Origin of the sequence: Kribbella sp. CA-245084 (assembly GCF_050942355.1) — a bacterium.
Lineage (GTDB): Bacteria > Actinomycetota > Actinomycetes > Propionibacteriales > Kribbellaceae > Kribbella.
Map to the genome: position 1 here is coordinate 1744247 of NZ_CP192053.1, position 230686 is coordinate 1974932.

Annotated in this window: 202 protein-coding genes and 3 pseudogenes (2 of these 205 cut by a window edge); 118 read left to right on the top strand and 87 right to left on the bottom strand. The window is 68.1% G+C overall.

Annotated elements, in window-relative coordinates; genetic code table 11:
• On the bottom strand, positions 1 to 155 hold the 5' end (the start) of the coding sequence (locus ACQPYH_RS08590; protein WP_432888804.1) for a coenzyme F420-0:L-glutamate ligase. Its footprint begins 820 nt before the window's first position; the window shows 155 of its 975 coding nt (coding positions 1–155); its start codon is at positions 153 to 155; the stop codon falls past the left edge of the window.
• Positions 152 to 1129: a 2-phospho-L-lactate transferase gene (cofD, locus tag ACQPYH_RS08595; RefSeq protein ID WP_432888806.1), complete on the bottom strand. Its 978-nt coding sequence runs from the start codon at positions 1127 to 1129 to the stop codon at positions 152 to 154. Before cofD ends, ACQPYH_RS08590 begins: the two co-directional genes overlap by 4 nt.
• 115 nt (positions 1130 to 1244) lie before the next feature.
• On the opposite strand from cofD, the gene ACQPYH_RS08600 reads away from it, so the two are divergent.
• The 4 genes from ACQPYH_RS08600 (at position 1245) to ACQPYH_RS08615 (ending at position 7629) form a co-directional block, all read left to right on the top strand.
• The gene (locus ACQPYH_RS08600; protein WP_432888808.1) at positions 1245 to 2483 is read left to right on the top strand and encodes a hypothetical protein; all 1239 of its coding nucleotides are present in this window, start codon (positions 1245 to 1247) and stop codon (positions 2481 to 2483) included.
• A 327-nt stretch (positions 2484 to 2810) separates the two neighbouring features.
• Positions 2811 to 3062, top strand: coding sequence for a WhiB family transcriptional regulator (locus ACQPYH_RS08605; protein ID WP_012919241.1), 252 nt, complete (start codon positions 2811 to 2813; stop codon positions 3060 to 3062).
• A gap of 170 nt (positions 3063 to 3232) precedes the next feature.
• Positions 3233 to 6148, top strand: a complete 2916-nt coding sequence (locus tag ACQPYH_RS08610) for a glycosyltransferase family 2 protein (protein ID WP_432888810.1) — start codon at positions 3233 to 3235, stop codon at positions 6146 to 6148.
• On the top strand, positions 6145 to 7629 hold the full coding sequence (locus ACQPYH_RS08615; protein WP_432888812.1) for a DUF5719 family protein: 1485 nt from the start codon (positions 6145 to 6147) through the stop codon (positions 7627 to 7629). The genes ACQPYH_RS08610 and ACQPYH_RS08615 overlap by 4 nt, the downstream gene beginning before the upstream one ends.
• Positions 7630 to 7632: 3 nt before the next feature.
• Here the strand turns inward: ACQPYH_RS08615 and ACQPYH_RS08620 are convergent, their stop codons facing one another.
• Positions 7633 to 8016: a DUF3499 domain-containing protein gene (locus ACQPYH_RS08620; RefSeq protein WP_130444453.1), complete on the bottom strand. Its 384-nt coding sequence runs from the start codon at positions 8014 to 8016 to the stop codon at positions 7633 to 7635.
• 31 nt (positions 8017 to 8047) lie between these two features.
• On the opposite strand from ACQPYH_RS08620, the gene ACQPYH_RS08625 reads away from it, so the two are divergent.
• From ACQPYH_RS08625 to ACQPYH_RS08660, 8 genes are all read left to right on the top strand, one after another.
• A complete protein-coding gene (locus ACQPYH_RS08625; protein ID WP_432888814.1) occupies positions 8048 to 8494 on the top strand; it encodes a metallopeptidase family protein in 447 nt (148 codons plus the stop codon).
• Between the two features lie 100 nt (positions 8495 to 8594).
• The gene (locus ACQPYH_RS08630) at positions 8595 to 9683 is read left to right on the top strand and encodes a Gfo/Idh/MocA family protein (protein ID WP_432888816.1); all 1089 of its coding nucleotides are present in this window, start codon (positions 8595 to 8597) and stop codon (positions 9681 to 9683) included.
• Positions 9676 to 10419, top strand: coding sequence for a ThuA domain-containing protein (locus ACQPYH_RS08635; RefSeq protein ID WP_432888818.1), 744 nt, complete (start codon positions 9676 to 9678; stop codon positions 10417 to 10419). Before ACQPYH_RS08630 ends, ACQPYH_RS08635 begins: the two co-directional genes overlap by 8 nt.
• Positions 10420 to 10456: 37 nt before the next feature.
• Entirely contained in the window at positions 10457 to 11842 is a 1386-nt protein-coding gene (locus ACQPYH_RS08640; RefSeq protein ID WP_432888820.1) for a phosphomannomutase/phosphoglucomutase, read from the top strand.
• Complete coding sequence (locus ACQPYH_RS08645; RefSeq protein ID WP_130444460.1) at positions 11843 to 12046, top strand: Trm112 family protein; 204 nt, start codon at positions 11843 to 11845, stop codon at positions 12044 to 12046. It begins immediately after the preceding gene.
• Between the two features lie 10 nt (positions 12047 to 12056).
• Positions 12057 to 13133 (top strand): SIS domain-containing protein, encoded by a 1077-nt coding sequence (locus ACQPYH_RS08650; RefSeq protein WP_432888822.1) that lies wholly within the window; start codon positions 12057 to 12059, stop codon positions 13131 to 13133.
• Positions 13127 to 14281, top strand: coding sequence for a mannose-6-phosphate isomerase, class I (gene manA, locus ACQPYH_RS08655; protein ID WP_432888824.1), 1155 nt, complete (start codon positions 13127 to 13129; stop codon positions 14279 to 14281). Before ACQPYH_RS08650 ends, manA begins: the two co-directional genes overlap by 7 nt.
• Positions 14282 to 14303: 22 nt before the next feature.
• Entirely contained in the window at positions 14304 to 15263 is a 960-nt protein-coding gene (locus ACQPYH_RS08660) for a cation diffusion facilitator family transporter (RefSeq protein WP_432888826.1), read from the top strand.
• Here the strand turns inward: ACQPYH_RS08660 and ACQPYH_RS08665 are convergent.
• Positions 15260 to 15619: a MerR family transcriptional regulator gene (locus ACQPYH_RS08665; RefSeq protein ID WP_350848619.1), complete on the bottom strand. Its 360-nt coding sequence runs from the start codon at positions 15617 to 15619 to the stop codon at positions 15260 to 15262. The two genes, ACQPYH_RS08660 and ACQPYH_RS08665, sit on opposite strands and share 4 nt — an antisense overlap.
• A 109-nt stretch (positions 15620 to 15728) precedes the next feature.
• Here ACQPYH_RS08665 and ahcY point away from each other — a divergent pair, with 109 nt between their 5' ends.
• The gene (ahcY, locus tag ACQPYH_RS08670; protein ID WP_432888828.1) at positions 15729 to 17165 is read left to right on the top strand and encodes an adenosylhomocysteinase; all 1437 of its coding nucleotides are present in this window, start codon (positions 15729 to 15731) and stop codon (positions 17163 to 17165) included.
• A gap of 53 nt (positions 17166 to 17218) precedes the next feature.
• Here ahcY and ACQPYH_RS08675 read toward each other — a convergent pair whose 3' ends face one another.
• Positions 17219 to 18181, bottom strand: coding sequence for an RDD family protein (locus tag ACQPYH_RS08675; protein ID WP_432888830.1), 963 nt, complete (start codon positions 18179 to 18181; stop codon positions 17219 to 17221).
• Positions 18182 to 18254: 73 nt separating this feature from the next.
• Here ACQPYH_RS08675 and ACQPYH_RS08680 point away from each other — a divergent pair, with 73 nt between their 5' ends.
• Positions 18255 to 19250, top strand: a complete 996-nt coding sequence (locus ACQPYH_RS08680) for a stage II sporulation protein M (RefSeq protein ID WP_432888832.1) — start codon at positions 18255 to 18257, stop codon at positions 19248 to 19250.
• A gap of 47 nt (positions 19251 to 19297) precedes the next feature.
• Positions 19298 to 20047, top strand: coding sequence for a DUF1206 domain-containing protein (locus ACQPYH_RS08685; RefSeq protein WP_432888834.1), 750 nt, complete (start codon positions 19298 to 19300; stop codon positions 20045 to 20047).
• On the opposite strand, the gene ACQPYH_RS08690 is transcribed toward ACQPYH_RS08685, so the two are convergent.
• From ACQPYH_RS08690 to ACQPYH_RS08710, 5 genes are all read right to left on the bottom strand, one after another.
• Entirely contained in the window at positions 20037 to 20792 is a 756-nt protein-coding gene (locus ACQPYH_RS08690; RefSeq protein WP_432888836.1) for a DUF899 family protein, read from the bottom strand. The two genes, ACQPYH_RS08685 and ACQPYH_RS08690, sit on opposite strands and share 11 nt — an antisense overlap.
• A 39-nt stretch (positions 20793 to 20831) precedes the next feature.
• A complete protein-coding gene (locus ACQPYH_RS08695) occupies positions 20832 to 22418 on the bottom strand; it encodes an ABC transporter permease (RefSeq protein WP_432888838.1) in 1587 nt (528 codons plus the stop codon).
• On the bottom strand, positions 22415 to 23311 hold the full coding sequence (locus ACQPYH_RS08700) for an ABC transporter ATP-binding protein (protein ID WP_432888840.1): 897 nt from the start codon (positions 23309 to 23311) through the stop codon (positions 22415 to 22417). The genes ACQPYH_RS08695 and ACQPYH_RS08700 overlap by 4 nt, the downstream gene beginning before the upstream one ends.
• Before the next feature lie 2 nt (positions 23312 to 23313).
• On the bottom strand, positions 23314 to 23916 hold the full coding sequence (locus ACQPYH_RS08705; RefSeq protein WP_432888842.1) for a TetR/AcrR family transcriptional regulator: 603 nt from the start codon (positions 23914 to 23916) through the stop codon (positions 23314 to 23316).
• Between the two features lie 1196 nt (positions 23917 to 25112).
• Positions 25113 to 26564 carry an amidase gene (locus ACQPYH_RS08710; RefSeq protein ID WP_432888844.1) on the bottom strand — a complete coding sequence of 484 codons (1452 nt, stop codon included), beginning with the start codon at positions 26562 to 26564 and terminating at the stop codon, positions 25113 to 25115.
• 767 nt (positions 26565 to 27331) lie between these two features.
• Here ACQPYH_RS08710 and ACQPYH_RS08715 point away from each other — a divergent pair.
• The 9 genes from ACQPYH_RS08715 (at position 27332) to ACQPYH_RS08755 (ending at position 35233) form a co-directional block, all read left to right on the top strand.
• Positions 27332 to 29134, top strand: a complete 1803-nt coding sequence (locus ACQPYH_RS08715; protein WP_432888846.1) for an ABC transporter substrate-binding protein — start codon at positions 27332 to 27334, stop codon at positions 29132 to 29134.
• Positions 29131 to 30153, top strand: coding sequence for an ABC transporter permease (locus tag ACQPYH_RS08720; RefSeq protein WP_432888848.1), 1023 nt, complete (start codon positions 29131 to 29133; stop codon positions 30151 to 30153). Before ACQPYH_RS08715 ends, ACQPYH_RS08720 begins: the two co-directional genes overlap by 4 nt.
• A complete protein-coding gene (locus ACQPYH_RS08725; protein WP_432888850.1) occupies positions 30150 to 31034 on the top strand; it encodes an ABC transporter permease in 885 nt (294 codons plus the stop codon). The genes ACQPYH_RS08720 and ACQPYH_RS08725 overlap by 4 nt, the downstream gene beginning before the upstream one ends.
• Positions 31034 to 31984 carry an ABC transporter ATP-binding protein gene (locus ACQPYH_RS08730; RefSeq protein ID WP_432888852.1) on the top strand — a complete coding sequence of 317 codons (951 nt, stop codon included), beginning with the start codon at positions 31034 to 31036 and terminating at the stop codon, positions 31982 to 31984. The genes ACQPYH_RS08725 and ACQPYH_RS08730 overlap by 1 nt, the downstream gene beginning before the upstream one ends.
• Entirely contained in the window at positions 31978 to 32913 is a 936-nt protein-coding gene (locus tag ACQPYH_RS08735; protein ID WP_432888854.1) for an ABC transporter ATP-binding protein, read from the top strand. Before ACQPYH_RS08730 ends, ACQPYH_RS08735 begins: the two co-directional genes overlap by 7 nt.
• Before the next feature lie 67 nt (positions 32914 to 32980).
• Entirely contained in the window at positions 32981 to 33313 is a 333-nt protein-coding gene (locus tag ACQPYH_RS08740) for an ArsR/SmtB family transcription factor (protein ID WP_432888856.1), read from the top strand.
• A complete protein-coding gene (locus ACQPYH_RS08745; protein ID WP_432888858.1) occupies positions 33313 to 34110 on the top strand; it encodes a VOC family protein in 798 nt (265 codons plus the stop codon). The genes ACQPYH_RS08740 and ACQPYH_RS08745 overlap by 1 nt, the downstream gene beginning before the upstream one ends.
• On the top strand, positions 34107 to 34535 hold the full coding sequence (locus ACQPYH_RS08750; RefSeq protein ID WP_432888860.1) for a hypothetical protein: 429 nt from the start codon (positions 34107 to 34109) through the stop codon (positions 34533 to 34535). The genes ACQPYH_RS08745 and ACQPYH_RS08750 overlap by 4 nt, the downstream gene beginning before the upstream one ends.
• Positions 34532 to 35233, top strand: a complete 702-nt coding sequence (locus ACQPYH_RS08755) for a phosphotransferase (RefSeq protein WP_432888862.1) — start codon at positions 34532 to 34534, stop codon at positions 35231 to 35233. The genes ACQPYH_RS08750 and ACQPYH_RS08755 overlap by 4 nt, the downstream gene beginning before the upstream one ends.
• On the opposite strand, the gene ACQPYH_RS08760 is transcribed toward ACQPYH_RS08755, so the two are convergent.
• The 5 genes from ACQPYH_RS08760 to ACQPYH_RS08780 are packed head-to-tail and all read right to left on the bottom strand — an operon-like array spanning position 35211 to position 40249.
• Entirely contained in the window at positions 35211 to 36503 is a 1293-nt protein-coding gene (locus ACQPYH_RS08760) for a DUF58 domain-containing protein (protein WP_432888864.1), read from the bottom strand. The genes ACQPYH_RS08755 and ACQPYH_RS08760 overlap by 23 nt on opposite strands.
• Positions 36503 to 37474, bottom strand: coding sequence for an AAA family ATPase (locus tag ACQPYH_RS08765; RefSeq protein ID WP_432888866.1), 972 nt, complete (start codon positions 37472 to 37474; stop codon positions 36503 to 36505). Before ACQPYH_RS08765 ends, ACQPYH_RS08760 begins: the two co-directional genes overlap by 1 nt.
• On the bottom strand, positions 37471 to 38613 hold the full coding sequence (locus ACQPYH_RS08770) for a DUF4350 domain-containing protein (RefSeq protein ID WP_432888868.1): 1143 nt from the start codon (positions 38611 to 38613) through the stop codon (positions 37471 to 37473). The genes ACQPYH_RS08765 and ACQPYH_RS08770 overlap by 4 nt, the downstream gene beginning before the upstream one ends.
• Complete coding sequence (locus ACQPYH_RS08775) at positions 38610 to 39242, bottom strand: DUF4129 domain-containing protein (protein ID WP_432888870.1); 633 nt, start codon at positions 39240 to 39242, stop codon at positions 38610 to 38612. The genes ACQPYH_RS08770 and ACQPYH_RS08775 overlap by 4 nt, the downstream gene beginning before the upstream one ends.
• A complete protein-coding gene (locus ACQPYH_RS08780) occupies positions 39239 to 40249 on the bottom strand; it encodes a hypothetical protein (protein ID WP_432888872.1) in 1011 nt (336 codons plus the stop codon). Before ACQPYH_RS08780 ends, ACQPYH_RS08775 begins: the two co-directional genes overlap by 4 nt.
• Positions 40250 to 40513: 264 nt before the next feature.
• On the opposite strand from ACQPYH_RS08780, the gene mtrA reads away from it, so the two are divergent.
• The 5 genes from mtrA (at position 40514) to hpf (ending at position 46396) form a co-directional block, all read left to right on the top strand.
• Positions 40514 to 41191 (top strand): MtrAB system response regulator MtrA, encoded by a 678-nt coding sequence (mtrA, locus tag ACQPYH_RS08785; protein WP_130445425.1) that lies wholly within the window; start codon positions 40514 to 40516, stop codon positions 41189 to 41191.
• Positions 41192 to 41340: 149 nt separating this feature from the next.
• On the top strand, positions 41341 to 43008 hold the full coding sequence (gene mtrB / locus ACQPYH_RS08790) for an MtrAB system histidine kinase MtrB (protein WP_432888874.1): 1668 nt from the start codon (positions 41341 to 41343) through the stop codon (positions 43006 to 43008).
• Positions 43005 to 44777 carry an LpqB family beta-propeller domain-containing protein gene (locus ACQPYH_RS08795; RefSeq protein WP_432888876.1) on the top strand — a complete coding sequence of 591 codons (1773 nt, stop codon included), beginning with the start codon at positions 43005 to 43007 and terminating at the stop codon, positions 44775 to 44777. Before mtrB ends, ACQPYH_RS08795 begins: the two co-directional genes overlap by 4 nt.
• Before the next feature lie 64 nt (positions 44778 to 44841).
• Positions 44842 to 45531 carry a ComF family protein gene (locus ACQPYH_RS08800; protein WP_432888878.1) on the top strand — a complete coding sequence of 230 codons (690 nt, stop codon included), beginning with the start codon at positions 44842 to 44844 and terminating at the stop codon, positions 45529 to 45531.
• Positions 45532 to 45769: 238 nt separating this feature from the next.
• Positions 45770 to 46396 carry a ribosome hibernation-promoting factor, HPF/YfiA family gene (hpf, locus tag ACQPYH_RS08805; RefSeq protein WP_198681653.1) on the top strand — a complete coding sequence of 209 codons (627 nt, stop codon included), beginning with the start codon at positions 45770 to 45772 and terminating at the stop codon, positions 46394 to 46396.
• 66 nt (positions 46397 to 46462) lie between these two features.
• Here the strand turns inward: hpf and ACQPYH_RS08810 are convergent, their stop codons facing one another.
• Positions 46463 to 47278 carry a S1 family peptidase gene (locus ACQPYH_RS08810; protein ID WP_432888880.1) on the bottom strand — a complete coding sequence of 272 codons (816 nt, stop codon included), beginning with the start codon at positions 47276 to 47278 and terminating at the stop codon, positions 46463 to 46465.
• A gap of 159 nt (positions 47279 to 47437) precedes the next feature.
• Between ACQPYH_RS08810 and ACQPYH_RS08815 the strand changes: the two genes are divergently transcribed.
• Positions 47438 to 48652, top strand: coding sequence for a winged helix-turn-helix domain-containing protein (locus ACQPYH_RS08815; RefSeq protein WP_432888882.1), 1215 nt, complete (start codon positions 47438 to 47440; stop codon positions 48650 to 48652).
• Between the two features lie 196 nt (positions 48653 to 48848).
• The gene (gene secA / locus ACQPYH_RS08820) at positions 48849 to 51839 is read left to right on the top strand and encodes a preprotein translocase subunit SecA (protein ID WP_432888884.1); all 2991 of its coding nucleotides are present in this window, start codon (positions 48849 to 48851) and stop codon (positions 51837 to 51839) included.
• 51 nt (positions 51840 to 51890) lie between these two features.
• Here the strand turns inward: secA and ACQPYH_RS08825 are convergent, their stop codons facing one another.
• Complete coding sequence (locus tag ACQPYH_RS08825) at positions 51891 to 53144, bottom strand: SGNH/GDSL hydrolase family protein (RefSeq protein WP_432888886.1); 1254 nt, start codon at positions 53142 to 53144, stop codon at positions 51891 to 51893.
• 70 nt (positions 53145 to 53214) lie between these two features.
• Here ACQPYH_RS08825 and ACQPYH_RS08830 point away from each other — a divergent pair, with 70 nt between their 5' ends.
• Entirely contained in the window at positions 53215 to 54171 is a 957-nt protein-coding gene (locus ACQPYH_RS08830; RefSeq protein WP_432888888.1) for an NAD(P)H-dependent flavin oxidoreductase, read from the top strand.
• Here ACQPYH_RS08830 and melA read toward each other — a convergent pair.
• Genes melA through ACQPYH_RS08860 form a run of 6 tightly spaced genes read right to left on the bottom strand, consistent with a single transcriptional unit; the run spans position 54135 to position 60201 of the window.
• A complete protein-coding gene (melA, locus tag ACQPYH_RS08835; protein WP_432888890.1) occupies positions 54135 to 55424 on the bottom strand; it encodes an alpha-galactosidase in 1290 nt (429 codons plus the stop codon). The genes ACQPYH_RS08830 and melA overlap by 37 nt on opposite strands.
• Positions 55421 to 56335, bottom strand: a complete 915-nt coding sequence (locus ACQPYH_RS08840) for a carbohydrate kinase family protein (RefSeq protein ID WP_432888892.1) — start codon at positions 56333 to 56335, stop codon at positions 55421 to 55423. The genes melA and ACQPYH_RS08840 overlap by 4 nt, the downstream gene beginning before the upstream one ends.
• A gap of 1 nt (position 56336) precedes the next feature.
• Entirely contained in the window at positions 56337 to 57155 is an 819-nt protein-coding gene (locus tag ACQPYH_RS08845) for a carbohydrate ABC transporter permease (protein ID WP_432888894.1), read from the bottom strand.
• A complete protein-coding gene (locus tag ACQPYH_RS08850; RefSeq protein ID WP_432888896.1) occupies positions 57152 to 58075 on the bottom strand; it encodes a carbohydrate ABC transporter permease in 924 nt (307 codons plus the stop codon). Before ACQPYH_RS08850 ends, ACQPYH_RS08845 begins: the two co-directional genes overlap by 4 nt.
• Positions 58075 to 59367, bottom strand: coding sequence for an ABC transporter substrate-binding protein (locus ACQPYH_RS08855; RefSeq protein WP_432888898.1), 1293 nt, complete (start codon positions 59365 to 59367; stop codon positions 58075 to 58077). Before ACQPYH_RS08855 ends, ACQPYH_RS08850 begins: the two co-directional genes overlap by 1 nt.
• A gap of 30 nt (positions 59368 to 59397) precedes the next feature.
• A complete protein-coding gene (locus tag ACQPYH_RS08860; protein ID WP_432888900.1) occupies positions 59398 to 60201 on the bottom strand; it encodes an endo alpha-1,4 polygalactosaminidase in 804 nt (267 codons plus the stop codon).
• Positions 60202 to 60483: 282 nt separating this feature from the next.
• Between ACQPYH_RS08860 and ACQPYH_RS08865 the strand changes: the two genes are divergently transcribed.
• The 10 genes from ACQPYH_RS08865 (at position 60484) to ACQPYH_RS08910 (ending at position 73580) form a co-directional block, all read left to right on the top strand.
• On the top strand, positions 60484 to 61056 hold the full coding sequence (locus ACQPYH_RS08865; protein ID WP_432888902.1) for an OsmC family protein: 573 nt from the start codon (positions 60484 to 60486) through the stop codon (positions 61054 to 61056).
• 31 nt (positions 61057 to 61087) lie between these two features.
• Positions 61088 to 62290 carry an NAD(P)-binding domain-containing protein gene (locus ACQPYH_RS08870; RefSeq protein WP_432888904.1) on the top strand — a complete coding sequence of 401 codons (1203 nt, stop codon included), beginning with the start codon at positions 61088 to 61090 and terminating at the stop codon, positions 62288 to 62290.
• The gene (locus tag ACQPYH_RS08875) at positions 62287 to 63396 is read left to right on the top strand and encodes an NAD(P)/FAD-dependent oxidoreductase (RefSeq protein WP_432888905.1); all 1110 of its coding nucleotides are present in this window, start codon (positions 62287 to 62289) and stop codon (positions 63394 to 63396) included. The genes ACQPYH_RS08870 and ACQPYH_RS08875 overlap by 4 nt, the downstream gene beginning before the upstream one ends.
• A gap of 33 nt (positions 63397 to 63429) precedes the next feature.
• The gene (locus ACQPYH_RS08880; RefSeq protein WP_432888907.1) at positions 63430 to 66465 is read left to right on the top strand and encodes an ATP-binding protein; all 3036 of its coding nucleotides are present in this window, start codon (positions 63430 to 63432) and stop codon (positions 66463 to 66465) included.
• Between the two features lie 69 nt (positions 66466 to 66534).
• On the top strand, positions 66535 to 67554 hold the full coding sequence (locus tag ACQPYH_RS08885; RefSeq protein WP_432888909.1) for a LacI family DNA-binding transcriptional regulator: 1020 nt from the start codon (positions 66535 to 66537) through the stop codon (positions 67552 to 67554).
• Positions 67555 to 67593: 39 nt separating this feature from the next.
• Complete coding sequence (locus ACQPYH_RS08890) at positions 67594 to 68877, top strand: extracellular solute-binding protein (protein WP_432888911.1); 1284 nt, start codon at positions 67594 to 67596, stop codon at positions 68875 to 68877.
• Positions 68874 to 69770, top strand: coding sequence for a carbohydrate ABC transporter permease (locus tag ACQPYH_RS08895; RefSeq protein ID WP_432888913.1), 897 nt, complete (start codon positions 68874 to 68876; stop codon positions 69768 to 69770). The genes ACQPYH_RS08890 and ACQPYH_RS08895 overlap by 4 nt, the downstream gene beginning before the upstream one ends.
• Positions 69770 to 70588, top strand: a complete 819-nt coding sequence (locus ACQPYH_RS08900) for a carbohydrate ABC transporter permease (protein WP_432888915.1) — start codon at positions 69770 to 69772, stop codon at positions 70586 to 70588. The genes ACQPYH_RS08895 and ACQPYH_RS08900 overlap by 1 nt, the downstream gene beginning before the upstream one ends.
• Before the next feature lie 17 nt (positions 70589 to 70605).
• Positions 70606 to 71664 (top strand): glycoside hydrolase family 130 protein, encoded by a 1059-nt coding sequence (locus tag ACQPYH_RS08905; RefSeq protein ID WP_432888917.1) that lies wholly within the window; start codon positions 70606 to 70608, stop codon positions 71662 to 71664.
• Positions 71661 to 73580 carry a hypothetical protein gene (locus ACQPYH_RS08910; RefSeq protein WP_432888919.1) on the top strand — a complete coding sequence of 640 codons (1920 nt, stop codon included), beginning with the start codon at positions 71661 to 71663 and terminating at the stop codon, positions 73578 to 73580. Before ACQPYH_RS08905 ends, ACQPYH_RS08910 begins: the two co-directional genes overlap by 4 nt.
• Here the strand turns inward: ACQPYH_RS08910 and ACQPYH_RS08915 are convergent.
• From ACQPYH_RS08915 to ACQPYH_RS08935, 5 genes are all read right to left on the bottom strand, one after another.
• Positions 73561 to 74613, bottom strand: coding sequence for an aminoglycoside phosphotransferase (locus tag ACQPYH_RS08915; protein ID WP_432888920.1), 1053 nt, complete (start codon positions 74611 to 74613; stop codon positions 73561 to 73563). The two genes, ACQPYH_RS08910 and ACQPYH_RS08915, sit on opposite strands and share 20 nt — an antisense overlap.
• A gap of 11 nt (positions 74614 to 74624) precedes the next feature.
• Positions 74625 to 75332, bottom strand: a complete 708-nt coding sequence (locus ACQPYH_RS08920; RefSeq protein ID WP_432888922.1) for a helix-turn-helix domain-containing protein — start codon at positions 75330 to 75332, stop codon at positions 74625 to 74627.
• A 37-nt stretch (positions 75333 to 75369) separates the two neighbouring features.
• Positions 75370 to 76326, bottom strand: a complete 957-nt coding sequence (locus ACQPYH_RS08925) for a VanW family protein (RefSeq protein WP_432888924.1) — start codon at positions 76324 to 76326, stop codon at positions 75370 to 75372.
• Between the two features lie 137 nt (positions 76327 to 76463).
• A complete protein-coding gene (locus tag ACQPYH_RS08930) occupies positions 76464 to 77447 on the bottom strand; it encodes an Rv3235 family protein (RefSeq protein WP_432888926.1) in 984 nt (327 codons plus the stop codon).
• Between the two features lies 1 nt (position 77448).
• Positions 77449 to 79206: a LysM peptidoglycan-binding domain-containing protein gene (locus tag ACQPYH_RS08935; RefSeq protein WP_432888928.1), complete on the bottom strand. Its 1758-nt coding sequence runs from the start codon at positions 79204 to 79206 to the stop codon at positions 77449 to 77451.
• Between the two features lie 169 nt (positions 79207 to 79375).
• Between ACQPYH_RS08935 and ACQPYH_RS08940 the strand changes: the two genes are divergently transcribed.
• Positions 79376 to 79921, top strand: a complete 546-nt coding sequence (locus tag ACQPYH_RS08940) for a hypothetical protein (RefSeq protein WP_432888929.1) — start codon at positions 79376 to 79378, stop codon at positions 79919 to 79921.
• A gap of 122 nt (positions 79922 to 80043) precedes the next feature.
• On the opposite strand, the gene ACQPYH_RS08945 is transcribed toward ACQPYH_RS08940, so the two are convergent.
• Positions 80044 to 80292, bottom strand: a complete 249-nt coding sequence (locus tag ACQPYH_RS08945; RefSeq protein WP_432888931.1) for a helix-turn-helix domain-containing protein — start codon at positions 80290 to 80292, stop codon at positions 80044 to 80046.
• 168 nt (positions 80293 to 80460) lie between these two features.
• Between ACQPYH_RS08945 and ACQPYH_RS08950 the strand changes: the two genes are divergently transcribed.
• From ACQPYH_RS08950 to ACQPYH_RS08970, 5 genes are all read left to right on the top strand, one after another.
• Positions 80461 to 81120 carry an SAF domain-containing protein gene (locus tag ACQPYH_RS08950; RefSeq protein ID WP_432888933.1) on the top strand — a complete coding sequence of 220 codons (660 nt, stop codon included), beginning with the start codon at positions 80461 to 80463 and terminating at the stop codon, positions 81118 to 81120.
• Positions 81120 to 82391, top strand: a complete 1272-nt coding sequence (locus ACQPYH_RS08955) for an AAA family ATPase (RefSeq protein ID WP_432888935.1) — start codon at positions 81120 to 81122, stop codon at positions 82389 to 82391. The genes ACQPYH_RS08950 and ACQPYH_RS08955 overlap by 1 nt, the downstream gene beginning before the upstream one ends.
• Positions 82392 to 82668: 277 nt before the next feature.
• Positions 82669 to 83463, top strand: a complete 795-nt coding sequence (locus tag ACQPYH_RS08960) for a DUF4097 family beta strand repeat-containing protein (protein ID WP_432888937.1) — start codon at positions 82669 to 82671, stop codon at positions 83461 to 83463.
• A 65-nt stretch (positions 83464 to 83528) separates the two neighbouring features.
• A complete protein-coding gene (locus tag ACQPYH_RS08965) occupies positions 83529 to 84200 on the top strand; it encodes an HAD family hydrolase (protein WP_432888939.1) in 672 nt (223 codons plus the stop codon).
• Positions 84197 to 85426: a glycosyltransferase 87 family protein gene (locus ACQPYH_RS08970; protein ID WP_432888941.1), complete on the top strand. Its 1230-nt coding sequence runs from the start codon at positions 84197 to 84199 to the stop codon at positions 85424 to 85426. The genes ACQPYH_RS08965 and ACQPYH_RS08970 overlap by 4 nt, the downstream gene beginning before the upstream one ends.
• On the opposite strand, the gene ACQPYH_RS08975 is transcribed toward ACQPYH_RS08970, so the two are convergent.
• Genes ACQPYH_RS08975 through ACQPYH_RS08985 form a run of 3 tightly spaced genes read right to left on the bottom strand, consistent with a single transcriptional unit; the run spans position 85389 to position 87927 of the window.
• Positions 85389 to 86123, bottom strand: coding sequence for a nucleotidyltransferase domain-containing protein (locus ACQPYH_RS08975; RefSeq protein WP_432888943.1), 735 nt, complete (start codon positions 86121 to 86123; stop codon positions 85389 to 85391). The genes ACQPYH_RS08970 and ACQPYH_RS08975 overlap by 38 nt on opposite strands.
• Positions 86123 to 87439, bottom strand: coding sequence for a hypothetical protein (locus ACQPYH_RS08980; RefSeq protein WP_432888944.1), 1317 nt, complete (start codon positions 87437 to 87439; stop codon positions 86123 to 86125). The genes ACQPYH_RS08975 and ACQPYH_RS08980 overlap by 1 nt, the downstream gene beginning before the upstream one ends.
• Positions 87439 to 87927, bottom strand: a complete 489-nt coding sequence (locus tag ACQPYH_RS08985; RefSeq protein WP_432888946.1) for a cupredoxin domain-containing protein — start codon at positions 87925 to 87927, stop codon at positions 87439 to 87441. Before ACQPYH_RS08985 ends, ACQPYH_RS08980 begins: the two co-directional genes overlap by 1 nt.
• A gap of 167 nt (positions 87928 to 88094) precedes the next feature.
• Here ACQPYH_RS08985 and ACQPYH_RS08990 point away from each other — a divergent pair, with 167 nt between their 5' ends.
• From ACQPYH_RS08990 to ACQPYH_RS09005, 4 genes are read left to right on the top strand one after another with little or no spacing between them, the layout of a single operon-like run.
• Positions 88095 to 89579, top strand: coding sequence for a WS/DGAT/MGAT family O-acyltransferase (locus ACQPYH_RS08990; RefSeq protein ID WP_432888948.1), 1485 nt, complete (start codon positions 88095 to 88097; stop codon positions 89577 to 89579).
• Entirely contained in the window at positions 89576 to 90112 is a 537-nt protein-coding gene (locus tag ACQPYH_RS08995) for a DUF6912 family protein (RefSeq protein WP_432888950.1), read from the top strand. Before ACQPYH_RS08990 ends, ACQPYH_RS08995 begins: the two co-directional genes overlap by 4 nt.
• Positions 90113 to 90127: 15 nt before the next feature.
• Positions 90128 to 91054 carry a Ku protein gene (locus ACQPYH_RS09000; protein ID WP_432888952.1) on the top strand — a complete coding sequence of 309 codons (927 nt, stop codon included), beginning with the start codon at positions 90128 to 90130 and terminating at the stop codon, positions 91052 to 91054.
• Positions 91051 to 91503, top strand: a complete 453-nt coding sequence (locus ACQPYH_RS09005) for a VOC family protein (protein WP_432888954.1) — start codon at positions 91051 to 91053, stop codon at positions 91501 to 91503. Before ACQPYH_RS09000 ends, ACQPYH_RS09005 begins: the two co-directional genes overlap by 4 nt.
• A gap of 5 nt (positions 91504 to 91508) precedes the next feature.
• Here the strand turns inward: ACQPYH_RS09005 and ACQPYH_RS09010 are convergent, their stop codons facing one another.
• Entirely contained in the window at positions 91509 to 91898 is a 390-nt protein-coding gene (locus ACQPYH_RS09010; RefSeq protein ID WP_432888956.1) for a nuclear transport factor 2 family protein, read from the bottom strand.
• A gap of 49 nt (positions 91899 to 91947) precedes the next feature.
• Between ACQPYH_RS09010 and ACQPYH_RS09015 the strand changes: the two genes are divergently transcribed.
• Positions 91948 to 92469: a TetR/AcrR family transcriptional regulator gene (locus ACQPYH_RS09015; protein WP_432888958.1), complete on the top strand. Its 522-nt coding sequence runs from the start codon at positions 91948 to 91950 to the stop codon at positions 92467 to 92469.
• Positions 92470 to 92604: 135 nt separating this feature from the next.
• Positions 92605 to 94233, top strand: coding sequence for an L-glutamate gamma-semialdehyde dehydrogenase (gene pruA / locus ACQPYH_RS09020; RefSeq protein ID WP_432888959.1), 1629 nt, complete (start codon positions 92605 to 92607; stop codon positions 94231 to 94233).
• A gap of 43 nt (positions 94234 to 94276) precedes the next feature.
• On the opposite strand, the gene ACQPYH_RS09025 is transcribed toward pruA, so the two are convergent.
• The gene (locus tag ACQPYH_RS09025; RefSeq protein ID WP_432888961.1) at positions 94277 to 94909 is read right to left on the bottom strand and encodes a TetR/AcrR family transcriptional regulator; all 633 of its coding nucleotides are present in this window, start codon (positions 94907 to 94909) and stop codon (positions 94277 to 94279) included.
• 141 nt (positions 94910 to 95050) lie between these two features.
• Between ACQPYH_RS09025 and ACQPYH_RS09030 the strand changes: the two genes are divergently transcribed.
• Positions 95051 to 95917 carry an esterase/lipase family protein gene (locus ACQPYH_RS09030; RefSeq protein ID WP_432888963.1) on the top strand — a complete coding sequence of 289 codons (867 nt, stop codon included), beginning with the start codon at positions 95051 to 95053 and terminating at the stop codon, positions 95915 to 95917.
• 1 nt (position 95918) lies between these two features.
• Here ACQPYH_RS09030 and ACQPYH_RS09035 read toward each other — a convergent pair whose 3' ends face one another.
• The 9 genes from ACQPYH_RS09035 to ACQPYH_RS09075 form a co-directional block, all read right to left on the bottom strand.
• Positions 95919 to 96119 carry a hypothetical protein gene (locus ACQPYH_RS09035; protein WP_432888965.1) on the bottom strand — a complete coding sequence of 67 codons (201 nt, stop codon included), beginning with the start codon at positions 96117 to 96119 and terminating at the stop codon, positions 95919 to 95921.
• Between the two features lie 74 nt (positions 96120 to 96193).
• Positions 96194 to 96685 (bottom strand): DUF2505 domain-containing protein, encoded by a 492-nt coding sequence (locus tag ACQPYH_RS09040; RefSeq protein ID WP_432888966.1) that lies wholly within the window; start codon positions 96683 to 96685, stop codon positions 96194 to 96196.
• Between the two features lie 15 nt (positions 96686 to 96700).
• Positions 96701 to 97696: a hypothetical protein gene (locus ACQPYH_RS09045; protein ID WP_432888968.1), complete on the bottom strand. Its 996-nt coding sequence runs from the start codon at positions 97694 to 97696 to the stop codon at positions 96701 to 96703.
• A complete protein-coding gene (locus ACQPYH_RS09050; protein WP_432888970.1) occupies positions 97693 to 98259 on the bottom strand; it encodes a hypothetical protein in 567 nt (188 codons plus the stop codon). The genes ACQPYH_RS09045 and ACQPYH_RS09050 overlap by 4 nt, the downstream gene beginning before the upstream one ends.
• Entirely contained in the window at positions 98252 to 100168 is a 1917-nt protein-coding gene (locus ACQPYH_RS09055; protein WP_432888972.1) for an Hsp70 family protein, read from the bottom strand. The genes ACQPYH_RS09050 and ACQPYH_RS09055 overlap by 8 nt, the downstream gene beginning before the upstream one ends.
• A complete protein-coding gene (locus tag ACQPYH_RS09060; protein WP_432888974.1) occupies positions 100161 to 100664 on the bottom strand; it encodes a hypothetical protein in 504 nt (167 codons plus the stop codon). The genes ACQPYH_RS09055 and ACQPYH_RS09060 overlap by 8 nt, the downstream gene beginning before the upstream one ends.
• Positions 100661 to 102763 carry a septum formation family protein gene (locus ACQPYH_RS09065; protein WP_432888976.1) on the bottom strand — a complete coding sequence of 701 codons (2103 nt, stop codon included), beginning with the start codon at positions 102761 to 102763 and terminating at the stop codon, positions 100661 to 100663. The genes ACQPYH_RS09060 and ACQPYH_RS09065 overlap by 4 nt, the downstream gene beginning before the upstream one ends.
• A 153-nt stretch (positions 102764 to 102916) precedes the next feature.
• Positions 102917 to 104374 (bottom strand): glycoside hydrolase family 76 protein, encoded by a 1458-nt coding sequence (locus ACQPYH_RS09070; protein ID WP_432888977.1) that lies wholly within the window; start codon positions 104372 to 104374, stop codon positions 102917 to 102919.
• A 166-nt stretch (positions 104375 to 104540) separates the two neighbouring features.
• On the bottom strand, positions 104541 to 105050 hold the full coding sequence (locus ACQPYH_RS09075; protein ID WP_432888979.1) for a hypothetical protein: 510 nt from the start codon (positions 105048 to 105050) through the stop codon (positions 104541 to 104543).
• A gap of 81 nt (positions 105051 to 105131) precedes the next feature.
• Here ACQPYH_RS09075 and ACQPYH_RS09080 point away from each other — a divergent pair, with 81 nt between their 5' ends.
• From ACQPYH_RS09080 to ACQPYH_RS09095, 4 genes are all read left to right on the top strand, one after another.
• Entirely contained in the window at positions 105132 to 105953 is an 822-nt protein-coding gene (locus tag ACQPYH_RS09080; RefSeq protein WP_432888981.1) for a tryptophan 2,3-dioxygenase, read from the top strand.
• A 124-nt stretch (positions 105954 to 106077) separates the two neighbouring features.
• The gene (locus ACQPYH_RS09085) at positions 106078 to 106683 is read left to right on the top strand and encodes a hypothetical protein (RefSeq protein ID WP_130444598.1); all 606 of its coding nucleotides are present in this window, start codon (positions 106078 to 106080) and stop codon (positions 106681 to 106683) included.
• Between the two features lie 138 nt (positions 106684 to 106821).
• Entirely contained in the window at positions 106822 to 107505 is a 684-nt protein-coding gene (locus ACQPYH_RS09090) for a response regulator transcription factor (protein WP_130444600.1), read from the top strand.
• A gap of 2 nt (positions 107506 to 107507) precedes the next feature.
• The gene (locus tag ACQPYH_RS09095) at positions 107508 to 108812 is read left to right on the top strand and encodes a sensor histidine kinase (RefSeq protein ID WP_432888983.1); all 1305 of its coding nucleotides are present in this window, start codon (positions 107508 to 107510) and stop codon (positions 108810 to 108812) included.
• Positions 108813 to 108854: 42 nt separating this feature from the next.
• Here the strand turns inward: ACQPYH_RS09095 and catC are convergent, their stop codons facing one another.
• Genes catC through ACQPYH_RS09120 form a run of 5 tightly spaced genes read right to left on the bottom strand, consistent with a single transcriptional unit; the run spans position 108855 to position 113230 of the window.
• On the bottom strand, positions 108855 to 109121 hold the full coding sequence (catC, locus tag ACQPYH_RS09100; RefSeq protein ID WP_432888985.1) for a muconolactone Delta-isomerase: 267 nt from the start codon (positions 109119 to 109121) through the stop codon (positions 108855 to 108857).
• Positions 109121 to 110254 carry a muconate/chloromuconate family cycloisomerase gene (locus tag ACQPYH_RS09105; protein WP_432888987.1) on the bottom strand — a complete coding sequence of 378 codons (1134 nt, stop codon included), beginning with the start codon at positions 110252 to 110254 and terminating at the stop codon, positions 109121 to 109123. Before ACQPYH_RS09105 ends, catC begins: the two co-directional genes overlap by 1 nt.
• On the bottom strand, positions 110254 to 111099 hold the full coding sequence (gene catA, locus ACQPYH_RS09110; RefSeq protein WP_432888989.1) for a catechol 1,2-dioxygenase: 846 nt from the start codon (positions 111097 to 111099) through the stop codon (positions 110254 to 110256). The genes ACQPYH_RS09105 and catA overlap by 1 nt, the downstream gene beginning before the upstream one ends.
• An 11-nt stretch (positions 111100 to 111110) precedes the next feature.
• Entirely contained in the window at positions 111111 to 112664 is a 1554-nt protein-coding gene (locus tag ACQPYH_RS09115; RefSeq protein ID WP_432888991.1) for a 4-hydroxyphenylacetate 3-hydroxylase family protein, read from the bottom strand.
• 11 nt (positions 112665 to 112675) lie between these two features.
• Positions 112676 to 113230, bottom strand: a complete 555-nt coding sequence (locus ACQPYH_RS09120) for a flavin reductase family protein (RefSeq protein WP_432888993.1) — start codon at positions 113228 to 113230, stop codon at positions 112676 to 112678.
• Between the two features lie 124 nt (positions 113231 to 113354).
• Here ACQPYH_RS09120 and ACQPYH_RS09125 point away from each other — a divergent pair, with 124 nt between their 5' ends.
• Positions 113355 to 114170 (top strand): IclR family transcriptional regulator domain-containing protein, encoded by an 816-nt coding sequence (locus tag ACQPYH_RS09125; protein WP_432888995.1) that lies wholly within the window; start codon positions 113355 to 113357, stop codon positions 114168 to 114170.
• Here ACQPYH_RS09125 and ACQPYH_RS09130 read toward each other — a convergent pair.
• Complete coding sequence (locus ACQPYH_RS09130; protein WP_432888997.1) at positions 114164 to 115045, bottom strand: LysR family transcriptional regulator; 882 nt, start codon at positions 115043 to 115045, stop codon at positions 114164 to 114166. The two genes, ACQPYH_RS09125 and ACQPYH_RS09130, sit on opposite strands and share 7 nt — an antisense overlap.
• A gap of 78 nt (positions 115046 to 115123) precedes the next feature.
• Here ACQPYH_RS09130 and ACQPYH_RS09135 point away from each other — a divergent pair, with 78 nt between their 5' ends.
• Genes ACQPYH_RS09135 through ACQPYH_RS09150 form a run of 4 tightly spaced genes read left to right on the top strand, consistent with a single transcriptional unit; the run spans position 115124 to position 118494 of the window.
• A complete protein-coding gene (locus ACQPYH_RS09135) occupies positions 115124 to 116332 on the top strand; it encodes an acetyl-CoA C-acetyltransferase (RefSeq protein WP_432888998.1) in 1209 nt (402 codons plus the stop codon).
• The gene (pcaD, locus tag ACQPYH_RS09140) at positions 116329 to 117096 is read left to right on the top strand and encodes a 3-oxoadipate enol-lactonase (protein WP_432889000.1); all 768 of its coding nucleotides are present in this window, start codon (positions 116329 to 116331) and stop codon (positions 117094 to 117096) included. Before ACQPYH_RS09135 ends, pcaD begins: the two co-directional genes overlap by 4 nt.
• Positions 117093 to 117866 carry a CoA transferase subunit A gene (locus ACQPYH_RS09145; protein ID WP_432889002.1) on the top strand — a complete coding sequence of 258 codons (774 nt, stop codon included), beginning with the start codon at positions 117093 to 117095 and terminating at the stop codon, positions 117864 to 117866. Before pcaD ends, ACQPYH_RS09145 begins: the two co-directional genes overlap by 4 nt.
• A gap of 1 nt (position 117867) precedes the next feature.
• Entirely contained in the window at positions 117868 to 118494 is a 627-nt protein-coding gene (locus ACQPYH_RS09150; protein WP_432889004.1) for a 3-oxoacid CoA-transferase subunit B, read from the top strand.
• A gap of 311 nt (positions 118495 to 118805) precedes the next feature.
• Here the strand turns inward: ACQPYH_RS09150 and ACQPYH_RS09155 are convergent, their stop codons facing one another.
• A complete protein-coding gene (locus ACQPYH_RS09155) occupies positions 118806 to 119000 on the bottom strand; it encodes a hypothetical protein (RefSeq protein ID WP_432894701.1) in 195 nt (64 codons plus the stop codon).
• On the opposite strand from ACQPYH_RS09155, the gene ACQPYH_RS09160 reads away from it, so the two are divergent.
• Both ACQPYH_RS09160 and ACQPYH_RS09165 read left to right on the top strand, forming a co-directional pair.
• Positions 118939 to 119175 (top strand): hypothetical protein, encoded by a 237-nt coding sequence (locus tag ACQPYH_RS09160; RefSeq protein WP_432894362.1) that lies wholly within the window; start codon positions 118939 to 118941, stop codon positions 119173 to 119175. The genes ACQPYH_RS09155 and ACQPYH_RS09160 overlap by 62 nt on opposite strands.
• A gap of 145 nt (positions 119176 to 119320) precedes the next feature.
• A complete protein-coding gene (locus ACQPYH_RS09165) occupies positions 119321 to 120274 on the top strand; it encodes a hypothetical protein (protein WP_432889006.1) in 954 nt (317 codons plus the stop codon).
• A gap of 8 nt (positions 120275 to 120282) precedes the next feature.
• On the opposite strand, the gene ACQPYH_RS09170 is transcribed toward ACQPYH_RS09165, so the two are convergent.
• From ACQPYH_RS09170 to ACQPYH_RS09185, 4 genes are read right to left on the bottom strand one after another with little or no spacing between them, the layout of a single operon-like run.
• A complete protein-coding gene (locus tag ACQPYH_RS09170; RefSeq protein WP_432889008.1) occupies positions 120283 to 121596 on the bottom strand; it encodes a glycoside hydrolase family 32 protein in 1314 nt (437 codons plus the stop codon).
• Positions 121593 to 122432 (bottom strand): carbohydrate ABC transporter permease, encoded by an 840-nt coding sequence (locus ACQPYH_RS09175; protein ID WP_432889010.1) that lies wholly within the window; start codon positions 122430 to 122432, stop codon positions 121593 to 121595. Before ACQPYH_RS09175 ends, ACQPYH_RS09170 begins: the two co-directional genes overlap by 4 nt.
• Positions 122429 to 123361, bottom strand: coding sequence for a carbohydrate ABC transporter permease (locus ACQPYH_RS09180; RefSeq protein ID WP_432889012.1), 933 nt, complete (start codon positions 123359 to 123361; stop codon positions 122429 to 122431). The genes ACQPYH_RS09175 and ACQPYH_RS09180 overlap by 4 nt, the downstream gene beginning before the upstream one ends.
• On the bottom strand, positions 123361 to 124770 hold the full coding sequence (locus ACQPYH_RS09185; protein WP_432889014.1) for an ABC transporter substrate-binding protein: 1410 nt from the start codon (positions 124768 to 124770) through the stop codon (positions 123361 to 123363). The genes ACQPYH_RS09180 and ACQPYH_RS09185 overlap by 1 nt, the downstream gene beginning before the upstream one ends.
• Positions 124771 to 124929: 159 nt before the next feature.
• On the opposite strand from ACQPYH_RS09185, the gene ACQPYH_RS09190 reads away from it, so the two are divergent.
• Together ACQPYH_RS09190 and ACQPYH_RS09195 are read left to right on the top strand one after the other, a co-directional pair.
• Positions 124930 to 125973 carry a LacI family DNA-binding transcriptional regulator gene (locus tag ACQPYH_RS09190; protein ID WP_432889016.1) on the top strand — a complete coding sequence of 348 codons (1044 nt, stop codon included), beginning with the start codon at positions 124930 to 124932 and terminating at the stop codon, positions 125971 to 125973.
• A complete protein-coding gene (locus ACQPYH_RS09195) occupies positions 125970 to 127361 on the top strand; it encodes a glycoside hydrolase (RefSeq protein ID WP_432889018.1) in 1392 nt (463 codons plus the stop codon). The genes ACQPYH_RS09190 and ACQPYH_RS09195 overlap by 4 nt, the downstream gene beginning before the upstream one ends.
• A gap of 230 nt (positions 127362 to 127591) precedes the next feature.
• Here the strand turns inward: ACQPYH_RS09195 and ACQPYH_RS09200 are convergent, their stop codons facing one another.
• Positions 127592 to 128899 (bottom strand): S8 family peptidase, encoded by a 1308-nt coding sequence (locus tag ACQPYH_RS09200; RefSeq protein WP_432889020.1) that lies wholly within the window; start codon positions 128897 to 128899, stop codon positions 127592 to 127594.
• Between the two features lie 85 nt (positions 128900 to 128984).
• On the opposite strand from ACQPYH_RS09200, the gene ACQPYH_RS09205 reads away from it, so the two are divergent.
• Positions 128985 to 131549, top strand: a complete 2565-nt coding sequence (locus ACQPYH_RS09205) for a CHAT domain-containing protein (protein ID WP_432889022.1) — start codon at positions 128985 to 128987, stop codon at positions 131547 to 131549.
• Between the two features lie 7 nt (positions 131550 to 131556).
• On the opposite strand, the gene ACQPYH_RS09210 is transcribed toward ACQPYH_RS09205, so the two are convergent.
• The 3 genes from ACQPYH_RS09210 to ACQPYH_RS09220 form a co-directional block, all read right to left on the bottom strand.
• The gene (locus tag ACQPYH_RS09210; protein WP_432889024.1) at positions 131557 to 132015 is read right to left on the bottom strand and encodes a hypothetical protein; all 459 of its coding nucleotides are present in this window, start codon (positions 132013 to 132015) and stop codon (positions 131557 to 131559) included.
• Positions 131993 to 132604 carry an RNA polymerase sigma factor gene (locus tag ACQPYH_RS09215; protein WP_432889026.1) on the bottom strand — a complete coding sequence of 204 codons (612 nt, stop codon included), beginning with the start codon at positions 132602 to 132604 and terminating at the stop codon, positions 131993 to 131995. Before ACQPYH_RS09215 ends, ACQPYH_RS09210 begins: the two co-directional genes overlap by 23 nt.
• 101 nt (positions 132605 to 132705) lie before the next feature.
• Positions 132706 to 133137 (bottom strand): hypothetical protein, encoded by a 432-nt coding sequence (locus ACQPYH_RS09220; RefSeq protein ID WP_432889028.1) that lies wholly within the window; start codon positions 133135 to 133137, stop codon positions 132706 to 132708.
• Between the two features lie 209 nt (positions 133138 to 133346).
• Between ACQPYH_RS09220 and ACQPYH_RS09225 the strand changes: the two genes are divergently transcribed.
• A complete protein-coding gene (locus ACQPYH_RS09225) occupies positions 133347 to 136850 on the top strand; it encodes a choice-of-anchor D domain-containing protein (RefSeq protein WP_432889030.1) in 3504 nt (1167 codons plus the stop codon).
• A 9-nt stretch (positions 136851 to 136859) separates the two neighbouring features.
• Here ACQPYH_RS09225 and ACQPYH_RS09230 read toward each other — a convergent pair whose 3' ends face one another.
• A complete protein-coding gene (locus ACQPYH_RS09230) occupies positions 136860 to 137603 on the bottom strand; it encodes a hypothetical protein (protein WP_432889032.1) in 744 nt (247 codons plus the stop codon).
• 492 nt (positions 137604 to 138095) lie between these two features.
• Here ACQPYH_RS09230 and ACQPYH_RS09235 point away from each other — a divergent pair, with 492 nt between their 5' ends.
• Complete coding sequence (locus ACQPYH_RS09235) at positions 138096 to 139328, top strand: IS30 family transposase (RefSeq protein ID WP_432886595.1); 1233 nt, start codon at positions 138096 to 138098, stop codon at positions 139326 to 139328.
• A gap of 592 nt (positions 139329 to 139920) precedes the next feature.
• On the opposite strand, the gene ACQPYH_RS09240 is transcribed toward ACQPYH_RS09235, so the two are convergent.
• Genes ACQPYH_RS09240 through ACQPYH_RS09250 form a run of 3 tightly spaced genes read right to left on the bottom strand, consistent with a single transcriptional unit; the run spans position 139921 to position 143221 of the window.
• Positions 139921 to 141801, bottom strand: coding sequence for a ricin-type beta-trefoil lectin domain protein (locus tag ACQPYH_RS09240; protein WP_432889034.1), 1881 nt, complete (start codon positions 141799 to 141801; stop codon positions 139921 to 139923).
• Positions 141798 to 143009: a NosD domain-containing protein gene (locus ACQPYH_RS09245; protein WP_432889036.1), complete on the bottom strand. Its 1212-nt coding sequence runs from the start codon at positions 143007 to 143009 to the stop codon at positions 141798 to 141800. The genes ACQPYH_RS09240 and ACQPYH_RS09245 overlap by 4 nt, the downstream gene beginning before the upstream one ends.
• Positions 143010 to 143047: 38 nt before the next feature.
• Entirely contained in the window at positions 143048 to 143221 is a 174-nt protein-coding gene (locus ACQPYH_RS09250) for a hypothetical protein (protein WP_432889038.1), read from the bottom strand.
• A gap of 219 nt (positions 143222 to 143440) precedes the next feature.
• On the opposite strand from ACQPYH_RS09250, the gene ACQPYH_RS09255 reads away from it, so the two are divergent.
• From ACQPYH_RS09255 to ACQPYH_RS09290, 8 genes and pseudogenes are all read left to right on the top strand, one after another.
• The gene (locus ACQPYH_RS09255; RefSeq protein ID WP_432889040.1) at positions 143441 to 144751 is read left to right on the top strand and encodes an ABC transporter substrate-binding protein; all 1311 of its coding nucleotides are present in this window, start codon (positions 143441 to 143443) and stop codon (positions 144749 to 144751) included.
• A gap of 33 nt (positions 144752 to 144784) precedes the next feature.
• Positions 144785 to 145675 carry a carbohydrate ABC transporter permease gene (locus ACQPYH_RS09260; RefSeq protein ID WP_432889042.1) on the top strand — a complete coding sequence of 297 codons (891 nt, stop codon included), beginning with the start codon at positions 144785 to 144787 and terminating at the stop codon, positions 145673 to 145675.
• Positions 145672 to 146511, top strand: coding sequence for a carbohydrate ABC transporter permease (locus ACQPYH_RS09265; RefSeq protein ID WP_432889044.1), 840 nt, complete (start codon positions 145672 to 145674; stop codon positions 146509 to 146511). Before ACQPYH_RS09260 ends, ACQPYH_RS09265 begins: the two co-directional genes overlap by 4 nt.
• A gap of 35 nt (positions 146512 to 146546) precedes the next feature.
• On the top strand, positions 146547 to 147668 hold the full coding sequence (locus tag ACQPYH_RS09270; protein ID WP_432889046.1) for a glycoside hydrolase family 172 protein: 1122 nt from the start codon (positions 146547 to 146549) through the stop codon (positions 147666 to 147668).
• Positions 147668 to 148726: a LacI family DNA-binding transcriptional regulator gene (locus ACQPYH_RS09275; protein WP_432889047.1), complete on the top strand. Its 1059-nt coding sequence runs from the start codon at positions 147668 to 147670 to the stop codon at positions 148724 to 148726. Before ACQPYH_RS09270 ends, ACQPYH_RS09275 begins: the two co-directional genes overlap by 1 nt.
• A gap of 63 nt (positions 148727 to 148789) precedes the next feature.
• A complete protein-coding gene (locus tag ACQPYH_RS09280; protein ID WP_432889049.1) occupies positions 148790 to 149359 on the top strand; it encodes a carboxymuconolactone decarboxylase family protein in 570 nt (189 codons plus the stop codon).
• Positions 149352 to 149486 (top strand): annotated as a pseudogene (locus tag ACQPYH_RS09285) (helix-turn-helix domain-containing protein); the annotation flags it as partial. The gene ACQPYH_RS09280 and the pseudogene ACQPYH_RS09285, both read left to right, overlap by 8 nt.
• Positions 149487 to 149489: 3 nt before the next feature.
• Positions 149490 to 150167: a hypothetical protein gene (locus ACQPYH_RS09290; RefSeq protein WP_432894364.1), complete on the top strand. Its 678-nt coding sequence runs from the start codon at positions 149490 to 149492 to the stop codon at positions 150165 to 150167.
• Here the strand turns inward: ACQPYH_RS09290 and nadB are convergent.
• The 3 genes from nadB to nadC are packed head-to-tail and all read right to left on the bottom strand — an operon-like array spanning position 150149 to position 153536.
• Positions 150149 to 151657 carry an L-aspartate oxidase gene (nadB, locus tag ACQPYH_RS09295; RefSeq protein ID WP_432889051.1) on the bottom strand — a complete coding sequence of 503 codons (1509 nt, stop codon included), beginning with the start codon at positions 151655 to 151657 and terminating at the stop codon, positions 150149 to 150151. The two genes, ACQPYH_RS09290 and nadB, sit on opposite strands and share 19 nt — an antisense overlap.
• On the bottom strand, positions 151654 to 152628 hold the full coding sequence (nadA, locus tag ACQPYH_RS09300; RefSeq protein ID WP_432889053.1) for a quinolinate synthase NadA: 975 nt from the start codon (positions 152626 to 152628) through the stop codon (positions 151654 to 151656). The genes nadB and nadA overlap by 4 nt, the downstream gene beginning before the upstream one ends.
• Before the next feature lie 53 nt (positions 152629 to 152681).
• On the bottom strand, positions 152682 to 153536 hold the full coding sequence (nadC, locus tag ACQPYH_RS09305) for a carboxylating nicotinate-nucleotide diphosphorylase (protein ID WP_432889055.1): 855 nt from the start codon (positions 153534 to 153536) through the stop codon (positions 152682 to 152684).
• A gap of 71 nt (positions 153537 to 153607) precedes the next feature.
• On the opposite strand from nadC, the gene ACQPYH_RS09310 reads away from it, so the two are divergent.
• The 3 genes from ACQPYH_RS09310 to ACQPYH_RS09320 are packed head-to-tail and all read left to right on the top strand — an operon-like array spanning position 153608 to position 156217.
• Positions 153608 to 154312, top strand: coding sequence for an NUDIX hydrolase (locus tag ACQPYH_RS09310; RefSeq protein WP_432889057.1), 705 nt, complete (start codon positions 153608 to 153610; stop codon positions 154310 to 154312).
• A gap of 59 nt (positions 154313 to 154371) precedes the next feature.
• Positions 154372 to 155388, top strand: coding sequence for an aldo/keto reductase (locus ACQPYH_RS09315; RefSeq protein WP_432889059.1), 1017 nt, complete (start codon positions 154372 to 154374; stop codon positions 155386 to 155388).
• Between the two features lie 13 nt (positions 155389 to 155401).
• Positions 155402 to 156217, top strand: a complete 816-nt coding sequence (locus ACQPYH_RS09320) for an NADPH-dependent oxidoreductase (RefSeq protein ID WP_432889061.1) — start codon at positions 155402 to 155404, stop codon at positions 156215 to 156217.
• Positions 156218 to 156250: 33 nt separating this feature from the next.
• Here ACQPYH_RS09320 and ACQPYH_RS09325 read toward each other — a convergent pair whose 3' ends face one another.
• From ACQPYH_RS09325 to ACQPYH_RS09340, 4 genes are all read right to left on the bottom strand, one after another.
• Positions 156251 to 157573: a hypothetical protein gene (locus ACQPYH_RS09325; RefSeq protein WP_432889063.1), complete on the bottom strand. Its 1323-nt coding sequence runs from the start codon at positions 157571 to 157573 to the stop codon at positions 156251 to 156253.
• 17 nt (positions 157574 to 157590) lie between these two features.
• The gene (locus ACQPYH_RS09330; protein ID WP_432889065.1) at positions 157591 to 159792 is read right to left on the bottom strand and encodes a discoidin domain-containing protein; all 2202 of its coding nucleotides are present in this window, start codon (positions 159790 to 159792) and stop codon (positions 157591 to 157593) included.
• Positions 159793 to 159969: 177 nt separating this feature from the next.
• Entirely contained in the window at positions 159970 to 161154 is a 1185-nt protein-coding gene (locus ACQPYH_RS09335) for an ROK family protein (protein ID WP_432889067.1), read from the bottom strand.
• 43 nt (positions 161155 to 161197) lie between these two features.
• Complete coding sequence (locus tag ACQPYH_RS09340) at positions 161198 to 162157, bottom strand: helix-turn-helix domain-containing protein (RefSeq protein ID WP_432889069.1); 960 nt, start codon at positions 162155 to 162157, stop codon at positions 161198 to 161200.
• Positions 162158 to 162280: 123 nt separating this feature from the next.
• Between ACQPYH_RS09340 and ACQPYH_RS09345 the strand changes: the two genes are divergently transcribed.
• The 3 genes and pseudogenes from ACQPYH_RS09345 to ACQPYH_RS09355 form a co-directional block, all read left to right on the top strand.
• Positions 162281 to 163090: an alpha/beta hydrolase gene (locus ACQPYH_RS09345; RefSeq protein WP_432889071.1), complete on the top strand. Its 810-nt coding sequence runs from the start codon at positions 162281 to 162283 to the stop codon at positions 163088 to 163090.
• A 524-nt stretch (positions 163091 to 163614) separates the two neighbouring features.
• Positions 163615 to 165291 (top strand): hypothetical protein, encoded by a 1677-nt coding sequence (locus ACQPYH_RS09350; protein WP_432889073.1) that lies wholly within the window; start codon positions 163615 to 163617, stop codon positions 165289 to 165291.
• Positions 165279 to 165377: pseudogene (locus ACQPYH_RS09355) on the top strand (DUF2613 family protein); the annotation flags it as partial. The gene ACQPYH_RS09350 and the pseudogene ACQPYH_RS09355, both read left to right, overlap by 13 nt.
• On the opposite strand, the gene ACQPYH_RS09360 reads toward ACQPYH_RS09355, so the two are convergent.
• Positions 165331 to 166515, bottom strand: a complete 1185-nt coding sequence (locus ACQPYH_RS09360; protein WP_432889075.1) for a glycosyltransferase family 4 protein — start codon at positions 166513 to 166515, stop codon at positions 165331 to 165333. The pseudogene ACQPYH_RS09355 and the gene ACQPYH_RS09360 sit on opposite strands and share 47 nt — an antisense overlap.
• Before the next feature lie 114 nt (positions 166516 to 166629).
• Here ACQPYH_RS09360 and ACQPYH_RS09365 point away from each other — a divergent pair, with 114 nt between their 5' ends.
• Positions 166630 to 167376 (top strand): class I SAM-dependent methyltransferase, encoded by a 747-nt coding sequence (locus tag ACQPYH_RS09365; RefSeq protein WP_432889077.1) that lies wholly within the window; start codon positions 166630 to 166632, stop codon positions 167374 to 167376.
• A pseudogene (locus ACQPYH_RS09370) lies at positions 167373 to 170435 on the top strand (alpha-(1->3)-arabinofuranosyltransferase); the annotation flags it as partial. The gene ACQPYH_RS09365 and the pseudogene ACQPYH_RS09370, both read left to right, overlap by 4 nt.
• Positions 170436 to 171283: 848 nt before the next feature.
• Here ACQPYH_RS09370 and ACQPYH_RS09375 read toward each other — a convergent pair.
• Positions 171284 to 172495 carry an acyltransferase family protein gene (locus ACQPYH_RS09375; protein ID WP_432889079.1) on the bottom strand — a complete coding sequence of 404 codons (1212 nt, stop codon included), beginning with the start codon at positions 172493 to 172495 and terminating at the stop codon, positions 171284 to 171286.
• The gene (locus tag ACQPYH_RS09380) at positions 172492 to 174252 is read right to left on the bottom strand and encodes a hypothetical protein (protein WP_432889081.1); all 1761 of its coding nucleotides are present in this window, start codon (positions 174250 to 174252) and stop codon (positions 172492 to 172494) included. Before ACQPYH_RS09380 ends, ACQPYH_RS09375 begins: the two co-directional genes overlap by 4 nt.
• 110 nt (positions 174253 to 174362) lie before the next feature.
• Here ACQPYH_RS09380 and ACQPYH_RS09385 point away from each other — a divergent pair, with 110 nt between their 5' ends.
• Entirely contained in the window at positions 174363 to 175436 is a 1074-nt protein-coding gene (locus ACQPYH_RS09385) for a DUF3068 domain-containing protein (RefSeq protein ID WP_432889083.1), read from the top strand.
• Positions 175437 to 175714: 278 nt separating this feature from the next.
• Here the strand turns inward: ACQPYH_RS09385 and ACQPYH_RS09390 are convergent, their stop codons facing one another.
• From ACQPYH_RS09390 to ACQPYH_RS09415, 6 genes are all read right to left on the bottom strand, one after another.
• Positions 175715 to 176380: a response regulator gene (locus tag ACQPYH_RS09390; RefSeq protein WP_432889085.1), complete on the bottom strand. Its 666-nt coding sequence runs from the start codon at positions 176378 to 176380 to the stop codon at positions 175715 to 175717.
• Entirely contained in the window at positions 176377 to 177687 is a 1311-nt protein-coding gene (locus ACQPYH_RS09395) for a sensor histidine kinase (RefSeq protein ID WP_432889087.1), read from the bottom strand. The genes ACQPYH_RS09390 and ACQPYH_RS09395 overlap by 4 nt, the downstream gene beginning before the upstream one ends.
• 31 nt (positions 177688 to 177718) lie before the next feature.
• Positions 177719 to 178567: a hypothetical protein gene (locus ACQPYH_RS09400; RefSeq protein ID WP_432889088.1), complete on the bottom strand. Its 849-nt coding sequence runs from the start codon at positions 178565 to 178567 to the stop codon at positions 177719 to 177721.
• A complete protein-coding gene (locus tag ACQPYH_RS09405) occupies positions 178564 to 179493 on the bottom strand; it encodes an ABC transporter ATP-binding protein (RefSeq protein WP_432889090.1) in 930 nt (309 codons plus the stop codon). The genes ACQPYH_RS09400 and ACQPYH_RS09405 overlap by 4 nt, the downstream gene beginning before the upstream one ends.
• Positions 179494 to 179677: 184 nt before the next feature.
• Positions 179678 to 181762 (bottom strand): MDR family MFS transporter, encoded by a 2085-nt coding sequence (locus ACQPYH_RS09410; protein WP_432889092.1) that lies wholly within the window; start codon positions 181760 to 181762, stop codon positions 179678 to 179680.
• Positions 181763 to 181916: 154 nt separating this feature from the next.
• A complete protein-coding gene (locus tag ACQPYH_RS09415; RefSeq protein WP_432889094.1) occupies positions 181917 to 182888 on the bottom strand; it encodes an NmrA/HSCARG family protein in 972 nt (323 codons plus the stop codon).
• A gap of 93 nt (positions 182889 to 182981) precedes the next feature.
• Here ACQPYH_RS09415 and ACQPYH_RS09420 point away from each other — a divergent pair, with 93 nt between their 5' ends.
• Positions 182982 to 183467, top strand: coding sequence for a MarR family winged helix-turn-helix transcriptional regulator (locus ACQPYH_RS09420; RefSeq protein WP_130444725.1), 486 nt, complete (start codon positions 182982 to 182984; stop codon positions 183465 to 183467).
• Positions 183468 to 183476: 9 nt separating this feature from the next.
• On the opposite strand, the gene ACQPYH_RS09425 is transcribed toward ACQPYH_RS09420, so the two are convergent.
• Positions 183477 to 183857 (bottom strand): hypothetical protein, encoded by a 381-nt coding sequence (locus ACQPYH_RS09425; protein WP_432889097.1) that lies wholly within the window; start codon positions 183855 to 183857, stop codon positions 183477 to 183479.
• A 6-nt stretch (positions 183858 to 183863) separates the two neighbouring features.
• On the opposite strand from ACQPYH_RS09425, the gene ACQPYH_RS09430 reads away from it, so the two are divergent.
• The 7 genes from ACQPYH_RS09430 (at position 183864) to ACQPYH_RS09460 (ending at position 198860) form a co-directional block, all read left to right on the top strand.
• Positions 183864 to 184772, top strand: a complete 909-nt coding sequence (locus tag ACQPYH_RS09430; RefSeq protein ID WP_432889099.1) for an FAD:protein FMN transferase — start codon at positions 183864 to 183866, stop codon at positions 184770 to 184772.
• The gene (locus ACQPYH_RS09435; protein ID WP_432889101.1) at positions 184772 to 185323 is read left to right on the top strand and encodes a hypothetical protein; all 552 of its coding nucleotides are present in this window, start codon (positions 184772 to 184774) and stop codon (positions 185321 to 185323) included. Before ACQPYH_RS09430 ends, ACQPYH_RS09435 begins: the two co-directional genes overlap by 1 nt.
• A complete protein-coding gene (locus tag ACQPYH_RS09440) occupies positions 185320 to 186519 on the top strand; it encodes an NADH-ubiquinone oxidoreductase-F iron-sulfur binding region domain-containing protein (protein WP_432889103.1) in 1200 nt (399 codons plus the stop codon). Before ACQPYH_RS09435 ends, ACQPYH_RS09440 begins: the two co-directional genes overlap by 4 nt.
• Positions 186516 to 186713 (top strand): ferredoxin, encoded by a 198-nt coding sequence (locus ACQPYH_RS09445; protein ID WP_130444735.1) that lies wholly within the window; start codon positions 186516 to 186518, stop codon positions 186711 to 186713. The genes ACQPYH_RS09440 and ACQPYH_RS09445 overlap by 4 nt, the downstream gene beginning before the upstream one ends.
• 116 nt (positions 186714 to 186829) lie before the next feature.
• Positions 186830 to 191692, top strand: coding sequence for an NAD-glutamate dehydrogenase (locus tag ACQPYH_RS09450; protein WP_432889105.1), 4863 nt, complete (start codon positions 186830 to 186832; stop codon positions 191690 to 191692).
• A gap of 97 nt (positions 191693 to 191789) precedes the next feature.
• On the top strand, positions 191790 to 198107 hold the full coding sequence (locus ACQPYH_RS09455; RefSeq protein WP_432889107.1) for an RHS repeat-associated core domain-containing protein: 6318 nt from the start codon (positions 191790 to 191792) through the stop codon (positions 198105 to 198107).
• Positions 198108 to 198119: 12 nt separating this feature from the next.
• A complete protein-coding gene (locus ACQPYH_RS09460; RefSeq protein ID WP_432889109.1) occupies positions 198120 to 198860 on the top strand; it encodes a hypothetical protein in 741 nt (246 codons plus the stop codon).
• On the opposite strand, the gene ACQPYH_RS09465 is transcribed toward ACQPYH_RS09460, so the two are convergent.
• Positions 198857 to 199594, bottom strand: coding sequence for a GntR family transcriptional regulator (locus tag ACQPYH_RS09465; protein ID WP_432889111.1), 738 nt, complete (start codon positions 199592 to 199594; stop codon positions 198857 to 198859). The genes ACQPYH_RS09460 and ACQPYH_RS09465 overlap by 4 nt on opposite strands.
• A 185-nt stretch (positions 199595 to 199779) precedes the next feature.
• Between ACQPYH_RS09465 and ACQPYH_RS09470 the strand changes: the two genes are divergently transcribed.
• The 14 genes from ACQPYH_RS09470 (at position 199780) to ACQPYH_RS09535 (ending at position 215214) form a co-directional block, all read left to right on the top strand.
• Entirely contained in the window at positions 199780 to 200766 is a 987-nt protein-coding gene (locus ACQPYH_RS09470) for a Gfo/Idh/MocA family protein (RefSeq protein ID WP_432889113.1), read from the top strand.
• A 14-nt stretch (positions 200767 to 200780) separates the two neighbouring features.
• The gene (locus tag ACQPYH_RS09475) at positions 200781 to 201665 is read left to right on the top strand and encodes a sugar phosphate isomerase/epimerase family protein (protein ID WP_432889115.1); all 885 of its coding nucleotides are present in this window, start codon (positions 200781 to 200783) and stop codon (positions 201663 to 201665) included.
• 37 nt (positions 201666 to 201702) lie between these two features.
• Complete coding sequence (gene iolC, locus ACQPYH_RS09480; protein ID WP_130444743.1) at positions 201703 to 202641, top strand: 5-dehydro-2-deoxygluconokinase; 939 nt, start codon at positions 201703 to 201705, stop codon at positions 202639 to 202641.
• 455 nt (positions 202642 to 203096) lie between these two features.
• A complete protein-coding gene (locus tag ACQPYH_RS09485; protein ID WP_432894366.1) occupies positions 203097 to 203975 on the top strand; it encodes a Cgl0159 family (beta/alpha)8-fold protein in 879 nt (292 codons plus the stop codon).
• Positions 203972 to 204871 (top strand): 5-deoxy-glucuronate isomerase, encoded by a 900-nt coding sequence (gene iolB / locus ACQPYH_RS09490; RefSeq protein WP_432889117.1) that lies wholly within the window; start codon positions 203972 to 203974, stop codon positions 204869 to 204871. Before ACQPYH_RS09485 ends, iolB begins: the two co-directional genes overlap by 4 nt.
• The gene (gene iolD, locus ACQPYH_RS09495) at positions 204868 to 206793 is read left to right on the top strand and encodes a 3D-(3,5/4)-trihydroxycyclohexane-1,2-dione acylhydrolase (decyclizing) (RefSeq protein WP_432889119.1); all 1926 of its coding nucleotides are present in this window, start codon (positions 204868 to 204870) and stop codon (positions 206791 to 206793) included. Before iolB ends, iolD begins: the two co-directional genes overlap by 4 nt.
• 93 nt (positions 206794 to 206886) lie before the next feature.
• Entirely contained in the window at positions 206887 to 207897 is a 1011-nt protein-coding gene (locus tag ACQPYH_RS09500) for a sugar ABC transporter substrate-binding protein (RefSeq protein WP_432889121.1), read from the top strand.
• Positions 207898 to 207963: 66 nt separating this feature from the next.
• Positions 207964 to 209022 (top strand): ABC transporter permease, encoded by a 1059-nt coding sequence (locus tag ACQPYH_RS09505; protein WP_432889123.1) that lies wholly within the window; start codon positions 207964 to 207966, stop codon positions 209020 to 209022.
• A complete protein-coding gene (locus tag ACQPYH_RS09510; protein ID WP_432889125.1) occupies positions 209019 to 209927 on the top strand; it encodes an ATP-binding cassette domain-containing protein in 909 nt (302 codons plus the stop codon). Before ACQPYH_RS09505 ends, ACQPYH_RS09510 begins: the two co-directional genes overlap by 4 nt.
• Positions 209924 to 210844 (top strand): sugar phosphate isomerase/epimerase family protein, encoded by a 921-nt coding sequence (locus ACQPYH_RS09515; RefSeq protein WP_432889127.1) that lies wholly within the window; start codon positions 209924 to 209926, stop codon positions 210842 to 210844. Before ACQPYH_RS09510 ends, ACQPYH_RS09515 begins: the two co-directional genes overlap by 4 nt.
• A complete protein-coding gene (locus ACQPYH_RS09520; RefSeq protein WP_432889129.1) occupies positions 210841 to 211857 on the top strand; it encodes a Gfo/Idh/MocA family oxidoreductase in 1017 nt (338 codons plus the stop codon). Before ACQPYH_RS09515 ends, ACQPYH_RS09520 begins: the two co-directional genes overlap by 4 nt.
• A 3-nt stretch (positions 211858 to 211860) precedes the next feature.
• Positions 211861 to 212727 (top strand): sugar phosphate isomerase/epimerase family protein, encoded by an 867-nt coding sequence (locus tag ACQPYH_RS09525; RefSeq protein WP_432889131.1) that lies wholly within the window; start codon positions 211861 to 211863, stop codon positions 212725 to 212727.
• Positions 212724 to 214220: a CoA-acylating methylmalonate-semialdehyde dehydrogenase gene (locus ACQPYH_RS09530; RefSeq protein ID WP_432889133.1), complete on the top strand. Its 1497-nt coding sequence runs from the start codon at positions 212724 to 212726 to the stop codon at positions 214218 to 214220. Before ACQPYH_RS09525 ends, ACQPYH_RS09530 begins: the two co-directional genes overlap by 4 nt.
• A 4-nt stretch (positions 214221 to 214224) precedes the next feature.
• Complete coding sequence (locus ACQPYH_RS09535; protein ID WP_432889134.1) at positions 214225 to 215214, top strand: Gfo/Idh/MocA family protein; 990 nt, start codon at positions 214225 to 214227, stop codon at positions 215212 to 215214.
• A 114-nt stretch (positions 215215 to 215328) separates the two neighbouring features.
• Here the strand turns inward: ACQPYH_RS09535 and ACQPYH_RS09540 are convergent, their stop codons facing one another.
• Positions 215329 to 216324: a LacI family DNA-binding transcriptional regulator gene (locus tag ACQPYH_RS09540; protein ID WP_432889136.1), complete on the bottom strand. Its 996-nt coding sequence runs from the start codon at positions 216322 to 216324 to the stop codon at positions 215329 to 215331.
• A gap of 103 nt (positions 216325 to 216427) precedes the next feature.
• On the opposite strand from ACQPYH_RS09540, the gene ACQPYH_RS09545 reads away from it, so the two are divergent.
• The 3 genes from ACQPYH_RS09545 to ACQPYH_RS09555 all read left to right on the top strand — a co-directional run bounded on the left by ACQPYH_RS09545 (position 216428) and on the right by ACQPYH_RS09555 (position 220201).
• Positions 216428 to 217606 carry a Gfo/Idh/MocA family protein gene (locus ACQPYH_RS09545; protein WP_432889138.1) on the top strand — a complete coding sequence of 393 codons (1179 nt, stop codon included), beginning with the start codon at positions 216428 to 216430 and terminating at the stop codon, positions 217604 to 217606.
• Between the two features lie 14 nt (positions 217607 to 217620).
• Complete coding sequence (locus tag ACQPYH_RS09550; protein WP_432889140.1) at positions 217621 to 218616, top strand: sugar phosphate isomerase/epimerase family protein; 996 nt, start codon at positions 217621 to 217623, stop codon at positions 218614 to 218616.
• 436 nt (positions 218617 to 219052) lie between these two features.
• Entirely contained in the window at positions 219053 to 220201 is a 1149-nt protein-coding gene (locus tag ACQPYH_RS09555) for a hypothetical protein (protein ID WP_432889142.1), read from the top strand.
• Here ACQPYH_RS09555 and ACQPYH_RS09560 read toward each other — a convergent pair.
• A complete protein-coding gene (locus ACQPYH_RS09560) occupies positions 220181 to 221062 on the bottom strand; it encodes a LysR family transcriptional regulator (protein ID WP_432889144.1) in 882 nt (293 codons plus the stop codon). The genes ACQPYH_RS09555 and ACQPYH_RS09560 overlap by 21 nt on opposite strands.
• Before the next feature lie 76 nt (positions 221063 to 221138).
• Here ACQPYH_RS09560 and ACQPYH_RS09565 point away from each other — a divergent pair, with 76 nt between their 5' ends.
• Complete coding sequence (locus ACQPYH_RS09565) at positions 221139 to 221870, top strand: CTP synthase C-terminal region-related (seleno)protein (protein WP_432889146.1); 732 nt, start codon at positions 221139 to 221141, stop codon at positions 221868 to 221870.
• Here ACQPYH_RS09565 and ACQPYH_RS09570 read toward each other — a convergent pair.
• From ACQPYH_RS09570 to ACQPYH_RS09580, 3 genes are all read right to left on the bottom strand, one after another.
• Positions 221825 to 222826 carry a Gfo/Idh/MocA family protein gene (locus tag ACQPYH_RS09570; protein ID WP_432889148.1) on the bottom strand — a complete coding sequence of 334 codons (1002 nt, stop codon included), beginning with the start codon at positions 222824 to 222826 and terminating at the stop codon, positions 221825 to 221827. The genes ACQPYH_RS09565 and ACQPYH_RS09570 overlap by 46 nt on opposite strands.
• Positions 222827 to 222999: 173 nt before the next feature.
• Positions 223000 to 224145: a phytanoyl-CoA dioxygenase family protein gene (locus ACQPYH_RS09575; protein WP_432889150.1), complete on the bottom strand. Its 1146-nt coding sequence runs from the start codon at positions 224143 to 224145 to the stop codon at positions 223000 to 223002.
• A gap of 2 nt (positions 224146 to 224147) precedes the next feature.
• The gene (locus tag ACQPYH_RS09580; protein ID WP_432889152.1) at positions 224148 to 225605 is read right to left on the bottom strand and encodes an FAD-dependent oxidoreductase; all 1458 of its coding nucleotides are present in this window, start codon (positions 225603 to 225605) and stop codon (positions 224148 to 224150) included.
• A 123-nt stretch (positions 225606 to 225728) separates the two neighbouring features.
• Here ACQPYH_RS09580 and ACQPYH_RS09585 point away from each other — a divergent pair, with 123 nt between their 5' ends.
• The 3 genes from ACQPYH_RS09585 to ACQPYH_RS09595 are packed head-to-tail and all read left to right on the top strand — an operon-like array spanning position 225729 to position 228275.
• Positions 225729 to 226436: a helix-turn-helix domain-containing protein gene (locus ACQPYH_RS09585; RefSeq protein WP_432889154.1), complete on the top strand. Its 708-nt coding sequence runs from the start codon at positions 225729 to 225731 to the stop codon at positions 226434 to 226436.
• Positions 226437 to 226455: 19 nt separating this feature from the next.
• Positions 226456 to 227478, top strand: coding sequence for a Gfo/Idh/MocA family oxidoreductase (locus tag ACQPYH_RS09590; RefSeq protein WP_432889156.1), 1023 nt, complete (start codon positions 226456 to 226458; stop codon positions 227476 to 227478).
• Positions 227479 to 227531: 53 nt separating this feature from the next.
• A complete protein-coding gene (locus ACQPYH_RS09595; RefSeq protein ID WP_432889158.1) occupies positions 227532 to 228275 on the top strand; it encodes a GntR family transcriptional regulator in 744 nt (247 codons plus the stop codon).
• Here ACQPYH_RS09595 and ACQPYH_RS09600 read toward each other — a convergent pair.
• A complete protein-coding gene (locus ACQPYH_RS09600) occupies positions 228272 to 228973 on the bottom strand; it encodes a hypothetical protein (RefSeq protein ID WP_432889160.1) in 702 nt (233 codons plus the stop codon). The two genes, ACQPYH_RS09595 and ACQPYH_RS09600, sit on opposite strands and share 4 nt — an antisense overlap.
• A gap of 12 nt (positions 228974 to 228985) precedes the next feature.
• The gene (locus tag ACQPYH_RS09605; protein ID WP_432889162.1) at positions 228986 to 229486 is read right to left on the bottom strand and encodes a SigE family RNA polymerase sigma factor; all 501 of its coding nucleotides are present in this window, start codon (positions 229484 to 229486) and stop codon (positions 228986 to 228988) included.
• Positions 229487 to 229732: 246 nt separating this feature from the next.
• Between ACQPYH_RS09605 and ACQPYH_RS09610 the strand changes: the two genes are divergently transcribed.
• Positions 229733 to 230686: the 5' portion of a CpaF family protein gene (locus ACQPYH_RS09610; RefSeq protein WP_432889164.1), read on the top strand. The gene runs 324 nt beyond the window's last position; the window shows 954 of its 1278 coding nt (coding positions 1–954); it begins with the start codon at positions 229733 to 229735; the stop codon falls past the right edge of the window.

Consider the following 230686-nt stretch of genomic DNA (forward strand, 5'->3'; position numbering starts at 1 on the left):
AGCCGGCCCTCCGCCTTGCTGACGATCTTCGACGTGACCGCGACGACGTCTCCGTCGCGCAGGTCGGTCCCGTCCGCTATCAGTGCGGCCAGGTCTGCTCCGGCCGCCACCTCGGGCAGACCGGTCACCGGGAAGATCTCCAGGTGCTTCCTCATTGCCGCACGGCCTCCGCGAGGTTCAGCGCCGCGTCAGCCATCGCGGCGGTCTTGGTCTCGTCCGTCATCCACAACGGGACGGCCTGGACGTGAATTCCGGCGCCGGCGATCGAGTCCGCCTGCATCGCGTCCGACGTGTCGATCAGCCACCCGTCGAGTACGCCGCCGGTCGCACGCGAACCGTAGTACCGCGCGACTGCCGACGCAGTGGACGCTACACCGACCGTGGCGAGCACCTTGTCGGCCATTCCGCGGACCGGACTGCTGCCGATGATCGGCGACAGCCCGATGACCGGAGCCTTGGTCTCCCGGACCGCATCGCGGATGCCCGGGACGCCGAGGATCGTGCCGACCGAGACCACCGGGTTGGACGGCGGGATGATCAGCACGTCGCAGTCCGCGATCGCTTCGAGTACGCCGGGAGCCGGCTTGGCCTTGTCCTGGCCGACGGCGACGATCTGGTGCGCGGTGATCTCGGCGTGCCAGCGGACCCAGTACTCCTGGAAGTGGATCGCCTTGCGCCGTCCCGGCTGGTCCGGGTCCTCCACCACGACGTGCGTCTCGACCCGGTCGTCACTCATCGGCAGTAGCCGCACCGGGAGCTTCCAGCGCGTGCTCAGCGCCTCGGTGACCGCACTGAGGGTGTAGCCGGCGTCCAGCATCTGCGTGCGCACCAGGTGCGTCGCAACGTCGCGGTCGCCGAGCCCGAACCAGGTGGGCTCGACGCCGTACGCCGCGAGCTCCTCCTTGATCACCCAGGTCTCGTCCTCGCGGCCCCACTTGCGTTCCTCCGAGATGCCGCCGCCGAGCGTGTACATCACGGTGTCGAGGTCGGGGCAGACCCGCAGCCCGAACAGGGTGATGTCGTCGGCGGTGTTCCCCACGACGGTGATCTCGGCGTCCGGCCGGGCCTGGAGCAGCCCGCGCAGGAAGGTGGAACCGCCGATGCCACCGGCCAGCACTGTCAATCGCATGGGAAGAGTCTGCACGAGTCGTCAATCGGTCGAACCACCGCGGGACTATGCTGCGGTGGGTCCGAACCATCCGCACAGCTCAGTTGTACGGCCCCCCAACATCCGAGGAGCCCTCGTGGTCACCGACGCAACCAAGAAGCTCAGAGAGCCGGTCGCGTACATCCTGCTCGCATTCGCCGGCCTGCTCGCGCTGGCCTCGCTGATCCGGCTGTTCGTCGGCGGAGCCGGCTTCACGGCCGCCGCAGGCACAGTGCAAGGCGTAGTCACCCCACCCTCGATCTCCGGGCTGGTGATTCTCCTCGTCCTGGTCGGTGCCGTGTGGCTGGTCAACGAAGATGAGCGGACCCCGAACGCGCGCACCGTCGCCCTGGCGGCACTCGTCATCATCGGCGTCACCGGGCTGATCGGCCTGATCACCGCTTTCGCCGGTTTCAACGAGACCAGCACCGCCGGCATGAAGATCGTCGGCTTCATCTACGCGCTCGGCGGCCTCGCGCTGTACGGCGCTGCCGGTCTCTACATCCTGAAGACCTTCCAGTCGCTGCCCGCGCCGGTGCGTGCGCCGAAGGCAGGTCAGTTCCAGCAGCAGCAGGGCCAGCAGTACGGCCAGACCGCTCCGTACGGTCAGCAGGGCTACCCGCAGCAGGGACAGCAGGGCTACGCGCCGCAGGGCCAGCAGGGCCAGCAGTACGGCGGCCAGTACGACCAGGGTCAGGGCCAGTACGGCGGATACGCGGCGGCCGGTGCTGCCGGCGGGTACGCCGCGGGCCAGGGCGAGCAGCAGCAGTGGCCGCAGGAGCAGAGCTGGGGCCAGGGCGAGCAGCAGGCCTGGTCGGCCGGTGAGGCCGAGGCCCAGCACTCCGCTCAGCACTCTGCCGGTCAGCCGCAGGGCGACCAGGCCTGGACCGCCGAGGGTCAGGGCGCCGAGCCGACGCAGCCGTGGAGCTCCGAAGGCCAGCAGCAGTGGGGCCAGGACGCCGCCCAGCAGGGCCAGCAGTGGCCGCAGGAGCAGCAGTGGGGCGGCGCAGAGGCCGGCCAGCAGCAGTGGGCCGGTCAGGAGTACGGACAGGCCCAGCCGGCTCAGCCTGGTCAGCAGGAGTGGGCCCAGCAGGAGCACCCGGTGACGGAGGAGGGCTCGCACGAGCAGTCCGACGCCGAGCCGCAGGCGTGGCAGCAGGAGCAGGCCTGGCAGGCCGACGAGACCCCGGCCGCCGAGTCGCAGCCGAGCGCCTCGGAGCCCGCGCAGACCGAGCCCGCCGACGAGACCCGGGTCGACCCGCGCGTCGAGCCGGACAAGAACGACCCGAACCAGCAGGGTCAGGGACAGCAGGGCTGGTGGTCCCAGCCTTCCTGACAGGGAAGGAATCGGGCGGCAAGCCCTTGCCCGAGCTAGCAGGAAAATCCCGGCCGGATGAGGTTTGAGCCGGGGCACACAGCGCGAGAGGCCTGTATCTGCAGGCCTCTCGTTCTTTTGCGGCCATGTTGCGGATGATCCCAATAGCAGAGCACGGCTTGACTTTCGTGGATTGCAGGAATGTAATTTCAACCGTGTCGTTCGTTGGACACTCGGTATCGGGGACCGTTGCAGAGCGCAGGACGGACGAGGTCAGGCATGTGGACCGCAAACCCACATGTACAGGGGAACGAACAGGGTCGAGGAGGTCGTACCGTGACAGAGCTGATGGCGATTGTCGACGGTGAGGCGATCGAGGAGGAGCCGAACTGGCAGGAAAGGGCGCTGTGCGCCCAGACCGATCCAGAGGCTTTCTTCCCGGAGAAGGGCGGTTCCACCCGCGAGGCCAAGAAAGTGTGCCTGGGCTGCGACGTCCGCGGCGAGTGCCTCGAGTACGCGCTGCAGAACGACGAGCGCTTCGGGATCTGGGGCGGCCTGTCGGAGCGGGAGCGCCGCAAGCTGAAGAAGAGAGCCGTCTGACCGTCGGTAACCAAAGCACAACAACATCAGGACTTCCGCGAGGCCCCGGGCGAACGTCGCCCGGGGCCCGCGGCTTTCTTGAGACTCGGTAGGCGGCTGTATGGTGAGTCCTCGCTGGGACCTGCGGGTCTCGGTGACCGTCCGCAAGCATCGAGGTGTCACAGCTCCGCATGGAACAAGAAGCTCCGGCCGGCTGGGAATTCTTCGACTCCGTCGACTTCCCGACCGATCACATCGACGACCCGATGGGTCGCCCGCGGGTCCGGCATGTCGTCACCGCGGTGGTGGTGGGTCACGAGGGTGCGGCCTGGCTGCCACGACTGTCCGAGGCACTGTGGGCGCTGAACCCGCGACCGGACCGTCTGATCGCGGTCGACACCGGATCCACCGACGAGACCGCTGAGCTGCTCGCCGCGATGCCCGGCGTCGAGCCCGTCGTCAGCGTCTCGGCCCGGACCGGTTTCGGTGTGGCGGTCGCCCGCGGCCTCGAGGCACACGGCTTCGCGCCGATCCCGAGCGCCGTCGGTCCGTACGGCGATGACGGGCACATGCCCGTGGTCGAGTGGCTGTGGCTGCTGCACGACGACTGCGCGCCGGCGCCGAAGGCGCTGGAGAAATTGTTGCTTCAGGCCACAATGTCGCCGGCCACCGGCGTCTGGGGCCCGAAGCTGCGACTCTGGCCGCGCGACCGCGAGCTGCTCGAGGTCGGCGTCACCACGTCGCTCGGCGGCCGCCGCGACACCGGGATCGAGATCGGCGAGCTCGACCAGGGCCAGCACGACCAGCCGCGGAACGTACTGGCGGTCAGCTCGGCCGGCATGCTCGTCCGTCGCGACGTCTGGGAGGCGCTGCACGGTTTCGACCCGCGGCTGCCGATGTTCCGCGACGACATCGACTTCGGCTGGCGCGCCAGCCGCGCGGGGTACCAGGTCGGCGTCGCGCCCGACGCGGTCATCTACCACGCACAGGCCGCTGCGACCGGCGAGCGTGCGCTGGCCGGCACCAGGCGGCACGCGTACCAGCTGGACCGCGCGCATGCCTACTACACGGTTCTCGCGAACGCTCCCGGCAAGCTGCTCCCGCTGCTGATCCTGCGGTTCCTGTTCGGCGCGTTACTTCGCTCGATCTGGTTCCTGATCGGCAAGACGCCGTCAGGTGCTGTCGACGAGTGGACTGCGTTGCTGGGCACGCTGCTGGCCGGTGGCTGGACGCAGGCCCGCAAGAGCAGACGAAATCTCGACCAGGTCCCGTACGACCACATCAAGGGCCTGTTCTCCAGGTCGGTGCACGCACTGCGGCACAACCTGGAGGAGACGACCAGCACGATCTCCGAGCGGATCCGTGAAGCCTGGGCGGACGAGCCGGAAGAGCAGGTCGTCACCACTGCACGGCGCGCCAAGTCAACGGCCCGCGTGGCGGTCGACCAGCCGCGGTGGCGCCGTCAGCTGATCCGCCGGCCGTTCCTCGGCGCGTGGGTCGTGCTGGCGATCGGTGCGCTGATCGCTGCGCGCGATCTGATCGGCGGCGGGTTCCTCCGGTCCAACCTGCTTCTCCCGGCCCACGACAACCTCGCAGCTCTCTGGCACGCGGCAGCGTCCGCTCCTCCGGGAGTGACTCCGCCGGCCTGGCTGGCACAGCTGTCCGCCTTCTCGACAGTCATGTTCGGTCCGGACGGTGCGACGAACATCCTTCTGCTGGGCGCGGTTCCGCTGGCCGGTCTGGCTGCGTGGGTGATGCTGCGTTCGTTCGTCGTCGACCGCGTCGCGCGTGCGTGGGGCGCATCGGCGTACGGGCTGGCGGTGTTCACGAACGGCGCTATTTCGCAGGGGCGGCTCGGGACGTGCGTGGCAGCGATCGTGCTGCCGCTGCTCGGTGCCGCCGTACACACTGTTGCTCGGCGTCGGCGCGTGTACGTGCAGGGCAGCTGGCGGGCCGCGTGGTTCGCCGGGATCTGTCTGGCCGTGCTGTTCGCGTTCACGCCGGCGCTTGGTCTGCTGATCGCGGTCATTCTCGTGCTGGGCGCGGTGTTCGGGCTCGGCTGGCGTCGGCAGGGCAGGCAGTTGGTGTTCTCCGTCGTACTGGGGCTGCTGCTCGTTCTGCCGTGGACGATCGACCTGATCCAGCACCCGTCGAAGCTGGGCCAGGAGGCGGGCGGTCCGCCGACCGCTGCGGTCGGTCCGGGCGACAGCTTGCAACATCTGCTGACCGGTACGCCGGTTGGTGCGCCGGCGCCGTGGTGGTTCGCAGTACCGCTGATTCTGGTCGCGTTGGTCAGTCTGCTGCGTGAGTCTCGCCAGCGGTACGAACTGCTCGGCTGGTTCGCCGCACTGGCCGGTCTGGCCGCGACGCTGGTTGCCAGCCGTCTGGGTGGTGGCAGTGGGCCGTTGATGTTCCTGATGACTGCCGGCTGGATCATCGCCGTCACGGTTGCGTGGGACTCGGTCGGCAAGTCCACCGAGATCATCGTGCAGGGCGTGCTCGGCATCGTGTTGCTGACGACCGTCGTGACGGCGGGCTTCTGGCTGGTGCGGGGGACCGACGGTCCGTTGTGGAGCGGGCCTGCTCAGGACCTCCCGGCGTACCTGGTGTCTTCGCAGGATCCGCCGGAGAACCAGTCGATCCTGGTCGTGCGGAAGGCACCGGCCGGCCAGATGCGGTTCGCGCTGGTGAAGGACGGCGGACCGCGGATGGGTGCGCTGGAGGCGGCGCCGACCCCGGCGCAGAGCAAGCCGATCACCGATGTGCTCGCGACCCTGGGTGGTGGCGGTAGCGGTGAGGAAGGCCGGCAGTTGGCCGGTCTCGCGATCGACTACGTGTACCTGCCCGGTCCGGTGGACCCGACCCTTGCGTCAACGCTCGATTCGCTGCCCGGCCTGACCAGGGCCAGCGCGAACGACGGCGATGCCTCGTGGCTGGTGGACCGGTCGAAGATCGAAGGCAAGACGCCGTTGAACGACCAGACGCACACCATGTGGCGCATCCTCGGCCTGATCGGCTGGATCATCGCGCTGGTGTTCTGCCTGCCGACAGTTCGCCGGACGGTCGCCGTACCGCATGGCACCCACGCGAGGAGGGACCCGCGGTGAGCCGGTTGCTGTCCGACCCGCGCCTCCGGCTCGGGGCCGTCATCGCTGCCATGGCCGTCCTGGCCGGGATCGGCGTCGTCACGCATCCCAAGAAGCCCGACACGAGCCCTGCGGCCGCTGCGACCGAGCCGGCTCGCACAGTGGTGAACCGTACGGCGCTGTCGTGCCCTGTGCTCGCGGCCGGCGGCAAGATGTCCAGCGTGGTGAACGGTGTGTCGCCGACGCTGCCCGAAGGTACGCCGACTGCGTCGGGCAGTGCCCAACCGCTGACGATCGCTCCGCTGGCGGCCACGTCCAACCCGGTCGGTTCGATCTTGAAGCGCGGCTTCATCGGTTCGAGCGCTGTGGTCGTCAAGCCGGAGCCGCTGTCCATCCAAGGCACCGGTCCGCTCGCTGCCGGCACAGTCGGCACGAGCACGACGACCTCCGAGGACGGGGTGAACTCCGGTATGGCGAGCGTGCCGTGCCAGCAGCCCGGATCGGATTTCTGGTTCGTCGGCGCATCGGGGGCGAGTGATCGGCGCGACGTACTGATTCTCACGAACCTGGACAGCATCAACGCCGAGGTCAACGTCACCGTGTACGCGCGGAACGGTCAGCAGGACCTGCCCGCCGCACGCGGCATCGTCGTACCCGCCCATGGCACGTCCTTGCTGTTCCTCAAGCAGATCGCTCCGAACCTGCGGGACATCGCCATGCACGTGGAGTCGACCGGTGGTCGTGTGGCGGCCGCCGTACGTTCCAACGCGTCCACCGGGAACAGCGTGCCTGCTGGAGTGGACTGGCTGAACACCTCGGCGGCGCCTGCGACCAAGGTCTTCGTGCCCGCGGTCGCGCCAGGTGGCGGACTGCGGATCCTGTCGATCGCCAACCCGTCGGACCTCCAGGCGACTGCCAGCCTCAGCATCAACGGGCCGAACGGGTCGTTCAAGCCGGCCGGTCTCGAGACTGTGCAGGTTGCGGCCGGCTCGGTGAAGACGATCATGCTCGACCCGGTGCTGCACGGTGACCCCAGTGCGATCACTGTGACGTCGGATCAGCCGGTCACCGCCTCGATGCGGATGACGGACGCGGCCCGGACCGAGTTCGCGTCGATCGGATCGGCGGATGCGCTGACCGGTCCGGCGTACCTCGTGCTACCGGCGCACAAGCAGCCGGTCGTGCTGCAGGTGACCGCGCCGGGGAAGACCGGGAGCGTGAAGTTCGAGCTGCGCGACGCGGCCGGGCGGGCGATGATCACCCGCGCGCTCGACGTGGTCGGCGGTGCGACGTCGCAGGTCTCGTTCCCGGCGCAGCCGCGACCGACGTACCTGATGGTGCAGCAGACGCGAGGGACCGTGGTCGCCGGCGTCACGCTGATGCCGGCGGCGAAGCCGGCCAAGGACGACGTGGCGCAGGTGGCGGCGTGGCCGTTGACGACGTCGCTGGTGTTCCGTGCCCAGCTGGGTGCCCAGCCGGACGTGAGCGCCGCTCTGCGGTAGTTCTCAGCCTTCGGAGGTGTTCGCGCCGGGGTCCTGGAGCATCCGCAGGTGGCGGCGGCGGGCTATCTCGACTGGTGCTCCCGGCGTACCCGCTCCGGGCTCGCGGCGCGGCAAGGGGCGTGCGGCCTCGCGGACTGCGTTGGCCAGGGCTTCGAGGTCGTCGGAGGACGGACCGGCGGCGGCGGGGTCCGGAGCGAGCCGGATGACTTCCCAGCCGTTCGGAGCGGTCAGTCGGTCGGCGTGGTCCGCGCACAGGTCGTAGCAATGCGGCTCGGCGTACGTCGCGAGTGGACCGATGACACAGGTCGAGTCGGCGTAGACGTAGGTGAGCGTCGATACGGCAGGTTTCTGACACCCGGCGCGCGAACAGATCCTGGCGATGCTCACGCACAGACGTTACCCCCACTAGGCTGAGCGCGTGACCGAGGCTCGCCGTCATCGCAGGCACATCGACCGCCATGGCCGCGGCATGCTCGGCCCGATCAGCCGGCCGAGCAAGTTCGCGCCGCGCGGTCTGCCGCTGCAGCGGTCGGCCGCGGCCCAGTTCGACGAGGTTGTCGCGATCGAGGTGACCCGGCTGGAGAAGCGCCTGCCGCAGGTGGTCGCGCGGGTCGAGTTCGCGATCGAGGACGTGCCGAACCTCGATCTGGACGCCACCGAGATCCCGCTCACCCACGCCACCGGCGGCACCTCCCACGAGCCGTACCGGATCGTCGTCTTCCGCCGCCCGATCGAGCTCCGCGCCGAACGGTCCGGCTCCGGCCTGTCCTGGCTGGTCCGCAGCGCGCTCGTCCTGGAGTTGGCCGACGTCCTCGCCCTCTCTCCGGAGCAGATCGACCCCGACTTCGACGCCGACGACGACTGACACAGCCCCATGACACCCCTCTCCCGGCGGTGTTCGAACGTGTTCCGTAGTGTGGGAAGGGGTTTGTGTCCGTCGTTGTCATCGGGAGAGGATCGTATTTGTGAACGATCAAAGACTGCGGGTCGGAGTTGTCGGGCTGGGCTTTGCCGGGCGGACGGCGCTGGAGGCGTTCTCCGAGCTGCCCGATGTCGAGGTGGTCGCGCTGGCGGGCCTCGAGAAGGACATCCTGACCAGCCTGGGTGAGAAGCACGGCGTACCGCATCTGTACGAGAAGTGGGAGGACCTGCTCGAGACCGAGGGCCTGCAGGCGGTCAGCATCGGTACGCCGACGCAGCTGCACGCGCCGATTGCTCTCGCGGCGCTGGCGAAGGGCCTGCACGTCCTGTCCGAGAAGCCGCTGGCGCGGACCGTCGCCGAGGGTACGGCGATGGTCGAGGCGTCCAAGGCGGCCGGGCGGGTGCTCAAGGTGGTGTTCAACCACCGCGAGCGCGGTGACGTGATCGCGCTCAAGCACCAGATCGACGAGGGTCAGCTCGGCCGGATCTACTACGCGAAGGCGCACTGGATGCGCCGCAACGGCATCCCCGGGATGGGCGGCTGGTTCACCAACCGGGAGTTGTCCGGCGGCGGTCCCCTGATCGACCTCGGCGTGCACATCCTCGACATGGCGCTGCACCTGCTGGGCGAGCCGCAGGTGACGACGGTGTCGGCGAACACGTTCGCCGAGCTGGGGCCGCGCGGCCGGGGCAGCTCGAGTACGCCGGACCGCCCGACCGTGGACACGCTCGGCTCGAAGTTCGAGGTCGAGGACCTGGCCACGGCGTACCTGCGGCTGCAGGGCGGCGGGGCGCTGCAGCTCGAGACGAGCTGGGCGACGTACCGGGCGCCGGGAGACAACTTCGGTATCGAGCTGTTCGGCACCGAGGGCGGCGCCAAGATCGACGTGCAGAACTACACCACCGAGGACACGCTGCGGATCTTCACCGATGTCGCCGGCGTCGCCGCCGAGGTGAAGCCCGCGACCGGCGCGGGGCTCGGCCACCGTGGCGTGGTGCGGGAGTTCGTCCGGATCGTGAAGTCCGGCGAGTGGGAAGGGCAGAACGGGTCCGAGGCGCTGCTGCGGACCGAGGTCATCGACGCCTGCTACGCCTCGGCGAAGGCGGGACGAGAGGTTGTGCTGCATGACTGATCCGATTCGCGTCACCGTCTGGGGCGAGAACGTCCACGAGAGCCGCGACGAGTCCGTGCGCAAGGTCTACCCCGACACCATGCACGGCACGATCGCGGCCGCGCTGCGCGCCAAGCTGGGCGCGGACGTCGTCGTACGCACCGCCACGCTGCAGGATCCGGACCACGGTCTGACCGAGGAGGTGCTCGCGGACACCGACGTACTCACCTGGTGGGGGCACGCCGCTCACGGTGACGTCGACGACGCGATCGTCGAGCGGGTCCAGCAGCACGTGCTGTCCGGCATGGGCCTGATCGCGCTGCACTCCGCGCACTTCAGCAAGATCTTCATCAAGCTGATGGGTACGACGTGCTCGCTCGACTGGCGCGCCGAGAACGACCGCGAGCTGATCTGGACGGTCGCGGCCGGCCACCCGATCGCGCAGGGCATCCCGCACCCGCTGGTGATCGAGCGCGAGGAGATGTACGGCGAGCTGTTCGACATCCCGCAGCCGGACGAGCTGGTCTTCGTCAGCTCGTTCACCGGCGGCGAGGTGTTCCGCTCCGGCTGCTGCTACCGGCGTGGCCAGGGCCGGGTCTTCTACTTCCGCCCCGGTGACCAGGAGTACCCGACGTACCACCAGGACGAGGTCCAGCAGATCCTCGCCAACGCCGCCAAGTGGGCCGCGCCGGTCGTCCCGCGCCAGCTGCCGACGGTGCACCACCGCAAGGACATCGGCTGGTTCGAGAAGGCCTGAAATACAGGTTCGTGCGTGGGCCGGATAGGGTCCACGCATGGTTGACGTTGCGGCGATCTTCAAGGCGTACGACGTGCGTGGGGTCGTCCCGGACCAGTTGGACGAATCGGTGGCCCGGGCGACCGGCGCCGCGTTCGTCGAGGTCCTGGACGTCCTCGCGGGTCCGGGGGCGGTCGTGATCGGGTACGACATGCGACCGTCCAGCCCGGGCCTGGCGGCTGCATTCGCGGAGGGGGTGACCAGCACCGGCGCGGATGTAATCGACATCGGCCTGGCCTCCACCGACCAGTTGTACTTCGCGTCCGGCCGGCTCGACCTGCCCGGGGCGATGTTCACGGCGAGCCACAACCCGGCGAAGTACAACGGCATCAAGATGTGCCGCGCGGGCGCTGCCCCGGTCGGCGCCGACTCCGGTCTGCGCGACATCGCCGACCTGGTCGCGAAGGCCCTGACCGAAGGCCCGGCGACTGCCTCGACATCGGGACATGTGACCCACAAGGACCTGCTGACGGCGTACGCCGATCACCTGCACGACCTGGTCGATCTCAGCGACATCCGTGCGCTGACCGTGGTCGTCGACGCCGGCAACGGCATGGGCGGCCACACCGTCCCGGCGGTCTTCGCCAAGGGGCCGGTGACGATCATCCCGATGTACTTCGAGCTCGACGGCAACTTCCCGAACCACGAGGCGAACCCGCTCGACCCGAAGAACCTGGTCGACCTGCAGGCCAAGGTCCGCGAGACCGGAGCCGACCTGGGGCTCGCGTTCGACGGCGACGCCGACCGCTGCTTCGTGGTGGACGAGAAGGGCGACCCGATCTCGCCGAGCGCGATCACCGGCGCGGTCGCCGTACGGGAGCTGGCCAAGCACCCGGGCTCGACGATCCTGCACAACCTGATCACGTCGAAGGCCGTTCCGGAGCTGATCACCGAGCACGGCGGCGTCCCGGTCCGGACCCGGGTCGGGCACTCGAACATCAAGCAGAAGATGGCCGAGACCGACGCGGTGTTCGGCGGCGAGCACTCCGCGCACTACTACTTCCGCGACTTCTGGCGGGCCGACACCGGCATGCTGGCCGCGCTGCACGTGCTGGCCGCGCTGGGTGAGCAGGACAGGCCGGCCAGCGAACTGTTCGCCGAGTACGAGCGGTACGTCGCGTCCGGCGAGATCAACAACAAGGTCGCGGACGCGGCGGCGACGGTCGCGGCGATCGAAGATACGTATTCTGGCCTCCAAGGCGTGACCGTCGACCATCTGGACGGGTTGACCGTGTCGGCGGGACAGTGGTGGTTCAACGTCCGTGCGTCGAACACGGAACCGTTGCTGCGGCTGAACGTCGAGGCCTCGGACCGGTCGGAGATGGAACGTGTCCGTGACGAAGTACTGGCCCTGATCACCGGCGCATCGGTGGAGGAGAACTGAATGGCAGTCAATCTGGACCCGGACCTGCTGAGCATCCTGGTCTGCCCGAAGTGCCGGTCGGAGTTCCGCGTGGACGACGAGGCGAACGAGCTCGTCTGCACGAACGCGTCGTGCGCGCTGGCGTACCCGGTGCGTGACGACATCCCGGTGCTGCTGATCGACGAAGCCCGGGACACCAGGGAAACGGCCGCGACAGAGAGCTGACGGAGAGCTGATGAGCGTCTTCGACGACACCCGACTGGACGACCCGGCCGCCCTCGAGGCGGCAGACCACCTGCTCCGCCGCCTGGCCATGGCCGGCGCCCGGATCCGGGCCGAGCTGGAGGCCTCCGCCGACGTGCTGTCCGCAGTGGAGTCCGACGGCTTCCGGCCGCGGGCAGTGGTCGCGGCCGGCCGGGATGCGCGGCTGGTGCGGGCTGTGCTCGAGCCGGTCTGCCCGGTGCCTTTCCTGGCCTGGCCTGGTCCGGGGCTGCCCGGCTGGGCCGGTCCGCTGGACCTGGTGGTCGTGCTGGGCGGTGCCGCCGAGGACTCGGACGCGGTGTCGGCCGCCGGCGAAGCGGTACGCCGCGGTTGCGGGCTGATGGTGGCTGCGCCGGAGGACTCCCCGGTGGCGATCGCGTCGGCCGGTCTCCGGCACGCGATCCGGCTGCCGTCCCAGTCGGACGACCAGCTGGCTGCGGCTGTCGCAGTACTGCAGGCGCTGCACCAGATGGACCTGGGGCCGGAGGTGGACTACAAGGCTGTTGCGGCGCTGCTGGACGACGTAGCCATCGACTGCTCGCCCAACAACGACGTTGCCTCCAACCCGGCGAAGGACCTCGCTCTGGTGCTGGCGGACGCGTTGCCGCTGGTCTGGGGCGGCTCTGTTCTGGCTGCGCGTGCTGCTCGCCGCGTGGTCGAGGCGCTGCGGCTGGCCAGTGGCCGGCCGGCGCTGGCGGCTGACGCGGGCCATCTACTGCCGGTGCTCAACCAGCCGCCGCGGGACCTGTTCGCGGACCCGTTCGACAAGCCGGCGGAGCTCCGGCCGGCGCTGATCATCCTCGACGACGGTATCGAGGAGGCCGGCGTCGCCGAGCACCGCCGCAAGCTGGAGTCCAAGGCGGAGGCCCACGACGTTCGCGTGCACACGATCACGCAGGCCAACGGCACGGACGTCGCGCGGTACGCCGCTCTGACCCAGCAGGGCCGGTACGCCGCGGCGTACCTCGGGATCGGCCTCGGGCGGCGCGGTATGCCGACCGTGGACGACCCGGCGGGGTCGGGGAACCCCTCGGAGGACCTGGCGTGGTAGTTCCGCTGCAGAACACGATCCGCGACTACGCATGGGGCTCGGAGACCGCGCTCGCCGAGTTGCTCGGGGTGGCGCCGGACGGCAAACCCCAGGCCGAGATGTGGATGGGCGCGCATGAGTCCGCGCCGTCAGTTCTGCCGAACGGCGACACGCTGTACGACGTTGTGTCCGACGACCCAGCTGCCGTGCTGGGGGAGGAGACGGCCGAGCGGTTCGAGGGCCGGTTCCCGTTCCTGGCCAAGCTGCTCGCGGCCGGGCAGCCGTTGTCGATCCAGGCGCATCCCTCCCGCGACCAGGCGATCGACGGGTACGAGCGGGACGAGGCGGCCGGGATTCCCCGCGACGCCGCGGACCGGAACTACAAGGACGCCTGGCCGAAGCCGGAGATCCTGATCGCTTTGGGGCCGTTCGACGCGCTGGTGGGCTTCCGTCCGCTGGACCGGACGATCGCGCTGCTCGAGGCGCTGGCGCCGGCCGGCTTCGGTGAGCTGACCGATCAGCTGCGGGACGGGAAGCTCCGGGAGGCGTTCACCGACTTCATGAGTGCCGACCGCGACGCGATCCGTCCGCTGGTCGGTGCGCTCGGCGAGGCGGTCGCGCAGTACGTCGGGGACGCGTTCGAGCTGGAGCGGGAGACGCTCTCGAAGCTGTGCGCGGACTTCCCGGACGATCCCGGCGTACTCGCGGCATTGCTGCTGAACCGGGTGCGGCTGGAGCGGTTCGACGCGGTGTACCTGCCGGCGGGCAACGTGCACGCGTATCTGCACGGGCTGGGGTTCGAGGTGATGGCGAACTCGGACAACGTGTTGCGCGGCGGGCTGACGCACAAGCACATCGACGTACCGGAGCTGGTTTCGGTGGTCGATTTCGAGCCGCTGGACAACCCGGTGCTGACCGCCTCGGAGGCCGGTGTCTACGAGACGGGTTGTGAGTACTTCGCTATCCACCGGGTCGAGCTGGACGGTGGCGAGCGGGTCGTGGAAGGTGTCGGTCCGCGGATCGTGTGCTGTGTGGCGGGGACGATCGATGCTGGGGGCAAAGAATCTGCTGTGACGTTGTCCGCGGGCCGGTCCGCGTTCGCCGCGGGACCCGAAGGACCCTGTATCTTGCGTGGTTCCGGTACGGCTTTCGTCGTATCGGCACGCTGATTTCACGGAGGACCTGAACACCATGGCTGGTGGCGGAAACAAGGCCGTTGTCGCGGCTTTGCTGGCGAACACCGGGATCGCGGTCACCAAGTTCGCCGCCTGGGCCCTGACCCAGTCGGCGTCGATGCTGGCCGAGGCGATCCACTCGCTCGCCGACGCGGGCAACCAGGTGCTGTTGCTGGTCGGCAGCCAGCGGGCCAAGCGGTCCGCGGACGAGCTGCACCAGTTCGGGTTCGGCCGGGAGCGGTACGTCTACTCGTTCATCGTGTCGATCGTGCTGTTCAGCGTCGGCGGTCTGTTCGCGCTGTACGAGGGCTACCACAAGGTGCACGACCCGCACGGGATCGACAACTGGAAGTGGGTCCCGATCGCGGTGCTGGTGCTCGCGATCCTGATGGAGAGCTTCTCGTTCCGGACCGCGATCGTCGAGGCGAACAAGATCCGCGGACACGTGCCGTGGGTCCGTTTCGTCCGCAACGCCCGCGCGCCGGAGCTGCCGGTCATCCTGCTGGAGGATTTCGCCGCGCTCACCGGTCTGGTGCTGGCGCTGATCGGCGTCGTCCTGACGCTTGCCACCGGCAACGGTGTGTTCGACGGTCTGGGGTCGATGGCGATCGGCGCGCTGCTGGTCTGCGTGGCGATCTTCCTCGCGATCGAGATGAAGTCGCTGCTGCTCGGCGAGTCCGCGACCAGCGAGTCCCAGGCGAAGATCGTCGCGGCGATCGAGAGCACCCCGGGCGTGCAGAAGCTGATCCACATCAAGACCCTGCACCTCGGCCCTGAGGAGGTCCTGGTCGCCGCCAAGGTCGGCGTCGAGCCGACCACCGATGCGGCGGTCGTGGCCGAGACGATTGACGCGGCCGAACGCGCGATCCGTGCCGCCGAGCCGATGAGTCAGCACATCTACCTCGAGCCCGACGTCTACCAGGAGAACCACGTCCCCGACGAGCGCCCCGCCGTCCCCGAGGCCCCCTCGCACTAGCGAGGCTTCGGTGGCAGCACACCCGACCGACCTAGCCATCTGAGGGCGCGGTCGCGGTCGATCTGGGCCTGGGTCGGGGGTGCGGTGAGGCGGCCGGTGCGGTAGCCGAGGTTGCGGATGTCGGCGGCCACGGAGGGCTCGGCGAGGGCCCGCAGCGCGAACGCCAGCGCGGCCGGCGTCACGTCGTACCGGCGTTCGAGGTCGAGCGCGAGCTGCACGGCGGCCAGGTCGCGGTCGTCGTACTGGCGCTGGGCCGTGTGCTCGGACCGAGACCGTGGGAGCAACCCGAGCGCCTCCCGGTAGCGCAGCATGCGTGGAGTGGTACCCAGCTGGCGAGCGGCCTCGGTGATGCGCATATCTCAATCTTGACATTTCGGTGTCAAAATCGCGCCCGGAGCGATCAAACCGCGTGGCTCGCCCCTCTAGGCTCAGGCAGGTACCAATCACAGTCTTCAGGGGAGCGGCATGACCTTCGACTACAAGGTGGCGGATCTCGGCCTGGCCGAGTTCGGGCGCAAGGAGATCCGGCTGGCCGAGCACGAGATGCCCGGCTTGATGGCGATGCGCAAGCAGTACGGCGACAGCAAGCCGCTGTCCGGGGCCCGGATCATGGGCTCGTTGCACATGACGATCCAGACCGCGGTGCTGATCGAGACGCTGATCGCTCTGGGCGCCGAGGTGCGCTGGGTCTCCTGCAACATCTTCTCCACCCAGGACCACGCCGCGGCTGCGGTCGTCGTCGGCCCGAACGGCTCGGCCGACGCCCCCGCCGGTGTCCCGGTGTTCGCCTGGAAGGGCGAGACGCTGGAGGAGTACTGGTGGTGCACCGAGCAGGCCTTGAAGTGGCCCGGTGAAGAAGGCCCGAACATGATCCTGGACGACGGCGGCGACGCCACCATGCTCGTCCACAAGGGCACCGAGTTCGAGAAGGCCGGCGCTGTGCCGGACCCGTCGACCGCGGACTCCGAGGAGTACGCCGTCGTACTGTCGCTGCTGACCCGCACGCTGCGCGAGGAGCCGCAGCTGTGGACCACCATCGGTCAGGGCATCAAGGGTGTCACCGAGGAGACCACCACCGGCGTGCACCGGCTGTACGAGATGCACAAGGCCGGCGCGCTGCTGTTCCCGGCGATCAACGTGAACGACTCGGTGACCAAGTCGAAGTTCGACAACAAGTACGGCTGCCGGCACTCGCTGATCGACGGCATCAACCGCGCGACCGACGTCCTGATCGGCGGCAAGGTCGCGGTCGTCTGCGGGTACGGCGATGTCGGCAAGGGCTGCTCGGAGTCGCTGCGCGGCCAGGGCGCCCGGGTGATCGTGACCGAGATCGACCCGATCTGCGCGCTGCAGGCCGCGATGGACGGCTACCAGGTGAGCACGATGGACGACGTCGTCGGGATCGGCGACATCTTCGTCACCACCACCGGCAACAAGGACGTCATCACCGCCGACCACATGGCGGCGATGAAGCACCAGGCGATCGTCGGCAACATCGGCCACTTCGACAACGAGATCGACATGGCCGGCCTGTACAAGACCGCCGGCGTCGAGCGGATCAACATCAAGCCGCAGGTCGACGAGTTCCGGTTCGCGGACGGCCACACGATCATCGTGCTGTCCGAGGGCCGCCTGCTGAACCTGGGCAACGCGACCGGCCACCCGTCGTTCGTGATGTCGAACTCGTTCACCAACCAGGTCCTGGCCCAGATCGAGCTCTTCGTGAAGACGGCGGAGTACCCGACCGACGTCTACGTGCTGCCGAAGCACCTGGACGAGATGGTCGCCCGCCTCCACCTGGACGCGCTGGGCGTGAAGCTGACCGAGCTCTCCAAGGAGCAGGCGGCGTACCTCGGCGTACCGGTCGAAGGACCGTACAAGTCGGAGCACTACCGCTACTGATTCCCCCCCACAGCAAGCGCCCCACAGGTCTTCCTGTGGGGCGCTTCGCTTTGTCAGGACCACCCGGCTTCGTTGCTGCCTGGGGCGGCCCAGCCTTGGGGGTTCACGGTGGCTGGGCGAGGTCCTGGGGGTGGCGGGGGCGGGATGAACGGACTCGGCGCCGGCACGGGGGCCTGTGCGCCGTACGGGCTGGGTGGGGTGAAGGGTCCGGCTGGGATCGCGTACGACGGGTTCGCGAAGGGGCCGGTCTGCGTCGTGCGGTGGGTGGAGAGGCGGATGAGTTCGCGGCGGCGGCGTTCGGCCAGGATCGCGGAGAGGTACGCGGGGGCGATGATCGGCACTGGTGGGGCAGGGGCTGTTACGGCGGACATGCGGGCGGCCAGTGCTTCGCCGAGAGCGATCTGGGGGCCGGGGAGGAGCTCGGTGTAGCGGGCCAGGTAGTCGCGGGCGGAGTTGGCCAGGTCGTCGGACAGGCGGGAGAGCTCCAGCGACTGCGCCCACTGGACCAGCTGGCCGGGGACGAACAGCGGCGGTGACGCCATCGGCTGGTGGCGCTCGCGGATGACGACCGTACCGGCGACCATGTCACCGAACCGCTTGCCCTGCTTGTTCATCAGGCTCGCCACGATCCCCGGACACGCCGCGAACCACGGCGCGAAGTCGACGAAGAACCACATCAGCGTCCGCACCAGCGCGTGCCGGAACCGGATCGAGCTGCCGTCGTCGCGGACCACCTTCAGCCCGAGCACCATCTTGCCGATCGTCCGCCCGCGGGTCAGCGTCTCCATCAGGACCCGATAGCCGACCGCGACGAGCAGTACGACGATGAAGATCAGCGCGACCGCCAGCGCCTCGCTGGACTCGCCCCCGAGCAGGAACCCCGCCAGCAACGAGACGATCACGACCAGTACGACGCCCTGCAGCGCCACGTCGATCGCACAGGCCAGCGCCCGCGTCGGCATCCGGGCGATCCGCACCTGGAGGACGACCGCTTCGCCGGTGACCAGCTGAGACACGTCGTCGCCCCCTCCTGCCTAGACACTGCGTCCGGCTAGTCTGCCAGCAGTCGGGGTGGAGGAGGGGGTAGCTGTGGACGTCGAAGCGTTCGTATCGGTGCATCAACCGCAGTGGGACCGCCTTGCCTACCTGACTCGCCGCCAGCGCCGCCTGTCCGGTGCGGAGGCCGAAGAGCTGGTCGTCCTCTACCAGCGTGTCGGCACCCACCTGGCCGCGCTGCGGGCTGCCGGCGCGGATCCGGTGTCGATCGGTCGTCTCTCCGGCCTGATCGCTGACGCTCGTGGTGCGGTGACCGGTGCGCAGGCTCCTGTCTGGCGCGACATCTCGAAGTACTTCCTGGTGAGCTTCCCGGCGGCGCTGTACGCCTCCAGACGCTGGTGGCTCACCATCGGTCTGCTCTTCTACCTGGTGGTGGCCTGGACGGCCTGGCGAGTGCTGGCGCATCCGGAGGTGATCGACTCCATCGGTACGCCGGACCAGATCAAGCAGCTCGTGGAGCACGATTTCGAGTCGTACTACTCGGACAACCCGGCGCAGGACTTCGCGCTCCGGGTCTGGATCAACAACGCGACTCTTAGTGCCGCCGTACTCGCGCTGGGCATTCTCCTGGTCCCGTCCGTCTTCATCCTGTGGGACAACGCGATCAACCTCGGTCTGAGCGCCGGTCTGATGATCGGCCACGACAAGGGCGGCCTGTTCTTCAGTCTGATCGCGCCGCACGGTCTGCTCGAGCTGACCGCGGTGTTCGTCGCCACCGCCGCCGGACTGCGTCTCGGCTGGTCCTGGGTCGCTCCCGGTCCCCGCACTCGAATGCACGCCGTCGCCCAGACCGGACGCGCCACGATCGGTATGGCGATCGGTCTGGCCGCAGTACTCCTCGTAACCGGTCTGATCGAGGGCTTCGTGACACCGTTCCTGCCGGCACCGGTCCGCGTGACGATCGGCATCCTCGTCGAGCTGGCGTTCTTCATCTACGTCTGGACCCTCGGCCGCCGCGCCTATCGTCACGGTGAGTACGGCGACATCGACGAAGCAGACCGGGAAGCCAGCGCACCTGTCTCCGCCTGATCGGTTTCCCGTATGGGCACCGGGTGAGGGTGAGGATGGACCAGGAAGTGAGGCACAGCCGTGCGTACGGCGTGGCGATCACCGTCGGCCTGATGGCCTACGGAGTCGTCTACCTGCTGATCGCATGGATCGCGCTGCAACTCGCGTGGGGCCAGTCGTCCCAGGAGGCGTCGCAGCAGGGAGCACTGCAGGAACTGGCAGGCAAACCGCTCGGCGGGATCCTGCTGTGGGTTGTCGCGATCGGATTGTTCGCGCTGGTCCCCTGGCGCGTGCTGCAGCTGGTGTACGGCCACCTTGACCTCGAGCACAAGCTTTCCGCGATCGGCCGCGCGGCTGTCTACATAGTCCTCGGCATCAGCGCAGTCAAGGTCGCCATCGGCTCCGGGAGCTCCAGCACGAGTCAGCAGCAGTCGCTCTCCGCCCGCGTCATGCAGCACGGAGCGGGCCGGGTGCTGATCGTCGTGATCGGGATCGGGATCATCGCCGTCGGTGCACGTCAGTTGCACAAGGCGATCACGAAGAAGTTCACCGAGGACCTGATCGGCGGCGTCTCCGAAGTCACCATCCTGCTGGGCCGGATCGGGTACGCCGCGAAGGGCGTGGCGTTCGCGGTCGTCGGCGTACTGTTCGGCTGGGCCGCGATCAGCTACGACCCGAAGAAGGCGGGCGGCCTCGATACGGCGTTGCGCACGATCAAAGGCCAGCCGTTCGGTTCGGTACTGCTGACCGTTCTGGCGCTCGGGCTCGCCGCCTTCGGCCTGTACTGCTTCAGCTGGTCCCGCAACGCTAAGAAGTGAGATCGTCGGAGCGGCCGGCCTCGATCCGCGACCACTGCGAGGTCGGCCGGCCGTCGATGGTCTTCGGCAACACCGGGTCTTCTAGCGCCCACTGCTTGGGCCAGCCGACCGGCGAGTCCTCGAACGGCTCCTGGCGTCCGTAGACCGTCAGGTCCATCAGCGCGTAGTTGTTGTCCATCACCTCGACGCCGCGCATGGTCGTCCAGTTCGTCTCGAAGACGCGGTCGCCCTGACGTACGTACGAGATCAGGTACATCTGCCCGATGTTCCGCCCGACCAGCAAGCGCTCCAGCGATCCGACACCGGAGTACCAGGGCATCGTCCAGCCCATGAAGTCGCGGTACGCGCGGCTCTCGGCGTACGGGCCTTGGGCGAAGACGGCGAACGTGATGTCGCGCGAGTGCAGGTACGAGATCTCCTGCACCTGTCCTGTGCACCAGGTGCAGCCCTGGCACTGTTCTTCGGCCGGATGGCCTGTGTGCCACATGAAGTAGTAGGCGAGGAGTTGCTTGCGGCCTTCGAATGCTTCGAGCAGGGTGACCGGACCGTTCGGCCCGGTCACCGTGATGCTCGCGTCGACCTCGACCATCGGAAGCCTGCGTCGCTGGGCCGCAATCGCGTCTGCTTCGTGCGTGTGTGCCTTCTCCCTGGCGCGCAGTTGATCAAGGTCCGCGTCGAACGTTGCTCGATCCACCACCGGCGGGAGTGCCGTGCTGTCGTGAACTGCTCGTTCGTGTTGTCTCATACCGGCCACGTCGGAGCCGGTACCCCGTTCTCGACATGGTCAGGCAGGAAGATCGCGCCGCCGCAGCCCGACCAGGCCCGCGAAGCCCACGATGATTGCGATGGCCAGCAGGGTGATCAGCGGGCCGGCCGACACCGATCCACCCGGTAGCGACGGGAGGTGGGTGAACGGCGAGATGTTGCGGATCCAGCCGGCTGTGGCGACACCCGCACTCACCAGGCCGATCAGAATGCAGACAGTTGGTCCGGCCCACGAGATCATCGACGCCTGCGGGAAGAACCCGAAGATCGCGATGGCGATCGCGGCCAACACCCAGACGGCCGGGAGTTGTGCGAGCGCCGCGCCGATCAGCCGCGGCAGTTGCCCGCCGACGTCGCCGATCGCGACGCCGTACGCAAGACCTTCGGCCACACCTGCCGCCAGCAACGCAACCGCCGGCCCGAGCAGGCTGAAGACCAGATGACTCGCGGCCCACTGCCAGCGACTCGTCGCGGTTGCCAGCACGGGCTCGGCTCGCCCGCTGCTTTCCTCGACGCGCATCCGCAGCGTGGCCTGTACGGCGTACGCCGACGCGATCAACCCGACCAGCGTCATCACGCCGGCCAGGAACGAGTCGATCAAGCCGGCCGACCCGCCCATCCGCTGGAACATCTCCTGGATGGTCGGATCGTCCTTCATCATGTCGCCGACGCCCTTGGCCACACCGCCGAACAACAAGCCCAGCAAGGCGAATCCGACCGTCCATGCGAGGAGCAGACCGCGGTGCAACCGCCACGCGAGTGCGAGCGGCGTACCGAGGGTCCCGTCCGCCGGGCCGAGCTTGTCCGGCAACAGGCCGGAGCCGATGTCCCGTTTGGTTGCGAGAACGACGGCGGTCGTCGTGAGCGCGATGGTTGCCGCTAGCAATATGACGGCCAGCCACCAACGGTTCTCGGCGTACGGGTGGATCTGTTGCGCCCACGAGATCGGCGACAGGTACGACAACCAGGCGAGCGGTCCGTCCGTGTGTGCGCTGGTGTCGCCGGCCGCTCGTAGTACGTAGGCGCCGCCGAGCACGCCGATCGCGATCCCGCGCGCCGTACCTGCACTGGCCGTCAGCTGTGCCGCCACCGCGCCAACTGCTGCGAAGAACCAGCCGGTGCTGGCATAAACGAGGCCAATAGCAACGGATCCTGCTGCCGGTAGGTTCTGGCTGTGCATGCCTAGGGCAAGCAGTGCTCCTAGTGTCAGGTTTGCGCCGAAGACTGTTGCCAGCGCGGCCGCGAGTTGTGCGTGCCTGCCGATGACAGTTGCTCCGAGCAACTCGCGACGTCCGGTCTCCTCTTCGACGCGGGTGTGCCGGATCACCGTGAGCAGGCTGATCAGCCCGACCATCACCGGTACGAATCCGAGTCGCCAGGTGACGAATTCGCCGAGGCTGGACCCGGACAGTTCGCCGTACAGGGTGATGAAGCCGGCGTTGCTCGCGTACTTGATTCGGGAGTCCGGCGTCGGGAACAGATCGCCGTACTCCTTCACATAGCTGACCGAGATCGCCACCAGCAGCACGATCCACAACGGCAGCACGATCCGATCGCGGCGCAGGATCAGCCGGATCAGTCCGCCGGTACCCGCCAGGTTCTTCATTTCACGGCCTCGGGTTCGTACAGCCGCAGGAACAGCTCCTCCAGCGACGGCGGCTGGCTCACCAGACTCCGTACGCCGATCTCCGTCAAACGTCGCAGTACCGGGTTGATCTCGTCCGTGTCGACGTCGAACTGGATTTTGCCGTCGTTCTCCTTGAGATCGTGTACGCCGGTCAGCTGGGCCAGGCCGTTCATCGGTCCGACCAGCTCGGCCTGGATCGACGTACGCGTGAGATGCCGCAGCTCGGACAGCGTGCCGCTCTCGACCGCACGGCCGGCCCGGATGATCGTGACCCGATCGCAGAGTGCCTCAACCTCGGACAGGATGTGGCTGGACAGCAGAACCGTCCGGCCGTCACGGTCGCTGATCTCCTGCACAACCTCGCGGAACACTTCCTCCATCAACGGGTCCAGGCCGCTCGTCGGCTCGTCGAGCAGCAGCAGCTCGACGTCGGAGGCGAACGCGGCGACCAGGGCGACCTTCTGGCGATTGCCCTTCGAGTACGCGCGGGCCTTCTTCCGCGGGTCCAGGTCGAAGCGCTCGAGCAGCTCTGCCTTGCGCTTCTTGTCGATCCCGCCGCGCATCCGGCCGAGCAGGTCGATCGCCTCGCCGCCGGACAGGTTCGGCCAGAGCGTCACGTCACCGGGAACGTAGGCTAGGCGGCGATGCAGGTCGGTCGCGTCCGACCAGGGATCGCCGTCGAGGACCCGCGCCGTCCCCTCGTCCGCGCGGGTCATGCCCAGCAGGATGCGAATGGTGGTGGTCTTCCCCGCGCCGTTCGGGCCGAGGAACCCATGTACCTCACCGGTTCGCACCGTGAGGTCGAGACCGTCCAGGGCAAAGGTCCGCCCGAACGACTTGACCAGACCTTCCGTGCTGATCGCAGCCGGCATGATCACTTCTCCTGTTTCCGAATCTTGTCGATTTGTTCCGGAGTGAGTAGCGGGATCGTGAAGACCTCCATCAAGGCCTTGCCGATCCGGTTGTAGCCCGCAGGGGTGGTGATGTCCTCGCCGAGCGCCTTCGAGACCTGATCGCGCAGGATGAAGACACTCAGCTTGATCGCGGCCAGCGCGGCGGCGTACCCGCGGGGATCGTTCGGCTTGATGCCGTAACTGCCGGCCCACGCCTCGACCGCATCGACCCCTTCGAGGAACAGCGCGGTCGCGGTCTCGGAGCCGTCCATCATCGAGCGAACGATGTAGATCTGCAGCGGAAACGCGATCGGATGGAGCAGGAGCGGATCGAGCCCGGTGAGATCACCGTCCTGCGTGAGCTCAGCGCCGATCTGGATCATCCGATCCTTCGCGTACCGATCGCAGGCCTCCCGCAACGCCTCCTTCGACCCGAAGTGATGCCGCACGAGCCCGGACGACACCCCCGCCTCCGCAGCGATATCCCGAATCGAAGCACCCTCGATCCCACGCTCCCCGAACAACCGGATAGCCGCATCCCGAATCCGAGCCCGCGCCGTGAGGTCCTCTGCCGCTCGATCCATCACCAACTCCTCTCCCTACACACAACAGCAAACTACTACACAACCGTGTAGTCAAGCCGAATACGGTGATGAAGGTGGTGGTTGTGTGGTGAAGGGTGGTGATGTGGTGAAGGTGGTTCCCCCCGCGTGCTTCGCAGGCGCTTCCTTCCTCGCTCCGCTCGTCAGCGTGCCTGCTACGCGCGCTCCCGCCCGCCCCCGGCTCAGCGCCGTGCATCCCTTCCGGGCTATCGCCGGACCGTGCCGGCTGCCGCCGGGGTTTCCGGGCTATCGCCGGACTGTGCCGGCTGTCGCCGGGATCTGCCGGCTGCCGCCGGCGAGTTGCGAGCTGCCGCTGGCGAGGTGACTGCTTGGTCGCGGTCGTTCGAAGGGTGGGCCGTGTGATGTGGTGAAGGTGGTTCCCCCCGCGTGCTTCGCGGGCGCTTCCTTCGTCGCTGCGCTCCTCAGCGCACCCGCTCCGCGCGCTCCCGCCCGCCCCCGGCTCATCGCCGTGCATCCTTCCGGCTGCCGCCGGGGTTCCGGCTATCGCCGGACTGTGCCGGCTTATCGCCGGGATCTGCCGGCTGCCGCCGGCGGGTTGCGAGCTACCGCTCAGGGCGACTGCTGGCGCCGTCCTTGGGATAGCGGGTCGTGGTGATGTGGCGAATGTGGTTTCCCCCCGCCTGATTCGCACGCGGGTCCTTCGTCGTCGCGCTCCTCAGCGAGTCTGCTGGCGCTCTGCCGCCGCCCCCGCCTTTAGCGCCGTACATCCTTTCCAGCTGCTGCCGCCGGCTATCGTCGGGACCTGCCAGCTGCCGCCGAGATCTTGCGAGCTGCCGCTCGCGGGGTGACTGCTTGGCACCGTCCACTGACGAGTTGGCCGTCATGATGTGGCGAGTGTGTGAACCTCCGCGTTGATCAACTCGTCTCTCGTCAGACCGGCGACCGTCCATCACACCTGGACGATGAACGGTCGGCGATCAGGCGACTGACCAGTTCCACGGGGTGCCCGCAGGGGGAGGCCGTTCGGCTCGTGAACGGCGGGATGGACAGGCCAGCCATGCCTGTCACGTCGCCATCGTGTGCGACAGGTGTTGCCGTCGTTCGGGGTGCGTGCGGTCTGCTCGTCGGTTGGGCGGTGATCTGTCAGGCGAAATCCAGTTCGCATCAGACGCGGAGGCTTCGCGTCTGATGCGAACGCGGTCTGGTTGTCGAGGTGACTACCTGGGTGGCTGGAAGCCGCCGAGCTTCTGTTCGAGGAGTTCGGCGAGGCGTAGCGGGGTGCGGTCTTCGAACATTGGGCCGATGAGCTGGACCCCGACCGGCAGGCCCTCGGGGGACAGGCCCGTTGGGATGGCGGTGGCGGGGAGGCCGGGCATGGTGGGGAGGCCGGCCCAGGCGAGTTGGTCGAAGTACGGGTAGGCGGCGCCGTCGATGTCGAGGCGGCGTTCGAGCGGATTGGGGTTGTGGTCGTGCGGGAACGCGGGTGTCGGCGTGATCGGGCACACCACGGCGTCGAACTCGGCGAAGAGCTGTCGCCAGCCGTGGCGGTGGATCTCGCGACGGTTGTTGGTCTCGATCCAGTCGCGGTGGCTGAACACCATCGCGCGCAGCCGCACCGCGTCGAGGCTTTGGTCGTCTGCGCTCAGTGCGGCGGCCCGCATCCTCAGCTCCTCGTAGGCGTCGACGGGGAAACGCGCGACCGAGCCCGAGAACAGCAACTGCATATAGATCATGGCGGCTTCGGTCAGATCGGGCAGCAGCGGAGTACGCCGTTCGACGCGGGCGCCGCCGTCGGCAAGCGCGTCGGCCACCCGGTTCACGCCCGCCCGCACAGCGGATCCGGTCGGGATGAGCGGATGCTCGTCGATCACCAAAACCCGGAAGTCGCCGAGCCGCTCGTGGCGCGCGGGCGGCAGCGTCACGTCGTACGCCTTGCCATGCGTCAGCGGGTCCGGTCCGGCCATGACGTCGAGCAGGAGCATGAGGTCGCGGGCACTGCGCGCCATCGGACCGACGACGGCGAGGTCGATGTCCACCGGCCATGCTGGTCCCGGCGGTGCGACCATGCCGCGGGTTGCTGCTAGGCCGAGTGTCGGCTTGTGCGAGTAGATGCCGCAGAAATGCGCGGGAGTACGCAGCGAACCGGCGAGGTCGGAGCCGATGGACAGCGCGCCGAATCCCGACGCGAGCGCCGCCGCTGATCCGCCGGAGGAGCCGCCCGACGTACGGTCGTGATCCCACGGATTGTTGGTGGTGCCGTAGATCTCGTTGAAACTCTGGATGTCTTGCAAACCCAATGGCACGTTGGTCTTCCCCAGGATCACCGCACCCGCGGCCTTCAGTCGCGACACTTGTAAGGCGTCCTCGGCCGGCACAAAGTCGCGGAACTGCGGCATGCCCCAGGTCGTCGGCAGCCCAGCCATGTTGTACGACTCCTTGACCGTCACCGGAATCCCGAGCAACGGCCGGTCCTCACCGCATGCACGCGCTGCGTCCGCGTTGCGCGCCGCGGCCCGCGCGCGGTCGAAGTCCGGCAGACAGATCGCGTTGATCGCTTTGTCGTCGCGCTCGATCCGGGCAATCGCGTCATCGGTCAGTTCTCTCGAAGTCACTTCACCGGCACGCAATGCGGCCAACAACTCTTCGGCCGTCTGAAAGATCCACTCCATGAATCCGACGCTAACGACCCCCGAACCAAGCCACGAAATACCAATTCCCGCAACGCAATAGGTCAACTCATCACGGTGCCCTCGGCCACAGAAGTCCGCCGACCGCGCCCCATGGCGACGCACCGGCCTGGCCGAGTCCCAGGATCCGGCCAGGCCGACCTCGATCGCGGCGCGTCTACGGAGCTGGCCCCGCCGCAGGCGCCCCAGCTCGAGTGCCGGGCCAGATGCATCTCCAGGCGGCGAGCCACACCGGGTGGAAGATAACCAGCGCGGGCCCGTCGCCGCGGCGCGTCCCGAGCTGGCTTCTGCTCGACCCGGCGTCGGCAACGCAAGCATCGTGTCCACTAGCCCACCCCGGCCAAGCAACACCCACGATGAAGCGTCCCCACGCAGACCGGCCTCCCAACGCCGGCGCGAGCAGTCACCCGCGAGCGGCAGCTCGCAACTCGCCGGCGGCAGCCGGCAGATCCCGGCGCTAGCCGGAAACCCCGGCGGTAGCCGGGAGGGATGTACGGCGCTGAGCCGGGGGCGGGCGGGAGCGCGCGAAGCGGGTGCGCTGAGGAGCGCAGCGACGAAGAAAGCGGCTGCGGAGCACGCGTGGGGCGACCAGTTCACACGCGGGGATCCACCCTCCAACTGGACCAGTTCCGACCGGTAAGAAGGTTACTTCAATGTGACAAAGGGTCGTAGCTTGTTGACAGAGGGGTGGTTGCTGGTGTGGTTTCTTCCCCAGACACCAACACCGGCTGGGGAAGGTGGGGCGGCCCATGAGGAAGCTGTTGGCGGGGCTGGCGGCGTTGTGCTTGCTGGGTGTGGTGCCCGGTACGGCGTACGCGCGGCCGCAGGAGGATGCGCCGAAGAAGGTCATCAAGATCGGGGTGACGCAGTCGGTCGACTCGATGAATCCGTTCTTGGCGGTGCGGCTGGTGACCGGCTCGATCCAGCGGATGATCTACGGCTTCCTCACGGTGCCGGATTCGAAGACGCTGCAGCCCAGTCCGGACCTCGCCGAGTCCTGGACGACGTCGCCGGACGGGCTGACCTGGACGTTCAAGATCCGGCAGGCGAAGTGGTCCGACGGGCAGCCGATCACGGCCGACGACGCGGCCTGGACGTTCAACAAGATGATCACCGACGACGGCGCCAAGACCGGCAACGGCCCGGCCGTTGCGAACTTCCAGAGCGTCACCGCGAACGGCCAGGAGCTGACGATCAAGCTCAAGACCCCGCAGGCGTCCATGCTCGACAATCCCGTCCCGATCATGCCCAAGCATGTCTGGGAGAAGGTCAAGAACATCTCGGAGTACGACGCTGAGGTGTACCCGACCGTCGGCAGCGGACCGTACGTCGCGGTCGAGCACAAGAAGGACCAGTTCGTGCGGCTCGAGGCGAACCCGCAGTACTGGCGTGGGCGGCCGAAGATCGACGAGCTGCAGGTGATCTTCTACGACAATCCGGCGGCGTCGATCGTCGGGCTGAAGAAGGGCGACATCGACCTGATCGGGCGGCTGAACCCGCCGGACTTCGAGTCGTTGAAGGGCGATGACAGCATCGTCCAGTGGAACACGCAGGGCCGGCGGGCGGCGTACCTGCAGATCAATCACGGCGCGACGACCAGCGACGACAAGCCGATCGGCGACGGCCACCCGGCGCTCAAGGATCCCAAGGTCCGCACCGCGCTGCACTACGCGATCGACAAGCAGAAGCTGGTCGACGAGGTGCAGGGCGGCCTCGCGAAACCGGCGGACGGGTCGATCATTCCGCCGCTGTACAAGGACTTCTTCTGGGAGGCGAGCGGCGCCGAGAAGGTCACGTTCGACCTCGCGAAGGCCAACAAGATCCTCGACGACGCGGGGTACAAGAAGGGTCCTGACGGCGTACGGACGATGCCGGACGGGTCGCGGAAACTGCAGTTCCGGTTCAGCATCCACACCGATACGCCGATCGAGGACAAGCTCGCGGAGTACCTGACGGGCTGGTTCAAGGAGATCGGCATCACGCTGACCACCAAGCGGCTCGACTCCAGCAAGTTCACCGAGGAGACCGGTACGACGGCGCTCTTCGACATCGCGATCAGCGGCTGGTCGGTGAACCCGGATCCGGAAGAGGTGCTCGGCACACACCTCTGCAGCCGGCGCCCGACCGCGAATGGCCAGGGCGGCGGCACCGAGTCGTTCTACTGCGACCCGAAGTACGAAAGCCTGTACCTGCAGCAGCAGAAGGAGCTCGACCGGACCAAGCGCGCCGACATCATCAAGAAGATGGAGGAGCGGCTGTACGTCGATGCGCCGGTGATCGCGCTGTACTACCCGAACGATCTCGAGGGCTATCGCAAAGACCGGATCGCCAGCATCACGCCGATCCCCGAGGACAAGGGCCTGCTGTACGGCGGGTCCGGGTACTGGCCGTTCTACACGCTGGAGGCGGTCTCGAAGGATGGCGCCACGGCCGAAAGCGGTGGGATGGGCGGTGGCGTGATCGCGGGCATCGCGGCGGCCGTGGTCGTCGTACTGATCGGTGGGTTCTTCGTACTGCGACGCCGTCAGGGCGCGGCCGACGAGCGCGAATGACGGTCACGGTCGAAGCTCCTGAGCGGAGCACTGCTCGCCACGGTCTGCTGCGCTATGCGGCGACCAAGGCGGGCGGGGCCCTGCTCAGCATCGCGATGGTGATCGTCGCGACGTTCTTCCTGTTCCGTCTGCTGCCCGGCGATCCGGTCAGGGCGTTGGCCCAGGGACGGAACATGACGCCGGAACAACTGGACCTGGAACGCGCTCGGCTCGGGCTCGACAAGCCGATCCCCGAACAGTTCTTGCACTTCGTCAAACAGACCCTGCGGTTCGATCTGGGCATCTCGTACGAGTACAAGCGGCCGGTGGTCGACCTGATCGGCGAGCGGATCGGGGCGACGCTGCTGCTCACCGGTACGGCGTTGGTCATCGCGGTCAGCCTCGGCCTGTGGCAGGGTGCTCGCGCCGGATGGAAGCCGGGCAGCCGGTTCGACAAGCTGTCGACCGCGATCTCCCTTGTCCTCTGGTCAGTTCCGACGTTCTGGCTCGGGCTGTTGCTGCTGATGGTGTTCGCGGCCGGGATCGGGCCGATTCCGGGGGTCTTCCCGACGCGCGGCAGTTCGAGCGTCGACAAACCCGACGGGTTCGCCGGCGTGCTGGATGTCGGCGTACACATGGTGTTGCCGTGTCTGACGCTCGTTGCGGTCGTCTATGCGCAGTACCTGCTGGTGATGCGGTCGTCGGTGATCGACGAGGTCGGGCAGGACTACATCACGACGGCGCGGGCCAAGGGTTTGCGCGATGACGACGTACGCCGGAAGCACGCCGTACCGAATGCGCTGCTGCCGACGGTGACGCTGGTGTTCATGCGGATCGGATTCGTGGTCGGGGGTGCTGTGACGGTCGAGGCGATCTTCAGTTGGCCGGGGCTCGGGCAGCTGTTCTACGAAGCGATCCGGGTGCCGGACTTCACGTTGATGCAGGGAACGTTCCTGCTGATCACGGTCTCGGTCATCCTGATGAACACGCTGGCGGACGTCATCTATCACTTGCTGGATCCGCGGGTGAGGTCGGCATGAGCAACGTGACCTGGGTACGTCGACGTCGCGCGGCCGGGCGGTTCTGGTCCGACTTCCGCACGCACCGGGCCGGGGTCGCCGGGCTGGTGATTCTCGCGGTGGCCGTCGTACTGGCGTTGATCGCGCCGCTGTTCATCGACGCCGGCGTGACGAACGTGGTGTCGGGCACCGGCGCGAAGCTGGCGCCGCCGAGTCTCGACGATCCGCTCGGGACGGACGAGTCGGGACGTTCGGTGCTGCTGATGATCTGGTGGGGTTCGCGGACCTCGCTGCTGATCGGGTTCCTGGCGGCCCTGCTGAGCATGGTGATCGGGACCGTGCTCGGGATCGCGGCCGGGCACTTCCGAGGGTGGGCCGGCGCGGTGATCCTGCGGGTGACCGACTGGTTTCTCGTGCTGCCGTCGTTGGTCACCGCGTTGGTGCTGGCCGCGATTCTCGGTGGTTCGACGGCGACGATCATCGTGGCGATCGGGGTGACGTCGTGGCCGTCGACGGCGCGGCTGATCCGCGCGCAGACGCTGGCCGTCGAGGCACGCCCGTACATCGAGAGGTCGCTGGCGCTCGGCGGCGGGCACTGGCACATCACCACCCGGCACGTGCTGCCGAACGTCGCACCGTTGCTGTTGGCAAGTACGACGCTCGAGGTCGCGAGCGCGATCGTGACGGAGTCGACGCTGGCGTTCCTCGGCGTGAGCGCGAACAAGACGTCGTGGGGGACGATGCTGCGAGGCTCGTACGACTGGGGCGCGGCAACTGCCGGAGCCTGGTGGTACATCTTGTTGCCGGGTCTCTGCATCGTCATCGTCGTGATGGCTTTCACCTTGTGTGGAAGGACTCTGGAGACAGTGCTCAATCCGCGCCTACGAACCGGGGGAGCCTGATGCTCGAGGTGGACGACCTGACCGTGAACTACAGCATCGGGTCCGGTGATGTGCCTGCTGTGCGGGGTGTGTCGTTGTCGATCGCCGCGGGCGAGGCGGTCGGCCTGGCGGGCGAGTCGGGGTCCGGCAAGTCCTCGGTGGCGCTGGCGTTGCTGCGCTTGCTGCCGCGATCGGCCGTCGTCGGCGGACGCATCCTGCTCGACGGCGAGGATGTGCTCGCGATGAAGTGGGGCCGGCTGCGCGCCGTACGCTGGTCGTCCGCCTCGATCGTGTTCCAGGGCGCCCAGCACGGCCTCAACCCGGTCCAGCGAATCGGTGACCAGATCGCGGAGCCGCTCGCGGTGCATCGGCTGGCGTCGGGCTCGGCTGCCGCCTCAAGAGTGCGGGAGTTGCTCGAGCAGGTCGGGCTGCCGGCCTGGCGAGCTCGCAGCTATCCGCACGAGCTGAGTGGTGGCCAACGGCAACGAGTCATGATCGCGATGGCGCTTGCTTGCTCGCCGCAACTGATCATCGCCGACGAGCCGACGACAGCGCTCGATCTGATGGTCCAGGCGCAAGTACTCACGCTCATCCGCGAGCTGATAGCCTCACACGGGATCTCGCTGCTGATGATTTCGCACGACCTGTCGGTGTTGGCCGACGTCTGCGACCGCCTCGCGGTTATGTACGCCGGGCGTCTGGTCGAGCTCGGCCCTTCGTCGGGCGATTTCCATCATCCGTACAGCCAGGCGCTGGCCGCTGCGTTCCCGACGGTCGGCGATCCGGCTTCGCGCCTCGCCCCGCAGGGGTTGGCCGGAGATCCACCTGATCCGCAGCAGTTGCCGGGCGGGTGCTCGTTCCATCCGCGCTGTCCGGTCGCGATCGAGACGTGCGCGACGTCCGACGTACAGCTGCGTCCGGTCGGCGACAGAACCGCCGCCTGCATCCTGGTAGGGAGTGACTCTTGCTAGAGGCAACTGACCTGCATGTCGAGTTCTCCGGCCGCAGCGGTCGGCGCGCCCGTGCCGTCGACGGCGTCAACCTCTCCATCGGCGCCGGCGAGATCGTCGCCCTCGTCGGCGAATCCGGCTGCGGCAAGACCACCCTCGCCCGCACTCTCCTCGGCCTGGAACGGCCCACCGCCGGCCAGATCGCGTATGACGGCACGCCGCTCAACTACTCCGGCCGCGCCCTGAAGGCGTTCCGTCGCCAGGTCCAACTCGTCCTCCAGGACCCGATGGGCTCGCTCAATCCTCGGCACACCGTCTACGAAGCAGTTGCTGAAGGCCCCCGAATCCACAACCTCCCCGACGAGGAATCTGTCGTCTCGTCGGCCCTCTCGCGTGCCGGCCTGCGCCCGCCCGAGCGCTTCTTCCACCGCTATCCCCACGAACTCTCCGGCGGTCAGCGCCAACGCGTCGTCATCGCCGGTGCACTCGCCCTCGACCCCAAGGTCCTGATCGCCGACGAACCCGTCGCCTCCCTCGACGCTTCGGTCCGCGGCGAGATCCTCTCCCTCATCCTCCGCCTGCGCGACGACCTCGGCCTCTCCGCCCTGGTCGTCACCCACGACCTGGGCCTGGCCTGGAACATCGCCGACCGCGTGGCCGTCATGTACCTCGGCCGCATCGTCGAGTCCGGCCCCACCGAAACCATCCTGACCAATCCCCAACACCCCTACACCCAAGCCCTCCTCTCCGTGCTCCCCGAATCCCCCCAACGCATCATCCTCACCGGCGAACCCCCCGACCCCACCCACATCCCCACCGGCTGCCGCTTCCACCCCCGCTGCCAACAAGTAGCCACCAACAACGCCACCCGCGCCTGCACCACAACCCCACTACCAATCCTCCCCGCCACCCCGACCCCCCAAGTCGCCTGCCACCTGATCGCCGGCTAGCTCCGCCCCACGCACTGGGTGGTTCTGGTGGTTGACAATAGTTAACAAATGGTAGAACTATTGCGGGATGGTGGAAGATGCTGTGGATCGGTTTTTTGAGGTGTTGGCGGATCCGACGCGGCGGCAGGTGGTGCGGTTGTTGGGGGAGGGGCCGCGGCGGGCGGGGCAGTTGGCGGTGGCGACGGGGGCGTCCTCGCCGGCGATGAGTCGGCACCTGCGGATCCTGCTGGAGGCCGGTCTGGTGGCTGATGAGCGGGTGCCGGACGATGCCCGCGTTCGCGTCTTCCGGCTCAATCCCGAGCCCGTGGTCGCCGTGCAGGCCTGGCTGGATCAGGTCCAGGCGCACTGGCGAGACCAGTTGGGCTCGTTCAAACGCCACGTCGAGCAGAAGGAGTCCTGATGACCGAGCAGTCCGTCGAGGTCGCAGTCGAGGTACCTGTCGCGCCGCCGACCGCGTTCAAGATCTTCACCGAGGAGATCGACCTGTGGTGGGTCCGCGGGCCGATCAACTTCTGGGACTCGGCCCGCGCGATCGAAGTACGCATCGAGCCGGGCGTCGGCGGCCGGATCCTCGAGGTGTACGCCGATGATGCGCTGGAACGCGGCGTGATCACCGCCTGGGAGCCGGGCGAACGCCTGGAGTACCGCAGTTCGGTCGACGACACCGAAACCACGATCACGTTCGATCCGATCGACGGCGGTACGCGCGTCACCGTGGTCGAAGCGCTGGTCGACGGCGGCACCAGGGCCGACTACGCGTGGCAGAACGTCCTGTACTGGTTCCCGGCCTGGGTCACGCGTCGCGACACCGCACCGTCGACGCCCCGCGAGGTCGGACGGCTCGCAATCGCCTTGTACTACGAGGATCCCGCCGCCGCGGCACGCTGGCTGCACACGGTGTTCGGCCTGGAGACGTGGGATCGCATCCCCGAGGAAGGTCGTCAGCCGAGCTGGCTCGAGCTCCACGCCGGCGCCTCCTCGATCATCCTCCTCAAGCGAACCGAGCCGGGCACGCCGGCCGCGGACCACGCCGCCTGGGTGTACGTCGACGACCTCGACGCACACTTCATCCACAGCCAGGACAACGGCGCCAAGATCGTCCAGGAGATCCACCAGTACGGCTTCCGCTCGTACGAAGCCGAGGACCTCGAGGGCCATCGCTGGACCTTCCTCCAAGCGCGTCCGACGCAGTCATGACCGAAGCATCAGCCACCGCGTTCATCGAGGTCGACGTCGATCCGGCGACCGCGTTCAAGGTCTTCACCGAGGAGATCGACCTGTGGTGGGTCCGCGGTCCGATCAACTTCTTCGACGCAGCGCGCGCCACCGCGATGCAGATCGAGCCGGGCGTCGGCGGGCGGGTCCTCGAGGTGTACTCGCCGCCGGACGACGTACTCGAAATCGGCCGGATCACCGACTGGGAGCCCGGCGGGCTCTTCGCGTACCGCAGCTCGGTCGATGACACCGAGACCCGGATCGACTTCGCCGCGACCGGTGCGGGCTGCCGCGTCACCGTCGTACAGTCGCTGCTCCCTGGCGGCAAGCTGGCGTTCTACTTCTGGCGCAACGTCATCCACTGGATCCCCGAGTGGCTCGCCCAAGACCGCCCCGGCGTGTCATGACCGAGCAACCACTGACAGGCGGTCGCATGACGCCGGGCGTCGTACGCGTTGGCGACACCGTACGACGCCCCGCCGGTCCGCTGACCGCAGAGCTCCTGCACCTGCTGGAAGAACGAGGCTTCACGGCCGCCCCGAAGCACCTCGGCGTCGACGAGTCCGCCCGCGAAATCCTCACGTACCTGGACGGCTGGGTCCCGGTCCGCTTCCAACGCTGGTCCGACGACCAGGTCGCCGCCGCAGGCTCACTGTTGCGCGCCTTCCACGACGCCACCCGGAACAGCCGCCTGACAACCACCCACCCTGTCGTCTGCCACCACGACCCAGGCCCCAACAACTTCGTCTTCCAGAACGACCTCCCGGTCGCCCTCATCGACTTCGACTTCGCCGCTCCCGGCGACCCGCTGGAAGACCTCGGGTACGCCGCCTGGACCTGGTGCATAGCCTCCAAGCACGGTGACCCCATTCGCCAGGCTCACCAGGTCCGAGTCCTGGCCGACGCCTACGCCCTACCCGCCGCCGACCGTCCCGGCCTGATCCCCGCCACCCTCACCCGCCAACTCCAAAACGCCCAGTTCTGGACGCAAAACCCCTGCGACGCGGCCGCCGAACGCATCACCTGGTCCCACCGCGAACACAACTTCACAACAACCAACCGCGCCACCTTCGAGGCAGCCCTTACAGGCGTCCGGCCTTCTTGAGGGATAAGTAGGTGTCCGCGAGAGCGGGCGCGATGTGGTCCGGGTTTTCGTCGACCACTGTGACGCCGGCGCGGGTGAGGGTGGCGGTTAGGCGGTCTCGGTCGAGGCGTGTGCGGGCGGCGGAGGCTGCGGCGTAGACCTCGGGTAGGTCGGTGCGCGCGGCCTCGAGCTCGGTCAGCCGCGGGTCCGCCACCGACGCCAGGACCACCACGTGCCGCCGCAGGAGAGGGCCTATGACCGGCAGCAAGGACTCCTCGATCACAGCAGGATCCAGCCCGGTCAGCAACACCACCAGTGAGCGCTGACCCAAACGCTCCAGCACCTGCGACACCACAATCCGGAAGTCCGTCTGCACCAGCTCGGCCTCGACGTTCGCCAGCGCGTTCACGAACGACGGCAGCACATCCTGCGGCGCAGGACGCCGTACGTCGGCACGCACCGCGCTATCGCAAGCCAGCAACGAAACCCGGTCCCCGGCCCGAGTCGCCAACGCGGCCAGCAACAGCGCAGCGTCCATCGCATGGTCCAGCCGCGGCGCATCCCCGACCCGCCCCGCAGACAGCCGACCGGAGTCGATCACGATGACGACCTGCCGGTCCCGCTCAGGACGCCAGGTCCGCAGTACGACGTTCCCGCGCCGAGCCGTGGCCCGCCAGTCGATGCTCCGTACGTCGTCCCCGGGCACGTAGTCCCGCAGCGAATCGAACTCCGTCCCCTGCCCGCGCACCAACAAGGCAGTACGCCCGTCCAGCTCACGCAACCGCGCCAACCGCGAAGGCAGGTGCTTGCGGCTGTTGAACGGCGGCAAAGCACGCACCGTCCACGGCACTTCATGCGACCCCTGCCGCCCCGCAAACCCCAGCGGCCCGAACGCCCGCACGGTCACCCGCACCGCGTGCCGGTCGCCGCGCCGCGTCGGCACCAGATGCGTCACCAACCGCCGACGCTCGCCAGACGGCAGGTCCAGCTTGTGCGGTGGGTCCAGTACGCCGGCAGAAGGCGGCCAGGCGTCCCGCAACCACCCGCGCACCCGCCGACCCGGATTGGTCACCAGCAACTGCACAACAGCCTGCTCACCGAGCCGTACGGCGTTGTCCCCGTCGCGACTGAACTGGAGCCGCCGCGGCGACCCAGCCAGCAGCAGGTCAACCACGCACACGACAAGCACGACAGCGACGACCAGACCGACCCCAGCCCACGACGGCATCACCAGGGCAACAAAGACCACCCCAGCACCCGCCAGCAGAGCAGCCCGCCCGGTGAGCACCATCAGCGCGGGACTGGGACGGTCGCCAGCACGCTCTCCAGTACGGCGTCCGCGCTCACACCCTCGAGCTCGGCCTCCGGGCGTACCTGGACTCGATGCCGAAGGCAAGGACGCGCCATCGCCTTCACATCATCCGGAATCACGTAGTCCCGCCCGGACAGCCACGCCCACGCCCGCGACACCGCCAGCAACGCAGTAGCGCCACGCGGCGACACCCCGAGCTGCAGCGACGGAGACTGCCGCGTCGCCCGGCACAGGTCGACGACATAGGCCAGTACGTCGTCCCGCACCGCAACCCGCCGTACTGCGTTCTGCCCGGCCAGCAAATCCTCCGGTCCGGCAACAGGGCGTAGCCCAGCCCCCTCCAGGTCCCGCGGGTCGAACCCCTGCGCATGACGAGCGAGTACTGCGATCTCAGCGTCGCGCGGCGGGATATCCAGCGTCACCTTGAGCAGGAACCGGTCCAGCTGGGCCTCCGGCAATGGATAGGTGCCCTCGTACTCGATCGGGTTCTGCGTCGCGGCCACGACGAACGGAACCGGCAGTTTGCGCGGCTCGCCGTCCACAGTGACCTGCCGCTCTTCCATTGCCTCCAGCAACGCCGCCTGTGTCTTCGGCGGCGTCCGGTTGATCTCGTCCGCCAGCAGGATGTTCGTGAACACCGGCCCGGGGCGGAACTCGAACTCCGACGTCTTCGCGTCGTACACGAGCGACCCGGTGACATCACCCGGCATCAGGTCCGGGGTGAACTGCACGCGCTTGGTGTTCAGCCGCATCGCCATCGACAGCGCCCGCACCATCAGCGTCTTCGCCGTACCAGGCACGCCCTCCAGCAGCACGTGGCCGCGGCAGAGCAGGGCGAGCACCAGTGCGGTCACCGCAGTGTCCTGGCCGACCACCGCCTTGCCGATCTCGGTCCGCAGCGCGACCAGCGCCTGCCGGGCCTGTTCGGCGGTGACTTCGGTAGTCGTCACGGTTTCCGTACCTCCTGCGTCAGTACGTCGAGTTCATGGGACAAAGACATCAGAGCGGCGTCAGAGAGCGGCGGCAGGCCGTAGAGCAGTTCGTACAGCATGACGGGGTCCCGTCCGGTCCGTGCGGCGACGGTCGCGACCACCGCCGACGGATCGGCCAGCCGTGGGATGCCGTGCGCCTCGTGAAGCTGGCCGAGCGCTGACTCCCGCAATGCTGCCGCCGCGCGGTCCCGAGCCCGTGAGCGTCGGTAGAGCCGAGCCCGGCCCTCAGTCGTCTCCGCCGCGTGCACGATCACCGGCAACCGCTCAGCCACGACCGGACCGAGCCGCCGCCCACGCCAGATCGCCACGACCAGTACGGCGAACGCCAACGCCCACCCGATGTAGCGAACATCCGGCGGAATCAGCGGTGCACTGCCGGAGTCGCCCGTACCTGTGTCCGTCGACTCGAACTGCGGCAGGTACCAGGTCAGGTCCTGGTGCGTACCGATCAGGTTGAGCGCCAGTGCCGCGTTGCCGTCGTCGGCGAGCTGCGCGTTGGTGAACGACGTCGGCGTACCAACGACATCGACGATCCGGTCATCGACCTCCAACCGCACCACCGTGTTGTTGATGCCATCGCCGTAACAAGCGACAGCCGCTGGCGGCGCACTGTACGTCGGGCCGCTGACGGTGACCGTGCCTGCTCGAACGGCAGCCGGCAGGTCGCACTGTGCCTCCCGACTGCGTGACGACAGCACATCACCCGTCTGCTGCACACCAGGCGCCAGGATCTCCAGCGCCCGACTACCGGGCCGGATGAGCACCAGGTGGCTCCAGCGAGCCTGAGCGATCCGCTCCAGGTCAGGGCGACCGAGTGAGCCGGCCGGGCCGATGATGAGCGCCTTGCCCTCACCCGGCTGTACGGCGTCGTCCAGCGTCTCCGTGCTGTGTACGTCGACGCCGTGGTTCTCCAGCAACGCTGCCAGCGCACGTGCCCCGTCCGAGTCCGTGGAGTCCGGACTGAACGGCCCTGACGTCCGAGCCGAGGTAGCGATCAGGATGACGATCGCAGCGAGCACAATCAGTCCAGTGACGAGCAGCGGCGTCCGCAGTACCCGCCAGCTCTCACCAGCGCTCCGCCCGAGCGGCGTGCTCATACAGCCACCCGAGCAGTCCGCGCAGCGTCATCAGCAGCCACTACAGCGGCGTACCGCTGAGGTGTCCCCGGACGGTTGCCGTAGACAACCTCCGTGAACACCAGTGCGGCCGGCTGCAGCGGTTCACGCAGTACTGGAGCGATACGCGACGCATCGGCAACCACCTCGTACGCCGTACGTCCTGCCCGCTCGTCGAGCACGGTCCGCTCGGTCAGCTCCGCCACGCACGCCCGGAACCGGCTGCGGATCGCCAACGCGTAGTCGCCAGACGCAGCCTCCCGCTCCGCCAGTGCGCGGTACTCCGCCGCGCTAGCGGGCCGGGCCGTGTCGAAAACGGCCTGCGACTTCACTCTGCGGCTGGTCCGCAGTACTCCGGCTCGCCAGAGGACCACGAGCACCACCAGCACGAGCAGAGCGATCAGCATGGCCAGACCGGCGTGCCCGTTGGGAGATGAGCCGGTCAGGCTGTTCAAGAGGTCGCCGATCCAGTCCAGCACCTTGCCGATCGCCTTCTGGATCAGCGAACCGCCGGAGTCCCGGTACGTCGACTTGGACAGCTCCTCGGCGGCCTCTCGGGCGGCTCGCTCCCTGTCGATGTCGACGGGCGGCTCCTGCAAGAAGAGGATCACGCAGTCTCCTCGGAGCGCAGGGCCGGCCGCATCCACAGGTCGAGACCTTCCCGCCGTACCCGAAGGTCCAGGTAGATCAGGGCCTGTACGGCGGACATGAACGCCAGGCTCGCGATCAGAGTCATCAGCGTGAAGATCCCCACGGCCACGCTGACGACAACGGTCACCACCGTCGCGCCATTGCTGTCGGCCCACGAGCCGACCGTGAGAACCAGGGCAGTGATCCCGAACTGCAGCGCGTACCCGATGATCTGCACGACCAGCCCGCCGAACAGCAAGATCCCGAACACCCGCCAGAACTTGCCCTTCACCAGCCGCCAGGACCGCCGCAGCGCGCCCCAGACACCGACCCGGACGGGAATGTAGAGCCCGATGTCGGGCGCGTGCCGGCCCTCCATCAGTACGACGGTCCCGGCCAGCACCAGCCTGATCCCGAAGACCAGCACGAGTACGCCGCCGACCAGCATCATCACAACGGCCACCGCACCGGCCACGTCGGAGGAGATGGCTGCGTCCGCACCGGCACCGATCCCGAGTACTGCGAGCCCCCAGCCGCCGATCAGCAGCATGAAGGACAGCGACTGCATCAGACCGACAAGAGCCAGTGCGGGCAGCGCAGGTCGCACCAGCCGCAGTAGCTCACGCGGACCGACCCGGTGCGCCAGCTGGCTCCGCACCGCGGCCAGAGCGATGATTCCGGACAGCATGCTCGACACGACCGAGAACAGGACCACCTGTACGCCGTACGTGAGCAAGAGCGCCGCACCGGCCTGTCCGAACGGGTCGTCCGCGCCGAAGAACCCAGGGAGCCCACCCGGTACGGCGACCTCGGTCAGCACGGCCTGCACCGCGACCAGTGCGATACCGGCCAGCACCGGAAGGCCCAGCATGATCGTCTTGTTGTCGGAGATCGTCCGGGCGGCGTTGTCGAGCAGATCCGCCGGCAGCCACGGCCGCAGCGGCTCTGTGGCCACGTCGTCGTGCAGGTGCATGTTCTGGTCGGCCACTGCGTCCCTCCTCCCCGGCGAACCCGTCTGAACCCCGCTTGAACCCGTTTGAACCGCCATACCGCCCGGCACGTGAGTTGTGGTGAACCCCGGCCGTGCACCATGATCCCGGATGATCACAGCCCAACTCGGGGTCACACGGCGATCCGGCGTGTGCACTACCGGGGGAATGGGACACTATCCGTAGTGCGTACGGTCAGGGACCCGCCGGGCGCACACCGATCGGACGGCAAGGAGTAGGGCGTGGCAGACGGTAACCGGACGATGCGGGGCCGCATCCTCATCGTCGACGACGACACCGCGTTGTCGGAGATGCTCAGCATCGTGCTGCGCAACGAGGGCTACGACACCTATCTGGTCGCAACCGGTGACAAGGCGGTGCCGGCATTCCGGGAGTTCAAGCCCGATCTGCTGCTGCTCGACCTGATGCTGCCGGGGATGGACGGGATCGATGTCTGCCGGGCGATCCGGGCCGAGTCCGGCGTGCCGATCGTGATGCTGACCGCCAAGAGCGACACCGTGGACGTGGTGCTGGGCCTCGAGTCCGGCGCCGACGACTACGTCGTGAAGCCGTTCAAGCCGAAGGAGCTGGTGGCCCGGATCCGGGCCCGGCTGCGCCGGATGGACGAGCCCGGTCCGGAGTCGCTGACGATCGGCGACCTCACCATCGACGTGGCCGGCCACTCGGTGAAGCGGGCCGGCGAGACGATCCAGCTGACGCCGCTGGAGTTCGACCTGCTGGTCTGCCTGGCGTCGAAGCCCTGGCAGGTGTTCACCCGCGAGGTGCTGCTGGAGCAGGTCTGGGGCTACCGTCACGCGGCCGACACCCGGCTGGTGAACGTGCATGTCCAGCGGCTGCGCTCCAAGATCGAGAAGGACCCTGAGCACCCGGAGATCGTGGTCACGGTCCGCGGGGTCGGATACAAGGCGGGTGCGGACTGATCGAGTACGGACGCGGCCAAGAGTCGCAGGCTGCCACTGGTGACCCGGCTACCGACCCGGTAGCCGAGGACCACACCGGACAACACACCGGGCAGCAGGCCGGTCAACAGCAAGGGCAGTCGACGGCACCTCCGGAGCAGGAGGCGCCGGTGTCCCGCGGGACGGAGCTCGTGAACGTCACCGCGGCGGATTGGTCTGCCCAGCCGCAGCCGATCTGGCGGACGCATCCCAAGCACTGGCCGGACATCTGGCGCCGCTCGATCCAGGCCCGCATCGTCACCGGCACCCTGCTGATGTCGACGCTGGTCCTGATCCTGGTCGGCTGGGTGATGATGAGCCAGGTGACCGACGGCGTCCTCGAGTCACGTCGCACCAGCGCCCAGGCCGAAGTACGGGCGCAGCTGGCCCAGCTGTCGATCACGATCGACGCCGCGAACCGCAACACGATCAACCAGCAGCTGTCCGAGCTGGTCCTCGGCTCCAACCGCCCGGGTCTGTACGACGTACTGCTCGTCCCGACCGACCAGGCGGCGTCCAACGCGATCCGCTACACCGGTCTGGTCGACAGCGACTCGATCCCGGAGGCGCTGGCGTCCTCGGTGATGAGCGACGACTCCAAGCTGTGGGACACCTACACCGAGATCAACTACCGCGACGCCCCCGGCGTGCCGGGGCTGGTGATCGGTTCGCAGATCCGGATCAACTCCACCGGCGACCGGTACGCGATCTACTTCCTCTTCCCGCTCACCGCGCAGCAGGAGACGCTCGACGTCGTCCAGCGCGCCCTGGTGACCGCAGGTCTGCTGCTGATCGTTCTGCTCGGTGCTGTGGCCTGGCTGGTCACCCGACAGGTCGTGACGCCGGTCCGGATGGCACGGCGGATCGCTGAGCGGCTCGCCGCCGGCAAGCTCGAGGAGCGGATGCAGGTCCGGGGGACGGACGACCTGGCCCGCCTGGCGGTGTCGTTCAACAAGATGGCCTCCAACCTGCAGCGCCAGATCCGCCGGCTGGAGGAGCTGTCCCGCCTGCAGCGCCGGTTCGTCTCCGACGTCTCCCACGAGCTGCGTACGCCGCTGACCACCGTCCGCATGGCCGCGGACCTGCTGCACGAGACCCGCGATCAGTTCGACCCGATCAGCCGCCGCTCGGTGGAACTGCTGCAGAACGAGCTCAACAGGTTCGAAGAGCTGCTCGCCGACCTGCTGGAGATCAGCAGGTTCGACGCGGGCGCCGCAGCGCTCGACCTTGAGGACGTCGACCTGCGCGACATCGTCAGCCGGGTCCTGGAGAACCACGAGACTCTGCTGCACCGCAAGGGCTGCGAGGTCCAGCTGGACATGCCGGAGCCGTGCCGAGCCAAGGTGGACTCGCGCCGGATCGAGCGGATCCTGCGCAACCTCATCGGCAACGCCATCGAGCACAGCGAGGGCCTGCCGATCCGGATCAGCACGGCGTACGACGAGGACGCGGCCGCCGTGGCCGTCCGCGACCACGGGGTCGGGTTCCGCGCCGAGGAAGCGGAGATGGTGTTCAGCCGCTTCTGGCGGGCCGACCCAGCTCGTGCCCGGACCACCGGCGGCACCGGACTTGGCCTGTCGATCGCACTCGAGGACGCCCGGCTGCACGGCGGACGGCTGGACGCCTGGGGCTCGCCCGGCGACGGCGCGTACTTCCGGCTCACACTGCCGCGCCGGCCCGATACGGCGCTCACCGGTTCGCCGCTGCCGCCCCGGCCGCCCGACGCGACCCGCATCGTGACCGAGCTCGTCGATGTCGGAGCGCCGTACCAGAAGCTGAACGGCGGTGAGGACCGGTGAGGCGCAGGTTGCTCGTCGTCCTGCTGGCTGCCGTAGTGCTGCTCGCGGGCTGCGCCGCCGTACCGACCCAAGGCACCATCCGCAGCGGAGAGCGGCAGGGGCGCGCGCAGGACCTCGGGGGCGTCGGTGTCGAGGCGAAGCCGCCGCGGGCGAACGTCGGCGCGATGGCCATCGTCAGCGGGTTCCTGGAGGCCATGTCGGACTCGCAGGCCTTCGACGTGGCTCGGCAGTACATGACACCGGAAGCCGCGGCGAAGTGGCAGCCCGAAGCGCAGACCGTGGTGTACGACCAGAGTCCCGAGTCACTGACCCGCGTGGGCGACGACGTACAGCTGAGCGCCCTCAAGATCGCGACGATCGGCAAGCGCGGTGAGTGGATCCCGGCGGCCGCGACCGACCGGGCCGACTTCCTCTTCAAGCTGAAGAAGATCGACGGGCAGCTCCGCGTCGACTCGGTCCCGCCCGGTGCGTACCTCGGCAGCAACCAGGTCGACCTGAAGCTGGCTCCCCGCGACCTGTACTTCTTCAACCCGAGCCTCAAGATCCTGGTGCCCGACCCGGTCTACCTGCCGCAGAACCTCTCGCCCGGCCAAGGGGCGACCCAGCTGATCCAGGAGCTGTTGAAGGGTCCGACCAGCAGGCTCGGCAACGGTGTGGTCACTCTGGCTCCACCGGGCACCGAAGTGCAGGTTTCTGTGCCAGTGGACCTGGGCGTGGCCACTGTGGCGCTCAACGACGCCGCAGGTGCGTTGCGAGATCCGGACCGGCGGATGCTGGCCGCCCAGATCGTTTGGACCCTCAACCAGCTCAATCTCCGGGCCAAGATCACCGTCGGCGGCGCACCGCTGCTGCCGGACGACCCGGACGTGCTGCCGTTCGCCAACTTCAACCAGTACGACCCGCAGGTGTCGGCCGGGTCCCAGACCAAGCTGTACGGCCTGCAGCACCAGAAGGTGCAGCGCATCGTCGGCCTGGACGGGGCCTCGGAGATCGCCGCCCAGCCGCTCAACTCCAGTCCGCTGTGGGCGCACAAGGCCCAGTCGTTCGCGGTCAGCCTGCGCGGTGAGGCGGGGGCGATCGTCACCGCCGCCGGGAACGAGGTCCTGTACGGGCCGCTGGACACGACCGACAAGGACGCCGACTCCGTCGCGATCACGGTCGAGGGACAGACGCTGCAGCCCAGCTTCGACAACCAGGACAACCTGTGGATCCTGGACCGGGCCACCAACCCTCATCCGCGGCTGCGGGTCCGCGATCACGACGGCCACCTGGCCTCGGTCGCGGTCGACTTCAAGGGCGACACCCCGCTGGACCTGCGGATGGCGCCTGACGGCGTCCGCGTCCTGCTGGTGATGAAACCGAAGTCCGGCGGGCAGAACTACGTGCAGACCGGCACGATCCAGACCACCGGCAGCGGCAAGCAGCTGGTGCTCAGCCAGCTCCGCCAGCTGCGACTGGCCCTGAACAACATCACCGACGCGGCCTGGAACAAGCAGGGCATCGTGGTCATCGGGGCCAGCAACCAGACCACCAACTCGGCCCGGCAGGCCTGGCTGGTCAACACCGACGGCTCCAGCCTGCAGCTGCTTCCCGGTTCGACGCCGGACTTCAGGCCGCAGTACGTCGCCTCGAACCCGAACAAGGACACCCTGCCGGTGATCGAGGACGACGCCGGCCGGATCCACTGGCTCAGCCGGGACCTGGTCTGGGTCTCGCCGGACTCCGCCGGCCTCGGCTCGGCGGCGATCACCCCGACGTACCCCGGCTGACAGTTGTCCACAGGCCGGCGGCCGAGTGGTTGCGGTCGGCGGCCGGTTCGCGGATGGTGGTGCGGTGCCGGTCCGGGACGCGTTCGTGGATCTCGTCCTGGGCGGCCGGTGCGCGGGCTGCGACCGGCCCGGCGTAACTCTCTGTGATGGTTGCCGGGGGCTACTGACGCCGCTGACTCCGTTCCGTGCATGGCCCGACCCGCCACCGCCCGGACTCCGTACGCCGACCGCCGCCGCGCCGTACGCCGGGGAGTTGCGCGCGCTGATCCTGGCCCACAAGGAGCACGCCCGGTACGCCCTCGCGAAGCCCCTCGGCCGGCTACTGGCAAGCGTCGTCCGGACCGCGCTGGGAGACCGGCGGGCGGCCTGGTTGTGCCCGGTCCCGTCGTCACCGGCAACGGTCCGGCAGCGCGGGCACGATCCGCTCCGGCGGATTACGAAGGCTGCCGTCAGATCCCTGCGGAGACAGGGAATCGACGCCCGGCCGGCCGACGCGCTGCGCGTCGTACGGCGTCCCGAGGACCAGGCCGGGCTGTCCGCGGAACGCCGTACCGCCAACCTGGACGGGGCTTTCGAGCTGCGTTCGCGCTGGGCTGAAACGCTGATGGATCAACCGGTCTTGCTGGTCGACGACGTGATCACCACCGGTTCCACGCTCAGCGAAGCCTGCCGCGCCTTGGAATCCCGGGGAATTCCGGTTCTGGGCTGTGCCGTTCTGGCCGCGACACAACGGCTTTCGGCGTCTGGTTCATGAGAACTTCCCTACCGGTTTTCGCCGAAGCCGACTAGCGTTGGCCTATGACACCCGCAGGGGCTTGTCGGGCAGTGGAGTGGCGCAGGACCGGATCAGCCGGATTCCTGGCCGCGGAGTCCGACCGGCTCGTCCGCGGGTGTTCTCGTTTCGGGCGCCCCAATCGCCACCGACAGAGCGAGGACACGAAATACGGGGGTCCGGAGACGTAACAGAGAGTCGCCGATCGATGGAGGTTTCCGTGGACGTCGTTGTCAAGGGTCATCACTGCGAGGTCAGTGACCGCTTCCGGCAGTACGTCGAGGAAAAACTCGAGCGGATCGAGAAGGTCGATCACCGGGTACTGCGTTGCGAGGTGGAAGTCAGCCAGGAAAAGAACCCGCGACAGCACGATCGGGCGATGCGTGTCGAGCTCACCATGTACACCAAGGGTCCGGTGGTCCGCGCAGAAGCCTGCGGCGAGACCAAGCAGGCGGCGTTCGACGTCTGCCTGGACCGGCTCCGGTCCCAGGTCCGCAAGGCGGCCGACCGCCGCCGGGTGCACCGCGGTGAGCGCGGCCCGGAGGGCCTGCGGCACGTGAACGCGAAGCAGCCGCTCAACGGCAATGCACCGGTAGTGGAGGAACCAGTCGCCGAGGACGAGGTGGCGACACACAAGTACGGATCTGTCCTGGTCACCGGCGATGGACCGCTGGTGATGCGGGAGAAGACCCACACCGCCAAGCCGATGACCCTGGACCAGGCGCTCTACGAGCTCGAACTGGTCGGGCACGACTTCTACCTGTTCGTCGACGCCGACGAGAACCAGCCCAGCGTCGTCTACCGCCGCCGCGGCTACGACTACGGCGTGATCCGCCTGGCCGTCTAGACCTCGGGAGGAGCACGACGAAGGGGCCGGGCAGTCGCCCGGCCCCTCGCTTCGCCCTACGAGTGGTCAGCCGTCGATCTGGGCCTGCAGCTCGGCCGCGTACGTCGCGACCTCGGCGTACACGCCCGGGTTGCCGGCGTCCGCGCAGCCGACGCCCCAGGAGACGACACCGAACAGGCGGCCGTTCAGGACCAGCGGACCGCCGGAGTCGCCCTGGCAGGAGTCCTTGCCGCCGTCCTCGTAGCCGGCGCAGATCTCGCCGTCCGGGGCGTAGCCCTCACTCGCGTACGCCTTCGCGCAGTAGTCGTCACCCAGCACCGGCACGTCGACCTTCTGGAAGGTGTCCGCCGGTCCGGTGTCCTCGGTGTCGCCCCATCCGTAGACGATCGACGCCGCACCGGCCGTGTCCGCTGCCTTGTCGGTCTCCAGTGCCAGCGTCGGTACGCCGTCGAACGGCGTGGCCAGCGTCAGCACCGCGACATCGTGGCCCGGCGACTTGCCGTACTCCGGGTCCACCCAGATGTTGCTGATCTTGGATTCCTTGCCGGTGGACTTGTCGCTCAGCACATCCCGGCCCTGGATCGCGGTGTAGGTCGACGCGGCCTCGGTGGTGCAGTGGGCCGCGGTGACGATCTTGTTCGCCGCCACCAGCGTCGACCCGCAGTACTCTCCGGTCGGGTCGGGGGAGCCGCTGTTCGAGAGCTGGATGGCCCAGGGCGTGTCGGCCGTGTGCGCGACGGTGCCGCCGACGATCCGGGTCTTGGGTCCGTCCGGCGACTGCGCGGCCGACGCGGAGCCGGCTACGGCCACCGCACCTAGGGACGCCGCGGTCAGTACGCCGGCCGCCAGGGCAGCGCGGACCACATGCTTCTTTCCTGTCATGCCTCACTCCAGGGAGATAGGGGCCACGCGGGCGGGTGGCCTCCTCGCAGGCTCTCCCGAACACCATCCGTAGCGCACCTCCCACTTTCGGTAACTCCGGAGTTATGCCCGCCCAGGTACTGCACGGTTTCTGTCGGTGCTACCCGGCAGAATCTCCCCATGACGACGCAGCTCCAGCTCTCGACCGCTCAAGCGCGCCGGGTGGCGCTCGCGGCCCAGGGGTTCACCGACCCCAGGCCCAAGGGCACTCCGGACATGCGGGCCCTGAGCCGAGTGCTGGGCCGCATCGGGCTCGTCCAGATCGACTCGGTCAACGTGCTGAGCCGCACGCAGTACCTGCCGCTCTACTCCCGCCTCGGGCCGTATCCGCGAGATCTGCTCGATCGGGCAGCCGGCAAGGCGCCGCGACGCCTGGTGGAGTACTGGGCGCACGAGGCGTCGCTGATCCCGGTCGAGACCCACCCGCTGATGCGCTGGCGGATGGCGCGGGCGACCGAGGAGGCCTGGGGCGGTCCGCGGTCGATCGCGCAGAAGCGTCCGGACCTGGTCAAGCAGGTGCTCGCCGACGTCCGCGCGCACGGCCCGTTGACCGCCCGCGAGATCGACGACGACGTCGAGCGCACCAAGGACAACTGGGGATGGAACTGGTCGGACGTCAAGCAGGCCCTGGAGTTCCTGTTCTTCGCGGGCGAGATCACCGTCGCCCGCCGCAACCAGCAGTTCGAGCGGCTGTACGACGTACCGGAACGGGTGCTGCCCCGCGATGTCGTGGAGACGCCGACGCCGACGCTCGACGAAGCGCACCGCGGTCTGGTCTCGATCGCGGCGCGGGCTCATGGCGTCGCGACGGCGCAGTGCCTGCGGGACTACTTCCGGACCGCGCCGGAGCCGACGCTGCAGGCGATCGCCGAGCTGGTCGAGGAGGGCGAGCTGGTCCCGGTCCGGATCGACGGCTGGAAGCGCCCGGCGTACCTGCACAAGGACGCGCGGCTTCCGCGCCGGGTGAACACGCGAGCCCTGGTCAGCCCGTTCGACTCGCTGGTGTTCGAGCGCACGCGGACCGAGGTGCTGTTCGACTTCCGGTACCGGATCGAGATCTACGTCCCGGCGGAGAAGCGCATCTACGGGTACTACGTGCTGCCGTTCCTGCTCGGTGATCGGCTGGTCGCCCGCGTCGACCTGAAGGCCGACCGGACCGGCGGCGTACTGCTGGTCCAGTCGGCGCACGCCGAGCCGAAGGCGCCGGTGGAGACCGCCGAGGAGCTGGCCGCCGAGCTCGTCCAGCTGGCCGGCTGGCTCGGGCTGGACCAGGTCCGGGTGGCCGGTGGCGGTGACCTTTCGCCAGCGCTCAGTGACGCGTTGCGAGGTTTCTGAGAGAGTGCTGGGAACTTTCCGGCCCGCTCGAGCGTGGGTCGGATAACCCTGTGACAGTCGCTCGGGCACGCTGCGGGCGTGGCTTGGCACACCCGGCCCCGTACGATGGGGGACGCACGTCTTCCCACTGGGGTCGGCCGTGCCATGCGGCGTCGCCCGCTTCCAGGCAGCAGCAGCAAGGAGAGAACTCCCCACCATGAAGGTTGTCGACAAGGTCCTGCGGATCGGCGAGGGCAAGATCCTCCGCGAGCTCACCCGCATCGCGAAGATGGTCAACTCCATCGAGGACGACTTCGTCGCCATGTCCGACGAGGAACTGCGCGGGCAGACCGCGGACTTCAAGCAACGCGTGGAGAACGGGGAAGACCTGTACACGGTGATGCCCGAGGCGTTCGCCGTGGTCCGGGAAGCCGCCAAGCGGACCCTGCACCAGCGCCCGTACGACGTGCAGATCATGGGCGGCGCGGCGCTGCACCTGGGCAACATCGCGGAGATGAAGACCGGTGAGGGCAAGACCCTGGTCGGCACCCTCCCGACGTACCTGAACGCGCTGTCCGGCAAGGGCGTGCACGTGGTCACGGTGAACGACTACCTGGCCAAGTACCAGGCCGAGTGGATGGGCCGGGTGTATCACTTCCTCGGCCTCGACTACGGCGTGATCCTGCCGGAGATGTCCCCGGCCGAGCGCCGGATCGCCTACAACAAGGACATCACCTACGGCACCAACAACGAGTTCGGCTTCGACTACCTGCGCGACAACATGGCCGGCAGCATCGAGGACTGCGTCCAGCGCGAGCACAACTACGCGATCGTGGACGAGGTGGACTCGATCCTGGTCGACGAGGCCCGGACCCCGCTGATCATCTCCGGCCCGGCCGAGGACTCCCAGCGCTGGTACGTCGAGATGGCCCGGATCGCGAACGTGCTGAAGGCCTGGACCCTCGGCGACGAGGCGGAGCTGAAGCGGAAGAACCCCCGCGTCACCGACCTGGAGATCGACGAGACCAAGCGCCGGGTCGCCGACTACGACGTCGACGAGAAGAAGCGTACGGTGGCGATCCTCGAGCGCGGGATCGAGAAGGTCGAGGACCGGCTCGGCATCGACAACCTGTACGAGTCGGCCAACACCCCGCTGATCAGCTACCTGAACAACGCGCTGAAGGCCAAGGACCTGTTCCACCGGGACAAGGACTACGTGGTCGTCGGCAGCCAGGGCCAGGAAGAGGTCCTGATCGTCGACGAGCACACCGGCCGGACGCTGCACGGCCGGCGCTACAACGAGGGTCTCCACCAGGCGATCGAGGCCAAGGAAGGCGTCGAGATCAAGGAGGAGTACCAGACCCTCGCGACGATCACGCTGCAGAACTACTTCCGCCTCTACTCCAAGCTGGCCGGCATGACCGGTACGGCGATGACCGAGGCCAACGAGTTCTCCAAGGTCTACAAGCTCGGCGTCGTCCCGATCCCGACCAACAAGCCGATGATCCGGGTCGAGGAGCGGGACCTGATCTACCGCACCGAGGACGCCAAGTTCGACGCGGTCGTCAAGGACATCGTCGACGTGCACGGGACCGGGCAGCCGATCCTGGTCGGCACCACGAGCGTGGAGAAGTCCGAGCGGCTGTCCCGGCAGCTGCTCAAGGAGAACATCGCGCACGAGGTGCTGAACGCGAAGCAGCACGCCCGTGAGGCCGCGATCGTCGCCGAGGCCGGCCGCCGCGGTGCGGTCACGGTAGCCACCAACATGGCTGGCCGTGGTACCGACATCATCCTCGGCGGCAACCCGGAGTTCCTCGCCGACAAGGAGCTGCGGGCCCGCGGCCTGGACCCGGCGGACGACGTCGAGGAGTACGAGTCGGAGTACCCGAACCTCCTCGAGCAGTTCGAGAAGCAGGTGAAGGAGGAGCAGGAAGAGGTCCGCGAGCTCGGCGGCCTCTACGTCCTCGGCACCGAGCGGCACGAGTCCCGCCGGATCGACAACCAGCTGCGCGGTCGCGCCGGCCGGCAGGGTGACCCGGGCAAGTCCCGGTTCTACCTGTCGCTCGAGGACGACCTGATGCGGCTGTTCAAGCGCGAGATGGTCGACTGGGCGATGTCGCGCAACGACGACGACACCCAGCCGCTGGAGAACAAGATCGTCACCAAGGCGATCGCGTCGGCACAGGGCCAGGTCGAGGCGCAGAACTTCGAGACCCGGAAGAACATCCTCAAGTACGACGACGTGATGAACCGGCAGCGCCACGTGGTGTACGACGAGCGCCGCCGCGTGCTCGAGGGCGCCGACATGCGCGACCAGGTGCACGACATGCTCGAGGAGACCGTCACCGGGTACGTGCAGGGCGCGACCGCGGACGGGTTCGCCGAGGACTGGGACCTGGACGCGCTGTTCACCGCGATGAAGACGCTGTACCAGACCGAGCTGACCGAGGAGGACCTGGTCGAGGAGGCCGGCGGCGAGAAGGCCGGTCTGACGCAGGACTTCCTGGTCGAGCGGTTCCTCGAGGACGCGAACGCGGCGTACGAACGGCGCGAGGAGCTGCTCGGCGAGGAGGCGATGCGCGAGCTGGAGCGGCGCGTCGTGCTGAGCGTGCTGGACCGCAAGTGGCGCGAGCACCTGTACGAGATGGACTACCTGCGCGAGGGCATCGGCCTGCGCGCGATGGCGCAGCGCGACCCGCTGGTCGAGTACCAGCGCGAGGGCTACGACATGTTCGCCTCGATGATGGAATCGATCAAGGAAGAGTCGGTCGGCTTCATCTTCAACGTCGAGGTCGACATCGAGGCGATGCGGGCCGAGATGGAGCTGGCCTCCGAGGCGGCGCTGGCCGATGAGGACAACCTGGCCGGCCGCCGGATCGAGGACATCCTCACCCCGGGTGCGCCGGTCGCGGAGTTCGCCGGCCGGACCGAGGGCGACGACGAGGACCGGCCGCAGGACACGCCGCGGCCGCGGGACACGCCGCGCCTGCGCGCCAAGGGTCTGAGCACGGAGAGCCGCCCGCAGCGGCTGACGTACTCCGCGCCGACCATCGACGGTGACGACGAGGTCGCACAGCACGAGGACGCGGTCGAGGGTGGCAAACTCGAGTACGCCGGTACTCCGCGCAACGCGGCCTGCCCGTGCGGCTCGGGCAAGAAGTACAAGCGCTGCCACGGCGACCCGCAGTCGGACGTCTACAAGTTCTGAGCAGCACGTAGCGAAAGGGCCGGTCCAGGTGGACCGGCCCTTTCGCTGTGCTCACAGGGTTTTGAGGTCGACGGCGTCGGCCATCACCCGGTAGCCCGCCTCGTTCGGGTGCAGGTGATCACCGCTGTCGTACTTCGGCGCCAGCCGGGCCGGATCGACCGGGTCGGCGAGAGCGCTCGCGAAGTCGGCGACGGCGTCGAACTCGCCGCTCGTGGTGATCCAGGCGTTGACGGCCGTCCGGAGTTGCGCGCTGTGGGCGGTGTAGACCGATGCGCCGCGGAAAGGACTCAGGGTCACTCCGACGACGATGATGCCGCGAGCATGGGCGTCGCGGATCAGCGCCCGGTAGCCGGAGATGAGCTGGGCGGAGGTGATCGGGGGATTCGGGGTCGTGCAGGTCGTCGGCGGGAGCGCGGGGTAGCCGAGGTCGTTGACGCCGATGAGGACGAGCGCTGTCGTGGTTCCGGGCTCGTCCAGCACGTCGCGGTGGAACCGGGTGAGGCCACTCTCGCCGTAGCAGGCTGAATCGGTCAGCAGCCGGTTGCCGCCGAGCCCGGCGTTCAGCACTGGGCGGCCAGACGGGGCGAGGCGTGCGGCCAGCAGGTCTGGGTACCTCCGCCCGGGCGCAGCGGTGTAGCCGTTTGTGATCGAGTCCCCGAAGGCAACCACCGAACCGCCGCTGGCCGGGGTCACGTCGACACCGGCCAGGAAATACCAGCCACCACTCGTCTCCCTGTACGCCTTCCCGCCGTTGGTGAGCTGGTCGCCCGCCGCCCGGTACGACGCCCCCGTCGCGCCGAACTCGTGGAAAGTGGCCGGACCGGTCTGGCCAGCGAAGTACAGAGTGATCGCGAGCTGAGTGCCGCTGGTCAAGCTGGGCAGTGGAACCGCGTCGCCGGTGAGCTGACCGCCCGCCGGGATGCTGACCGAGTCGGCGCCTCCGAACCGCATCGGTTGCACCGATCCAGGCACGACCGCCGCGCCCTTCGCCGCCTTGGCGACAGTCGCACCGGTCAGCTCCAGCGGCCGTACGCCGTACTGGTTGCTGATCCTGATCCGTACGTCAGACCCGCCCGAGCTCAGCCGGATCACCTGGCGCACCGACTGGTTGGCGAATCCCTGCTTGGACCAGTTCTGGTTCGCATTGGGCTGCTGGAGCGCGGTCATCCACGCAGCACTCCACGCCGGCTGTGCCGCGGGCGTGGCCTGTCGCGCCGTGGCAGGCACGAGTGAGGTGTGCGTTGCCACGGCCACCAGCGCGGCCAGCACTCCCGCGACCGCACACCAACTCCGCCAAAACCGCACGTCAGGTTCCTTTCGTCACTCCCTCGATGCGCACGGACCGCCCGAGGTTGTGATGGGTGATGATGAGCACATGTGGCTGACGGAGACGTTCGGGCTGTCCGTGCCGGTGATCGGTGCGCCGATGGCGAATGTGAGTGGCGGCCGGCTGACCGCGGCCATCTCGACGGCCGGCGGGCTGGGGATGCTCGGCGCCGGCTCGGCGGTGACGGCTGACTGGATCCGGACCGAGGGCGCGATCGCGGCGGAGAGCGGCAAGCCGTACGGGATCGGGCTGATGGCGTGGTCGGTGCAGGAGTGCCCGGAACATCTCGAGGCCGTGCTGGAGCTGAAGCCCGCGCTGGTATCGCTCAGCTTCGGCGACTACGCGCCGTACGTCGGGACGCTGCAGGCAGCCGGGATCGTGGTCGCGACCCAGGCCGGCACGGTCGCGGATGCGCGCGAGGCGATCGACGCCGGGGTGGATCTGATCGTGGCCCGCGGTGCGGAGGCCGGTGGGCACGGGCGGAACTCGGTGGCTACGTTGCCGCTGCTGCAGGCAATCCTCGACCTGACTGACCTGCCCGTGCTCGCGGGCGGCGGGATCTCCGGAGCACGCGGTCTGGCTGCTGTGATGGCGGCCGGTGCTGCTGGTGGGTGGATCGGGACGGCGTTCCTCACCTGCGTCGAGGCACAGACCAAGGCACCGGCGCGTCAGGCGATCATCGCAGCGGACGAGACGGCCACCGTCTACGGCACGGTCTTCGACGCCGCATCGCGGGCCGGCTGGCCGGACGAGTTCGGTGGCCGGGCCCTGCGGAACGCGTACTTCGACAACTGGGAAGGCCGCGAGGACGAGCTGAAGTCGGACGACGCCGGCCATGCCGAGTACGTCGACGGCAGCAAGGCCGCCGACCCCGCCCGCGCGTCGATCTACGCGGGCGAGGGCGTCGGAGCGTTGACCGGCGAGCCCACCGCGGCCGAGGTGCTGGCCGGCTTCGCGTCGTACCGCGACTACTTGAGGGCCGCCCTCAACGACGGATCCAAGTAGTTGTTGTGGGCAACGACCAGATCGTTGCACAGGGCCCAGATCTTCTCGACCGGTAGCGTCCCGGCCGTTGCCGGGTCGACCATGACGGCCTGCCGGATCGCGCGCGGGTCTTGGTCGATGGCGGCCTGGACGGTGAGCTCGGCGACGTTGAGGTACGAGCGGTTGAGGGCCGCGCACTGGGGTGGGAGTTCGCCGACCGCGGTGGGTTGGACGCCCGTAGCGTCTACCAAGCTGGGGACCTCGACGACGGCTCCGGACTGCAGGTTGGGGATCAGGCCGGTGTTGGGGACGTTGGCGTAGACGGTGCGTGGGGTGCCGGTCACGATGCTGTGGATGATTTGCGGGGCGTACTCCATCGTCGGGTCGACAGTCAGCGGCTCGCCGGCCTTCAAGGCACCGCGGGTTTGTTCGTAGGACGCGAGGTTCTCCGCGACGATCTCCAGGTAGGCGCCGATCGGCAACCGCAGGCGGTCGACTTCCGAAGCGTGGCCGAGATACCACGGGACGTACTCCGAGGAGTGTTCGCTGGTCTCCGTCGGGTAGAACCCGAGCCGCCGGTACATGTCGACGCGCACCCGCCGCAGCAGCTCGGGATCCGCGGCGATGGCCTCGTCCAACCGGTCGTACAGGTTCTCGGCGCCGCGTTCGAAACGCAGTACCCACGACTGGTGGTTCACGCCGGCGGCCAGGTAGGTGACGTCCTCGTACGGGACGCCGACCAGCTCGGACAGGCCCTGCATCGTCCAGTAGACCGAGTGACAGAGGCCGACGACGTTCCGTACGCCGAGGGCCTTCAGGTACCAGACGTTCATCACCATCGGGTTGGTGTAGTTCAGCAGCCATGCGTCCGGGCAGACGTCGGCGATGTCCGCCGCGAGCCCACGCAGTACCGGGAAGGTCCGGAGCGCGCGGAACACGCCGCCGACGCCGAGCGTGTCGCCGATGGTCTGCCGGATCCCGTACCGCGCGGGGATCTCGAAGTCGAGCTTCGTCGCCTCGTTCATCCCGACCTGGACGATGTTGATCACGAAGTCCGCGTTCTCGAGGGCTGCCCGCCGTTCGAGGTGTGCCGTGATCTGCACCGGCCGGTCCTGAGCCAGGTACGACGCGGCTGCTGCCGCCGTGTCGAGCCGCTCGGGGTCGATGTCGTGCAGCGCGATGTGCAACGGACCCAGGTCGAGGTCGAACAGGTCAGCCAGCAGGCCTTGGGTGAACACCACGCTGCCGGCACCGATGAAGGCAATCTTCGTCATGCTGTGGCTTCTTCCCAAGTCGGTTGAGCGGCGGTTCCGCCGGCTGCGCGGGTGGAGAGCGAACCGCAGGCGGCCGCGATCGCCAGGGCACGGTCGGGTTTCATCCCGTTGAGTACGGCGGCCACCCATCCGGCGTCGAAGCTGTCACCTGCGCCGACGGTGTCGACTGTTTCCACTTTCACAGCCGGTGCGGTGAGGACCCTGGAACCGTTGTGGGCAAGAGCGCCCTCCGCTCCGTTCTTCACCACGACCAGCGGACCGCGGCGAGCGAGGATGCCGGCCGCGTCGACGACCGAATGATGGCCGGTCAGCGCGAGGGCCTCGGCAGCGTTCGGGAGGAAGTAGTCGGTGACTCGCAGGATCGGATCGAGAACCGTCCGGTCCCACGTGCCAGCCGGGTCGTCGTTCGGGTCGAGCGAGGTAGTCGCCTTCGCGGCTTTGGCCTCCTTGAAGATCCTCGCCAACCCGACCGCCAACTCGGGCAGCAGATAGAACGAGCCCGCATGCACATGCCGCACCGAGCAGACCATACGGTTTGGTATGTCGGCCGCAGTGACGGCCGGCAGGCAGCCGGGGGAGGTGAGGATCGCGCGATCGTCCCCCGACGTGAGGATGGTGGTGAGCGGGGTCGGGAGCGACGGGTCGGTCACCAGCGCGGACACGTCGACCCCGCGCTCAGCGAGCGTCGTACGGACGAAGGCCCCGGCGGCGTCGTCCCCGACCCGGCCCGCGAACGCGACGCTCAGCCCGAGCCGTGCCGCGCCGCATGCCATGATCGAAGCCGAGCCGCCGAGGACGAGCGAGCCGGAAGGAACCAGCCGTTCCTTCTGCCCGAAGAGGATCGGTTGCGCGACCGGCCCGACCACCACGTCGGGATTCGCGTCACCGATCACGAGAAGGTCGAAAGTCATGTCATCCCTTGAGTCCGGTGGATGCCAGAGAGCGGATGAACGCCTTCTGGGCAAGGAGGAAACCGAGCAGTACGGGCAGCACGGTGATCACGTTGCCTGCCATCACGGCGGCCCACTGGGTGTGGTGCTGGCCCTGGAAGGTGGTCAGGCCGAGCTGCAGCGTGTACGTCGAGTCGCTGTTGATCGCGATCAACGGCCAGGTCAGGTCGTTCCAGGTCGCGAGGAACGTCAGTACGGCGACTGTGCTGAGCGCCGGCCTCGCCAAGGGCAGCACGATCGAGATCAGAATCCGTAGCCGACCACACCCGTCGATCCAGGCCGCTTCCTCGAGCTCACGGGGGAGCGAGACGAAGAACTGCCGGAACAGGAACACCGACAGCGGCGTGACCAGCGACGGCACGATCAGCGCGCCGAGCGTGTCGATCAGCCCGAGCTCCTTCATCACCAGGAACGTCGGGATCATCGTCAGCTGGAACGGGATCACCATCGTGGCCAGCATCAGCCCGAGGACGATCCTCGACCCGGCGAACCGGATCCGCGCGAACGCGTACCCGCCGAGCGAACCGAGCACCAGGTTCGCCGTCACCGCGACCGCCGAGACGATGAACGAGTTCAGGAACCACCGCGGGAACAACGCGTTCCCGAGCACATACCGGTACCCGCCGAGGTTGATGCCGTGCGGCCACAGCGCCGGCGGGAACCGGTTGATCTCCGCGTTGCTCATCACCGAGCTCACCAGCAACCACACCAGCGGCAAGGCAAACAGCAAAGCCAACGGCGCAAGGACGAAGTGCCAAGCACTGAAGGGCAAACGCTTCATCGCGAAGCCACCCTCCGCCGGTAGATCTGCAGCGCCACACCGATCACCAGCAACGCGACAGCCAAGGTGTACGCCGCCGCCGCGCTGTAGCCGGCCGTGAACGTCTTGAACGCCTTCTCCCAGATGAAGTACACGATCACCGTCGTCGACCCGAGCGGCCCGCCCTTCGTGGTCACGAAGACCAGATCGAACACCTGCAACGCGTTGATCGTCTGGAACAGCACCAGGAAGATCGTCACCGGCGTCAACGCAGGCAGCGTCACATGCCGCAGTACGCCCCAGCGCCCGGCGCCGTCGATCCGCGCCGCCTCGACCAGCTCGCTCGAAACTCCTTGCAGGCCGGCCAGATAGACGATCACGCAGAACCCGGTCCCGCTCCACAACGAGATCGCGACCAGCAGATAGAGCGCCTGCCCCGGATCGCTGAAGAACCCCTGCGCCGGCAACCCGAGCTTGTGCAGCACCGAGTTCGCGACGCCGAACTCCGGGTCGAGCACGAACGAGAACAGCACGCCCTGCGCCGCCGCCGACACCACGAACGGCACGAACACCAACGTCCGGTACAACCCGATGAACGCGATCTTCCGATCCAGCGCGATCGCGATCGCCAACCCCGCGATCACGCTCAACGGCACATACAGAACCGTGTAGATCAGCGTGTGCGAGACCGCCGATCCGAACGCCGGATCCTTCAGCAACGCCTTGTAGTTCGCCAGTCCGACCCACTCACTGGGCGACACCAGATCGTTGACCTGGAACGACAACAGCAACGACCACAACACCGGTACGACGCTGAGCCCGAGGATGATCACCACCGACGGACTGACGAACGCCCATCCGGTCGCACCTTCACCCCGCGCGCGCCGCTTCGCTGCCTTGCTCCGCGGGTCGAGCGTGAACGTCCCGACCACACTGGCCATCAGTTCGGCACCGCCAGCACCTGGTTGCACTGATCAACGGCCTGCTTCAACGCGTCATCGGGGCTCGCCTTCCCGAGCAGTACGGAGGCAATCGCCTCGCCCAGGTGCTGCGAGATCTGCGGGTACGTCGTGATCGTCGGCCGCACCTTCGCCGTGTCGAGCGCCTTGACGAACACGTCCAGCCCGTTCGTCTCGGTGGAATGCTTCTTCCACTGCGGCAGCTCGGCCGTGGCCTTCGTGATCGGCAGGCTGCCACCCTTCATGTCCCACTGGATGTCCTGCGCCGGCTCGGCCAGCCAGGCGACGAACTCGGTGGCCGCCTTGACCTTCGCCTTGCCGTTGTCGAAGACCGTCCAGGTGTCCGGCCCGGAGATCGTCAACGGCTTCCCGGAGTACGACGGCAGCGGTACGACGCCGTAGTCGACGCCGGCGTCCTTCAGCTCCGGGAGCTGCCAGGGGCCGGTGGCAACCATTCCCATCCGCCCGCCGAGGAAGACCTGGTAGAGCTGTTCGCTGCCGGGCTTCGGGTCGACGTACAGCGACTTGTCGGTGCGGAGCCGGTCCAGTGTGCCCAGCGCCTGTGCGCCGACCGAGTCGAAGCCGACCTTCTTCCCGTCGCTGCTGACGACGTCGCCGCCGAGGTCCCAGATCATCGGCCAGATCCGCCAGACCGTGTCCTCGTCGCCGACCCCGGGCCAGCCGGTGCCGAAGATGCCCTTCGCCGGGTTCGTCAGTTGCTTCGAGGTGGCAACGAAGTCGTCCCAGGTCCAGCCGTCCTTCGGCGGCTGTACGCCGGCCGCGGCGAACAACTTCTTGTTGTAGACCACGCAGAGCGAGTCGAGCAGCGCCGGCGCGGCCCGGACCTTGCCCTTCACGCTGACCGCGTCCTTCGCGGCCGGCCAGTAGTCGTCGATCTTCAGGGCGCCGGTCAGGTCGGCGACCTTCGGGCTCTTGGTCAGGCTGGCGAGGTCCGACCCGAAGATGTACGCGATATCCGGGTAGGACCCCGCCGCCAGACCGGCGGTGACCTTCTGCAGCATGCTGTCCGCGGTGACCCCGCCACCGCCGCCGACCACCTTGATATTCGGATGACTGCTGTTGAACGCGGTGATCAAGGAATCGATCGCGGCCTTACCGGTGTCGACCTGGCCGTGCCAGAGGTCGAGCGTGACGACACCGTTGGCATCGGCGCCTTCGTCGTCGTTCTTGCCGCACGCGGCCAGCGAGCCCGCGACGGTTGCGGCGGCCGCGGCCCGGAGGACGTCGCGGCGGGACAGAGTTCGAGCATGCATGAGGGTCTCCAGAGCGATGGAGGAAGGAATTCAGCAGGTCTTGCGGACGTATCCGGAATCACCCGGAGTCGAGACGTCGACGTCGCGCTGCACGATCGTCAACGTCCCGCCGTACTGCGAGCAGGCCTTGGTGCGACCGCTGTTGGTGTACTCGATCACGATCACGTTGTTGCCAAAGGCATCGACGTAGTCACCGCACTCGTCGTACGTGCCGCACTCCTCGGCGACCGCGAAGTCCAGGCCGATCGCCTGCCGGGAACCGGCCAGCTCGACCGTGTTCTTCTGGGCGATAGCGAGGTTCTTCGAGTGTGCGTGCGTGGCGAGCAGCGTCAGGTACGCCTTCGCGTTGGCAGCCGTGAGCAGCTTCTTCGAGCGGGTATAGCTGTCGTAGTTGTCCGGCTCGATCGCCTTGTACCCCTTGGCCGCACAGCCGTCGATCCAGCCGTTGACCTTGGCGGCGATCCGGCTCCGCTTGTCCGCCGTACGGAAGTCGAGCAGCGGTTCGCCCCAGTCCTGGTCGATCACGAGCTTGCCCTTGGCGTCGCGGAGCAGCAGGTCGGAGTCCCACTGTCCTTGTTCGCCGGGCTGGACCTGGAAGGCGTTGACGTAGCAGATGTTGTAGAGCCCGGCCGCCGGTGCGGCGGTCCGGTCGCGGGTGACCACCTGGACGCCGGCGGGCGGCGTGTAGGCCCCGCCGATCTGGTAGTCGAATTTGGCGTGCGTCGGCGGCAGGGTGACGGCCGCGTCGGCAGAGGTGCGGGTGAGAACGGTTCCTGTGACTGCGAGGGCGGTGGCCGCGACTCCGGCGAGGAGGCGGCGAGAGAGTCTGGACACGATTTGCTCCATCGGTCCCGGGGACGCGACCCCGCCTCGGGTCTCACCTGAACCCTGGCGCCGGAAAACCGGACTTCAGGCCATCGGCCTGCTACCGGCTGGGTGCGTCACTGCCGAACAAGTTAAGCGACGAGATGACCGTGCGGTCAAGGGCAAACTTGCAAAGAAGTGCGCGAATTCCCCCTGATAGCGCGGCACTGCGCACGGGAAGGTCGAGGGAAGAGCCCGGGAAGGCAGCCCTCCTAGCGTCCTCGGCAGACACCACCCAGCGAGGAGGGGACCATGACCACCGCAACCGAGAGCCCACGCCGAAATGGCGTGGACACCGCAACGCTGTTCGCGACGATCGACGCCGTCAAGGGGCAGAAAGAGATCGCCAAGTTCCAGTTCCGGGCGAGCAACACCTGGGTGTCCGGGACCCACAGCCGCTCCACCGCGTCGGACTTCTTCGGCGCCATGCAGGAGCTCAGGCACAAGTCCGACACCGTGGTCGAGTTCGACCACCCCGAGGTTCTGGTCGGCACGGACCACGGGCCGACGCCGGTGGAGTACCTGCTGCACGCGATCGCGGCGTGCCTGACGGCCGGCGTCGCCAACATCGCCGCTGCCCGCGGTGTCGAGCTCACCAAGGTCACGTCGACCGTCACCGGCGACATCGACCTGCTCGGGATCCTCGGCCTGTCCGACGGCTCGGTCCGCAACGGCTACGAGCAGATCCGGGTCGCGTTCACGATCGAGGGCGACGCGGACGAGGAGACGCTGCGCGGCATCGTCGAGCAGTCCCGCCGCCGGTCCGCCGTGTACGACGTCCTCGTCAACCCGACGCCTGTCGCCATCGACGTCATCTGCGCCTGACCAACCGCCGTACGAGCCGAGGGGGACCGGGATGACCACCATCGACACCATCGACACTGTTGTGATCGGCGCCGGCCATGCCGGTCTCGCCGTCAGTCGGCTGCTCGCCGAGGCCGGTCGCGATCATGTGGTCGTCGACCGCGGCCGGATCGGTGAGAGTTGGCGCACCGCGCGCTGGGACTCGCTGCGGCTGCTCTCGCCGAACTGGATGATGCGCCTACCACACTGGGAGTACGGCGGGCCGGACGCCGACGGGTTCCTGCCGGCCCGCAGATTCGTACGGCACCTGGAGCTCTACGCGGAGTCGTTCGGCGCGCCGGTCGTCTCCGGCGCCACGGTGCTCGAGCTGTCCACCGCAGGGTGCGGTGCGTACCGGCTGGTCACGGATCGAGGCACCTGGCGCACCAGGCACGTCATCATCGCGACCGGTCCAGGAGTACCCCGCGTACCGGCCGGGCTGCGTGAGGTCGTGACCGCGGCCGCCTATCGCAACCCGGCGCAGCTCGCGCCGGGAGGTGTGCTGGTGATCGGGGCCTCGGCCTCCGGCGTGCAGATCGCCGACGAGCTCAACCGGGCCGGTCGCGAGGTGTACCTGTCGGTCGGCCGGCACACGCGAGTGCCGCGTTCGTACCGCGGCAAGGATGTCTTCTGGTGGCTGGAGCGCACCGGGCGGCTGGCCCGCACCATCGACGAGGTCCGCGATCCGGCATCGGCCCGACGGGAACCGTCAATGCAGCTGGCTGGCCGCGCCGGGGAGCTCGACCTGGTCACACTGCAGGCCGGAGGCGTCCGGCTACTCGGTCGCTTCGACGGAATGGACGGGAGCCGGGCATGCTTCCGGCCGGACCTGGCCGAGACTGCGGCCGCGGCCGATGCGCGCATGAACCGCCTGCTCGACGCACTGGACGAGTACGTCGGTGACGCCGCGCTCGAGCGGCCCGCTGCATTGGTGGCGCCAGCGCCAACACCCGTCGTCGACGTGCACCGCGCAGGCATCAGCACCGTGCTCGTCGCCTCCGGATACCGACCCGACTACCCCTGGCTCCGCTTGCCGATAACGGGTCCGGACGGTCAGATCCAGCAGGCTCGCGGCATCACCGCGGCACCCGGTGTGTACGTCGTCGGCCAGCGCTTCCAGCATCGACGCGACTCGGCGTTCATCGACGGAGCGCGCTATGACGCGGCGTATGTCGTCCAGCACCTGCTGGCGTGCAGGGCGGAGCCTGCCGCATGAACGCGCAGTACGACGTGGTGGTCGTGGGCGGCCGGGTTGCGGGAGCGTCGACCGCGATGCTGCTGGCGCGGGCCGGGGCCAAGGTCGCTCTGGTCGAGCGGTCCGCGTATGGCAGCGACACCGTCTCGACCCATGGCCTGATGCGTGCCGGCACCATGCAGTTGTCGCGGTGGGGGTTGCTGGACAAGCTCACCGGTACGCCGCCGATCCGGAGTACGACGTTCCACTACAGCGATCGCGAGCCCGAGCAAGTGTCAATCCGTCCGGGTGGTGGGGTGGATGCCCTGTACGCACCGCGTCGTCAACTCCTCGATCGGATCCTCGTCGATGCCGCGGCCGATGCGGGAGCGGAGATCCGGCACGGAGTAGCTGTTACCGCGCTGCTGCGCGACGAGAACGGTCGGGTCACCGGTGTACGCCTGCAGGATCGTTCGGAGCTCACCGCCGGGATCACGATCGGTGCCGATGGCATTCGCTCGACCGTCGCGTCGGCGACCGGCGCTCCCGTCGTACGCCGGGGTCGATCGTGCAGCGCCGTCCTGTACCGGTACTACGCCGGCGTGCAGTCCACGGGCTACGAGTGGGCCTACGCACCGGGCGGGGCCGCTGGTCTGCTGCCCACAACGGACGGCGCGACCTGTGTCTTCGTTGCGACCACGCCGACACGGATGCGATCGCTCCGCCGCGACGGTGCCGAGCAGGCCTTCGCGACCGTGCTCGCGGACATGGCGCCGAGCCTGACCGACCTGCTGATCCCGGCGACTCCTGTGGATCGGATGCACGGCTGGGCCGGTGCAGCTGGATTCTTCCGGCAGGCGTGGGGACCGGGCTGGGCGCTGGTCGGCGACGCGGGCTACTACAAGGACCCGATCACCACGCACGGAATGACCGACGCCCTGCGCGACGCCGAGCTCCTGAGCGATGCCTTGACCGGACCGGAGGTGGCGCTCACGAAGTACCAGGCCACGCGCGATGAGCTCTCGATCGCGCTGTTCGAGGCGACAGAGTCGGTCGCGTCGTACACCTGGAGTCTCGACGAGATTCGGGAGCTGCTGCGGAAGGTCAGCTCGGCGATGAAAGCCGAGGTCACGCAGTTCGTGCTGTAGAAGGGGATTCCTCTGACGCCTACGATCCGAGACATGCAGGTCAGCGTGCAGCTGCTGGGCGGCTTCGTCGTCCTCGTGAACGGTGCGCCGATCACCGCGGACCGGTGGACCCGGCGGGGTGCGGCCGCGCTGGTCAAACTGCTGGCCCTGTCGCCTGACGGCCGGCTCCATCGGGACCGCGTCGTCGATGCCCTGTGGCCGGAACTCACGCTGGACGTCGCACTGCCACGGCTGCACAAGGCCGCGCACTATGCCCGCGGCGTTCTCGGTGATCGGGATGCGGTCGTGCTGAAGGGCGAGGTGATCGCGCTGTTCCCGGGCGCGCGGCTCGACGTCGACGCCGCCACCTTCGAGGCCGCGGCCGAGGGCGCGCTCGCCGTTGAATCGCCCGAATCCTGCGCCGAGGCGCTGAAGCTGGCCGGTGAGCTGTTGCCCGACGACCTGTCCGAGTCGTGGCTGGAAGAACCCCGCGAACGATTGCGCCTACGGGTCCTGCGCCTCCTCCGCGGTGCCGGCCGGTGGGAGGACCTCCTCGCGCTGGACCCCGCGAACGAGGAGGCGCATGTCGAACTCCTCCGCGAATCCGTGCTCGCCGGAGATCGCACGAACGGACTGCGTCGCTACGCGCGTATGGAACGAGTCCTGCACACCGAGCTGGGTCTCGCGCCAGGGCCCGAAGCCGTCGTACTGCGTGATCGCTTGCTGGCCGTCGATCCCGGACAGCAGCCTCCGCCGGTACTCCGGGCTGCCGGCCGGACGCACTTGGTCGAGCGCGACGCGGAGCTGGCGCAACTCGGTACGGCGTGCGATCTCGCCGTAGACGAAGGCCGTGGTGTCGTCATGCTCGTCTCGGGTGAGGCGGGCGCCGGGAAGTCTGCCCTGGTGCGCGCCTTCCTCGATCAACTGGATCCTGCGATCCGGGTAGCAGTCGGCGGGTGTGACGACCTGCTGGCGCCGCGGAGCCTCGGGCCGTTCCGCGACATGGCGGAGAACGATGCCGAGCTAGCAGCGGCGCTGTCCGGTGACCGTCCGGCTGGGCTGCTGCGCGTGTTCTCCGAGCGTCCGTCGGTCGTGGTGGTCGAAGACATCCACTGGGCCGATGACGCCACCCTGGATGCGATCCGCTTCCTCGCGCGCAGGTTCCCGGGCATCCCCGCGGTGTTGGTGTTGACCTTCCGCGACACCGGGATCGATGCCGGTCATCCGCTCCGCCAGTTGCTCGGCAGCCTGACCGGTCCGTCGGTCAGGCGGGTGCTCCTTCCGCCGTTGAGTGTCGAGGCGGTACGACGGCTTGGCGCGGTGGGTCCGGGGGAGGCGGTCGAGATTCATCGCGTGACGCAGGGGAATCCGTTCTTCGTCACCGAGGTGCTCGCGGGCGGCGGGACCGGCGTACCGCACACCGTCCTCGATGCCGTCCTCGCGCGCCTGGGCACGCTGTCGGTTCCTGCGCGGACACTGGTCGAACGACTGTCCGTCATCCCGACCCGCGCGGAGCGCTGGCTGGCCGAGGACCTTGCGGATCCCGGCGTACTGCTCGAGGTCGAGCGGTCCGGGATCGTGACCGGGACCAACGCGACCGTTGCCTTCCGCCATGAGCTGGCCAGGCAGGCGATCGAGTCCGCGCTGACCGCCGGAGAGCGGATCGAGGCCAACAAACAGGTGCTCGACGTACTCCTCGGGCGTCCTGAGGTGGAGCCGTCCCGGTTGGTGCACCACGCCGAGCGGGCCGGGCGGATCGACGTCATCCTCGAGTACGGTCCGGCCGCGGCGCTCGAGGCTGCTCGGCTCGGTGCGCATCGACAGGCCGTCGGCGTACTGGACGTCGTACTGCGGCATCGTGCGCTGCTCGCTCCGCGCGTTGCTGCAGAGTTGCTCACCCGGCGGGCCTACTCGCTGTACGTCGTCAACCGTTTCGCGGCCGGGCTGGAATCCGCCGAGGCAGGTGTCCGGGCTGCCGCGGATGCCGACGACGCCGTACTGCGAGCCGAGGCGTTGCTGGTGCTGGCCCGAGTCGCGATGTTCGCGCGCGGTCCAATGCGGGCGAGGCAGGCGGCGGACCAGGCCGTCGAGGTTCTCGAACCGCTGGGTGACGATGCCCGGCTTGCGGCCGCGTTGATCGAGGTGGCCCGCGCCCATAGCAACCTTGCGACGGTCGGCATCGTCGCCGAGCCCATCGAGCGCGCGGAGGCGGCGGCCGAGCGGGCGTTCCAGCTCGCGCAGCGTCTCGGCCGGCCCGAACTGGAAGCGCAGGCCAGTTGCTATCTCGGCGACGCCCGCCTGGCCCGGGGCGATTCACGCGGCGAGGCGGATCTACAGCGCGCGATCTCGCTGGCAGGGGCGGACAGCCGGGTCGAAACGCTGGTGCGGTGCTACGTCAACGCGGCGGGCGGCGCCTATCGCAGTGGCCGCCTGGACGACGCGGAGAAGTACGTCGCCGGTGGGCTCCGGGCTGCGGCCGACGGGGAGTTCTTCGCGGGGCAGTATCGGTTGCGGCTCACCACGGCCGCGGTTCAGGCGAGCCGCGGAAACTGGGACCGCGCGATCGCCGTCCTCCGGGAACTGCTGGACGCGCCGGGGGAACCAGGCGGGATGGCAGCGCTCGCTCGGAGCCTCCTCGCCCGGCTCCTCGCGCGGCGCGGCGATCCGGAAGCCGGCGAGGTCCTGGCGACTGCGCTTGCGGACGAGGCGTTTGCGGACGACAGCTTCGTGGCGACGCAACTGGCGGTGGCGCAGGTCGAACTCGCCTGGCTGGACGGCTCGCTGGGCTCGCTCACCGACGACGTACGGCGGGCCCTCGCGCTGGCCGCCGGACACCCATCTGTTCACAGCGAGCTGGTTGCGTATCTGAACCGTGCCGGGATCGACGTACCGGCTCCGATCGACGCGCCCGGACCGTGGGCGGCGACGCTGGCCGGCGACTGGGAAACGGCCGCCGATGCGTGGGGCCGTCTCGGCGAGCGCTACGAGCAGGCTGTCGTGCTGGCGACGTCTCCCGACCGTGCGGCCCGAGCGCGGGGACAGCGTCAGCTCCGCGAACTGGGCGCGGTCACGACCACCCTCGCAGTCTGATCCCATCCCTTGACGGATGGATTTAAACCGGTTTAAGTTCTGTTTAAACCGGTTTAAATGGAGGATCGAGTGAGCAAGCGCCCGACGATCGCGGATGTGGCCCGGCGGGCCGGCGTGTCCAAGGGCTCGGTGTCATTCGCGCTCAACGGGCGGCCCGGGCTGGCGCAGGCGACCGTCGACAAGATCCTCGCGGCCGCCGACGAGCTCGGCTGGCGGCCGAGCAACCGGGCCCGTTCGCTGTCGGTCTCGAAGGCGTTCGCGCTCGGCCTCGTCATCACCCGGGACCCGGCCGTGCTGTCGTCGGATCCGTTCTTCCCGGCGTTCATCGCCGGAGTCGAGAGCGTTCTGTCCACACGTGGTCAGGCGCTGGTACTGCAGGTCGTCACGGCCGGTGAGTCCGAAGCGGACGGGTACCGACGGCTCGCGCAGGACGGGCGGGTCGACGGGGTGTTCCTGTCCGACCTCCGGCATGACGATCCGCGGATCGATCTGCTCCTCGAGCTCGGTCTGCCCGCGGTGACGCTGAACCGGCCGGACGGCGAGTCGCCGTTCCCTGCGGTCATCCTGGACGACCGGCCTGGGACTCGGGCCGTCGTCGAGCATCTGGTCGAGCTGGGTCATACGCGGATCGCCCAGGTCGCCGGTCCGCCCGCCTTCGTCCACGCGACCGCGCGCACCACCGCCTTCATCGAGACGCTGGCCGCGGCCGGGCTCGAGCCGCTGACCGAGACCGGTGACTTCACCGCCGCGGGCGGGATCGAGGCCACGCGCCGACTGCTCGCCCTCCCGAAGCCTCCGACCGCGATCTTCTATGCCAACGACCGGATGGCGATCGCCGGTCTCGGTGCGGCCCAGGCAGCCGGGCTGACCGTGCCGGACGACCTGAGCATCGCCGGCTTCGACGACAGCGAACTCGCCGAGTACGTCCACCCCGGCCTGACCACCGTCCGCGCCGACCCGTTCCGCTTCGGCGAGGCGGCGGCGCTGACGCTCAACCAGCTCGTCGACGGTGCGGACGACGTACCCGACGCCGAGCTCCCGCCCGCGCAGCTCGTCGTCCGCGGCTCCACCGCATCGCCCGCGGTGTAGCCCCACCGCAGTCCCCCCGTGTAGTCCCCTGGAGGAAACATGAAGTTGCAAGCTGGACTGCTGGCCGTTGTCCTGGCCGGCTCCCTCGTCGCGTGTGGCGACAGCGGCGGCGGCTCTGGTGACGCCGACGCCGCGGCCAAGGCACGTGGACCGATCACGATCTGGTATTCGAACAATGCCGAGGAAGTGGCCTGGGGCAAGCAGATGGTGGCTGCCTGGAACGCTGAGCATGCGGATCAGAAGGTCACCGCGCAGGAGATTCCGACCGGGAAGAGTTCGGAGGAGGTGATCGGGGCGGCGATCACGGCGGGGAATGCGCCGTGTCTGATCTTCAACACCTCGCCGGCGTCGGTGTCGCAGTTCCAGAAGCAGGGCGGTCTGGTGGCGCTGGATTCGTTCCCGGACGGCAAGTCGTATATCGAGGATCGGTCGGGGGATGTGGCGCAGCAGTACAAGTCGACGGATGGGAAGTATTACCAGCTGCCGTGGAAGTCGAACCCGGTGATGATCTTCTACAACAAGAAGGCTTTCGCCAAGGCCGGTATCACCACTCCGGCGCTTGGCACCTATGACGAGTTCTTGGCCACGTCGCGGAAGGTGGTGGCGGCGAAGGCGGCGAAGGTGGCGATCTATCCGGCGCCGAGCAACGAGTTCTATCAGTCGTGGTTCGACTTCTATCCGTTGTATGCGGCCGAGACCGGCGGGAAGCAGTTGATCGAGGACGGGAAGTCGACGTTCGCCTCCGACGAGGGGAAGCGGGTCGCGGGTTTTTGGCGGACGATGTATCAGGACAAGTTGGCTTCGCCGGAGAAGTACACCGGTGATGCGTTCGTTGACGGGACGTCGGCGATGGCGGTGGTGGGTCCGTGGGCGATCGCGACCTATAAGGGCAAGGTCGACTGGGGTGTCGTCCCGGTCCCGACCTCGGCGGGGAAGCCGGCCTCGGAGATCCACACGTTCAGTGATGCGAAGAACGTTGGGATGTATTCGGCGTGCAAGAACCGTGGCACGGCGTGGGATGTGTTGAAGTTCGCGACCAGCAAGGACCAGGATGGCAAGTTCTTGGCCGCGACCGGGCAGATGCCGCTGCGTAAGGACGTCGCGGCCACGTATGCGGACTATTTCGCGAAGAACCCTGACTACAAGGTGTTCGCCGACCAGGCCTCGCGCACGGTCGAGGTGCCGAATGTGGCGAACTCGATCACGATCTGGCAGACCTTCCGTGACGCCTACTCCAAGTCGGTGATCTTCGGCCAGCAAGACGTCGGTGAGGCCCTCGACGGCGCCGCCCAGAAGGTCGATCAACTCGTCAAACAGTCATGAGGCGCGGGTTCCTCGGCCGGATCCTGGGTGACCATCCGGCCGGGACCGCGTTCGTCACGCCGTACGTCGTGTTCCTGGCCGCGGTGTTCGCGTATCCGCTCGGGTTCGCCGTGTACATGTCGTTCCACGACTACTTCTTCGCGGCGCCCGGCGCGGTCGTGGACCGGCCGTTCGTGGGGTTCGACAACTACGTGACGGTGTTGTCGGATCCCGCGGTGCAGCGGGCGTTCGTCAACGTGCTGGTCTTCTTGGTGATCAACGTCCCGCTCACCGTCGTACTGTCGCTAGGGCTGGCGAACGCGTTGAACGCGGCGATCCGCTGGCGCACGTTCTTCCGGGTCTCGTACTACGTCCCGTACGTGACCGCGAGCGTCGCGGTCGTGGGCGTGTGGCTGTTCTTGTTCAACTCCAACGGTCTCGTCAACTCGATCCTCGGGCCGCTGGCGCCAGACCCGTCGTGGTTGGTGAACTCGAAGCTTGCGATGCCGACGGTCGCGATCTATGTCACCTGGAAGCAGCTCGGCTTCTTCATCCTGCTCTATTTGGCTGCGCTGCAGAACGTGTCCAAGGACCTGTATGAAGCAGCGTCGATGGATGGCGCCGGGCGCTGGAAGTCGTTCCTCAACGTGACCGTGCCTGGCGTGCGACCCGCGACCACTCTCGTGGTTCTGGTCGCGACGGTGACCGGCGCGAACCTGTTCACCGAGCCGTATCTGTTGACCGGCGGCGGCGGACCAGACGGGGCCTCCGCGTCGCCGGTCCTGATCATGTACCAGCGCGGCATCGAGCAAGGACACCCAGACGTCGGGTCGGCGATCGGCGTGCTGCTGGTGATCGGCGTCTTGCTGCTTGCTCTGATCGAGCGGCGGTTCGTGGGGAGGGAGGAGGACTGATGAAGGGCAAGTTCATCGCGCTGCTCGTGGGCGCTTTCGTGTTCCTGTTTCCCTTCTACTACATGCTGATCGGCTCGCTACAAGCCGAACCGGACCCCTCGGTCAGTGGCGCGTTCCCGAAACCCAGCAACCTGACGCTGCACAACTACAGCGAGATCAACAAGTCGATTCACCTCGGCCGGTCCTTGATCAACTCGGGCATCTTCACCGGTGGCGTGATCCTCGGGACGCTGGTCTTCGGAGTGCTCGCCGGCTACGCGCTGGCGCGATTGCAGTTCCGCGGCCGCGGGCTGGTGTTCAACCTGATGCTGCTCATCCAGGTCGTGCCCTTCCAACTGCTGACGATCCCTTTGTATGTGCTGATCGTCCGCAGCTACGGACTCGCTGACTCCTACATGGGCATGATCCTGCCGTTCCTCATCAACTCCACTGCGGTGTTCGTGTTCCGGCAGTACTTCCTGCAGTTGCCGGCCGAGCTGTTCGACGCGGCCCGGATCGACGGGGCGTCTGAGTTGAGCATCCTGTGGCGCGTCGCGGTGCCGCTGGTGCGGCCGGCGCTGCTGACCGGCGTACTGCTGACCTTCATCGGGCCGTGGAACGAATTCCTCTGGCCGTTCCTCATTACCAAGCAACAGGACCTGCAGCCGCTCGCGGTCTCGCTGTCCAACTACCTGACGACTGTGTCGGCGCGGGCGGCCAACCCGTTCGGTGCGGTGCTCGCCGGGGCCTGTGTGCTGGCCGCGCCGGCGGTCACCTTGTTCATCATCTTCCAGCGCCGGTTCATCTCGACGAACCTGTCGTCCGGCGTCAAAGGCTAACCTCTGAAGGGCTTCTCGTGACTGTTCCCTACACGCTGACTCGCGTCGGCGTACTGATGACCGCCGAGCCGGGCAACGAGCTCGAGGCTGAAGGGGTGCTCAACCCGGCGACCGGGCACACCCCGGACGGCGCGCTCTACCTGCTGCCGCGGCTAGTTGCTGACGGCAACATCTCTCGCGTCGGCCTGGCCCGCGTGGAACTCGAGGACGGCGTGCCGGTAGGCGTCGAGCGCGAGGGCGTCGTACTCGCACCCGACGAGGGCTGGGAGCGCGGCAAGAACAACGCCGGCGTCGAGGACCCCCGCGTCACGTTCATCCCGTCCCTCGGCCTGCATGTGATGACGTACGTCGCCTACGGCCCGCTCGGCCCGAAGCCTGCGCTCGCGGTCTCGTCGGACCTGCGGGAATGGCGCCGGCTCGGTCCGCTGCATTTCGAGTACCAGCCGGACCTCGACACCGACCTGAACTTGTTCCCCAACAAGGACACGGTCTTCTTCCCCGAGCCCGTGCCCGGCCCGGACGGCGAACCGTCGTACGCGATGCTGCACCGGCCGATGTGGGACCTCGGCTGGTTCCGCGAGGGCGAAGGCGTCCACCTGCCGGCCGGCGTGACCGATGACCGGCCGGGCATCTGGGTCTCCTTCGTGCCAGTGGCGGCTGTCGAGGCTGACGTGCGCAACCTCGTTCATCTGCGCAATCACCGGCTGGTCGCGATGTCGGAGTACCCGTTCGAGGAGCTGAAGATCGGCGCCGGACCGGCACCGCTGCGCATCCCCGAGGGCTGGCTCGTGATCCACCACGGCGTCACCGGCGAGCAGCCGGAGGGTTTCGACCCGACCACACAGAAGGTCTGCTACGCCGCCGGCGCGCTGATCCTCGACGCCGAGGACGTCACCCGCGTCGTCACTCGTACCACCGAACCCCTCATGGTCCCCGAGACCGACGAGGAGAAGATCGGCACGGTCGGCAACGTCGTCTTCCCGACTGCGATCGAGCAGGTCAACGGCACCCAGTACGTCTTCTACGGCATGGCCGACGCCGCCATCGGCGTGGCCAGATTGGACCGTCTGCCATGAACCCGACCCGCCGCACCGTCATCGGCGGAGCCCTCGCAGCAGCCGCCGCATCAACCGTCACCCTTCCCGCCTCGGCCTCCGCTTCGGCCTCGGCCTCCGCCTCGGGCCGGCTCTCCAACCTCGCGCACCTCGACTTCCTTCGTGCGTCGGTGACACCGCCGGCCGCCGCCGGTCACACCACTTTCGGGAGTGGACCGGTCGGCGTGCTGTGGACGTACGCCGATCGCCAGGCCGACGGCTCGTACAAGCGCATCGGTGGTGGGGCCTACGACGCGGCGTCGAACACCTATGGCCAGGGCGCGTTCAACGCCGACGACATCGCCCGGGCTGCTGTCGTCTACCTCCGGCACTGGAAGCAGTTCCACTCTGCGGCTTCGTTGGAGGCCGCCCGCGGGCTGCTTCGCAGTCTCACCTTCCTGCAGTCGCCCAACGGCAACGTCGTCCTGTGGATGCAGCCCGACGGCACGCTCAACCCGAGCGCCGACCCCGTCGAGCTCCCCGACCCGTCCGACTCCGGCCCGTCGTACTGGCTGGCTCGCACGGTCTGGGCGTTGGGGGAGGGGTACGCCGTCTTCCGCTCTCTCGATCGCGCGTTCGCAATGTTCCTTCGCGACCGCCTCGAGCTCGCGATCGCCGCGCTTGAGCGTCAGGTCCTCGTCCGCTACGGCCAGTACAACGTGGTCGACGGCCGCCGTCTCCCCGCCTGGCTGATTGTCAACGGCGCGGACGCCACGAGCGAAGCCGTTCTTGGGCTGTCGGCATATGTGGAAGCAGGCGGTTCTGCCTCGGCGCGGCGGGCGCTCAGCCGCTTTGCCGAGGGCATTGCTGCCATGGCGGCCGGGTCGACGCGCGAGTGGCCGTTCCGTGCGCTGATGCCGTGGGGCGAGTCGATGTCCGACTGGCACGCGTGGGGCGCGCAGATGCCCTCCGCCCTCGCCGCCGCGGCTCACGCTCTCGACGCACCCAAGCTTCGTGCCGCGGCCATCGGCGACACTGCAGGCTTCACCCCACTCCTGATGACCGCCGGCGGACCCGACAACGGGTGGCTGCCGACGCCGATCGACCGCACCCAGATCGCGTACGGCGTCGACGCCCGCCTCCAGGGCGTGCTCTCCGTCGGGCTCAAGCAGGTCGCCGCCTTCGTCGCCGCCTGGTACTTCGGCGCCAACCGCGCCGGCCAGCCGATGTACGACCCGACCACCGGCCGCACGTACGACGGCATCTCCGGCGACGGCACGATCAACCGCAACTCCGGCGCCGAGTCGAGCATCCATGGCCAGCTGTCGATGCTCGCCCTCGACGCCCACCCGGACGTCGCCCGCCTGACGGGCACCCCGTCGTACGACGGCTTGCAGATCATCGAGGCCGAATCCGGCACCGGCGGCCAGGTCGTCACCCCGCCCTCGGCCTGGACCGGCGAATCCCAATGGAGCAACGGCTCCTACCTCTCCGTCGACGGTACGGCGACCTGGACCGTGCCGGCGTCATCGCAGCAGCGGCTGGTCCTTCCGGTCGTCAACCTGGCCGACACGCCGACCCCGGCTCGCACCACCTGGACCTCCGGGGTTAGGGCACTTGGCACGCTCACCCACGTCTGCGGTCCGCAAGGCATCTCCGCCGCACCCGGCGCGCTCCTGCCGTTGACGCTGGCCAACCCGCTCCCGGCCGGCGCCACCACCATCACGGCCAAGGCGCAAGGGACGGCTCAGCTGGATGCGCTGCTGCTTCTGCCGACCGTCAGCAGTTTGCGCATCGGGGACGCGGTGTTGCTGGCCAGTGTGGATACGCATGCTCGCGTGATGAGTGTGGCGGGCAAGCATTCCTACACCTACGACGCAGCCGGGCGGTTGGTTGCTCGGGGCAACGCCTCGCGGGCTCTCGTCGTACCCGGTGGTTTTACCGTCGTGCTCGGCTGAGCGCCTCGGCACACCAGTCGGCGACGTACATCAGCGCCTGACCGCGTTGGTGGAACAGGCGCCGGCTGTCGACCTGGCGGTGATAGGCGTTGTGGGCGGGGTCGGACGCGCGGCCGAGCAGACCCGGCAGCAGCCACGCGTACTTGACCCCGGACGCCATCACCGCCAGCCGCACCTGATCCGAATCGCCGCGCCAACCGGCCTCGTGCAGACCGTCGAGGTAGTTGGCGATGCACGTCTCGGCGAGCTCGGGCAGGCGCTCGACCGGCCAGAACATGTCGAAGACCGCGTCCGGGATGTAGTTGCCGATGTCTTCGCCGAGCGCGCCGTCACCGGTGAACGCCCAATCGAACAGCGCGAGCTCGCCGGTCGGCCGCTGGATCACGTTGGAGACCCAGAAATCCAGATGGCAAGTGGCGCGGGGGAGACTCGCGACGAGGTCGAGCAGTGCCTCGCGCTGAACCATCAGCAGGGTCCAGGCCTCTCGCAGCTGGCTGGGCCACGTCTCGCGGATGAGCGGCTGCTGCCAGGCGGCGTCGTCGTTCAGCAAATGCCAGGGCACGTCGCGGGTCGTCGAGTAGTCGCGCAGGAATCCTGTCGACGTCCAAGGCCGTTCGGCCACAGGCTGCCCCTGCCAGCGCCCGAAGGCTCGGGTCAGTGCCGCATGCTCGGCGAGGCTGAACTGGGTGCCCGAGGTCCCGCCGATGTCTTCCATCAGGAGTACGGCGCCGTCCGGCCACTCCTCGATCTGCGCCTCGGGCAGCACGAGCCCGGCGTTCGCGAGCCGGCCGCGGAGCTCGTCGTCCCGATACACCTCGAGCTCGCGACGCCAGTAGTTCCAGTGGCGCGGGTCTGTCGACGCGGCCCACGGACCTGTGGAGTCTGCCGGACTCTGGAGCTGCTTGCGTACGGCGGTGCGGCCGTCGGCATACGTGATGCGCTCTACGGTCGCCGTCACCGCATTGAGCGGGTTGTGGCGCAGAGTCGCCGTACCGACTTCCGGGTGACCGGTCATGAGAAGCAATGCTGACATGCGGGCGAGGCTCAGCCCAGCAGCGTCTTAGGTGGTAGACCGGTCAGCGCTTTGACGTCGCGGGTGAAGTGCGCCTGGTCGGCGTACCCGGTGAGGGTGGCGACGTCCGCGAGGGCCAGGCCGGTGCGGGCGTGGTCGAGGGCAACGTTCATCCAGAGGACGCGGTCGAGCATCTTCGGCCCGTAACCGAACGCATCCAGACAGCGTCGATGCAGTTGCCGCTCGCTCAACCCGATCGTCCCCGCCAACTTGGAAACGCCGGCGCTGCCGCGGAGCAGCCCGCCGCGGACGTTGCGCAGTACGTAGCTGACCAACAGGTCCGGCGGCTCGTCGACCAGCTTGGCGACCTCAACGTCCAGCGCTTCCGCCGGGTCGGGTGCCGATCTGATCCGGTCGAGGAGCTGTCGGCTCCGGGTTGGCGACCACAGGTCAGCCAGCGGGACCCGCTCGTTGAGCAGCTCACGAGCCGGCACACCGAGGAACCCGGGCGCGGCGCCCGGCGCGAACCGGATCCCGGCGTACTGCGTCCCCCTCGGGGCACTGCCCGTCCACGCGTGACTGTCCGGCCCGGCGACCACCAGATCACCGTCGATCAGCAGCACGTCCATGCAGCCATCGGGCAGGATCCGATACTCCCCACCCTCAGCCGTCCGCGTCCACAAGTCAGCCCCCGGAACGCGCGCAACACGCTCCCGATACGGCTCGACCGTGACTGTCATACCGCCAGTCTGCTACGGCCCGCCGACAGTTTCTCGCTCAGCGCGGGAGCACGACGTCGAGCACCGGTACGCCGGTCGGCAGGTACTTGACCAGGGCAACGTTCTCGCGGATCAGCTCGTCGCGGAGGGGTGTGCCTGTGCGGCGGTCGATCACGGTTCGCCAGATCTCGTTGCGGCGGAAGTAGTCGGCGCCGACGCGGAGGAAGCGCTCGTCCTTGGCGAACACGCGGTACGACGACTCGGCCGGTACGTCGGCGAGGATCTCGCCCTCGAGGTAGCGGTCGCCGACGTCGACGTGCAGCTGGAAGGTCTGGTCGGTGTCGTTGCGGAACTGCAGGTCCACGTAGTTGTAGACGATGCTGCAGCCCACACCCCACGGCAGCACCCGGCCGTTGTCCGGGAACGGGTCGAAGCTGTGCGTCGACCGCTGGGTCACGGTCAGCGGCGAGTGCAGCACCATCCAGTGCAGGAGGTTGGCGAGCTGGCAGATGCCACCGCCGATCCCCGGCCGGGCCTGTCCGTTCGACAGCCGCATGCCCTTCACGTAACCCTTGTGCCGGGTCGCGTTGCCGACCAGCTTGTTGAAGGAGAACGTCTCACCCGGGTGGATCAGCAGTCCGTCGACCTGTGCGCAGGCAAGCTTCAGGTTGGTCACCTTGTTGTGCTGCATCCACATCTCGGTCTCACCGAGCTGGCGCAGCAGCAGCGACTTGTGCCGCTTGATCCTGACGGGCAGATCGGTTGCCGCGCGCGTTCCGGCGTACGGCGTGCTGGACCTGATCCACTCGAGCCGCTTGAGCACACGGTGATACCGCACAGCCAGCGGGTAGAGCAGCGGCATCCGCTCGCTCCACCGGCGATGGTGCATCGCGGGCAGTACCCGGGCCCGCTCCGCGTCACTCAGCTCGTGTACCTCGACCCGCCACGGCATACCCGGCGTCACCCCAGTCGACGCCGATGCGTGCACTGGTGTGGCGATCGTGGTCTCGGACATCATTCCCCCGAACGAGTTGGCCGGCCCCGCGGCCGACCTCGGTTACCGTACGCCGCCGCGAGCCCATTCAGATGACAGCAACCGCTCGATCCGATTGCGCTGGTTATGACGCCGCACCACTGCCAAGAGTTCGGATCTCAGCCGATCTCAAGGGCGGTGCAGACCCAGCGGTTGCGGCGGATCTCCATCCGCAGCGCGATCGCCCGCGAGCGGTCGCCACGACGTACATGCGCGGCGACCTCCGCGATGAACGGCTCCGGCATGAACACCCGTACCGACTGCACCGCGCTCTTCTCCTTCGCGCCGCGGGTCGTCGCGGTCGTGTTCAACCCGAGCAGCCGGACGCGCCGGTTCAGCTCCATGAACACCTCGTCATCGGTAAACCGCACCAGCTGCGAAATCGGCCGATCCCCAGCCAGCACCTCCGCCACAGCCTGAGCCAACCGCCCACCCCAAACCCGAGCCTCCGGCACCCCAACCTCGCCAGGCCGGACAACCTCGCCAGGCCGGACAACCTCGCCTGGCCGGGCGACCTCGCTGGTCTGCGCGGCCTCGGTGGGCCGAGCTGTCTGGCCGGTCCGGGCGACCTCGTTGGTCTGGGCGGCCTGGGTGGGCCGAGCTGTCTGGCCGGTCCGGGCGACCTCGCTGGACCGGGCGACCTCGGTGAGTCGGGCTGCCTCGACGGTCTGGCTGGACCGGGTGGTCTCGCTGGGGTGGGCTGCTTTCGTGGTGTGCGGCGGCTGGGCTCCGTCAGGGTGCCCAGCCGCCTGCTTGTCGGTGGCCGGCACCACGGTGAGCTTGCGGGCCTGCGGCTGGTGGGTGGTGAACGCAGCGAAGCTCGACGACCGCCGCGGTGCGGACGCGACGCCGAGCCGGGTGATCGCCTGCAAGCGCAGGGCCAGCGCGCCATCCGTCAGGTCAGCGGCGTACCGGGCCGTTGCCGGGACGGAGTGCTCGCCGCGCACCGACCGCAGCCGCGGCCGGGCAACAGAAGCGAGCACATCCGGGGACGCCGTGGGTTCGGTCGCCGCCGAGGTCGGGTTGGTGACAGCCATGAGAGCCTCCATCGATTCCGGTGCTGAGGTCGCGTTCGTGGTGGCGAGGTTCTGGGACTGGCTCATGTCACGGCTCCTGATGGGTGGGCGGGAGGTGGCCGGTGGACGCGGGCGGGACACGGAGTACCTGCCCGGGAAGAATCAGGTCGGGGTCGGCCCCGATCACATGCCGGTTCGCGGCGTACCACTCCGGCCACCACGCGGCGATCGCTTCATTCGAGGCGCCCGCTCCGAGCTCCCGAGCGGCAAGAGCCCACAGCGAGTCCCCTTCACGTACGACGACCCGCACCGCCCCACCGCCCCGCACCTCGGTATACCGAGTAGCAGCCCCATCAGCAGGCCGATCCGGCACCCCCACCCGCACCCGCCCACTCACAGCCGGCCGACCAGCCCTCTCCTGCTGGGCCTCGGCCGAGTCCTGCTGTGCCTTTGCGGAGCCCGGCTGGGCCTTGCCGGTGTCCTGCTGCGCGGCGGTTGTCCTGTGCGTGTCGCCGCCGCCGAGCTGCAACTGCGAGGCGGGATCCGTCGAACGCCAGGTGTTGGTGGCGTCCTGCTGTGCCTTTGCCGAGCCCGGCTGGGCCTTGGCGGATTCCTGCCGGGCCTCGGCTGCCCTGTCGGCGTCGCCGCCGATCTGCAGGCCCGAGGCGGGCTCGGTGGCTCGCCAGGTGTCTGTGGAGTCTTGGCCGGACTGGGTGGAGTGCTGCTGGGCCTTGGCGGCCCCCGGCTGCGCGGCGGCGGTCCTGTGCGCGTCGCCACCGCCGACCTGCAGGCCCGAGGCGGGCTCGGTGGTTCGCCAGGTGTTGGTGGTGTCCTGGTCGGACTGGGTGGAGTGCTGCTTGGGCTTGGCGGCCCCCGGCTGCGCCGCGGATGTCCGGTGCGCGTCGGCGCCGCCGATCTGCAGACCTGAAGCCGGCTCTGTCGAGCGTGAGGTGTTGCTGGTGTCCTGCTGCGACTTGGTGGGCTGCTGGGCACGGGCTGTCCTGTGCGCGTCGCCGCCACCGATCTGCAGGTCCGAGGCGGGCTCGGTGGCTCGCCAGGTGTTGTTGGAGTCCTGCCCGGACCGGGTGGAGTCCTGCAGGGGTTTGGCGGACCCCGGCTGCGCCGCGGATGTCCGGTGCGCGTCGCCGCCACCGATCTGCAGACCTGAAGCCGGCTCCGTCGAGCGTGAGGTGTTGCTGGTGTCCTGGTGGGACTTGGCGGACTCCGGGTGGGCTGCAGCGGTCCTGTGCGCGTCGGCGTCGCCGAGTTGCAAGCCTGAGGCCGGCTCTGTTGGGCGCCAGGTGGTGGTGTTGCCGGATTGCTGCTGTTGGGCGGCTGCGGGGGGCAGGTTGGTCTTCGCGGCTGATGTCGGCCCGGTGGCTCTGCCGCCGAGCTCGAGGGTGGAGCGGGGCTCGGTGGTGCGCCAGTTGGAGTCGGTGAGGTGGATGGTGGAGGCGGGGTCGGTCTGGTTCCACTGGAGGACGTGGGAGCTGTCGCCGGGCGTGGCTTGAGCCACGCCGACTGTGAGGGGTGTGACGGCGGCTACGCCGAGGCCGGAGCGGAGTAGGGCCCGCGCTGTCTTGGTGGTGATCCTCCCGGCGACCGCGCCGGCGAGCTCCCCGACCACGCCGGGGATCTGCTCGAGCACCGTGGTCACGACCGCCAGCGCCAGCCACACGTACGCGATCCACGCGACCGTCCCGACCGCGAGCACGGTCAGGGAGTCCAGGTCGTACGTCCGTGCGCCGCTGATCGACCCGGCGGTCACCCACCGCAGCAGCAGGCCGACACCGGCCAGCGCCAGCACCGCGAGAGTGCCCTTCAGCGCCCGGATCATCGCGTTCATCCCGCTTCGCTCCCGACCTATGAGTTTGCGTTAGTTTGCTTTGGCTTGATCACTATAGACCGGTTATAGGCCAGCTTTGCAAGTCCTTAACGCACGCAGCGTCGGTTTCCAGTGCAGAGGGTGACGGCGGACCGGCGCGACAGCACCCCGGACCGGTAGGTTCGCGGTCATGCGGTGGGATGCGTTGTTCGCGGACCTGGAGTCGCAGTTCGAGGCGCTCCAGGACACAGATCTGTACGGCGAAGTGGCCGACCGGATCCGCACCGAGGTCGGGAAGATCACCGTCCTCGACCGGCTCCGCGGCGCGGTGAACACCGTCGTACGCGTCGAACTGAACGACGCCGAGCCCGTCCGCGGCATGCTCAGCCGGGTCGGGAAGGACTGCCTGCTGCTCGAGACCGAGCGCTACGAGGAGTGGCTGATCCCGGTCACCGCCCTCGTCGCCGTACACCGGTTGGGCCCGTGGGCCGAGCCCGCCGGCGCCGTCGAAGGCAAGCTCGGGCTCGCCCATCTGCTCCGGGGGATCGCCCGCGACCGCTCACCAGTCACGCTGTTCTGCAGCGGCGGCGGTCCCGTCACCGGCACCATCGACCGCGTCGGCGCAGACTTCCTGGAGCTCGCCGAGCACCCGCTCGACGCTCCCCGCCGCCGCTCCGAGGTCTACAACGTCCGCCTCGTCCCCACCCAGTCCCTCAGGGCCCTCCGCCGCCGCTGACGGCGCGGCTCGACACAGGAACCCGGGGGTCGACACAAGTTATTGCCTGTGTCGAGCTCCCACTTCCTGTGACAACCTCACGTGTTTCGCACCCAGCGCCAGCCCGCCGGTGCGACCGCCGCCTAGAGCTGTGCGTCCTCCGGGGTCTCGGCTTCCTCGCCGAAGGGATGGGCGTCGATGAAGGTCTTGGTCTCGGTGTAGAGCCGCTCGATGTACTTCTCCAGCTCGGTTGCCTCGACCCGCCATTGACCGCGGCCGCCGATCTTGACCGCGGGGATGTCACCGCGGCGGACCAGCGCATAGACCTGGTTGGCGGAGATGTTGAGCACCTCGGCAACGTCGGCGAGCTGGAGGAAGCGGGGACCCGGCATCCGTCGGACTCCTTCACATAGTGGCTGGTTGTTTCAGTTTGCCACGGTTGGCGGATGGATGACCGGGTTTGTCCCCAGCCTGTGACTGCCTGTGGATGACCGTTCACGCCGCGATCGGGAACCAGGCAGAATGTCGCCCGAGAACGATCGATTGACTGGGGAGACGACGTGGTCGAGACAGCCGTGCGAAGCGGATTCGGGGCGCCGTCCGCCCCGGCCCAGCGCAACCGCAAGGCCCGGTGGAAGGACGGTCGCCTGGTCCTCGGCGTGCTGCTCGTCGCCGTCACCGCGCTGGCCGGCGCCAAGCTGCTGTCGTCGGCCGACGACACCACGACGATCTGGGCCGCCAAACACGACCTCAAGGTCGGGGTCCCGCTGACCGACGACGACCTGACCACGGTCCGGGTCCGTTTCACCAGCACCAACGACTCCGAGCGGTATCTCGCGGCCGACGCCGATGTGAAGGGTCTGGTCGTCGGCCGGGCGATCGATCAGGGCGAGTTCCTGCCGAAGGACGCGGCCGTCGCCAAGTCCGACCAGGACCGCACCGAGCTCCCGCTGTCGGTCGCGACCGGCCGCCTGCCGTCCGACACCGCGGTCGGCGACATCGTCGACGTCTGGGTGGTGCCGAAGGAGGAGGGCCAGCCCGCGAGGCCGTTGTGGAGCAGCGTCCGCGTGCTGGAGATCGACTCGGTCAAGGGTGTCTCGGGCAGCACAGCCAGACGACAGGTGCTGATCGGGCTCACCACGGCCGATCTGCCCCGCATCCCGGCCGCGCTGACCGCGCTCGGCGCCGGTGAGCCGACCCTGGTTCGGAAGGCCGGCTGATGTCGATCCCGGTTCTGCTCGCCGTCACCGGCGCACCCTGGGAGGCCGATGTCGTCCAGCGGACGGAGCGCGCGCCGGGGATCAAGGTCGTACGGCGCTGTGTCGACATCGCCGACGTGATGGCCGCCGCCGCGAGTGGTCAGGCTCGCGCCGTGCTGCTGGCCGACGCCCTGGCCCGACTCTCCGCCGACGCCGTCGCCGCCCTGCACGCGCGCGGAATCGCCGTACTCGCCCTGGTCGACCCGACGGAGGACGGTGCGCCCTTCGGCCCTGAGGACAGGCTCAGCCGGATGGGGATCGAGCGGATCCTGCCCGCCGACGTCAGTCCGACCGACCTGGGTCGCGCTGTCACCGAGGCCGTCGAGTCCGGCCCGGAGATCTCGACCGCTCACTTCTCAGGCGGATTCGTGCCGCTCACCCCGGAGACGGCCGCCAACTACGAGCCCCCGCCGTACTCCCAGGGCGCCGGCCGGCTGATCGCCGTCTGGGGTCCGACCGGCGCGCCGGGCCGGACGACGGTCGCGGTCAACCTCGCGTCCGAGTTGGCCGCGAAGCGGGTGCCCACGCTGCTCGCCGACGCGGATGTGTACGGCGGGACCGTGGCGCAGATGCTGGGGATGCTCGACGAGACCTCCGGGCTGGCCGCCGCGGCGCGCTCGGCGTCGAACGGTTCGCTCGACATGGTCACGCTCGCGAAGTACGCGCGGCAGGTCGCGCCGCACATGTTGGTGCTGACCGGGCTCAGCCGGGCCGACCGCTGGACGGAGCTGCGGCCGGCGGCGATCGAGGCGATCTGGTCGACGGCGCGGGAGCTCGCGCCGGTCACGGTGGTCGACGTCGGGTTCTGCATCGAGACCGACGAGGAGATCTCGTTCGACTCGCTGGCCCCGCGGCGCAACGGCGCGACGGTCGCGACGCTGGAGCAGGCCGACGAGGTGATGATCGTCGGTACGGCGGATCCGGTCGGTCTGACGCGGTTGATCCGGGCGGTCCACGAGGTGCGTGCCGTCGTACCGTCGACGAACGTCCGCGTCGTGGTCAACCGCCTCCGCTCCGGCGCACTCGGCGGATCACCCGGAGACGCCGCCGCCGAGGCCCTCGGGCAGTACGCCGGGATCGAGCCGGCCGCCCTCCTGCCGTACGACTTGGGCGCCGTCGACACCGCCATGTCCCACGGCCGCAGCCTCGCGGACGCGGCCAAGTCCAGCAAGCTCCGCAAGTCGTTCCAGCAGCTGGCCAACACCGTCGTCAAGGACCTCGTGCCCGCATAGGCCCTGTCTGGTAACCCATCGCCTACTGCGGGGCACTCGGCACGGCACCTCGCCGCACGGGTGCAAAGGCCACGATGCTCCGCATCGAGGCCTTCGCCCCCGCGCGCCGATGCACCGCACCGAGCACCTCCTCGCTACGGCGCTGGATTACCAGACAGGACCTGAGCCGGCGCCCCGGAAGTCAGGGTCGGATCGGTGGGGAACCAGGGGATAACCCCGCCGACAGCCCGCCGACGATGTGCCAGGGTTGGCAGTACTTCGACCCGCAGGGAGTGTCATGTCCGATGTCCAGGGCCGGCCGCCGAGCTCGATGAGCACGAACCGTCGGTACGGGATTGCCATCTCGGTCGCCCTCATCCTCGGTGGCGCGTACTGGGCGCTCACCGGACTGACCGAGGGCGCCAAGAACAGCCAGGAGAGCTACACGGTCCAGGGCGACTCGCTGCTGGTCAAGGGCGGTGCGGCAGAGGTCGAAGTGCGGCCCGGGGACGGGACCGAGGTGAAGATCGATCGGCAGTTCGAGCGGAACGTGTTCGGCTCGGACCCGAAGGAGAAGTACCACGAGGACGAGGGCAAGCTCGAGCTGAACAGCGGTGGCTGCGGGTTCCTGTCGTTCGGGTGCAAGACCAGCTACGTCCTGACAGTGCCGCGGGATCTGAAGCTCACGATCGAGAGCAGCAGCGGCAACGTGACGCTTTCCGGATTCGCCGGCGGCGCCGAGGTGAAGACCAGCTCAGGCGACATCGAGGTGCACGATGTCGGCGGACCGTTGCAGCTCGAGTCGAGCTCCGGCGATGTAGAGGCGGACGGACTGACCGCGACGTCGGTGACGACACACAGCAGCTCCGGCAGCGCCTCGCTGGACTTCTCCGTCGCCCCGCAGTCGGTCGAGGCGAAGTCGAGCTCGGGTGACGTCTCGATCCGGATCCCGTCCGGCGTCGAGGCGTACAAGGTCGACACCAAGACCTCCTCCGGCGACGAGTCGGCCAACGTGAAGATCGACCCGAACGCCACCCGGACCATCCAGGCCAAGACCTCATCCGGCGACGTCACCATCGAGTACAACCACTGACCACAGGGAGTGAGGGCCGGGGCCGGAAGCGTGATCACAGGCCCGGTCTGAGTAGGCTTGCGGGCATGGTTGAGGTGCAGGTGGTGCCGCGTGGTCTGTTGGTGGACTGGGGCGGCGTACTCACCTCAGGGCTGGAAGCGGCGCTGCGGCGCTGGGCCGAAGTGGACGATTTCGACTTCGACTCGTACCTCGAAGCAGTGCTGAAATGGCTGCCTTCCCCGTCGCCCGAGGAGGCCGCGGCCGAAGCCGAGCTGAACCCGGTGCACGCGCTCGAGCGCGGCCAGATCGCCGTACCCGACTTCGAGCGGAAGCTCGCCTCGATGCTCGTCCGCCGCGACGGTACGCCGGTGCCGGCGGAGGGCCTGATCGAGCGGATGTTCGCGCACTTCGAGCACCAGCCCGCGATGTCCGCGCTGGTCCGCCGCGCGAACGAGCGCGGGATCAAGACCGCCCTGCTGTCGAATTCGTGGGGCAACACCTACCCGCGCCACACCTGGGACGGGATGTTCGACGACATCGTCATCTCCGGCGAGGTCGGACTCCGCAAGCCCGAGCCGGAGATCTTCCTGCTCGCCGCCCGCCGGCTGAACCTGGAGCCGTCGGAGTGCGTCTTCATCGACGACCTGCAACTCAACGTCGACGGCGCCCGCGCGGTCGGCATGACCGCGATTCTTCACACCGAGTACGACGAGACCCGGCGAGCGCTGGAAACCCTGTTCGGAGCCGACCTGACGTGACTGTGACCACCCCTCCCTCCTCCCCAGCCCGTCCGGCCAGCCGTCGCGTCATCCTCGCGATCGTCGGCTGCGCCGTACTCGTCGCGCTCGGCGCCTGGGTCGGCAGCCTGTTCGGCGGCATGATCGACCTGCGCGTCTACCGGATGGGCGGCTCGGTGCTGCTGCACGGCAAGTCGCTGTACGACGCGCAGCTGGCCGGCTCCGGTCTGCCGTTCACCTACCCGCCGTTCGCCGCGATCGCGATGGTCCCGCTGGCCGCCGTGCCGTGGGGCGTCGCGCTGGTGACATGGACGACGATCTCGGTGCTCTGCATCACCGCGCTGTGGCGGACCAGCCTGCCGAAGACGTTCTGGTCGTTCATCAGCCAGCGCAAGCGCACCGCGACGCTGGTCGCGCTCACCGTCTTGTCGCTGCTGCTCGAGCCGGTCTGGCAGACGATCCAGTTCGGCCAGATCAACCTGTTGCTGACGGCAATGATCCTGCTGGACCTGGTCCGGCCGAACAACACGCGGCTACGGGGCTTCTGGGTCGGCGTGACGATCGGCGTCAAGCTGACCCCGCTGCCGTTCCTCGCGTTGCTCGTGGTGACGAAGCAGTGGCGGGCGCTGCGCAACGCCGTACTGGGGCTGCTGGCAACGATGGCGATCGGGTTCGCGATCGTGCCGCACCAGTCGTGGCGCTACTGGACCGACGTGATCCTGGACGCGAACCGGGTCGGCGGGATCGCGTACACCGGCAACCAGTCGTTCAACGGCTTCCTGCATCGCATCGGCAACGACGCGAGCTGGGTCCAGCCCACGTGGTTCGTGGTCTCGGTCGTCTTCGGGCTGCTCGTCCTCTGGCTGGCCAGGCGCTACTGGCTGGCCGACGAGCGCGTCACCGCGATCTCGGTGATGGCGCTGGCGGTCCTGTACGCGTCGCCGATCTCGTGGAGCCACCACTGGGTCTGGATCATCCCGCTCGGCGTCAGCCTGATCCGCGGCATCAACCGCGTCTGGGGCCTCAACCCCGCGGTGATCACCGGCGTCCTGTTCTACGGCCTGTTCGTACTGCGGTCGATCTGGTGGGTCCCGTACCGCGACGACCGCGAGCTCAACTGGACCTTCTGGCAGTCGATCCCGGGCAACTCGCACCTGATCGTCGGCATGATCGCGTTCATCCTGCTCGCCGTCACCAGCCGCAGCCTGCCTAAGCCGACAGCTCCCGCAACGTCCGAGTCAGCCTGACCGCCAGTTCGGCGTCGACCGCAGCGATCTCGGCCAGTAGCACGTCGACACTCGCGCGGAACGCCCGTCCCAGCTCGTCCAGGTCCACCGATCGAACCAGCGTCGCCTCGACGGCGGTGGCTGCAGGCAACAAATGCAGCCCCCGACCCTGGGAGTGCGGCACGCCGTGGCGCAGGCACATCAGCATCAGTACGTGATCGCGTACCCCACTGATCATGTACTCCGCTTGCCACGCCCTGCCGCGGGCGATGCTCGAGCGGGCGTGCAACGCGTACAGCCAGGCCATGCCGATCAGGTCGACCGGCTGCGGCGTACTCCGGGCGGGTAGTTCGGCGGCCTCGCCGAACAGCAGTTGGAAGGTGGGGCCCAGGGCGCCGAAGGCTCCGGGTGGAGCGAAGGCGATGTCTACCTGGAGGGTCGAGGGCAGGAGGAAGACCCGGTAGATCGTTGGGCCTGACCACATATCTGTGTGGTGGAGGGCGCCGTGCTCGCGGTACATGAGCTGCGTCCAGTCGGCGAGCACCGCGTCCTGGTCGGCGGTCGGTGCCAGGCGCAACGCCAGATCGATGTCGGACCACTCGTCTTCCGCGCCGATCGCGGCTGATCCGGTGAGGGCGGCGCCGGTGATGCGCGCGTCTGCTCGAGCCTGCACGACGAGTGCGTCGCGCAGGGTCGAGCGGTCGGCGGGCGTGTACATCAAGAGGAGAACAGTAGGAGCAGGCCGCCGCAGGTGTAGCCGACCATGACGACCAGCAGTGGGATCTGCCCGGCCAGGGCCTTGGCGCGCGGGAACAACCTGACCGCGCGGTCGTGGGCCGAGATGACGCCGAGCAGGTGTCCGCAGACCACTGCGAGGACCTGGATGACCGCGATCGCCGTGCTGTGATTGGTGATGCCCGTGTTCACGGCGAGGAGACCGGTGCCGAAGATGTTCGCGCCGTTGCTGAGCGGGTCGCTCAGATAGATCAGCGTCCGCTGCCCTTCCAGGATGAAGAGGGTCAGGTAGTGCGCGACGACGTACCCGAAGGCGATCGGTACGAGGGAGTGCGCGAACAGGCCCGGCAGTGACGTCCGCGAACTGTCGGACAGCCGGCCCGCGAGGACGGTGGCGCCGGAGTACGTGCCGAGGACGAACAGGATGAACACGATCAGCGCGGCCGTCCCGAGCCACGTCATCGAGATGTCCTGGTTCTGCGCCCAGCCGATCCAGGTCGACGAGTTCGAGAATCCGTCGTACGCCGTGGAGCCGAGCAGGGCCGCGACCATGCCGACGAGGCCCGGTTGCGGCTTCAACCCGTCGAGGTTCTCCAGCGGACGCCGTACGACGAGGGCGCCGTCGTCGCGACGACCCCACGGGGACAACCGCGACATCAGCGTGGCGTAGACCTCGAACGGGTCGCCCTGCGAGAACCAGCGGTCGCCGAAGAGGATCGCCCCGAACATCATGATCACGACGTACAGCGCGATCCAGGCCTGGAGCACCGGGATGGTCGCGCGGTCCGGTGCGACCAGCTCGAGCCAGGTGAAAGCGAAGATGCCGAGCGCGGCCGGCCAAAGGCCCGCCCATGCGGGGAGCTCGAACAGGCCCTTGGACGGCGGTTGGCGAAGGGCCTTCGAGAGGAGGAGGTGGAGAGTGCGGAGCGGGTTCAGCGTCCGCCAGACCGGGCCGAGCGCGATCGAGATCGGTACCAGCCCGACCCAGACCAGGATGTAGATGAAGCCGAAGATCGGGTTGGTCAGCCGGTCCACGCCGAACATCAGCGAGACCATCGCGTAGAGGAAGGTCGCCAGCCCGACCACGCGGACGATCCACCGGAACCAGCCCGCGTCGACCGTCCGGGTGATTGCGGCAGGCAACGGCTTCCCGGAGGCATTGCCGCGGTACTTCGGACTGCGCCAGGCCAGCCCGAGGATGACGAACGAGAGCGTCACGGCGACCGCGGCGCCACCCACCGCCAGCCCGAACGGAACCGGCAGATCCTGCCGCCCACCGATCCCGTGAAGGGGAATCATCACGAGACGACGAGCTTGGCGACCAATTTGCCGCTCTTGTGGGTCTCGACCTCGAAGGTGCCTTTCATGTTCGCGGTGAACTTGACCGAGGCGGGCTTGCCCGGGCTCAGCTCGAGCTCCTTGTCGTACCCGTGGATGTGCAGCTCGTCGTCGGCGTCGCTGATCACCTTGACCAGCACGGTCTGGCCGGCCTTCACCTTGATCGTCGCGCCGCTCGGGTTGACCTTGCCGTTGGCAACGGTGACGTCGATGGTCACGTCGGCCTGCTCACCGGACGGGTCCGCGGTGTTCGACGGGGAGCTCGTGTTCGGCGAGCCCGGGGTCGGGGTATTGGTCGGGAGGCTCGACGTCGGCGTACTCGCCGGGGCGCTCGGTGACGGGGTGCTCGAGCCGCTGTCGGAGTCGCCTCCACCACAGCCGGCCAGGACCAGCATGCCGAGGGTGGGCAGGAGAGCGGTGGCGGCACCGCGAGTGAGCGTCGAACGCATCGGTCCAGAAGCCTTTCGAGGGGTACATGAAGTTCTCAGGGTGCGGACACACCCTCTTGCCTGACGAACACCGATAGCTCAGTGTTCCCGTACGGCCAGTGTCGCAGCCCACTGTCGGCGGTGGCCGCTAGGGTGAAACAACCCGTAGAGAGAGGAAGGTGACCCGGATGCCTGACCGGCTGACGTCGCTCGATCTCACCTTCCTGAAGGCAGAGTCGCCGGCGACCCCGATGCATGTCGGGACGGTCGATATCTTCGAGCCGCCGGTGCACGGCGACGAGGGGTTCGACTACGAGAGCCTGGTCGCCCTGATCCGGGACCGGATCGCCTTCGTCCCGCGGTACCGGCAGCGGGTGCAGCAGGTGCCCGGCAGGTTCGCGGGCCCGGTCTGGGTGGACGACGAAGAGTTCGACATCACCTTCCATGTCCGGCGCTCCGCCCTGCCCCGGCCCGGCACCCACGCGCAGCTGCTCGAGCTGGTCGCCCGGATCATGTCCCGCCGGCTCGACCGCGCCCGCCCGCTCTGGGAGATGTACCTGGTCGAGGGCCTCCAGGGCGACCGGTTCGCGATCATCTCGAAGTCCCACCAGGCGCTTGTCGACGGCAACAGCACGGTCGACATCGGCCAGGTCGTCCTGGACGCGACCGCGCATCCGCGCGACACCCCGACCGACACATGGCAGCCGGAGCACCCGCCGTCCGCGCTAGAGCTGCTCGCCGGTGTGTTCTCCGATGCGACCAAGCATCCGACCGCGGTCCTGGAGCTTGCCCGCGCCGAGATGGCCAGCCTGACCGGCTCCACCTCGGTCCGCGAGGTGCTCGGTGACGTGGTCGGCTCGCTGGTCGCGCAGCGGCACGCGCAGGAGAGCTCACTGCATGTGAAGACGTCCGGCCAGCGCCGGTTCACCACCGTGCAGACCGACCTGGAGGACTACCGGACCGTTCGCGCCGCGCACGGCGGCACGGTCAACGACGTGATCCTCGCCGTGGTCGCCGGTGCGTTCCGGGCCTGGATGATGACCCGCGGCGAGGGCGTCGGCCCGACCCGGAGCGTGCGTGCGGTGATCCCGGTCAGCATCCGCGACGACGAGGACGAGGAGCCGACCTCGCTCGGCTCCCGCGTGATCGCCTCGACCGTGAACCTCCCGGTCGGCGAGAACTCCCCGGTCATGCGGGTGCACCAGATCTCGTACCAGACCAAGGTGCACAAGGACACCGGTCGCGCCGTCAGCGCCCGCTCGCTGGTCGGCATCGCCGGGTTCGCCCCGACCACGCTGCACGCGCTGGCCGCCCGGGTCGCGACCACCACGGTCCGCCCGATCGACGACGTCGTGATCACCAACGTCCCGGGTCCGCAGTTCCCGCTGTATGCGCAGGGTGCGCCGATGCTCGCGTCGTACCCGGTGGTCCCGTTGATGCCGGGGCAGAGCCTGTCCGTCGGCGTCACGTCCTACGACGGGAAGGTGTACTACGGTCTGAACGCGGACCGGACCGCGATGCCGGACCTCGCTGTTTTCGCCCAATGTGTGACCGATGCGCTCGACGAACTGCTGGACACCACCAAGGGCAGCCGGAACCGCGCCTCCCGGGGACGGAAGAAACCCCGCAGCCAAACCTCGAAAGACGCACAGCCTAAGAAGGCGGGTTCATGAGGGTCTACATCCCATCCACGCTCCGGTTGCTGAGCGTGGCGTGCAACGCGGGGGAGATCGGGCCGGCCCCGCTGACGGCGTACGCCGTGACGCCGGCCTTGCGCGAGTGGTACGCCCAGGGCGACGACGAGGAGCTGGAGTACGCCGCGATGGCGCAGGCGGCCCGCGCTTCGGTGGGGCTGCTCTCGGAGGACGCGGGCATCGCGCGGAGACGAGTGGTGATCGCGGCCGAGGTGAGCGCCGTGCCGCCGGCGGACGGATCGGTGGAGCTCGGCGACGCCCGGCTGGAGCTGCATGTGGTGATTCCGTGGCGTGGGGTGGCAGCCGTCCACATGGATGCGACCGACGCGATCCCGGTGATCAGGAAGGCGGCCGACCTCTGGGAGGCCGCGCAGAGCGGTGATGACGACGCAGTGTTCGCCCTGGATTCGTGCGAGGGTGAAGACCTGCTGTGGTATGCGACGCAAGAGATTCCCGACCTGCTCGCGGCGGAGGGGCCGCGGGGCCGAAACGGGTCGAACGGATCGAACTGACGGGAGCTGATGGCGATGCAGGCGATCTGGAAGGGGGCCATCTCGTTCGGGATGGTGACGATCCCGATCAAGGTGTTCTCCGCGACCGAGGAGAAGGACATCTCGTTCCGTCAGGTGCATGTCGCCGACGGGGGGCGGATCAAGTACAAGCGGGTCTGCTCGGTCGACGGCGAAGAGGTGCCGTACTCCGATATCGGCAAGGGCTACGAGATGCCCGACGGCCGGATGATCGTGCTCGACTCCGACGACTTCGCCGACCTGCCGCTGTCCAGCAAGAAGGTCATCGACGTCCTGGAGTTCGTGCCCGCGGACCAGGTCGACCCGCTGTACCTGGGCAAGTCGTACTACCTCGCCGCTGACGGCGGACCGGGCGCGAAGCCGTATGTTCTGCTCCGGGACGCGCTCGACGGCTCCGAGCTGTACGCGCTGGTCAAGGTTGCGCTGCGGTCGCGGGAGAGCCTCGGGCTGCTGCGGACCGTCGACGACGTACTCGTGCTGCAGGTGATGCTGTGGCCGGACGAGATCCGGGACAAGTCGTTCGCGGCTCCGCCCGAGGACGTCGAGATCCGGTCGCAGGAGAAGGCGATGGCGTCGTCGTACATCGACACGCTGCGGGGTGAGTTCGACCCGGAGCAGTACCACGACGACTACCGCGAGGCGCTGGAGAAGGTCGTCCAGGCGAAGGCCGAGGGCGTGCCGCTGCCGGAGTCCGAGGACGAAGAGACCGAGGGCGCCGAGGTCGTCGACCTGGTGGCCGCGCTGCGTGCGTCCGTCGAGGCGGCCAAGGCCCGGCGTGCGGGCGGTGGCGGCGAGTCCGAGCCGGCCAAGAAGGCGCCGGCGAAGAAGGCAGTCGCCAAGAAGGCCCCGGCCAAGAAGGCGGCAGCGGCTAAGAAGGCTCCGGCCAAGAAGACGGCCAAGAAGGCCGCGAAGAAGTCGGCATGACCGAGCGCACCGAAGTCCCGGCCGACGAATCCGAGATCCCGGTCGACCCGGCGCACCCCCTGGTTGTGCCGGGGTCGTACCTGCTCGAGCTGATCCCGATCCCCGTCACCGACGTCGACCGGGCCAAGCAGTTCTACGTGGAGCAGTGCGGGTTCGTCGCGGACGTCGATGTCAGCCCGGCTGAAGGCGTCCGGATCGTGCAGCTCACGCCACCGGGTTCGTACTGCTCGATCAGTCTCACCACCGGCCTGGCGCAGATGGCGTTGGAGCCCGGTTCCCAGCGCGGTCTGCATCTGGTGGTGAAGGACCTCGAGGCGTCCCGCGCCGAGCTGATCGGCCGGGGCGTCGAGGTCAGCGAGACCGAGGACCTCGGCGGTGTGTTCTACGCCTGGTTCAAGGACCCGGACGGCAACACCTGGGCCCTCCAACACATGCCCTGGCGGAAGTAAGCCGTTCAGCGCCCGAGAGGCCGGCGGCGGGGAAGCACCTTGCGGTGGCTGATCCGCCAGCCGGCCGGCGTCCGGACGAGCGTGTCCTCGTAGGTGGCGCTGCCGCAGCTGCCGTCCGCCATCACGCCGAGCCCCTTGGAGAGGCTCGCGACCTCGTCCGGACCGACCTCGGTCAGCACGACGTTGGTGACGTGATGCCCGACCGGATTGCCGTCGCCGAGGGCCAGCCCGGCCTCCCAGACGGGCTTCGGACCGACCAGTACGCCGCCGCCGAGAGCCGAGACGTCGTACCTGACATCCGGGGTGAACAAGCGATCCGGCGGCTCGCCTGCGTCGACCAAGTGGCCGTGCAGCGAGATCAGCTCGGTGATCGCAATACGGTCCTCGAGATCCATCGGCGCTCCTAACCGGGGAGATCCCCGTTTTCGCGCTAGCCTAACAGGGATGTCATCAGCCAAGCCGTTGCGAGCCGATGCCCGGCGCAACCGCGACCAGCTCGTCGCGACCGCCCGGGCCGTCTTCGTCGAGCTCGGCACGCAGGCGCCGCTGGACGAGATCGCGCGGCGGGCCCGGATCGGCAACGCCACCCTGTACCGGCACTTCCCGACCCGGGACGACCTCATCGTCGCGGTGTACGCCGAGGAGGTGGCCGAGCTGTGCGCGGTCGACGACGGCGTGGACCTGTTCGACTGGCTGGAACGCTTCGTCCGGCATGTGGCCGAGAAGGGTGATCTGGCTCGCACCCTGGAGCCGTCCGTACGGCGGTCGGAGCTGCACGACGCGTGGCACGAATCAATGGTGGAGACGGCGGGGCGGCTGGTCGAACGCGCGCAGCGGGACGGTCGCCTGCGGCCGGATGTGGACCCCCTCGACCTGCTGGTTCTCAGCGCCGGCATGGCCACGGCAGAGCCCGGTCGGGTGAAACGTATGCTACAGATGCTGCGGCATGGCGTGGTTGCTTCCTGAGCGGACCAGTTGGTCTCCTGGTCAGGTCTGTGGTCAGGTTCGTTTCCAGTGGTCAGTCATGGCACCATGCTTGTGTCACCGATGGGCAGGCCGCCCACCTACACCGGCCCCCAGCCAGCAGAGGAGCTTCGCAGAATGGATGCCGTCACCGTCGTCCCGACGCCCGCCAACGAGCCCGTCAAGGGGTATGCGCCCGGCTCGGCCGAGCGCGCGAGCGTGGAGGCGAAGCTCAAGGAGTTCAACGCCGCGGGTGCGATCGACCTGACCTGCACGATCGGCGGCGAGCAGAAGCTCGGCGGCGGTGCGCCGGTCAACGTGGTGCAGCCGCACAAGCACGCGCACGTGCTCGGCACGCTCGGCAACGCGACCGAGGCGGACGGTCGCGCGGCGGTCGTCGCGGCGCTCGCGGCAGCCCCGTCCTGGCGCGCGCTCTCGTTCGACGACCGCGCCGCGATCTTCCTGAAGGCCGCCGACCTGCTGGCCGGCCCGTGGCGCGACACCCTGAACGCGGCCACCATGCTCGGCCAGTCGAAGACGATCCAGCAGGCCGAGATCGACGCCGCCTGCGAGCTGATCGACTTCCTCCGGTTCAACGTGGCGTTCGCGCGGCAGATCGTCAGCGACCAGCCGATCTCGTCCCCGGGTGTGTGGAACCGGGTCGACTACCGGCCGCTCGAGGGCTTCGTCTACGCGATCACCCCGTTCAACTTCACCGCGATCGCCGGCAACCTGCCGACCGCGCCCGCGCTGATGGGCAACACCGTGGTCTGGAAGCCGTCGCCGACGCAGCAGTTCGCGGCGCACTGGACGATGCGGCTGCTCGAGGCCGCGGGCCTGCCGGCCGGTGTGATCAACCTCGTCACCGGTGACGGCATCGAGGTCAGCAAGGCCGCGCTCACCCACCCGGACCTGGCCGGCATCCACTTCACCGGCTCGACGAAGACCTTCCAGTCCCTGTGGGGCACGGTCGGCACGAACATCTCGGCGTACAAGACCTATCCGCGGCTGGTCGGCGAGACCGGCGGCAAGGACTTCATCCTGGCGCACCCGTCGGCGGATCCGGCGGTGCTGAAGACCGCGATGGTCCGCGGCGCGTTCGAGTACCAGGGCCAGAAGTGCTCGGCGGCGTCGCGCTCCTACGTCCCGCGCTCGGTCTGGAACCTGATCAAGGACGACATCGCCGCGGAGACCGACTCGCTGACCATGGGCGACGTCAGCGACCTGTCGAACTTCATCGGCGCGGTGATCGACGACCGCGCGTTCGCCAAGCACAAGGCGGCGCTGGACCGGGCTCGGTCGACCGACTCGATCGAGGTTGTTGCCGGTGGCACCTATGACGACAGCGAGGGGTACTTCGTCCGTCCGACGCTGCTCGTTTCCGAGGACCCGACCGACGAGATCTTCACGACGGAGTACTTCGGCCCGATCCTCGGCGTTCACGTGTACGACGACGCTGACTACGACGCGGTGATGCGGGGTATGGAGCACTCGGCGCCGTACGGGCTGACCGGTGCGGTCATCGCGCAGGATCGGCATGCGGTCGCGGAGGCGGCGGAGTACCTGCGGTTCGCGGCGGGCAACTTCTACGTCAACGACAAGCCGACCGGTGCGGTCGTCGGGCAGCAGCCGTTCGGCGGGGCGCGCGCGTCCGGCACGAACGACAAGGCCGGCTCGATGTGGAACCTGATCCGCTGGGCGTCCCCGCGCTCGATGAAGGAGACTTTCGCCCCGCCGACGGACTACCGCTACCCGCACCAGGGTTGAGGGAAGGAAAACAAAGAAGAGGGGTGGGGCGGGCGCACCAGGGCTAGCGGACCAGGCCTCGGCGGACGGTGATGTAGAAGGTTGTCAGGTCGTCGACCAGGGCCTCGATCTGGCCCTGGTTGGACAGGTTTGCCTCCAGCAGCCAGTCCGAGATCAGGTCGAACATGCCGCCGACCAGCCCGATCGCGACACTGTGCCGGACGGCGCGCTGCTCCTCCGGCTGCGGCCCGTCGTACCGGTCCCAGAGCTGCACCAGGAAACCGGCGGCCCAGCGGCGGTTGGTACGCCGCTGGCGCTCGACCGCCGCCGAGATGCCCGACGCCATGCCGAAGGTGACCTTGGTGATGCGCGGGTCGTCGACCAGCGCATGCACGAAGGTCGCCAGCAGCCGCGGCGCTTCCTGCCGCTCGTTGCCGGCGGCCTGCGCGGCGGCGCCGGCCATCCGCTCCTCCAGCCGCTCGGACGTCCGCTGGAGGAGCGCGAGATAGCAGTCCTCCCGGCTGGCGAAGAGTTCGTAGAAGCTCTTCGTCCCGATGAACGCGGTACTGCAGATCTGCTCGATCGACGTACCGAGATAGCCCTCAGCGGCGAAGAGTTTGAGCGCTGCGTCCAGCAGCTGCTCGCGTCGTTCGGCCCGGCGTTGCTCGGCGTCGAGTCCCCGTATGGTCCTGCTCATGCGCTGGACACTACCCCGGGTACGCGAGTCGTAACCGAGGGGAACATATTTCCAACCCGAGCCCTTGTTTGTAACCAGCAGGCATGCTCCACTACCCGTGATTCACTGGTCACCGACTGAAACCATCACGGGGAGTTTGTTATGCGCAATCGCCTCCGGCGGACGGCCGCCGGCCTGTTCGCCGCCGTCCTGCTGGCCGCGTCGGTCACCTCTGCGACCACGGCAAGTGCCGTGCCGTCGTCGGGGTTCGACAACTGGTCCTGCAAGCCATCCGCAGCCCACCCCGACCCGCTCGTCCTGCTCCACGGACTCGGCGGCAACGGCCCCGGCAACTACTCGTACCTCGGTCCGTTCCTGGCCGCGAAGGGGTACTGCGCCTTCACGCTCACCTACGGCCAGGCCGACCCGAACATCCCGGTCGGCGGCACGGTCTCGATCGCCCGCTCGTCCGTCGAGATCGAGGCGTTCGTGCAGCGGGTCCGGACCACGACCGGTGCCGCGAAGGTCGACATCCTCGGGCATTCCGAGGGCGGGTTCCAGAGCATCTACGGCCCGAAGGTCCGCGGGTACGCCGGTCAGGTCGGCAAGGTGGTCGCGCTGGCGCCGCCGACGCACGGTACGACGTTCGGCGGGCTCGTGAGCGTGGGGGATTATCTCGGACTCGGTCCGCTCGTCGACCAGGTGCTGCAGCGGTTCGGGTGCGCGGCCTGCGACGAGCTCATCGTCGGCGGGTCGGCCGTGAAGGCGCTGACCACCGGCCCGATCGCGCAGCCCGGGACGAAGTACACGGTGATCGCTTCGCGCTTCGACGCGCTCGTGACTCCGCACGAGACGTCGTTCATCCGTGAGCCCGGCGTGACGAACGAGTACGTCCAGGACAGCTGCCCGCTGGATCCGGTCGGGCATGTCGGCCTGGCCTTTGATCCGACGGTCGCTCAGCTGGTCGCCAATGCGCTCGACCCGGCCCACGCGAGCCGGGTGGTTTGCGCGTTCGGTCCGCCGCTGTAGATCAGGCGGTGTGGCTGGCCTGCTGTAGCGGTGGGTCGACCAGGAGCGCGAATCCGCACTGCACGCAGATCCACTCGTCCGGCTCGTCCACCAGATGGTCCGCCGCTTCGATGCACTCGAACGGCATCGTGGTCGCGCAGAACACACAGAACTGCTCGACCTCAGTGGCAGGCGCGGTCTTCTTCCGCTTGGAACTTCGCATGAAACGAGTCACCTCCGGTGCAACCTTCTTCTCAGGTTGCCACCGGAGGCGGCGCGCTCACCGCAGCGACACGGTTACTTCGCGGCCCACTCGCGGCCGAGGTCGTGCTCCTTCACCAGGCCGGCGCGGATCGCGTCGACGACGGTCGGCTCGAGCTTCCTCCCGATCAGCGGTACGGCGACCTTCACGTCCAGGTCGATCGCCTGCACGGTCTGGGACCCGCTCTGCCCGATGCTCGCCGTGCCCTTCAGCGTGACCGGCGTGTTGGCGATCTCGCCCGACACGTCCGCCTTCCGCGAACCGTCGGCCGCGGGCGCGTGCCACGTCTCGGTCTGTACGACGGTCAGCGTGTCGCCGACGAACTTCTTCGCCATGTCGGGGATGTCGACGGCCGGCATCTTCCGGCTGACCCGGACGATCGTGTCGGCGCCGGACGTGCTCACCTGGACGTCGTACGACAGCGCCTTGGTCTTCTGGCAGGCCTGCTCGCGGAAGGTGGTGTCCGTGACGATCGCGAACACTTCCTCGGGGGTGGCGTCGTACGACGCCGACAGCTTCAGCTCCATGCGTTCATCATGGCATTACTCGTCGGTCACCGGCGTGAGCGTCACGGTGACGGTCCTGTTCTGCGCGTCGCTTCCGTACGGCGGATGCGCCTGATCCCCGGACTGCATCGTGAACGCGGTCAACGGCAGCCCGGACGCTGCGCTCAGTTGCTGGGTCGCGATCCGAGCCCGCAACAGCCCGGTCCGCGAGCCGCCGGATCCACTCCCACCCGGCACAACAACCGAGTACCCAGTCACCGTGATCGTCGCCTTCAACCCGGTCAGCCGCTTCCCCAAACCCTCAAGCGCAGTCGCCCCCGCCGGGCTGAGCTCGGTCCCCGCCGAGAACACCCCCTCGCTGAACAACACCCTCACGGCCCCCGGCTGCCTCTGCACCACCACCCCCGCCCCACCGACCCGCCGCGCAATCGCCTCCACCTCACCAGCCCGCGCGGCCGCCGAAGCCCGCCCCGCAGCCTCCAACGCCGCCAACCGCCGGGCCAACTCAGCCGCCCGCTCCTCAGCCCCAGGCATGGTCGTGGGCGCAGTACTAGAGGTCCCGCCTGGGGTGTCGCCGGGCGTCGGCTGCGTCGAGGTCGATTGCGCGACCGGTTCATCCGACCCACCAAGCGCCACCACTCCACCCGCAACCCCACCAACAACCACCAGCACCGCCGCCACCGCCACAGCAACCGGCAACAACGGCCGCGAGGCCCGCCGCCGATCCCGAATATCTGCAACCGTCCTGCGCCCCGCAGCCGCCGCCACAAGCAACTCCGCCGAGACCGCGTCCGCCCCGTCCGTGTTAGCGGGTGCCATGTCCTGGACTCGCGCCCAGAGGGCGTCGGCTTCAACCCAGTTCTCCTGTTGGGCCTGGATGCGGGCGAGGAGATCCAGAACCTCAGGCGACGCCTCGCCGATCGCGTCGAGCTGCTCGAGCAGGCTCGCGGCACCGGAGAGATCGCCCTGGTGAGCTTTCTCCGCAGCTCGACTCAGGGCTACCTGGCGGCGGAGGGTTGCGACGGTGGTCATTTGGTGAGTCCGATGATGGTTTCGCGTTCGTCGCGCGGAAGCAGGCGAATGAGCTGCTGTACAACGTGTTCCAGCGTCCGTTGGTCGCGTTGGTTGATTGCGTCGCGTCCCTCGCGCACCAACCGGTCGGCCTCGGACGTCGCCGGCAACAGACCGGGCTGCTGCACGATCGTCCAGAACGCGTCCTGGTACCACCCGGGTTGCCGCCGATGCAGCCTCGCCATCAACACGGCAACCCGCTCCGTCACCGACTCGATCGCCGTCAGATCGCGCTCGTCGATCGCCTGCTGGGCCTCCTCGCGTAGCGCCGTCAGCTCCTGCTCGTCCCGCACCGCGCCGGCCTGCTGCACGATCTCACCGGCCTCGGCCAGCAGATCAAGCAACTCCCGCGTACGCCGAGGCAGCTCCGCCAACTCGTCAATATCGTCGAGCTCCGCCTGGAAGTCCCGCAACCGATCCTCAGCCGTAGCCGCCGCACCCGCATCCGTTGCCGCCGCCCGCACCTGCTCGCGGACAACCGGCAGCGTCCCCTCAGCCTCCAACCGCCGCAGCCGATCATCCACATCCGGCAACTCCGCCGACCGCTGCAAAACGGAGAACCGATCCTCCGCCCTCCGCCAACTGCTGAGTCAGTACGTCGGACGACGGCGTCCGCACCGATGCCAGATCGATCTCCGCCTCGAACTGCGCCCCGATCAGCGGTACGTCGGCGACCACCGTGACGAGGTTCGACGCATCCACCTCGAACGTGACCTCGACCTCGGTCCCCGACGGCAGATCCATCCGCAGATCCACCGGACGGATCGTCAGCATCCCGACCGGCCGGTTCCGGTTCGCCCGCGCTCGTTCGCCTTGCACCACAGGGATCCGGATCATCGCGTCGTCGTCGCGCCGGAGCAGCGTGCTCGACGTACGGAAGATCCCGCGGGCCGTCGTCGGTACGCCGGCGCCCTTGCGCAGCAGCGGCGAGAACGTCTTGTCGGCGAGCTGGATACCCAGCGAGTGCGCGAGCCGCGCGCCCCCGAACGTCTCGGTCCGGTGCGTGATCGACAGCGTGTTCGGGACGACCTCCTGCGGCGCGCCGGCCGGATCGATCAGCTCGATGGTGAAGCGCGACGTACGACGCTCGTCGAGGTCGACCTCGGTCGCGAACGCGCCGACCCGGTTCAGCGCGATGTTCGCAGTCCGGAACGGCGGCCGTCCTTCCGGGTTGGCCAGCACCACGGAGTACCCGGTCCAATCCAGGTCGCGCCCGACCCGAAGCCGCCCGGCCACGGTCGTCGTGGTCGTGGTGACTGCCGGTTCGTAGGAGAGCTCGACGGCGAACTCGCCGGCGGCGGGCGCGGCGGCCAGCGGCGCGGGATGCCGAATCGTCGACGCGAAGACCGCCGCACCGCGAGCGACCACGGTCGACGGGTCGAGGCGGGTCTCGAGCTCGATGCCGATCCCCTCGGCCGGATCCGCGAGCCGTTCACGCAACCCGGGGGACAGCGTGACACCGCCGACCAGCAGCAACTTGTCGATCGCGTCCGGGGACAGCCCGTTCTCGCGCATCGCCTCCCGGCACAGGTTGATCGCGCGAACGTAGTACTGCTCGGCGACCTGATCGAGCGCGTCCCGCGTCAGGGTGAAGTCGAATGTCTCGCCGCCGCCCGGCGTATCCACCTCGACCAGCACCGACGTCGACGTGATGCCGGACAGCGCGATCTTCGCCTCCTCGGCCGCAGCCTTCAGCCGGGCGAAGGTGTGCCGGTACTGCGGGTTGTCCCGCCGAAAGTCCTTCAAGCCGAACTCGTCCGCCGCGGCCGGCGCGAGGATCCGCTCGACCAGCGCCCAGTCGATCAGCTTGCCGCCCAGGTACGGGTCGCCGGTGTGATGCAGCACCCGCAGTTCGCCGTCGCGCTTGTTGATGACCGCGGCATCGAAGGTCCCGCCGCCGAAGTCGAACACCATCCAGTACGCGCGATCGCTGGTGTCCTGCAGCCCGTACGCGAACGCGGCCGCGGTCGGCTCCTGCAGCAGCGGCGAACCCGGAACGAAGCCCGCCAAGGTCGCCGCCTCGACCGTTGCCTTGTTCTGGTTCAGCGCGAACGCGGCCGGCACCGTGATCACCGCCGCGGTCAGGACCTCGTCGTTCAGGTACCTGCCGGCGCTGTTCCGCAGCGACTTCAGCACCTCGGCCGACAGTTGCGGCGGCGTGAGCTTGACCCCGGCTCTGGCGAAGGTATGGGTCACATCCGCGAGGCCCATCTCCAGCTTGAACTCGGCCGCGGTGTTGTCCGGATCGCTCTCGGCCCGGTCGCGTGCCTTCTTGCCGACCCGGATCTCGCCGGCGCGCGGGATCCAGATCGCCGACGGGGTCGTGTCCTGGCTCTCGACGTTCTTGATCACCGTCACCGCGTCGCCCTCGGCCAGGGCGATCGCGCTGTTCGTCGTACCCAGGTCGATTCCGATGTCGATCGTGTCACGCATGGCTGTCCTCACTATCGGCGCTGTCCGGGCGATGAGTTGTGGCGGGTACGGCGACGATCACCTGAGCGGTCTGGATCCGGCGGTCGTGGTGGTACACCGCCGGCCGCACCGTCTCGACGACGGTCTCCACCGTCACCTCCGGGTCGTCGGAGTAGAGCAGTACGTCGACCGACCGGCCGGCGTGGAAGGGCTCGCCGTCGTGGTCCTGCACGGTGATGCCCGCGGTGGCGAGCGCCTCGGCACACGTCCGCAGGTAGCGGGCGGCCTGCTTGCCCTGACCATCGTTGCCCTGAGCAAGTTTCCGGCGAGCGCGCCAGAGATTGGTTGCCGCCTCGGCCAATGCGTCGTCGTCGTCATCGGGAGACGGCTGCTCCAGTACGTCGCCGAGTTCCGCGAGACACCGGTCCAGGTCGTCGTACTCCGTCCCGGACCAGCGCGGCGCCGCGATCCGGAACGCCTTGTGCTGCCGCCACTGCCGCCAGTTCCGGCCCTTCATTTGAGCGCTCCCTTGAACGGCTTGTCGTCCGCCCGGTACACCAGGCAATAGGCGTACTTCGTCTGCTTCGGGTCCTTCCACCAACTGCTGTCCGGCGAGCCGGCCCAACTAGTGAAGCCCCGCAGACTCGGGATCTGTCGCGCGCAGGCTTTCTGCGCCGCGGCGATAACGGCGTTGTCGCCGGGCCACGGCTGACCGGGCTTGTAGATCGTCGGGTAGCCGACGATCTGAGCCCAGTGCCACTCGCTGCAGCGCACGATCTTCACCGTGTCCGTGAGCCGATCCCCGATCGCGTCCCGCACGCAGGTGCCGACCGGTGCGTTCTGCGCGATGTTCGTGGTGAACAGACTCATCGAGACCGGCTTCGGACCGGTCGGCTTGTTCGGCCGCGGCGCATCGATCGCCGGGATGTTCGCGCCGTCGTGCCGGTGCATCACGCAGGCGGCGTAGTTCTCGTACTTGCTGGAGTTCTTGCCGGTGTTCCAGAACTGGGCGGACGCGTTGATCGCGTTGACGACGTACTCCGTCTCGCTCAGCTCGTGCTGCACCAGCGCCTCGCCGCAGAGGAAGTTCGCCAGGGCGGTCGTCTGTGCAGCTCCGGGGTAGGGCGCGGGCGCCTTCGTGATGCTGACGTATGCGAGGACCTCGCCCCAATGTGGTTTGTCGCAGTCGCTGCCGCGGAGTTTGGTCGGCTCGGACAGCCAGTCGTCGGCCTGCTTGCCGAGGCAGGTCCCGGCGGGAGGGTTGCCCGCGATCTTGTCGTGGTAGACGTTCACTTCCCGCGGCCACCAGTGCCAGACGCCGAGTCCGATCAGTGCCAGGACGATCAGCCAGGTCAGGATCCGGCGACGGCGCCGTTGCGCACGGGTGCGCGGCGGGCGAGCCGGCTTGACCGGGCGCGATTTGACCGGCGGTCGGTACGGAGAGGACGGAGACCTGCCGGCCGCGATGCTGGCCAGCATCTGGTCGATCTCGGCGCGCAACGTCGGCAGCTTCGTCTCACGACGTACCTGCCGGAGCAACCGCACAGCGGCGTACCTGCCCTCCAGCCGGTAGAGCTGATCGACCTGCGAGCGGAACGACTCCAGCGCGTGCCGGTTCTCGTCGAGCATCTGCCGGTTGTCGCGCACCAGCGAGAGCTCGTGCTGGTCGATAGCGATCGTCGCGGCTCGCTCCAGGTACCGCTCGGCGCGGCCGTCGTTGAACTCGCCGCGGTTCATCAGCTCGACGGCGCAGTTGTTCAGCAGGATCGCGAGCTGGTCGTGCAGCGCCGAGGTCCGGGGGTTCTTGCCGGGTGGGAGCAGTGCGTCGAGGCGTGCCAGCCGAGGCAGCAGGTCGTCCTCGATCTCGGCGACGATCGGGTCGACCGGTCCGTCGCCGATCCGCTGCGCGATCTGCGTACGCCGGTCCTCGAGCTCTTCGTATAGGGGGTTCGCCGCGGACACGAGCAGGCGGCGATGTACGGCGGCCGCATTCGGGAATCGCTGTGCGTGCGAGACGAGTCGGGCGGCACGCGTGGTCGGACCGGATACGGCAAGGTCGACGGCCGGCTGGGTGAGTGCCCTCGGCAACTCTCGCCGGATCTCCCCGACCGCCGACTTGTCGAGCTGCCGGTCGTCGAGGTCCCGAACGCGGTACTCCAGATGACGCGCGAGCCCGGGGACGACCTTGCCCCAGCTCTGACGGGCGCGGGTCCACTCACTGTCCGGCGGTGTCTTACCCCATTCGCCCGACTGTTCGCGGGCGATGGCGTTGCTGTGCGCCTTGACCGCGAGGTCGTGGTTCTTGTGCAGTTCGATGGAGCAGCCGCAGTCGGAGACGTCGGTGCCCCACGGTGCGAACACCTCGTGCACCAACCGCCGGCGCGGGTCGCCGAGGATCAGGTCGCACGCCGCCTGGATCTCGTGCGGGTCGCTCGAGGTCGCCGTACCGAGGTCGACGTCGGCGCCCATCTCCAGCGCCGCACGCAGCCGTTGCGAGACCTGCCGGGTGGTTCGTCCGTCCGCATCGGCGAGCAATCCGCTGATCCGGAAGGCGTTCCGCCGGTAGAGCTCCGGCCCGGCCAGTCTGCGCAACTCGTCGACGATCGGATCCGGCACCCGGCTCACCCCCAGCTGTCAGGTGGTCTGGAACCGGACGCTCGCCGGCTCGTTCAACCACCTTCGCATCGGATCAAGCCGCCCGAAGGCGCGTCCGTACCGGTCTGGACCCGCCCTGGATCACCCCTAGATGCGTCCTGGATCAAACCTGCATCAGGGGGCCGCGTTGAACAGGTCGAGCGCGGATTGCTGGCGGGCTGCATCGAGCTTGTCGACGGGTCCGGACCAGCGCAGTCCGTACTGGTCCATCGGCGTACGGTCGGCTGCGAAGGCGCGGTCGGCCTGGCGTTGGAGGTAGGACGTGTACGGATGGTCCGGGAGGGCCGCGTTCAGCTTGCCGAGGCCGCGGACGTGTGCGCCCTTGAACGACGGACCGTCGCCGCCGCAGTCGCCGTTCTCACAGGGCTCGCGGAGGATGCCGTCGGCGGTGTGGAGCGACGCGGCGCTGGTCGACGCGTCGGCGAGTTGGCGTGCCGAGGTCAGGTACGCCGAGTTGTTCGTTGCCTTGGACAACTCGGTGAGCGCGCCGATCAGCACGCCCTGGTTGTACGTCCACGCGGTGTCGCCGTTGTTCTTGCACGTGGACAGGTCGATGCCGTCGTTGACGAGGTTCGAGTCGTTGATCATCCCGGTCTGCTGGAACCAGGTCCAGCCGGCCTGCGCGCGTTGCAGGTACGTCGAGTCACCCGCGACCCGCGTGTGCAGTTGCGCGTTGAGCTGGATGTACAGCGAGTTCGAGATCGCGTTCTTGTACGTCTTCGCCTCGCTCCACCAGACCCCGCCGCCGCAGGTGTTGTCCCAGTACGCCGCCATGTGGTCGGCGTCCGCGCGTGCCGTCTGGAGATAGCGGGCGTCGCCGGTCACGTCGTACGCCGCGACCCAGGCGAGACCCCACCAGCCCGTGTCGTCGATGTAGTCGTTGCGGAACTGGCCTTCGGCGGCGTTGAGGTTGAGGTCGTACGTGCGGGCGATCGCATACTCGTAGCTGTGCATGCCGCTGACCCGGATGTTGTCGATCAGCGCGTTGAGTGCGTTGGCCGAGTTCCACCAGCCGGTGGTGTCGAACAGGCCGGTCGACAGGTTGTAGTCCTGCATGAGTGCGGTCGCGGCCGCCGTACGACGGTCCCAGGCGTTCCAGGTTGCGCGCGCCCACGGCGTACAGGCGATGTCGGCGCGGTCGCCGGCCTTGCCGCAGGCGCGGAGGGCGCCGACGCCGAGGTTGTTCCAGTCGTCGACGTTGTACATCTGCGTGCGCCAGCCGCGTTGTCCGGCAGGGATCGCGGTGTTGCCGAGGCGGCTGCCGCCGGACCAGGTGCGGCCGCCGTCCATCGAGCGGTCCAGCCAGACCTCGTCACCGGGGTTGCCGTTGTCGATCGAGGCCCAGCCCATCGCGTCGTCATCGTCGAGGTGCAGCGTGATCGTGCGGCCGAACAGGGTCGTGGAGACGGGGGTGCGATCTTTCGGGGCGAGTGCGGGGTCGTGGGCATCGCAGTACTTGTTGCAGATCGTTGCCTGGACGGACATATTCACCTCCGGCGTAGCTGGCGCCGGTGGGGGCGCGCCGAGGGGTGCGATGAGCAGGGCAAGGCTGGAAACGATTCCAACGGACATCACATATCTCCCTGGGGCGGTAGGAAGAGAGCGGTGTCACCGAAGGTAAGCGGGTAGCGGCACTACGTCAAGAGGATCCACAGGCCATCACAATCGCCGACGATGAGCGCGGTCGCGCTGCGGCCGTGCCGGTTGTGACGATTGTGATGGGCTGGAGATCCGGTGGTCAGGAGATGAGCAGGGCGGCGAGGATCGCGGCGGTGGCGGCGAGCGTGGCCGCGATCGCCAGCCTGCGGCCGCGGGCGCAGCGGCGGGCGATCGCAGTCCGGTCCGGGCGGATCGTGCACGGGTCGAACTCGAGGCCGTCGGCCGGGGCGATCACGCTGCCGAGTCGCGCCAGCATCGAACGCTCGGCAGCCTGCCGGGTCGCCTCCTGGACGACACGGCGGCGCAGGAACTCGCGGTGCCGCGTGGCGGGAACGGTGACGTCCGGCTGGGCGGTGAGGCTGTACGGGAGCTCACGCGGGAGCTGCAGGTCAGGCGGGAGCGCGCGCTGGACCACCGCGTGCGCCGCCGCCACCCGCCTCGCCCGGCTGATCGCAGGCGGGAGGATCAGATAGGCGAGGTGGACCAGCGAGCGATAGTCGTCGAGCAGCAGCGCCTCGACCAACGGCTCTTCCCTGGTAGGGCCCTGAATCGGACCCGGAACGATCGGGGTCTCGATCGTGGCGGTCATGCAGCTCCTCAACTCGGCGTACCCCAGGTCCAACGAACGAATCACTGACCGGTCACGAGGTGGTCGGTTAGTCTCCGTGTCATGGGTACTGGTGACGGGGTTGCGGGGCAGTGGGGCGGGACCGACGTACATTTCGGTGAAGACGGCGGGCGGCTGACGTACGGCAGCTACCTGCGCCTGCCGCAGCTCCTCGACCAGCAGCACCTCGAGTCCGATCCGCCGGCGCACGACGAGCTGCTGTTCATCACGATCCACCAGGTGTACGAGCTGTGGTTCAAGCAGGTCCTGCACGAGCTGACCGCCTCCCGCGACGCGATGCTCGCCGGGGAGCTGTGGCTGGCCGAGCACCTGCTCCGGCGGGTGCACACGATCGAGCGCGTGCAGACCCAGCAGGTCGACATCCTGGAGACGATGACGCCGCAGGACTTCGGCGAATTCCGGCACCGGTTGTCGCCGGCATCCGGGTTCCAGTCGGTGCAGTTCCGCGAGATCGAGTTCCTGTCCGGGGCGAAGGACCCCTCCTTCGTACGACGCTTCCGCGGGCTGACATCGATCGAGCAGGAGCGTCTGCGCCAGCGTCTGGAGGAACCGACGCTGTGGGACGCCTACCTCGAAGTACTCCGGAAGGCCGGTTTCGACACCGACACCGAGGATGCCATCCGGCACGCGCTGCGGAAGGTCGCCGGCGACAGGTCGCAGTACGCCGCCATCTGGGAACTCGCCGAAGCCCTCCTCCAACACGACGAACTAGCTGCCGCCTGGCGAGCCCGCCACGTAGTCATGGTCGAACGCATGATCGGCACCAAACCCGGCACCGGCGGCTCCTCCGGCGCCAACTACCTCCGAAGCCGCCTAGACCTCCGCTACTACCCCCTCCTCTGGAACCTCCGCACCGCACTCTGAGCTCTTCCGGAAACAAATGGGCACTTGGTGACGAAAAGTGTTCGCAAACCTCGTAGGCCGTCACCTCCACCGCTAGGGTCGCGTCGCACGGGTGTGTGGGTTGGCGTGGAGGAGGGGTTTGGGTGTGAAGCTCTACTCGGATGTGGGGGTGCAGCGGGTTGGGCAGCTTGTGGGGGACCTGGTGTTTGTGGCCTGGGTTCTGGTTTGTGTGGAGTTGGGGCTGATCGTCTTCAAGATCACCAACGCGTTGGGGTTGCCGGGGCGTAAGGCTGCTTCGGCGGGGGACGGGTTGGCGGGGCAGTTGCGGCGGTTGTCGGAGCCGATCGGGAAGGTGCCGGCGGTGGGAGATCAGCTGCGGTCGCCGATCGATGGTGCCGCGGGTGCCGCGGGGCAGATGGCGCAGGCGGGGCGGGATATGGCGCACGCGGTGGAGCAGTTGGCGTACGTGCTCGCCGGTGTGACGATCGCGTTGCCCGTGCTGTTCGCCGTACTGATCTGGCTTCCGCGGCGGATCCGGTTCTCGCGCCGGGCGACGGCGGCGCAGCGGTTCATCGACAGTGCGGCCGACCTCGACCTGTTCGCCCTCCGCGCCATGGCCAACCAGCCGATGCACAAGCTCGCGAAGATCTCCGACGACCCCGTCAGCGCCTGGCGTGAGCGCGACCAGACCGTCATCGCCCAGCTCGCGACCCTCGAACTCCGCTCCAACGGCATCAAACCACCCACGTAAGGCATGTCTGATGATCCAGCGCTCGGCACGGCACCTCGCCGCACCGAGCACCTCCTCGCTACGGCGCTGGATCACCAGACATGCCTTTTAACTGCCGCTTGACGCTCTCTTGACGGGGCTGAAGCTACGCTCGGTGGCATGGCGCGGGTGCTGCTGATCGAGGACGATGATGCGATTCGTACGTCGTTGGGCAAGGCCCTGACGGCGGCCGGACACGTCGTCTCCGCAGTCGCGGCCGGAGCCGACGGGGTGGCTGCCGTCGCGCGCGACAAGCCCGAGGTGTTGCTCCTCGATCTCGGCCTGCCGGATCTGGATGGGCGCGACGTGCTCGCGATGGTGCGGTCCGTCAGCGACGTACCGGTGATTGTGGCGACTGCGCGGGACGACGACGCGAGCGTCGTACGGCTGCTCGACGCCGGCGCGGACGACTACGTGATCAAGCCGTTCAGCGCGGCGCAGATGGATGCGCGGATTCGCGCCGTACTGCGACGTCTCGGGCAGGACCAGCAGGGTGAGTCGACCGTCGAGGTCGGCGGGTTGCGGATCGATCCGCGGAGCCGGGAGGTGACCGTGGACGGGGCCGCGGTGGAGCTGACCCGCAAGGAGTTCGATCTGCTGCTGGCGTTGTCGCGCCGGCCCGGTGCGGTGGTGACGAAGCGGGAGCTGCTCGCGGAGGTCTGGGGGTTGCCGTGGGGCGGCGGTGACCGGACGGTCGACGTACACCTGTCCTGGCTGCGGCGGAAGCTCGGCGAGACGGCGGCCGAGCCGCGGTTCCTGCACAGCGTTCGCGGGGTCGGGATCAAGCTCGCGGCGGACGGGTGAGCATGCGCCGCCGCATCCTGCTGCTCTCGGTGGGCATGACCACCTTGGTCGTGCTCGCGTTCGCCGTACCGCTGGTGATTCTGCTCCGCAGTACGACGGCCAGCGAGGCGAAGGACAAGGCGCTGTACCGGGCCGAGACCGTTGCCTACTACGTCGGGGACAAGGACCACACGGCTGACGACATCACGGCGTACATCAACGGCTTGAAGGACGGGCCGGGGAACATCTCGGTGCGGATGCCGGACGGTACGACGCTCGGCGACCCGCCGCCGGGCGGCGTACCGAAGCCGAAGTCGATGCCGGCCGACTACAACGACGACGGCGACGGCGACGACAAGGGGCCGCCCAAGCTCGGCGACGCGGACTATCGCGATGTGAACGGCGGGATGGCGGTTGATGTCGCCGTCGATACGCCCACTGGGCCGGCTTCGGTTTGTCTTTATCTGACTGCCGACGAGCTGTACGACGGGTTGGTGCCGCGGCTGCTGATCCTCATCGGCGGGAGTCTGCTGGTGTTGTTGCTGAGCATCGTTGGGGCCGAGCTGGTGTCGCGGCGGTTGGCGCGGCCGCTGGAGGAGACGGCGAGTACGGCGGAACGCCTGGCGGCCGGCGACATGGAAGCGCGCGCTCCGACGACCGGTCCGGCGGAGGTGGCGAAGGTCGGGGCCGCGCTGAACGGACTCGCGGACCGGATCGACGAGGTGATCGCCGTCGAACGTGAGGCTGTGGCGGATCTGTCGCATCGGTTGCGTACGCCGCTGACCGCCCTTCGCCTGCAGGTCGAGGCTCTCGACGATCGCGAGAGTGCTGAGGAGCTGAACACGCAGGTCACCAATTTGGAGCGCACGCTGACTGCCGTCATCAGCGCCGCCCGCCGGCCGCAGCGTGAAGGACGAGTCCCGCACTGCGACGCCGTCGAGGTGACCCGTACCCGAGCCGCCTTCTGGGAACCGCTGTTCGAGGACCAGGGCCGGGAGCTGACGTTGGACCTACCAACGAGTGCTGCCATGGTCCGCTCTTCTGCCGAGGACCTCGCGGCTGCCCTCGACGCCCTGGTGGAGAACGTCGTCGCGCACACGCCTGACGGCACTCCCGCTCACATCACGCTCACCCGCGACGCCTCCCACATCCACATCACCGTCGCTGACGAAGGCCCCGGAATCCCCTTAGGCGCAGGCGAACGCGGCCGCTCCGACCGAGGCTCCACCGGCCTAGGCCTAGACATAGCCCGCCGCTACGCCGAATCCACCGGCGGCCGCTTAACCATCCACCGCAACCAGGTAGAACTAACCCTCGCCTCCAGCTGACGGGTCAGTGGGCGCCGCGCTGGCCCGGAGCCGGAGGGTGCTCTAGATCTTCGAGGGGTGGGTTGCGAGGGGGGTTACGTGGATCTTCATGTACGGGAAGAGCGGCAGGGTTGAGAGGATTTCGTGGAGGGCGTCGTTGGTTGGTACGTCGAAGATGCTGATGTTGGCGTACTCGCCGACGACCCGCCACAGCCCGGGCCAGACGCCCGACTGCTGCAGCTCGATGGCGCGGGCCTTCTCGCGGGCGAGGAGGGGGGCTGCATCCAGGTCGGGTGGGAGCTGGACGTCCATGCGGACGTGGAAGAGCATCAGGTCTCCTTGGTGAGGTGCTGCCGGCGGAGGGCGGCGACTGCGTCCAGGTCCAGTTGTACGCCGAGGCCGGGGCCGTCGGGGAGTTGCAACGCGCCGTCGACGTACGACAGCGGCGTACGCAGGATCTCCTCGGTGAACAGCAGCGGGCCGAAGAGCTCGCTGCCCCAGGTGACTCCCGGCGCGGCGCATGCCAGCTGCAACGACGCTGCGGTGCCGATGCCGGTTTCGATCGAGGTGCCGCCGTGGCAAGGGATATCGGCGGCGGCGGCGATGGCGGCGATGTCTCGCGAGCGGCGGAGGCCGCCGAGTTTGGTGGTCTTCAGAGACCAGACGTCGGCAGCGCGCAGATTCACCAACCGCAACGCATCGACAGGGGTTCGCAGCGATTCGTCGGCCATGATCGGGATCGGCAGCAAACGATTGAGCTCGGCCAGGGCCTCGACCTGCTCGCCGGGCACTGGCTGTTCGACGAGTTCGACGCCGGCCGCGGCCAGGCGGGGAAGATAGGTTGAAGCCGTCAGGAAATCCCAGCGTGCGTTGAGATCCACGCGCACCCCGGCCGCATCAGCGAGCTTCTCGGCGATCGCGCACACCCGGCGCGTGTCTTCCTCCGGAGGCAGCGCGCCCATCTTCAGCTTGAAGCTGCGGTGCCCGTCCCGCAGCTTCGCCAACGCCTCCTCGACCACGACCTCCTCCGGCTCGGCGCCCAACGCCCACGTGACGTCGACCGACGTACGTGCGAGTCCGCCGAGCAGAACATGCACAGGTACGCCGAGGGACCGCGCCCACGCGTCATGCAGCGCGACCTCGACCGCACACTTCGCGTAGAGGTTGGCACCCACCCGATCCGAGATATCGGACCACAGCCCGGCGATGTCCGCGACGGACCGGCCGGGCAGCAGCGGGGCGACGTACGTGTCAAGGGTGACCTTCATCGACTCGACCGACTCGCCGCCCCACCACGGGCCGCCCGGGACCACCCCCTCGCCCTCGCCCACGACACCGTCGCGGGTGTGGACGAAGGCCAGCAGGACCGGCTGGGCGGTCATCGCGACGCGGGCGAACCGGTGCGGTCGACGGAGGGGTACGTCGATGATCACCGTCTCCAGCCGGTCGATGGTGAGATCCATCAGCCCTGCTCGAGCTCGAAGTCGTAGGACACCCGCCGTACGCCGGTGCCGTCGTCGACCGGGTCGAGGATCAGCTCGGGCTTGGTCGCCTCGGCGACGTCGGAGTCGAGCCAGTCGCCGCCCGCGAAGTACAGCTGGGTCGTGACGGTCCGGTGCCCATCAGCCCGCACCATCAGGTGCAGGTGCGCCGGCCGCCACGGATGCCAGCCGGCGGCGCCGATCAGCTTGCCGGTCGGTCCGTCGGTCGGGATCTGGTACGGCGCGGGCTGCACCGTGCGGATCGCGAAGTTGCCCTCGGCATCGGTCGTCACGAGGCCCCGTAGATTGCCGAGCGGGATGTCCGGCGCGAATCCGGAATAGTAGCCGTCGGCATCGGCATGCCAGATGTCCACCTCGGCGCCGGCCAGCGGCGTACCGTCCACATCGCGCACCTGCCCCGACAGCACCAGCGGCTCGCCCTGCTCGTCGGCCCGATGCGGCAACTCGCAGGTCGACGAGAGCCGAACCTGGTCCGGCAGGTAGTACGGGCCCAGGATCGTTCCCTTCGTCCCGTGCTGTGACGAGGCTGCGACCTCTTCGACGACGTGCTCGACGAAGACGTCCATGAACAAAGGCCATTCGCCGACCTCGCCGACCTCCATCAGCCACGCCTTCGCGGCCTGGAACTCCGGGTAGGTGACTTCGTTGGAGCGGATCGCCGCGTGCACGCCCTGCAGGACGGCAGTGACCACAGCACTCACGCGCTCGGGTGAGACCTCGGCAGCCGAGCGTGATGTCGATTTGAAGTTCGAGCTCGCGTTCGCGCCGGAGCCCGCGGCGGTGGGAGAGTCCTGCACAGTAGTCATCATGCGCTCCTTCAGCGGTTCAGGATCCGGTTGACGTCGGTCGGGTTGATCAGGTCGGGGACGGTCCAGCCGTCCAGGTCGTACTCCGCGAGCATGGTCTCGGCGAAGCCCTTCATCGCCGCGGTCTCGCCCTGCGCCTCGGCGGCGAACAGGATCTCGGCCTTCACGTTCTCGTGGTTGCCCGAGTAGTTCCGCTCGTACAGTTCGTGCCGTCCGCCGAACTCGGTGCCGACCGAGTCCCACAGCGCCTTCATCAACTTGGTGCGCTCGACCGCGTCGTACCCGTTGGAACCGCGGACGAAGCGGTCCAGATAGGGCCGGACCTCAGGCGTCTTGAAGTCGACCGCACTGGAGTTGAGGTAAATGAGGCCGGAGGCAACATCCTGCTGGATGATCTCCTTCACCCGCGGGTATCCGGTGATCATGAACTGCCGGTAGATCAGCCCGTAGTCGAGCTTCGGCAGGACGGTCCCGTTCGGTCCCGGGTCCGGGTTCAGCGCCATCGCGTCGGCCATGCAGCGGAACAGGTTGCGCCAGCCGATCACCTCGCCGACCCGGGTCTGTACGCCGCGGAAGTCCTTGCTGCCCGTGCATTCGAGGGCCTTGAGCAACAATCCGGCGATGAAGTCGAGCTTGACCGACAACCGGATGCAGCCGTGGAACGTGAACCGCGGGATGAACCCGGACTGCGGGAAGAACCCGTTGATCTTGTCGACATCGCCGTACAGGAAGATGTTCTCCCACGGCACCAGCACCTTGTCGAAGACGAAGATCGTGTCGTTCTCGTCCAGCCGGCTCGACAGCGGGTAGTCGAACGGGCTGCCCATCACGTCGGCCTGCATGGTGTACGACGGCCGGCAGATGAGCTTCACACCAGGGGCGCTCATCGGGACCGTGCAGATCAGCGCGTACTCCTTCTTCTTGATCGGCAGCCCGTAGTGCGCGATGAAGTTGTAGTTGGTGATCGCCGAACCGGTTGCCACCACCTTCGCGCCGGACACGATCACGCCGGCGTCGGTCTCCTTCTCGACCCGCATGAAGATGTCACCGGCCTCGTCCGGCGGTAGGTTGCGGTCGACCGGCGGGTTGATGATCGCGTGGTTCCAGTACAGGACCTTCTCCTGCGACTCCTTGTACCAGCGCTTCGCGTTCTCCTCGTACGGCGCGTAGAAGTCGGTGTTCCCGCCCAGCGTGCCGAGGAAGCTGGCCTTGTAGTCCGGGCTGCGGCCCATCCAGCCCCAGGTCTGCCGGGCCCAGTGCTCGATCGCGCGGCGTGAGCTCTGCAGGTCCTCGACGCTGTGCGGCGTACGGAAGAACGCGTGCGTGTAGCCGCCGTTGCCGGTGTCGGTCGGGACGGTGATCTCGTCCTTGGTGGCGGGATCGTGCAAGGCGTCGTACAGCCGGGCGGTCATCCGGGCCGGGTTGCGGAACGCCGGGTGTTCGGTGACGTCCTTGACGCGTTCGCCGTAGATCCAGATCTCGCGGTCGTCGCGGATCGAGTCCAGGTACTCCGCTCCCGTCATCGGGCGTTTGGTCGTGGTCTGCGGCTCGACAGTCGTAGTCATGGAAAGTCCTTTCAGGCAAGGGCAAGCGGGGTGAAGACGGCCGCGGCGTCGAACCAGCCGCGCTCGGGGCAGTCCAGCGATCCCGACCAGTGGGTCTCGACCGGACCGAGGTTGCGGAACCGGCCGCCGTGGAACAGCAGCGGGTCCCGGGCGGTGATGTCGACCGCGTCCACCTCGCCGATCACGATCAGGTGGTCACCGCCGTCGTACGTCCGCCACGGCCGGCACGAGATCGTCGTGGCCGCGCCTTCGAGCAGCGGAGCGAGGGGACCGTCGACCCAGCCGGGCGCGCGGTCTGGCTTGTCGATGGGCCGCCCGGCGAAATGCCAGGCGACGTCGAGCTGGTCGTCGGCGAGCACGTTGATCGCGAACGGCTTGCCGTCCAGGTATTGGCAGGCCTTCGATGTGCGGCCGAGTGTGACCTGCGCAAGCGCGGGCTCGAGGGAGACGGCGGTGAAGGCGTTCACGGTCGCGCCGTGCGGCCGGCCCTCCTCGCTGGTGCAGGTCACCACGGTCACGCCGGTGGCGAACTGGCCGAACGCGTTCCGGAGTTCTCGCGAGTCCATCTGCGTCACCTCTTTCGGATGTACGCTCTGCGTACAGCAAGTACGCTTGGCGTACGACAAGACACTGGAGCCCTCGGCGGCGACTGTCAAGGGCTCAACAACTTTCCGTGGAAGGATGGCCCGCATGGTTGGGGAGGGGAGCGAGCGCGATTACGTGCAGAGCATCGAGCGCGGATTCGCCGTACTGCTGGCGTTCGACGCCGACCGGCCGACGCCGACCCTCGCCGAGGTCGCGACGGCGACCGGGCTGTCGCGTCCCGCCGTACGCCGGATCCTGCTGACCTTGCAGAAGCTGGGGTACGTCGCCGCCGTGGGCAGCCGCTGGACCCTGACGCCGCGGGTCCTGACGATCGGGCAGCACTACGCCGCGACGCACACCTTCGTGGAGACCGCGCAGCCGCATCTGCTCCGGCTGGCCGAGGAGACGCAGGAATCGGCGTCACTCGCGCAGCTCGACGGGACCGACGTCGTGTACGTCGCCCGCGTCCAGGTCCGCCGGATCATGGCGGTCTCCGTCGACGTCGGGAGCCGGGTGCCGGCGTACGCGACCTCGATGGGACGTGTGCTGACCGCGTGGGCCGATGCGTCGGTCGTGGACGCGGTGCTGTCGGCCGGGTTGCCGCGGTTGGCGCAGCGCACGATCACCGACCCGACGGTCTTTCGGGATGCGCTGCATCGGGTGCGCCAGGACGGGTACGCCGTCGTGGAGTCCGAGCTTGAGGACGGACTGCTGTCAGCGGCGGTCCCGGTCCGTACGCCGGATGGCGCCGTACTCGCGGCCCTCGCGTACTCGACAACTGTCGGACGGCGCACCGAGAGCCAGATCGTCGAGAAGGTCATCCCGCTGATGCAGGAGACCGCGGCGGCTATCGCCGAGGATCTGCGCCTGCTGGGTGGAACGCGCCGCCTGGACGCGCACTCTCGCGACGGCTTCTACTGAACCAGGCTGGCTAGGACGGCGAGCGCGCGTTGCAGGTGGGGCGCCTCGTCGCCAGCCCTCGTTGCCGCCGCCAACTCGACCGTTGCCTGCCCGTTGAGGGCGCGATAGGCGACGCCCGGGACCATCAGCTCCGCCACCGGCGCCGGAACCACCGCGATCCCGAGACCGGCCGCCACGAAGGTCACCAACGTCGAGGTCTCCGCCACCTCGTGCCGAACGCGCGGCTCGAACCCGGCCGCCCGGCAGCGCGCGAGCACCGTGTCGTGCATCACCGACCGCCCACCGCCGGCGTGGATCACGAAGTCCTCGTCCGCCAGCTCTTTGAGCCGCACCCGACGTCGCGCAGCCAAGCGATGCCCGTCCGGCACCGCCACGATCAGCCGATCGGCCCGCAATACCTCGACCTGCAGCGAATCGTCGTCGACAGGCGGCCGGAGGAGACCGAGGTCGATCCGCCCGTCCACCAGCGCCCGTGCCTGGTCGGGCGCGAGCATCTCGCCCTGCACAGCCACCTCGATGTCCGGCAGCTCCTCCCGCAGGGTCCGCACCAACTGCGGCAGCAGGCTGTACGTCGCCGAGCCCACGCACCCGATCACCAACCGCCCCTGCAGTCCGGCTGCGATCCGCTGCGCCTCGCCGGCGGCCGACGACACTGCCCGGATGATCTGCCGGGCTCTGACCAGGTACGCCTCACCGGCCGCGGTCAGCTCGACCCGGCGCGTCGTCCTTCTGAGGAGCTCCAGGCCGAGCTCGCCCTCGAGCTGACGGATCTGCTGCGACAGCGGCGGCTGGGCCATGTGCAGGCGGGCCGCCGCGCGACCGAAGTGCCGCTCCTCGGCGACGGCGACGAAGTACCGCAGGTGACGCAGCTCCACGATTCATACTCTCAGAGTCTCGATCGAGCGTAAATGAGTATTTCTCCATATCGGTCCGTACGGCCTACCGTCGAGGGCATGAGCGATGTGGTGATCTGCGAACCGATCCGTACGCCGGTGGGCCGCTTCGGCGGGGCACTGTCCACGCTGTCGGCCGCCGACCTCGCCACCGCGGCGCTCACGGAGCTGGTACGGCGTACCGGTCTGGGCGAAGGTGATGTCGACGACGTCATCCTCGGCCAGTGCTACCCGAACGGCGAAGCCCCCGCGATCGGCCGGATCGCCGCGCTCGACGCCGGGCTCGGAGTGTCGGTGCCGGGGGTGCAGATCGACCGCCGGTGTGGCTCCGGTCTGCAGGCCGTGTTGTACGCCGCCGGCATGGTCGCGACCGGCGCGGCACGCGTGGTCGTTGCTGGAGGCACCGAATCGATGTCGCAGGTCGAGCACTACGCGCTCGGTCTGCGCACCGGCGTACGCGGCAACGTCGAGCTAGACGACAGGCTGATCCGAGCCCGCGAAACCGCCGGCGGCAAGTACCACCCGGTCCCCGGCGGAATGCTCGAAACCGCCGAGAACCTGCGCCGGAAGTACGGCATCAGTCGCGAGGAACAGGACGAGCTAGCCCTCCGGTCCCACCAACGCGCCATCGCCGCACAGACTGAAGGCCACTTCTCAGATGAGATTGTCGGGCTCGAGGTTGCAGGTCGTCGGGGGGAGACCACCTTCGTCTCCGTCGATGAGCATCCGCGGCCCGACACATCGCTCGACGGGCTTGCCGCACTCCGTCCGGTGATGCTGAAGAGCGACCCCGACGCGACCGTCACCGCCGGCAACGCGAGCGGGCAGAACGACGGGGCTGCGGTCTGCATCGTCACCACGCGCGACGAGGCCGAGCGCCGCGGTCTTCGTCCGTTGGTCGCCCTCCGCTCGTGGGCCGTCGCCGGCGTAGGACCGGAGGTGATGGGCATCGGCCCGGTCCCCGCCACCGCAGCAGCCCTCGCCCGGGCCGACCTGACCCTCGACGACCTGGACCTGATCGAACTCAACGAGGCTTTCGCCGCCCAAGTCCTCGCCTGCCTGCGCGAATGGAAACTCGACCCCACCGACGACCGCCTCAACCCCAACGGCTCAGGCATCTCCCTCGGCCACCCGCTCGGCGCCACCGGCGCCCGCATCCTCGCCACGCTCTCCCACGAACTCCACCGCCGCAACGGCCGCTACGCCCTGGAAACCATCTGCATCGGCGGCGGCCAAGGCATCGCGGCAATCTTCGAGGCCGTCAGATGACGGTGGCTCATCTCGTCACCGGTCGACCTGATGCCCCGGTCGTCGTACTCGCGAACTCACTCGGCTCCACCTGGGAGATGTGGGACGCGAACTTCACCGGCCTGGAGCAGCACTTCCGCGTCGTCCGCTTCGACACCCGCGGCCACGGCCGTTCCCCGGTCCCGCCAGGCCCGTACACGATCGACGACCTCGCCGACGACGTCGTCATGTTGCTCGACGATCTCGCTGTCGAGCGCGCCCACTTCGTCGGACTTTCGCTCGGCGGCATGACCGGCCTGCGCTTGGCCGCGCGCGATCCGTCCCGCATCGACCGCCTCGTCGTACTCTGCACCGGCGCCCGCCTCGATCCCTTGAGCGGCTGGACCGATCGGGCTGAGCTTGTCCGCGCGAAGGGCACGGCGGCCGTGGCGGAGGCCGTCGTACGACGGTGGTTCACGCCGGGCTGGCTGGTTGAGCATCCTGAGGTGCGGGCTGCGTGTGAAGAGATGGTTGCCTCGACGCCGGCCGACGGGTACGCCGCGTGCTGCGAGGCCATCGCCACGATGGACCTGATCGACGACCTCCCCGCGATCACCGCGCCGACGCTCGCGATCGCCGGCGCCGACGATCCGGCTACTCCGCCGTGGCAGCTCGAGCGGATCGCCACGTCAGTTGCCCACGGCAAACTTCTCGTCGTACCGGACGCCGCTCACCTGGCCGCCGCCGAACGACCCGACCTGGTGACGCCGGCCGTCATCGCCCACCTTCAGGAGGACTACGAATGAGCGTGGACAAGGTCTTCGCGACACCGGCCGACGCGGTCGCTGACATCCCGGACGGGAGCAGTCTGGCGGTCGGTGGATTCGGTCTGGCCGGCATCCCGTGGTTCCTCATCGGGGCCTTGCTCGACCAGGGCGCGCGGGACCTGACCGTGGTGTCGAACAACTGCGGTGTCGACGGTGCGGGCCTTGGACTGCTGCTGGAACAAGGGCGGATCAGTCGGGTGATTGCGTCGTACGTCGGGGAGAACAAGGAGTTTGCGCGTCAGTACCTCGCGGGGGAGTTGACCGTCGAGCTGACTCCGCAGGGCACGCTGGCCGAGCGGCTGCGGGCGGGCGGCGCCGGGATCGGTGCATTCTTCACTCCGACCGGCGTGGGGACGTTGGTGTCGGAGGGCGGGTTGCCGTGGCGGTATGCCGCGGACGGCACCGTCGCGGTCGCGTCGCCGCCCAAGGAGGTCCGCACGATCCAGGGCCGGGAGATGGTGCTCGAGGAGGCGATCGTCACCGACGTCGCGCTGGTCCGCGCCGCGGTCGCCGATCGCGCCGGGAACTGCGTGTTCCACGCCGCCGCGCGCAACTTCAACCCGGTCGCCGCGATGGCCGGTCGCCTGACGATCGTCGAGGCCGAGCAGGTCGTCGAGGTCGGAGCGCTCGATCCGGATGCGGTCCATCTGCCCGGCGTGTTCGTACAGCGCGTCGTACCTCTCACTCCTGAGCAGGCCGAGGAGAAGAGCATCGAGAAGCGCACGACCCGCCCGCGACCGGAGGCCTGACATGCCGTGGACCCGAGACGAGATGGCCGCCCGAGCGGCGGCGGAGCTGAACGACGGCGAGTACGTGAATCTCGGAATCGGACTGCCGACCCTCGTCCCTAACCACCTACCGGCCGGCTCGTCGGTCACCCTGCAGGCGGAGAACGGGGTGCTGGGCGTCGGTCCGTTCCCGTACGACGACGAGGTCGACCCGGACCTGATCGACGCCGGCAAGCAGACGGTCACCGTCGTACCGGGAGCGTCGTACTTCGACTCGTCCACCAGCTTCGCCATGATCCGCGGCGGGCACGTGGACGTCGCAATCCTGGGCGGAATGCAGGTCTCCGCAACCGGCGACCTAGCAAACTGGATGGTCCCCGGCGCCGTCGTAAAAGGCATGGGCGGCGCAATGGACCTAGTCTCCGGCGCCCGCCGCGTAGTCGTCCTCATGGAACACCTAACCCGCAAAGGCGCCCCCAAACTCGTAACCTCCTGCACCCTCCCCCTAACCGGCCGCCACGTAGTCCACCGAGTCATCACCGACCTAGCCGTCCTAGACGTTGCCAACGGCACCTTCCACCTCGTCGAACTAGCCCCCGACGTAACCCGCACCAACGTAGAACAAGCCACCGCGGCGTACGTCGTGTAAGCAGCCCCCGCGTGCTACGCAGCCGCCTCTCGTCGCTGCGCTCCTCGGCGCGTCCGCTGCGCGCGCTACCCACCCACCCCCGGCTCAGTGCCGGAGCACCCCTTCCGGCTACCGCCGGGACCTTCCGGCTGCCGCCGGACCTGCGGGCTGCCGCGCGTGCGACTGCCAGGTGGTGCCGCCCATGGGGTGGGTCGAGCGTCCTTGGCCCCGTGGCGCCATCCACTTGTGCTGGCTGCGCAGCCCGCCTCGTGAGGTAGACGCCTCCTCGCCGGCCTGTTGACTGACCGTGCTGACCGAGCGGGCCGGAGCGCTCACGCCGCCGCCGGGCGCACTCGCTTTGGACGCGACGCCCCAGCAATCAGGCCGCAGGACGCGGCGGTCGCAGTCCGCAACCTGAGCGTCCACAGAACAGCGTCTGCGACGACGGTCGTTGCCGGGAACAAGCTGCGCTTCGTCATCGCCGTACACAACACCGGACCGTCGTTGGCGGCCGGGGTGACGGTCACCGACGAGCTCCCCGCCGGGCTCCGCCTGGCAAGCAAGCCGGACCGGTGCACTATCGGGCAGAAGATCACCTGCGCAGTAGGCCGGACCCGGATCCGAGCGACAATTCCAATTCGGTCACAGTCAAGGTCACCCCGCACCAGCCGGCCCGCCCGACTCCGCCGGACCCGGGCCTGACCAGCTCCGGCGCCCTCCAGGTGACGGGCTGGAGGGCGTCGGGCCGATTTGCATCAAGCTGCAATGTATGCACTAATGCTCCCTTCCTCCGCTATAGTCAGCGCGATCTCGAGTTAATCGAGACCAAAACGGAGGGGGAACTCCTATGAAGTTGCAGCGCTTTGCGCTCGCACTGGCCGGGATCGGCCTGCTGGGCGCATCTGTCTCGTCGGTTCCGGCCTTCGCCGGAAAGACCGACCCAAAGCCTCATTTCTCTGACAAGGTCGCCCACCCGGGGGCCGTGAAGGCACTGGCCGTCGGTGGCCCGTGCATCAACTACGTCGGCGTGCCGACGGCCGCGGGCATGATGCAGGAGATCGACGTGACGGCCGGTGCGACTCCGAGCGCGGAATCGTTCGAGCCGTTCAACTACGTCGCCACCCGCGCGAACGCGACCTGGTACGGCGCGGTGAACGCTGCCGGCACGCAGTATTACTACTACGGCCTGATGCTGCAGGGCTCGAGCCTGTACCGCCAGACGACGTATCTGCCGGACGCCAAGCCGCCGGTCCCGACGTTCAAGAAGGTCGGCACGGGCTGGACCAACTTCAAGACGATCGCCACCTCTAACTACAGCATCGCGAACCCCAGGCACGCGTACCTGTACGGCCTGAACACCAACAACAGCCTGTACCGCTACCAGATCGTCGGCGCGGGCTTCAAGGCACTCGGCCCCATCCCGGGCTTCCGTGGCTTCAAAACGATGACGGTGGTCAGCGAGACCGCGACGTACGACACGCTGCTGATGACCACCACCGCCGGTGCGCTCTGGACCGCGCACATCCCGATCGCCGCCGGTGCGAAGCCGGTGATGAAGCTGATCCGCGCCTCGGGCTTCGACAAGTACGAGTCGCTCGTCGCTCAGGGCTGCGGCACCCGCGGCGGCACCCTGGTGACTGCCGTCGACAATGCCACGCAGTCCGGCAATCAGTACGCGTTCAGCAAGTTCAACGGCACCGCGACTGCCATGACGAACTACGGCCCGATCCCGGGGGCCGTCTTCAACGGCGTGGACCACGTCTCGTTCACCACGCACTATGACCAAGAGGTCAGCGAGTAGTAGTTCCATCAGCGAGCGAGGCCCCAGCACTGCGTGTTTGCTGGGGCCTCGATTCGCCAGGGGGGCGGGGTCGTCGGGTAGACGCGCGTGCTGAGCACGCGACCTGCGCTGGTGAAGGCCTCGACCACTGACCCGTCGAGGAAGATCCGGAGCGCCGGCCGGTCCGACGCCGGATCGAAGGCGTCCGTCACCTCCATCCGCCCACCGTGGGCGTACGGCGCAACGCTCGCGTGGCTCCGGTCGATCGTGAAGGTGTCGGCGTCCAGCTCGAAGGTCAGGTACTCCTCGTCGCTGAAGTGAACGACGACGCGTCCTGAGCCTTCCGGTACGACGATCTCGAGCTGAGCAGTGCTGGCGGGCGAATCGGTCCGCAGCGTGTCCATCGTCGGTACGGGCGCACTCCGCAGCGAAGAGTCCGCTCCCAGCCAGACCACGCGGGGGAGTGAGATCACCCCGGCCCAGCCGTCGTTCCAGCCCGGACGATCGCGCCCTTCCGGCAGCCAGCCGAACAGCAGCGGACCGAATCGGCTCTCGCGCACCGCCGACGCCGCATAGAAGTCGGTGCCGTGATCCACCCGCTGCGGTGCCGGTGGTACGTCGACATCGAACGACAGCACCTCGCCCGGCCCGCCCTCAGGCGACCACGAAGCAACCACGGCGATCCGCCGGCCGTCGATCGTCAGCATCTGCGGGCATTCCCACGCCGACCCGGTGTCCTCCCCTCCCACCCGGGTACGAGGGAGCTCGGCGAGCGGGTCGACTGCCGTCCACTCCGACAGGTCAGGTGATCGATACAGCGCGAGGCTGGCACCGCGATCGACGTACCCGGCGCCGACCACCATCCACCAGGTCCCGTTCTCCTTCCAGACAAAGGGATCCCGGAACATGACCGCTTCATCCGGATCCGGGACCACCTGGTACGCCGGTCCGAACGACGCGCCGCCGTCGTCAGACACAGCCGTGAGAACCGACTGGTACGGGCTGCCGTCCACGCGCCCGGAGTAGAAGGCCCGGATCCGGCCGTCGTCCAGCACGGTATTGCCGGACCAGCAGCCGTCGGTGTCCGGCCCGCCCGGCTGCGGCGCCATCGCGGGCCGGTGCAGCGTCCAGTGCACGTAGTCGGTCGAGGTGGCATGCCCCCATTCGACCGGTGCCTGCAGGTCGAGCGTCGGCCGCGACTGGAAGAACAGGTGTACGTCGCTACCGAGCTCGATCGGCCCGTTCGGGTCGTTGAGGTATCCGCCGGGCGGCCGGACGTGGTACCTGGGACGGAGGTGTGCCACCGTCCCGGTCGACCGGTGTGCGGATCGGGTCTGGGTCACCGTGAAGCTCCTGCCGTGATGCCTGCGATGAAGTACCGCTGGGCGAAGATGAACAGCACTACGCTCGGCAGGATCGCCAGCACCACGCCGGCCAGCACCACCGAGATCGAACCGGTGCCGAGGTTTCCCTGCAGGCCGACCAGGCCCAGCGGCAGCGTGAAGTTGTCCTGGGTCTGCAGGAAGATCAGCGGCCGGTAGAACTCCGCCCAGAAGCCGGAGAAGTTCAGGATCGCGAGCGTGGCGATCGCCGGACCGGCCATCTTGGCGTAGATCAGCAGGAAGGTCTGGAAGTGGCCGGCGCCGTCGATCCGCGCCGCCTCTCCCAGTTCCTTCGGCATTTGCATGAAGTACTGGCGCATCAGGAACGTCCCGAACGCGCTGCCCAGCGCCGAGACCACCAGCGACATCGGGCTGTCCGACAGACCGAGGTACCGGATGATCACGAACACCGGGATGATGATCGTCTGCAGCGGCACCATCATCGTGGCCAGGAAGATCCCGAAGATCACCGAGCGGCCGGGAAAGCTGACCATCGCGAACGCGTAGCCGGACAGCGTGCAGGTGATGGTCTGGCCGATCACGATCAGCCCGGTCACGACCACGCTGTTGAAGAAGAACCGGCCGATCGGGATCCGGTCGAACACCGCGCTGTAGTTGGAGAAGTCCGGGTGCAGGGGGATCCACTGCGGTGGATTGCTGAACGCCTCGGCCGGTGTCCGCAGCGAGGTGGTGACCGTCCAGAGCAAGGGGCCGAGGGCAACCATTGCGGCGAGGACCAGGACCACGATGCCGGTCATCCGGCCGATCCGGGCGAGGGTTCCGGTGGATTCTGTCATTGGTAGAACACCAGCTTTCGCGCTGCCAGGAACTGCAGTCCGGTGATGATCAGGATCGCCGCCAGCAGCACGATCGCGATCGCCGAGCCGTACCCGAACTGCAGGTTCTGGAAGCCCTTCTGGTACATCGAGATCGTCACCGTGGTGGTCGCCGTCCCCGGGCCGCCCTTGGTCATGATGTACGGCTGGTCGAACAGCTGCATCGCGTTGATCAGGGCAACGACCGCGGCGAACAGGATGGTCGGGCTGATCAACGGGACCTTGATCCGGAACAGCGTCCGCAACGGCCCGGCTCCGTCGATCTGCGCGGCTTCGAGGACGTCGGTGGGCACCGACATCAACGAGGCGACGAACAGGACGAACGTGAACCCGACCTGCTGCCACACCGCTACCAGCACGATCGTCGTGGCCGCTCCGAATCCGCTCGTCAGCCACGGCACGTTCGGGATGCCGAGCAGCCCGAGGTAGTAGTTCACGACGCCGAACTTGTAGTCGAACATGTAGCCCATGAAGATCGAGACGGCGGCCGTCGACGCCAGCAGCGGCAGGTAGAACGCAGTACGGAAGATGGTCCGGATCCACACCAGCTTGCGTTGGTTGACCAGGACCGCGAGCCCCAGACCGAGAGTCAGTTGCAGCACGACGACAGCCAGCGCCATGCCCAACGTGACGCCGAACGACTTCAGCACCGGACCGTCGGTGAACAGCCGCTGGTAGTTCTCCAACCCGACGAACTGCGGGCTCGAGATGACGTCCCAGGAGAAGAACGACAACCCCAGCGACGCGACGATCGGGATCGCGGTGAAGACCGCGACGAACAGACACGACAGCCCGATCATCGCGAAGCCGAACGGAGCCTCCCGATGCGACGACGGGTGCCGGCGGCGCTTGGCGATGGCAGCCGGCACCTCAGCGGTGGCGGCCGACATCAGCTAGCCCCCGCTGCCTTCTCGAGGTCGGACTGCAATCCGTCCAGCGCAGCCTTCGCGTCGCCGGAAGAGATCGCCTGCGTCGTGCGCTGGTTCAGTGCGGTCGCGAGCGCGTTGTAGTACGGCGGGGCCGGGATCGGCGCGGTCTCCGGGTGCTTGGTCAGCGTGTCGTAGAAGACCGACCAGTGCTTCGGTCCGGTCTTCGCGTACCGCTCGGCCGTCACCAGGGACTTGCGGCCGGGCGTGGTCACGTTGCCCGGGAAGACCAGGTCGAACGTTTCCGGCTTGACCAGCAGCTTCAGGACCTCCCAGGCGAGATCCTTCTTCTTGGACGACTTGAAGATCGCGTAGCCGCCGGCGCCGAAGAGGTGCCGCTGGCTCTTCCACTTCGGGAACAGCTGTACGTCGAAGCTGCCGTTCTTCATCCCGGCGTTCGTCAGCCCGCCGGCCCAGAACCCGCCGCCGATCGACATGCCGATCCGGTTCGACGCGAACAGGCCCTGCAGCGTGCCGCCACCGCCGACGTCGGGCGATGGCGACAGCCCCTTCTTGGTCAGCTCGATCATGTAGTTCAGCGCCTCGACGGTGCCCTCGGAGTTCGCGGTCGGCGCGCCCCACTTCCAGCCGCCCTTACGGCCCGCGGCGGCCGGATCACCGGCGTACGCATTGTTCCACAGCCAGTCGCCGCCGTCGTACTTGCCCTCCTCGAGCAGGTTCGCGTTGTTGGCGTACATGAACGACGTCCAGCTGCCCCAGAGGCGGACCACCCAGCCGAAGGCGTTGATGCCCTTGAACTTGGCGATCTTCGTTGCCGCGGACTCGAAGTCGTCGATGGTCCAGCCCTCGCTCGGCGGTACGACGCCGGCCCGCTGGAACAGCTCGGTGCTGTAGAACATGTTCCCGGCGTTGAAGCTGTCGGGCAGCTCCCACAGGTGGCCCTGGTACATCATCGACTCGACCAGCGCGGGGTGGATATCGGCGAAATACTCCTTCAGCGCGGACAGGTCCTTGGTGACGTAGTCGTCCAACGGGACCGCGAGTTCCTTGGACGCCATCAGCTGCAGGCCCTCGGTCGCGACGCTGATGATGTCGGGCGGGGTCCCGGCGGCGATCTGGGTCAGCACCTTGGCCAGGAAGTCGTTCCAGTCGGTGCCGTTGATGGCCGAGATCTCGAACTTGATGGTCGAGTCGAGCTTGGAGATCTGCGGCTGCAACCGGTTCTGCAGCTGGGTCGCCGCCGCCTGCTCTCCGAAGTACAGCATCTTGAGTGACTTCGACGACGAGCCGCCGCCGCTGTTGCCGCAGGCGGCCAGATCGGCCAGCGCTGCGAGCCCGAGTCCACCGGCCGCCCCGGCCTTCAGCACGGTACGGCGGGCGATCGGGCCACCGGGGGGATGGATGCCTGTCATGGGGTTCCTCCTTGGCCGCTCGAGTGGCCCGGCAAGCCACCCAATACGTATTGACTGGGGACGGTAGCAGCGGTGTACGGTAGGGCGCAATACGTATTGGGTCCAGCTGTGATAGAAAATTGGCTGCGGTAACGCAGCCGCTCACCGTGAAGGGGGACCATGGCGAAGCAGCCGGCCGGTCGGCCGAAGCGCGTCACGATGACCGATGTCGCGAAGCGCGCCGGGGTGTCCCAGCCCACCGTGTCGTTCGTCCTCAACGATCGCCGCGACGTCGCGGTTGCCGAGGAGACCCGGCGGCGCGTGCTCGAGGCCGCGGCCGAGCTCGACTTCGTCCCGAACCGGGCGGCCCAGCTGCTCCGGTCGAACAAGTCGTTCACGGTCGGCGTCGTGACCAGCGGCATCGTCTCCCAGCCGTACGCCGGTCTGATCGTGCTCGGTCTCCAACAGGTCGTCCAGCCGGCTGGTTACGTCTGCATGGTCGTCGACACGACCGGCGATCCGGGCGAGGGGGACGACGCGGTGGCGAGCTTGGTGGGGCAGGGCGTCGCCGCGATCGTCTACGCGTCACTCGCGCCCAAGCCGCTGCATCGCAGCCCACGGCTCGATGGCATTCGCACGATCTTCGTGAACTGCTGGCCGGAGGAGGGCAAGGCCGACACGGTCCTGCTCGCCGACGAGTACGCCGGTGGTCGCGCCGCGGCGGCGTCGGTGTTCGAGCGCGGGCATCGCGAGGTCGCCTTCCTCGGCGGCATGCGCAACGACTATGCCTGCAAGGAGCGCCGCCGCGGTTTCGACGATGCCGCCCGAGCGGCCGGTCTGCGCCCGTCCGACCTCGTGCATCGGTACGGCAACTACCAGATCGGATCCGGGTACGACCTGGCCACCGAGGTGGTGACCGAGCACCGGTCGACCGCATTGGTCTGCGGGAACGACCGGATGGCGATCGGGGCGATGCTCGCCTTGCATGCTCTCGGGCTGGATTGCCCCAAGGACGTCAGCATCGTCGGCTTCGACGATCAGCCTGATGTCGCAGACCAGGTGCGTCCGGGGCTGACCACGGCCGCGTTGCCGCACCTGATGCTCGGCCGTCGCGCCGGCGAACTGGTGCTGGGCTCGCCGGACGACGCGCCCGAACGGATCATCGTCGACTGTGAACTGGTCGAGCGTGAGTCGGTCGGCGCACCGCCGAGGAGTCGTCGATGAGCGGGTACGTCGGCGACGTCATCCCGTTCAGCTACGACGGCCGGATCTGGCTGTTCTACCTGCTGGACGAGCGACTGGACGAGCCGACCGGCATGCCGTGGGCGCTCGTGTCCACCACCGATTTCGTGGAGTACGTCGACCATGGCGTCGTGCTGCCCGCCGGTGACCGCGACGCTGTCGACTTCGACTGCTACACGGGCAGCGTGATCGCGGACGGCTCGCAGTTGCACCTGTTCTACACAGGCCACAATCCGCGCCTCGGGGATGCCGACGGCTCGTTCCAGGTCGTCTGCCACGCGGTCAGCGATGGGGATCCGACGCGATGGACCAAGCTGCCTGACCTGACCTTCGGTGCGCCCGATGGTTACGTGCCGCAGGACTGGCGAGATCCCTTTGTTTACAGGGTGTCGCCGGATCAGCCATGGCAAATGGTCCTCGCGGCCCGGTACGTCGGCCGACCGGATCGCCGGTGTGGTGTCGTCGCCCGCCTGACCTCGACCGACCTGGAGCAATGGACTCTGGCACCGCCGCTGTGGGAGCCGCACCGATACATCACCCAGGAGTGCCCGGACGTCTTCCAATGGGGGGACTGGTGGTACTTGGTGTACTCCGAATTCAGCGACGCCTTCCAGACCCGCTATCGGATCTCCCGCGACCCGGACGGCCCCTGGCTAGCCCCCGCCCACGACACCGTCGACGGCCGAGCGTTCTACGCAGCCAAGTCCGTCGAACACAACGGACGCCGCTTCTTCATCGGCTGGATCCCTACAAAACAAGACGGTGCGTGGCAATGGGCGGGCGATCTCGCCGTCCTCGAAGCCCATCAATCCGCCGACGGCACGCTGGCCTTCACGTTGCCGGAGGAGCTTCGCGCGGCGTACTCCGACGTACAGCAGGTCTCACTGAAGCCCGTCGACGGCGCCGCGAGCGAGCCGGGTCAAGGTGCATCTGATCGCTACTCCGCCTGGATCGGCGACCCGGTCCCCGCCGACTGCCTCATCGACCTCACCGTAGACGTTGCCCCAGGCACCCAATCCCTGGGCCTCCTGCTCCACGCGTCTCCCGACGGCGAACAAGCCACCATCCTCCGCCTGGAGCCCAAGCAAAACCGCCTGGTCCTCGACACCTGGCCCCGAGGCCGCACCGGTCCCGCCCAGTGGCAGGTCAACGGCGACATCCCGCACGCCGTCGACCTGGAACGCCCGCACCCACTCCCACCCGGCCGCCACACCCTCCAGGTCCGCCTCCAAGGAACCACCGGCCAAGCCATCCTCGACAACCAAACAGCCCTGTCCTTCCGCCACTACACCACAGCCCCCGCCCACCTCGCCTTCTTCACCACCGACGGCACCGCCGACGTCATCAGCTTCACCGTCGCGCACCACTGAGGTGTCAACGCGGCACGTCAGTCGACGTTTGTGGCAGTGAGCTTGACGCCTCCGTTCGAGCCCTGGTGCAGCGCGGTTCGGTCGCCGTGGTCGACGATGGTGAGTTCTCCGCTTGCCCCGTCGACCACGACACGACGGCCGCAGCCGTCAAGACATTCGAACAGCAGGCCGGCTGGGCTTGCCGTGCATTCCATCCGATGCGTTCTGGCCATACTTCATAACAACACCACTCATTTGCAGGCGCAATCGCAGCCGTGGTGGCATGCCTCGCGCGGCGTACCGCACACCTGGTCGGGTAACAGAACCGGCCCGACTCCACGGACAGCCTGGCTACGGGCGAACCGCAGCAGCGCCTCGGTCGCCTGCGGTGCGTTCTCACCGGTCGCAGACATCCGCGCCGCAATCATCCCAGCCACCAACGGAGCCGAGAACGACGTCCCGCTCCAGCTGCACAGTCCGACGAAGGATCGTGTCTGTTGCGGGTGCTCGTGGATGGTCAGGTAGTCGCCGACCCCGAAGGCATTGACGAGATCCGTGCCGGGTGCGTACACATCGACCCAGCCGCCGTAATTGGAGAAGTCCGCCCGAGAGGTCCCGTTCGCCGACAGGGCGCCGACTCCGACGGCCCACGAGTACGCCGCGGGGTAGAACGGCAGCCGGCTCGTGTCGTTGCCGGCCGGAGCGACGAGGACCACGTTCACCTGTCGCAGGTACTCGTCGTAGAAGGCACTGAAGGTGAGCATCGGCAGGTGCAACCGGGTGGTCCCGGCGAACTCGCAGACGATGACGTCGGGGCCACGGTCCATCGCCTCGACCAGCTGCGGGACGATCTCGTCCTCGAACAAGAATCCCGCATGCTGCGTCGCCCGCTCCACATAGATGTCCGCGTGCGGCGCGACGCACCGTACGCATCCGGCGACGAAGGTGCCGTGACCGGCGTACGGCTCGATGGTCTTCTTCACGAGCGGATCCTCATCGCCGTCTACGCCCGCCATCCACGGCCACCTGGTCGGCGCGTCCTTGAACAGACCGCCGTCCACGACGCCCACCATGACACCGTCACCGTCCCAGCCGTGGGTCCCGCAGCAGATCCCATCGCTCACCGGCGGCACCGGACTGAAGGATTGGGACGAGACGACTGCCGGCTCGGTCGCCGGACAGGGGTGCCCGCTGCCGGGACACAACGACAATCCATGGACCGGGGTTGCCATCCCGGCCTCGAGCAACTCGTCCAACTGTTCGAGAATCTCGGGCACCGAGAAGTCGTCGCCGGACCACTCGAGCTTGACGACCCCGGCAATCACCGGCGCATCACCGATGCCGATGTCCCGCTGAACGCTCTCATCGCCTCCCGAGAGAATCCCCCGCAGAGTCTGCCGCACGCGGTCGGCGTCCGGCGTCCGGACCAGGATGCTGTTGCGGCGGTAGAAGTACTGGACACGTACCTCGTCTCGCCAGTCCGGCGGATAGGCCTCCGCGCGGGGGTCCTGTTCCAGAATGAGCTCGACAGCCTCTACGAGACGTTGTTGCTCGGACATGTTGCACCCTCCCTTGCCCTTCCTTGACCTGGAAATTGCCGTACTACGATCGGACTTGTCCGCGTATGGGAGGGCGGGTGCTGCGATGGACGCAGACGACATGCATGCGCTTGCTTTGTCGCGTCCCACCGAGGCCCTGCGGATCGCTCACGACGTGCTGGCCGGAACCCCGTCCGACGCCGAGGCCGCCGCGGCCCACCATGCGGCAGGTCTCGTCCATCGCGACTTCGGCGACATCCGCGAGGCGATCGCGGAACTCAAGGCGGCGTACCGATCGATTCGCAGGACGACGGATCACGACCGTGAGGCCGAGATTCTCGCGACGCTCGGTGTGGCTCTGGTGATGGGCGGTCAGACCGAGCGCGGGCTGGCCGCGCTCGACGCCGTCGTACCCGGCCGGACCGGCGTGCTGACCGGCCGGCTGTTGATCCGTCGCTCCTGGGTCTTCGGAGCTCTGCTCGGACGGTACACCGAGGCGCTCGCGGATGCCGAGCAGGCAGTCGAGTCCCTGGCCGACACCGGCGACCTCGTCTGGGAGGCTCGGGCGTTCCACATGCGGGCAATGGTGCTGCTCGCGATGGGCGTGATCGATCGCGCCGACGCGGATTACGCCCGTAGCGAGGAGTTGTTCCTGAAGGGCGGCCAGGAAGTCGAGTACGCCGATGCGCGGCAGGCGCGCGGCGCCACCGCGCTCGCCAGAGGTGATCTGCCGGCTGCGCTGCAATTCCTGGACGACGCACAGCGGATGGTCGAGGAGCTCGGCGTGCTCGAGCCCGACTTGTACGCCAACAAGTGCTTGATGCTGCTGGCTGCCGGTCTGACCCACGAAGCCCTGGTCGAGATCAACAGCGCGCTCGACCGGATCGAGGCGCAGCGTGGCTCGTCGGCGCGGCACGCGGAGCTGTTGCTGTGCGCCGGTCTGGCCGCGCACGCGGCCGGCAAGTTCGAGCTGGCCGAGCGCCGCAACCGCGATGCGCTGAAGCTGTTCGAGCGACAGCAACGTCCGTGGTGGGCAGCGCGGGCCGAGCTGGGTTTGCTGCAGACTCGCTTTGCGAACGGCGGCCGGACGGCGCCGTTGCTGCGAGCCGGTCAACGGGTCAGTGCGGTGCTCGACGAGCTCGACCGGGATCTCGCCGCGGAGGCACACCTGCTGACCGGCCGGATCGCACTCGCCCGAAAGGACAGCCCCGAAGCGGTGCGCCACCTGAGCATCGCGGCCAGAGCACGGAAGCGTGGCCTGCGAACGCGCGGTGCCGGCTGGCTCGCTCAAGCGCTGCTGCACCAGGACGGTGGCCGATCGCGCGGCATGCTGGGCGCGTGTAGGCAGGGCTTGAGCCTGATCGAGATTTACGTGCGGACTCTGGGCGCAACCGAACTGCGCGCCCTGGCCACAGCCCAGGGCGCAGAACTCGCAGCGATGGCGCTTCGGTACGCCGTCGAGCACGGCAGCGGTCGCCAGGTGCTCGAGTGGAGCGAGCGTTGGCGCGCGACGGTTCTCGCCATTCCACCGGTACGGCCGCAAGCAGATGACGGACTGGTCGCGGACCTCGCCGCGCTGCGCGATCTCACCCAGCGCATGGAGTCGAGTCACGATCGTGGGCCGGGCACCGGTCACCAATATCGCGAGCGCGAGCGGCTCGAGGCTGCTGTGCGGCAGCGGGTTTTGTTGACGCCTGGGGAGCTCGACGGGCGGCGTGAGCGGCTTCGGGTTGCTGAGTTGCTTGAACAGCTTGGTGAGCGGACGTTGGTGGAGCTTGTCGACCTCGAGGATCGGCTGTACGCCGTGGTGGCTTCGCGCAGGCAGGTTCGGCTGCGGCCGATCGGGCCGACCTCGGCGGCGACTCATACGCTCTCGCATGCCCTGTTCGCACTCCGTCGCGAGAACGCCCGGCGTGGCAAGCATGAGCTCATGCTCGACACGATCGGAGCGCGGCTCGAATCGGCCCTGCTGGGCGACACGCTGCAGCACCTCGGCGACGAACCGGTAGTCGTCGTACCGACCGGTCGGCTGCATGCGGTTCCTTGGAGTCTTCTGCCGTCGCTGCGGACCCGTCCGACGTCGGTGGTCCCGTCAGCCGCAGCGTGGGTACGCGCGATGCGGGCTGAGCCTCCACCGGTCGACCGCGTCGTACTGATCGGCGGACCGCATCTGGCGGCCGGACGAGAGGAGGTACGGCGGCTTGCCGAGCTGTATCCGGATGCTGTCGTGCTCGCGGACGGCAGCGCGACCGCCGACGCCGTACTGGAGGCGATCGACGGGGCATCGCTCGTGCATGTGGCGGCGCATGGCACGTTCCGCGCGGACAGTCCGCTCTTCTCCGCGATCGAGCTGGATGACGGCCCGCTCACGGTGTACGACTTCGAACGCCTGAAGAGGGCGCCGCACCGCATGGTGCTGTCCAGCTGCAGCTCGGCGCTCGGTGGACCGAGTGGTGCCGACGAGCTGGTGGGTCTGGTCAGTGCGTTGGTGGCGCTCGGATCGGCCGGCGTGGTGGCGAGCGTCGTACCTGTGTCCGACCCTGCGACCGTTCCGCTGATGCTGCGCCTGCACGAACAGTTGCGCGCCGGTGACGGGCTCGCCGAAGCGCTTGCCCGGACACATGATTCCGACGACGCGACCTCCCAGTCCTTTGTCGCCCTCGGCGCGTGAGTGCGGGTCACAACTGCACCCAGTCCGTGACGACGCGGCCGGTAGCCGTGTCACACCGCAACCGCATGGCGCCGGCCGGCAGCGTCGGCAGCTCGAAGAAGCCCGATTCGTCCACGACGATGTCGTACGTCGTACCGTCCGCGGTTTCGACGCGTATCTCGGCTGCGCTGGGCGGCAGGATCTGGCCGACGACTTCGGAGCGCAACACCTCCAGTTCCACGGACAGCGGCGTCGAGGTGAACACCAGCACCCGGTCTGCATTGGACTCGGCGCGGACCTCGCCGGCCGACGCCATCGACGAGTCGAAGGTCAGGCTCGCCAGGAGCAGGTCGTCGTCGATCGTGCGCCACGACAGGGCGCCTTCGGCGTGCTCGGCGATCGTCTGCGCCAACGGTTCGGTGGCCCGGACGGCCGCCGCGAGGTCCTCGAGAAGACGGTCATCGTCATCCCAACGATGCTGCGTCATGCCGATCACCTTCTGTCGGTTCGGATGCGACGTACCCTCTGACGGCTGGAGTTGTGCGGAGCCGCGCGAGTGCGCGGGACCGCGTCGGACCGATGCTGCCGACCGGGATCCCGGTGCGTCGGCTGATCTCGGCGTACGACGGCTGCGGGTCCTGCATGAGCAGCAACAGCAGTTCGCGTTGCCGGCTCGGTAGTTCGGCGAGCCCGGCGAGCAGCACCTGGTGCCGCTCGGACCGGACGAGTCCTTCGTCCGGATCGGGAACATCGGCGACGGGCGGCTGGTCGTCATTCAACGGGTCACTCATCCTGCGGAGATGTTGCGAGGACAGGTAGCGGATCGACTCCCGGCGCGCGGTCGTGACCAGCCAGCCGGGGATCGCTCGCGGCTCCTGGAGGCTGTCCAGGTGCTCGACGAGCCGCAGCCAGACCGTCTGTGCGACATCCTCGGTCTCGGCCGGCGTCAACCGGAACCCGCGAATGACCGACACGAGCAGGGGCGCGTAGCGTGCGACGAGCTCCCGCCACGCCTGTTGATCGCCCGCGGCTGCGGTGACTACAAGTGCGGTGACTGGTGAGACATCCTGTTCCATTCCCGCTCCCGGGTGGTACGTGATGCTTCGTGCGAGAGGTGCACGCCATCGATCCCCCCTGCGATGGCGTGCCTCCCCGTGATGTTCCCGGTTCCGCAGGCCTAGGGCTCGCGGAGCAGGAACGTCGGGCCCTCGCTGAAGGCGGCCATCTCCGTCAGCACGTTCAGTGCGGTCCGGTAGGTGATGACCACGACGAGTTTGTACACGCCGGAGTCCGGCGCCTTGTCCGGCGGCAGCGTGTTGGCCGGGACGGTGATCTTGGCGGCGTACGACGGACCGCCGTTCGCCGGTACGACCTTGCTGCCGATGAGCACCTCGGGACCGGGGCCCATCGATTCGGCGTACGCCTTGACGGTCCAGTTGCCGTCGAGCAGCACGGCCGTGGCCGGCGGCTCGACCGCCCACTCGATCGTGACGTCGAACGGGAACTCGTCGTCGAGGACGCGGTTCGGGTTGCCGTCGTGGTCGATGATCGCCACCGCGGTCACCGAGCCTTCGAGACCGGCAAGGCCGTCGAAGTTGGGATCTGTCATTTCGGGTTCCCCCCAAGCAGGCGCCCTACTCACCAGGGCGCTCTTATCTGGACGGACCTGCGCCGGACTCCACCAGATACATCGAATCCGTGAACCGCTCGTCGTCCACTTCTTGCAATAATTGATCGAGATATTGCGCGTGCGTGTCTACGGGGTTACGGTCTGGCGCAAACCGCCCCGTTGAGAGTGAGTCGCGCATGTTCCGGTCATTGAAATCCTGGAGAGCCGGCGTGCTCTCCGTCTGCGGTGCGCTGGTCGCCGCGAGTCTTGCCGTCCTCGGATCGACGCCCGCGTGGGCCGCGGCGTCCGGCGGTGTCGGCGCCACGCTGCCGTACGTCGAAGTGCAGGCCGAGAACGCGTCCACGAACGGGACGGTGATCGGCCCGAGCGCGGCGTACAACACGCTGGCGGCCGAGGCGTCGTACCGGAAGGCCGTCACGTTGCAGGGGACCGGGAAGTTCGTCGAGTTCACGACGCCCGCGGCGACGAACTCGATCGTCTTCCGCTACAGCATCCCGGACACCGGGTCCGGCTCGGTCTACACGCCGCAGTTGTCCCTGTATGTCAACGGAACCAAGCAGCCCAACTTCACCCTGACCAACGCCTACAGCTGGTACTACGGCGGCTATCCGTTCACGAACCAGCCGGGCAGCAATCCGCACCACTTCTACGACGAGGTGCACCGGCTGTTCCCGACCACCTATCCGGCCGGCACGAAGTTCCGGTTGCAGGTCGACGCCGAGGACACCGCTTCGTCGTACACGGTCGACTTCGCCGACTTCGAGAATGTCGCTGGTGCACTGAGTCAGCCGGCGGGCTCGGTATCCGTGACCAGCACGGGCGCGGACCCGACCGGCGCTGCGGACTCCACCGCGGCGTTCAACGCGGCGATGACCCAGGCCGGTGCCGGCGGGACCGTGTGGATTCCGGAGGGGACGTTCAAGATCCCGGGCCACCTGATCCTGAACAACATCACGTTCAAGGGCGCGGGAATGTGGCGCTCGACGGTCGTCGGTGCGGCACCGGGCTTCTACGGCAACTACGCGCCGAACGCGAGCAGCGGCGTACACCTGTCGGACTTCGCGATCTTCGGCGACGTCCAGGAGCGTAACGACGGCGCACAGGTGAACGGCATCGGCGGCGCGCTGAACAACTCCACCGTGGACCGGGTGTGGATCGAGCATGAGAAGGTCGGCGCCTGGATGGACGGGCCGTTCACCAACCTGGTCTTCAACGGTATGCGGATCCGCAACGTGACGGCCGACGGCGTGAACTTCCACAACGGCGTCACCAACTCCAAGGTCACCAACAGCGATCTGCGCAACCTCGGCGACGACGGCCTCGCGACCTGGGCCGAGCAGAACGCCGACGCGAACGACTCGTTCGACCACAACACCGTGCAGTACCCGATCCTTGCCAACGGCATCGCCATCTATGGCGGCCACGACAACTTCGTCACCGACAACCGCGTGATCGACGCCGGCCTCACCCAGGGCGGCGGCATCCACGTCGCGCAGCGGTTCGGCTCGACGACGCTGGGGCGGACCGACGTACTGCGGAACACGATCATCCGGTCCGGGAGCCTGGACCCGAACTGGCAGTTCGGCGTCGGCGCCTTGTGGTTCGACGCCCGCGACGGCGCGATGTCCGGCCTGACCAACGTCGACAACATCCTGATCCAGCAGAGCCCGTACGAGGCGATCCAGTTCGTTTCGGGCTCGAACATCAGCAACGTCCACATCAACAACGCGACGATCCAGAACACCGGGACCTGGGTGGTCCAGGAGCAGGTCGGCGGCTCGGCGACCATCACCAACAGCACCGCCACCGGTACCCAGGCGCCGGGACCGATCTACAGCTGCGGCGTCGGGTTCACCCTGACCGACGGCGGCGGCAACTCGGGGATCTTCGCTCCGGTGCAATGCCAGAACATCGCGTCGCCGGCGTTCCCGCCGTACCTGCCGGACAACGGCTCGCAGATCTCGATCAGCCCGACCGCGCTCAGCTTCGGTTCTGTCGCGACCGGCGGGGCGAGCTCGCCGCAAGCCGTCACGGTCACGAACAGCGGTACTGCGGCGGCGCCGGTCAGCTCCGTCGCGACCAGCGGTGACTTCAGTCAGACCAACAACTGCGGCTCGAGCATCGCGGCCGGCGCCTCATGCACGGTCAACGTCACCTTCCACCCGACGGCGGCGGGCAGCCGGACCGGCAACCTGACCGTCAACGCTTCCGGCATCACGAATACCGTCCCGCTCTCGGGCACCGGCGTCGCACCCGGTCCGATCCTCAACGCGAACCCGGGCAGCCTCTCCTTCCAGGACACGCAGGTCGGCAGCTCCTCGTCGGCTCAGACCGTCACGGTGACCAACTCGGGTACGACGTCGGCGAGCGTCTCGGGCGTGGCCGCTACGGGCGACTTCAGCCAGACGAACAACTGCTCGACGCTCACCGTCGGCGCGTCCTGCACGGTCACGGTCACCTTCCGGCCGACCGCGTCGGGTTCGCGTACCGGCGCTGTGACGGTGACCAGCAACGCCAACAACAGTCCGACGTCGATTTCCCTTACAGGTAACGGCATCGGGACCGACACCAACCTCGCGCGTGGGAAGCCGGCCTCGGCCAGCAGCCAGGTCAACGGCACGCAGATCCCGGCCACGGCGACCGACGGCGACGCGAACACCTATTGGGAGAGTGCCAACAACGCCTTCCCGCAGTGGCTGCAGGTCGACCTCGGTACGGCGCACAGCATCGGCAAGGTGACGCTGAAGCTGCCGCCGTCAGGGGCATGGGGCACGCGGACGCAGACGCTGTCGGTCCAGACAAGCACCGATGGGTCGTCGTTCAGCACAGCCGTCGGGTCGGCGACGTACGCCTTCACTTCGCCGACCAACGTCGTGAACATCACCGTGCCGGCCACGAACGCGCGCTATGTGCGGGTCAACCTCACGGCCAACAGCGGCTGGCCGGCCGGGCAGGTGTCGGAGTTCGAGGTGTACCCGAGCGGTGGAGCGGCTCCGGGGCTCACGACCAGCCCGTCCTCGCTCACCTTCGCCTCGCAAGCGCTCAACACCAACAGCGCGGCCCAGCCAGTCACCGTGACCAACAACGGCACCGTCGCTGACTCGATCAACGTCAGCATCACTGGTGACTACAGCCAGACCAACAACTGCGGCAGCCTCGCACCAAACGCGTCTTGCACTGTCAACGTCACTTTCCGCCCGACTGCCGCCGGCTCTCGCACCGGCACGCTGACGGTCAACAGCAACACGGTCGTGCTCTCTGGTACGGGCGCCGGCGCGACCAACACCAACCTCGCAGCGGGCAAGCCCACCAGCGAGTCCAGCCACAACGACGTCTACCCGTCGAGCAACGTGACCGACGGCAACCAGTCGACGTACTGGGAGAGCGCGAACAACGCCTTCCCGCAATGGGTCCAGGTAGACCTGGGCTCCGCCGTCAGCGCCGGCCGGATCGTGCTGCAACTGCCCGCAGGATGGGGCTCTCGCACCGAGACGCTGTCCGTCGTTGGCAGCAGCAACGGCACCACCTTCACCGCCATCGTCCCGTCGGCCACCTACTCCCTTGCCCCCAGCAATAACACCGCAACCATCACCTTCACCCCGACCACCCAGCGGTACGTCCGCCTCAACTTCACCGCCAACAGCGGCTGGCCGGCCGCTCAACTCTCCGAACTCCAGATCTGGAATTCATAGGTCAGGACCTCAGGCTGGTTCTTCGCGGACCAGCCTGAGGAAGGCCTTCAGGCCGGCGATGACTTCCTGGTTGTCGGTGAGGCGGGTGAGGGAGTGCTCGAACTGACGGGCGTGGGCGTCGACCTTGGCATGCAAGGCCTTGTCGCGGGCAGTGGCGACAATGTCGGCGGTGGCGAGGCCCTGCTCGAGACGGGCGAGGCGCCGGTTCTGTTCGGCGGATTCGTCGTGCAGGACGTCGAGGTCGGCCGTGAGGGCTTCGAGGCGGCGCAGTGTCTCGACCAGGTCGTCGCGGGGGTGCTTGACGTCGCGCAGCATGCTGGTCATCCGGTCGCGCAGATACGCGAAGTACGCTCCGGCCGGCCGGAAGAACGTGCTGACCAGGTAGAGCGCGGCGAGGTAGTACCCGATCGCGCCGCCCGACACGTACGTGATGAGAGCGACGATTCCCGCGGACACCAGATGCGCGCCGATCGCGAACCATCGCATCCGGACCGCGATCCGTCGCGCCTCCGGCTCCCGCTCATCCGGTACGTCGATACCGCGCGCCCGACTCGTCCGGATCTCATGAATCAGCGCGTGCGCCTGAAACGAGAGGTTCCACGGCACAATCAACAGCAGAACCAGCCAGAGCAGGCAAACCATCGCCAGGAACAACGACAAGATCTCCTGCAACGACACCCCGGCGATCACCACCAGCACGACCGCAACAACGGTAACCACCAGCGCCCCACCCAACACCCAGATCTTCGACATACCGGCACCCTCCCGCCGACCACCGGCACACCGAATCTGTACAACTACTCAGAAGTTCTGAGGAGAGAAAACAAGAAAGAGACGGGCAAGGACGAAAGACAGAGTGGGAGTTGGGTGCCTGTCTGGGTCGGGAGGTCTGGTGATCGGCGGGTGCTGTCTGGCCGTCGGGTGACGAGTTCCTCGGCGGCCAGGGCGCGGCAGCCAGGCCCGGATGGCGCGGATCTACCCGGTCCGCTGCCCGCGGCCGCCTTTCCGGAACATCGCTGGCACTGAGCGCAAACTTCTTTCCGGTAAGCCCGCCGGACCATGGCCTGCTCTCGATCCTTCTGCGAGGGCCATTCAGAAGTGCTGGGTGAGTCCGCGTGAAGACCAAGCCTGCCCCGACACGAGCCGGATCCGGTGTCGGAGTCGTCGAGTCGTGGGTTCTGGCGATATTTTGCAGCTTGGGTTCATGGGGTGGTTGCAACACCTGGGTTTCTTGGAGGTGTTGTGATGGCTGAGGCTGGTAGGCCGTCGGTGGCGCGGGAGTTGCAGCGGTTGTTTTGGTTGCGGGTGCGGTCGGGGTTGGGTTATGAGGATGCGGCGCGGGTGGTGGGGGTGGCGGCGACGGTCGCGCGCAGGTGGGTGCGTCAGGGTGGCGGCATGCCGATGGTTGATCTGAGCGGTGTGTCGGGGCGGTATCTGAGTCTGGCCGAGCGGGAGGAGATCGCGGTTGGGCTGGCCGAGCGGTGCAGTGTTCGGGAGATCGCTCGGCGGCTGGGCCGGTCGGCGTCGACGGTAAGCCGCGAGATCCGGCGTTACAGCGCGACCCGGCTGTACCGTTCCCGGCCGGACCGAGACGGTTGCGCGGTGCCGTTGTATCGCGCGAGCTTGGCGCAGTCGAGGGCGGACAAGGCCGCGCGGCGGCCGAAGCCTGCCAGACTGGCGGTGCAGCAGCGGTTGCGGTGGCGGGTGCAGGCCGGTTTGCGGCTGCGGTGGAGCCCGGAGCAGATCGCCCGGCGGCTGCGCCAGGACTTTCCCGATGCACCGGAGATGTGGGTGTCGCACGAGACGATCTACCAAGCCCTGTACGTGCAGGGCCGTGGTGGGCTGCGCCGCGAGCTGACCCGCTGCCTGCGCACCGGCCGCGCGCTGCGGATCCCGCAGCGGCGCCCGGACGAACGCCGCGGCCGGATCCCCGGCATGGTGATGATCTCCGAGCGGCCGGCCGAGGCCGCCGACCGGGCAGTGCCGGGGCACTGGGAAGGCGACCTGATCACCGGCGCCGCCAACAAGTCCGCGATCGGCACCCTGGTGGAGCGCACCACCCGTTACGTCATGCTGCTGCACCTACCCACCGAACACACCGCCGACCAGGTCCAGGCCGCCATGCTCGACGCGATCGCCACCCTCCCCCGGCACCTGTGGCGCTCACTCACCTGGGACCAGGGCAGCGAGATGGCCCGCCACCGCGAACTCAGCCTCGCAGCCGACCTGCCGATCTACTTCTGCGACCCCCACAGCCCCTGGCAACGCGGCTCCAACGAGAACACCAACGGACTACTACGCCAGTACTTCCCCAAAGCCACCAACCTGTCCACCCACACACCCGAACACCTCACCGACGTCGCCGTCCAACTCAACGGCCGCCCCCGCAAAACCCTCAACTGGCAAACCCCCGCCGAAGCCCTCAACCAACTACTCTCAAACCCCTATCCCACACGCGGTGTTGCCACCACCCCTTGAAACCACCCAGCCGCTGTCCACGACTCGGCGTACCGGCCCGGGGCTCTTCTCCACGACTCGGCGGACCGGCCGACCGCGGCGCGGGCAGTTGGGTGCCGGGAAGCGGCAGTGCCGGTCGGGGAGCTGCTAGGTCTGTGTGATCCTGCTGGTTGGTCTGCATCTGGACAGGACGTGTGCCTCCAATGGCCGGCCCCGGGTCCTCGCGTACGTCTGAGATCGAGCCCGACACGTCACACCTCCTGTCGAGTTGCAGATCTGAGGGGCCAAACCCGAGGGATGGACCCTTGACCCCAACACCTGTGAGACCGAAGCCAGCGGTGGCCCAGGTCCGAGGTTGCCCCCAGGCCCGGCTCCTGCGACGAGCCCAGCGCGCGACGCGGGCCGACCGAACAACGCGCCCTGAGTTCCCGGGGAAGCCGGAGATTTCGGTCGCCGGACGGCGGACAGCACCTGCCGACTGACACTGGACCGCCGGACCCCAGCCGTGCACCCAACTGCCCTTCTATCTTTTCGTCTTTCCGTTTCTTTCTTGTACTTTCTCTTCAGAGCTTCTGAATAACCCTCTTAATTCTGGACGGTCCGGGATCCCGGTTCACGTCGTGTGGTCGGGGCCGACCCAGCTTTGGTTGCGGGTTCCTACGCAGTCGTAGATCTGTAGTTGGCGGCCGTTGGTGAAGTCGGCCTCGGGTAGGTCCAGGCACCGCCCGGAGGTCAGGTTGATCAGCGTGCCGAAGTTTCCTTGGCGCCAGTTCTGATTGCCGTCGCCCGAGCAGGTCGCGACGTGCACCAAGGTCAGGTTCGCCGTCTGGCCGGACGGAACCTCCAGGCAGACTCCTCCTGTCTTGAGCTCGCCCAGGCTGTCGAGACTCCAGGTCTGGTTGGCGTTCGCCAGACACGTCCACAGCTGGACGTTGCCGCTGGCAACGTCGCGGTCGACGCACATGTCCTGCCGCGTGGTCGAGACGATCGCGCCGGCCGGAGCTGTGCCTTCGGGGGCGGGAGTCCAGGTCGACCCGATCGGGGAGAAGCTGAGCGATGTCAGCGTGACGGCGCCGCCCACGGCGTACAACCTGATCCCGAGGCTCCCAGCCGAGGAGTCGAAGGCGACGTTGTCGCTCACGACGGTCTTCCCGCCATTGCCGAAGACCTCGAGCTGCCCGCGGTCCACCAGCATCCTGATCGTGACCAGGTTCGAGATCGGCGGCATCGACGCCCCGTAGAGGGTTTGAGCCGCGACCGAGTACGCAACTGTGCGATCGCTCGACCCGTCCGAGCGTGCGTGCAGCCGGAAGCCGAACTCCGAGGCGGTGACGCCGCCGAGGTCGAACTGCGCGCTGATCTCGTACGTGTCGGCCGAAACACCGCTGAGCGGGTCGGTCAACGGATCCGTCGTGATCGTGCGCGATCCCCACGTCTGCGTCGACGTACGGATGGTCGAGATCTCGCTCACCGGATTGCGGGTGATGCGGATGCCCTCCGGATAGGTCTTCAGCGCGAGCTCGACCGGGAAGGACGCGTTTCCGGTCCAGGTCACCCCGACGTTGCTCGGCTGCCAGGCCATCTGCACGACGCGGCCGTTCGGCAGCTGGTTGAAGGTCTGGGGCGCGTACCAGGTGGACGGCGGGAAGGCCCCACCGGAGATGCCCCACTCCATCCGCTGCTGGGTCGTGGAGTCGGCCACGAACAGACCGTTCGCGTCGAGTGAGCCGATGACGTACTCGCCGCTCGCATCCTGGAGAACCCACTTCTTCGAAGCGGAATTCCCATCCACCGGCAGTTGGTAGAGGTCGGGACATTCGACGAACCAGCTGGCCGAGTAGGCGCCGCGGTACGTCCAGTCGAGCAGATTGGTCGAGGTGTAGAAGGCGGCGCCAGTCCCGGCCCGGAACGTGACGAGCTCCCAGCGACTGTGGTCCGGGTCCCATTGCACCTTCGGGTCGCGGCTCTCGACCGGGTCGGTGATGACCTTCGCCCCGCCGTTGTACATCTGGAACGTCTTCGCCCCGTCGGTCGAGTACGCGATGCTCACGCCGTCGGTGTTGGTGAACAGCAGGATCGGGTCGTCGGACCCGACCTTCAAGCCGGTCACGTTGTTCACGTCGACCCAGCCCGAGCCCGACCAGAGATTGCCGCTCTGCACACCCGGTTCGAGCGTGATCGGTTGCTGCGTCCAGTGCACCAGGTCTGTGCTCGTCGCGTGCCCCCAGTGCACCGCCGCGTCCCAGCCGAGCCCGTGCGGGTTGTGCTGGAAGAAGAGGTGGTACACACCGCGGTAGTACAGCGGGGCGTTGATGTCGTTCATGAATCCGTTCTGCGGGCTGAAGTGGAACTGACCACGGAACGGCTCGGTGTAGTCGGTGGCGGCGTACGGATACTCCGGATAGTCCGACGGTGAACCGGCCACGGCGGCCGGGACCGCCGTGAGACCGATGAAGACAAGCACCCAGGCCAGGAAGGCGGCGACCCGGGTCATGGCGTGGCTCGGAAGCCGTACGTCGCTCCGCTCAGGGCCTGGAACTCCGCGGTGCTGCCGCAGTCGAGGACCTTGGTGTTGACGGTCGACCCATCGAGCACGACCGTGTGTACGCCGACGTTCGCGGCCGTGTGGTTGGTTGCGACGTAGTTGTTGCTCCCCGACTTCACCAGGACCATCGTCGGGGTCGCGCCGGACGGCGTGATGTTCGCGGACGGTACGTCGAACGAGAAGTGATTGCCGACCACGGTGTTGCCGCTGCCGTTGAGCTGCACCAGCCCGAACAGATCGTCGAGCCCGTTGTTGAAGCCCGTCATCGCCGGGAACGATTCGGGGACCCGGAGGAAGTGGTTCGACCCGATCAGGTTGTTGTGGCAGGCGCCCTCGAACTGGATCATCCCCGAATAGAAGGCATGCAGGCGGTTCGCGCTGATGTTGTTGTTCGTGGAGTTCTTCAGGTGCACCGAGCTCTTGCCCCGGGGGAAGATGTTGTTCCCGGAGATGATCAGGCCGAAGTGGCCCTCGGCGAAGATCGAGAAGCCGACGTAGCCGGCGCCGATCATGTTGTCGTTGACCATGCTGGCCTGCCCGGAGCCGACCAGCTCGATACAGTTGCCGTTCTCGCAGAGGAAGTTGCCCTGGATGTGCAGCGCGTCGGCGTCGGTGATCACGATCCCGCGCTCCAGGTAGATCATCCCCATGCCGCGGATCCGCAAGGAGTCGGTGGCTGTTGTCGACCGGATCCCGATCTTGCCGTTGAGGTAGCTGTTCTGGTTCGGCGTGAACGACAGGCCGTCCAGACAGAAGTCCAGCAATTCGATCGAGCTGAGCCGGGGGTCGCCGCTGCGGCTGATCAGGATGGCCTCGGCGTTCCCGTCGGTGTTCTCCACCCGGATCCGGCTGCCGCCCGGCCAGATCTCGTGCCAGCCGGACGTGTCGCCGGAGTTGTACCGGATGCTCGACGAGGTGAAGCCGTGCCCGGATCCCTTGATTTGCAGGTAGCTGATGTCGATCACGATGCGCGTCTTGAGCGAGTAGTCACCCGGCGGGATGTAGATGACCGCTCCGGGCTTGGAGGCCTGTGTCGGCTGGTTCGTCTTGATGTCGGCGATGATGCTGTTCACGATCGCGCCGATGTCGGTGTAGGCGGTGGTCGATGGGCTGGCGGAGATCGTCCAGGTGGTGACGTCGTAGATCGTCGAGGGCATCGTCGTCTCTTTCTTGGGGTGAGCGGCGGGGTGAGCGGTCAGAGCAGGCCGAGGAGGGTGTTGTGCGGTCGCGGCTCCGCGGCCACGACAGTGGCGGCGGCGGCCGCCGGCGCGCTCGGGAGCTGGAGATAGCCGGCGGCGCTCACGGCAGCCGCGGCGGCCAGGAAGAGGCGGCGCGACAGACGTGCGTCCGGCGGGGTGGAGGAGTTCACGGCGGCTCCTTCGAGAGATTGCCAAAAGGTTTTGGCAGAGCGGAATTGATCCGAAGGTAGGACCGCCGCCGGACGGCGGCAAGATCGTCCGCGATGCCAAAAGTTTTGGCACCTGTTTGGCAGAAGTTTGGCGTTGACCGAGCGGCTCCGGCTGTCGAACACTGCTGCCAAGACGTTTTGCCAAAACGTTTAACCACAAGCCTTGAACGGAGTCGGAGCATGAAGCTTCGCAGCACGAGCGGTCGTCTCCGGACCGCGATGGCCGGCATTGCCGTCGCCACGAGTTTGATTCTTGCCATCGCCGGCTGCGGTGCCGGTGGGAGCTCGGCGGGCGCCGCCGGCAAGCTCACCGTCCTGGTGGAGGGCGGCGGCAAGGCCGAGCTCCAGCCGATCGCCGATCTCTACCAGAAGCAGACCGGCACCACGGTCGAACTGGTCGAACTGCCCTACGACGGTCTCTACGACCGGATCCAGACCGAACTCGGCTCCGGCAAGACGTCGTTCGACGTCGCGGCGCTCGACGCCATCTGGCTGAGCGCGTTCTCGGCCGGTGTCTCGCCGCTCGACGACCTGTTCACCGACGAGGTGAAGCGCGATCTGTTCCCGGGCCTGGTGACCGAGGCGCAGGTCGGCGGGTCGTACGTCGGGATGCCGGTCTGGACGAACTCCGAGATTCTCTACTACCGGACCGACTTGTTCGGCGACCCGAAGGAGAAGGCCGCGTTCCAGGCGAAGTACGGGTACCCGCTCGTGCCGCCGACGACGTGGAAGCAGTACCAGGACGTGGCCCAGTTCTTCACCCGCGACACGAACGGCGACGGCCAGACCGATCTGTACGGCACCGATGTGAAGGGTGCGGTCGAGACGGAATGGCTGGCCACGGTGTCGCAGACCGGCGAGAAGACGATGGTTCTCGATCCGAAGAGCGGCGACGTCACCATCGACGACGCCGATCACCTGGCAGCGTTGAACTTCTACACCAGCTTGTTGCCCTATGCACCGCCCGGCGCCGCCCAGCTCGACTGGGCCGGATCGCAGAACCTCTTCTACCAGGGCAAGCTCGCGATGATGCGCTTCTGGGGACACGCCTACACCCAGACCCCGGCCAACGCCGCGGTGAAGGGCAAGATCGGTGTCGCTCCGATGATCGCGGGGCCTGGCGGCATCGCCGGCGTACCGGGCGCGTGGTACCTCTCGGTGCCGAAGGCAACCGATAAGCAGGCCGAGGCCAAGAAGTTCGTCGCCTTCGCCTACGCGCACAACGACCTCTCGATCAAGACCTCCTTAGGTCTGGTATCGCGGATCTCGGCGTTCGAGTCGCAGGCCGGTGTCGCCGGGCACGAGAACTACCCGGCCATCCTCACGACGCTGAAGTCTCCCGCGACGATCGCGCGGCCGGCCACACCGAAGTGGCAGCAGATCGTGACCTCGGTGCTGACGCCGATGCTGCAGAAGGCGGTCGTGAAGGGCGCGGACAACGCGGCACTACTGAAACAGGCGAAGGCGCAGATCCAAGCCATCGTCAAGTAGACCGCCGTACCTGCGACCCCGAAGGACACTCCTGTGCGCCTCACCGACCGCCGGTTCGCGCTCGTACTGATCGCGCCGGCCGCAGTGTTCCTCGCCGCGTTCGTGGCGTGGCCACTGCTCAGATTCGTCTCGAACGCGTTCTACGAGATCTCGCCGATGGCCGGCGGCCCACGGAAGTTCGTGGGTTTCGAGAACTTCGCGACCGCGTTCAGTTCGCCGGCGTTCCAAGGAGCGGCGCTGCGGACGATCGTCTACACGGTCATCGTGGTCGCGCTCGAGTTCACCTTCGGGCTTGCCGTGGCGCTGGTCTTCGCAGCGCTCGGCAGCCGGTCGGCGGTGTTCCGGACCGTCTTCATGTACCCGCTGATGGTCGCCCCGGTGGTCGCCGGCCTGCTGTGGCGATTCCTGCTCATCGACAACTTCGGCATTCTCAACGAGCTGCTGCGCCGGATCGGACTGCTGCACAGCACGGACCAGATCGGCTGGCTGAGCAACCCGAAGATCGCGTTGTTCGCGGTGGCGATGCCCGACATCTGGCTGACGACCTCGTTCATCACGCTGGTCCTGTTCGCGGGCCTGCAGAACGTGCCGGGTGATGTCATCGAGGCCGCTCGCATCGACGGTGTGCGGTTCCCGACGCTGCTGCTCCGGATCATCCTGCCGCTGCTGCGGCCGGTGATCGCCGTGGCGCTGATCGTTCGCGGCATCGATGCGGCCCGGGCGTTCGACATCATCCTGATCCAGACCAACGGCGGGCCACAGGACAGTACGACGACCCTCAGCCTGCTGATCTACCGCACGATGACGCGCAACGGGGATCCAGGCCTGGCGAGCGCCATGGGCACCGTCTATCTGATCGTGATGCTCGCGGTCGCCGCGATCGCGATCTTCGCGATCTGGCGGCCCGGAGGTGATGAAGCATGAACGGCCTCGAAACCCGTCGCCGCCCGACGCGCATCATCCTCTGGGTCGCGCTCGCTGCGGTGCTGGTGCTGTACGGCTTTCCGTTCGTCTACCTCCTGCTGACCTCGTTCAAGACGCCGCTGGACGCGATCGCCGTACCGCCCCAGGTGTTGCCGTCGCAGTGGACCCTCGACAACTACGTCGCCGCCCTCAGCAAGGAAGGCGTCGTACCGGCGCTGATCAACAGCGTCGCGACCGCAGTTCTCAGTACGGCGTTCTCACTCGCGCTCGGGGTGCCCGCGGCGTACGCGATCACCCGCTTTCGAACGCCGAGCGGGCGGATCTTCGTGGTCGCGGCGCTGGTCACCCGGATGGTGCCGACGATCGCCGTCGGGGCGCCGCTGGTCGAGACGATGCGGCGGCTCGGCATCTCCGACACCACGATCGGATTGGCGATCGCGCACACCACGATCTCGCTACCGCTGTCGATCTGGCTGATGTCGAGCTTCTTCGAGGCGGTTCCCATCGAGCTGGAAGAGGCCGCCAAGGTCGACGGCAGCGATCGGCTGCAGGCCTTCCGGCACGTCGTCCTGCCGGTGGTCTCCGGCGGCCTGGCGGTCACGGCCATCTTCGCGTTCCTCGCGTCCTGGAACGAGTTCCTGTTCGCGCTCCTGCTCACGTCGGTCCGGGCGCAGACCACGCCGATCGTGATCGCCAACTTCCAGACCCAGTTCGGCCTCGACTGGGGCGGCATGACCGCGCTCTCGGCGGTGTACTCCGTCCCCGTCATCCTGCTCACCCTCGGGCTCCAGCGACACATCGTCGCCGGCCTGACCCTCGGCGCCGTCAAGGGCTGACACCTCTCACCGTTTCTGAGAAAGATGGAGAAGATATGGAATTCTGGCAACCCAACAGCCCGCTCGGCGGCCTGGCCCATGTGAAGTCCGGCCGGTCGCGGCGCGAGTCGAGCTGGGACCGCACCGGCGGCAACCGGGACTTCGCGGTGGTGCCCGCGGGCGAGACCTTCGTGATCGCCGACATCGCCGGCGCCGGGCGGATCGAGCACATCTGGCTCACGACCCGCTGCTATTCGGAGAAGTACCTGCGCAAGCTCGTGATCGAGATGTTCTGGGACGGGGAGGAGAATCCGAGCGTACGCGCGCCGCTCGGCGACTTCTTCGGTGTCGGGCACGCGGTCGCGAAGCACTACATCTCCCTTCCGCTGAACGCCGTGTTCGGGCCCCGGCGCGGTCCCAAGGGGCCGTTCGCGGCCGCGATGAACAGCTACTTCCCGATGCCGTTCGGCAGCCAGGCGAAGATCCAGATCCGCAACGAGAGCGATCAGCCGATCGAGAACCTCTTCTACTACGTCGATTACGAGCTCAGTGAACAGCCGATCCCGGACGACGTGGCCCGCTTCCACGCGTACTACCGGCAGGAGAAGCCGACAACCGCCGTACGGCACACCACCGATCTCGAGAACCCGGCGCCGTGGGACCTGCCGGGGACGAATCTGACCGGTGACGACAATTACGTGATTCTCGATGCGACCGGCACGGGGCACTACGTTGGCTGCGTGCTCAGCATCGACAACTTCGACGCCTCCAACCAGGTGTTCTCCTGGCCGGGCGAGGGCGACGACATGTTCTTCATCGACGGGGAGGTGTGGCCGCCGTCGTTGCACGGGACCGGCACGGAGGACTACTTCGGTGCGGCCTGGGGATTCCCGAGCGGTGAGTACGCCGGGCCGTACCACGGCATCACACTCGGTGCGAGCCCGCAGGAGCACTTCGGACTGTGGAGCATGTTCCGCTGGCACATCGAGGACCCGGTCCGGTTCGAGCAGAGCCTGCGGGTGTCGATCGAGCACGGACACGCCAACGACCAGGGCAACGACTACTCCAGCGTCGCTTACTGGTACCAGTTGGGCGAGCACGCCCCGCATGCCGATCTTCCTCCGGTCGAGGAGCGGCTGCCGCGACGATGGCCGGAACACGGACTGTGGGACGAGTAATGCCTGACGAGGATGTGGTCGTGCCGAAGGTGGGCATCCGGGATGTCGCACGCGCCGCGGGCGTGTCCGTCACGACGGTCTCTCATGTGCTCAACGAGACTCCACATACCCGGACGAGCGAGGCGACCCGGGACCGGGTGCGTTCGATCGCGCGGGACCTCGGCTACACCCCGAACCGGCTCGCCCGCGGTCTGCGAACCCGTACGTCGGACATGATCGGGCTGCTCACCGAGGAGATCGCGACCACCCCGCACGCCGGCCGGATCATCCTCGGTGCGCAGGAGGAGGCGAGCCGGCACAACCTCACGCTCGCGATCATCAACTCGCATCTCGACGCCGGCGCGGACGCCCGCCGCGCCGACGCCCGGGCCCTGATCGAGCGTCAGGTGGACGGCATCATCTACGCGACGGTGTTCCACCACGAGGTGTCGGTGCCGCGCGAGTTGCGCGCGGTGCCGGCGGTGTTGATAGGAGCCTTGGACCGGCAGGGCGTCGTACCCGCCGTCCTGCCGGACGAGGCCAGTGGCGCGGCCGATCTCGTCGCCCTGCTGGTCGACGCCGGGCATCGGCGCATCGCGTTCGCGAACTCGAGCATCGAAGTTCCAGCCACGCAGGGGCGCTTGGTCGGCTACCTCCGGGGCCTCGAGGAGGCAGGCATCCCACGGGACGACCGGCTCATCGCGTCGGGCGTCTCGGAGGCGGCCGGAGGATACGAGGCGAGTCTCGAACTGCTCGATCGCGAGGACAGGCCGACCGCGATCTTCTGTTACAACGACCGGATGGCGATGGGCGCCTACCGGGCGGCCCAGGAGCTCGGACTGCGAATTCCTGACGGCATCTCGATCGTCGGCTTCGACGACCAGGCACCGATCGCGGCCAGTGTGTACCCGGCGCTGACCACAGTCGCCCTGCCGCATTACGAGATGGGTGCCTGGGCGGTTGCCACCCTGACTCGGCTCGTCCAGAGCAGCAGTACCTCGTGGTACCGCTCGACCCATCCGACCTGGCTGCCCTGCCCGGTCGTCCTGCGCGAGTCGGTCGCCCAGCTCAACCGTTGACGGCACTGGAATTTACCTCTGGGGGAATTGTTTCGAGGTAGGTGGCCGCGGAGTCTAGAGGTTGTGAACACTTACCAGATCTACACTCCAGACTCCGCGGCCGAGCCGTCGAAGGCGACTCTGCAGGTCCTGCAGGATGCCTTCGGGTTCGTGCCTGCTGTGGCAGGGCTGATGGCGAACTCGTCGCCGCTACTCAGCTCCTTCTTCGCGGCCTTCGGTCAGTTCCGTGGCTTCGGTACGTTCGGTGCAGACGAGCGGCAGGTACTGCTGCTGTCGAACGCGGTGGCCAACCGCAGCGAATGGGCGGTCGCGTTCCACACGCTCGAGGCGCTCGCGGATGGTGTCCAGCCGGACGTGGTCGAGGCGCTGCGACGTGGAGAGCTTCCTGAGGACCCGCGGATGGCTGCGTTGTCGAGGTTGACCCGGACATTGATCGACAAGCGCGGCCACCTGGACGACAGCGACGTCGCTGCCTTCACCGCGGCCGGCTTCACCGACGAACAGGTGCTGGAGGCAATCATCGGGGTGGCCGTCTCGACGATGACCAACTACACGGGCAACATCGCCCGACCCGACCTGGAGGAAGCGGTAGCGCCGCACGCTTGGAAACCGGAATACTCGACGGGTGGCTGAGGTCGGTGAATTGCTGAAGCACTGGAGAAGCGCTCGGAGGCTGAGTCAACTCGCGTTGGCCAGTGAGGCCGCGGTCTCCGTGCGCCACCTGTGTTTCGTCGAGACGGGGCGGTCGAATCCCAGTCGGTCGATGGTGCTCAAGTTGGCCGACGTGCTCGAGGTGCCGTTGCGTGAACGCAATACGTTGTTGCTCAGCGCCGGGTTCTCGCCGGAGTACCCGGAGTCGGCCCTCGACGAGCCGGCCCTGGCCGCCGTCAGGACCGCTCTCGACACGATCCTCGCGCAGCAGGAGCCGTTTCCGGCGCTGGTGATGGATCGCAGCTGGGACATCCGCAGTACGAACGCGGCCGCCCGCCGGTTCTTCGCGTTCCTCGATGACGGGAAGCCGGAGGGTCCACCGGGGCCGGCCAACGTGCTGCGCCGGATGTTTCACCCGGACGGCGTACGGCGGCACGTGGCGAACTGGCCGGAGGTCGCCGAAGCGCTGGTACGCCGGGCACGCCGCGAGGCGGTCGGCGGCGTGACCGACGAGCGTGCCCAGCGCATCCTCGAGGAGGTGCTGGACTACCCCGGCGTACCAGCGAATCTGCGGTCACTGGACGTGACGGCTCCCGTTCTCCCGATCGTGCCCATCCGCTACGTGTACGGGGACCAGCGGTTCGACTACTTCTCCACGGTCACCACCCTGGGCACGCCGCAGGACGTGACGCTGCAGGAACTGCGGATCGAGTGCTTCTTCCCGATGAACGACGAGACGAGGTCGGCGGCCCGCCAACTGGCCGCCGATCCTCAGACCTCCGAACGCTGAAGTTGGCGGGTGGTCGGGCGGTCTTCGTCGTCGAGGTGTACGACGATGTGGTCGTCCCAGCGCTTGTCGGAGTGGGGATGGTCCGAGCGCCAGTGGCAACCGCGACTGTCCTGGCGGGCGGTCGCTGCCACGATGACGGATCGCGCCACCGTCGCGAGCGGCCCGTTGCCTAGGGCATCGAGTTCGTCAGCGGCAGCATTCAGCCCTGCGCCGTCGCGACGGATACCGGCGTACCTGGTGAGGATCGCGCGGATCCGCTCCGGTTCGCGATCCTCGCCGAGCGGGACCTCGTGCGTGCGGCCGTGGTCCGCCGCCGGCAGGTCGAGCGTGAGGGCCGTGGCGACCCGGCGTCCGAAGACCAATCCCTCCAGCAGGCTGTTGGAGGCGAGCCGGTTGGCCCCGTGTACGCCGGTTGCGGCGACCTCGCCGACGGCGTACAGACCTGGTACGTCGGTTGCTCCGTTCCGATCGGTCCGAACGCCGCCGCACAGGAAGTGTTCGGCCGGCGCGACCGGGATCTGCTCGGACACCATGTCGACGCCGATCCGCGCGCAGGAGGCGAGCACGGTCGGGAATCGCCGCCGGATCACGTCGGGCGCGACACCTGTCGCGTCCAGCCAGACGTGGTCGGTTCCGTCCCGGCGCATCGTCGCCTCGATCGCCCGGGCGACGACGTCTCGCGGAGCCAGATCGGCTCGCGGGTGCAGTCCGTCCATGATCCTGCGGCCGTGAGCGTCTCGCAGTACGGCACCTTCGCCGCGGACGGCCTCGGTGACCAGAGGCAACTGACCACTGGTCTCACCGGTGTGGAGCGCGGTGGGGTGGAACTGGACAAACTCCATGTCCACCAGCGATGCGCCGGCTCGCAATGCCAGGGCGATGCCGTCACCGCGCACGGTCGACGGGTTGGTGCTCGCCAGGTATGCGTTGCCGATACCGCCCGTGGCCAGTACGACGGCGCGCGCGTCGAGCTGCGTGACCTGGCCGCCTGTCTCGACGAGCACGCCGACGATGCTTCCGGAGTCCGACTGCAGCAGGCCGACGGTCCGTCCGGTCATCGTCCGTACGCCGGTCTGCTGCAGGGCGGTCCGTAGCGCGCGATGCACCTCCGCGCCGGTGGCGTCACCGCCGGCGTGCACGATCCGGGGACGGCTGTGGCCGCCCTCCAGAGTTCTCGACAGCGATCCGTCGGCGTTGCGGTCGAAGTGAGCCCCGTGAGCGATGAGCTCGGCGAGCCGCTGCGGTCCTTCCTCGACCAGCGCCCGAACATTGCGGGGATCGCAGAATCCCGCGCCCGCGATGTCGGTGTCGCGCCAGTGGTCGAGAGGATCGTCCTCGCCGTACGCGGCCGAGACGCCACCCTGCGCCCAGGGCGTGCTGCCGTCGCCCGCGCTGAGCAGAAGTACGTCGCGAGTCGCGGCGAGACCGAGAGCGGTCGACAGGCCCGCCACGCCGGAGCCGATCACGACCACGTCCACGGCGCGCGTCATCGAGCACCCGCAGGCTTGCCGATGGCAACCATCCGCTCGACCGAACGCCGGGCCCGCTCGACGACCTCGGGCGGCAGCTCGATCTCGTCGCGTCCCTCCCGCAGGCATCGCACCAGCAGCTCCGGGGTGATCATCTTCATGAACTTGCACGAGGCCTTCGGGTTGACCGGGACGAAATTCGTTCGCTGGTTGACCTTGCGAAGCTGGTGGAGCATGCCGATCTCCGTCGCGATCAAGGCCGTCTTCGAGGTCAGGTTGCGAGCGGTGTCCAGCATGCCCGCGGTGGACAGGATGTGGGTCCGCTCGGCCGGCAGATCACCGACGCCGGCGAGCCAGATCGCCGACGACGCGCAGCCGCACTCGGGGTGCACGAGGACCTCGGCCTCGGGATCGGCCGCCACCTGCGCGCGCAGGTCGGCGGCGCTGATCCCGGCATGCACGTGGCACTCGCCCATCCAGACCTCGATGTTGTCCCGGCCGGTCTGGCGCCGGACATGCGCGCCGAGGAACTGGTCGGGCAGGAACAGGATCGGCTGATCCGCCGGGATCGAGTTCACCACCTCGACCGCGTTGGACGACGTACAGCAGACGTCGGCCTCGGCCTTCACCGCCGCGCTGGTGTTGACATAGGCAACGACCGCTGCGTCGGGGTGCTCGGCCTTCCAGGCCCGTAGCTGGTCGGCGTCGATGGTGTCCGCCAGCGAGCAACCCGCCTGAGCAGTCGGGATCAGCACGGTCTTGTCCGGGCTGAGGAGCTTGGCGGTCTCCGCCATGAAGTGCACGCCGCAGAACACGATCGTGGACGCGTCTGTTTCGGCAGCGATCCGCGACAGTGCGAGTGAGTCGCCGACGTGGTGGGCGACGTCCTGGATCGCCGGCTCCTGGTAGTTGTGGGCGAGGATCACCGCATCGCGCTCCTCGGCGAGGCGGCGTACCTCGTCCTGCCAGGTGATTGCTGTACCAACGGTCACAACAGGTCCTTCTCTCGGGAGATTTTCGCTTGACAGGCGATAACTGGGGATGGTTATGCGACCAGCAGGCTGATGTCGAGGGCTGTGGGGGAGTGGGTCAGGGCGCCGACCGACATGGCGTCGACACCGATGGCGGCGACGTCTGCGACGGTGTCGAGCGTGATGTTGCCGGAGGCCTCGAGCTTGGCGGTGGACCCGGAGCTGTCGCGCCACTCGATGATCCGGGCCATCTCATCGGCCGGCATGTTGTCCAGCAGGATCCACTCGACCCCGCAGTCGAGCGCCTCGCGGGCTTCCTCCGCGGTGGTGACCTCGACCTCGATCGCCATACCTCGGCCTTCCGCGATCATGCCGTCCCGGACCCGGCGTACGGCGGGGAGGACGCCACCGGCCGCGGCGAGGTGGTTCTCCTTGAGCAGGACCATGGCGGCCAGGTCGAGCCTGTGGTTCGTGCCGCCGCCGCAGTTGACGGCGTACTTGTCCATGGCCCGGAGGCCGGGCGCGGTCTTGCGGGTGTCGAGGAGCCGGACCGGGCGCGCTCCGATCGCAGCGACGAAGGCCGCCGTGAGGGTTGCGATACCGGACATCCGCTGGAGAAAGTTCAGCGCTACCCGCTCGCCGGTGATGATCGAGCGAGCCGATCCGCTGATCGTCGCCAGCGGCTGTCCGGGGAGAACCTGATCGCCGTCGGCGACAGCCGGCCGCACGGTGACGGCGGGATCGATCGCGGCGAACACGCCCTGCACGAGCGGCAGGCCGGCCACGCGACCCGCCTGCTTGGCGACCATCGTCGCCTCGACCTGTAGCTCGGCCGGGACGCTCCATCGCGTCGTGACGTCGTCCACCGCCTGGTCCTCGGCCAATGCGGCCGTCACCGCGGTCCGGACCGTCTCGGTTGTCAGTTGCATGTGTGACTCCGACCTTCCGTGATGTTTTCGCTTCAGAGGCGATAACTAGCTTGCACGCTACCATCGGCGTCGTGCCCACAGCCAAGAAAGGTGATCCGGTTAACTTCCAGAGTTATCCGCACGAGGTGTTGTCCGTGGTCCTGTCGGTCCGGGACGGCAGGTTGTGCGTCCTGCTGTGGAAGCGCGCACAGAACCCGTACGGCGGTCGCTGGGCCCTTCCCGGCGGCGGGGTAGAGCCCACGCAGCGGCTCCGGGATGCCATCACCAAGCACCTCGCGACGAAGGTCGACGTTCGCGACGTAGCGCACCTCGAGCAGCTGGCCACCCACAGCGCGATCGATCGCGATCCACGGGCCCGCGTCCTGGCGACGGCCTACCTCGGCCTGGTCCCGTCCGACGTACGGCCGGTGCTGCCGTCCGACACTGTCTGGCATCCGGTCGACGACCTGCCGCAGACCGCGTTCGACCATCACTTCTTCATCGATGCCGCCGTCGGACGGCTGCGCGCCAAGCTGTCGTACACGAACATCGGCTTCGCGCTGGCTCCCCGAGAGTTCACGATCGCCGAGCTGCGCGATCTGTTCGGGGCCGCACTGGGGTATGAGCTCGGCGCCACCAACCTCACCCGCGTCCTGACCCGACGCCACGTCATCGACCCGACCGCCCGCCGCTCCAGCCCCGGCCAGAGTGGCGGCCGCCCCGCAACCGTCTACACATTCGCAGCCCGCGAACTCACCGTCACGGACCCCTTCGCAGTACTCCGCCCACCCCGCTGACCGCACGCATCGTGGACATAGTCCACCCCTTTGGTTGACTCCGGGGAGAATCGGGTGCTGTGACGATCTACCGTGCGAACGACGAGCGATATCAGCGGCTCGAGTACCGGCGGGCCGGTGGATCAGGGCTGGTGCTTCCGGCGCTGTCGCTCGGGTTGTGGCAGAAGTTCGGCGCCGACTACCCGTTCGAGCGGCAGCGGGAGATCGTGCTGCATGCGTTCGACCTCGGCATCACCCATTTCGACAACGCGAACCGGTACGGTCCACCGCATCGGGCCGCCGAGCAGTTCTTCGGGCGGGTCCTGCGTGCCGACCTCGCGCCGTACCGGGATGAACTGATCCTGACCACGAAGGCCGGCAACCCGATCGGACCGAGCCCTTATCTCCGCGGCGGATCACGCAAGTCGCTGCTCGCGTCGCTCGACCACAGCCTGCGAGACCTCGGCACGGAGTACGTCGACATCTTCTATCACCACCGCTTCGATCCTTCGACGCCGTTGGACGAGACCGTTGGTGCGCTGGTGAGTGCCGTGCACCAGGGCAAGGCGCTGTACGTCGGCGTGTCGAACTACCCGACCGATCGTGCGCGCGAAGCGGCGGCGCTGTTGCGGAGCGCCGGCGTGCCGTTGCTCGTCCATCAACCGCGGTACTCGATCTTCGACCGTACTCCCGAGACCAGCGGGCTGCTCGACCTCGCGTCGGCCGAGGGATTCGGGCTGGTCGCCTACAGCCCCTTGGCGCAAGGGCTGTTGACGGACAAGTACCTGGACGGGACCGTCCCGCCGGACGCACGCGCCGCCGCCAGCGCCTTCCTCAAGCCGGAGCAGCTCGACGACGTCTACCGCGAGCGAGCCGCAGCGCTGAACAAGATCGCCCACGATCGCGGCCAGTCACTGGCTCAACTGGCCCTGCAATGGGTGCTGCGGCGGCCGGAGATCACCACCGCGCTGATCGGCGCGAGCTCCACCGCCCAACTGGATCACAACGTCGCTGCGCTCGACTTCCCGGTGCTGACGGACGAGGATCTCGCCCGCATCGATCAGTACGGCATCCACGGCACCGCACAGCGGTCCTGACCCGAGGAGAACGATGACCACCTCGCCCTTCGGACTGAGGTACGGCGTTGAGGTGCCGTTCGAGCCGCCGGCAGCGTGGTCGGAGGTGATTGCGCGGCAGTTGGATCACCGTTCGGTGCGTAGCTATCGTCCGGACCCAGTCTCCGACGACACGCTGACGGCTCTGATCGCCGCAGCGCAATCGGCTCCGACCTCCGGCAACCTGCAGTTGTGGAGTGTCGTCGCCGTCCGCGACGACGAACGGCGTACCAGGTTGGCCGCTCTCGCCGGTGATCAGGACTTCATCGAGCAGGCACCGCTGTTCCTGGTCTGGCTGGCCGATCTGGCGCGGGCGCGCCAGGTGACGACCGAGCTTGCGTCCGGCGCCGCCGAGGGAGCCGACTTCGTCGAGGCTGCCGTGCTCGCCTTCGTCGATGTCGCCCTCGCAGCCCAGAACGCCTCACTGGCCGCCGAGTCGCTCGGCCTCGGGACGGTGTTCGTCGGGGCGATCCGAAACCGCCCGCTCGAGATCGCGACCGAGCTCGGCCTGCCGCCACACGTCTTCCCGGTCTTCGGACTGACGGTCGGCCACCCCGATCGCCTCGCCGAGACCTCGGTAAAGCCCCGCCTCCCACAGGACGCCGTCCTTCACCACGAGCAGTACGACCTCGACCTGCAGACCGCCCACGTCCAAACCTACGAGGCCGTACTCAACGCGTTCTACACCACAGCCGGCCTCCCCACAGGCTGGATCAACCGAGTCGCAAACCGCTTCGGCACAATCGCCGGCCTCAACGGCCGCGAACACCTCCGCCAAGCCCTCCACTCCCAAGGCTTCCAACTCCGCTGAACCCACCCGATCCCGGCCGGTTGACTGAATTCTTCAGTGGGCCGGTGGTGGGGTTTTGATGCTGTGGGTTTGGAGTTGGATGAGGATCAGCAGCAGCAGGGAGGCGGTCCAGGCCAAGGGCACGGTGGAGGCCGGGTTGCCGTTGCCGTCGACCAGTTCGGGGAGCTCGCCGAGGAGGTTGCGTTTGGACAGGAGCCAGTCGAGCGCCGCCTGTGCTTTGCCAGTCTCGGCGAGGCCTGCCCAGGCGAGAGCGAAGAACGAGGTGCTCGGGGTCCAGGTGACATCGCCCCAGTCGAAGTCCGGATCGTTGCCGGGGACAACGCCACCGTTGGGTCGCACAAGTGCGTGGTACGTCGTATCGAGCGCGGCGGGCAGGTCGGCCGGTGCGTCGTTGAACGGCGGCGCCATGAAGGCCGCAGCACTGTCGAACCCGTGCAGTCCATCGACGGTGCGCTGGTATCCGAGTGGCGCGAAGTGCTTGCTGATCGCGGTGGACAGGCGGTCGGCCGCGATCGTCCACCGGGCGGCATCGTCGGAGCGTCCGAGCGCGTTGGCGAGGTCGACCGCCGAGTTCAGCCCACTGAGCAGAGGCGCCGCGGTACCGATGTTCGCGGTCTCGGTGCCGAGTTCCCAGTAGTCCGGCGACGCGGGCGGCAGACCGGCGGCATCCAGCGAGCCGGCGGCATAATCGGCGGCACGTTGGATCATCGGGTACAGGCTGGAAAGCCGGGCCTGCCGGTCGTCGAGTGGAGCCGTCTGGTACCACTGCCAAGTTGCCCAGGGCACCCAACCGTTGCCGTCGAGCTGCCATTCTCGTCCGTCCGGTGGACCGGACCCGTCCAGCTTGGTCCGAGCCTCCCACGTTCCGTCGGCTCGCTGGGTAGCCGCGTTGTAGGTGAGGATCTGGTAGGCCTCTCTCGAGTGCCCGGTGTGCGCGAACGCCGCCGATACGAAGCTGGAGTCACGCGGCCACGAGTACTTCCAGATCGAGTGCCACGCCGCCGTCGAGGCGCCGTTGGGCTGTAGTAGTGCACGCATGGACAGCAGCGCGCGAGCGGCAGCATCCCGCTGGGGGCCGGGCACGCCGGGTACGGTGCCGAGCTTCAGCCAGGCGCGCGATTCGGCGATCTGCCGCAACGCGCCCGGGTCGTCCGCCTCGACGGTGACCGGCTCCGTTCGACCGGCCGGTAGATACTGCCAACGTCCGCTCGGAAGTCGCAGTACGTTGCTGTTCCGGATGTAGCTTGCGCCGTAGGCCTGAAGCGGTGTGATCGCCGTGGTCGTGGTGCCGTTGTCGAACAGACCCGCGGTTGACGCGGCGAGTACCTCCGCAGGAACGGCGTGATCGTCGTACACAGGTGTCTCCATGGGCGTCAGATGCCGCTGGCGGTGAAGTTGGTGATGTGGACGCCGCTGTTGTCCGAGTTGTAGGTCACGGTGACCCGTAGGTAGCGGGCCTGAACGTCAACCGGATAACTGTCGCCCGCGGGGGTGGCCGGCGTCGTGGTTTCCTTTGTCGCGATGGTTGTCCAGTTGGTGCCGTCGGTGCTGGCCTGGATGTTGTACTTGTAGTAGCGGGTGCCGTCCGCATAGTTGGTGACGGCAACATTGTTGAGGCTGTGGACGCCGAGCAGGTCGATCTGCCACCACTGTGGATACGGGTCTGCGCCCCAGTAGGTGTCCGGGTCACCGTCGACCGCCAGGTCTGCTGTGTTCACGCCTTGCTCGCTCTGTGCGGTAGCGGGTTTGAACTGGGCGATGTCGGTTTGCGGTGGGTTGATTCCCACCGCTGTGAGGGTGAGAAGCTGCTCGGTCTCGCTGCGGTTGCCGCCGACCGAGTTGCCTGTCTTGTTGGACCAATAGCGTGGTGGGGTGGTCTCGACCCGGCGACGGGAGTCCGCGGACAGGGCGAGCGCCAGACCGCTGTATCGGTTGACGAGCCGGTAGCTGCCGTCCGAGGTTTTGCTCTTGATGAAGAACCATTGCTGGCCCACGGCGGCCCGGTAGGGGGAGACGATCGGATTGGTTCCCCACGCCCGGCTGGTCCTGATACTGGAGTCGATGCCGAGCGCCTGGCCGGTGGCGGCGTTGATGATCCGGTAGGAGCCGTCGCCGTTGGGGACGAACGCCCAGGCCGCTAGGTTCGAAGCCTTCTGTCCGGCCACGGAAGTGGTCGACGAACTGCCTGACAGCTGGGTCAGAGCCAGGCCACCGCGGCTGCTGATCCGGTAGGTCTTCGACGGGTCCGCGGGGGACGCGGCCGGATCGCTGGATTCGATGGTGATGTTGCGGTACTCGGCGGCGTCGGACGAGCAGTTGTACTCGCAATAGTTGCGGAACGTCCTGCCCACGATGGTGCCGCTGCTGGCGTTCACACTGTCGGCGTACCAGTGGTACCAGTAGTCGCCGTACAGGGCGGAGCCGGTGTCGCCGATCTTGTGCCACTTCTGCGTCGAGAGGTCGTCGGTCGCATAGAACGGCTCCGCGTGCTTGGAGTCGTTCGGGTTGAGCGGGTTGGCCCCAGCGATGTACAGGCCGAGATAGGCGTTGTAGGTGACGCTCATGTACAGCAGCGGTGATTGGGGCGGCAGAGTTCCGGCGGCGAGCTGCTGGCTGACATAGCCGGAGTTCGTGGGCTGGTAGTCCTTGGCTGGATCGGTGTACCCGTTCGGGTTGCCGGCGTCCGCGGGGACGATGTTGCTTTCCCGGCCACCCACACCTGGCTCAGACCAGGTGCCGTTGTACCACTTCTTCCAGGTGCCTCGGGCCATCTTCCCCGAGAGCGGCGCGCGGGCTACGTGCTCGAGGCGGTGGATCGCGCCGCCGCCGCCCGGCTTGTCGATGACGGACGAGCCGTAGTAGATGTAGAAGTATCCCGACGCGGTGTCGACGAACAGGCGCTGGTCGCCGTCGCCGTACTTGTAGGTCTGGTTCGGGAACGCCGTCCGGTCCGCCCGCTTGGTGCTGTACGGCGAGGTCAGCACGTGGTCGACGATGGTCCAGGTGCGGCCCTGGTCGGTGGACCTCGCGTAGTCGATGGAGTCGTAGTGCATCCCGTCGCCGAACGGCTGCGGCGTGAATTCGTTGTGTACCAGGCCGATCCAGTTTCCGGTGTCCGGATCCACCCACATTCCCATCAGGTCGCAGTAATTCGGCTGCGCGTACGGGGATGTGGGCGGGGCGAGTGTCGACTCCACGCCGGTCGGGCTGTTGTTGCACCGCCACGTGGTGTTGTTGTTCTTGTCCACCGGATTGGCCGGGTTCGCCCAGGTGTTGAGTGTTGCGTTCGGCAACGCGTCGTCGTAGTTCGTGCCGGAGTAGAACCGCCAGTGCCGCGGGTCGTTGAGCCCGTACAGCGCCTCGGCCTGCTGGGCGTAGAACGTGCCCTCCTTGTCGATGATCGGGTACGCCGGTGTGTCACTCGTGAACGGCTGGGATTTCGCCGGGCCGACTTCGATGGAATAGGTGGTGCCGGTCGAGGACGCCGGCGATGCACTTGCCTGTGCGACCACGCCCACCGCCGTCACCCCCACTGCGCTCAGCACCGCGATCAGCGTTCGTCTGCTACGTGCCATGGGCCCGCCCGATCGTTCGTTGATTAATTGATGGCAGATAACTAAGTGAGATAAGTTAAGTGTCTTCAATATGAGTCTGTCAAGGGGTGGTACGACGTGCCGAGCCCGCTCGCGTGCAGGTCAGGTAACGACTCCCGCAGCCTCGGTACGGCCGGCGGGCGTGACTCGCAGGGGCTGTCAGTGCCCCCGGACGGCGGCCGGGATCAACGGCGCCGCACTGTCCAGCGACGCCATCCGCTGGTCCACTGTGTCCAGGGCGAGCCGCAGCGCGCCGTAGGCGACCGCGTCGTCGCCGAGCTCGGACGCCTCCAGTCGCGGCGTGTGCACGCAGCTCCCGGCCAGCAAAGTTTCCAGCCGAGGCACCAGCAGGTCGGCAGCATGGGAGAAGCTGCCGCCAAGCACCACGAGATCCGGATCGACGGTGAGAACCATCGGTGTGACACCGCGCGCGAGATCAGCGGCAAAGCGGTCCACGGCGGCGAGCGCCGCTGGGTGTGAGTCACGGGCGGCCTGGAAAATCCGCATGGCCGCGAGGTCACGATCCTCGGGGCTTTCGTTGATGGGGGCGATAGGTGCAGCGGCGAGCCGTTCGGACGCGTCGTTCCATCCCGATGCCTGCAGCATGCCGATCTCGCCGGCAGCCCCACCCGAACCGGTGTGCAGGTTCCCTCCGATGATCAGACCTGCCCCCAGTCGCATCCCGACGAGCAGGTAGATCATGTTGTCGGCGCTGCGGCCGCGCCACCGTTCGGCGAGCGCGGCGAGATTGGCATCGTTGACCACGGTCACCGGGCACGGCACTACCGCCGTCAACCTGGCTCTCGGATCGAGTCCGGTCCAGCCGGGCAGCAGGACCGAGGTGATGGTGCCGTCGGGGGCAATGACACCCGAGGTCCCCATCGTCAACGCCCACACATCGCGCGGCCGGATTCCGGCGGTCGACAATGCCGCGCGCAGCGCCTGATCCGCACTCGCGAGCCTGGCGTCCGCACTGTCCCCGGCAGAGACTTCCACCTGATGGCTCGACACGACGGTCGCGTCCAAGTCGGCAATGATCACCCGGATCTTGCGTTGTCCGACGTCCAGCCCGACCACATACCCGGCCTCAGAACGAAAGCGATACCGCCGGGCCGGGCGCCCGATCCGCTTGTCGTCGGCCTCGGCCTCTATCTCGGCCAGCCAGCCCTGCTCACCAAGCTTCTCAGCCACAACCTGCGCGGAGCGCCACGACAGCCCCGTAGCGTCAGCGACGTCCCGCAGCGGCCGCGCCCCGTTGCCCCGCAGCGCACCTAACACAGACAACTCGTTGAGCCGCCGCAACAGGGTCTGATCGGTGGCCGCCCGCGGAAACGATCCTGTCACGACAGCATTGTACGCATTTAAATACCTCAGGTAAGAATGCGCCTCACGTGGGTGGCCCATCAGGTCTCGAGCGGCGCCACTCGCTCGGGAGGACGCCGTACGCCTGGCGGAAGCGGCGGGTGAAGTGACTGGGATCCGCGAAGCCCCAGTGGGCCGCGATGGCGGCGATCGGAAGGTCGGGCGCTGAGGCGAGGTGGCGGCGGGCAGCCTCGAGACGTTCGGTGATGAGCCACTGTTCGAAGCTGAGGTCGTGGCCGGCGAAGAGTTTGTAGAGATACCGGAGCGAGATGAAGTGCTCCGACGCCACCCGGGCCGGTGTCAGGTGCGGGTCGGCGAGATGCTGGCGCACGTACCAAGTGATGCGCGAGAGAAGGACGTCGGCCATTGCCGGCCGGTGATGGCTGTCGTCGTCCGCAGCCGAGGTGAGCAGTGCGCGGACCAACTGAGACGTAGCGGCCCCGAGCATGGGTGCGGATCGCGTGGGGTGCAGTGCGTCACTGACGCGCGGCAATGCGCTCAGGTGGTGGAGGACGAGCTCGTACATCGGACTGCTGGGCAACCGCGCCGCCGCAGCTCGCACAGTCTCGACACTCAGCCCCAGCTCGTTGTAGTCGATCTGGAACGCCAGGGATGCACCATGACCGCTCCACGCGAACTCGTACGGCGAAGTCAGATCAACGAGCATCAATTCACCGGTGTGAACCCGCTGCTGGTGCCCGGCCTGATCGAACGCACCGACCCCGGTCACCTGCACCGCGAGCGCCAACCGCTCCGGCGCTCCGATCCGCACGTGCTTGGTCGTGCGAACCAGCCGGATCCCCGAGCCCTCGTTGCGAAACAGGTCCGGTACGCCGAGCTGCCAGAAGTCCATCCGGGCATGGACGGCGCCGCTCCGATCCTCGTGTTCGACGCGTGCGGGCACGCTCGCGGACATCATCGCGGAGTAGAACGCCTCGGCACGATCGTGGGGCGGAAGATCGGCGGTATCGAGGATGAGCGCCATGGCCGGCCCCTCCCAAAGGCTGTGCACCGGCAGCCCTGAACCGTGCAGTCAGATCCTATGTCGGCCGACTTTCCGCTGGCTACGTTTGCGGCCACGGTGCCTGACCTGGAGGGGTTTCTGATCATGGCTGCTCCCGACACGATCGTTCTGGTGCACGGCTTCTGGATGACACCGCGAAGCTGGGAGCACTGGGTGACGCACTACGAGCAACGCGGTTTCCGCGTACTCGCGCCGGGCTACCCGGGGTTCGAGGTGGAGGTGGAGTCGCTGAACGCCGACCCGACCCCGATCCTCAAGCTGACCGTCCCGCAGATCATCGCCCACCTCGAGACCGTGATCCGCGAGTTGCCGGCGCCGCCGATCATCATCGGGCACTCCGCCGGCGGCGCGTTCACGCAGATCCTGCTCGACCACGGTTGCGGCGCGGTCGGGGTGGCGATGAACTCGGCGCCGACCGAGGGCGTTCGCGTCGTACCGCTGTCGCAGCTGAAGTCGACGTTCCCGGTGCTGAAGAGCCCGGCGAACCGGCACAAGGCGATCCCGTTGTCGTTCGACGAGTTCAAGTACGCGTTCACGAACACCTTCACCGACGAGGAGTCACGGGAGTTGTACGAGCGGTACGCGATCCCGGCGAGCGGCGGGATCCTGTGGGGCGGCGTGCTCGCGAACTTCCAGCCCGGTCACCAGGACACCTGGGTCGACTATCACAACGACAACCGGGTGCCGCTGCTCTTCGTCTCCGGCTCGGAGGACCACATCATGCCGCCGGAGGTCCAACACTCGAACGCGAAGCACTACAAGTCGGACACCGTGACCGAGGTCAAGTTGTACGACGGTTACGCCCACCTCCTACCCGCCCAAGCCGGCTGGGAAAAGATCGCCGACGAGGTCCTCGACTGGTCCCTGACCCACGCGAAGCCGACCACGCCATAACGGCTGTCCGGATCACCCATGTCGGCGGTCCGACCACGCTGATCGAGGTCGCGGGTTGGCGTCTGCTCACGGACCCGACCTTCGACCCGCCCGGCCGTCCGATGGCCGATGGTCGCGCTCGGCACGGCGTTTCTCTACCGGAACTGGCCCACCGGGATACGGATCACCCGGGACGAACTGCGGAAGCCCGGTTTCCCAGCACCCGACGCGCCAGGTTCTTCCCCAACGCGATCGGCCGACCCCTCCGGACGTTCCTCACCCCGGAAGAGAGCCTCACCTGGATCGTCCCGACCCGGCACCCGGGGCACCTGCGGGAAGCCGTCACCTCGTGGTCCGAGGCGCGCTAGTCGATCGCCCTGTGGTGGCGCAACGCAACCGCTGGAGGGTTCCGAATGTTGTAAGTTCCTCTCACACATCCCAGTGCCGGACCCGTCAATGGTCGTGACTGTCGCACGGCAACGGTCTTGAACCGACGCTCGGGTGCTGTGGCGCGGAGGAAACGGGGACTGTTGTTGTCCGATCACATGAGGCGCATCGTGCCGATGGTCTGGCCGTTGGTGCTCACGGCAGTGATCACAGGTCCGCTGCTGGCGCCGGGTTTTGTCGTCAGTTACGACATGGTGTTCGTGCCAGACCTGCCGGTGCGGCTGGATCTGTTCGGAGTTTCGGCGGCGATGCCGCGGGCGGTGCCGTCGGATGTCGTGGTTGCCGTGCTCGACGAGCTCGGTGGTGGCCAGGTGCTCAACAAGGCGGTCCTGGTCGCGATCCCGTTGCTGGCCGGGCTGGGGGTGACCGTGCTGTGGCGGGAGCTCCGGCGTGGTGGCCGGCTGGCTGGAGCCGCGGCCGCGACGCTGTACGTCTGGAATCCCTTTGTGGCCGAGCGTCTGCGGCTCGGCGCGTGGGCGCTACTTCTCGGGTACGCCGCTCTGCCTTGGCTGGTCCGGGGTGCGATCAGGCTGCGTCAGGGACGGGGGTGGTCCGGCTTCGTCCTTGCCGCGGCGTTGTGTGCGCTGACGGCGTCGGGTGGTGTGGTGGGCCTGCTCGTGAGCGGTGTAGTGCTGCTTTGGCGACCAGGCGCCTCCAGCCGATGGCCAGTGGGAGTAGCCCTACTGCTGAACGCACCCTGGCTGGTGGCAGGCATCACGCACTCCGGCCTTGCGACCGACGGCGCCTCGGTGCCTGCGTTCGCAGCTCGTGACGAGGGCTACGGCGGTACGCTCCCGACGCTGCTCACGCTGGGCGGGGTGTGGAATGCGGACGTCGTTCCGGGCAGCCGCGGCGAACCGCTCGGGCTCGTCCTCGCCTTCGCGATGCTGCTGATGTCGCTGGCCGGCGTGCAGCTGTGGTGGCGGAGAGATCGCTTCGCCGGTGCGTTGGTGGTACCTGCGGTTGTGGCGCTGCTCATTGCCCTGGCCGGAGTCGTCGTACCGGGTCTGTTCGCACAGGTGGTCCAGCACGTCCCGGGCGCCGGCCTGTTTCGTGATGGTCAGCGCTACCTGGCGCCGCTGGCGTTGCTCGAGTCGCTCGGCTTCGGTGTCGCTGCCGCCTGGCTGCAGGCGCAGGTCAAACCAAAGCTCGTCGTCGGCCTCACCGCAGCACTGCTTCCGGTTGCTGCCCTACCTGCGTTGGCCGGTGGTGCGGGACTGCACCTGTCGCACTACCCGGGCGACTGGCCGCAGGCGAAACAGGCGTTGACCGGTCGCTTCATCCCGTGGCCCTTCGAGGCCTACCGTGCCCCCTCCTGGAACGGCCACCGCGCGGTGCTCGACCCGATGCCGCGGTACTTCGGTGCGCAGCCGTCGATCGTGCCGGACGAACTGATCGTCTCCGGCCGCCGGCTCGGTGGCGAGGACCCGCAGGCAGCAGACATCGCGAACGCTCTGAGGAACGGGGCCGACCCGGCGCCGGTGCTGTTGCGGAACGGCGTGGGTTGGATCGTCGTCGACCGCGAGGCCGGCGGCCCAGCGCCCGACACCATGATCCGGGGACTCACGAAACGGTTCGAAGGCCCGACGATCGCGGTCTACCAGGTTGCCGGTACGCCGGCGCCCGAGCGGCTTCCGATCTGGCGAACGGTGACCGTTCTGGTGGCCTGGGGGATCGCCGTGCTGACCTTGCTCCCGGCCCTGGCGTCGGTGGGACAGCGTTGTTACTCTTCGGTTCACTTGATCGGGAGGGGACGCTTTTCATGGGATCGCTGATCGGTGCGGCCATCGCCGTGCTCGCTGGACTCGCAGTGGCTACGACGACCGTTGTCGGGGTGGTTCAGTCGGTGAAGGACGACCCGGCGCCGCCGCAGGGTCAGACCCAGGGGCAGGCCGACGTCCCGATCGTGAACTACGGCTCGAAGTAGGCGCCAGCAGTCCGTCGAACGCCCGAGCGGCTGCGGGCCAGGTGAACCGGCCCGCATCCGCCAAGGCCCCTGCTGACAAGCGCCGGCGCAGCGGGGCGTTCGCCAGCAACGAGGTGATGGTCGCCGCGAACTCGGAAGGGCTGTCCACCAGCACGCCGGTGACCCCGTCGTGTACGGACTCGGTCGGTCCGCCGGCACTGCGGTAGGCAACGGTCGGTACGCCGTGCCCGGCCGCCTCACCGACGACGAGACCCCAGCCCTCCTTCAGGCTCGGCAACGCGAGCACCCAGGCCTCGTCGTACGCCGCGTGCTTGTCGGCCTCGCTGACCTGTCCGCGGAACTCGACAGCCTCGGTCAGCCCGCGCGTCTCGACGTACGCCCGTAGTGAGTCCTCCCACCACCCGGAGCCGACGACGATCAGCCGTGTCTCTGGCAATGTCTCGCGAGCCACCGCGATCGCGTCCACCGCGTGCTCAAGCTGCTTGTGCGGAACGATCCTGCCGACGCACACCACCGTCGGCATGGCGGCTTGCGCGCGCTGCCGCGCCGGTGCCGGGTCGGCTCCGTTATGCACAACGGTGATGTTGCCGACGCCGAGGCCGGCCAGCTCATCGCGAGAAGCCGAAGATACTGTCACGTAAGGACAATCGGCGTACAACGTTGGTGCGACCCGCGATTCCAGCCACCAGCCGAGCCGGCCCTGCCAGCCCGGGTAGACGACCTGCCACTGTTCGCGGTGAACGTGGTGCACGAGGACGACGACGGCCCGCCGGACCAACCGGGTGAAGAACGGCAGCCCGTTCTGGACGTCGACAACGCGGTCCGGCCGGTGCAGCCAGGTGTACAGCAGGCCGTGCAAGTACACGGTCACCTTCGTGCCGCGATACACGTACCGAACCTCGCCGCGGCGGGCTTCTCGCGGACTTCCAGGGTACGCCGCGCACAGCACGGTCACTGTCCAGCCCAGCATCGCAAGGCCACCCGCTACCTCTTCGACGTAGCGTTCCGAGCCACCGCCTTCCGGGTTCGTCGTGTCACGCCAGTTCAGCAACAGCACGCTGTGCGGACGCACCTGATCAGCCCCACCCTCTGGTCACCTCCCCCGAGGTATGGGCGCGGACGTTACCAAGGAGTAACGATCTCCACCAGACCTCAGAAGTTCCGTTAATGTCCGTCTGTGCAGGGGATGACGAATGCAACAGCACATCGGGGGTGGCGGGCCGATCTCGGCCGATCGGTGCGGCTGTTCCGCGCCTTCGGCGTCGAGCAGTCGGACCCGGATCTCTTCTATGAAACGCTTGCTGAAGACTCCGTCGGTCAGCTGAGCGAGTACGTCGGGCTGGACGGAGCGCTGATGCTCGACGTCGGCGGAGGCCCCGGCTACTTCGCCGACGCGTTCCGTCGGGCAGGTGCGGCGTACTTCGCCGTCGACTCGGACCTTGGCGAGCTCAGCGGCCGTGGAGCTCCCGCGCCGGGCACTGTACTCGGCAGTGGGATGGCCCTGCCGGTGGCGGACGAGTCGGTGGACGTCTGCTTTTCCTCAAACGTGCTGGAGCACGTCCCTGACCCCTGGCTGATGGCCGGCGAGATGGTCCGGGTCACTCGGCTGGGCGGTACGGTCTTCTTGTCCTACACCGGTTGGTGGGGGCCGCATGGTGGTCACGAGACCGCGCCGTGGCATTACCTGGGCGGTCACCGCGCGGCCGGCCGCTACCAGCGACGTACAGGTCGTCCACCGAAGAACAGGTTCGGGGAGTCGCTCTTTCCGATCACCGTCGCGAGCGGGTTGCGATGGGCGCGCACGTGTCCGGACGTTGACCTCGTAGCGGCTGTGCCGCGGTACCACCCGCGCTGGGCGTACGGCGTACTCGCTGTGCCCGGGCTGCGGGAGGTCGTCACCTGGAACCTCGTGCTGGTGCTAAGGCGCCGATGAAGGTCATCTGGCGGACTCGAGTCGTCGTGGGCTGCCTGGTGCTGGTTGCGCTGTGCTTCCACCAGGCGCCCGGCAAGATCGTGCCGGACACCAAGCTCGACCTCACCGCGGGTCCGGGCGCCTTCCTCGGACGGGCTCTGCACCTGTGGGATCCGCAAGGCGCCTTCGGCCAGCTGCAGAACCAGGCGTATGGCTACCTGCTGCCGATGGGTCCGTTCCACTGGCTGCTCGACACCGTGTCCGTGCCGGACTGGATCATTCAGCGCCTGTGGTGGTCGGTGGTCCTCTGCGTCGCCTTCGTCGGTGTCTGGAAGCTCTGCAACGCCTTGCAGTACGGCGTTCCATGGACTCGCTTTGCCGTCGCACTGCTGTACGCCACGAGCCCCCGTATGCTCGGCGAGCTCTCGATCACCTCGATCGAGGTATGGCCGATGGCGATGGCGCCGTGGGTTCTCTTGCCGCTCGTGACCCCGACAGGACGCTCCATGTGGTGGCGGGTCAGCTGGTCTGCCGTGGCGTTCGCGCTGGTCGGCGGAGTCAACGCTGTGGCGACTGGCGCGACACTGGTTCTTCCTGCGCTTTGGCTGATTACCAGGCGCGGCACCGTGAAGATCGCGGCGGCCTGGCTGGGCTGCGTCGCAGCTGTCTCGGTCTGGTGGCTCGTGCCGCTGGTGCTGCTCGGCCGGTACAGCCCACCATTCCTGGACTGGATCGAGAACGCGGCCGTGACCACCGGCATGGCCAGCGCGTTCGAGTCGTTCCGCGGTACGTCGCAGTGGCTGAACTTCCTGTCCGGCGGCGGCGGACCGAGCTGGCCGGCCGGCTGGCTGTACGTGACGCAGCCGACTCTGATCCTGGTCAGTGCAGCGATCGCTTTGGTCGGCCTGCTCGGTCTAGGAATGAGTTCGCTGCGCCACCGCGGCTTTCTCCAGCTGTCGTTCGTCGTCGGACTTCTGCTGCTGACGCTGGGACATTCAGGCGCAGCCGGCTCGCCGCTGGTACCGCAGTTGCACGACCTGCTCGACGGACCGCTCGCAGCACTTCGCAACACGCACAAGTTCGAGCTGGTCGTGCGCCTGCCGCTGGCACTGGCTGCGGCGCATTCGCTGCACAGAATGACCCAGTTGGCGACAGCGCGCGGGCTGCACCGTCGCGTCGTACCCGTGCTCGTCGCCTGTCTGATCGTCTCGGCAGCAACACCGGCGGTCCTCGGCCAGTTGCCCAGACGCGAGGGGTACGACGCTGTCCCGGCCTACTGGCGTGATGCTGCCACCTGGCTCGACCGGCAGCCCGGACCGGGTTCGGTACTCGTGGTGCCGGCCTTTTCGTTCGCGGACTTCACCTGGGGCTCGACGAAGGACGAACCGTTCCAGGCGTTGCTGAAGCGCCCGATGGCGGTGCGCGACGCAGTACCGCTCGGATCCGCGGGTGCGACGCGATGGCTCGACGAGATCGAACGACGCCTCGGCTCCGGGGTGGGTGACGCGACGCTGCGCCAGGCGTTGACCCGAGCCGGTGTCCGCTACGTCGTTGTCCGCAACGACCTGCGGTACGACGCGCAGGTGACACCGCTGCTCGCCGTCCACGAGAGCCTCGCGGACGCCGGCATCGATCGCGTCGCGCAGTTCGGGCCGGTTACCGGCAGCACGATCGAGCAGCCGGACGCGACGCTCGACAGCCACACACGGCTGCCGTATCCGAGCGTCGAGATCTACGACGCGGGCGAGACGAGCTCCGGCGTACTGCTGCCGCGGTCCCGGCTGGTCGAGGTCCAAGGCGCACCCGAGGACGTGCCCGCCGCCTTGACCGCGCTGGGTGGCGACCGGAGCGCGATCACATCGTCCGACGCGGCGGGGAAACTGACCGGTCTGCCATTGATCCAGACCGATGGGGTGCAGCGCCGTGAGGTGTCGTTCGGGCGGCCCGCGAACAACTACTCACCCGTGCTGACTGCCTCCGATTCCGGTACGCAGGGCCGGCGAGCTCTCGGGTACGCCGTGAACGGGAAGGAGACGACGCGGGTCTGGAACGGCGACCTCGTCGATGTCCGCGCGTCGTCGTCGGCCGCAGACGCGGCCGCGTCCTTGCACACAGGCGCCGGCAGCGGGCCGTTCGCCGCGGTGGACGGCGATCCGTCGACGCGCTGGATCTCCGGGCGGTTCGGTCGAGCCAGCGGCGAGTGGCTTGAGCTGACATTCGCCGCGCCGCGTTCGGTGGACGGCCTGACCGTGCAGTTCTCGTTGGCCGCTCCAACGACCGAACCGGTGCGGACGCTGCGGTTGGAGACCGACGCCGGCGCCTTGACGTCGGTGGTGTCGGCCACTAGCGATCCACAGCACCTTCCGACGCCGCCGCGCCTGACGCAGCGGCTCCGGCTCAGCATCGCGACCACAGACGGCAAAGACCCGAACGGGGTGTCGATCGCGGAGGTGACTGTTCCTGGCATGACGGCGGCGAGCAGGCTGCTGGTGCCCGCGTCCGTCAGGCAGCCGAGCGCGCTGGTGTTCAGGAACCAGCAGATCGGCCGATCTGCCTGTCTGCGCGTCGGTACGCGGCCGCTGTGCAGCGAGAGTCAGGCCGCTGATTCGGAGGAGCCGACCGGGATGCGGCGGAGCGTCGACGTACCGCACAGCGCGACGTACCAGCTGTTCGGTACCGCGTTGCCGAAGGACGGCGACGCGCTGGAACACCTGCTCGTCGTACCAGGAGCGATCACGGCCACCGCATCGTCCCGGGCTGTGGCAGCACCCGAGGGCCGGCCGGGCGCGGCTGTGGACCGCGATCTCGGGACCGGTTGGGTGGCTGCTCCGGACGACACCGCACCGCGGCTCACGCTGCGGCTGCCCGCACGTCGAAGCGTGACCGCCCTGCAGTTCCTGACCGATCCGTACCTGACGGCGTCCCGGCCGACAGGGGTGGAGCTCTCCCTCGACGGCGGGCCGCCGACACGCGCCGCGGTTGATCCGGAAGGGTATGTGCGGTTCGCGGCGCGGACGGCACGAACTGTCGAGGTGAGGTTCACTCGCACCAGGCCGTTGCTGGACTTCGACTCCGCCACGGGCATCGCGCGCACCGCTCCGGTCGGCGTTGCCGAGGTGCGTGTCGTCGGGGCGGACGACCTGCGCAAAGCACTCGACCCGAACGGTCCTTCTGGGGCGGTTTGCGGCTACGGACCCGGTGTCCAGGTTGACGGCACACGGGTGGACACGCAGGTCAAGGCGACCGTTCGGGAGCTGCTCCAGCGCAGGCCGGTGCCGATCACGGCTTGCGGGAAGGACTCCGGCGTCCCGCTGCGAGCGGGACGCCATGCCGTGGACTTCCTGCCCGGCGGCGGGTTCGTTCCGATCCAGGCGAAGTTGACCGTCCGTGCCTTGACGTCGGGCTATGCGCCGCCCGAACGGAGTGTCGATGTCGTGCGCTCGAGTCCGACCGAGCTGACCACCGACGTTCCAGCACGGGACGAGCAGTCGGTGCTCGTGGTCGCGCAGAACTACAACGAGGGCTGGGAGGCGTACGACGAGAGCGGGCGCAAGCTGACGCCGATCCGGGTCGGTGGCTGGCAGCAGGGCTGGATCCTGCCTGCGGGCGCCGAGCAGCTGGTGACTGCACGCTTCGGACCGGACGGTGGCTACCGGACCGGTCTGCTGGTGGGGTTGGTGTGCTGCCTGCTCGTGCTGGGCGTTGCGCTGCTCTCGCGGCGGCTAGCGCCTGATCCTCTTGTTGGTGCACGTCGTCCATGTGCGTGGGTCGTTGCGGGCGGCGGGCTGGTCGCGGGCGTGTTCATGTCGGGGTGGATCGGCCTCGCAGCGGTTGCTGCTGCGATCGTCTGCTCATGGCTGGTACCGCGACGCGTCGCGTTCGGCTTGGTGGCGACCGTGGTCGGCGCCGGGACGTTGGTGGCTGCCGTTCAGCCCTGGCCGGGCGGAGATGCCGGAGTGACCTCGGTCATGGTCCAGGCGTCGGTGCTGTTCGGCTCGGCGTTGGCGCTGCTCGCCGGCGAGACGTCGTACGACTTGTCCCGTCTGCCCAGGCGCATGATGGGTCGCTCGAGCCCGTAGTAGCTGGCGGCAGCGACCAGCGCGGAGATCACCAGGGTGGGCAGGAAAAGCAGAAGGAACCGCCCGCTGAACAAGGTGTAGCCGGTGACCCGCTCGACCAGGCCGAGCACGATCAGGTGGTACACGAACACTCCGTAGGAGATGTCACCGGCGACATGTCCCGCCCGGCCGCCCAGGACCCGAGCGGATCGTGGTGTCGGCGTCAGCGCGGGGAAGAGGGCGCAGGCTGCAATGGCTGTGTAGAGCAGCGTCTTCATGAACGCCTGTCCGGCAGACGGAGCCGTCAAGTTGTACGGCCCGGCTAGAGGGGTGGTTGCGATCAGCAACAGGGCTACGGCCGCGGTCCACACTGTGCCGGGCACGTTGGCCAGTGTCTCGAGGGTTGGGGTGGAGAGAACGCCATGCTGACGTGCCACCTGCCAGAGGGCGAATCCCATGCCGACCGCGAACCAGCCGACGTACCCGGGCAGCCACAACCCGGCCCGTGGATGTCCGGTGGCCGTTATCGACGCCATCCACACCGGACCGACAAGCACTGGCACTGCGAGTGCGAAGAGACGCACTGCGACGCCACGCCGGCTCGGGCGGCCGTGGCCGGTCAGTAGTCTCGCCAGCAGCGGCAGAAGCAGGTAGAAGGCGACCTCGGTCGACAGACTCCACAGCTGGGTCAGACCGTCCGCGGGAGGTCCGTCGAGGTAGATCTGCGTCAGTGTTGCGTGCCGGAGATAGATGACCCACGTGACGTCGGCACTGTGCGGCATCAGCAGCGCAGCAAGCACAACAGCGATCCACAGCGCGGGCAGGATCCGCAGCGCGCGGTTCCGCAGGTACGGCGCCGTCCTGGGTCGCGGAGTGCCGTCGAACCAGGCGGCGACGTGTGGACGGCAGAGCAGGAACCCGGAGATCGCGAAGAAGATCGCGACACCGACGTCGAGCCTGGCCAGCAGTCCGGCGAACGGGCCGTTCAGCGACGCGCCGGTGTGGAACCCGACGTGGGTGGTCAGGACGGCGAGCGCCCCGATCGCGCGCAGCCCGTCCAGCGCCGGGAACCGGACTTTCATCGGGGCAGTCCGATCTGGAGGTTCGCGACGCAGAGGTTGGTCGCTGGATCGGTGGAACGCAGTCGCAGCCGGGTGGCCCGGATCCGTTCCGACGGACCGAAGTACATCGTGCCCACGCCGCCCGGCCAGTTCTTGGCCGGCAGCGCGGCGACCCGGCCCGCATCGTCGACCAACTCGACGGACACCTGGTTCTCGCGGTTCGAGAAGTAGGCGGCCCGGACGAACCACTCGGAGGTCGCAACCTCGTCCTGCGTCGGAACCAGCGGGATGACCAACGGTCCGGTCCCGTGCAGCAACAGGCTGCAGAAGTTGTTTGGCTGCGCCGCCGGCTTGTCCCTGGACCACACGGCGAACTGGGCCGGCCTAATGTGACCGCTGTCATCGACCAGGAGCGGTTCACTGCCCGGTTCCTGCAGCTGGAAGCGGCGCCCGGCCATCCGCAGTACCGGCGACAGCCGTCGGTCGGACATGAGCGCGCTGGCCATCGGCGGCGGCATCGTCGTGTCCCACAGGTTCACGTTCGGTCCGGTGCGGTCCAGCTCAGCGTCGACGGTCGCGAAGTACGCCTTGGCCGGATTCTTGCCCCATTCACCGGCGAACCCGGCGTCCGATACCACCACCCCGGCGAGTGCGCCGGCCAGCACCACGGCCGGTACGACGATCCGCAGGTTCTTGGCGGTCAGTACGACGGCCAGCGTCAGCGGGATCGAGAGATCGGACCAGTAGTGGTAGTGCACGGTGAAGACAGATCCGAAGACGCCGAACCGGCCGTACGACAAGAGCGCGACTGTCGCGAGCACGTAGCCGATCACCGCGCCCCACAGCGGTAGGGCACGTCGGTCTCGCCGCCAGGCGACCGCCAGCAGCAGAGCGGTGATCAATCCGCCCAACACGATCGCCGCGATCGGCGGATCGGCGAGGCTGAACACCTGCCCGGTGTCGGCCCACCGCCAGGGGCCGCCGACGACTGCGGTCAACGGCACCTCGAAGCTCTGCGCGACCAGTCGGCCGAGGTCTGCCGGCGATGGCACGCGGCCGGCCGACGGGTTGCCGGTGGTCAGGTAGAGGACTCCGAACCCCATCACGGCAAGGCCGAGCGCGGCCGCGTACGGCAGGGTACGGCGCAACCAGCTGCGGAACGGCTCGTCACGCAAATAGAGGGCAAGGGCAACGGCCGTGAAGAGGATCAGGCCCGACTTCTCCCAGCAGGCCAGCGAGATCAGCAGCGAGAGCGGGCCGTAGGCAACGGCTCGGCGGCGACGCCCGCCGTACCAGTCGATCGTTGCATGAAGCAACAGAAGGCCGAAGACATGGGCGGACAAGTTGTTCACGCCGCTCGACAGCGACAGGAACGACGGCATACTGACCGGCACCAGCGCGTAGATCGCCGTACCGATGGCCACCCACCAGGTCGGGCCGAGGATCCGCAGCAGCAGCAGACCCATCAGCACGGTCGCGATCGCCTGCATCGCCATCCGCCAGCCGATCGTGACGTCGTGGTTGAGCGGCGCGATCGCCGCGAAGGCCGCGTAGACGAGCCGCAGGCCGGGGGCGATGTGGTCGTTGAGCGGCGTCAGCAGCTCCTTGGGCGCGAACCCCCGGTCGCCCTGGACCAGGAACTCGAGGTCGTCGGTCAACCAGGAGCCACGGCGTGCGAGCAGGCCGAGCCCGACCGTCTGCAGCACCGCGACGGCGACCACCACGCCGCGGAGAACCGATGTCTCCGGCGTCGCAGGCCGGCCTGAGATCCCCCTCATGGGCCGCGACTATATGCCAGTCCGGACCGTTTCGAACTCGTCGTCTCCGGCGTCTGGTCAACGTCACTACTCGCTGGTAGCGTCCCGCGCACAGACCGGGAGGGGATGCAGTGGGGACTCGTAGTCGTGCGGCGCTGGTGGGGCTTGGAGTGTTCTTCGTCGGCGTTGCGGCGCTCGGCAGGTTCTACGCATACCCGACGTTGGCGGTCGCGCCACCAGGGCAGGTCGCGCACACTGTGTCGACCGGGGCGGACGCCACAATCTTCAGCGCCGCGGACCTGAAGCAGAAGGACCACGTCGATCTCGAGGCGCGCCGGACCGTCCGCGGCGATGTCGTCGCGGCCGAGAAGATCAGCAAGGCGCTGAACCGCAAGGTGGTCGTCTTCGACACCGCGGTGGTGACCGACGACTCGAAGAACTACCAGTTCCCCGACGATGCGTCCAAGACCGCTGAGATGCCGCTGAGCTTCGTCCAGGAGCGGGTTGTGCTGGACGCGAAGACCGGGGAGGCGGTGCCCTGGAACCCGACCGGCAACGACAACAGTGGCGAGTACATCACCACCACGCTGGACAAGGCGGATCGGCTCAAGCCGAACCGGAACAGCGCGCTCTTCAAGGGCCACGAAGGCCTGGTGCTGAAGTTCCCGTTCGATACCCAGAAGAAGGACTACACGTTCTGGGACACCACGCTGCGCAAGGCCTTCCCGATCGAGTACAAGCGGGTCGAGCACCTGCGCGGGCTCAAGGTGTACGTGTTCGAGCAGGTGATCCCGAAGCAGAACATCCCGGTGGCGAAGGCGCTCATGGTCCCAGGCACGCTCGTCGACGACCCCAGCAAGCCGTCGGTCGCGGTGCAGCGTACCTACCAGAACACGCGCACCCTGTGGATCGAGCCGGTGACCGGCGCGATCATCAAGGGCCAGGAGCAGCAGCTCGCGACCATCGCGTACAAGGGCGAGGACAAACTCACCGCCACCAAGGTCACCATCGCCTACGACGACGCCACCGTGCACAAGAACGTCAAGGGCGCCAAGGAGAACAACATCGCCGAAGGCGGCTACCAGGCCAAGGCAGCACAGCTCCAGGCAATCTCCGTCTGGATCCCCCTCGGATCCCTCATCCTCGGCCTCCTGCTCCTCGGCTTCGTACTCGTGCGCCAAGTCGGCAGACCAGGTTCACACTAAGCGGCCACGGACATCCGGCCCGGCTCGTCGATGGCCGTTAGCGCAACGCTGCGATGGCGGTCTCGACCACAGTGTCGGGTGGGCTCGTGACGTCGGGTACGACGCCGACACCTTCCCAGTTGGTGCCGGTGATGCTGTCGACGACGTACGCCTCAGGCAGGTAGGCCAGGACTGTTGGCGCCAGCCGAATCGGTGTCGTACAGCCCGTAGCCGGGCGGGCGTGAGCGAAGGAGGCGTGCAGGTTCCGGCCGGGCCGCCTTGCAGTCGTCGCGACCTGATCAGGCCGGATGGGGGAAGGTCAGGCCGATGTCGTAGGCGAAGATGACGGCCTGGACGCGGTCGCGGGCGCCGATCTTGGCGAGGACGCGGCCGACATGGGTCTTCACAGTCGACTCCGACAGGTGCAGACGCCCGGCGATCTCCGGGTTGGTCCAGCCACGGGCGATGGCGACCAGGATTTCGCGTTCCCGGTCGGTGAGGGCGCGGAGCTTCTCCTCGTCGGCTGCCTGGGTTGCGCGGGGGAGGTGGTCGGCGTAGGCGTCGAGCAGTCTGCGGGTCAGGCCGGGCGCGATGATCGCGTCTCCCGCGGCGACGGCGCGGATCCCGCCGAGGAGTTCCTCGGGGCGTGCGTCCTTCAGCAGGAAGCCGCTGGCCCCGGCACGGAGCGCTGCGTAGGCGTACTCGTCCAGGTCGAAGGTGGTCAGCACGAGGACTCTCGATCGGTTGCCGGTGGCCACTATTCGGCGGGTGGCTTCGATTCCGTCCAACCCAGGCATCCTGATGTCCATCAGCACGACGTCGGGGTGGAGCTCGGCCGTCCGGCGTACTGCTTCGGAGCCGCTGCCTGCCTCACCGGCGACCTGTGTGTCCGGAACGGACTCGAGCAGGATGCGGAGTCCGAGCCGGTGCAGGGGTTGGTCGTCGACGATCAGGACTGTCGTCATGGTGTCCTCTCCTGGGCGGGCGCGAGCTCCAGTTCGGTCTGCACGGTCCAGCCGCCACCTCGGGTGCGGCCGGTGGTCACAGTTCCGCCGTACAGCGCCGCGCGTTCTCGGATTCCGATCAGGCCTTGCCCGTCGCTGGAGTCTGCGGCCGGCTCGAAGCCGACCGCTGGGCCGGTGTCCTCGACCTGGATCCGCAGTCGTTGATGCACCACCTCGAGTGAGACCCGCGCTTCGGTATCCGGGCCGGCGTGTTTGAGTGCGTTCGTCAGCGCTTCCTGGACGATCCGGTACGTCGCCAACTGGAGCCCGCGATCGGCCGGGAGCTCGCCCGCGGTGCGATAGCTGACCCGCGGACCAGCTGCGCGGAACCGGTCGCAGAGGCCGTCGACATCGGCGATCCCCGGCTGCGGGCTGAGATCCGGTACGGCGGCGTCGTCCCGGAGCGCGCCGAGCGTCCGCCGGAGATCGTTGAGCGCTTCCCGCCCGGTCTCGCCGATCAGCGTGAGCGCCTGCGCGGACCGATCAGGATTGACGCGTACGGCGTACGCCCCGCCGTCGGCAAGTCGGATGATCACCGAGAGGTTATGGCCGAGAATGTCGTGCATCTCCCGTGCGACCCTCGCACGCTCACCCGCGACCGCAAGCATGCTGCGCTGGTCCCGCTCGATCTCGAGTTGCGCGGCGCGGTCCCGCAGGGCGGCAAGTTGTGAACGTCTGATCCGGACGACCAAACCCAGCGCGACCGCGGCCGTGCTGGCACAGACGAGGAAGAACGCCGCCTCCGGCACTGAGGCGACGGCGGAGATCTGTACGACGGCCAGCGTCAGCACCGCGACAGTGATCGCGCACGCCCAGAGCAGGCGACGGAGAGAACTGTGCAGAGTCAGGCTGTACAGCGCGATGAACAACGCGACGTCCGCGCGAAGGAACACCTGCAGCGACCATTGCGCGGCGAACACCGCCGCAGTCATGACGAACGCCGTCATGGGCGCCCGGCGGCGAAGCAGCAGCGGGAGTATCAGCCCGGCTTGGAAGGCGACCATCACGCCGAGTGGAACCTGGTTGAACACCCCCTCGAGTTCATGTGGTCCTCCGCCGCGGATCAGATCCGGCAAACAGAACAGCAGGAACGCGCCGATCACCACCAGGGTGTCGACGACCCACGGCCGAGCGCGGTCGGCCCGGCGCAGCCGCCGCCCGATCCGGCCGAAGCGGAGCACCAAGGGGTGCCGCCACAACGGATCCGGATCGGCAGCGGCCTGAATACCTACCGCTTGTGCCGCGCCACCGCCGGTCACTGTGCTCACCTGTCCATTGTGACCCGTCGCTCGCGAGGGATCAGGCGTCGCTTCGGGACAGGCGCCAGGCCGCACCCGCGAGAGCGATCGCAGTCCATCCCGCGAAGACCAGGAAACCGATGCCGGGGGACAGGGTGTGCGGTGCCTGATGCAACGAATACATGGCCTGACCCGCCTCGCTGGGCAGGTACGGCTGGATGGCGTTGTGCCAGGCGGTCGGAAGCAGGGAGATGAGTCCGGGCACCAGCATCAGCGTCGCGACCAAGGCAGAGATCGCACCGGCGACCGATCGCAGCATCGCCCCGAGAGCTACCCCGATCACGCCGACCAGAGCCAGATAGACCGTCGCGCCGAGCAGGCTTCGGACCACACCTGAGTCGGAGATCGTGAGCGCGGTGGGTGTGCTGTGCAGGATCGCGCTGTCGACGAGGAACGTGGCGAATCCTCCGACCAGTGCGAGCGCAAGGGCCACGACGCCGTACACGGCGGCTTTCGACCACAGCACCGGGAGTCGCCGCGGTACGGCGGCCAGCGTCGAGCGGATCATCCCGGTCGAGTACTCGCCGGCGGTGACGAGTACGCCGAGCACGCCGAGGGCCAGCTGGGCCAGTGGAACCCCGAACAACGACAGGCTGAGCGTTGTCGCGTCGGCGAAGTCCGGGTCGAGCTGCCGCCCCGAGTTGAGGCTGGACCGGTATCTGGCCGCCGCGATGATGCCAAAGGCAACCAAAAACAAGAGTCCCAGGCCGAGGGTGATCCAGGTGGAGCGGAGTGACCACAGCTTGGTGGATTCCGACCGCAGCACCCGGCGGCCGGTCACTCGATAGTTCGGCTTCGGCTTTGCAGCCGGCCCGCCACTGGCAGGGCGAGGTTCGGTGACGATACTCATGCGGCACGCTCCGCGAGTTCGGTGGTGCCGTGGTAGACGACGTCGTCCCGCGTCAGGTCCATGAACGCCGCCTCGAGTGAAACCTTCGCGGTCGTCAGCTCGTACAGCGCGATGCCGTGCTCGGCCGCGGTGGTGCCGACCGCGCGGGCCGAAAGGCCGGTGACCTCCAGCTCCTCCGAACCGGCCTGCCCGAGAACCTCGACTCCTGGTCCGGCCAGCACATCGCGCAGTCGTGCGGGATCGGCGGTCGCCACCCGAACGGTGTCGCCACCGGACTGCTGGACGAGGTCCTCAACTGTCGTGTCAGCCAGAAGACGACCGCGACCGACGATGATCAACCGGTCCGCGACCAGCGCCATCTCGCTCATCAGGTGGGAGGACACGAACACGGTCCGTCCCTCCGCGGCGAGGCCGATGAGCAGGTTGCGGATCCACAGCACGCCTTCCGGATCCAGTCCGTTCACCGGCTCGTCGAGCATGACCGTGGCCGGATCACCGAGCAGGGCGGCGGCGATTCCGAGCCGTTGTCCCATGCCCAGCGAGAACTGCCCGGCACGCTTCTTCGCCACGGACTGCAGGCCGGTCAGCTCGATCACCTCGTCGACCCGTCGGCGCGGAATACCGTGCGTCTGGGCCTGAGCCAGCAGGTGGTTGTACGCCGAACGGCCCGGATGGACGGACCTCGCCTCCAGCAAGGCGCCGACCTCCTGGAGCGGAGCGGTGTGTTCCCGGTACTGCCGACCGTTGACCGTGACCGATCCGCTGGTGGGCGCGTCCAGCCCGATGATCATCCGCATCGTCGTCGACTTGCCCGCACCGTTCGGCCCGAGGAACCCCGTGACGGACCCCGGTCGCACGGTGAACTCCAAACCGTCGACCGCCGTCGTCTCGCCGTACCGCTTGGTGAGCTGTCTTGCCTCGATCATCGCGTCGCCCTCGACTCCGGGAGCCGGACCTCCCGGCCCCTTCGTCGACCAACCTAGGAATCAACGGCCGCCGAACCCTGGTACCGCGGCCTCATCTTTGGCGAGCCCGTAGTACCGCGGTACCACGGGCTCGTCAGCTCACGGTCTTCACGAGAGCCGGGATGGCCTCTTGCTCCACGGTCGCTCAGGAAGTGGCTGGGCCGCTGTCGCTCGGCCCCGCGGTGGCCGGGGGCCCGGCAGTGGCCGGCTCCAGCAGCCGTCCCCGCACCCGGGCGGTGGTCTCCTCGTCGAGGAACCGGCCGGTCAGGCGGCCTAACGCGGCGTCGACCCGGGCCCGGTCGTCGGCCAGCGGTACGTCCAGGCGCTCGCTGAGCCAGTCCTTCAGCGCGAGGGAGAACCGGTCCCACTCACGCTGCCCCGTGTCGGTGAGGCTCCAGGCGCCGGGACCGCCGCTGAGGAAACCCGCCGAGACCGCGTTCTGGAATGCGGGCAGCAGGACCTCGGCGGGCACCAGGACCTGCCGGGCGATCGCGTCCATGTTCGTCGGTTGACGGTGGCGTTGGCGTAGGTGGACCTGCGCGACGCACCAGCCGTTGCCGATGTCCAGCATGGTGCCGGACCGCTCGCGGATTCCCGGAATCGCCGTCCGGCCCTCCTTGGCCATCAGCCGGGCGATGGCGATCTCGAGCTTGCGTTCGGGGTCGAGCGGTTCCGGTGCGTTGAAGCCCTCACCGATGTCTGTCGCACTCGCGCGTGCGGCGTCGCGCAAGGGCACCTCCTTGAGGAAGAGCGCGAGCACCAACGCGATCACCGCGACCGGCACCGCCCACAGGAACACGGTCTGGATGGTCACGGCATAGGCGTGGACAACGGGAGCGATGACGATGGTGGGATGGGAGTGCAGCCTTTCCGGGACCGCTACGTCGGCCGGAGGCAGCCGCGGTGACCTGGCCAGCGCTGCAGGCAGGTGCTGCGCGAGCTGGTTGGCGTAGATCGCGCCGAAGACCGCCGCGCCGAAGGACCCCCCGAGCGAGCGGAAGAAGGTCACCCCGGATGTCGCGACACCGAGGTCGCGGTACTCCGAGGTGTTCTGGACGATGATCGTGAGGATCTGCATGCACAGCCCGAGTCCCACGCCGAAGATGACGAGGTACGCCGAGAGGATCCAGAACGAGGTGAACTCGTCCAGCCGCGAGAACAGGTAGAGCCCCACTGCCATCAGGGCCGAGCCGGCGATGGGGAAGATCTTGTAGCGGCCGGTGCGGCCGACGATGGTGCCGGCTGTGGTGGATGCGACGAACAGGCCGACCACCATCGGCAGGGTCCGTAGCCCCGAGGACGTCGCGCTGACTCCGTGCACGTACTGCAGGTAGGTCGGCAGGAACGTCATCGCGCCGAGCATCGCGAATCCGACGACCAGAGCGACCGCGGACGACACGACGAAGACCGGGTTGGCGAACAGCCGCAACGGAAGCATCGGCTCTGGGGCCGCTCGCTCGGCGAAGACGAACGCCACGATCGCGATGACCGAGACGATGAAGATGGCAATGATCTGCGGCGAGCCCCACGCCCACGTCTGGCCACCGAGGCTGGTCGCCAGGGTGAGGCCGCCGGCGCCGATCGCGACCAGCACGATGCCCAGGTAGTCGATGACCGGCTTCAGCTTGACCGTGACGGCGGGCATGGTCCGGGCCGAGATCAGGATGACCGCGATGCCGATCGGCAGGTTGACGTAGAAGCACCAGCGCCAGCTGAGGTGGTCGGTGAACAGGCCGCCGAGCAGCGGGCCGATGACGGTGGCGACGCCGAAGACCGCGCCGAGCATGCCCTGGTACTTGCCGCGTTCACGCAACGGGATGATGTCCGCGATCAGCGCCATGGCCGTAACCATCAGCCCGCCGGCCCCGATGCCCTGCACCGCGCGCCAGCCGACCAGCCAGGTCATCGAGTTGGCCAGACCGCACAGCCCGGAGGCGATCACGAACAGAGCCGTGCTGATCTGGAAGACCCGCTTCCGCCCGAACAGATCACCGAACTTGCCGGCCAGCACCGTCGCGATGGTGTTGGTGATCAGGTAGGACGTCACCACCCAGGACACATGGGCTCCGCCGCCGAGGTCACCGACGATGGTCGGCAGAGCGGTCGCCACGATCGTCTGATCCAGAGCGGCCAGCAACATGCCCAAGGCGATGGTGCCGAACAGGACGTTCATCTGGCGCCGGCTCAGCTCCGGCGCGGCCCGCTCCTCGGTCGCCACCTCGACAGCCATAGCCCGCCTCCATGACCTCGCCGATCAGTTCATTGCTTCATCATGGCCTGGATCCGGTCGCGACGGAACGTACCGCTGCTCCAGCTAGCCCTGACCTGGCCGCGCCGGCCTGGGTGTGAAACCCGGACCGGCCGCGGTCATGGAGCTGGAATCGTCAGTTTTGCGAGGCTTTGAGTTCGTCCTTGTGGTTGTTGAGCCAGTCGGCGAAGGACTCCAGGTCGGGGTTCAGTTCGCGGGTTTTGGTGAGGTCGCGGTCGCCGGTGAAGCGGGTGTGGTCTTCGGCGTAGAACTGGAACATGTTGGACATTTCTACGGCCATCGGGAAGGGGTATTCGCGGAACTCTTCCCAGGTGGGGGCGTGGTAGAGGACTTCCTCGCCGAAGGCTTCGGACAGGGCGGCGGCGTACTGGTCGCCGGTGAGGTGGTCGCCGGCGATGCTGATGGTTTCGCCGATCAGGTCGGGGTGCTTGAGGATCGCGAAGGCGGTGCGGCCGATGTCTTCGGAGGCGACGCCGGACAGCGGGCGGTCGGCCATCGGGATGGTGATGGTCAGCTTGCCGTCGGCGTTGCGCGCGGGCGGCAGGCCGTTGATGAACGCGTCGAAGTAGAACGTGGTCCGCAGGAACGTCGTCGGTACGCCGTACTTCGTGAAGATCTCGTCGGCCTCGCCCTTCGCGTCGAAGTGCGGGACCTTGTAGCGCCCGTCGTCCAGGCTCGGTACGTCGTCGCGCCCGGCGAAGAACGTCCGCGTGTCCTCGAGCGTCGACCAGACCACGTGCTGGACGCCGGCGTCGCGGGCGGCCCGTGCGGCGATCTCTGCCTGGTCGAGCTCCATCTCGGCGCGAGTGCGGGCGGCTTCTTCCTCGGGGGTCCGCTCGACCCAGTAGTTCGTCACCACGAAAGCGCCGTACACGCCGTCGAACGCGGCCCGCACGCTCGCCTCGTCGTCGAGGTCGGCCGCGACCACCTCGGCCCCGGCCGCGACCAGCTCGCGGGACCTGGCGGAGTCCGGGTTCCGGGTCAGTGCCCGGACGGCGAACTCGCCTGACGTGTCGGCCAGGATCGCGCGGACCAGGCCGCCGCCCTGGTTCCCGGTGGCGCCGACGACAGCGATCAGCTTGCTCATATCCACTCCCAGAAAAGTTTAGGTTGATGTGTCAACTCAACCGATCGTAGCTCGTTTGGTTGATGTGTCAACCCGACCCGGTAGGATGGCTTCGTGAGCAAGGGACCGTGGCTCGATGACGACGAGCAGAAGGCGTGGCGCAGCTACCTGCTGATGACCCGGACGCTGGAGACGCACCTGGAGCGACACCTCCAGCGGGACTTCGGCCTGTCCAAGTCGGACTTCGAGATCCTGGTCAACCTGTCCGAGTCGGAGTCCGGCCGGATGCGGGCGTTCGAGCTCAGCCGGTCGACACAGTGGGAGAAGAGCCGGCTGTCGCACCACCTGACCCGGATGGAGAAGCGCGGCCTCATCCGCAAGGAGGCCTGCGAGTCCCGCTACCCGGAGATCGCTATCACCGAGGCGGGGATGGCTGCAATCAAGGAGTGCGCGCCGGCGCATGCGGCCCGGGTCCGGGAGTTCTTCGTCGACGTGTTCGGCCCCGACCGGATGACGGTCCTCGGTGAGGTGTCCGACGAGGTCGTCGCGACGATCGGCAAGCACTGCGACACTGACTGCCCGCTGGCCGACCGGTCCTGAGAAGAGCTCTCAGAGAGCTTTCAGCAAGACTTGACGGTGGCTTGATCTTCTCTTGGAGTGCGGCTGAGGGGCCTCGGCCGAGTCTTGGGGCATGGTCAGCACAGACAAACCCCAGTCCATTCGCCGGCGCTGGTTGCACCGGGCGTCCGCAGCCGCGATAGCCACCGCCGTCCTCGGCGTCGGCGCGACCGGGATCTCGGTCGCTGTCGTGTCGTCGAAGAACAGCGACAGCGGCAGCACCGGTACGACGTCAACCTCGACCAGCAGCTCCGACGACTCCAACTCCAGCAGCAGCTCCAGCTCCGGATCGAGCAGCAGCTCGGACGACAGCAGTAGCTCGAGCGGCCTCGGCTCGTCGAGCTCGAGCTCCAGCTCCCAAGGTGGGAGCAACGGGTCATGACCGCCTCCCGGACCTGGACCGCGTGGAGTTGTACGGTCCGGCTGACCGTCGACGACCCCGCCGTACTGGGGGCGGCCTGCGGTGAGCTCAAGACGCTGATGGACCGCGTCGACAAGGCCGCCAGCCGCTTCCGCCCGGACTCCGAGGTGTCGGCCGTGAACAGCCGCGCCGGCGCGCTCGTACCGGTGTCCCGCCTGCTCGTCGATCTCGTCGACGTCAGCCTGGTCGCGGCCCAGATGAGCGGCGGCGCGGTCGACCCGACCGTCGGCGCGGCGGTGATCGCGGCCGGGTACGACGCCGACATCGAGACGGTACGCCGCCGCTTCCCGCAAGCACCGGTCGCCCCGAAGCCGGTCGCGGGCTGGCAGGAGGTTCGCCTCAACCGCAAGCTCGCCCTGCTCGGCGTACCGAGGGACTGTGCGCTCGACTTGGGTGCGACGGCCAAGGCCTGGACCGCGGACCGTGCCGCGAACGTCATCAGCAAGCGCTACGGCTGCGCCGTCCTCGTAGAGATCGGCGGTGACCTCAGGGCCGCTGGTACGCCGAGCAAGCCATGGGTAATAACTGTCGCCGAGCGCGCCGGCGAGCAGGGCGTGCTCGTCACGCTCGCCCACGGCGGTCTGACCACGTCGACGCGCACGGTACGGCGTTGGCAGACGCCCACCGGCTACAACCACCACGTCATCGACCCGCGCACCGGACTCCCCGCGGCAGGCCCGTACCGGACCGCATCCGTCTGGGCTCCGACCGCTGTACGGGCAAACACCTTCAGTACTGCGCTTGTCGCCACTGGGGACGCCGCGCTCGGTCGACTGAAGCTGGCTGGTCACCCTGCCCGGCTGGTCGCTGAGGACGGCGAGGTCACCGAGTTGTCGGGCTGGCCGACCACAAGCAGGGCTGCCTGATGACGCTGTGGTACCTGGCCCGCGCCGCCGGCGTGGTCACCATGGTCATGTTCACGCTGTCGGCCGTACTCGGCATGGTCATGCCGAACGTACGCCGACCCGAGCGCCGGTTCTGGCTGCAGTACGTGCACCGCTCGGCCGCAGTGACCGGACTGGTCCTGCTGACGACCCACGTGGTCGCAGTCATCGCCGACAGCTACGTGGCGATCAGTCCGACCGTGCTGGTCTGGCCATTCGGCTCCGGCTACCGACCGTTCGCGATAACAGTCGGCGTGCTGGCTCTCTACAGCCTCGTACTGGCGTCCCTGGTCGGCGCGTCCCGTGGTCGGTTGGCCGCGTCCGCGACGTTCACGAAGTACTGGCGCAAGCTCCACATCGCGGCGTCGGTCGGCTGGTTGCTGTCCATCGGGCACGCGCTGCTGGCCGGCACAGACCGCAGTACGCCGTGGATGCTCGCCATCACCATCAGCTGCCTGGCGGCAGTCGCCACTGCGGGCGTGTACCGCCTCAACGCCGCCCCGAAACTCACCCGTGCCTGGAGGACTCAATGATCGCCGTCGACGAAACCCGGGTGATCGGTGAGGCCAGAGTCCTCGCCGGACTCGACCAGGGCCGCCTGGACCTGCAGCGTCATCGCAGCACTAACGGCAGCCTGCCTGCGCTCACCCGGGACGACTACACCAAGCTGTGTGAAGCAGTAGGACTCAGAGGACGCGGTGGGGCCGCGTTCCCGGTCGCACTGAAGCTGCAGGACCTCCCAGCTCGCGGAGTAGAAGCTGTAGTGGTCAACGGCTCAGAGAGCGAGCCAGTCAGCCGCAAGGACCGCCTGCTTCTGACGCAGTCGCCGCACTTCGTCCTGGACGGTGCCGTCGGTCTAGCGCACGCACTGGGCGCACCGCACGTGCTGATAGCCGTACATGACGCAACAGCAGCCACGTCGATCCGTGAAGCGCTGATGGAGCGTGACGACCGGCTCGCGATCGAAGTACAGGAGACTCCTGGGCGCTTCGTCGCAGGGGAGGCCCGTGCTGTGCTGAGCGCGCTGGAGGGTGGCACCGCCGTACCGCCTGGCCGGCGGGTGCTGCCGACGCGCAAGGGATACCACCGGCGTCCGACGTTCCTGTCGAACGTCGAGACCTTCGCCCAGCTCGCCGTACTGGCGCGACTCGGCTCCCGCGGTTTCAGCAGCACCGGACTGATCAGTGAGCCCGGCACCCAACTGCTGACGATCGACGGTGCCGTAGCGCGGCCCGGCGTGATCGAGACACCGACCGGTGTCCCACTCGACACAGTCCTGCAGTACGCCGGCGCGCAAGCCGGTCCCGTACTACTAGGCGGCTACCACGGCCGCTGGCTACAGCGGACCGAGGGCGTGACGCTGCAGCGACCGGAGGTGTCCGCAGGAATCATCCTGGCGCTCGGATCCGACACCTGCCCGCTCGGTGAGATCACCCGTGTCACCCAGTGGCTGTCCAGTCAGTCTGCTGGCCAGTGCGGGCCTTGCGTCTTCGGTCTGGCAGCTCTGGTCGACGACTTCGCCCGGCTGACGGTCGGCGATCCGCAGGGCTGGCACGACGCACACCGGCATCTCGGTCTGGTTCCGGGGCGAGGAGCCTGTGCGCATCCGGACGGGACTGCGAGATTCCTCACGTCCGCGCTCGAGGTGTTCGACGACGACGTACAGCATCACCTCGCCGGTCAGGGCTGCGGCCGGCCGGTCCTGGGAGTCCTCGGAGGTACCCGATGAACAAGCTAGAGATCGACTGGACCAGGTGCGACGGGCACGGCCTCTGCGCAGGCCTGGTGCCCGATGACATCCTGCTCGACGAGTGGGGATTCCCGGTGCTGCGAGGCCGTGAAATCACCGCCGGTGAGCTGTCGGATGCGCGCCGCGCAGTCCTCGCATGTCCGGCTCTTGCCTTGCGCCTCAACAATCGATGACAGGCCCGTCCCGACACCACACCAGTGACAAAGGTGGACTAATCTCTGAGTGACCGCACAACGGCGTGCGGTCCGGCGAGAAACGACGCCGACGTCACGTGTGGAGACGGTGGGGAATGCAGAGCAAGCTGGACGTCCAGAAGGCAGATGTGCTCGCCAAGGCGGTGGCCGCGGGCACCCACGGGCACGACAAATTGGTCGACCCGGGCAAGCTGAGGACGTTCCTCGAGCAGTACTACCGGCACGTCGCCGCAGAGGACGTCGCCGAGCGCCAGCCGAACGACTGCCTGGGCGCCGCGCGCCACCATTACAAGTCCGCGATGAGCCGCCCGCAGGGTACGGCGAAGGTCCACGTCTTCACCCCCACCGTCGACGAGCACGGCTGGTCCGCGAGCGGCCGGACGGTCGTCGAGATCGTCGTCGACGACATGCCGTTCCTGGTCGACAGCGCCTCGATGGCGATCACTGACCACAACCTCGAGCTCCAGCTCCTGATCCACCCGCAGTTCGTCGTACGCCGTGACGTCGCCGGCACGCTGCAGGAGGTCCTGGACGACAGCGCCGCCGCGGACGGGCACGACCTGGTCCGCGAGAGCTGGATGCACCTGGAGATCGAGCGGATCTCCGACGTCGCCGAGCACCGCGCCCTCGAGCAGGCGCTGCAGAAGGTGCTGCACGACGTCCGCGAGGCGGTCGAGGACTGGCCGAAAATGCACGAGAAGGCGGTCAGCATCGCCGCCGGGCTGACGGCCGACGACCTACCGGTCTCCGAGAGCGAGGTGGAGGAGGCCCGCGAGCTGCTCGAGTGGCTGGCCGACGAGCACTTCACCTTCCTCGGCTACCGCGAGTACGACTTCACCATGGAGGGCCCGCAGGGCATCCTGCGCGGCCGCCCCGGGACGGGCCTGGGCATCCTCCGGCCGGACCCGAAGCCGGGCTCCGGCAAGCTGCCGCCCGAGGTGAGCGCCAAGGCGCAGGAGCGGAAGCTGCTGATCCTGACCAAGGCGAACTCGCGCTCCACCGTGCACCGGTCGACCTACCTCGACTACGTGGGCATCAAGCAGTTCGACGAGAACGGCGAGCCGGTGCGGGAGTGCCGGTTCATCGGCCTGCTCTCGTCGACGGCGTACACCGAGAGCGTCATGCAAGTGCCGGTACTGCGGCGCAAGGCGCTCGAGCTGTTCCGCCTGACCGGCTTCGACCCGAACAGCCACAGCGGCAAGGGCCTGCTCGACGTACTGGAGACATACCCGCGCGACGAGCTGCTGCAGGCGCCGGTCGAGGACCTGCTGCCGATCGTGCAGTCGGTGCTGCACCTGCAGGAGCGGCGCGCGGTCAAGCTGTTCGTACGGCGTGACGTCTACAACCGGTACCTGTCCTGTCTGGTGTACCTGCCGCGCGACCGCTACACCACTGCGGTCCGGCTGAAGATGCAGCAGATCCTGAAGGACGCTATCGGCGCGGAGACCGTCACGTACGCCGCGTACGTCACCGAGTCGGTGCTGGCCCGCGTGCACTTCGTGGTCCGGATGAAGCAGGGCGAGACGGTCGGGGAGTACGACGCGGACCTGCTCGAGCAGCAGGTGATCGACGCGACCCGTGCGTGGGCCGACGACTTCACGGCGGCGCTGCACGCACAGGGCGGCGACGGTGCGGTCACCAAGCTGTCCCGCCGGTACGCGCAGGCCTTCCCGGAGGCGTACAAGGAGGACTTCGACGCCCGCGTCGCGGTCAACGACGTACATGTCCTGGAGAGCCTGCCGGCCGAGGACGGTCTGGCCATGTCGCTCTACAACCCGATCGACGAGGAGTGGGAAGGCGAGCGCCGCTTCAAGGTCTTCCGGAGAGGTACGGCGCTGTCGCTGTCGCAGGTGCTGCCGCATCTGAGCGCCATGGGCGTCGAGGTAATCGACGAGCGGCCGTACGAGATCCGCTGCGACGACGACACGATGGCCTACATCTACGACTTCGGCCTGAAGGCGCCCGAGGACACCCAGGAGCGCGAGGAACTGCGCAAGCTGTTCTCCGACACGTTCCAGGCCGTCTGGGAGGGCCGGGCCGAGTCCGACAAGCTGAACGCGCTGGTGCTGCGCGGCAACCTCAGCTGGCGGCAGGTGTCGATCCTGCGCGCGTACCAGCGCTACATCCGCCAGGGCGGTACACCGTTCAGCCAGGACTACATCCAGAACACGTTCCTGAACCACGTGGACGTCGCCGGTCTGCTGGTGCAGCTGTTCGAGACCAGCTTCGACCCGGCGCGCGGCCCGGCCGACGACCCGGACCGGACCATGCGGACGGACCAGCTGGAGAAGGAGATCCTGGCCGCACTGGACACCGTGCAGAGCCTGGACGAGGACCGGATCCTGCGGTCGTACCTGACCGTGATGAAGGCGACGCTGCGGACCAACTACTTCCAGCCGGGTCCCGACGGACAGCCGCGGTCGTACCTGTCGCTAAAGCTGGAGCCGAAGGCGATCCCGGACCTGCCGCAGCCGCGGCCGGCGTACGAGATCTTCGTGTACTCGCCGCAGGTCGAAGGTGTGCACCTGCGGTTCGGCGCGGTCGCGCGCGGCGGGCTGCGCTGGTCGGACCGGCGTGAGGACTTCCGCACCGAGGTGCTCGGCCTGGTGAAGGCGCAGATGGTGAAGAACTCGGTGATCGTGCCGGTCGGCGCGAAGGGCGGGTTCTACGCCAAGCAGCTGCCGGATCCGTCCGTCGACCGGGACGCGTGGCTGGCCGAGGGCATCGCGTCGTACAAGACCTTCATCTCCGGGCTGCTGGACATCACCGACAACATCGTTGCCGGTGACATCGTTCCGCCACGCGACGTGGTCCGGTACGACGGTGACGACGCCTACCTGGTCGTTGCCGCGGACAAGGGCACCGCGACGTTCTCCGACATCGCGAACGGGGTCGCGAAGGAGTACGGCTTCTGGCTGGGCGACGCGTTCGCGTCCGGCGGCTCGGTCGGCTACGACCACAAGGCGATGGGGATCACCGCCCGCGGCGCGTGGGAGTCGGTCAAGCGGCACTTCCGCGAGATGGGTCACGACTGCCAGGCGGAGGACTTCACCGTCGTCGGCGTCGGCGACATGTCCGGTGACGTGTTCGGAAACGGCATGCTGCTGTCCGAGCACATCCGGCTGGTCGCGGCGTTCGACCATCGGCACATCTTCCTCGACCCGACGCCCGACGCGGCCTCGTCGTTCACCGAGCGGCGGCGGCTGTTCGACCTGCCGCGGTCGTCCTGGGGGGACTACGACGCGTCGCTGATCTCCGCCGGCGGCGGCGTGTTCCCGCGGACCGAGAAGGCGATCCCGATCTCGGCCGAGGTGCGTGACGCGCTGGGCATCGAAGGCAGTCCGGTGAAGCTGACGCCGGCCGAGCTGATGAACGCGATCCTGAAGGCGCCGGTCGACCTGTTCTGGAACGGCGGCATCGGCACGTACGTGAAGTCGTCGGGCGAGTCGAACGCCGACGTCGGCGACAAGGCCAACGACGCGATCCGGATCGACGGTTCCGACCTGCGGGCCCGTGCGGTCGGCGAGGGCGGCAACCTCGGCTTCACCCAGCTCGGCCGGATCGAGTACGCCGCGGCCGGCGGCCGGATCAACACCGACTTCATCGACAACGTGGCCGGCGTGGACACCTCCGACCACGAGGTGAACATCAAGATCCTGCTGGACAAGGTGGTTGCCGACGGCGACCTGACCGAGAAGCAGCGCAACGACATCATCGCGTCGATGACCGACGAGGTCGGCGCGCTGGTGCTGAAGAGCAACTACCGGCAGAACATCGCGCTCGCCAACGCCGGCGCCCAGGCCGCGGCACTCATGCACGTTCACCAGGACTGGGTACGCCGGTTGGAGCGTCAGGGACTGCTCGACCGCGAGCTGGAGTTCCTGCCGAGCGTCACGGAGTTCAAGCGGCGCAAGGCCGAGGGCCGCGGGCTGACCTCACCGGAGCTGTCGGTGCTGATCGCGTACAGCAAGATCGTGATGGAAGCCGAGTTGCTCACGACGACGCTGCCGGACGACCCGTTCCTGAAGCACAAGCTCGCCAGCTACTTCCCGAAGGCGATCCAGGAGCGGTTCGGCGAACAGATCCAGAGCCATCAGCTGCGGCGCGAGATCATCACCACGCAGGTGGTCAACGAGTTCGTGAACACGTCTGGCATCACGGCGTACCACCGGCTCTCGCTGGAGACCGGCGGGACGGTCGAGGACGTCGTACGAGCGAACCTCGCGGCCAGCAGGATCTTCTCGCAGCCGGAGCTGCTCTCGCGCAACGCCGAGCTGGACAACATCGTCGACGCCGAGACCCAGACCCACATGCGGCTGGAGACCCGGACGCTGGTCGAGCGCGCGACGCGCTGGCTGGTCAGCAACCGTCGGCCACCGGTCGACATCGAGGATCTGATCGAGTTCTTCGGCCCGGGGATCGCGAAGCTGACGGCGGCGTTGCCCGACGTACTGCGGGGTCGTGAGCTGGCCCTGTTCGAGCAGCGCCGGGAAAGCCTTGTGCAGAAGGGTGTTGCGGACGACTTCGCGACCCGGATCGCGGTGCTGCCCCCGGCGTACGCCGGACTCGGCATCGTCGAGACCGCATCGCGGGACGACATCGACATCCTCGAGGTCGCCAAGGTTCACTTCGCGCTGGGCGAGCGGCTGCAACTCGGCCGCTTCCTGGAGCGGATCATCGGCCTGCCGCGCACCGACCGCTGGCAGACGATGGCCCGCGCCGCCCTCCGCGACGACCTGCACGCCGTCCACTCCCGCCTCACCCAACAGGTCCTGGCCACCACCGACGCCTCGGCCGATCCCGAGGACCGAGTCATCACCTGGCAGGACCAGAACGCAGTCGCCCTGTCCCGCGCCTCCTCGATGCTCGAGGAAATCGTCGAGACCGACGGCCCCGAACTCGCCCAACTATCGGTCGGCCTACGCCTCGTCCGCACCCTGATCGCGAATCAGGCCTAGAACGGTATTGACGAGGCGGTGACTCCTCGGAGAGGCTGGGTCACGTCGTGTTTACGCCCGAACGCGACGTGACGCCAACACTCTGGGGGAGTGAGGCATGGGTTCGTCCCGCCCGAAATCCATCACTGCAGGTGTCGTTGCGCTAGCCGTACTGATCGGTGGACTGCATGCTCCGCCGGCGTCGGCTGCCGATCCGAAGAAACCGAAGGCGGTCTCGGCCGAGGACTCGGTCGTCTCCGTGCCGGACAGATCGGTCCCGTTGCAACTCGATCCGTCCACCGCCGGCACCGCCAGACCGCAAGCGACACCGTCGAAGGTCGTCTGGCCCACCGCCGGCACCACAACAGTCACACTCTCCGGCTCCAGCAGCTCTCGTAGCGCTGGAGCCGTTGCCTTGCAGCCGATGTCCGGCGGTCCCGAGCAGGTGACCGTCGCGACCTATGACCACAAGGTCGCCGAGAAGCTCGGCGGCCACGGCGTCGCCCTGAAACTGACCCGCGCCGACGGCAGCCGCCGCTCCGCACCGGTCGGCGTCAGCGTCGACGTCGGCGGCTTCGCCGGCGCGTACGGCGGGGACTTCGAGTCCCGTCTGCGCCTGATCGCCAAGCCTGCTTGCGCATTGACCACCCCGGCCTCGGTCGCGTGCACCAAGTCGCAACCGGTCGCGAGCAAGATCGACCTCGTCACCCACAAGCTCACGGCGACCCTTCCGGTCGCACAGCAGGGCATGGTGTACATCGTGGCCGCCGCGCCGAGCGGCGAGGCCGGCTCGTACACCGCGACCAAGCTCGCCTCGTCGAGCAAGTGGTCGGTCGGCCTGCAGTCCGGTGACTTCAACTGGAGCTACCCGATCCCGAAGGCCGCCGCGGTCTCCGGCAACGCGCCCGACCTGGACCTGTCGTACTCGTCGCAGGCGGTCGACGGCCTGACCGCCGCCGAGAACGCCCAGCCCGGCTGGACCGGTCTCGGCTGGAGCCTCGAGACGCCGTACCTGGAACGCCGGTACAACGGCTGCTCGGACGACGGCGGTGACACCGGCGACCTGTGCTGGGCCGGTGACCAGCTGATGCTGTCGCTCGAAGGCACCTCGTCCGAGCTCGTCAAGGACAAGGCGGCCGGCGGCGATGTCTGGCGTGCCAAACAGGATCCGGGCTGGCGGATCGAGCGCAAGAAGGACGCTGACAACGGCGACAACGACGGCGAGTACTGGACCGTTCAGACGCCGCAGGGGATGACGTTCACCTTCGGCCGCGGCAAGCAGGCGACCACCGGTACGGCGACCAATTCGGTCTTCACCGTCCCGGTCTTCGGTGACGACGACGGCGAGCCGTGCCACAAAGGCAGCGTCGAGGACTCCTGGTGCACGCAGGCCTGGCGCTGGAACCTCGACGGCGTAGTAGATGCCCACGGCAACAGCACGACGTACTTCTACGACGTCGAGAAGAACAAGTACGCGCGCAACGGCGAGTCCGGCAAGTCGACGGAGTACATCCGCGGCGGGCACGTCCGCGACATCGTCTACTCCCAGCGGACCGGCGACGAGGGTACGACGGCACCGGCGCGACTGCACTTCGACGCCGGCCTGCGCTGCATCGAGGCGGCCGGTGGATCCGGCACGTGCCCGGCGTTCGACAAGGACCATGCGTCGTCGTATCCCGACGTACCGATGGACCAGGTCTGCACCGGCAGCTGCACCGGCGATGAGCAGAAGTCGCCGAGCTTCTTCACCAACCAGCTGCTCCGCTCGGTCACTGCGCAGCGCAACGACGGCACGAACTTCGTGGATGTCGACCGGGTCGACTTCACCTACTCGTTCCCGAAGCCGTCGGACGGGACGAGCGCGTCGCTGTGGCTGGAGAAGTTCCAGCAGGTCGGCCTCGGCGGATCCGGGACGGAGACGCTGCCACCGGTGGTGATCGCCGGTCGTGAGTCGCCGAACCGGGTCGACGCCGCTCCCGACAGCGGTGTGCCGAAGTTGCAGAAGCTGCGGGTCACCACGGTCACCGACGAGCTCGGCCGCCGGGTTGAGGTCGACTACGGTCAGCCAGACGGCTGCACGATCGACAACTTCCCTGAGGGACACGCCGATACCAACACCCAGACCTGTTTCCCGGCCTGGCGTTCGAACGGCGACAGTTCCGGCTTCGGTTGGTGGCACCGGTACCTGGTCAGCAAAGTCACGGTGGTCGACCAGGCCGGCGGTGCGCCACCGCAGGTGAACGAGTACCGCTACCGGGGCAAGCCGTCCTGGCACTACGACGATGACGACGTCACGCCGGCCAAGCGGAAGACCTGGAGCGACTGGCGCGGGTACGGCTCGGTCGACGTGGTCAAGATGTCCCAGGCCGCGAAGCCGCTGGAGATCACCCGCAACCTGTTCTTCCAGGGCATGGACGGCGACCGGCTCGCGAACGGCGGCAAGAAGTCCGTCGACGTGGTCGACTCCACCGGCGGATCGGTGAAGGACGTGCCGTGGCTGCGCGGGAAGGACCGCGAGACCCAGCAGTTCCAGCTGGACGCGTCAGGCAATCCGACGTACGAGCTGGGCGGCTCGCTGCACAGCTATGTCTCCGCGCACACGACCCCGCTCGATCCGGGGAAGACGAACGAGGACGACGACGCGCATCTCGTGGTCGAGAGCGATTCGGTCAAGCGGGAGACCGTCGTACCCGAGTCAGGTGACGCGCGCAGTACGCGGACGACGACGATGACCACGACGTACGACGACTACGGCCAGGCGACCGAGGTCGTCGACAAGGCCGGCGACGACGTGCGGTGCACGCGGACGAGCTACGCGCGCGACGATGCGACCGTCGCCGACTGGATGCTCGCGTTCCCGTACCGGATCCGCACGTACGAAGGCAGTTGTGCCGCGCCGAAGAGCCTGATCTCGGCGAAGGACCAGTACTACGACGGCTCCGACACCGTCGGCGGACCGGTCACCAAGGGGGACGTCTCCAAGAGCGTCACCGCGGTGACGGCGACCGGCACCGACAACATCACCAAGACCACCACGACGTCGGCGACGTTCGACGCCTACGGCCGGACGCTGACCGAAACCGATGCCAACGGCCACATCTCGAAGACCGCCTACACGCCGGCCACCGGCCGTCCGGACACCATCACCGAGACCAACCCGCTGGGCCAGGTCGAGGTCACCACGATGGAACCCGACCGCCAGCAACCGGTCACGGTCAAGGACGCCAACAACCAGGTCACCACGGAGACGTACGACGCGATGGGCCGTCTCGCCACGGTCCGGCTACCGGGGCAGGCGGCGGACGCTCCACCGGCGAAGGTCTTCACCTACCGGCTCGATCCGGATCACAAGCAGCCGCCGCTCGTGACCACCAAGGAGCTGCAGTCCGGGACGACGTACGTCACGTCGTGGTCGTTCCTCGACTCGACCGGGCGCGAACGCCAGAGCCAGGAGGTCTCGCCGGCGTCGACCGGGGACAAGCCGAAGACCATCGTCACCGACACCCGGTACGACGACGCGGGCCACGTGGCCGCCGAATCGCTGCCGGTGGTCGTCGACGGTGCCGCAGGCGATGCGCTGCAGGCCATTCCTGCCGATCAGGTGGTCGAGACGCGGCACACGTACGACGCGCTCGGCCGGGGCGTCAAGGACACACACTTTGCCCAGGGCAAGGAGTTGTGGGCCTCGACGACGTCGTACTTCGGCGATCACCAGCGGACCGTCCCGCCGGCCGGTGACGTGGTGAAGACGACGTGGACGGACGTCCGCGGCCGTCAGGTGAAGACCGAGGACGGCACCGGATCGTCGATCGCGGCGACGACGTACACCTATTACCCGTCCGGGCAGCTGGCCACTACGACGGATCCCGGCGGCCACAAGTCGACGTACAGCTACGACCTGCTCGATCGTCGGGTCGAGACGCTCGATCCGGACTCGGGCCGCAGCCGGACGCAGTACGACGACGAGGGCAACGTGACCGCGACGTGGGACGCGAAGACGCTCGCGTCCGGACGTCCCGGTCCGACCCTCGCCACGCAGTACGACGCCTTGGACCGGCCGACCGCCCGCTGGGCCGGCCCGGCCGGGACCGGGGAGAAGGTCGCGGCGTGGACCTACGACTCGACCGAGATCCCGAACGGCATCGGTCGCGGGCGGGCCACCACGACGTACTCCGGCGGGAAGGCCTTCACCCGCGAGGCGACCGGGTACGACGGTCGCGGTCGGGTGACGGGTCGCAAGTGGACGTTCCCGCAGGGTGTGGGCGGTCTGCTGCACGGCTCGTCGTACACGGTGAACTACGGGTACGACGAGGACGACAACCTGGTCTCGAAGACGTACGTGGACCCGGTGCTCGGGATCCAGAAGGAGACCGTCACCACGGCGTACGACAACCTGGGCAATCCGACCACGCTGTCGGGTGAGCTCACCGATCCGCTGACGGGCAACACGCACACCGACCAGTACCTGACGTCGACCGGCTACGCGGCCGACGGCAAGCTGGCCGGCCGGGAGTACGCGAACGCGCACCACTCGCTGAAGCGCGCGTACGCGTACGAACCGCAGACCCAGCGGCTGTCCCGGATCCAGACTCTGGTCGGCGACCCGCTGACGGGTGACGAGAAGGCAGTGCAGGACGACGGCTACAGCTGGGATCCGGCCGGGAACATCAAGCAGATCACCGATGTCACCGGGCCGAAGCCGGTCGCGACCTGCTACGGGTACGACGGACTCGACCGGCTCACGCACAGCTGGACGACGTACCAGACCGATTGCGCGGACGGCTCCTCGGAGACGGTCCACGACGGTCCGGCCGGCTACAACCAGTCGTGGACCTACTCGCCGGACGGCAACGTCACCTCGGAGAGCACGCTCGGGCTCACGAAGAACTACACGTACGGCGACGCGGCACACCCGCACGCGGTGACCAAGGCGGGAGCGCAGTCGTTCAAGTACGACGCGAACGGCGCGATGGTCCAACGACCCGGACTGCTCGGTGGACTGATTCCGACCCAGCTCGACTGGGACGCCCAAGGACAGCTGGAGTCCGAGACCAGCACGCTGGTGAGCAAGACGCAGTTCGTCTACGCGCCGGACGGCACGCGGCTGGCGCGGGTCGATCCGCTCGGCGTCGCCGCGACGCTGTACATCGACGGCGAGGAGATCACGGTCGTGGCCGGGCTGCTGAAGGCGGCCACCCGGTTCTACGACCAGGCCGGTACGTCGGTGGCGCTGCGGCAGACGCTCGGCAACGTGGTCTGGCAGTTGAGCGACCAGCAGGGCTCGGCGCAGATTTCGGTTGCCGATGGCACCGGACTTGCTGATCGCACCTACTACTCGCCGTACGGCGAGATCCGCAACCTGTTGCCGTCGCTGCCGTCCGAGCACGGCTGGCTGGACAAGATCAAGGATCCGACGACCGGACTGAACGCGCTGGGGCAGCGGTACTACGACTCCTCGCTCGGCCGGTTCCTGTCCCCGGATCCGGCGAGTGACGGATCGTCTGCCCAGGCGGCGAATCCGTACTCGTACGCCGAGAACAACCCGATCACCTATGTCGACCCGACCGGTCTGTGGAGCCTGTCCGGCGCCTGGAACTCGATCAAGAGCGGCGTCAGCAAGGCGGTCGACTGGGTCGACGAACACAAGGGCCTGATCACGAACATTGCCGTCGGCATCGGTGTCGGCATCGCGATCGGCGCGGTCTGTGCGACCGGTGTCGGCTGTGTGATCGCGGCAGGTGTCGCGGCAGGGGCAGCCGGTGCGGCGGCCGGGTACGGGGTCGATGTCGCTGACGGGAAGAAGGAGTTCTCCTGGGGCGGTCTCGCCACCGAGGTCGGGGTCGGCGCCGCAGTTGGCGGTCTGACCGCAGGCATCGGTGCGGGTGTCGGAGCCGGCGCTCGGGCGCTCGCGAACACCACCGCGGGCAAGGCCGTCACGGCCGTGGCGAGCAAGGCCGGTACGTCGATAGCCAACTCCGCAGCGGGCAAGGCGATCTCCACGACTGCGAAGGCTGTCACCGGAGCAGTGAAGACGGCAGGCGGGAAGACCGCAGGCAAGGTCGCAGCCGTCGTTCGCCAGGCGACCGGGAAGGTCAAACCTAGGGTCGGCCGGGATGTCGCGGTCAACCCGAAACCGCCGGCCGCGTTGCCGTTGCGCCGGCCGATCGGGAACAGTCCGACGCAGAACGCCCAGCTCCAGCAGGACATCCGGGCGCTGCGGGCACGGGGTGCGACCGATATGCGGGTGAACCAGCAACAGGTCAACATCAGCGGGGACCGGGTCGGCGTCAACCGTCCGGACCTCCAGTACACCTTGAACGGGCGGCGAAACTATGCGGAGTACGACACTCCCGCCTCGAACCGCGGGGTACCGCACAAGGAGAGGATCATCTCGAACGATCCGACCGCAAAGGTGCATCTGTACGACGTTCCATAGGAGGATCCAGGCGTGATCACACTTCTCTCCGACCGGTACGCGCCGATCACCTCGCGCTTCGGTTTCCTCGAACTGCCGCTGCAGGCGGCGGGTGAGGGGCTGCTGGCCTGGCGCCAGGAGCTGTACGGACGCGCGAAGGCGACGCCGGTCGGAGGGAGTCTGGGTGAGTTGCTCGAGCGGCTGCCGCCACTCACGGGTGGTGTGCGGCCGCGCGAGCTCCTCGTAGGCACGGCCGGCGACAAATGGACGGCGTACTTCGACTGCGGCTTCCAGGGCACCGACGCGGTGAGCGCGGTCGGGTATCTGTCCGAGAACCTGAAGTGCCACGGCCTGGCGCTCGACTCGACCCCGCACACGCTGGGCACGTCGCTGGAGGAGCCGGGGCGCTACGGTGCCGTGCAGTTCGAGTTGTTCGGGCCGTTGCCGACCGACTTCCTCAACTACGTGCGGACGATCTCGGCGACGCACGACGGCAGCCGGTGGCGGTTCGACGCGAGCGGGACTGTGCAACCGTTCGAGCAGCCCGCGCAGTACGAGGCGCGGAAGGTCCGGGACAAGTTCACTTCGGAGATGCTGGCCTCATATGCCGCAGCGCTCGGCGTCCGCGCCTTCGACGAGGACTTCTATGCGGGGCAGGGTTTGCTGATCGAGTCTCGTCAGAAGGTCCCGCGCAAGGCCGAGTCCCGGTCGTTGGCCGACACGCAACGCTACTGGGGGATCGTCCCCGGCGTGGCCGACAAGATCCCGGGCTAGCGCTCGGACACGACGACGTCGACCGAGTAGTGGTCGGCACGGTAGCAGTGGTTGCCGTACTCGATGGGGGAGCCGTCGGCGGCGTAGGCGGAGCGGGTCATGGTGACGAGCGGCTCGGCCTTGGACATGTGGAGGGTACGGCGTTCGTCCGCGGTGGCGTTGCGGGCGCCGATGCGCTGGCGGGCGACCGTCGGGCGGATGCCGCGGGCTCGGAGTACGGCGTACAGGCCCCCGTGCGTGAGCTGTTCCAGCGTGAGGTTGTTGAGGGCCGGAGGCAACCAGTTGCGCATGATCGCGAGGGGTACGTCGTCGGCGTAGCGGAGCCGGACGATCGAGACCAGCGGGGTGCCGGGCGGGAGCTCGAGCACCGACGCGGCGTGGTCGTCCTGCGCCTCGCAGTCGAGTGACAGGACCTGGGTGCGCGGCGTGCGGCCCTCGCGCTGGAGGTCCTCGTACAGGCTGGTCAGCTCGGCCTTGCGGTGCACCATCTGGCTCGCGACCGTGGTGCCGATGCCGCGCCGGCGGACCAGCAGGCCCTGGTTGACCAGCTCGGCGATCGCGCGCCGCACGGTCGGCCGGGACAGGCCGAGCCGGTCCGACATGGCGATCTCGTTCTCGAACGGGTCGCCCGGGCGGAGTGAGCCGTCGGTGATCGCGGACGTCAGCTGCTCGGCCAGCTGGTGGTAGAGCGGCACCGGACTGGCCCGATCGATACTGACCGGGAGAGCGATCATGGCCGGGATGTTACATGAGGAAGGTATGTATGTCTTGACGTGAAAATGTGTTTACAAAGTATTGACACCCTGTCAGCGGCCGGGAAGGCTGGCGGAGGCGTGCTTCGGGCTCGCGTGCTTTGGGCCGGCGTGCTTGGGCCGACGTGTTTGGCTGACGTGTTGGGGTGAACAGAGAGGTGACCGGGATGCGGATCGGGTTGGTCGGGGTCGGGCGGATCGGGGCGTTCCACGCCGCGACGCTCAAGGATTTGCCGGCGGTGGATCAGGTGGTCGTCGCCGACGCGGATCCGAGCCGGGCGGAGCTCGTCGCGAAGGATCTCGGCCTGGAGTTCGCACCCGACGTCGCCACGCTGCTGGCGAGCCGTCCGGACGGCTTCGTCATCGCGGCCGCGACCTCGGCACACGCCTCTTTGATCGAAGCCGGTATTGCCGCGGGTGTGCCGACGTTCTGTGAGAAGCCGGTCGCGCTGGACCTGGCGGAGACCGAGCGGGTGGTGGCGCTGGTCGAGGCATCGACCGTGCCAGTGCACATCGGCTTCCAGCGCCGGTTCGACGCCGGGTACCAGGCAGCGCGGGAGGCGGTCCGGTCCGGCGAGCTCGGTTTCGTCCACCACATCAGGGCCAACACCAACGACGCGTTCCCGCCGCACCACGAATACATCCCGCAGAGCGGTGGGTTCTTCCGCGACTGTACGGTCCACGACTTCGACATCATCCGGTACGTCACCGGCCGCGAGGTGGTCAGCGTCTACGCGACCGGCGCGAACCGCGGCGAGGCTTTCTTCGGCGAGTACGGCGACGTGGACTCGGCGGCCGCGCTGCTCACGCTCGACGACGGCACGTTCGTCGCGGTCAGCGGGACGCGCTACAACGGCGCCGGGCACGACGTACGGATGGAGCTGCACGGCAGCCTCGGATCGATCGCGGTCGGGCTCGACTCGCACACCGCGCTGCGATCGGCCGAACCCGGCGTCACGTTCCCGGACGGGAAGCCGCACATGACCTTCATGGACCGGTTCCAGCCCGCGTACGTCGCGGAGCTGACTGCCTTCGCGGAGCTCGTCGCCGGCACCCGCGAGGTCCCGTGCACGGTCCGGGACGCGCTCGCCGCTTTCCGGATCGCCGATGCCTGCGAACTGTCCCGCCACGAGAACCGCATCATCACCCTCTGAGGAGACCCACTCGTATGACTGATCTCGCTGCTCGCATTGCCGGCGCCCCGATCTCGTGGGGAGTCTGCGAGGTACCTGGGTGGGGCTGGCAGTACGACGCCGCGACAGTTCTCGCCGAGATGCGCGACGCCGGTCTGGCCGCAACGGAGTTCGGGCCGGACGGATTCCTGCCGGACGACCGGGCCAAGAAGGCGAAAACCCTTGCGGACGTGGGGCTTCGGGCGGTTGGAGGCTTCGTGCCGGTCGTGCTGCACGATCCGTCGTACGACCCTGCTCCCGTTGTTGCCACGGCACTCGAGGGCTTCGTTGCCGCGGGCGCGACCACGCTGGTGCTCGCGGCCGCGACCGGCCAGGAGGGGTACGACGACCGTCCGGTGCTGGACGAGATCGGCTGGAACACGTTGCTCGCCAATCTCGACAAGCTGGCCGCGGCGGCGGCCGCTTCTGGGGTGCTCGCGACGATCCATCCGCATGTCGGCACGATGGTCGAGAACTCCGACGACGTCTCGCGCGTGCTGAATGGGTCCTCGATCGGTCTCACGCTGGACACCGGTCACTTGCTGATCGGCGGTGTCGACCCGGTCGCTCTCGCGGTCAAGCACACCGATCGCATTCGGCACACGCACTTGAAGGACGTCGACGCCACCTGGGCGGCCCGCGTCCAGGCCGGCTCGGTCTCGTACACCGACGCCGTACGTCAGGGGATGTACCGGCCGCTGGGCGCCGGTGACATCGACATCGCGACCATCGTCGGCACCTTGGAGAAGTCCGGGTACGACGGTTGGTACGTCCTGGAGCAGGACACGATCCTGCAGTCGCAGCCGACCGACGACGGGCCGGTGGTGGACGTTCGGGCCAGCATCGATCACCTGCTGGCGATCGCCGAGGCAGTCCGATGAGGTTCGCGCCGACCCGGGTGGATGGGATGGTCTGACGATGGACGACGTATTGACGATCGGGCGGATCGGGGTCGACCTGTATCCGTTGCAGGCCGGGACGCACCTGGAGGACGTGGAATCGTTCGGGAAGTTCCTCGGCGGGAGCGCGACGAACGTTGCCGTCGCGGCGGCGCGGCACGGGCGGAAGTCGGCGGTGATCAGCCGGACCGGGAACGATCCGTTCGGCACCTTCATCCACCGGACGTTGGGCGAGCTCGGCGTCGATGACCGGTTCGTTTCGCCGGTCGACGGGTTGCCGACGCCGATCACGTTCTGCGAGATCTTCCCGCCGGACAACTTCCCGCTGTACTTCTACCGGTTCCCGAAGGCGCCGGACCTGGTGATCAACCCGTCCGAGCTCGACCTGGACGCGATCCGGGAGGCGCGGATCTACTGGTCGACGGTGACCGGGCTGTCCGCGGAGCCGTCGCGGTCGGCGCACTTCGCTGCCTGGGAAGCGCGCGAGCGGCGGCCGATCACGGTGTTGGACCTGGACTACCGGCCGATGTTCTGGGCCGATCCGAGCGAGGCGCACGAGCAGGTGTCGCGGGCGCTGGAGTACTGCACGGTTGCTGTAGGCAACCGTGAGGAGTGTGAGGTCGCGGTCGGCGAGACGGACCCGGACAAGGCGGCGCAGGCGCTGCTCGATCGTGGGCTGGATCTTGCTGTCGTGAAGCAGGGCCCGCGCGGGACGTTGGCGCGGACTCGCGACGAGCGCGTCGAGGTCCCGCCGTACCCGGTCGAGGTCGTCAACGGCCTCGGCGCCGGCGACGGCTTCGGCGGCGCACTGTGCCACGGGTTGCTGTCCGGCTGGCCCCTCGAAAAGGTCATCCGCTTCGCCAACATCGCCGGCGCCATCGTCGCCTCCCGCCTCGAATGCTCCACCGCCATGCCCACCACCGAAGAAGTCCTGTCCAAGTTGGGTGACCCCTCATGACCAGACGAGACCAGGACCCGTACGACGAAGACGCCCGCCCCATCCCCATCCAACGCCCCACCCCCGACCAAGAAACCATCTACGAACCGGGCCCCAACGACCCCACAATCGCGGTCCGCCGCCCACCGAGCGACTCGCCGTTCGCGCCGCAGCCGGGCGCGAACGACCCGACAGTTGTCGCCCAGCGCCCGGGGCCCGGGCCGAACGATCCGACGGTTGCTGCCGACCGTCCCGTGCACAGCAACACCGCGAGCTCCGGCACCTCGGCGGGGCCTGCTCAGCGTGCAGTTTCGCGGCCTGGGTCGGAGGAGCCGACGGTTGAGCGGCCCGTGGTGCAGCAGGCCGGCGTACAGCGGGGGGAGTGGTCGCCGGATGGGCAGACCACGGTGATCGGGGATCTTGAACTGCCTGTGGAGCAGGCCGTTCAGCCGCGGTACGGAGAGTATGGGGATCGGTTGGCGGAGCTGACGGAGATTCGGGTGCGGCATCCGGAGCGGCTGGCCGAGGCCTGGCAGCAGCGGCGGACGCGCGCCTTGGTGGGTGACGACGGCAGGCTGCTGATTGTTGCCGCCGACCACCCGGCGCGAGGGGCGCTCGGGGTGAGGGGCGACCGGATGGCGATGGCCAGCCGCCCGGACCTGATCGCCCGCCTGATGACCGCCCTCGAACGCCCCGGCGTCGACGGCGTCCTGGCAACCCCGGACATCCTCGAAGACCTTCTGCTTCTCGGAGCGCTGGAAGGCAAGGTCGTCATCGGCTCGATGAACCGCGGCGGCCTGCAAGGCGCCGCCTTCGAGGTCGACGACCGCTTCACGGCCTACCGGACCGCCGAAGAGATCGCTGCCCGCCGGCTCGACGGCGGCAAGATGCTGACCCGCATCGACCTCGGCGATCCCGGCACCGTCTCCACCCTGGAGTCGAGCGCCGCCGCGGTCACCGGTCTGGCCGAGCACAAGCTGATGGCGATGGTCGAGCCGTTCTGGTCGACCCGCACCGAGGACGGCCGGGTGACCAACTTGCTCGACCCGGACTCGGTGATCAAGTCGATCCACATCGCCTCCGCCCTCGGCGCGACGAGCGCATATACCTGGCTCAAGCTGCCAGTGGTCGACGAACTGGAAAGGGTGATGGAGGCAACGACCCTCCCGACCCTGCTCCTCGGCGGCGATCCGACGGTCGCACCGGAAGCGACGTACGCATCCTGGGGCAAGGCGCTCAGCCTCCCCTCGGTACGCGGTCTCGTCGTCGGCCGGGCGCTCCTCTTCCCACCTGGCGGTGACGTAGCCGCAGCCGTCGACCACGCCGCGATGCTCGTCCACGGAGGCGCCGCATGACCGAATGGTTCCGGCCCGCTGGGTCAACGGCGTACGAAGGCTTCGAGTTGATGGTCCGGCCGGGCGAGCCCGACTGGCACCACACCGGACTCTCCATCCGCACGCTCCTCCCAGGCCAGTCGGTGGAGATCGACACCGGAGAGTGCGAGTACATCGTCCTCCCGCTCAGCGGATCGGCCGAGGTGATCGTCGACGGGGACTCGGTCCCGCTCGGCGGTCGCGCAGATGTCTTCGCCGGTACGACGGACCTTGCCTACGTCCCGCGCAACACGACGTTCGCGGTAGTCAGCGCAGGCGGCGCGAGGATCGCGTTCCCGAACGCCAAGGCCGCGAGCGACCTCCCGTTCCAGCGGATCGCGGCCGGCGACGTCGAGACCGAGCTCCGCGGCGCCGGCGTCTCGTCGCGCCAGGTCCGGAACTTCGGCGTACCCGGTGTCCTCGACGCCGACTCGATCATCGCCTGCGAGGTGATCACGCCGGCCGGCAACTGGTCGTCGTACCCGCCGCACAAGCACGACGAGCACAAGCCGGGGAAGGAGAGCGAGCTCGAGGAGATCTACTACTTCGAGCTGCAGCTGTCCGACGACGTACCGGAAGGTGTGAAGGGCAACGATCCGATCGGCTACCAGCGCGTGTACGGGACCGACGACCGGCCGATCGACGTACTGGCCGAGGTGCGCAGCGGTGACCTGGTGCTCGTCCCGCACGGCTGGCACGGTCCGGCGATGGCGCCGCCCGGCTACGACATGTACTACCTCAACGTGATGTCCGGCCCCGGCACCGAGCGGCAATGGTTGATCACCGACGACCCGCAACACGCCTGGGTCCGCGAACTGTGGAACTCCCAACAGATCGATCCCCGCCTGCCGTTCGGACAAGGAGCAGAAGAGTCATGAAGGTCCGCCTCACGGTCGCCCAGGCCCTCGTGCGCTTCCTGAGTGTTCAGTACTCCGAGCGCGACGACCAACGGCAGAAGCTCTTCGCCGGATGCTTCGGCATCTTCGGTCACGGCAACGTGGCCGGCGTCGGCCAGGCGCTGCTGCAGTCCGAGCTGGCGGATCCCGACGCGCTGCCGTACATCCTGGCCCGCAACGAGCAGGCCATGGTCCACACCGCCGCCGCCTTCGCCCGTACGACGAACCGCCTGCAGACCTACGCCTGTACGGCGAGCATCGGCCCGGGCTCGACCAACATGATCACCGGCGCCGCGCTGGCGACCGTCAACCGGCTGCCGGTCCTGCTGCTTCCGTCGGACACGTTCGCCACCCGGATCGCCACGCCCGTACTGCAGGAGCTGGAGAACCTCGGCGCCGGCGACATCAGCGTGAACGACGCGTTCCGCCCGGTCTCGCGGTACTTCGACCGCGTCAGCCGCCCCGAGCAGCTCCCGTCCGCACTGCTCAACGCCATGCGCGTACTCACCGACCCGGTCGAGACCGGCGCGGTCACCGTCGCGCTGCCGCAGGACGTGCAGGCCGAAGCGTTCGACTGGCCCGAGGAACTGTTCGCCGAGCGCGAGTGGCACGTCGCGCGACCGTTGCCTGAGACAACCATCCTCGATCAGGCCGCCGAGCTGATCCGCACCTCGCGCCGTCCGCTGATCGTCGCCGGCGGCGGCGTCGCGTACTCCGGAGCCAACGACGTACTGCGAACGTTCGCGGAGGCGACCGGCATCCCGGTCGGTGAATCCCAAGCAGGCAAAGGGTCCCTGCCCTACGATCATCCGCAGTCCCTCGGCGCGATCGGCTCGACGGGTACGACGGCGGCCAACGCGATCGCCGAATCCGCGGACCTGGTGATCGGCATCGGCACCCGGTACGCCGACTTCACCACCGCGTCACGCACCGCGTTCCAGAACCCCGACGTCCGGTTCGTCAACCTCAACGTCGCCAGGTTCGACGGCGGCAAGCACGCCGGCCTTCCGGTTGTGGCCGATGCCCGCGAGGCGCTGACCGCACTGACGGCAAAGCTCAACGGCTGGTCGGTCGAAGACGAGTACCGCGCCGAGTCGCTCCAACTCGCCCAGGAGTGGGACGCGATCGTCGAGCGCACCTACAACCCGCCGGCCGAGGTGACCGGGAAGCTGGCCGCAGGCCTGCTCACGCAGGGCGAAGTGCTCGGTTGTGTGAACGAGCTCTCCGACCCACGCGACGTCGTCGTCTGTGCGGCCGGTTCGATGCCGGGCGACCTGCACAAACTCTGGCGGACCCGCGACGGCAAGGGGTACCACGTCGAGTACGGCTACTCCTGCATGGGCTACGAGATCGCCGGCGGCATCGGCGTACGGCTCGGCGCACCTGATCGGGATGTGTTCGTGATGGTCGGCGACGGCTCGTACCTGATGATGGCGACCGAGCTCGTGACCGCGGTCCAGGAGAACGTCAAGGTGATCGTGGTCCTGGTGCAGAACCACGGCTTCGCGTCGATCGGCGCGCTCTCGGAGTCGCTCGGCTCCCAACGGTTCGGTACGTCGTACCGCTACCGCTCGGGCGACGGCCGGCTGGACGGCGACTACCTGCCCGTGGACCTCGCCGCGAACGCCCGCAGCCTGGGCGTCGAGGTGATCGAGGTCGACGGCCGCGCCGAACTGGAGAAGGCGATCGGCATCGCGAAGGCCGCGGCCGGGCCGATGGTGATCCACGTCCGGACCGATCCGTTGATCGGCGCTCCGGACAGCGAGTCCTGGTGGGACGTCCCGGTCAGCGAGGTGTCGACGCTCGAGTCGACCTCGACGGCGCGGGCGGCGTACGAGGAGTCCAAGGCGGGGCAGCGCGCCTACATGGCGCCGGTGACGTACACGCGGGAGGTGGACGACTGACGGCGGCCCGCAGTGCACGGGGGTACGCGATTCACGGGCCGGGATCCATCCGGCTCCGCACGCAGATGACTCCTCCACGAAGGGGAAGCAAAGATGTACAAGTCAAGGAGGCGGTTGCTGTCTGCCGCCCTCGCTGTGGGTCTGGTGGTCACAGCGGCAGGGTGCAGCAGCAGCGGGGGGAAGAAGTCCACGGACACCTCCGCGAACGCCGCAGCAGCAGGTAAGGCGGACACGCCGAAGATCACGATCGCGATGATCACCCACGCGGCCCAGGGCGACACGTTCTGGGACATCATCCGCAAGGGCGCCAACGCGGCGTCGTCGAAGGACAATGTCGATCTGAAGTACTCGTCCGACCCGGACTCGACCAAGCAGGCGAGCCTGATCCAGAGTGCGATCGACAGCAAGGTGGACGGGATCGCGCTGACGCTGTCCGACCCGGCCGCGATCACGCCGATGGTGAAGAAGGCGAACGCCGCCGGGATCCCGGTCGTCGTCTTCAACCAAGGCTTCCAGGCCTGGCAGGAGAGCGGCGCGCTGTCGTACTTCGGCTCGAACGAGGAAGAGGCCGGTGAACAGGCCGGCAAGCGTGCGGCCGAGGCCGGCGCCAAGCACATCCTCTGTGTGCCGCAGGCGCAGGGTTCGCTCGCGCTGGAGACCCGCTGCAACGGTGTCCAGAAGGGCTTCACCGCGGCCGGCGGCAAGTACGACAAGCTGTATGTGAACCAGCTCGACATGCCGTCCGTGCAGTCGACGATCACGGCGAAACTCACCCAGGACAAGACGATCGACTACGTGATCACCCTGGGCGCGCCGATCGCACTCACCGCGATCCAGTCGATCAAGGCGGCCGGCAGCTCGGCCAAGCTGGGCACGTTCGACAGCAACCCGCAGATCATCGACCCGGTGAAGAACGGGCAGGTGCAGTTCGTCATCGACCAGCAGCCGTACCTGCAGGGTTATCTCGCGGTCGACTCGCTGTGGCTCTACAAGACCAACGGCAACGTCATCGGTGGCGGTCTGACGGTTCCCACTGGTCCGTACTTCGTCGACAAGTCCAACGTCGACGCGTTCGCGAAGTTCGCGTCGGGTGGCACCCGCTAGGTGTGATTCCGGGCCTCGCCTGCCGCAGGCGGGCAGGCCCGGAGCCCCGGGAACCGGAGGTATCGGATGAGTAAGACAGTGGCCGCTCCAGCCCCCGCCCCGGCGGCGCGGGACGAGCGGGTCAAGCAGAAGTCGCTGCTCCAGCGTCTGATGGGACGTCCGGAGGTCGGCGCCCTCGCGGGCGCGATCCTGATCTTCATCTTCTTCTATGCGGTCGCGGAACCGTTCCGCGGCGCCGGCGCGCTGGCGACCGTGCTCTACGTCAGCTCGACGTACGGCATTCCCGCGGTCGCGGTGGCCCTGCTGATGATCGGCGGCGAGTTCGACCTCTCCGCGGGTGTCGCGGTGATCAGCTCGGCGTTGTTCGCGGCGATGTTCGCCTTCCAGCTCAGCACGAACGTCTGGTTGGCCGTCGTACTGGCGCTGGTGTTCTCGCTGGTGATCGGTTTCATCAACGGCTGGCTGGTAGTGCGGACCGGCATCCCGAGCTTCCTGGTCACCCTCGGGACGTTCTTCATGCTGCGCGGCCTCAACCTCGGTATGACCAAGGTGATCACCGGCAACGTGGCCACCGACGACGTCTCGAACATGGACGGGTTCACGTCGGCCCGGAAGGTCTTCGCCTCCTCGGTCACGGTCGGCGGCGCGGAGCTCAAGATCACGCTGCTGTGGTGGATCCTCTTCGTTCTGGTGGCGACGTGGGTCCTGCTGCGCACGCGGGTCGGGAACTGGATCTTCGCGGTCGGCGGCTCGGCGGACAGTTCGCGCGCAGTCGGCGTACCGGTCCGGAAGGTGAAGATCGGGCTGTTCATGGCCGTCGGGTTCACCGGCTGGTTCATGGGCATGCACAACCTGTTCGCGTTCAACACCGTGCAGTCCGGCAACGGCGTCGGCAACGAGTTCTACTACATCATCGCGGCGGTCGTCGGCGGCTGTCTGCTGACCGGCGGCTACGGCTCGGCGGTCGGTGCGGCGATCGGAGCGCTGATCTTCGGGATGTCCAACCAGGGCATCACGCTGGCCGGCTGGAACCCGGACTGGTTCTACTTCTTCGTCGGCGTCCTGCTGCTCGGCGCGATCCTGCTCAACAACTACATCCGTCGACGTGCGGAGGCATCCCGATGACCGCAACGCTGAAGGACGCGCCGGCCAAGGCGCCACTGGTCCGTCTGACCGGCTGCGACAAGAACTACGGCAACATCATCGCCCTCGGCGGTGTGTCGCTGGAGGTGGACGCGGGCGAGGTGACCTGCGTGCTCGGCGACAACGGCGCGGGCAAGTCGACGCTGATCAAGATCATCGCCGGCCTGCACAAACCGAGTCACGGCACCTACGAGGTCGAGGGCGAGGCGGTCACGTTCGGCTCGCCCCGCGAGGCACTCGAGCGCGGGATCGCCACCGTGTACCAGGACCTGGCAGTCGTGCCGTTGATGCCGGTCTGGCGCAACTTCTTCCTCGGCAACGAGGTACGGCGGAAGTTCGGGCCGCTCAGCCGGCTGGACATCGACTTCATGCGGCGTACCACGAAGAAAGAGCTGCTCGACATGGGCATCGACCTGCGCGACGTCGACCAGCCCATCGGCACGCTGTCCGGAGGGGAGCGGCAGTGTGTCGCGATCTCCCGGGCGGTGTACTTCGGCGCGAAGGTGCTGATCCTGGACGAGCCGACCGCGGCGCTGGGCGTCAAGCAGTCCGGCGTGGTGCTGAAGTACATCATCCAGGCCCGCGAACGCGGCCTCGGCGTCATCTTCATCACCCACAACCCGCACCACGCGTACCCGGTCGGCGACCGTTTCCTGCTGCTCAAACGCGGCAGGGTCCTCGGATACCACGCGAAGGACGAGATCACCCGGGACGAGCTGACCGCCCTGATGGCCGGTGGCGCCGAGCTCGAGGAGCTGCACCACGAGCTCCAGAGCGGTGGAGGTCTGGCCGCGGAGGTGGCGGAGGAAATGCAGGCCGAGGTGGCCGAGGTACAGGAGCTCGGCATCTCCGAATCGACCGCATCCGGAAGGACCACTGATTCATGACGACGATCGACGGCCCCCAGCTGCATCTGGGCAGCTGCCCGGACTCCTGGGGGATCTGGTTCGCCGACGACCCGCAGCAGACGCCGTGGGACCGGTTCCTGGACGAGTTGTCCGGTGTCGGCTACCAGTGGATCGAGCTCGGCCCGTACGGGTACCTGCCGACCGATCCGGCCCGGCTGACCGACGAGCTCGGCAAGCGCGGTCTCCGGGCCTCGGGCCAGGCCGTCGGCGCCCCACTGCACGACCGCAGCCAGTGGGAGCCGACGCTGGCCGAGGCCCGGCGGGTCGCGGAGCTGATCACCGCGGTCGGCGGGAAGTTCTTGGTGATCCTGCCCGGGGAGTACCGGGACGGGAAGACCGGTGCGGTCACGTCGAGCCGTGAGCTCGACGCCGACAGCTGGAACACGTTGATCCGGCAGAACAACGAGCTCGGCCGGGTCATCGGCGAGGAGTACGGCTTGACCCTGGCGTTCCACCCGCATGCGGATTCGCACGTGGAGACGCAGATCCAGGTGGAGCGATTCCTGCACGACACGGACCCGCAGTACGTGTCGCTGTGTCTGGACACCGGGCACCTCGCCTACCGCCACGGCGACAACGTCGCGATCATCGAGAAGTACCCGGAGCGGCTGGGGTTCCTGCACATCAAGGGCGTCGATCCGGACGTGCTGAAGGTCGTCGACGCCGAGGACCTGCCGTTCGGCGAGGCGGTCAAACGCGGGGTGATGGCCGAGCCGCCGAACGCCGAGCCGAAGGTCGAGCCGATCGTCCGGGCGCTCGAGGCGCTCGACCGGGACGACCTGTTCGTCATCGTCGAGCAGGACCTGTATCCGTGCGAGTTCGACGTACCCGGGCCGATCGCACGGCGGACGTACGACTATCTGCGCAGCGTGGGAATCGGAGGTGACCAGTCATGACGGTCCGGGTCGGAGTGATCGGCGTGGGCATGATCGGGCAGGACCACATCCGCCGGCTCACGCACGTGCTGTCCGGCGCGCAGGTGGTCGCGATCACGGACGTGGATCCGGCCCGCGCACAGTCGGTGGCGGACGGTCTGTCCAGCTGCACGGTCCACTCGACCGGGCAGGACGTGATCCGGGACGACGCAGTCGACGCCGTACTGGTGACGTCGTGGGGGCCGACGCACGAAGAGTTCGTGCTCGCCGCCATCGAGGCGGGCAAGCCGGTGTTCTGCGAGAAGCCGTTGGCCACCACGCAGGAGGCTTGCCGGCGGATCGTCGACGCCGAGGTCGCCAGCGGGCGGCGGCTCGTGATGGTCGGGTTCATGCGCCGGTACGACGCGGCGTACCAGGCGGTGAAGGGGGCCGTCGACGACGGATCGATCGGTGCGCCGTTGCTGATGCACTGCGCGCATCGCAACCCGTCCGTCCCGCCGTACGGGTTCACCACCGAGATGATCATCACCGACTCCGCGATCCATGAGATCGACCTGGTGCGGTGGATGTTCGACGAGGACATCGCGGCGGCAACGGTCCTCAAGCCGCGACGCAACAGCAACGCCGCCGACGACATGCAGGACCCGCTGGTGCTGCTGCTGGAGATGGCGAGCGGCATCCTCGTCGACGTCGAGCTGTCGATGAACATCCGCTTCGGGTACGACATCCGCGGCGAGGTCGTCGGCGAGTTCGGTACGGCGGCGCTCGCGGAGACGGGCGCCGCGGTCGTGAAGAACGACGGCCGGTACGCCGGACGTGTGCCGGCGGACTGGCGGGAGCGGTTCATCCGCGCGTACGACATCGAGCTGCAGGACTGGATCGATGCGGTCGCGTCCGGTGGGTTCACCGGCCCGAGCGCGTGGGACGGTCATCTCGCGGCGGTGGCGTCGGACACCTGCATCGAGGCGTTGCGGACCGGTCAGCGGGTCGAGGTCGCCTCGCACGAACGCCCCGACTTCTACGCGAAGGGGTGACGGATGAAACTCGCCCTGGACCCGTACATGTTCCGCAGGACGCCGTTGCTCGAGCTGCCGCGCCTGGTCGCCGAGCTCGGCTACAAGTGGATCGAGCTGTCGCCCCGGGACGATTTCATCCCGTTCTTCAACCACCCGCGCGTGAACGACGCGACCGTGACCGCCTTCAAGAAGGAACTGGCCGCGGCCGGGGTCGGCATCTCGAGCGTGCTGCCGCTGTTCAAGTGGTCCGGCCCGGACGAGGACGACCGGCAGGCCGCCGTCCGGTACTGGAAGCGCGCGATCGAGATCACCGCTGGGCTCGGCGCCGACACGATGAACTCGGAGTTCAACGGCCGGCCCGAGCTGGCGGCCCGCAGCGAGGCTCAGTTCTGGCGCTCGCTCGAGGAGCTGCTGCCGGTGTTCGAGCGCGAGGGCGTCAAACTCGCGCTGGAGCCGCACCCGGACGACTTCGAGGAGGACGGGAAGGCCGCGGTCGACCTGATCCGCGGCATCAACAGCCCGCTGGTCACCTTCCTGTACTGCGCTCCGCACACGTTCCACATGGGCAACGACGCGCCCGGGATCATCAGTTACGCAGGTGAATTGGTGACAAATATCCACGTGGCGGACTCGTTCGACCACACCGGGTCATCCGGCCTGCGCTACATCGTCAACCCGCCCGGCTCCACCGTCCGCGTGCACCAGCACCTGGACATCGGCCAGGGCGAGGTCGATTTCGACGAGATGTTCGCGGCACTGGCCGCGGCGGGTTTCAATGGCACCGTGACCACCTGTGTCTTCGCGTGGGAGGAACGCGCCCGCAAGTCGAGCACCTTCATGCGCGACAAGATCACCGAACTTATGACGAAACAAGGGATGCACCTGTGAGTACCGAGCGAATCACCCACCTGGTTGCCGGCGCCCCGTGGACCGGGGTCTCGGAGCGGACGAGCAAGGTCTACAACCCGGCGACGGGGGCCGTCAGCGGCGAGCTCGACCTCGCCTCGGCCGCGACCGTCGACGAGGTCGTGAAGGTCGCCCACGAGGCGTCGCGAAGCTGGGCGCAGACGTCGCTCACCAAGCGCGCCCAGGTCCTGTTCGCGTACCGCGAGCTGGTGAACCGGGACAAGGAGCGGATCGCCGCGATCATCACCGCCGAGCACGGCAAGGTGCTGTCCGACGCGCTCGGTGAGGTGACCCGCGGTCTCGAGGTGATCGAGTTCGCCTGCGGTATCCCGCACCTGCTCAAGGGCGGGTTCAGCGAGGGCGTGTCGACGAAGGTCGACGTGTACTCGATCCGCCAGCCGCTCGGTGTCTGCGCGGTGATCTCGCCGTTCAACTTCCCGGCCATGGTGCCGATGTGGTTCGTCCCGATCGCGGTTGCCTGTGGCAACAGTGTGGTGATAAAGCCGTCCGAGAAGGACCCGTCGGCGGCGAACGCGATGGCGGAGCTGTGGAAGGAGGCCGGCCTGCCGGACGGCGTCGTGAACGTCCTGCACGGCGACAAGGAGGCCGTCGACCGCCTGCTCGAGCACCCGGACATCAAGTCGGTCTCGTTCGTCGGCTCGACCCCGATCGCCAAGTACGTCTACGAAAACGGCACCAAGAACGGCAAGCGGGTGCAGGCCCTCGGCGGCGCGAAGAACCACATGATCGTGCTGCCGGACGCCGACCTCGACCTCGCCGCCGACGCCGCGGTTAATGCCGGCTTCGGTTCGGCCGGCGAGCGCTGCATGGCGATCTCCGCGCTGGTCGCGGTCGAGCCGATCGCGGACGAGTTGATCGGCAAGATCACGGAGCGGATGGGCAAGCTGAAGACCGGCGACGGGACGCGCGGCTGCGACATGGGCCCGCTGGTCACCGGTCCGCACCGCGACAAGGTCTCGGGGTACGTCGCTGCCGGTGTCGAGGAAGGCGCCGAGTTGGTCGTCGACGGGCGCGAAGGCGACTTCGACGGCGCGGCCGACGGGTTCTGGCTCGGCCCGACATTGTTCGACAAGGTCACCCCGGAGATGTCGGTCTACACCGACGAGATCTTCGGCCCGGTGCTGTCCGTCCTGCGTACGGCGTCGTACGACGACGCGCTCGACCTGGTGAACTCGAATCCGTACGGCAACGGGACGGCGATCTTCACCAACGACGGCGGCGCCGCGCGACGGTTCCAGAACGAGGTCGAGGTCGGGATGGTCGGTATCAACGTGCCGATCCCGGTCCCGATGGCGTACTACTCGTTCGGCGGCTGGAAGAACTCGCTGTTCGGTGACACGCACGCGCACGGCACCGAGGGCGTGCACTTCTTCACCCGCGGCAAGGTTGTCACGTCGCGCTGGCTGGACCCGTCGCACGGCGGGATCAACCTCGGCTTCCCGACGCACGACTGAGCCCGTGGTTCGTTGGGGTCTGCTGTCCACGGCCGCGATCGGGCGGGTGGTCGTGGACGCGACCGCCGGCTCGTCGCGGACCCGCTTCGTCGCGGTGGCGAGCCGCGAGGTCGCGAAGGCACAGAAGTTCGCCGACGAGTGCGGTCTCGAGCTGGCGTTCGGTTCGTACGACGAACTGCTCGCCAGCCCGGACGTCGACGCGGTGTACGTCGCGTTGCCGGTCGCGCTGCACACGGAGTGGACGCTCAAAGCGCTTGCCGCCGGCAAGCATGTGCTGACCGAGAAGCCCTTCGCCACCAGCGCTTCCGACGCGTCTCGTTGCTTCGATGCAGCGGTTGGCGTGAACTGCGTCGAGGGGTTGATGTACCGGCACCATCCGCAGACGTTGCTGGCACGCAGACTCGTCGCGGAGGGTGCGATCGGGCGGTTGACCACGGTCCGTGCCGCGCTGAGCGTGAGTGTGGGGACCGGAGACATCAGGCGATCCCGCGCGCTCGGTGGCGGCGCGCTGCTTGATCTCGGGTGCTACTGCGTGAGTGCGATCCGGCTCTTCGCAGGCAAGCCGGAGCGGGTGTACGCCGAGCAGGTGATCGACACTGCTGGTGACGGAGTCGACCTCCGGCTCGCGGCGACGCTGCGGATGCCGGACGACGTACTCGCGCAGTTGGACGTCGGCCTCGATCTTCCTCGTCGCGACGAGCTCGAGCTCATAGGTACGGCGGGAAAGATCGTGGTCGGCGATCCGTGGGTCTGCCGCGACGGCGGGGTCGAGCTGGTCAGGGACGGGGTTGCGGAGCGGGTGCCGGTGGATCCGGAGGGGTCGTACCGGCTGACCGGTGCGGAGCCCGACGTGTACCGGATCGAGTTCGAGACGGTGTCGGCGTACCTGAGTGGTGAGGGGGAGCTCGGGTTCGGCCGGGAGGACGCGGTCGAGCAGGCGCGGGTGCTCGAGCAGGTGAGGCAGTCGGCGGAGTCCGGCGTACCGGTCAGCTGACCGGCAGCTCAACAGGAGGTGTCGGGCAATTCCGGGTGGTTGGGTAGTGCACCTGAGCGTGAATCTGCTCCGCGCGTACGGCGTACACAGGCGCACTACCTGTCGAGCTGCAGATCACCTCGGACGTGCTGTGCTGCCTCGGACGACGAGGTGTGGGGTGAGGACGAACTCCTCGGTGGTGGTCCGGCCGTTCTCCAGACGATCGGCTGCTGCTTCGACGGCATGCTTCGCCAGCTGGGTCGTGTCCTGATCGACCGACGTGAGGTCGATATGCGCAAGCCGAGCCAGCGTGCTGTTGTCATACCCGACGAGCGAGACGTCCTCCGGCACCTGCACGCCGGCTCGCGTGAACGCATCCTGCAGACCAACGGCGCACATGTCGTTGGAGGCAACGACAGCCGTCGGTAGGTCACCGGAGTCGAGGAGGGCCTGGGCGGCGCGGGCGCCGGCGCGTTCGTCGTGGCCGCCGGGGATGATGTGAAGGTTGTCGGCGAGGCCCTGGTCGCGCATGGCGGTGCGGTAGCCGCGGCGGCGGAGGGCGGCGATCGGGCCTTTGCCGCCGTCGATGAACGTGATGTCGCGGTGGCCGAGCTCCACCAGGTGCGCGACCGCCTGCGCCACGCCGAGATCATCCGCGGCCCGCACCACGTCGAAGTCGCTCCCGCTCTGCTTGCCGATCACCACAACCGGCAGCTGGTGGTGCGGGATCGCCCCCGCCGGACCGAGCAGGATCAGCGCCTCACACCGGAAGTCCAGCAGCGTCTCGACAGCCCGCCGTTCGTCGCGCTCCGCCGTGACCGTGCTCAGCACCAACTCATACCCGCGACCCGCGCTGGCGTGATGCAGATCCTCGACCAGCTCGGCATGGAACGGACTGCGGATGTCCAGCATGACTCCCAGCAGCCGGGTACGCCGCCGCGCCAGCAGACTCGCGGTCCGATCAGGCCGGTACCCGAGCCGATCCGCCGCCTCCCGCACCCGTCGTCGCGTCTCCTCACTCGGCCCCGGCCGCTCGGACAGCGCCAGCGACACCGACGACGGCGACATCCCGATCGCCGCCGCCACGTCCTCCAGCCGCGGCCGCCGCCCCGTCGTACCTCGATCGCTCATGCCGACGATTCTCCTGGTTCCGAGCCCTTGACAGTGATTTGTCAGGACAATCATAGTACTAGAGTCTTAAAGCGCTTGAAACCTCACCAGCGTAGGAGAAACCATGTCAGCTTCGTCCATCGGGGTGGCTGTGATCGGTGCGGGGATGGCGGGTCGGGCGCACCTGGCCGGGTACCGGTCCGCGACCGCGATCCACGGCGCCGGCCTGCCCGAGGTGCGGTTCGTCGCCGTCGGTGACGTGAACGCCGCGGTCGCCAAGGAGTCCGCCGACCGGTTCGGGTACCAGCGGGCCGAGACCAGCTGGCAGGCGATCGCCGAGGCGCCCGACATCGACGTCGTCAGCGTGGTCGTCGCGAACACCCTGCACCGCGAGATCGTCGAGGGATTGCTTGCCGCGGGCAAGCATGTGCTGTGCGAGAAGCCGCTCGCGCCGAGCGTCGAGGACGCGACGGCGATGGTCGCGGCCGCGCAGGCGTTCGGCCGGCAGGCCGCGACCGGCTTCACCTTCCGCCGCTCGCCCGCGATCAACGCCATCCGCGCTCAGCTCGAACTAGGCTCGATCGGCCGCCCGGTGCATCTCGACGGGCACTACTGGTGTGACTACGGTTGCGACCCGCTCGGCCCGATGAGCTGGCGCTACAAGGGCGGTCCGGGATCGGGCGCGCTCGCGGATATCGGTGCGCACCTGGTCGATCTGGCCGAGTTCCTGTGCGGGCCGATCGAGTCGGTGAGTGGCGCCGTACTGGCGACGTACATCACCGAGCGGCACCTGCCGATCGGCGCGGTCGTCGGGCATGCGTTGGCGGAGGTGAGCGAGGAGACCGAGCCCGTCGAGAACGAGGATCTGGTCAGCTTCACCGCCCGGTTCGCGTCCGGGGCTACCGCGACGTTGTCGGCCTCGCGGACGGCGTACGGACACCCGAACGGGCTCGGCTTCGAGATCTTCGCCGAGCAGGGTGCGGCGACGTTCGACCTTGCCCGCGCGTCGGAGTTCGGCTTCGTCGACGGGAAAGCGCCGCACGCGACCAACGGGTACCGCCAGGTGCTGGTCGGACCTGAGCACCCGTACATCACCGGTGGTCTGCCGATGGACTTCCCCGGTGTCGGCCACGGACAGAACGACCTGTTCGCCTTCCAGGCCAGGGCCTTCCTCGGTCAGGTGGCCGGCGTCGACGGACTGCCGGAGTGCCCGACGTTCGAGGACGGTCTCCGCAATCTGCGGCTGCTCGGCGCAGTCGTCTCCTCAGCCCATTCCGGCGGCGCTGCCGTCACCATCGACTGATCAAGGACCTCACCATGAAGCTCGGCGCCTACACCGCCTGCCTGCACGACGTACCCCTTGCCGACGCGCTCAAGACGCTGAGCGGTCTCGGGCTGGACAGTGCGGAGATCAACTCGGGCGGCTTCCTGCCCGCTCCGCACCTGCCGATCGACGACATCCGCGCCAGTCAGGACGCGCGTGACGAGTACCTCGCCCAGTTCGACGCCGTCGGCATCACGCTGACCGCGCTGAACTGCAACGGCAACCCGCTGCACCCCGATCCCGAGGTACGCCGCAAGCACGGCCAGGACGTGATCGACGCGATCGAGTTGGCCGCACTCCTCGGCGTGAAGCGGGTCGTCACGATGTCCGGCCTGCCGGAAGCGCACGCCGGCGGTACGGCGCCGTCGTGGACGGTGCTGCCCTGGGTGAGCGTGTACCTGGACGCCCGCGACTACCAGTGGAACGAGGTGGCGATTCCGTACTGGAAGGACATCCAGGCCCGCGCCGCCGCCGCCGACGTGAAGATCGCGATCGAGATGCACCCGCACAACCTCGTCTACAACCCGGCCACGATGGTGCGGCTCGCGGAGGAGATCAACGCGACGCATGTCGGCGCCGAGATGGACCCGAGCCACCTGTTCTGGCAGGGGATCGACCCGGTCGCGGCGCTCGACAGCCTCGGCGGGCTTGTCTACAACGCGGCCGCGAAGGACACCCGGATCAACGAGGCCGCCAAGATCAACGGCGTACTCGACGACCGTTTCGGCCGCGTGCTGCCCACCGATCCGGGCGCCATCGGCCTCGGCGGCAAGGACACGCTCAGCCGCTGGCCGGAGAACTCCTCGTGGGACTTCGTCGCCGTCGGGCGCGGCCACGACGTCGCGTTCTGGACCGCCTTCCTCGCCGCGATCAAGCGGATCGATCCCGACATGGCCGTCAACATCGAACACGAGGACCAGGAGCTCGGCCAGCTCGAAGGCATCGAGTACGCCGCCAAAACGCTGCTCACCGCGGCCGCCGGGGTGTAGCGTCGAACGCAACCCCCGGGGCATGAGGAGTACCGCGGCGTACGAAGGACCTGTCGGCCCTGCCCACCTCAGCGAACATCAGCCCCGGGAGTGCGTCATGTCGAAGAGCAAAGGCGGACGTGAGGTCCGCAAACCCAAGCAACCCAAACAGCCGAAGGCCAAGCCGGCCGATAGCGCGATCATCCCGCCCACCAAGCAGGGACGGAAGTAACCGTCAGCTGCTCGGCGTGGCCGAGTAGCCGAGCTCCCTGGCCCCGTGCCAGGGAGCTTCCGGGCGTTGACCGGTCGAACGAGGTTGGGTAACTTCTTGAGGGCGTCGTGAGGACGCGTCGAGACTCGCCGGAAGGCTGGAAGCCACCTCACGTTCCTCTGGGCTGAGCGCGGTTGTCGACGCTCTCTTGCGGCCCGTGCGAGTCCGGGCTGGAGAGGACGCGTCATGAAACTGCTTCCGGATCGGCCGAACCTCGAGTTCCTGCGGAAAGAGGCCAAGGACCTGCTGGCCGCGCTCCGCGAGAGCAAGCCTGACGCCTCGTTGGCGGATGCGCAGCGGGCGCTGGCGGGCGAGTATGGACTGCGCGACTGGCCGGCGTTGAAGGCCGAAGTCGAGCGCCGGCTCGGGGTGACACCCGCCGCGCCGGACGGACTGGCGGACGCTTTGTCCGAAGCGTTCGGCCTAGGCGCCATGGTTCGCCCGCCGCGACCTGTGTCGTTCACGGCGATGGGGCGGTGCTGGGACCTCGCCACCGACAGGGGGCGGTGGTTGGCGGTCACGGTCTTTGACTGGATCACCGAAGAGCAGGCGGAGCTCGGCGCTCGACTGCGCGATGCTGCGGCGGCGGTGGGAGTGGCCGCGCCGGTCGCCGTACGGAGTCCACAGGGGCGGTTGGTCGAGAGCGTGCAGGGCGAGAACTGGCGCGTGCACGAGTGGCTCGAGGTGGGGCCATCGCCGGCGTTGCCTGTGTCCGCGGTGGTGGCGCGACGCGCGGGTGCGGCGTACGGGAAGCTGCATGCGCTGGCGCTTCCGACTGAGATGCCGATGAGTCCGTACGTCGTGTGGCGGCGGCCTGAATCTGAGTGGGACAAACTGCTCGAGCGGGCCCGGACAGCCGGCAAGCCGTGGGCTGATCGGCTGGAGGCGGTGCTGCCGCTGTGGCTTGATCTGCAGACGATCGAGGCAGAGGTCGATCCGGCGGAGCTCATTCTCTGCAACAGCAATCTGATCCCGACGCATGTCCGGCTGGGGCGTGACGACGAGCTGATCGTGATGGAGTGGGACTTCACCGGCTCGATGACGCCTGCGCTGGAACTGGGATCGGCGCTGACGCAGTGGGTGATGCGGCCGACCGTCAATCACAAGGCGCTCGCGGCGTTCCGGGAGGGGTACGGCGAGTGGCCGGCGATGGAGCTGTCCTCGTTCGGCGTGGCGATCAGCGGCTGGCTGAACTGGGCGTACAACGCGATCTGCGAGGCGATCGATCCGCAGGACTCCGACCACGCCGAGTTTGCCGAGCGCGAGGCGGTCGGGGTGCTCGACCGGCCGATGACTCGTGCGGGCCTCGAGCAACTACTTGAGATTCGAGAGTAGAAGGGCGGCTGGTTCGGACAGGTCGCCGTGGAGGAGCTCTGTTCGGTGGACCAGGCGCGGACTGGTCAAAGGCACAGCCGCCTGAGCTGGAGCTGATCGGGGCAGGACGGCCAGGCCATGGCCGCTGGTGATCAGGGTGAGGAGGGTGTGGAGGTCGGTCCCGGCGTAAGTGAAGGCCGAGCGGAAACCGTTGGAGCCGGTGGTTGCGCGCAGGACGGCGAGCGGCGCGGCGAGGTCCGGTGCGTCGATCCAGCGGGCGTCGGTGAGGTCCTGCAAGGACAGGCCTCGCCGGCCGGCCAACGGATGGTCGTTGGGGAGGGCAACAATCAGATCGTCGTGCGCGACCGGCGTGGTGCGCAGATGCACGGCGTCCGAGAGCCGAAGCGGATCACTCGGGGCGGCTACTCCGTCGACGAGTCCGATGGCGAAGGTCCCGGCAGCCACACCCTCCACAACCTCGTCCCGGCCACAGACAGTCAGAGTCACCTCGGTGCCTGGGTGCGACCGCCGTACTTCACGCAACGCCACGGCGAGCGCGCCGCGCTGAGCTGCGGCGCCGGCGGTGGCCAGTGGTGTGGCTGCCAGGGTCAGAGTGGTCGGTGGTTGGGCGAGGGTGCGGCGTACGTCGGCCCGGGCGGTGGCCAGGCGGAGGAGGATGGGGGCGGCGTGTTCGAGGAGGCGTTCGCCGGCCGGGGTCGGGGTGACCGGGCGGCGGCGGAGGAGCGGCGTACCCAGGTCGTTCTCGAGGGCGGAGATGTGCTGGGAGACGGCTGACTGGGTGTAGCCGAGGCGTTCTGCCGCGGCGGAGAACGAGCCGCATTCGGCCACCGTCACGAACGTCCGGAGCAGATGAGGATCCACGCGGATCAGTATCGCTTATGCACAGTGCAGAGATCATCGTTGGCGCTGATACAAGCATCACCGTGAGGATGGAGCCATGAACGCCTACTCCGGACGCATCGCCCTCGTCGGTGATCGCTCGCCGCATGTCCGCTCGCACGTCCGCGTACCCGGGCTCCTCGACCGCCTGCGTGACCGCGACAACCTCGACTTCGACGCCTACTGGATCCCGACCGAGCAGGTGGACGAGTCCCTCGAAGGCTTCGACGGGATCTGGCTCCTCCCTGGCAGCCCGTACCACAGCGAGGCCGGCGCGATCACCGCGATCCGGATCGCCCGCGAGCGCGGCATCCCGTTCCTCGGCACGTGTGCCGGGTTCCAGCACGCGATGCTCGAGTTCGCCCGCAACGTCTGCGGTGCGTCGCAGGCCCAGCACGGCGAGAGCACCCCGGACGCCGACGACCTGCTGATCGTCCCGCTCGCGTGCTCACTCGACGGTCATGAGGGCGCGATCCAGGTGACCCCAGGCACCCGGGCAGCCGCGCTCCTGGGCGTCGAGAGGTCGATGGAGCGCTACCACTGCTCGTACGGCCTCGACACCACCAGGCTCGACCTGCTCCGCGAGCACGGCCTGGTCTTCAGCGGGTACGACGACGAGGGCGATCCGCGCATCGCGGAGCTACCCGATCACCCGTTCTATCTCGCCACGCTCTTCCAGCCGGAACTGGCCGGCGACGGCACGCGACCCCACCCGTTCATCCGGGCGTTCGCGCGCGCCGCCGCTCAGAGGGCAGATGCAGGCCGCGGCGTCATCCCGGCGGCCACATAGCAGGCGTCGATGAGCTCCATCGTCGCTAGCGCGTCGTCGACGTCGGTGAGCACCGGGGCGCCGTTGCGGACGGCCCCGGTGAAAGCCTCGAGCTGATAGGTGTACGACGTCCGCGTGCCGCGGTGCTCGACCCAGGTGTCCTCCTTGGTCGTCACCACCACGCGGTCGTCGCGCTGCGGCAGCACGTAGAACGGCGCGAACGCCTCACCGCGACTGCCCACGACCTTGAGGCTGAACTCGACCTCCTCGGCCGCCATGCTGGTCCGCACCGCACCGGTCGCGCCGTTCGGGAACTCCAGGTCGGCGTTCAGCCACTCGTCGACGCCAGGCAGCCGCTTCCGCTCACCGGCCCGCGCGCTGACGAGCCGCGGCGCGCCGCCGGCGTACGGCGTGAACATCCGCTGGGCGTGCAGCGCGTAGCAACCGACGTCCATCACGGCGCCGCCGGCCAACGGCAGGGACCAGCGCGGGTCGTCCTCCGGCGGCGGGGGCATCACCATCGTCGTCTCGACGTGCTGCAGGTCGCCGAGCTCGCCCTTGGCGACCAGCTCCAGCAGCCGGCGCATCACCGGGTGGTACGCGTAGTGGAACGCCTCCATGAACACCAGTCCGGACGAATGGACGGCGTCCCGCACCTGCCTCGCCTCGGCGGCGTTACTGGCGGACGGCTTCTCGGTCAGCACATGTTTGCCCGCGGCAAGCGCCTTGAGGTTCCACGGCCCGTGCAGGCCGTTGGCCAGCGGGTTGTAGATCGCCTCGACCTCGGGATCGTCGAGCAGCGCCTGGTACGACGCGTGCACCCGTTCGACCCCGTGCTCGGCGGCGAAGGCCTCGGCGCGGTCGGCGTCGCGCGCGGCGACCGCGACCAGCCGGGCGCCGGTCAGCTTGGCCGGCTCGACAATGGCCCGGCCCGAGATCCGGGCGGCACCGAGAATCCCGATCCGCAACGGTTCCATGCCTTCTCCTTCGAGGGTCGGCCGCACGGGCGGCGTACGGCGGTTCGTCCACGAGGCGCTTGTTCCGCCGGTAAGGGTAGCTCCCGGATCGGACAGCGAACGCGCCATCCTGCCTGACGATCACTCCGGCCCGACAGCGGCTGCCCGTGATCCGGACGCGGTTCACCCAACGTTCACGCGTTTCTGTCGTCTGTCTGTCGCCGGTCGGCGTGCTCGACGAGTGCCTGGTGCAACTGGTCCGGGTGCCAACGCTCCGTGACCGCTGAGCGCAGTACGTCGGCCTGGGACCGTGGCGCGAGGCCTCCGATCGGCTGGTCGCGATCGAGATTGGTCGGGAACGCGTAGCCCTCGGCCGTCGCCGCGATCACGTTCTCGATCGCTGCCGGATCGGCCACGGCGATCAGGGCGAGCAGGGCCGGATAGACCGCTTCTATCATCCGGGCCCGGTCGATGCTCTCCATCGCGCGGCCGAACGCGGACGAGACCTGCAGGAGGTTCGCCATCCGCTTGATGTCGGCCGAGTGGTTGCTCCCGGCAGCATGGAACAGCGCCGGGTTGAAGAACACCGCATCGCCCTTCTCCAGCGGCAGCTGCACGTGGTTCTCGACGAAATGTGCCTGGAACTCGGGCCGCCGGTACGCGAGGTATCCCAGCCCGTACTTCTGCGAGTGCGGCAGATACAGCGTCGGTCCCGACTCGACCGGCATGTCACAGTGCGCGACCGCGCCCTGCAAAGTCAGCACGGACGACAGACGATGCACATGCTCCGGGTACTGCGCTGCCACCTCGTCGGACTGGAATCCCAGGTGATAGTCGCGGTGCACCGTCTGCCCTTCGCCGTCCGGGTTCACCACGTTCACCTGCGACGTGACCTGGTACGCCGGCCCGAGCCAAGCCGCCGACACCAACGCGAGCAGATCGTTCGCGTAGTACGCCGTGAACACGTCAGGCGCACCGACCGCGAGCTTCTCGAGCGCGTTCCAGACCCGGTCGTTCGCACCCGGCTTCGCGAAGTGGTCGCCAGCCGTGACGCCGGACTGGTGCTGCTCGTCGATCAGCCGGTTGAACTCGACGGTCGTGGCATCGACCACATCGTTGCTGAAGGCCCCTTTCAGTACGACGATCCCCGGCCCGTCGGCGAACGCCCGGACGAACTCGGTCTGCACGTCGCGTGGATCGGCCGCCCGGACCCGCGCGGCGTCGTACACCGGGACCTGCTGCTCGACGGCCGCAGCATGGGGGTAGTCGGTCGGATCGGTCTTGTCCTCAAGGACGGTCAGCAGGTCGTCGAGCCGGGCGTCGGCAGGGTTCAGCCACATGGCTACAGATTGCTTGACCAGCTGAGCACCTGTCCACGTTCGAGCAGTCTGGCCTGCAGCTTCTCCACATCTACATCTTGTACATCGGTCCGCGCGCTCAGCGATTGCACTGCGGCCACAGCAGCCGACTCCGCGAGTACGCAGAAGACAGGTTCCATCCGCGTCGCGGCGTACCCGATGTGGGACGCGGACAGGCAGACCGGGACCAGGAGGTTGCCGGTCTGCTGCGGAGTGATGGCTCGGTAGGGGACCGGGTACGGCCGGCCGGTGCCCAGGTGGCCGCCGATGAACATGTCACCCTCGGTGGCCACGCCCAGCTGGCCGGATGCGTTGCGGCTGGCGATGCGCCGTACCGGATAGACGTCTACACCGAACAGGGCAAGACCGATGCTGTCCGCTGGTTCGGTCTGGTTGATCACGTCGGCGTGAGTGATCGTGTACTGGCCTTCGAGCCGCCGGCAGACCCGGATGTACAGCTGCGGCGGCCAGCCGTCTGTCTCCGGGAAGACGCTTCCGTCCAGTCCGTACGCAGCTGTCTCCGCACGGAACGCTGCGGGCACAGACGGGTCCGTCGACAGGAAGTGGTGCAGTCCCCGGAGGTAGTCGAGGTGCTGACGCCAGATGCGCGAGCGGACCGCCCAACTGCCGTCCTGGTACTCGCGGCTCAGTCCGAGCGGAGCGTTGGTGATCAGAGAACCACGCTGGTAGTTGTACTCGCCTGAATTGATCCAGCCGGGGAAGATGCCGGACAGGTCCTCGGCGTACTCGAGGTACCGCCGGACCAGCTCGTAGTCGGCCGGTGAGTAGTTGTCGGGCGGTGTCAGCTCCACGCGCTTGGCAGGGTCTGTGGTGACGTAGAAGCGGTAGTTGTAGGCCTGCGTGTAGTCATCGCCTGCACCTATCGCCAGGGCGTGGTCCTCGTCGACCAGCGGTAGCAGTCCGCTCGTGCTGTCACCAGGGACGACGTACGGGTCGATCGGGGTCCAGTTGGTGGCCGGACGGACGCCTGCGATCTCCTCGCCGAAGGTGTCCTGGGACTCGCGTCCGGTTCGGTAGGGGACACCGGCGAGGGCCATCAGGTCGCCCTCGTACGACGCGTCGATGAAGAACTCCGCCTGGATCTCGCGATCGGGCAGCGATTCGGCAGCCGGGACGCCCCATCGGTCCGGCGTCGACGTCTCCAGCTCGATCGAGGTGATCCGGTTGCCCGTGCGCGTCACCGATCGCACGCGGCGTTCGAAGATCACCTCGATGCCGGCCGCGGCGATCCACTTGTGGAACGCGCGCATGACCTCGTGCGGGTGATTGCCGAAGCCGAACACGACGTCCCGCGTCAGCCCGCCCGCGGCAGCCGGGACCGGGCAGTCCTGCGCCGGCTTGATCCCCGCACCGAGCATGCCGCCGAGCCATCGACTCGGCTCGATCAGCACCACCGACGCACCTTCCTGATACGCCGTCATCGCCGCGACACAGCCAGCGGCCGTTCCTCCGTAAACACAGACATCCACCATGTCATGCACTCTGCAACAGACATGGCTGACGGAAAAATAGCGGTTCTGAGCAGGTCCATGTACTTTCTTGTCATGCTCGAGTTGGACGGCTACCTCCTCGCGCCGCCCCGGCCGCAGTTCGCTCTACCCTTCGACACCTACGACACCTGGTGCCTTCTGCTCCCGGCCAACGGCTCCTTCGACTACCGGGTCGGCGACGCGCACGGGACCGCCAAGTTCGGCGACGTCGTCATCTGTCCACCCGGCGGCATCCTCCACCGCCGCATGCGCACGCGAACGTCGTTCTTCCACGCCCGCTTCACCACCGAGTTGGGACCGCCAACCGGCCGCACGCGAGTCCGCGACCTCGACCGTCTCCGGGGCAACCTCACGCTGCTCGAGAATGCCACCACCCCGATCGCCACGCACGTCGTCACCGACCTCGTCCTGATGCTCAGCCGCACCGGCTCCCCAGAAGACCCAGTGGTCCGCAGCGCGCTGACGTACCTCAACGAGCACTACGCCTCACCGGGCATGTCGTTGACCGAGCTGGCAGCCGTCCTCGGCATCAGTCCGTCGCAGCTCTCCCGACGCTTCCGCGCGGTCCGCGGCACCACACCGGTCGGCTACCTGCGCGACCTGCGCCTACAGAAGGCCCGTGAGCTGCTGACCGAGACCAACCAGACGCTCCAGGTCATCGCCGAGCACACCGGCTATCGCAGCGCGTTCTACCTCAGCAGAGTGTTCAGCGCGCAGTCAGGGCAGTCGCCGTCGGAGTATCGCCGTACCAGTCGGGTCTGAAGCGTTCTAGGGTTTAACCATGCGGACAGACCACGGGCTGCCAGTGGTACGGCTGGGACTGATCGGGGCCGGCCGGATCGGCACAATGCATGCCGGCAACATCGCCCGGCACGTGCCCGGAGCCGAGCTGGCAGCGGTCGCCGACATGAGGCCTGAGGCCGCCCAGAAACTCGCAGACCTGTACGACGCCGCCCCCGTCACCGTCGACGAGTTGCTCAAGGATCCGGAGCTCGACGGCGTGGTGATCACCTCACTCGCGATCGCGCACTCCGAGCTGATCACCCGCGCGGCCGAGGCCGGCAAGGCTGTCTGGTGTGAGAAGCCGGCTTCGCTGACGTTGACGGAGCTGGACCAGGCGATCGCCGCGACCGACCGCGCCGGTGTCCCGTTCCAGGTCGGCTTCAACCGGCGGTTCGCCAAGGACTTCGCCGCGGCGCGCCGGACGATCGCGGACGGCGGCATCGGGACGCCGCGGCTCATGCGCTCGATCACCCGTGACCCCAGCGGTCCCGGCGGCCTGCGGTACGCCGACCGCATTCCGCAGTGGACGATCTTCCGCGAGACGCTGATTCACGACTTCGACACGCTGCTCTGGCTCAATCCCGGCGCACGGCCGGTCGAGGTCTACACCCGCGCAGACGCGCTGGTGGCACCGGAGTACAAGGAGACCGGACTGCTCGACACCGCGGTCGTGATGATCACCTTCGACAACGGCGCGATCGCGACGGCCGAGGCGAACTTCTCGTCGTACTACGGGTACGACGTGCGCGGCGAGGTGTTCGGCAGCGAGGGCATGGTCGTGGCCGGTCAGCTCGCCAGCAGTGCCCTGGCGCACTACAACGCCAACGGAGTACACCAGCAGACGCTGCGCAGTGACGAGGAGATGTTCCACGACGCGTACGTGCAGGAGCTCACGGACTTCGTGGACGTGGTGCGGACGAACGGCGTACCGCCGGTGACCGGCCAGGACGCTCGGAACGCCTTGCAGGTCGCACTGGCGGCGATGGCGTCGTACGAAGAGCACCGTCCGGTGCGGATCTGATCAAATCCGGGTGGTGGGTCGACGGAATCGGGCCCAGCATTCAAGATGTGCCCATGAGTACCGTCCAGGTCCAGGTCGATCGGAACAGCCGTACGCCGTTGCACGTTCAACTGGCGCACCAGCTCGAAGCGGCCATCCAGGGCGGTGAACTGCCGGTCGGCTCCCGGCTGAGCAACGAGGTGGACCTGGCCGAGGCGTACGGCCTCAGCCGGCCGACAGTGCGCCAGGCGATCGCCCGCCTGGTCGACCAGGGCCTGCTCGTCCGCAAGCGCGGCGTCGGTACGCAGGTCGTCGGCAACTCCGGTCAGGTGCGCCGGTCCCTCGAGCTGACCAGTCTGTACGACGACCTCGCCGCGGCGCACCGCAAGCCCGAAACCGAGATCCTGCGCTTCGGCATCTCGCCTGCGACCGCAGAAGTGGCCACAGCATTGCAGTGCGAGCTGGGCGACCGCGTGCTGAGGCTGGAGCGACTGCGCCGGGCAGATGGCGAGCCGCTGGCCCTGATGCGCAACTGGCTGCCGCCGGAGCTCCTGGAGACCGACCCGACCACGCTGGCCGAGCGGGGCCTCTACCAATTGCTGCGCGCTGAGGGCGTCCGCCTGAAGGTGGCGCACCAGACCATCTCAGCCATCCCAGCAACACCCGAGCAGGCACGGCTGCTGTCGGAGGAGCCTGGCTCACCGCTCCTGGCGACCACCCGCGTCACGTACGACGACCACGGGCAGCCGGTCGAGTACGGCGCCCACCTGTACCGCGCGAGCCGGTACTCCTTCGAGCACACGCTGGTGCACCGCTAAGAGACGCGCGGCGGGTACACCCACTGCTTGCTGCGAGCGATCTGCGTCAGCTGTGCGATCGACAGGACCGGAGCGGTCCGGCTGTGCTCAACGCCCTGGTCCCGAGTCGCGTTGTAGTTGCTGATGCTGATCTGTCGCCCATCCGGGTAGAAGAGCTCCACAGTGGTCACCGTGATGCCACCGGGGTTCGACCCGTCCGTGTACAGCGGCCGGTTGGCGTAGGCGACGTACACCGTGCCGTCTGGCTGGACTGTGCAGGCGCCGGCAGGGGAGCCGTTGCAGTTCGTGTTCGCCTGCGCGGTCATCATGTCGACCGTGAGCAGTCCGGCGCCGTGACCGTCGTCGAGCACCACAGAGAGGGTGCCGTCGTCAGATGTGGTCATGTGACCGCGGTGCAGGCTCTTGGGCAGTACTGCGGCCAGAGTCTCCGCAGGCGTCAGCGGCGTCGGGCGGTGCGCGCTGGGCGTACTGGCTGGCTCAACAGCTGCGTCGTGCTGGAGCAGCTGTGTGCTCCCGACGATGATGCCGACCGTCGCCAGTACGGCGGCTGCCCCAGACAGGCTGGCCAGTGCGGTCCGGCGGCGTCGCAGGACCTTGCCGCGACGGATGCCCCGGGCAACCAGCTCGGGAGTGGCCGGCTGGAGGTCCTCGGTGGCCCGCCGCATCAGGTCGGGGAGGCTGTCGTGAAGGTTGGTCATGGTGCTCCCAGCTCAATGCGCGGTCAGGTGGACGGCTTCGTCGCCGAGCACCGCTCGTAGGCGGCCCAGTGCGCGCGACGTACGCGTCCTGATCGCACCGGTGTTCTTGCCGAGGTCCTGCGCTACCTGCTCGGTACTGCGGTCCTCGAAGTACCGGAGGACCAGCACTGCACGGTCCAGCGGGGACAGCTCTGCCATCGCCTGCAGCAGGGACAGGCGCAGCTCGTGGTCACCCGGAGGGTCCGCGCGGTCGGGTGTCCGCTCCACCGGCCGCTCCGTCGAGCTCCGGCGCCGTCGCTGCGAGATGTACGTCCGTGCCAGCACGGTCTGGGCGTACGCCGCTGGGTTGTCGGCCTGCTCCACCCGCCGCCACGCCCGGTAGAGCTTGGCCAGCGTCTCCTGGACCAGGTCCTCCGCCAGGTGATGCTCGCCCGCGAGCAGCCAGGCCGACCGGTACAGCTGGGGCGTCCGCGCCCGCGCGAACTCCTCGAAGTCCTGTGTAGACCGTGTCAAAGCACCCTCCCGAGGTCCCTTCACCCGGTTCGACGCCACGAGTCGGCGTTCTGTTACCGCCGAATTGCAACTAGCTGCAATTTCCTGGACCGGTGGTGAGGCGATGGATACGGTGAGTGAGCCTTCGGCATGTCACGGTTATCCACAGGGCCGCCTGCGCGAGTGGCGCCGGCTGCTCTGGACTTGAAAGGATGGTCGCGCATGGTGACCGCGTGGTCGCCAGACGGGACACATACGGGGAGATCGATGACAGCGGACAGGCTCGACGCGCACCGATCCGGCTGGGACGGTGCCATCGAGCTGATCGACGCCCAGGTGCGCGACGTCGTGCGCCGCGAAGGCATCGACCCGCTCCGCGATCCCGGGTCCGTGAGCGCGATCGTCGCCCTCGTCGTCAAGGAGTACGACGAGCGCAGCCTGACCGGGGTCGTCCCGCCGATCGGCGACGTGGAGGCGGTCAGCCGTGAGGTGCACGACCGGGTCGCCGGCTTCGGGCCGCTGCAGCGCTACCTGGACGATCCCAGCGTCGAAGAAATCTGGATCAACGAGCCGAGCCGGGTGTTCATCGCCCGGGAGGGCCGGCACGAGCTGACCACGACCGTTCTGACCGAGGAGGAGGTCAGCGATCTGGTCGAGCGGATGCTCAAGACCACCGGTCGCCGGATCGACGTGTCGCAGCCGTTCACCGATGCGCGCCTGCCGGACGGGAGCCGGGTGCACATCGTCCTCGGCGGCATCACCCAGCGGTATGCGGCGATCAACATCCGCAAGTTCACCGTCCGCGCGACCCGGCTGACCGACCTGGTTCAGCTGGGTTCCCTGACGCCGCATGCAGCTGCGGTGCTCGAGGCATCTGTTGCCGTCGGCCTCAATGTGCTGGTCTCCGGCGGCACGCAGGCCGGCAAGACCACGATGCTGAACGCGTTGGCCGGTTCGATCCCCGGCAGCGAGCGGGTGATCAGCTGCGAAGAGGTTTTCGAGATCAAGCTGCCGATCCCCGACTGGGTTTCGATGCAGACCCGTCAGGCCGGTCTCGAGGGCACCGGCGAGGTGCGGCTGCGTGACCTCGTGAAGGAGTCGCTGCGGATGCGGCCGTCCCGGGTGATCGTCGGCGAGGTGCGCGGCGAGGAGTGCCTCGACCTGCTCCTCGCGCTGAACAGCGGACTGCCCGGCATGTGCACGATCCATGCGAACTCGGCC

Coding starts and splice junctions, on each gene's coding strand:
- ACQPYH_RS09145 (WP_432889002.1), top strand. CDS start 117,093: ATGAGCGTGGACAAGGTCTTCGCGACACCGGCCGACGCGGTCGCTGAC.
- ACQPYH_RS09275 (WP_432889047.1), top strand. CDS start 147,668: ATGCCTGACGAGGATGTGGTCGTGCCGAAGGTGGGCATCCGGGATGTC.
- ACQPYH_RS09380 (WP_432889081.1), bottom strand. CDS start 174,252: ATGAGGGGGATCTCAGGCCGGCCTGCGACGCCGGAGACATCGGTTCTC.
- ACQPYH_RS08845 (WP_432888894.1), bottom strand. CDS start 57,155: ATGAAGCGTTTGCCCTTCAGTGCTTGGCACTTCGTCCTTGCGCCGTTG.
- ACQPYH_RS09525 (WP_432889131.1), top strand. CDS start 211,861: ATGAAACTCGCCCTGGACCCGTACATGTTCCGCAGGACGCCGTTGCTC.
- ACQPYH_RS08810 (WP_432888880.1), bottom strand. CDS start 47,278: ATGACAGGAAAGAAGCATGTGGTCCGCGCTGCCCTGGCGGCCGGCGTA.
- catC (WP_432888985.1), bottom strand. CDS start 109,121: ATGCTCTTCCACGTCCGCATGGACGTCCAGCTCCCACCCGACCTGGAT.
- ACQPYH_RS09055 (WP_432888972.1), bottom strand. CDS start 100,168: ATGCGTGACACGATCGACATCGGAATCGACCTGGGTACGACGAACAGC.
- ACQPYH_RS09550 (WP_432889140.1), top strand. CDS start 217,621: ATGAAGCTCGGCGCCTACACCGCCTGCCTGCACGACGTACCCCTTGCC.
- ACQPYH_RS08890 (WP_432888911.1), top strand. CDS start 67,594: ATGAAGTTGCAAGCTGGACTGCTGGCCGTTGTCCTGGCCGGCTCCCTC.
- ACQPYH_RS09575 (WP_432889150.1), bottom strand. CDS start 224,145: ATGTGGCTGAACCCTGCCGACGCCCGGCTCGACGACCTGCTGACCGTC.
- ACQPYH_RS09470 (WP_432889113.1), top strand. CDS start 199,780: ATGCGGATCGGGTTGGTCGGGGTCGGGCGGATCGGGGCGTTCCACGCC.
- ACQPYH_RS09390 (WP_432889085.1), bottom strand. CDS start 176,380: ATGACGACAGTCCTGATCGTCGACGACCAACCCCTGCACCGGCTCGGA.
- ACQPYH_RS09330 (WP_432889065.1), bottom strand. CDS start 159,792: ATGGCACGTAGCAGACGAACGCTGATCGCGGTGCTGAGCGCAGTGGGG.
- iolD (WP_432889119.1), top strand. CDS start 204,868: ATGAAGGTCCGCCTCACGGTCGCCCAGGCCCTCGTGCGCTTCCTGAGT.
- ACQPYH_RS08995 (WP_432888950.1), top strand. CDS start 89,576: ATGAGGGTCTACATCCCATCCACGCTCCGGTTGCTGAGCGTGGCGTGC.
- ACQPYH_RS09440 (WP_432889103.1), top strand. CDS start 185,320: ATGATCGCCGTCGACGAAACCCGGGTGATCGGTGAGGCCAGAGTCCTC.
- ACQPYH_RS08725 (WP_432888850.1), top strand. CDS start 30,150: ATGAGCAACGTGACCTGGGTACGTCGACGTCGCGCGGCCGGGCGGTTC.
- ACQPYH_RS09435 (WP_432889101.1), top strand. CDS start 184,772: ATGACGCTGTGGTACCTGGCCCGCGCCGCCGGCGTGGTCACCATGGTC.
- ACQPYH_RS09125 (WP_432888995.1), top strand. CDS start 113,355: ATGGTTGGGGAGGGGAGCGAGCGCGATTACGTGCAGAGCATCGAGCGC.
- ACQPYH_RS08760 (WP_432888864.1), bottom strand. CDS start 36,503: ATGGTGCTCACCGGGCGGGCTGCTCTGCTGGCGGGTGCTGGGGTGGTC.
- melA (WP_432888890.1), bottom strand. CDS start 55,424: ATGACGAAGATTGCCTTCATCGGTGCCGGCAGCGTGGTGTTCACCCAA.
- ACQPYH_RS09070 (WP_432888977.1), bottom strand. CDS start 104,374: ATGTCCGTTGGAATCGTTTCCAGCCTTGCCCTGCTCATCGCACCCCTC.
- ACQPYH_RS08940 (WP_432888929.1), top strand. CDS start 79,376: ATGCGGTGGGATGCGTTGTTCGCGGACCTGGAGTCGCAGTTCGAGGCG.
- ACQPYH_RS09240 (WP_432889034.1), bottom strand. CDS start 141,801: ATGACCCGGGTCGCCGCCTTCCTGGCCTGGGTGCTTGTCTTCATCGGT.
- ACQPYH_RS08705 (WP_432888842.1), bottom strand. CDS start 23,916: ATGGATCGAGCGGCAGAGGACCTCACGGCGCGGGCTCGGATTCGGGAT.
- ACQPYH_RS09015 (WP_432888958.1), top strand. CDS start 91,948: ATGTCATCAGCCAAGCCGTTGCGAGCCGATGCCCGGCGCAACCGCGAC.
- ACQPYH_RS08650 (WP_432888822.1), top strand. CDS start 12,057: ATGAGCGTCTTCGACGACACCCGACTGGACGACCCGGCCGCCCTCGAG.
- ACQPYH_RS09220 (WP_432889028.1), bottom strand. CDS start 133,137: ATGACAGATCCCAACTTCGACGGCCTTGCCGGTCTCGAAGGCTCGGTG.
- ACQPYH_RS08755 (WP_432888862.1), top strand. CDS start 34,532: ATGACCGAGCAACCACTGACAGGCGGTCGCATGACGCCGGGCGTCGTA.
- ACQPYH_RS08895 (WP_432888913.1), top strand. CDS start 68,874: ATGAGGCGCGGGTTCCTCGGCCGGATCCTGGGTGACCATCCGGCCGGG.
- ACQPYH_RS08925 (WP_432888924.1), bottom strand. CDS start 76,326: ATGTCCGAGACCACGATCGCCACACCAGTGCACGCATCGGCGTCGACT.
- ACQPYH_RS09000 (WP_432888952.1), top strand. CDS start 90,128: ATGCAGGCGATCTGGAAGGGGGCCATCTCGTTCGGGATGGTGACGATC.
- ACQPYH_RS08730 (WP_432888852.1), top strand. CDS start 31,034: ATGCTCGAGGTGGACGACCTGACCGTGAACTACAGCATCGGGTCCGGT.
- ACQPYH_RS09265 (WP_432889044.1), top strand. CDS start 145,672: ATGAACGGCCTCGAAACCCGTCGCCGCCCGACGCGCATCATCCTCTGG.
- ACQPYH_RS09340 (WP_432889069.1), bottom strand. CDS start 162,157: ATGGCGCTCATCCTCGATACCGCCGATCTTCCGCCCCACGATCGTGCC.
- ACQPYH_RS09255 (WP_432889040.1), top strand. CDS start 143,441: ATGAAGCTTCGCAGCACGAGCGGTCGTCTCCGGACCGCGATGGCCGGC.
- ACQPYH_RS09570 (WP_432889148.1), bottom strand. CDS start 222,826: ATGGAACCGTTGCGGATCGGGATTCTCGGTGCCGCCCGGATCTCGGGC.
- ACQPYH_RS09585 (WP_432889154.1), top strand. CDS start 225,729: ATGCTCGAGTTGGACGGCTACCTCCTCGCGCCGCCCCGGCCGCAGTTC.
- ACQPYH_RS09410 (WP_432889092.1), bottom strand. CDS start 181,762: ATGGCTGTCGAGGTGGCGACCGAGGAGCGGGCCGCGCCGGAGCTGAGC.
- ACQPYH_RS08700 (WP_432888840.1), bottom strand. CDS start 23,311: ATGCCGGCTGCGATCAGCACGGAAGGTCTGGTCAAGTCGTTCGGGCGG.
- ACQPYH_RS09030 (WP_432888963.1), top strand. CDS start 95,051: ATGCGCAATCGCCTCCGGCGGACGGCCGCCGGCCTGTTCGCCGCCGTC.
- ACQPYH_RS08695 (WP_432888838.1), bottom strand. CDS start 22,418: ATGAAGAACCTGGCGGGTACCGGCGGACTGATCCGGCTGATCCTGCGC.
- ACQPYH_RS08990 (WP_432888948.1), top strand. CDS start 88,095: ATGCCTGACCGGCTGACGTCGCTCGATCTCACCTTCCTGAAGGCAGAG.
- iolC (WP_130444743.1), top strand. CDS start 201,703: ATGGACGACGTATTGACGATCGGGCGGATCGGGGTCGACCTGTATCCG.
- nadC (WP_432889055.1), bottom strand. CDS start 153,536: ATGCAACTGACAACCGAGACGGTCCGGACCGCGGTGACGGCCGCATTG.
- ACQPYH_RS09135 (WP_432888998.1), top strand. CDS start 115,124: ATGAGCGATGTGGTGATCTGCGAACCGATCCGTACGCCGGTGGGCCGC.
- ACQPYH_RS09230 (WP_432889032.1), bottom strand. CDS start 137,603: ATGTCGAAGATCTGGGTGTTGGGTGGGGCGCTGGTGGTTACCGTTGTT.
- ACQPYH_RS09580 (WP_432889152.1), bottom strand. CDS start 225,605: ATGACGGCGTATCAGGAAGGTGCGTCGGTGGTGCTGATCGAGCCGAGT.
- ACQPYH_RS09235 (WP_432886595.1), top strand. CDS start 138,096: ATGGCTGAGGCTGGTAGGCCGTCGGTGGCGCGGGAGTTGCAGCGGTTG.
- ACQPYH_RS09105 (WP_432888987.1), bottom strand. CDS start 110,254: ATGGATCTCACCATCGACCGGCTGGAGACGGTGATCATCGACGTACCC.
- ACQPYH_RS09210 (WP_432889024.1), bottom strand. CDS start 132,015: ATGACGCAGCATCGTTGGGATGACGATGACCGTCTTCTCGAGGACCTC.
- ACQPYH_RS09455 (WP_432889107.1), top strand. CDS start 191,790: ATGGGTTCGTCCCGCCCGAAATCCATCACTGCAGGTGTCGTTGCGCTA.
- ACQPYH_RS09245 (WP_432889036.1), bottom strand. CDS start 143,009: ATGCCCTCGACGATCTACGACGTCACCACCTGGACGATCTCCGCCAGC.
- ACQPYH_RS08740 (WP_432888856.1), top strand. CDS start 32,981: ATGGTGGAAGATGCTGTGGATCGGTTTTTTGAGGTGTTGGCGGATCCG.
- ACQPYH_RS09175 (WP_432889010.1), bottom strand. CDS start 122,432: ATGACAGAATCCACCGGAACCCTCGCCCGGATCGGCCGGATGACCGGC.
- ACQPYH_RS09445 (WP_130444735.1), top strand. CDS start 186,516: ATGAACAAGCTAGAGATCGACTGGACCAGGTGCGACGGGCACGGCCTC.
- ACQPYH_RS08915 (WP_432888920.1), bottom strand. CDS start 74,613: ATGTCAGCATTGCTTCTCATGACCGGTCACCCGGAAGTCGGTACGGCG.
- ACQPYH_RS09150 (WP_432889004.1), top strand. CDS start 117,868: ATGCCGTGGACCCGAGACGAGATGGCCGCCCGAGCGGCGGCGGAGCTG.
- ACQPYH_RS09375 (WP_432889079.1), bottom strand. CDS start 172,495: ATGAAAGTCCGGTTCCCGGCGCTGGACGGGCTGCGCGCGATCGGGGCG.
- ACQPYH_RS09540 (WP_432889136.1), bottom strand. CDS start 216,324: ATGAGCGATCGAGGTACGACGGGGCGGCGGCCGCGGCTGGAGGACGTG.
- ACQPYH_RS09195 (WP_432889018.1), top strand. CDS start 125,970: ATGAGCGGGTACGTCGGCGACGTCATCCCGTTCAGCTACGACGGCCGG.
- ACQPYH_RS09415 (WP_432889094.1), bottom strand. CDS start 182,888: ATGAGCAAGCTGATCGCTGTCGTCGGCGCCACCGGGAACCAGGGCGGC.
- ahcY (WP_432888828.1), top strand. CDS start 15,729: ATGACCTTCGACTACAAGGTGGCGGATCTCGGCCTGGCCGAGTTCGGG.
- ACQPYH_RS08985 (WP_432888946.1), bottom strand. CDS start 87,927: ATGCGTTCGACGCTCACTCGCGGTGCCGCCACCGCTCTCCTGCCCACC.
- ACQPYH_RS08610 (WP_432888810.1), top strand. CDS start 3,233: ATGGAACAAGAAGCTCCGGCCGGCTGGGAATTCTTCGACTCCGTCGAC.
- ACQPYH_RS09565 (WP_432889146.1), top strand. CDS start 221,139: ATGAACGCCTACTCCGGACGCATCGCCCTCGTCGGTGATCGCTCGCCG.
- ACQPYH_RS08965 (WP_432888939.1), top strand. CDS start 83,529: ATGGTTGAGGTGCAGGTGGTGCCGCGTGGTCTGTTGGTGGACTGGGGC.
- ACQPYH_RS09200 (WP_432889020.1), bottom strand. CDS start 128,899: ATGTCCGAGCAACAACGTCTCGTAGAGGCTGTCGAGCTCATTCTGGAA.
- ACQPYH_RS09190 (WP_432889016.1), top strand. CDS start 124,930: ATGGCGAAGCAGCCGGCCGGTCGGCCGAAGCGCGTCACGATGACCGAT.
- ACQPYH_RS09095 (WP_432888983.1), top strand. CDS start 107,508: ATGCGCCGCCGCATCCTGCTGCTCTCGGTGGGCATGACCACCTTGGTC.
- ACQPYH_RS08945 (WP_432888931.1), bottom strand. CDS start 80,292: ATGCCGGGTCCCCGCTTCCTCCAGCTCGCCGACGTTGCCGAGGTGCTC.
- ACQPYH_RS08830 (WP_432888888.1), top strand. CDS start 53,215: ATGTGGCTGACGGAGACGTTCGGGCTGTCCGTGCCGGTGATCGGTGCG.
- ACQPYH_RS08960 (WP_432888937.1), top strand. CDS start 82,669: ATGTCCGATGTCCAGGGCCGGCCGCCGAGCTCGATGAGCACGAACCGT.
- ACQPYH_RS08660 (WP_432888826.1), top strand. CDS start 14,304: ATGGCTGGTGGCGGAAACAAGGCCGTTGTCGCGGCTTTGCTGGCGAAC.
- ACQPYH_RS09205 (WP_432889022.1), top strand. CDS start 128,985: ATGGACGCAGACGACATGCATGCGCTTGCTTTGTCGCGTCCCACCGAG.
- ACQPYH_RS08880 (WP_432888907.1), top strand. CDS start 63,430: ATGCAGGTCAGCGTGCAGCTGCTGGGCGGCTTCGTCGTCCTCGTGAAC.
- ACQPYH_RS09405 (WP_432889090.1), bottom strand. CDS start 179,493: ATGATCGAGGCAAGACAGCTCACCAAGCGGTACGGCGAGACGACGGCG.
- ACQPYH_RS09010 (WP_432888956.1), bottom strand. CDS start 91,898: ATGGATCTCGAGGACCGTATTGCGATCACCGAGCTGATCTCGCTGCAC.
- ACQPYH_RS09595 (WP_432889158.1), top strand. CDS start 227,532: ATGAGTACCGTCCAGGTCCAGGTCGATCGGAACAGCCGTACGCCGTTG.
- ACQPYH_RS09520 (WP_432889129.1), top strand. CDS start 210,841: ATGACGGTCCGGGTCGGAGTGATCGGCGTGGGCATGATCGGGCAGGAC.
- ACQPYH_RS08850 (WP_432888896.1), bottom strand. CDS start 58,075: ATGGCCAGTGTGGTCGGGACGTTCACGCTCGACCCGCGGAGCAAGGCA.
- ACQPYH_RS09290 (WP_432894364.1), top strand. CDS start 149,490: ATGGTGCTCAAGTTGGCCGACGTGCTCGAGGTGCCGTTGCGTGAACGC.
- ACQPYH_RS08935 (WP_432888928.1), bottom strand. CDS start 79,206: ATGAACGCGATGATCCGGGCGCTGAAGGGCACTCTCGCGGTGCTGGCG.
- ACQPYH_RS08665 (WP_350848619.1), bottom strand. CDS start 15,619: ATGCGCATCACCGAGGCCGCTCGCCAGCTGGGTACCACTCCACGCATG.
- ACQPYH_RS09345 (WP_432889071.1), top strand. CDS start 162,281: ATGGCTGCTCCCGACACGATCGTTCTGGTGCACGGCTTCTGGATGACA.
- ACQPYH_RS09165 (WP_432889006.1), top strand. CDS start 119,321: ATGAAGTTGCAGCGCTTTGCGCTCGCACTGGCCGGGATCGGCCTGCTG.
- ACQPYH_RS08720 (WP_432888848.1), top strand. CDS start 29,131: ATGACGGTCACGGTCGAAGCTCCTGAGCGGAGCACTGCTCGCCACGGT.
- ACQPYH_RS09005 (WP_432888954.1), top strand. CDS start 91,051: ATGACCGAGCGCACCGAAGTCCCGGCCGACGAATCCGAGATCCCGGTC.
- ACQPYH_RS09400 (WP_432889088.1), bottom strand. CDS start 178,567: ATGAGTATCGTCACCGAACCTCGCCCTGCCAGTGGCGGGCCGGCTGCA.
- nadB (WP_432889051.1), bottom strand. CDS start 151,657: ATGACGCGCGCCGTGGACGTGGTCGTGATCGGCTCCGGCGTGGCGGGC.
- ACQPYH_RS08710 (WP_432888844.1), bottom strand. CDS start 26,564: ATGGAGTGGATCTTTCAGACGGCCGAAGAGTTGTTGGCCGCATTGCGT.
- ACQPYH_RS09365 (WP_432889077.1), top strand. CDS start 166,630: ATGACGAATGCAACAGCACATCGGGGGTGGCGGGCCGATCTCGGCCGA.
- ACQPYH_RS09515 (WP_432889127.1), top strand. CDS start 209,924: ATGACGACGATCGACGGCCCCCAGCTGCATCTGGGCAGCTGCCCGGAC.
- iolB (WP_432889117.1), top strand. CDS start 203,972: ATGACCGAATGGTTCCGGCCCGCTGGGTCAACGGCGTACGAAGGCTTC.
- ACQPYH_RS09545 (WP_432889138.1), top strand. CDS start 216,428: ATGTCAGCTTCGTCCATCGGGGTGGCTGTGATCGGTGCGGGGATGGCG.
- ACQPYH_RS09180 (WP_432889012.1), bottom strand. CDS start 123,361: ATGTCGGCCGCCACCGCTGAGGTGCCGGCTGCCATCGCCAAGCGCCGC.
- cofD (WP_432888806.1), bottom strand. CDS start 1,129: ATGCGATTGACAGTGCTGGCCGGTGGCATCGGCGGTTCCACCTTCCTG.
- ACQPYH_RS09115 (WP_432888991.1), bottom strand. CDS start 112,664: ATGACTACGACTGTCGAGCCGCAGACCACGACCAAACGCCCGATGACG.
- ACQPYH_RS09090 (WP_130444600.1), top strand. CDS start 106,822: ATGGCGCGGGTGCTGCTGATCGAGGACGATGATGCGATTCGTACGTCG.
- ACQPYH_RS09555 (WP_432889142.1), top strand. CDS start 219,053: ATGAAACTGCTTCCGGATCGGCCGAACCTCGAGTTCCTGCGGAAAGAG.
- ACQPYH_RS08900 (WP_432888915.1), top strand. CDS start 69,770: ATGAAGGGCAAGTTCATCGCGCTGCTCGTGGGCGCTTTCGTGTTCCTG.
- mtrA (WP_130445425.1), top strand. CDS start 40,514: ATGCGGGGCCGCATCCTCATCGTCGACGACGACACCGCGTTGTCGGAG.
- ACQPYH_RS09025 (WP_432888961.1), bottom strand. CDS start 94,909: ATGAGCAGGACCATACGGGGACTCGACGCCGAGCAACGCCGGGCCGAA.
- ACQPYH_RS09430 (WP_432889099.1), top strand. CDS start 183,864: ATGACCGCCTCCCGGACCTGGACCGCGTGGAGTTGTACGGTCCGGCTG.
- ACQPYH_RS08715 (WP_432888846.1), top strand. CDS start 27,332: ATGAGGAAGCTGTTGGCGGGGCTGGCGGCGTTGTGCTTGCTGGGTGTG.
- ACQPYH_RS09350 (WP_432889073.1), top strand. CDS start 163,615: ATGAGGCGCATCGTGCCGATGGTCTGGCCGTTGGTGCTCACGGCAGTG.
- ACQPYH_RS09270 (WP_432889046.1), top strand. CDS start 146,547: ATGGAATTCTGGCAACCCAACAGCCCGCTCGGCGGCCTGGCCCATGTG.
- ACQPYH_RS09060 (WP_432888974.1), bottom strand. CDS start 100,664: ATGAAGGGCCGGAACTGGCGGCAGTGGCGGCAGCACAAGGCGTTCCGG.
- ACQPYH_RS08750 (WP_432888860.1), top strand. CDS start 34,107: ATGACCGAAGCATCAGCCACCGCGTTCATCGAGGTCGACGTCGATCCG.
- ACQPYH_RS08975 (WP_432888943.1), bottom strand. CDS start 86,123: ATGTACACGCCCGCCGACCGCTCGACCCTGCGCGACGCACTCGTCGTG.
- ACQPYH_RS08605 (WP_012919241.1), top strand. CDS start 2,811: ATGGCGATTGTCGACGGTGAGGCGATCGAGGAGGAGCCGAACTGGCAG.
- ACQPYH_RS08635 (WP_432888818.1), top strand. CDS start 9,676: ATGACTGATCCGATTCGCGTCACCGTCTGGGGCGAGAACGTCCACGAG.
- ACQPYH_RS08910 (WP_432888919.1), top strand. CDS start 71,661: ATGAACCCGACCCGCCGCACCGTCATCGGCGGAGCCCTCGCAGCAGCC.
- ACQPYH_RS08930 (WP_432888926.1), bottom strand. CDS start 77,447: ATGAGCCAGTCCCAGAACCTCGCCACCACGAACGCGACCTCAGCACCG.
- ACQPYH_RS09475 (WP_432889115.1), top strand. CDS start 200,781: ATGACTGATCTCGCTGCTCGCATTGCCGGCGCCCCGATCTCGTGGGGA.
- catA (WP_432888989.1), bottom strand. CDS start 111,099: ATGACTACTGTGCAGGACTCTCCCACCGCCGCGGGCTCCGGCGCGAAC.
- ACQPYH_RS09035 (WP_432888965.1), bottom strand. CDS start 96,119: ATGCGAAGTTCCAAGCGGAAGAAGACCGCGCCTGCCACTGAGGTCGAG.
- ACQPYH_RS09450 (WP_432889105.1), top strand. CDS start 186,830: ATGCAGAGCAAGCTGGACGTCCAGAAGGCAGATGTGCTCGCCAAGGCG.
- ACQPYH_RS09040 (WP_432888966.1), bottom strand. CDS start 96,685: ATGGAGCTGAAGCTGTCGGCGTCGTACGACGCCACCCCCGAGGAAGTG.
- ACQPYH_RS09510 (WP_432889125.1), top strand. CDS start 209,019: ATGACCGCAACGCTGAAGGACGCGCCGGCCAAGGCGCCACTGGTCCGT.
- ACQPYH_RS08920 (WP_432888922.1), bottom strand. CDS start 75,332: ATGACAGTCACGGTCGAGCCGTATCGGGAGCGTGTTGCGCGCGTTCCG.
- ACQPYH_RS08815 (WP_432888882.1), top strand. CDS start 47,438: ATGACGACGCAGCTCCAGCTCTCGACCGCTCAAGCGCGCCGGGTGGCG.
- ACQPYH_RS09320 (WP_432889061.1), top strand. CDS start 155,402: ATGACCACCTCGCCCTTCGGACTGAGGTACGGCGTTGAGGTGCCGTTC.
- ACQPYH_RS08955 (WP_432888935.1), top strand. CDS start 81,120: ATGTCGATCCCGGTTCTGCTCGCCGTCACCGGCGCACCCTGGGAGGCC.
- ACQPYH_RS09075 (WP_432888979.1), bottom strand. CDS start 105,050: ATGACCGCCACGATCGAGACCCCGATCGTTCCGGGTCCGATTCAGGGC.
- ACQPYH_RS09590 (WP_432889156.1), top strand. CDS start 226,456: ATGCGGACAGACCACGGGCTGCCAGTGGTACGGCTGGGACTGATCGGG.
- ACQPYH_RS09045 (WP_432888968.1), bottom strand. CDS start 97,696: ATGACCACCGTCGCAACCCTCCGCCGCCAGGTAGCCCTGAGTCGAGCT.
- ACQPYH_RS08640 (WP_432888820.1), top strand. CDS start 10,457: ATGGTTGACGTTGCGGCGATCTTCAAGGCGTACGACGTGCGTGGGGTC.
- ACQPYH_RS08980 (WP_432888944.1), bottom strand. CDS start 87,439: ATGATTCCCCTTCACGGGATCGGTGGGCGGCAGGATCTGCCGGTTCCG.
- pruA (WP_432888959.1), top strand. CDS start 92,605: ATGGATGCCGTCACCGTCGTCCCGACGCCCGCCAACGAGCCCGTCAAG.
- ACQPYH_RS09505 (WP_432889123.1), top strand. CDS start 207,964: ATGAGTAAGACAGTGGCCGCTCCAGCCCCCGCCCCGGCGGCGCGGGAC.
- ACQPYH_RS08745 (WP_432888858.1), top strand. CDS start 33,313: ATGACCGAGCAGTCCGTCGAGGTCGCAGTCGAGGTACCTGTCGCGCCG.
- ACQPYH_RS08865 (WP_432888902.1), top strand. CDS start 60,484: ATGACCACCGCAACCGAGAGCCCACGCCGAAATGGCGTGGACACCGCA.
- ACQPYH_RS09500 (WP_432889121.1), top strand. CDS start 206,887: ATGTACAAGTCAAGGAGGCGGTTGCTGTCTGCCGCCCTCGCTGTGGGT.
- ACQPYH_RS09215 (WP_432889026.1), bottom strand. CDS start 132,604: ATGGAACAGGATGTCTCACCAGTCACCGCACTTGTAGTCACCGCAGCC.
- ACQPYH_RS08875 (WP_432888905.1), top strand. CDS start 62,287: ATGAACGCGCAGTACGACGTGGTGGTCGTGGGCGGCCGGGTTGCGGGA.
- ACQPYH_RS08690 (WP_432888836.1), bottom strand. CDS start 20,792: ATGAGACAACACGAACGAGCAGTTCACGACAGCACGGCACTCCCGCCG.
- ACQPYH_RS08770 (WP_432888868.1), bottom strand. CDS start 38,613: ATGAGCACGCCGCTCGGGCGGAGCGCTGGTGAGAGCTGGCGGGTACTG.
- ACQPYH_RS08855 (WP_432888898.1), bottom strand. CDS start 59,367: ATGCATGCTCGAACTCTGTCCCGCCGCGACGTCCTCCGGGCCGCGGCC.
- ACQPYH_RS08645 (WP_130444460.1), top strand. CDS start 11,843: ATGGCAGTCAATCTGGACCCGGACCTGCTGAGCATCCTGGTCTGCCCG.
- ACQPYH_RS08840 (WP_432888892.1), bottom strand. CDS start 56,335: ATGACTTTCGACCTTCTCGTGATCGGTGACGCGAATCCCGACGTGGTG.
- ACQPYH_RS08870 (WP_432888904.1), top strand. CDS start 61,088: ATGACCACCATCGACACCATCGACACTGTTGTGATCGGCGCCGGCCAT.
- ACQPYH_RS09465 (WP_432889111.1), bottom strand. CDS start 199,594: ATGATCGCTCTCCCGGTCAGTATCGATCGGGCCAGTCCGGTGCCGCTC.
- ACQPYH_RS09120 (WP_432888993.1), bottom strand. CDS start 113,230: ATGGACTCGCGAGAACTCCGGAACGCGTTCGGCCAGTTCGCCACCGGC.
- ACQPYH_RS09185 (WP_432889014.1), bottom strand. CDS start 124,770: ATGACAGGCATCCATCCCCCCGGTGGCCCGATCGCCCGCCGTACCGTG.
- ACQPYH_RS09600 (WP_432889160.1), bottom strand. CDS start 228,973: ATGACCAACCTTCACGACAGCCTCCCCGACCTGATGCGGCGGGCCACC.
- ACQPYH_RS09080 (WP_432888981.1), top strand. CDS start 105,132: ATGGGTACTGGTGACGGGGTTGCGGGGCAGTGGGGCGGGACCGACGTA.
- pcaD (WP_432889000.1), top strand. CDS start 116,329: ATGACGGTGGCTCATCTCGTCACCGGTCGACCTGATGCCCCGGTCGTC.
- secA (WP_432888884.1), top strand. CDS start 48,849: ATGAAGGTTGTCGACAAGGTCCTGCGGATCGGCGAGGGCAAGATCCTC.